This window comes from Phyllobacterium sp. LjRoot231, assembly GCF_964253365.1.
GTDB lineage: Bacteria > Pseudomonadota > Alphaproteobacteria > Rhizobiales > Rhizobiaceae > Phyllobacterium.
The window spans coordinates 4,409,260-4,636,802 of the sequence record NZ_CAXUQT020000001.1 but is presented as its reverse complement, the minus strand read 5'-3'; the positions used below and the strand labels follow the sequence as shown (position 1 = coordinate 4,636,802).

The 227,543-nt window shown below is 56.2% G+C and carries 211 protein-coding genes, 3 tRNA genes and 2 pseudogenes (2 of these 216 only partly in view); 137 read left to right on the top strand and 79 right to left on the bottom strand.

All coding sequences use genetic code 11. The features are described from left to right. Together mscL and ACSQ3H_RS23110 are read left to right on the top strand one after the other, a co-directional pair. On the top strand, positions 1–363 hold the 3' portion of the coding sequence (mscL, locus tag ACSQ3H_RS23115; protein WP_436119205.1) for a large conductance mechanosensitive channel protein MscL. 42 nt of this gene lie to the left of the window's left edge; the window shows 363 of its 405 coding nt (coding positions 43–405); its start codon lies off the left edge, out of view; it ends in the stop codon at positions 361–363. Between the two features lie 166 nt (positions 364–529). Next, positions 530–1,696, top strand: coding sequence for a pyridoxal phosphate-dependent aminotransferase (locus ACSQ3H_RS23110; protein WP_436119204.1), 1,167 nt, complete (start codon positions 530–532; stop codon positions 1,694–1,696). 6 nt (positions 1,697–1,702) lie between these two features. On the opposite strand, the gene hemA is transcribed toward ACSQ3H_RS23110, so the two are convergent. Further along, positions 1,703–2,980, bottom strand: coding sequence for a 5-aminolevulinate synthase (gene hemA / locus ACSQ3H_RS23105; protein ID WP_436119203.1), 1,278 nt, complete (start codon positions 2,978–2,980; stop codon positions 1,703–1,705). Between the two features lie 126 nt (positions 2,981–3,106). Continuing rightward, the gene (gene alc / locus ACSQ3H_RS23100; RefSeq protein ID WP_436119202.1) at positions 3,107–4,117 is read right to left on the bottom strand and encodes an allantoicase; all 1,011 of its coding nucleotides are present in this window, start codon (positions 4,115–4,117) and stop codon (positions 3,107–3,109) included. 123 nt (positions 4,118–4,240) lie between these two features. On the opposite strand from alc, the gene galE reads away from it, so the two are divergent. Then, positions 4,241–5,233: a UDP-glucose 4-epimerase GalE gene (gene galE, locus ACSQ3H_RS23095; protein ID WP_436119201.1), complete on the top strand. Its 993-nt coding sequence runs from the start codon at positions 4,241–4,243 to the stop codon at positions 5,231–5,233. 419 nt (positions 5,234–5,652) lie between these two features. On the opposite strand, the gene ACSQ3H_RS23090 is transcribed toward galE, so the two are convergent. Continuing rightward, positions 5,653–6,270, bottom strand: coding sequence for an FMN-dependent NADH-azoreductase (locus ACSQ3H_RS23090; RefSeq protein ID WP_436119200.1), 618 nt, complete (start codon positions 6,268–6,270; stop codon positions 5,653–5,655). Between the two features lie 130 nt (positions 6,271–6,400). Here ACSQ3H_RS23090 and ACSQ3H_RS23085 point away from each other — a divergent pair, with 130 nt between their 5' ends. The 4 genes from ACSQ3H_RS23085 to ACSQ3H_RS23070 are packed head-to-tail and all read left to right on the top strand — an operon-like array spanning position 6,401 to position 9,930. After that, the gene (locus ACSQ3H_RS23085) at positions 6,401–7,303 is read left to right on the top strand and encodes a LysR family transcriptional regulator (protein ID WP_436119199.1); all 903 of its coding nucleotides are present in this window, start codon (positions 6,401–6,403) and stop codon (positions 7,301–7,303) included. 58 nt (positions 7,304–7,361) lie between these two features. Next, positions 7,362–8,114 (top strand): GntR family transcriptional regulator, encoded by a 753-nt coding sequence (locus tag ACSQ3H_RS23080; RefSeq protein WP_436119198.1) that lies wholly within the window; start codon positions 7,362–7,364, stop codon positions 8,112–8,114. Positions 8,115–8,159: 45 nt separating this feature from the next. Next, positions 8,160–9,011: a BtpA/SgcQ family protein gene (locus ACSQ3H_RS23075; protein WP_436119197.1), complete on the top strand. Its 852-nt coding sequence runs from the start codon at positions 8,160–8,162 to the stop codon at positions 9,009–9,011. 7 nt (positions 9,012–9,018) lie between these two features. Next, the gene (locus tag ACSQ3H_RS23070; protein WP_436119196.1) at positions 9,019–9,930 is read left to right on the top strand and encodes a ribokinase; all 912 of its coding nucleotides are present in this window, start codon (positions 9,019–9,021) and stop codon (positions 9,928–9,930) included. A 12-nt stretch (positions 9,931–9,942) separates the two neighbouring features. Here the strand turns inward: ACSQ3H_RS23070 and ACSQ3H_RS23065 are convergent. After that, positions 9,943–10,017: transfer RNA gene (locus tag ACSQ3H_RS23065), tRNA-Thr, on the bottom strand. 560 nt (positions 10,018–10,577) lie between these two features. On the opposite strand from ACSQ3H_RS23065, the gene murA reads away from it, so the two are divergent. After that, complete coding sequence (gene murA / locus ACSQ3H_RS23060; protein WP_436119195.1) at positions 10,578–11,867, top strand: UDP-N-acetylglucosamine 1-carboxyvinyltransferase; 1,290 nt, start codon at positions 10,578–10,580, stop codon at positions 11,865–11,867. Positions 11,868–11,908: 41 nt separating this feature from the next. Here murA and ACSQ3H_RS23055 read toward each other — a convergent pair whose 3' ends face one another. Beyond that, positions 11,909–12,352: a hypothetical protein gene (locus ACSQ3H_RS23055; RefSeq protein WP_436119194.1), complete on the bottom strand. Its 444-nt coding sequence runs from the start codon at positions 12,350–12,352 to the stop codon at positions 11,909–11,911. Positions 12,353–12,574: 222 nt separating this feature from the next. On the opposite strand from ACSQ3H_RS23055, the gene ACSQ3H_RS23050 reads away from it, so the two are divergent. From ACSQ3H_RS23050 to ACSQ3H_RS23015, 8 genes are all read left to right on the top strand, one after another. After that, complete coding sequence (locus tag ACSQ3H_RS23050) at positions 12,575–13,012, top strand: DUF2948 family protein (protein ID WP_436119193.1); 438 nt, start codon at positions 12,575–12,577, stop codon at positions 13,010–13,012. A gap of 12 nt (positions 13,013–13,024) precedes the next feature. Then, on the top strand, positions 13,025–14,317 hold the full coding sequence (gene hisD, locus ACSQ3H_RS23045) for a histidinol dehydrogenase (RefSeq protein ID WP_436119192.1): 1,293 nt from the start codon (positions 13,025–13,027) through the stop codon (positions 14,315–14,317). A gap of 7 nt (positions 14,318–14,324) precedes the next feature. Next, positions 14,325–14,804: a UPF0262 family protein gene (locus ACSQ3H_RS23040; RefSeq protein WP_436119191.1), complete on the top strand. Its 480-nt coding sequence runs from the start codon at positions 14,325–14,327 to the stop codon at positions 14,802–14,804. Between the two features lie 62 nt (positions 14,805–14,866). Beyond that, positions 14,867–15,289, top strand: coding sequence for a low molecular weight phosphatase family protein (locus ACSQ3H_RS23035; RefSeq protein WP_436119542.1), 423 nt, complete (start codon positions 14,867–14,869; stop codon positions 15,287–15,289). A 128-nt stretch (positions 15,290–15,417) separates the two neighbouring features. Next, on the top strand, positions 15,418–15,636 hold the full coding sequence (gene infA / locus ACSQ3H_RS23030) for a translation initiation factor IF-1 (protein ID WP_008122731.1): 219 nt from the start codon (positions 15,418–15,420) through the stop codon (positions 15,634–15,636). Between the two features lie 31 nt (positions 15,637–15,667). Next, on the top strand, positions 15,668–16,294 hold the full coding sequence (locus ACSQ3H_RS23025) for a Maf-like protein (RefSeq protein ID WP_436119190.1): 627 nt from the start codon (positions 15,668–15,670) through the stop codon (positions 16,292–16,294). 15 nt (positions 16,295–16,309) lie between these two features. Then, positions 16,310–16,516 carry a DNA gyrase inhibitor YacG gene (gene yacG, locus ACSQ3H_RS23020; RefSeq protein ID WP_436119189.1) on the top strand — a complete coding sequence of 69 codons (207 nt, stop codon included), beginning with the start codon at positions 16,310–16,312 and terminating at the stop codon, positions 16,514–16,516. 68 nt (positions 16,517–16,584) lie between these two features. Beyond that, positions 16,585–17,724 carry a Gfo/Idh/MocA family protein gene (locus ACSQ3H_RS23015; RefSeq protein WP_436119188.1) on the top strand — a complete coding sequence of 380 codons (1,140 nt, stop codon included), beginning with the start codon at positions 16,585–16,587 and terminating at the stop codon, positions 17,722–17,724. Here the strand turns inward: ACSQ3H_RS23015 and ACSQ3H_RS23010 are convergent. After that, positions 17,721–18,806, bottom strand: coding sequence for a Gfo/Idh/MocA family protein (locus ACSQ3H_RS23010; protein WP_436119187.1), 1,086 nt, complete (start codon positions 18,804–18,806; stop codon positions 17,721–17,723). The genes ACSQ3H_RS23015 and ACSQ3H_RS23010 overlap by 4 nt on opposite strands. Before the next feature lie 190 nt (positions 18,807–18,996). On the opposite strand from ACSQ3H_RS23010, the gene ACSQ3H_RS23005 reads away from it, so the two are divergent. Both ACSQ3H_RS23005 and ACSQ3H_RS23000 read left to right on the top strand, forming a co-directional pair. After that, a tRNA-Phe gene (locus ACSQ3H_RS23005) sits at positions 18,997–19,072 on the top strand. A gap of 565 nt (positions 19,073–19,637) precedes the next feature. Then, positions 19,638–20,753, top strand: coding sequence for a porin (locus ACSQ3H_RS23000; RefSeq protein WP_436119186.1), 1,116 nt, complete (start codon positions 19,638–19,640; stop codon positions 20,751–20,753). A 195-nt stretch (positions 20,754–20,948) separates the two neighbouring features. On the opposite strand, the gene ACSQ3H_RS22995 is transcribed toward ACSQ3H_RS23000, so the two are convergent. Beyond that, positions 20,949–22,070: an NAD(P)/FAD-dependent oxidoreductase gene (locus ACSQ3H_RS22995; RefSeq protein ID WP_436119185.1), complete on the bottom strand. Its 1,122-nt coding sequence runs from the start codon at positions 22,068–22,070 to the stop codon at positions 20,949–20,951. Between the two features lie 3 nt (positions 22,071–22,073). Continuing rightward, a complete protein-coding gene (locus ACSQ3H_RS22990) occupies positions 22,074–22,370 on the bottom strand; it encodes a hypothetical protein (RefSeq protein WP_112526220.1) in 297 nt (98 codons plus the stop codon). Positions 22,371–22,804: 434 nt separating this feature from the next. On the opposite strand from ACSQ3H_RS22990, the gene ACSQ3H_RS22985 reads away from it, so the two are divergent. Beyond that, positions 22,805–24,250, top strand: a complete 1,446-nt coding sequence (locus ACSQ3H_RS22985) for an oligosaccharide flippase family protein (RefSeq protein ID WP_436119184.1) — start codon at positions 22,805–22,807, stop codon at positions 24,248–24,250. 37 nt (positions 24,251–24,287) lie between these two features. Beyond that, positions 24,288–25,298, top strand: coding sequence for a glycosyltransferase family A protein (locus ACSQ3H_RS22980; RefSeq protein WP_436119183.1), 1,011 nt, complete (start codon positions 24,288–24,290; stop codon positions 25,296–25,298). On the opposite strand, the gene ACSQ3H_RS22975 is transcribed toward ACSQ3H_RS22980, so the two are convergent. Beyond that, positions 25,267–26,511, bottom strand: a complete 1,245-nt coding sequence (locus tag ACSQ3H_RS22975; protein ID WP_436119182.1) for a polysaccharide pyruvyl transferase family protein — start codon at positions 26,509–26,511, stop codon at positions 25,267–25,269. The two genes, ACSQ3H_RS22980 and ACSQ3H_RS22975, sit on opposite strands and share 32 nt — an antisense overlap. A 317-nt stretch (positions 26,512–26,828) precedes the next feature. Here ACSQ3H_RS22975 and ACSQ3H_RS22970 point away from each other — a divergent pair, with 317 nt between their 5' ends. The 5 genes from ACSQ3H_RS22970 to ACSQ3H_RS22950 all read left to right on the top strand — a co-directional run bounded on the left by ACSQ3H_RS22970 (position 26,829) and on the right by ACSQ3H_RS22950 (position 33,495). Next, positions 26,829–28,052, top strand: a complete 1,224-nt coding sequence (locus ACSQ3H_RS22970; protein WP_436119181.1) for a glycosyltransferase family 4 protein — start codon at positions 26,829–26,831, stop codon at positions 28,050–28,052. Positions 28,053–28,151: 99 nt separating this feature from the next. Beyond that, entirely contained in the window at positions 28,152–29,522 is a 1,371-nt protein-coding gene (locus tag ACSQ3H_RS22965) for a glutamate-1-semialdehyde 2,1-aminomutase (protein WP_436119180.1), read from the top strand. Continuing rightward, positions 29,515–30,873 carry an apiosidase-like domain-containing protein gene (locus ACSQ3H_RS22960; protein ID WP_436119179.1) on the top strand — a complete coding sequence of 453 codons (1,359 nt, stop codon included), beginning with the start codon at positions 29,515–29,517 and terminating at the stop codon, positions 30,871–30,873. The genes ACSQ3H_RS22965 and ACSQ3H_RS22960 overlap by 8 nt, the downstream gene beginning before the upstream one ends. A 162-nt stretch (positions 30,874–31,035) precedes the next feature. Beyond that, positions 31,036–32,106 carry an NAD-dependent epimerase/dehydratase family protein gene (locus ACSQ3H_RS22955; protein WP_436119178.1) on the top strand — a complete coding sequence of 357 codons (1,071 nt, stop codon included), beginning with the start codon at positions 31,036–31,038 and terminating at the stop codon, positions 32,104–32,106. A 27-nt stretch (positions 32,107–32,133) separates the two neighbouring features. Beyond that, positions 32,134–33,495 carry a DUF4910 domain-containing protein gene (locus tag ACSQ3H_RS22950; protein WP_436119177.1) on the top strand — a complete coding sequence of 454 codons (1,362 nt, stop codon included), beginning with the start codon at positions 32,134–32,136 and terminating at the stop codon, positions 33,493–33,495. On the opposite strand, the gene rfbC is transcribed toward ACSQ3H_RS22950, so the two are convergent. Beyond that, entirely contained in the window at positions 33,459–33,998 is a 540-nt protein-coding gene (rfbC, locus tag ACSQ3H_RS22945) for a dTDP-4-dehydrorhamnose 3,5-epimerase (protein WP_436119176.1), read from the bottom strand. The genes ACSQ3H_RS22950 and rfbC overlap by 37 nt on opposite strands. 328 nt (positions 33,999–34,326) lie before the next feature. Between rfbC and ACSQ3H_RS22940 the strand changes: the two genes are divergently transcribed. From ACSQ3H_RS22940 to ACSQ3H_RS22915, 6 genes are all read left to right on the top strand, one after another. Further along, positions 34,327–35,622, top strand: a complete 1,296-nt coding sequence (locus tag ACSQ3H_RS22940) for a methyltransferase domain-containing protein (protein WP_436119175.1) — start codon at positions 34,327–34,329, stop codon at positions 35,620–35,622. Further along, a complete protein-coding gene (locus ACSQ3H_RS22935) occupies positions 35,619–36,431 on the top strand; it encodes a sugar phosphate nucleotidyltransferase (RefSeq protein WP_436119174.1) in 813 nt (270 codons plus the stop codon). The genes ACSQ3H_RS22940 and ACSQ3H_RS22935 overlap by 4 nt, the downstream gene beginning before the upstream one ends. After that, on the top strand, positions 36,428–37,087 hold the full coding sequence (locus ACSQ3H_RS22930) for a PIG-L deacetylase family protein (RefSeq protein ID WP_436119173.1): 660 nt from the start codon (positions 36,428–36,430) through the stop codon (positions 37,085–37,087). The genes ACSQ3H_RS22935 and ACSQ3H_RS22930 overlap by 4 nt, the downstream gene beginning before the upstream one ends. Positions 37,088–37,520: 433 nt before the next feature. After that, positions 37,521–38,312, top strand: coding sequence for a LuxR C-terminal-related transcriptional regulator (locus ACSQ3H_RS22925; protein WP_436119172.1), 792 nt, complete (start codon positions 37,521–37,523; stop codon positions 38,310–38,312). 47 nt (positions 38,313–38,359) lie between these two features. Further along, complete coding sequence (locus ACSQ3H_RS22920) at positions 38,360–40,528, top strand: GumC family protein (protein ID WP_436119171.1); 2,169 nt, start codon at positions 38,360–38,362, stop codon at positions 40,526–40,528. Between the two features lie 65 nt (positions 40,529–40,593). Further along, a complete protein-coding gene (locus ACSQ3H_RS22915) occupies positions 40,594–41,817 on the top strand; it encodes a polysaccharide biosynthesis/export family protein (RefSeq protein ID WP_436119170.1) in 1,224 nt (407 codons plus the stop codon). 80 nt (positions 41,818–41,897) lie between these two features. Here ACSQ3H_RS22915 and ACSQ3H_RS22910 read toward each other — a convergent pair whose 3' ends face one another. Further along, on the bottom strand, positions 41,898–42,899 hold the full coding sequence (locus ACSQ3H_RS22910; RefSeq protein ID WP_436119169.1) for a GDP-L-fucose synthase family protein: 1,002 nt from the start codon (positions 42,897–42,899) through the stop codon (positions 41,898–41,900). 391 nt (positions 42,900–43,290) lie between these two features. Between ACSQ3H_RS22910 and ACSQ3H_RS22905 the strand changes: the two genes are divergently transcribed. Genes ACSQ3H_RS22905 through ACSQ3H_RS22895 form a run of 3 tightly spaced genes read left to right on the top strand, consistent with a single transcriptional unit; the run spans position 43,291 to position 47,011 of the window. Continuing rightward, complete coding sequence (locus ACSQ3H_RS22905; protein ID WP_436119168.1) at positions 43,291–44,550, top strand: glycosyltransferase family 4 protein; 1,260 nt, start codon at positions 43,291–43,293, stop codon at positions 44,548–44,550. Beyond that, the gene (locus ACSQ3H_RS22900; RefSeq protein ID WP_436119167.1) at positions 44,547–45,800 is read left to right on the top strand and encodes a glycosyltransferase family 4 protein; all 1,254 of its coding nucleotides are present in this window, start codon (positions 44,547–44,549) and stop codon (positions 45,798–45,800) included. The genes ACSQ3H_RS22905 and ACSQ3H_RS22900 overlap by 4 nt, the downstream gene beginning before the upstream one ends. Then, a complete protein-coding gene (locus ACSQ3H_RS22895; RefSeq protein WP_436119166.1) occupies positions 45,797–47,011 on the top strand; it encodes a glycosyltransferase in 1,215 nt (404 codons plus the stop codon). The genes ACSQ3H_RS22900 and ACSQ3H_RS22895 overlap by 4 nt, the downstream gene beginning before the upstream one ends. Here the strand turns inward: ACSQ3H_RS22895 and ACSQ3H_RS22890 are convergent. The 5 genes from ACSQ3H_RS22890 to ACSQ3H_RS22870 form a co-directional block, all read right to left on the bottom strand. Continuing rightward, entirely contained in the window at positions 47,005–47,598 is a 594-nt protein-coding gene (locus ACSQ3H_RS22890; protein ID WP_436119165.1) for a putative colanic acid biosynthesis acetyltransferase, read from the bottom strand. The two genes, ACSQ3H_RS22895 and ACSQ3H_RS22890, sit on opposite strands and share 7 nt — an antisense overlap. Before the next feature lie 13 nt (positions 47,599–47,611). After that, a complete protein-coding gene (locus ACSQ3H_RS22885; protein ID WP_436119164.1) occupies positions 47,612–48,904 on the bottom strand; it encodes a hypothetical protein in 1,293 nt (430 codons plus the stop codon). Then, positions 48,901–49,392 carry a YdcF family protein gene (locus tag ACSQ3H_RS22880; protein WP_436119163.1) on the bottom strand — a complete coding sequence of 164 codons (492 nt, stop codon included), beginning with the start codon at positions 49,390–49,392 and terminating at the stop codon, positions 48,901–48,903. Before ACSQ3H_RS22880 ends, ACSQ3H_RS22885 begins: the two co-directional genes overlap by 4 nt. A gap of 179 nt (positions 49,393–49,571) precedes the next feature. Then, on the bottom strand, positions 49,572–50,405 hold the full coding sequence (locus tag ACSQ3H_RS22875) for a glycosyltransferase family 2 protein (protein ID WP_436119162.1): 834 nt from the start codon (positions 50,403–50,405) through the stop codon (positions 49,572–49,574). Between the two features lie 26 nt (positions 50,406–50,431). Further along, positions 50,432–51,607, bottom strand: a complete 1,176-nt coding sequence (locus ACSQ3H_RS22870) for an MraY family glycosyltransferase (protein WP_436119161.1) — start codon at positions 51,605–51,607, stop codon at positions 50,432–50,434. 401 nt (positions 51,608–52,008) lie between these two features. Here ACSQ3H_RS22870 and ACSQ3H_RS22865 point away from each other — a divergent pair, with 401 nt between their 5' ends. The 7 genes from ACSQ3H_RS22865 to ACSQ3H_RS22835 all read left to right on the top strand — a co-directional run bounded on the left by ACSQ3H_RS22865 (position 52,009) and on the right by ACSQ3H_RS22835 (position 58,530). Further along, entirely contained in the window at positions 52,009–52,794 is a 786-nt protein-coding gene (locus tag ACSQ3H_RS22865) for a helix-turn-helix domain-containing protein (RefSeq protein WP_436119160.1), read from the top strand. A 96-nt stretch (positions 52,795–52,890) separates the two neighbouring features. Further along, positions 52,891–53,133 carry a hypothetical protein gene (locus ACSQ3H_RS22860; protein WP_436119159.1) on the top strand — a complete coding sequence of 81 codons (243 nt, stop codon included), beginning with the start codon at positions 52,891–52,893 and terminating at the stop codon, positions 53,131–53,133. Between the two features lie 603 nt (positions 53,134–53,736). After that, positions 53,737–55,581, top strand: coding sequence for a BTAD domain-containing putative transcriptional regulator (locus ACSQ3H_RS22855; RefSeq protein ID WP_436119158.1), 1,845 nt, complete (start codon positions 53,737–53,739; stop codon positions 55,579–55,581). Positions 55,582–55,616: 35 nt separating this feature from the next. Beyond that, the gene (locus tag ACSQ3H_RS22850; protein ID WP_436119157.1) at positions 55,617–55,859 is read left to right on the top strand and encodes a hypothetical protein; all 243 of its coding nucleotides are present in this window, start codon (positions 55,617–55,619) and stop codon (positions 55,857–55,859) included. Positions 55,860–55,970: 111 nt separating this feature from the next. Further along, complete coding sequence (locus ACSQ3H_RS22845) at positions 55,971–56,453, top strand: hypothetical protein (protein ID WP_436119156.1); 483 nt, start codon at positions 55,971–55,973, stop codon at positions 56,451–56,453. 77 nt (positions 56,454–56,530) lie between these two features. Then, positions 56,531–57,787, top strand: a complete 1,257-nt coding sequence (locus ACSQ3H_RS22840; protein WP_436119155.1) for a YcaO-like family protein — start codon at positions 56,531–56,533, stop codon at positions 57,785–57,787. Between the two features lie 8 nt (positions 57,788–57,795). Next, positions 57,796–58,530 carry a TfuA-like protein gene (locus ACSQ3H_RS22835; protein WP_436119154.1) on the top strand — a complete coding sequence of 245 codons (735 nt, stop codon included), beginning with the start codon at positions 57,796–57,798 and terminating at the stop codon, positions 58,528–58,530. A 389-nt stretch (positions 58,531–58,919) separates the two neighbouring features. Here the strand turns inward: ACSQ3H_RS22835 and ACSQ3H_RS22830 are convergent, their stop codons facing one another. From ACSQ3H_RS22830 to ACSQ3H_RS22820, 3 genes are all read right to left on the bottom strand, one after another. Next, positions 58,920–59,183 (bottom strand): hypothetical protein, encoded by a 264-nt coding sequence (locus ACSQ3H_RS22830; RefSeq protein WP_436119153.1) that lies wholly within the window; start codon positions 59,181–59,183, stop codon positions 58,920–58,922. A 710-nt stretch (positions 59,184–59,893) separates the two neighbouring features. Then, the gene (locus tag ACSQ3H_RS22825; protein WP_436119152.1) at positions 59,894–60,376 is read right to left on the bottom strand and encodes a hypothetical protein; all 483 of its coding nucleotides are present in this window, start codon (positions 60,374–60,376) and stop codon (positions 59,894–59,896) included. A gap of 6 nt (positions 60,377–60,382) precedes the next feature. Continuing rightward, complete coding sequence (locus ACSQ3H_RS22820; protein WP_436119151.1) at positions 60,383–61,204, bottom strand: response regulator transcription factor; 822 nt, start codon at positions 61,202–61,204, stop codon at positions 60,383–60,385. Between the two features lie 668 nt (positions 61,205–61,872). On the opposite strand from ACSQ3H_RS22820, the gene ACSQ3H_RS22815 reads away from it, so the two are divergent. The 4 genes from ACSQ3H_RS22815 (at position 61,873) to ACSQ3H_RS22800 (ending at position 68,425) form a co-directional block, all read left to right on the top strand. Further along, positions 61,873–62,766 carry a hypothetical protein gene (locus ACSQ3H_RS22815; RefSeq protein ID WP_436119150.1) on the top strand — a complete coding sequence of 298 codons (894 nt, stop codon included), beginning with the start codon at positions 61,873–61,875 and terminating at the stop codon, positions 62,764–62,766. A 112-nt stretch (positions 62,767–62,878) separates the two neighbouring features. Next, the gene (locus tag ACSQ3H_RS22810; protein WP_436119149.1) at positions 62,879–64,885 is read left to right on the top strand and encodes a hypothetical protein; all 2,007 of its coding nucleotides are present in this window, start codon (positions 62,879–62,881) and stop codon (positions 64,883–64,885) included. A gap of 30 nt (positions 64,886–64,915) precedes the next feature. Then, a complete protein-coding gene (locus ACSQ3H_RS22805; protein WP_436119148.1) occupies positions 64,916–67,060 on the top strand; it encodes a type I secretion system permease/ATPase in 2,145 nt (714 codons plus the stop codon). Positions 67,061–67,084: 24 nt separating this feature from the next. Beyond that, entirely contained in the window at positions 67,085–68,425 is a 1,341-nt protein-coding gene (locus ACSQ3H_RS22800; protein WP_436119147.1) for an HlyD family type I secretion periplasmic adaptor subunit, read from the top strand. Positions 68,426–68,499: 74 nt separating this feature from the next. Here ACSQ3H_RS22800 and ACSQ3H_RS22795 read toward each other — a convergent pair whose 3' ends face one another. Further along, a complete protein-coding gene (locus ACSQ3H_RS22795; RefSeq protein ID WP_436119146.1) occupies positions 68,500–68,643 on the bottom strand; it encodes a DUF1127 domain-containing protein in 144 nt (47 codons plus the stop codon). 218 nt (positions 68,644–68,861) lie between these two features. Here ACSQ3H_RS22795 and ACSQ3H_RS22790 point away from each other — a divergent pair, with 218 nt between their 5' ends. From ACSQ3H_RS22790 to ACSQ3H_RS22760, 7 genes are all read left to right on the top strand, one after another. After that, on the top strand, positions 68,862–70,151 hold the full coding sequence (locus ACSQ3H_RS22790) for an amidase (protein ID WP_436119541.1): 1,290 nt from the start codon (positions 68,862–68,864) through the stop codon (positions 70,149–70,151). A 114-nt stretch (positions 70,152–70,265) separates the two neighbouring features. Then, complete coding sequence (locus ACSQ3H_RS22785) at positions 70,266–70,577, top strand: Dabb family protein (RefSeq protein WP_436119145.1); 312 nt, start codon at positions 70,266–70,268, stop codon at positions 70,575–70,577. Positions 70,578–70,582: 5 nt separating this feature from the next. Beyond that, entirely contained in the window at positions 70,583–71,854 is a 1,272-nt protein-coding gene (locus tag ACSQ3H_RS22780) for a glycerate kinase type-2 family protein (RefSeq protein WP_436119144.1), read from the top strand. A gap of 127 nt (positions 71,855–71,981) precedes the next feature. Beyond that, positions 71,982–72,200, top strand: a complete 219-nt coding sequence (locus ACSQ3H_RS22775; RefSeq protein ID WP_436119143.1) for a hypothetical protein — start codon at positions 71,982–71,984, stop codon at positions 72,198–72,200. Positions 72,201–72,656: 456 nt separating this feature from the next. Beyond that, complete coding sequence (locus ACSQ3H_RS22770) at positions 72,657–73,007, top strand: hypothetical protein (RefSeq protein ID WP_436119142.1); 351 nt, start codon at positions 72,657–72,659, stop codon at positions 73,005–73,007. Positions 73,008–73,346: 339 nt separating this feature from the next. Next, positions 73,347–73,550 (top strand): hypothetical protein, encoded by a 204-nt coding sequence (locus tag ACSQ3H_RS22765; RefSeq protein ID WP_436119141.1) that lies wholly within the window; start codon positions 73,347–73,349, stop codon positions 73,548–73,550. A 99-nt stretch (positions 73,551–73,649) separates the two neighbouring features. Further along, positions 73,650–74,669 (top strand): LLM class flavin-dependent oxidoreductase, encoded by a 1,020-nt coding sequence (locus ACSQ3H_RS22760; RefSeq protein ID WP_436119140.1) that lies wholly within the window; start codon positions 73,650–73,652, stop codon positions 74,667–74,669. Here the strand turns inward: ACSQ3H_RS22760 and ureG are convergent. Genes ureG through ureC form a run of 5 tightly spaced genes read right to left on the bottom strand, consistent with a single transcriptional unit; the run spans position 74,652 to position 78,671 of the window. Beyond that, positions 74,652–75,275: an urease accessory protein UreG gene (gene ureG, locus ACSQ3H_RS22755; protein ID WP_436119139.1), complete on the bottom strand. Its 624-nt coding sequence runs from the start codon at positions 75,273–75,275 to the stop codon at positions 74,652–74,654. The two genes, ACSQ3H_RS22760 and ureG, sit on opposite strands and share 18 nt — an antisense overlap. Then, positions 75,272–75,967, bottom strand: a complete 696-nt coding sequence (locus ACSQ3H_RS22750) for an urease accessory protein UreF (RefSeq protein ID WP_436119138.1) — start codon at positions 75,965–75,967, stop codon at positions 75,272–75,274. Before ACSQ3H_RS22750 ends, ureG begins: the two co-directional genes overlap by 4 nt. Beyond that, complete coding sequence (gene ureE / locus ACSQ3H_RS22745; protein WP_436119137.1) at positions 75,933–76,436, bottom strand: urease accessory protein UreE; 504 nt, start codon at positions 76,434–76,436, stop codon at positions 75,933–75,935. The genes ACSQ3H_RS22750 and ureE overlap by 35 nt, the downstream gene beginning before the upstream one ends. Beyond that, the gene (locus tag ACSQ3H_RS22740) at positions 76,433–76,948 is read right to left on the bottom strand and encodes a DinB family protein (RefSeq protein WP_436119136.1); all 516 of its coding nucleotides are present in this window, start codon (positions 76,946–76,948) and stop codon (positions 76,433–76,435) included. Before ACSQ3H_RS22740 ends, ureE begins: the two co-directional genes overlap by 4 nt. 10 nt (positions 76,949–76,958) lie before the next feature. Then, the gene (ureC, locus tag ACSQ3H_RS22735; RefSeq protein ID WP_436119135.1) at positions 76,959–78,671 is read right to left on the bottom strand and encodes an urease subunit alpha; all 1,713 of its coding nucleotides are present in this window, start codon (positions 78,669–78,671) and stop codon (positions 76,959–76,961) included. Positions 78,672–78,845: 174 nt separating this feature from the next. Here ureC and ACSQ3H_RS22730 point away from each other — a divergent pair, with 174 nt between their 5' ends. Continuing rightward, positions 78,846–79,229, top strand: coding sequence for a hypothetical protein (locus tag ACSQ3H_RS22730; protein ID WP_436119134.1), 384 nt, complete (start codon positions 78,846–78,848; stop codon positions 79,227–79,229). 95 nt (positions 79,230–79,324) lie between these two features. Here ACSQ3H_RS22730 and ACSQ3H_RS22725 read toward each other — a convergent pair whose 3' ends face one another. From ACSQ3H_RS22725 to ACSQ3H_RS22715, 3 genes are read right to left on the bottom strand one after another with little or no spacing between them, the layout of a single operon-like run. Beyond that, complete coding sequence (locus tag ACSQ3H_RS22725) at positions 79,325–79,630, bottom strand: urease subunit beta (protein WP_436119133.1); 306 nt, start codon at positions 79,628–79,630, stop codon at positions 79,325–79,327. Positions 79,631–79,640: 10 nt separating this feature from the next. Continuing rightward, positions 79,641–79,943: an urease subunit gamma gene (locus tag ACSQ3H_RS22720; protein ID WP_106715462.1), complete on the bottom strand. Its 303-nt coding sequence runs from the start codon at positions 79,941–79,943 to the stop codon at positions 79,641–79,643. 37 nt (positions 79,944–79,980) lie between these two features. Then, positions 79,981–80,787 carry an urease accessory protein UreD gene (locus tag ACSQ3H_RS22715; protein ID WP_436119132.1) on the bottom strand — a complete coding sequence of 269 codons (807 nt, stop codon included), beginning with the start codon at positions 80,785–80,787 and terminating at the stop codon, positions 79,981–79,983. Positions 80,788–80,880: 93 nt separating this feature from the next. Between ACSQ3H_RS22715 and ACSQ3H_RS22710 the strand changes: the two genes are divergently transcribed. Further along, positions 80,881–81,018 (top strand): hypothetical protein, encoded by a 138-nt coding sequence (locus tag ACSQ3H_RS22710; protein WP_436119131.1) that lies wholly within the window; start codon positions 80,881–80,883, stop codon positions 81,016–81,018. After that, positions 81,015–81,263: a pilus assembly protein HicB gene (locus ACSQ3H_RS22705; protein WP_436119130.1), complete on the top strand. Its 249-nt coding sequence runs from the start codon at positions 81,015–81,017 to the stop codon at positions 81,261–81,263. The genes ACSQ3H_RS22710 and ACSQ3H_RS22705 overlap by 4 nt, the downstream gene beginning before the upstream one ends. Before the next feature lie 16 nt (positions 81,264–81,279). On the opposite strand, the gene proC is transcribed toward ACSQ3H_RS22705, so the two are convergent. The 3 genes from proC to ACSQ3H_RS22690 are packed head-to-tail and all read right to left on the bottom strand — an operon-like array spanning position 81,280 to position 84,436. Next, positions 81,280–82,095, bottom strand: coding sequence for a pyrroline-5-carboxylate reductase (gene proC, locus ACSQ3H_RS22700; RefSeq protein WP_436119129.1), 816 nt, complete (start codon positions 82,093–82,095; stop codon positions 81,280–81,282). 51 nt (positions 82,096–82,146) lie between these two features. Further along, positions 82,147–83,472: an O-antigen ligase family protein gene (locus ACSQ3H_RS22695; RefSeq protein WP_436119128.1), complete on the bottom strand. Its 1,326-nt coding sequence runs from the start codon at positions 83,470–83,472 to the stop codon at positions 82,147–82,149. Beyond that, positions 83,441–84,436: a glycosyltransferase family 2 protein gene (locus ACSQ3H_RS22690; RefSeq protein ID WP_436119540.1), complete on the bottom strand. Its 996-nt coding sequence runs from the start codon at positions 84,434–84,436 to the stop codon at positions 83,441–83,443. Before ACSQ3H_RS22690 ends, ACSQ3H_RS22695 begins: the two co-directional genes overlap by 32 nt. A gap of 126 nt (positions 84,437–84,562) precedes the next feature. On the opposite strand from ACSQ3H_RS22690, the gene ACSQ3H_RS22685 reads away from it, so the two are divergent. From ACSQ3H_RS22685 to ACSQ3H_RS22675, 3 genes are read left to right on the top strand one after another with little or no spacing between them, the layout of a single operon-like run. Then, positions 84,563–85,753, top strand: coding sequence for a glycosyltransferase family 4 protein (locus ACSQ3H_RS22685; protein WP_436119127.1), 1,191 nt, complete (start codon positions 84,563–84,565; stop codon positions 85,751–85,753). Beyond that, complete coding sequence (locus ACSQ3H_RS22680) at positions 85,750–86,514, top strand: WecB/TagA/CpsF family glycosyltransferase (protein WP_436119126.1); 765 nt, start codon at positions 85,750–85,752, stop codon at positions 86,512–86,514. The genes ACSQ3H_RS22685 and ACSQ3H_RS22680 overlap by 4 nt, the downstream gene beginning before the upstream one ends. Beyond that, the gene (locus ACSQ3H_RS22675; protein ID WP_436119125.1) at positions 86,511–87,371 is read left to right on the top strand and encodes a DUF6492 family protein; all 861 of its coding nucleotides are present in this window, start codon (positions 86,511–86,513) and stop codon (positions 87,369–87,371) included. The genes ACSQ3H_RS22680 and ACSQ3H_RS22675 overlap by 4 nt, the downstream gene beginning before the upstream one ends. 1 nt (position 87,372) lies before the next feature. Here the strand turns inward: ACSQ3H_RS22675 and ACSQ3H_RS22670 are convergent, their stop codons facing one another. Continuing rightward, complete coding sequence (locus ACSQ3H_RS22670) at positions 87,373–88,632, bottom strand: lipopolysaccharide biosynthesis protein (RefSeq protein ID WP_436119124.1); 1,260 nt, start codon at positions 88,630–88,632, stop codon at positions 87,373–87,375. Between the two features lie 118 nt (positions 88,633–88,750). Here ACSQ3H_RS22670 and ACSQ3H_RS22665 point away from each other — a divergent pair, with 118 nt between their 5' ends. From ACSQ3H_RS22665 to ACSQ3H_RS22655, 3 genes are all read left to right on the top strand, one after another. Continuing rightward, a complete protein-coding gene (locus tag ACSQ3H_RS22665) occupies positions 88,751–89,161 on the top strand; it encodes a type II toxin-antitoxin system RelE/ParE family toxin (RefSeq protein ID WP_436119123.1) in 411 nt (136 codons plus the stop codon). Continuing rightward, positions 89,161–89,439 (top strand): helix-turn-helix domain-containing protein, encoded by a 279-nt coding sequence (locus ACSQ3H_RS22660; protein WP_436119122.1) that lies wholly within the window; start codon positions 89,161–89,163, stop codon positions 89,437–89,439. Before ACSQ3H_RS22665 ends, ACSQ3H_RS22660 begins: the two co-directional genes overlap by 1 nt. 118 nt (positions 89,440–89,557) lie before the next feature. Then, positions 89,558–91,798 (top strand): GumC family protein, encoded by a 2,241-nt coding sequence (locus ACSQ3H_RS22655; RefSeq protein WP_436119121.1) that lies wholly within the window; start codon positions 89,558–89,560, stop codon positions 91,796–91,798. Between the two features lie 5 nt (positions 91,799–91,803). Here ACSQ3H_RS22655 and ACSQ3H_RS22650 read toward each other — a convergent pair whose 3' ends face one another. After that, positions 91,804–93,057: a sarcosine oxidase subunit beta family protein gene (locus ACSQ3H_RS22650; RefSeq protein WP_436119120.1), complete on the bottom strand. Its 1,254-nt coding sequence runs from the start codon at positions 93,055–93,057 to the stop codon at positions 91,804–91,806. A gap of 212 nt (positions 93,058–93,269) precedes the next feature. On the opposite strand from ACSQ3H_RS22650, the gene folD reads away from it, so the two are divergent. Both folD and ACSQ3H_RS22640 read left to right on the top strand, forming a co-directional pair. Next, entirely contained in the window at positions 93,270–94,169 is a 900-nt protein-coding gene (folD, locus tag ACSQ3H_RS22645; protein WP_436119119.1) for a bifunctional methylenetetrahydrofolate dehydrogenase/methenyltetrahydrofolate cyclohydrolase FolD, read from the top strand. A 38-nt stretch (positions 94,170–94,207) separates the two neighbouring features. After that, entirely contained in the window at positions 94,208–95,170 is a 963-nt protein-coding gene (locus tag ACSQ3H_RS22640) for a GlxA family transcriptional regulator (RefSeq protein WP_436119118.1), read from the top strand. Here the strand turns inward: ACSQ3H_RS22640 and ACSQ3H_RS22635 are convergent. The 5 genes from ACSQ3H_RS22635 to zwf form a co-directional block, all read right to left on the bottom strand. After that, on the bottom strand, positions 95,164–95,598 hold the full coding sequence (locus ACSQ3H_RS22635) for a type II toxin-antitoxin system VapC family toxin (protein WP_436119117.1): 435 nt from the start codon (positions 95,596–95,598) through the stop codon (positions 95,164–95,166). The two genes, ACSQ3H_RS22640 and ACSQ3H_RS22635, sit on opposite strands and share 7 nt — an antisense overlap. Then, positions 95,598–95,837 carry a type II toxin-antitoxin system VapB family antitoxin gene (locus ACSQ3H_RS22630; RefSeq protein ID WP_436119116.1) on the bottom strand — a complete coding sequence of 80 codons (240 nt, stop codon included), beginning with the start codon at positions 95,835–95,837 and terminating at the stop codon, positions 95,598–95,600. The genes ACSQ3H_RS22635 and ACSQ3H_RS22630 overlap by 1 nt, the downstream gene beginning before the upstream one ends. A gap of 56 nt (positions 95,838–95,893) precedes the next feature. Then, complete coding sequence (gene edd, locus ACSQ3H_RS22625; RefSeq protein ID WP_436119115.1) at positions 95,894–97,720, bottom strand: phosphogluconate dehydratase; 1,827 nt, start codon at positions 97,718–97,720, stop codon at positions 95,894–95,896. Positions 97,721–97,787: 67 nt separating this feature from the next. Further along, positions 97,788–98,486, bottom strand: a complete 699-nt coding sequence (gene pgl, locus ACSQ3H_RS22620; RefSeq protein WP_436119114.1) for a 6-phosphogluconolactonase — start codon at positions 98,484–98,486, stop codon at positions 97,788–97,790. 12 nt (positions 98,487–98,498) lie between these two features. After that, positions 98,499–99,968, bottom strand: a complete 1,470-nt coding sequence (gene zwf / locus ACSQ3H_RS22615; RefSeq protein WP_436119113.1) for a glucose-6-phosphate dehydrogenase — start codon at positions 99,966–99,968, stop codon at positions 98,499–98,501. A gap of 155 nt (positions 99,969–100,123) precedes the next feature. Between zwf and ACSQ3H_RS22610 the strand changes: the two genes are divergently transcribed. From ACSQ3H_RS22610 to ACSQ3H_RS22590, 5 genes are all read left to right on the top strand, one after another. After that, positions 100,124–101,599 carry an aldehyde dehydrogenase family protein gene (locus ACSQ3H_RS22610; protein WP_436119112.1) on the top strand — a complete coding sequence of 492 codons (1,476 nt, stop codon included), beginning with the start codon at positions 100,124–100,126 and terminating at the stop codon, positions 101,597–101,599. Between the two features lie 41 nt (positions 101,600–101,640). Then, positions 101,641–102,390 carry an SDR family oxidoreductase gene (locus tag ACSQ3H_RS22605; RefSeq protein WP_436119111.1) on the top strand — a complete coding sequence of 250 codons (750 nt, stop codon included), beginning with the start codon at positions 101,641–101,643 and terminating at the stop codon, positions 102,388–102,390. 122 nt (positions 102,391–102,512) lie between these two features. After that, positions 102,513–103,355 (top strand): oxidoreductase, encoded by an 843-nt coding sequence (locus tag ACSQ3H_RS22600; protein WP_436119110.1) that lies wholly within the window; start codon positions 102,513–102,515, stop codon positions 103,353–103,355. Between the two features lie 80 nt (positions 103,356–103,435). Continuing rightward, on the top strand, positions 103,436–103,666 hold the full coding sequence (locus ACSQ3H_RS22595) for a type II toxin-antitoxin system Phd/YefM family antitoxin (protein WP_436119109.1): 231 nt from the start codon (positions 103,436–103,438) through the stop codon (positions 103,664–103,666). Then, positions 103,663–104,064 carry a type II toxin-antitoxin system VapC family toxin gene (locus ACSQ3H_RS22590; protein ID WP_436119108.1) on the top strand — a complete coding sequence of 134 codons (402 nt, stop codon included), beginning with the start codon at positions 103,663–103,665 and terminating at the stop codon, positions 104,062–104,064. Before ACSQ3H_RS22595 ends, ACSQ3H_RS22590 begins: the two co-directional genes overlap by 4 nt. 49 nt (positions 104,065–104,113) lie before the next feature. Here ACSQ3H_RS22590 and ACSQ3H_RS22585 read toward each other — a convergent pair whose 3' ends face one another. Further along, complete coding sequence (locus ACSQ3H_RS22585; RefSeq protein WP_436119107.1) at positions 104,114–105,718, bottom strand: inorganic phosphate transporter; 1,605 nt, start codon at positions 105,716–105,718, stop codon at positions 104,114–104,116. 132 nt (positions 105,719–105,850) lie between these two features. Here ACSQ3H_RS22585 and ACSQ3H_RS22580 point away from each other — a divergent pair, with 132 nt between their 5' ends. Beyond that, positions 105,851–106,975, top strand: a complete 1,125-nt coding sequence (locus ACSQ3H_RS22580; RefSeq protein WP_436119106.1) for a beta-ketoacyl-ACP synthase III — start codon at positions 105,851–105,853, stop codon at positions 106,973–106,975. A gap of 63 nt (positions 106,976–107,038) precedes the next feature. Here ACSQ3H_RS22580 and ACSQ3H_RS22575 read toward each other — a convergent pair whose 3' ends face one another. The 6 genes and pseudogenes from ACSQ3H_RS22575 to ACSQ3H_RS22550 form a co-directional block, all read right to left on the bottom strand. Beyond that, entirely contained in the window at positions 107,039–107,698 is a 660-nt protein-coding gene (locus ACSQ3H_RS22575; RefSeq protein WP_436119105.1) for a calcium-binding protein, read from the bottom strand. Between the two features lie 6 nt (positions 107,699–107,704). Further along, positions 107,705–107,782, bottom strand: a pseudogene (locus ACSQ3H_RS22570) (calcium-binding protein); the annotation flags it as partial. A gap of 125 nt (positions 107,783–107,907) precedes the next feature. Further along, positions 107,908–108,525: pseudogene (locus ACSQ3H_RS22565) on the bottom strand (calcium-binding protein); the annotation flags it as partial. A 284-nt stretch (positions 108,526–108,809) separates the two neighbouring features. Next, positions 108,810–110,096, bottom strand: a complete 1,287-nt coding sequence (locus ACSQ3H_RS22560; RefSeq protein WP_436119104.1) for an NAD(P)/FAD-dependent oxidoreductase — start codon at positions 110,094–110,096, stop codon at positions 108,810–108,812. A gap of 2 nt (positions 110,097–110,098) precedes the next feature. After that, positions 110,099–111,532 (bottom strand): glutamine synthetase family protein, encoded by a 1,434-nt coding sequence (locus ACSQ3H_RS22555; protein ID WP_436119103.1) that lies wholly within the window; start codon positions 111,530–111,532, stop codon positions 110,099–110,101. 134 nt (positions 111,533–111,666) lie between these two features. Beyond that, positions 111,667–112,386, bottom strand: coding sequence for a Crp/Fnr family transcriptional regulator (locus tag ACSQ3H_RS22550; RefSeq protein ID WP_436119102.1), 720 nt, complete (start codon positions 112,384–112,386; stop codon positions 111,667–111,669). A 159-nt stretch (positions 112,387–112,545) separates the two neighbouring features. On the opposite strand from ACSQ3H_RS22550, the gene ACSQ3H_RS22545 reads away from it, so the two are divergent. Further along, on the top strand, positions 112,546–112,803 hold the full coding sequence (locus ACSQ3H_RS22545) for a hypothetical protein (protein ID WP_436119101.1): 258 nt from the start codon (positions 112,546–112,548) through the stop codon (positions 112,801–112,803). Between the two features lie 451 nt (positions 112,804–113,254). After that, positions 113,255–113,500 carry a hypothetical protein gene (locus ACSQ3H_RS22540; protein WP_436119100.1) on the top strand — a complete coding sequence of 82 codons (246 nt, stop codon included), beginning with the start codon at positions 113,255–113,257 and terminating at the stop codon, positions 113,498–113,500. A 197-nt stretch (positions 113,501–113,697) separates the two neighbouring features. Here the strand turns inward: ACSQ3H_RS22540 and ACSQ3H_RS22535 are convergent, their stop codons facing one another. Together ACSQ3H_RS22535 and aceA are read right to left on the bottom strand one after the other, a co-directional pair. Further along, positions 113,698–113,931, bottom strand: a complete 234-nt coding sequence (locus ACSQ3H_RS22535) for an SMc00767 family acetate metabolism repressor (RefSeq protein WP_100000043.1) — start codon at positions 113,929–113,931, stop codon at positions 113,698–113,700. 26 nt (positions 113,932–113,957) lie between these two features. Then, positions 113,958–115,247, bottom strand: a complete 1,290-nt coding sequence (gene aceA / locus ACSQ3H_RS22530; RefSeq protein ID WP_436119099.1) for an isocitrate lyase — start codon at positions 115,245–115,247, stop codon at positions 113,958–113,960. 401 nt (positions 115,248–115,648) lie between these two features. Here aceA and ACSQ3H_RS22525 point away from each other — a divergent pair, with 401 nt between their 5' ends. The 6 genes from ACSQ3H_RS22525 to ACSQ3H_RS22500 all read left to right on the top strand — a co-directional run bounded on the left by ACSQ3H_RS22525 (position 115,649) and on the right by ACSQ3H_RS22500 (position 122,354). Further along, positions 115,649–117,091, top strand: coding sequence for a helix-turn-helix domain-containing protein (locus ACSQ3H_RS22525; protein WP_436119098.1), 1,443 nt, complete (start codon positions 115,649–115,651; stop codon positions 117,089–117,091). A gap of 94 nt (positions 117,092–117,185) precedes the next feature. Beyond that, positions 117,186–118,124, top strand: a complete 939-nt coding sequence (locus ACSQ3H_RS22520) for a DMT family transporter (protein WP_436119097.1) — start codon at positions 117,186–117,188, stop codon at positions 118,122–118,124. A gap of 177 nt (positions 118,125–118,301) precedes the next feature. After that, positions 118,302–119,393 (top strand): polyamine ABC transporter substrate-binding protein, encoded by a 1,092-nt coding sequence (locus ACSQ3H_RS22515; RefSeq protein ID WP_436119096.1) that lies wholly within the window; start codon positions 118,302–118,304, stop codon positions 119,391–119,393. A 69-nt stretch (positions 119,394–119,462) separates the two neighbouring features. Next, positions 119,463–120,608 (top strand): ABC transporter ATP-binding protein, encoded by a 1,146-nt coding sequence (locus ACSQ3H_RS22510; protein ID WP_436119095.1) that lies wholly within the window; start codon positions 119,463–119,465, stop codon positions 120,606–120,608. Between the two features lie 14 nt (positions 120,609–120,622). Continuing rightward, the gene (locus ACSQ3H_RS22505) at positions 120,623–121,534 is read left to right on the top strand and encodes an ABC transporter permease subunit (RefSeq protein WP_436119094.1); all 912 of its coding nucleotides are present in this window, start codon (positions 120,623–120,625) and stop codon (positions 121,532–121,534) included. A gap of 1 nt (position 121,535) precedes the next feature. Then, complete coding sequence (locus ACSQ3H_RS22500) at positions 121,536–122,354, top strand: ABC transporter permease (protein ID WP_436119093.1); 819 nt, start codon at positions 121,536–121,538, stop codon at positions 122,352–122,354. Between the two features lie 398 nt (positions 122,355–122,752). Here ACSQ3H_RS22500 and ACSQ3H_RS22495 read toward each other — a convergent pair whose 3' ends face one another. Continuing rightward, complete coding sequence (locus ACSQ3H_RS22495) at positions 122,753–124,633, bottom strand: AsmA family protein (RefSeq protein ID WP_436119092.1); 1,881 nt, start codon at positions 124,631–124,633, stop codon at positions 122,753–122,755. 161 nt (positions 124,634–124,794) lie between these two features. Next, on the bottom strand, positions 124,795–127,902 hold the full coding sequence (locus ACSQ3H_RS22490) for a PAS domain S-box protein (RefSeq protein ID WP_436119091.1): 3,108 nt from the start codon (positions 127,900–127,902) through the stop codon (positions 124,795–124,797). A gap of 302 nt (positions 127,903–128,204) precedes the next feature. On the opposite strand from ACSQ3H_RS22490, the gene ACSQ3H_RS22485 reads away from it, so the two are divergent. Then, the gene (locus ACSQ3H_RS22485; RefSeq protein ID WP_436119090.1) at positions 128,205–128,660 is read left to right on the top strand and encodes a phasin; all 456 of its coding nucleotides are present in this window, start codon (positions 128,205–128,207) and stop codon (positions 128,658–128,660) included. 326 nt (positions 128,661–128,986) lie between these two features. Beyond that, positions 128,987–129,063 (top strand) — tRNA-His (locus tag ACSQ3H_RS22480). A 12-nt stretch (positions 129,064–129,075) separates the two neighbouring features. On the opposite strand, the gene ACSQ3H_RS22475 is transcribed toward ACSQ3H_RS22480, so the two are convergent. Continuing rightward, entirely contained in the window at positions 129,076–130,167 is a 1,092-nt protein-coding gene (locus tag ACSQ3H_RS22475; RefSeq protein ID WP_436119089.1) for an AbrB family transcriptional regulator, read from the bottom strand. Between the two features lie 656 nt (positions 130,168–130,823). Between ACSQ3H_RS22475 and ACSQ3H_RS22470 the strand changes: the two genes are divergently transcribed. The 3 genes from ACSQ3H_RS22470 to ACSQ3H_RS22460 are packed head-to-tail and all read left to right on the top strand — an operon-like array spanning position 130,824 to position 133,985. Continuing rightward, positions 130,824–131,501, top strand: a complete 678-nt coding sequence (locus ACSQ3H_RS22470) for a response regulator transcription factor (protein WP_436119088.1) — start codon at positions 130,824–130,826, stop codon at positions 131,499–131,501. Continuing rightward, positions 131,491–132,891: a sensor histidine kinase gene (locus tag ACSQ3H_RS22465; RefSeq protein ID WP_436119087.1), complete on the top strand. Its 1,401-nt coding sequence runs from the start codon at positions 131,491–131,493 to the stop codon at positions 132,889–132,891. Before ACSQ3H_RS22470 ends, ACSQ3H_RS22465 begins: the two co-directional genes overlap by 11 nt. Then, positions 132,888–133,985, top strand: coding sequence for an ABC transporter substrate-binding protein (locus ACSQ3H_RS22460; protein ID WP_436119086.1), 1,098 nt, complete (start codon positions 132,888–132,890; stop codon positions 133,983–133,985). Before ACSQ3H_RS22465 ends, ACSQ3H_RS22460 begins: the two co-directional genes overlap by 4 nt. 163 nt (positions 133,986–134,148) lie before the next feature. Here ACSQ3H_RS22460 and xseA read toward each other — a convergent pair whose 3' ends face one another. After that, positions 134,149–135,732 (bottom strand): exodeoxyribonuclease VII large subunit, encoded by a 1,584-nt coding sequence (xseA, locus tag ACSQ3H_RS22455; RefSeq protein ID WP_436119085.1) that lies wholly within the window; start codon positions 135,730–135,732, stop codon positions 134,149–134,151. A gap of 114 nt (positions 135,733–135,846) precedes the next feature. On the opposite strand from xseA, the gene ACSQ3H_RS22450 reads away from it, so the two are divergent. Further along, positions 135,847–136,437, top strand: a complete 591-nt coding sequence (locus ACSQ3H_RS22450) for a DUF2585 domain-containing protein (RefSeq protein WP_436119084.1) — start codon at positions 135,847–135,849, stop codon at positions 136,435–136,437. On the opposite strand, the gene ACSQ3H_RS22445 is transcribed toward ACSQ3H_RS22450, so the two are convergent. After that, positions 136,438–137,394 (bottom strand): LysR substrate-binding domain-containing protein, encoded by a 957-nt coding sequence (locus ACSQ3H_RS22445; RefSeq protein WP_436119083.1) that lies wholly within the window; start codon positions 137,392–137,394, stop codon positions 136,438–136,440. It abuts the gene before it with no gap. Positions 137,395–137,606: 212 nt separating this feature from the next. On the opposite strand from ACSQ3H_RS22445, the gene ACSQ3H_RS22440 reads away from it, so the two are divergent. Further along, on the top strand, positions 137,607–137,894 hold the full coding sequence (locus ACSQ3H_RS22440) for a DUF1127 domain-containing protein (RefSeq protein WP_436119082.1): 288 nt from the start codon (positions 137,607–137,609) through the stop codon (positions 137,892–137,894). A 124-nt stretch (positions 137,895–138,018) separates the two neighbouring features. On the opposite strand, the gene ACSQ3H_RS22435 is transcribed toward ACSQ3H_RS22440, so the two are convergent. The 7 genes from ACSQ3H_RS22435 to ACSQ3H_RS22405 all read right to left on the bottom strand — a co-directional run bounded on the left by ACSQ3H_RS22435 (position 138,019) and on the right by ACSQ3H_RS22405 (position 145,378). Beyond that, positions 138,019–139,158, bottom strand: a complete 1,140-nt coding sequence (locus ACSQ3H_RS22435) for a DUF937 domain-containing protein (protein ID WP_436119081.1) — start codon at positions 139,156–139,158, stop codon at positions 138,019–138,021. Positions 139,159–139,236: 78 nt separating this feature from the next. Then, complete coding sequence (locus ACSQ3H_RS22430) at positions 139,237–140,175, bottom strand: phosphoribosylaminoimidazolesuccinocarboxamide synthase (RefSeq protein ID WP_436119080.1); 939 nt, start codon at positions 140,173–140,175, stop codon at positions 139,237–139,239. 87 nt (positions 140,176–140,262) lie between these two features. Next, positions 140,263–141,006, bottom strand: a complete 744-nt coding sequence (locus ACSQ3H_RS22425) for an SDR family oxidoreductase (RefSeq protein ID WP_436119079.1) — start codon at positions 141,004–141,006, stop codon at positions 140,263–140,265. Between the two features lie 20 nt (positions 141,007–141,026). After that, the gene (locus tag ACSQ3H_RS22420) at positions 141,027–142,421 is read right to left on the bottom strand and encodes a glutamate--cysteine ligase (RefSeq protein WP_436119078.1); all 1,395 of its coding nucleotides are present in this window, start codon (positions 142,419–142,421) and stop codon (positions 141,027–141,029) included. Between the two features lie 286 nt (positions 142,422–142,707). Next, entirely contained in the window at positions 142,708–144,081 is a 1,374-nt protein-coding gene (locus ACSQ3H_RS22415) for a glutamate--cysteine ligase (RefSeq protein WP_436119077.1), read from the bottom strand. Between the two features lie 104 nt (positions 144,082–144,185). Beyond that, a complete protein-coding gene (locus ACSQ3H_RS22410) occupies positions 144,186–144,920 on the bottom strand; it encodes a 16S rRNA (uracil(1498)-N(3))-methyltransferase (RefSeq protein ID WP_436119076.1) in 735 nt (244 codons plus the stop codon). Between the two features lie 20 nt (positions 144,921–144,940). Next, entirely contained in the window at positions 144,941–145,378 is a 438-nt protein-coding gene (locus ACSQ3H_RS22405; RefSeq protein ID WP_436119075.1) for an Lrp/AsnC family transcriptional regulator, read from the bottom strand. 133 nt (positions 145,379–145,511) lie between these two features. On the opposite strand from ACSQ3H_RS22405, the gene ACSQ3H_RS22400 reads away from it, so the two are divergent. Then, positions 145,512–146,411 carry a DMT family transporter gene (locus tag ACSQ3H_RS22400; protein WP_436119074.1) on the top strand — a complete coding sequence of 300 codons (900 nt, stop codon included), beginning with the start codon at positions 145,512–145,514 and terminating at the stop codon, positions 146,409–146,411. Here the strand turns inward: ACSQ3H_RS22400 and ACSQ3H_RS22395 are convergent. Then, positions 146,401–147,021 carry a hypothetical protein gene (locus tag ACSQ3H_RS22395; protein WP_436119073.1) on the bottom strand — a complete coding sequence of 207 codons (621 nt, stop codon included), beginning with the start codon at positions 147,019–147,021 and terminating at the stop codon, positions 146,401–146,403. The two genes, ACSQ3H_RS22400 and ACSQ3H_RS22395, sit on opposite strands and share 11 nt — an antisense overlap. Positions 147,022–147,093: 72 nt before the next feature. On the opposite strand from ACSQ3H_RS22395, the gene ACSQ3H_RS22390 reads away from it, so the two are divergent. Beyond that, entirely contained in the window at positions 147,094–147,792 is a 699-nt protein-coding gene (locus ACSQ3H_RS22390; protein ID WP_436119539.1) for a type 1 glutamine amidotransferase, read from the top strand. A gap of 179 nt (positions 147,793–147,971) precedes the next feature. Further along, positions 147,972–148,112: a hypothetical protein gene (locus ACSQ3H_RS22385; protein ID WP_436119072.1), complete on the top strand. Its 141-nt coding sequence runs from the start codon at positions 147,972–147,974 to the stop codon at positions 148,110–148,112. 9 nt (positions 148,113–148,121) lie between these two features. Here the strand turns inward: ACSQ3H_RS22385 and ACSQ3H_RS22380 are convergent, their stop codons facing one another. Further along, a complete protein-coding gene (locus ACSQ3H_RS22380) occupies positions 148,122–148,856 on the bottom strand; it encodes a metallophosphoesterase family protein (protein ID WP_436119071.1) in 735 nt (244 codons plus the stop codon). A gap of 123 nt (positions 148,857–148,979) precedes the next feature. Here ACSQ3H_RS22380 and ACSQ3H_RS22375 point away from each other — a divergent pair, with 123 nt between their 5' ends. From ACSQ3H_RS22375 to glcF, 3 genes are read left to right on the top strand one after another with little or no spacing between them, the layout of a single operon-like run. Then, on the top strand, positions 148,980–150,476 hold the full coding sequence (locus ACSQ3H_RS22375; RefSeq protein ID WP_436119070.1) for an FAD-linked oxidase C-terminal domain-containing protein: 1,497 nt from the start codon (positions 148,980–148,982) through the stop codon (positions 150,474–150,476). A gap of 2 nt (positions 150,477–150,478) precedes the next feature. Then, positions 150,479–151,690: a glycolate oxidase subunit GlcE gene (gene glcE / locus ACSQ3H_RS22370; RefSeq protein WP_436119069.1), complete on the top strand. Its 1,212-nt coding sequence runs from the start codon at positions 150,479–150,481 to the stop codon at positions 151,688–151,690. Positions 151,691–151,692: 2 nt separating this feature from the next. After that, positions 151,693–153,024 carry a glycolate oxidase subunit GlcF gene (gene glcF / locus ACSQ3H_RS22365; protein WP_436119068.1) on the top strand — a complete coding sequence of 444 codons (1,332 nt, stop codon included), beginning with the start codon at positions 151,693–151,695 and terminating at the stop codon, positions 153,022–153,024. Between the two features lie 68 nt (positions 153,025–153,092). On the opposite strand, the gene ACSQ3H_RS22360 is transcribed toward glcF, so the two are convergent. Continuing rightward, positions 153,093–153,881, bottom strand: coding sequence for a L,D-transpeptidase (locus tag ACSQ3H_RS22360; protein ID WP_436119067.1), 789 nt, complete (start codon positions 153,879–153,881; stop codon positions 153,093–153,095). A gap of 190 nt (positions 153,882–154,071) precedes the next feature. Here ACSQ3H_RS22360 and ACSQ3H_RS22355 point away from each other — a divergent pair, with 190 nt between their 5' ends. From ACSQ3H_RS22355 to msrA, 6 genes are all read left to right on the top strand, one after another. Further along, a complete protein-coding gene (locus ACSQ3H_RS22355; protein WP_436119066.1) occupies positions 154,072–154,719 on the top strand; it encodes a DNA-3-methyladenine glycosylase I in 648 nt (215 codons plus the stop codon). An 86-nt stretch (positions 154,720–154,805) separates the two neighbouring features. Continuing rightward, positions 154,806–156,320 carry a histidine--tRNA ligase gene (gene hisS, locus ACSQ3H_RS22350; protein ID WP_436119065.1) on the top strand — a complete coding sequence of 505 codons (1,515 nt, stop codon included), beginning with the start codon at positions 154,806–154,808 and terminating at the stop codon, positions 156,318–156,320. 6 nt (positions 156,321–156,326) lie between these two features. Beyond that, positions 156,327–157,457 (top strand): ATP phosphoribosyltransferase regulatory subunit, encoded by a 1,131-nt coding sequence (locus ACSQ3H_RS22345; RefSeq protein WP_436119064.1) that lies wholly within the window; start codon positions 156,327–156,329, stop codon positions 157,455–157,457. Then, positions 157,454–158,152, top strand: coding sequence for an ATP phosphoribosyltransferase (gene hisG, locus ACSQ3H_RS22340; protein WP_436119063.1), 699 nt, complete (start codon positions 157,454–157,456; stop codon positions 158,150–158,152). The genes ACSQ3H_RS22345 and hisG overlap by 4 nt, the downstream gene beginning before the upstream one ends. Before the next feature lie 115 nt (positions 158,153–158,267). After that, on the top strand, positions 158,268–158,762 hold the full coding sequence (gene msrB, locus ACSQ3H_RS22335; protein ID WP_436119062.1) for a peptide-methionine (R)-S-oxide reductase MsrB: 495 nt from the start codon (positions 158,268–158,270) through the stop codon (positions 158,760–158,762). A gap of 18 nt (positions 158,763–158,780) precedes the next feature. After that, entirely contained in the window at positions 158,781–159,470 is a 690-nt protein-coding gene (gene msrA, locus ACSQ3H_RS22330; protein WP_436119061.1) for a peptide-methionine (S)-S-oxide reductase MsrA, read from the top strand. Positions 159,471–159,534: 64 nt separating this feature from the next. Here the strand turns inward: msrA and ACSQ3H_RS22325 are convergent, their stop codons facing one another. Then, positions 159,535–159,921, bottom strand: coding sequence for a DoxX family protein (locus tag ACSQ3H_RS22325; RefSeq protein ID WP_436119060.1), 387 nt, complete (start codon positions 159,919–159,921; stop codon positions 159,535–159,537). A gap of 107 nt (positions 159,922–160,028) precedes the next feature. Next, on the bottom strand, positions 160,029–161,420 hold the full coding sequence (fumC, locus tag ACSQ3H_RS22320; protein ID WP_436119059.1) for a class II fumarate hydratase: 1,392 nt from the start codon (positions 161,418–161,420) through the stop codon (positions 160,029–160,031). A gap of 486 nt (positions 161,421–161,906) precedes the next feature. On the opposite strand from fumC, the gene ACSQ3H_RS22315 reads away from it, so the two are divergent. Together ACSQ3H_RS22315 and ACSQ3H_RS22310 are read left to right on the top strand one after the other, a co-directional pair. After that, on the top strand, positions 161,907–162,317 hold the full coding sequence (locus ACSQ3H_RS22315) for an SRPBCC family protein (protein ID WP_436119058.1): 411 nt from the start codon (positions 161,907–161,909) through the stop codon (positions 162,315–162,317). 8 nt (positions 162,318–162,325) lie between these two features. Next, positions 162,326–162,679 carry a VOC family protein gene (locus ACSQ3H_RS22310; protein ID WP_436119057.1) on the top strand — a complete coding sequence of 118 codons (354 nt, stop codon included), beginning with the start codon at positions 162,326–162,328 and terminating at the stop codon, positions 162,677–162,679. A 31-nt stretch (positions 162,680–162,710) separates the two neighbouring features. Here ACSQ3H_RS22310 and ACSQ3H_RS22305 read toward each other — a convergent pair whose 3' ends face one another. Beyond that, entirely contained in the window at positions 162,711–163,271 is a 561-nt protein-coding gene (locus tag ACSQ3H_RS22305) for an NADPH-dependent FMN reductase (protein WP_436119056.1), read from the bottom strand. 89 nt (positions 163,272–163,360) lie between these two features. Between ACSQ3H_RS22305 and ACSQ3H_RS22300 the strand changes: the two genes are divergently transcribed. After that, positions 163,361–163,768: a winged helix-turn-helix transcriptional regulator gene (locus tag ACSQ3H_RS22300; protein WP_436119055.1), complete on the top strand. Its 408-nt coding sequence runs from the start codon at positions 163,361–163,363 to the stop codon at positions 163,766–163,768. 102 nt (positions 163,769–163,870) lie between these two features. Here ACSQ3H_RS22300 and groL read toward each other — a convergent pair whose 3' ends face one another. From groL to ACSQ3H_RS22285, 3 genes are all read right to left on the bottom strand, one after another. Continuing rightward, positions 163,871–165,517 (bottom strand): chaperonin GroEL, encoded by a 1,647-nt coding sequence (gene groL, locus ACSQ3H_RS22295; RefSeq protein ID WP_436119054.1) that lies wholly within the window; start codon positions 165,515–165,517, stop codon positions 163,871–163,873. Between the two features lie 63 nt (positions 165,518–165,580). Next, positions 165,581–165,877, bottom strand: coding sequence for a co-chaperone GroES (groES, locus tag ACSQ3H_RS22290; RefSeq protein ID WP_106715529.1), 297 nt, complete (start codon positions 165,875–165,877; stop codon positions 165,581–165,583). 248 nt (positions 165,878–166,125) lie between these two features. After that, entirely contained in the window at positions 166,126–166,485 is a 360-nt protein-coding gene (locus tag ACSQ3H_RS22285) for a winged helix-turn-helix transcriptional regulator (RefSeq protein WP_436119053.1), read from the bottom strand. 102 nt (positions 166,486–166,587) lie between these two features. On the opposite strand from ACSQ3H_RS22285, the gene ACSQ3H_RS22280 reads away from it, so the two are divergent. Beyond that, positions 166,588–167,601, top strand: a complete 1,014-nt coding sequence (locus ACSQ3H_RS22280) for a zinc-binding alcohol dehydrogenase family protein (RefSeq protein WP_436119052.1) — start codon at positions 166,588–166,590, stop codon at positions 167,599–167,601. Between the two features lie 54 nt (positions 167,602–167,655). Here ACSQ3H_RS22280 and ACSQ3H_RS22275 read toward each other — a convergent pair whose 3' ends face one another. The 5 genes from ACSQ3H_RS22275 to ACSQ3H_RS22255 form a co-directional block, all read right to left on the bottom strand. Further along, positions 167,656–168,339 carry a hypothetical protein gene (locus ACSQ3H_RS22275; protein WP_436119051.1) on the bottom strand — a complete coding sequence of 228 codons (684 nt, stop codon included), beginning with the start codon at positions 168,337–168,339 and terminating at the stop codon, positions 167,656–167,658. Next, positions 168,336–168,965 (bottom strand): hypothetical protein, encoded by a 630-nt coding sequence (locus ACSQ3H_RS22270; RefSeq protein ID WP_436119050.1) that lies wholly within the window; start codon positions 168,963–168,965, stop codon positions 168,336–168,338. The genes ACSQ3H_RS22275 and ACSQ3H_RS22270 overlap by 4 nt, the downstream gene beginning before the upstream one ends. After that, entirely contained in the window at positions 168,962–170,017 is a 1,056-nt protein-coding gene (locus ACSQ3H_RS22265; RefSeq protein WP_436119049.1) for a hypothetical protein, read from the bottom strand. Before ACSQ3H_RS22265 ends, ACSQ3H_RS22270 begins: the two co-directional genes overlap by 4 nt. Before the next feature lie 97 nt (positions 170,018–170,114). Beyond that, positions 170,115–170,429, bottom strand: a complete 315-nt coding sequence (locus ACSQ3H_RS22260; RefSeq protein WP_436119048.1) for an ArsR/SmtB family transcription factor — start codon at positions 170,427–170,429, stop codon at positions 170,115–170,117. After that, entirely contained in the window at positions 170,426–171,424 is a 999-nt protein-coding gene (locus tag ACSQ3H_RS22255) for a cation diffusion facilitator family transporter (RefSeq protein WP_436119047.1), read from the bottom strand. The genes ACSQ3H_RS22260 and ACSQ3H_RS22255 overlap by 4 nt, the downstream gene beginning before the upstream one ends. 160 nt (positions 171,425–171,584) lie before the next feature. Here ACSQ3H_RS22255 and ACSQ3H_RS22250 point away from each other — a divergent pair, with 160 nt between their 5' ends. From ACSQ3H_RS22250 to ACSQ3H_RS22205, 10 genes are all read left to right on the top strand, one after another. Further along, positions 171,585–172,433 carry a TIGR01459 family HAD-type hydrolase gene (locus ACSQ3H_RS22250; protein WP_436119538.1) on the top strand — a complete coding sequence of 283 codons (849 nt, stop codon included), beginning with the start codon at positions 171,585–171,587 and terminating at the stop codon, positions 172,431–172,433. Between the two features lie 12 nt (positions 172,434–172,445). Continuing rightward, a complete protein-coding gene (locus ACSQ3H_RS22245) occupies positions 172,446–173,426 on the top strand; it encodes a bifunctional riboflavin kinase/FAD synthetase (protein WP_436119046.1) in 981 nt (326 codons plus the stop codon). A gap of 108 nt (positions 173,427–173,534) precedes the next feature. Beyond that, on the top strand, positions 173,535–174,377 hold the full coding sequence (locus ACSQ3H_RS22240) for a MipA/OmpV family protein (RefSeq protein ID WP_436119045.1): 843 nt from the start codon (positions 173,535–173,537) through the stop codon (positions 174,375–174,377). 80 nt (positions 174,378–174,457) lie between these two features. After that, positions 174,458–175,081: a TetR family transcriptional regulator C-terminal domain-containing protein gene (locus tag ACSQ3H_RS22235; RefSeq protein ID WP_436119044.1), complete on the top strand. Its 624-nt coding sequence runs from the start codon at positions 174,458–174,460 to the stop codon at positions 175,079–175,081. A 630-nt stretch (positions 175,082–175,711) separates the two neighbouring features. Next, positions 175,712–178,630, top strand: a complete 2,919-nt coding sequence (gene ileS / locus ACSQ3H_RS22230; protein ID WP_436119043.1) for an isoleucine--tRNA ligase — start codon at positions 175,712–175,714, stop codon at positions 178,628–178,630. A 190-nt stretch (positions 178,631–178,820) separates the two neighbouring features. Further along, entirely contained in the window at positions 178,821–179,492 is a 672-nt protein-coding gene (locus ACSQ3H_RS22225) for a hypothetical protein (protein WP_436119042.1), read from the top strand. A gap of 689 nt (positions 179,493–180,181) precedes the next feature. Further along, a complete protein-coding gene (locus ACSQ3H_RS22220; protein ID WP_436119041.1) occupies positions 180,182–183,061 on the top strand; it encodes an autotransporter domain-containing protein in 2,880 nt (959 codons plus the stop codon). Between the two features lie 316 nt (positions 183,062–183,377). After that, positions 183,378–184,205 carry a hypothetical protein gene (locus ACSQ3H_RS22215; protein WP_436119040.1) on the top strand — a complete coding sequence of 276 codons (828 nt, stop codon included), beginning with the start codon at positions 183,378–183,380 and terminating at the stop codon, positions 184,203–184,205. Beyond that, complete coding sequence (locus tag ACSQ3H_RS22210) at positions 184,202–186,256, top strand: autotransporter outer membrane beta-barrel domain-containing protein (RefSeq protein WP_436119039.1); 2,055 nt, start codon at positions 184,202–184,204, stop codon at positions 186,254–186,256. Before ACSQ3H_RS22215 ends, ACSQ3H_RS22210 begins: the two co-directional genes overlap by 4 nt. A gap of 100 nt (positions 186,257–186,356) precedes the next feature. Continuing rightward, on the top strand, positions 186,357–187,343 hold the full coding sequence (locus tag ACSQ3H_RS22205; protein ID WP_436119038.1) for an Lnb N-terminal periplasmic domain-containing protein: 987 nt from the start codon (positions 186,357–186,359) through the stop codon (positions 187,341–187,343). On the opposite strand, the gene ACSQ3H_RS22200 is transcribed toward ACSQ3H_RS22205, so the two are convergent. Then, positions 187,340–187,771, bottom strand: a complete 432-nt coding sequence (locus tag ACSQ3H_RS22200) for a nucleoside deaminase (RefSeq protein ID WP_436119537.1) — start codon at positions 187,769–187,771, stop codon at positions 187,340–187,342. The two genes, ACSQ3H_RS22205 and ACSQ3H_RS22200, sit on opposite strands and share 4 nt — an antisense overlap. A gap of 120 nt (positions 187,772–187,891) precedes the next feature. On the opposite strand from ACSQ3H_RS22200, the gene ACSQ3H_RS22195 reads away from it, so the two are divergent. Genes ACSQ3H_RS22195 through ACSQ3H_RS22175 form a run of 5 tightly spaced genes read left to right on the top strand, consistent with a single transcriptional unit; the run spans position 187,892 to position 194,070 of the window. Next, positions 187,892–189,748 carry a pseudouridine synthase gene (locus tag ACSQ3H_RS22195; protein ID WP_436119037.1) on the top strand — a complete coding sequence of 619 codons (1,857 nt, stop codon included), beginning with the start codon at positions 187,892–187,894 and terminating at the stop codon, positions 189,746–189,748. 11 nt (positions 189,749–189,759) lie between these two features. After that, on the top strand, positions 189,760–190,317 hold the full coding sequence (gene rsmD, locus ACSQ3H_RS22190) for a 16S rRNA (guanine(966)-N(2))-methyltransferase RsmD (protein ID WP_436119036.1): 558 nt from the start codon (positions 189,760–189,762) through the stop codon (positions 190,315–190,317). 48 nt (positions 190,318–190,365) lie between these two features. Further along, on the top strand, positions 190,366–191,844 hold the full coding sequence (locus ACSQ3H_RS22185; protein ID WP_436119035.1) for a M16 family metallopeptidase: 1,479 nt from the start codon (positions 190,366–190,368) through the stop codon (positions 191,842–191,844). Continuing rightward, positions 191,841–193,151: a M16 family metallopeptidase gene (locus ACSQ3H_RS22180; protein WP_436119034.1), complete on the top strand. Its 1,311-nt coding sequence runs from the start codon at positions 191,841–191,843 to the stop codon at positions 193,149–193,151. Before ACSQ3H_RS22185 ends, ACSQ3H_RS22180 begins: the two co-directional genes overlap by 4 nt. A gap of 16 nt (positions 193,152–193,167) precedes the next feature. Beyond that, entirely contained in the window at positions 193,168–194,070 is a 903-nt protein-coding gene (locus ACSQ3H_RS22175) for a patatin-like phospholipase family protein (protein WP_436119033.1), read from the top strand. A 6-nt stretch (positions 194,071–194,076) separates the two neighbouring features. Here ACSQ3H_RS22175 and ACSQ3H_RS22170 read toward each other — a convergent pair whose 3' ends face one another. After that, entirely contained in the window at positions 194,077–195,915 is a 1,839-nt protein-coding gene (locus tag ACSQ3H_RS22170; RefSeq protein ID WP_436119032.1) for a monovalent cation:proton antiporter-2 (CPA2) family protein, read from the bottom strand. Positions 195,916–196,055: 140 nt separating this feature from the next. Here ACSQ3H_RS22170 and ACSQ3H_RS22165 point away from each other — a divergent pair, with 140 nt between their 5' ends. Genes ACSQ3H_RS22165 through lpxK form a run of 6 tightly spaced genes read left to right on the top strand, consistent with a single transcriptional unit; the run spans position 196,056 to position 201,635 of the window. After that, positions 196,056–197,399 (top strand): TldD/PmbA family protein, encoded by a 1,344-nt coding sequence (locus tag ACSQ3H_RS22165; protein ID WP_436119031.1) that lies wholly within the window; start codon positions 196,056–196,058, stop codon positions 197,397–197,399. Further along, positions 197,386–198,195: a 3'(2'),5'-bisphosphate nucleotidase CysQ gene (locus ACSQ3H_RS22160; RefSeq protein ID WP_436119030.1), complete on the top strand. Its 810-nt coding sequence runs from the start codon at positions 197,386–197,388 to the stop codon at positions 198,193–198,195. The genes ACSQ3H_RS22165 and ACSQ3H_RS22160 overlap by 14 nt, the downstream gene beginning before the upstream one ends. A 40-nt stretch (positions 198,196–198,235) precedes the next feature. Beyond that, entirely contained in the window at positions 198,236–198,484 is a 249-nt protein-coding gene (locus tag ACSQ3H_RS22155) for a DUF4170 domain-containing protein (protein WP_436119029.1), read from the top strand. Between the two features lie 30 nt (positions 198,485–198,514). After that, positions 198,515–199,288 (top strand): lysophospholipid acyltransferase family protein, encoded by a 774-nt coding sequence (locus ACSQ3H_RS22150; protein WP_436119028.1) that lies wholly within the window; start codon positions 198,515–198,517, stop codon positions 199,286–199,288. Next, positions 199,285–200,607, top strand: a complete 1,323-nt coding sequence (gene waaA / locus ACSQ3H_RS22145) for a lipid IV(A) 3-deoxy-D-manno-octulosonic acid transferase (protein ID WP_436119027.1) — start codon at positions 199,285–199,287, stop codon at positions 200,605–200,607. The genes ACSQ3H_RS22150 and waaA overlap by 4 nt, the downstream gene beginning before the upstream one ends. After that, positions 200,604–201,635 (top strand): tetraacyldisaccharide 4'-kinase, encoded by a 1,032-nt coding sequence (lpxK, locus tag ACSQ3H_RS22140; protein WP_436119026.1) that lies wholly within the window; start codon positions 200,604–200,606, stop codon positions 201,633–201,635. The genes waaA and lpxK overlap by 4 nt, the downstream gene beginning before the upstream one ends. On the opposite strand, the gene ACSQ3H_RS22135 is transcribed toward lpxK, so the two are convergent. From ACSQ3H_RS22135 to mutL, 3 genes are all read right to left on the bottom strand, one after another. Next, positions 201,630–202,085, bottom strand: a complete 456-nt coding sequence (locus ACSQ3H_RS22135; protein ID WP_436119025.1) for a hypothetical protein — start codon at positions 202,083–202,085, stop codon at positions 201,630–201,632. The genes lpxK and ACSQ3H_RS22135 overlap by 6 nt on opposite strands. Before the next feature lies 1 nt (position 202,086). Then, positions 202,087–202,326 carry a DUF2093 domain-containing protein gene (locus ACSQ3H_RS22130; protein WP_436119024.1) on the bottom strand — a complete coding sequence of 80 codons (240 nt, stop codon included), beginning with the start codon at positions 202,324–202,326 and terminating at the stop codon, positions 202,087–202,089. Positions 202,327–202,533: 207 nt separating this feature from the next. Then, on the bottom strand, positions 202,534–204,393 hold the full coding sequence (gene mutL / locus ACSQ3H_RS22125) for a DNA mismatch repair endonuclease MutL (RefSeq protein ID WP_436119023.1): 1,860 nt from the start codon (positions 204,391–204,393) through the stop codon (positions 202,534–202,536). 136 nt (positions 204,394–204,529) lie between these two features. Here mutL and ACSQ3H_RS22120 point away from each other — a divergent pair, with 136 nt between their 5' ends. Beyond that, positions 204,530–205,720, top strand: coding sequence for an acyl-CoA dehydrogenase (locus ACSQ3H_RS22120; protein WP_436119022.1), 1,191 nt, complete (start codon positions 204,530–204,532; stop codon positions 205,718–205,720). Positions 205,721–205,723: 3 nt separating this feature from the next. Here ACSQ3H_RS22120 and ACSQ3H_RS22115 read toward each other — a convergent pair whose 3' ends face one another. Then, the gene (locus ACSQ3H_RS22115) at positions 205,724–206,062 is read right to left on the bottom strand and encodes a TIGR01244 family sulfur transferase (protein WP_436119021.1); all 339 of its coding nucleotides are present in this window, start codon (positions 206,060–206,062) and stop codon (positions 205,724–205,726) included. A gap of 357 nt (positions 206,063–206,419) precedes the next feature. Between ACSQ3H_RS22115 and urtA the strand changes: the two genes are divergently transcribed. From urtA to ACSQ3H_RS22040, 15 genes are all read left to right on the top strand, one after another. Then, positions 206,420–207,670 (top strand): urea ABC transporter substrate-binding protein, encoded by a 1,251-nt coding sequence (urtA, locus tag ACSQ3H_RS22110; protein ID WP_436119536.1) that lies wholly within the window; start codon positions 206,420–206,422, stop codon positions 207,668–207,670. 115 nt (positions 207,671–207,785) lie between these two features. Further along, positions 207,786–209,411, top strand: coding sequence for an urea ABC transporter permease subunit UrtB (gene urtB, locus ACSQ3H_RS22105; protein ID WP_436119020.1), 1,626 nt, complete (start codon positions 207,786–207,788; stop codon positions 209,409–209,411). Continuing rightward, a complete protein-coding gene (gene urtC / locus ACSQ3H_RS22100; RefSeq protein WP_436119019.1) occupies positions 209,408–210,586 on the top strand; it encodes an urea ABC transporter permease subunit UrtC in 1,179 nt (392 codons plus the stop codon). Before urtB ends, urtC begins: the two co-directional genes overlap by 4 nt. 3 nt (positions 210,587–210,589) lie before the next feature. Next, on the top strand, positions 210,590–211,336 hold the full coding sequence (urtD, locus tag ACSQ3H_RS22095; RefSeq protein WP_436119018.1) for an urea ABC transporter ATP-binding protein UrtD: 747 nt from the start codon (positions 210,590–210,592) through the stop codon (positions 211,334–211,336). A gap of 15 nt (positions 211,337–211,351) precedes the next feature. Further along, positions 211,352–212,047: an urea ABC transporter ATP-binding subunit UrtE gene (urtE, locus tag ACSQ3H_RS22090; RefSeq protein ID WP_436119017.1), complete on the top strand. Its 696-nt coding sequence runs from the start codon at positions 211,352–211,354 to the stop codon at positions 212,045–212,047. A gap of 62 nt (positions 212,048–212,109) precedes the next feature. After that, positions 212,110–213,006: a LysR family transcriptional regulator gene (locus ACSQ3H_RS22085; protein WP_436119016.1), complete on the top strand. Its 897-nt coding sequence runs from the start codon at positions 212,110–212,112 to the stop codon at positions 213,004–213,006. Positions 213,007–213,108: 102 nt separating this feature from the next. After that, on the top strand, positions 213,109–213,582 hold the full coding sequence (locus ACSQ3H_RS22080; protein WP_436119015.1) for a formate dehydrogenase subunit gamma: 474 nt from the start codon (positions 213,109–213,111) through the stop codon (positions 213,580–213,582). Further along, positions 213,579–215,135 (top strand): formate dehydrogenase beta subunit, encoded by a 1,557-nt coding sequence (locus ACSQ3H_RS22075; RefSeq protein ID WP_436119014.1) that lies wholly within the window; start codon positions 213,579–213,581, stop codon positions 215,133–215,135. The genes ACSQ3H_RS22080 and ACSQ3H_RS22075 overlap by 4 nt, the downstream gene beginning before the upstream one ends. A gap of 10 nt (positions 215,136–215,145) precedes the next feature. Then, positions 215,146–218,025 carry a formate dehydrogenase subunit alpha gene (gene fdhF, locus ACSQ3H_RS22070; protein WP_436119013.1) on the top strand — a complete coding sequence of 960 codons (2,880 nt, stop codon included), beginning with the start codon at positions 215,146–215,148 and terminating at the stop codon, positions 218,023–218,025. A gap of 2 nt (positions 218,026–218,027) precedes the next feature. Continuing rightward, positions 218,028–218,960, top strand: coding sequence for a formate dehydrogenase accessory sulfurtransferase FdhD (gene fdhD, locus ACSQ3H_RS22065; RefSeq protein ID WP_436119012.1), 933 nt, complete (start codon positions 218,028–218,030; stop codon positions 218,958–218,960). After that, positions 218,953–219,195, top strand: coding sequence for a formate dehydrogenase subunit delta (locus ACSQ3H_RS22060; protein WP_436119011.1), 243 nt, complete (start codon positions 218,953–218,955; stop codon positions 219,193–219,195). Before fdhD ends, ACSQ3H_RS22060 begins: the two co-directional genes overlap by 8 nt. 73 nt (positions 219,196–219,268) lie before the next feature. Then, a complete protein-coding gene (locus ACSQ3H_RS22055) occupies positions 219,269–220,924 on the top strand; it encodes an OFA family MFS transporter (RefSeq protein ID WP_436119010.1) in 1,656 nt (551 codons plus the stop codon). 452 nt (positions 220,925–221,376) lie between these two features. After that, positions 221,377–222,279 carry a DMT family transporter gene (locus tag ACSQ3H_RS22050; RefSeq protein WP_436119009.1) on the top strand — a complete coding sequence of 301 codons (903 nt, stop codon included), beginning with the start codon at positions 221,377–221,379 and terminating at the stop codon, positions 222,277–222,279. A 279-nt stretch (positions 222,280–222,558) separates the two neighbouring features. Then, a complete protein-coding gene (locus ACSQ3H_RS22045; protein ID WP_436119008.1) occupies positions 222,559–223,446 on the top strand; it encodes a LysR substrate-binding domain-containing protein in 888 nt (295 codons plus the stop codon). 83 nt (positions 223,447–223,529) lie between these two features. Continuing rightward, positions 223,530–227,543 carry the 5' portion of an MG2 domain-containing protein gene (locus ACSQ3H_RS22040; protein ID WP_436119535.1) on the top strand. It continues 1,434 nt past the right edge of the window, so 4,014 of the gene's 5,448 nt are visible here — the first part of the coding sequence; the start codon lies at positions 223,530–223,532; its stop codon lies off the right edge, out of view.

The window sequence follows — 227,543 nt, the reverse complement described above, 5'->3', positions numbered from 1 at the left end:
GTTGATTTGGCTATCGGTGTGATCATCGGTGGCGCGTTTGGCAGACTGGTTGAGTCGATTGTCGCTGATCTCATGATGCCGATCATTGGTCTCCTGACGGGTGGCATCGATTTTTCCAACCTGTATATCCAGCTTTCCGGTGCTCCAGCTCCGACTTTGACGGCTGCGCGCGAAGCCGGTGCAACCATCGCTTACGGCAATTTTATTACCCTCCTCATCAACTTCCTGATCATAGCCTGGGTTCTTTTCATGGTGGTCAAGGCAATGAACCGTTTCAAGAAGAAGGAAGCTGCGGCTGATCCTGCACCGAAGAAGGAAGAGATCCTTCTGACCGAAATCCGCGATCTGCTCGCCAAACGCTAGTCGAGATCGTAACTTCGGAAGGCCTCGGGCTATGACACGGCGGCTTTCCCTGTCGTCAGTTAGCCTCACCGGTTCATCATTTGCACTGATGGAAACATCACAAATATACGCGTGCCAAACGGAACCCGTTGCGCTAGGTCTGCCACGAAGCAGATGGAGAAGTTGAATGGGTCTTGTCGAGCAATTGCGTCATGAAGCAGCGGTAGCGCCGGAAAGTGGTATCGTCGCGGTAATGAATCATGGTCGCCTGCAGGAAGGCGTCATTCCACTCTGGGCCGGCGAAGGGGACCTGCCGACGCCAGACTTCATTCGCGACGCCGCCAGCAATGGCCTTGCCAATGGTGAGACTTTCTACACTTGGCAGGCAGGCATTTCCGAACTGCGTCAAGCCCTCTCGGACTATTATAAACGGCATTTCAACGCCGCTCTTCCTTCCGAGCATTTTTATGTCACCGGCTCCGGCATGCATGCGATTCAGCTCGCTATTCAAGCGACGGCAGGCGCCGGAGACGAGGTCATCTATCTTTCACCGGCATGGCCCAACTTCGCCGCGGCCGCTGGTATTGCCGGTGCGACGCCTGTGCCGGTCATCCAGGATTTTACCAGTAATGGCTGGACGCTGGACCCGCAGAAAATCCGCGATGCCATTACACCGCGGACCAAGGCGCTGTTCATCAATACGCCGTCAAACCCATCAGGCTGGACGGCGGACATCGAAACGCTAATGGAAATCCTCGCCATCGCCCGTCATCATGGTTTGTGGATAATAGCGGACGAAATCTACGCGCATTTCTACTATGGCGCGCGCCGCGCTCCATCCTTTCTTGATGTCATGGACCCGGATGACCACATCATTTTCGTCAATAGTTTTTCGAAAAACTGGGCAATGACCGGGTGGCGAGTCGGCTGGCTGACGATACATCCCTCGCTTGGCAAGACAATGGAAAATCTTATCCAGTATTCGACGTCAGGCGTCGCGCAGTTCATGCAGCGTGGTGCCGTTGTCGCGCTCGAACAGGGTGATGATTTCATCCGCATGCAGGTGGAGCGGGCACATCAGGCGCGGGACATTCTGTGTGCCAAACTTGCGGCAACGGGTAGGGTGCGCCTGTCGCCCCCTGCCGGAGCGTTCTATCTGCTGTTTGGCATTGACGGCATCACGGATTCCTACCGCGCAGCGTTTGATATTGTTGACGAGGCAAAAGTCGGCTTGGCACCGGGAACCGCATTCGGAGATGGCGGCGCTGCGTTCCTGCGCCTCTGCTTTGCCAGACGTATTGATCATGTCGAAGAGGCCGCAGATCGCCTCGCAGAGTGGATATGTAAGCGCTGAAATCGATTAGCCGCCGGCCTTTGATACAGCGAGCGTCACGACACGTTCGCTTGTCTCAACCGACGGTGCGCTGTCCTTCGAGAAGGGAATGCCCAGCGCCGTCCAAACTTCGACCAACGCATCCTTCAGTTCAACGACGAGTTCGTTCGAGTGGAACGGCGTCGGCGTGATGCGCAGGCGCTCGGTGCCGCGCGGCACTGTCGGATAGTTGATGGGCTGGATGTAGATGCCGTGCAGGTCCAGAAGCCGGTCGCTGGCCTTCTTGCACAGTTCCGGATCGCCAACATGGATTGGAATGATGTGCGTCTCGGATTTCATCACGGGAAGATTGGCCTGCGCCAGCACGTCTTTGGTAAGCTGCGCCTGACATTGATGCAAGCGCCGCTCCTCTTGTGAGACTTTCAGATGGCGAATTGACTGGGTTGCTGCTGCCGCGATTGCCGGTGGCAGTGCCGTCGTGAATATGAAGCCTGGCGCATAGGAGCGCACAGCATCGATCACGCTCTTCGGACCGGCGATATAACCACCAAGTGTGCCGAACGCCTTGGCCAATGTGCCTTCGATAATATCGATGCGATGCGAAAGACCTTCCCGGTCGGTAATGCCACCGCCACGATTGCCGTACATGCCGACAGCATGAACCTCGTCAATATAGGTCATGGCGTTATATTCTTCGGCAAGGTCGGCAATGGCTGCGATGGGAGCGATATCGCCATCCATCGAATAGACCGATTCGAACACGATGAATTTCGCTCGCTCTTTGCCTGCCACCTTCAGAAGCTCTTCGAGATGGGCGAGATCATTATGGCGGAAAATTTTCTTTTCCGCACCGGAACGGCGCACACCCTCGATCATCGAGGCATGATTCAATTCGTCGGAAAGAATGAGGCAATTCGGCAAAAGCCTGGCAATGGTCGAGATTGACGCTTCGTTCGAGACGAAACCCGAAGTGAAAACCAGGCCCGCTTCCTTCTGATGAAGATCGGCCAGTTCGATTTCGAGTTCGACCAGAGGATGGTTGTTGCCAGAAATATTGCGCGTGCCGCCTGCGCCGGAGCCCATATGGCTCGACGCATCGTGCATCGCCTTGATCACGTCGGGATGCTGGCCCATGCCCAGATAATCGTTTGAGCACCAGACAGTGATTTCACGGGTCTTGCCGGCGTCACGCCAAAGCGCGCGCGGAAATTTCCCCACGATCCGTTCTAGATTGGCAAAGACCCGGTAGCGCTTTTCAGCGTGCAACTGGTCAATCGCGTCTTCGAAAAACCGACGATAGTCCATGAATTGCTCCTGTATCATGAACTTACTAGCGTTTTTGCCCGGCAAAATCCATGATGAGAATCTGGGCAATTTGCCACGGTTAGAGCGAAACTCTAATCACTAAATGTATAAACCGAAGGCAAATCGTCAAATGGTCCCAAAAATTCGCAAGCGGCTGACACCACCATCGGGGAAAATATTGAGTCGCACGTGGCTCACCCGATTTGCCGAAACCAGATCAGCCGAGCTAAAATCATGAACGGCATCCATGGAAAGTTTCTTCTCAGGCAAAATTTCCGGCCAGAACATGGAGGATGTAACAATCGACTGGGAAAGCCCGCCGGACACCGTTCCGAGATCGGCCCCATGGATAGAGCAGCGATCCGGATAATTGCCTTTGTAGTGCGCGGTGTCGACAACGACGCGACTTATTTGTCCAGGATGACCGAGCTGGACGATGATCCAGTCGTTACCTGGCTCTCGACGGCGCCGCGTTTCCCATCCATCGCCCATGTTGATACCGCGTCCGGGAGACAAAAGCCGGTGTAATGCGCCATAGTGGGCATCGGAATAGGCGACGACCCGCCCACCATTCAAAGCCGAGGCGAGATCGATTTCCTCATCGGTAGGGATTTTCGACCAGTCGCGCCATGGCTCGCCATAAACCCGCAGGCGCGCAACGCCGCCATCCGGGTAGATGCGCAAACGTAGATGTGTCCAGACATCCTTGTTAGCGCACGCAAAAAAATGGTTGCTCGACGGTCCGAGTGGACTTTGCGGCAAAAGTTCAGTCCAGACGGTGGAATCAGTTGGATCGGTTTCGTTATGTGAGGCCTCAATAGAACAGGCGGGGGGATAATTTCCGGTAAAATGGCTCGTGTCGACATCGAAACCGTAAATGATGCCCGAAGCGGCGAGCTTTATAACGGCAAAATCGTGCCCTGGTCCGCGCTTGCGGCGCGATTCCCAGCCATCCATCCACTTGCCGTGATCATCATACTTGTCCGGAAAGAACACCGCAGGAGCGTCATAGAGCATGCGTTCCACGGGTGCGAAGAAATCGTCCGTGGCGAAAATGGCTTGGGCGCCCAATCCGGCTGAAGCAAGGTTGATACGAGTTATTGCGAACTCAGGGCGTATTTCGGGTGTAGAGACCATTCTCGCGATTCATCCTAAAATGTTACTGTATCGGAATTTACTCGGTAACAAGCTTTGCACACCTGCTTAAATGCGGCAAGATAAGCGCGAGGCAGCATAAATGGAGATTAAGGGGCTTTGGCTATGACAGTGTTAGTGACCGGAGGTGCCGGATATATCGGCAGCCATATGGTCTGGGAATTGCTAGATGCTGGCGAATCCGTGGTTGTCCTTGACCGGCTCTCCACCGGTTTTGACTGGGCAATACCGCCCGAGGCGAAGCTTGTCGTCGGTGATATCGGCGACCAGGCACTGGTCCGGCAAACCATCGAACGCAATTATGTTGACGCGGTCATTCATTTTGCTGGGTCTGTTGTCGTTCCGGATTCTGTCCGTGACCCTCTCACCTATTACGAAAACAATACATCCAAGACGCGGTCACTGATCGAATCGGTCGTGAAATCCGATGTGAAAAATTTCATCTTTTCATCGACCGCAGCGGTTTATGGCGATGGCGGCATGACCCCGGTCACCGAGGACGTTCCGACCCAGCCGCAATCCCCCTACGGTGTGTCGAAGCTTATGTCCGAATGGATGCTTCGCGACACGGCAGCCGCGCACGATTTTCACTACACCGCGCTGCGTTATTTCAACGTTGCGGGCGCCGATCCCAAAGGCCGTACCGGCCAGTCAACCAGAGGCGCAACGCATCTGATCAAGGTTGCCTGCGAGACAGCGCTCGGCAAGCGGCGTTACATGGAAATCTTCGGCCACGACTTTCCGACGCCGGACGGAACATGCGTGCGCGACTACATTCACGTTAGCGACCTCGTTGCCGCGCATCGCCTTGCTCTCGAGCGGCTGCGGGAAGGTGGCAGCAGCATGGTCGCCAATTGCGGATATGGCCGCGGCTATTCCGTGAAGGAGGTGATAGAAAGCGTGGAGCGGGTCCATGGTTCGCCCATTGATGCCCGCCTGACTGTACGTCGTCCCGGCGATGCGGCCTCCATCGTCGCCGACAGCAGCAAAGCGCGCGCCAATCTTGGCTGGGAGCCCAAGCTCGACGATCTCGATAAGATCGTCGAGTCAGCTCTCCGATGGGAAAAATCTCTGCAGCATCGCAATACGAAAAGCTGATTTAGGCCTGAAAACAGTTCAGGACTCCTGAAAACAGTTTAAGACTAAAGACTGCGTCGCAGCGACACATTGCTTTAGACAGCTCAAGGTCCGAAAAGGGGAACCTTCTTCGTAGGGAATGGGTTTACTCTACGAACCAAAGTTGGAGTTTGAGCAACGATGGACGGCATCAACCGGGCCAACGAAAAAGAACTTTCGCGGATCTTGAGGCGACAAATTTCCCAATCGTCTTACAGGTCGGCAATTCGTGCTGCAGGCATATACAAGGTCGACGAGGCGGTACCTGAAAGCCTTCTTGATCAACTCAAGCGGCTTGATGACGCCGAAAGGAATCGGCGCGGTTAAATCGCGCAGCCGATATCGTTGAAAATGAAAGAGGCGGGCCAAAAGCCCGCCTCTTTCACGTCCGGCGCAAACCCTTAGGCGGCAAGCGCCAGATCATTCGTATGATCGAGGGCTGAGGAAACGGCCTTCTCTTCTGCTTCCGGACCCATCGCAACACCTTCGATGCGAATAACTTCAACCTCGGTCATCCCAAGGAAACCGAGAGTCGTTTTCAGATATGGTGTTGCATGATCGAACGAAGCAGCCGGACCGCTCGAATAAACGCCGCCGGAAGCAATCACTAAATAGACCTTCTTGCCGGTTACCAGACCCTTCGGGCCATCGGCGCCATAGCTGAACGTCTTGCCGGCGCGGGCGATATGGTCGATCCAGGATTTCAGCGTAGAGGAGATATTGAAGTTGATGAGGCCGGTTGCAATGACGATTGCATCGGCCGCAAACAGCTCATCGACTATTGCATCGGATACACTGACAACGCTTTGCTGCTGTAGGGAGCGCGACTCGGCAGGTGTATAGATGCCAGACGTGTAGTCAGCATCGATATGAGGAAGCGGGTGACTTGCGAGATCGCGGGTCACAATCTTGGCGCCTGGGGTTTTCGCTTGAAGTTTTTGTGCAAGTTCGGTTGCGACGCGAGTCGAGTGGGATGCAGCGCCGCGGGGACTGGATGTAACGAGGAGTATGGAAGACATAGCCTAAGTTCCTTCAATTGGAATGTTCGTCTCGGAAAGAAACGATTGATGACCGTAATTTGGTTCTCGACATCCATTTAGAAAACTGGGAAAATATCGATCCAATCCATCGAGTACATAGATAGGGCAGATGTTACCCAACCCCACGCTCGACCAGCTTCAGGTCTTTGTTGCTGTCGCTGAGGCAGGAAGTTTCTCGGCAGCGGCACGGCGACTCAACCGGTCACAATCCGTCGTTAGCTATACGATCGCCAATCTGGAAGCACAGCTGGAGCTGCAGCTTTTTGACCGCAGTGGAACGCGCGAGCCGCGCCTGACCGAAGGTGGCAAAGCTATGCTTGAGGATGCACGACGCATGGTTTCGGTCTTGCAGAGCCTGCGCTCGCGGGCCGAGGGATTGAAGCAGGGGCTCGAGGCAGAAGTGGCGGTCGCCGTCGATGTCACTCTGCCTTCGCCTGTACTGACCGCAGTGCTCAAAGCGTTTCAAGTGCAGTACCCGACCGTGAGCTTGCGCCTCCATGTCGGCGCGCTCGGCATGGTTTGGGATATCGTGTTGAAAAAGCAGGCCGATTTCGGCATTGGCGGGCCGCCGTTGCTGGTTTATGACGAGCTTGTATCGGTAAAAGTCGGGGAAACCGCGATGACACCCGTTGCGGCACCGGATCACCCACTTGCCCTCTATGAAGGGCCCGTGCCTCTCTCTTTCATACGTGATCATGTTCAACTCGTGATCACCGATTTGAGCGAGCAAACGAAGGGCAGGGATTTCGGAGTCTTCGCCTACAAGACGTGGCGGTTGACGGATGTCGGCACCAAACACGAATTGATGCTGGCGGGCCTGGGTTGGGGCGGGCTGCCAAAATGGATGGTCAAGGACGATCTCGCTGAGGGCCGGTTGGTGCACCTGGACCTCGAACCTTATCCGGATGCTGCCTATCCTTTGCTTGCGCTTTATCCCGTAGACAGCCCTCTAGGGCCGGCAGCCACTTGGCTGGTTGAGCGTTTCAAGCAGGAGTTGGAGAGATTTGGCTAACTCCGTGATCAGTCTCCGGCCTTGACTTTAAATGTCATGACGTCATATTGTTTAGTCTATGATATGGTACGAAACAGACCTTGTAGACGGCCCGACACCCATGTGGTTGCAGATCGCGGAGCGACTACGTCGGGCCGTCGAAGATGGTACTTTCAAGCCGGGCGAAACCTTGCCGGGCGAAGCCGAACTCAATCGGCGTTTCGGTGTCAGCCGGACAACCTCTCGCGCTGCCCTTGATTCGCTTGAGGCGGAAGGCCTGATACAACGCAAATCGGGTCGCGGCTCGATCGTGATCGAACCGCGCATTGATCGACCGCTCAATCGTCTCTCGTCCTTTTCGGAGGATATGCGGGCGAGGGACCTGAAGCCGAGCTATCGTACCCGTTCCCTACAACTTACGCTGGCGAGCCAGTCCGTAGCAACGGAATTGAAAGTTGCCCCTAATTCTCCGGTGCTTGAGATCGATCGCATCCTGCTGGCGGACGAGAGCCCCATGGCGACATCGCTAACCTATCTTGCTCCTGTGGCGTTCGAGCGGTCTGGACTACCCACGGCAACCACTCTTGATGCCGGTTCACTGTACCATTGGCTTAATGAGGCTGCCGGCGTTGCGCTGACAGGCGGGCAGGAGCGGATCGAAGGGGCTATCGCTGATGCCGCTACCGCTCGAAGTCTTGGGTTGAAACACCCGGCAGCGATTTTGATTTGCCATCGTACGTCTTGGACCTCAGCAAACCAGCCTGTCGAATATGTCATCCTGCATTATCGGGCAGATCGCTACAGCTTCCAGGTAGGTCTCGTTCGTTCGTAGTCAGCCTCGTGCTGCCCAACATAACTGAACATAGAAAGCATAATCATGAGCTCGCAACCGAAGTCCATCTATCGCGCCAAGCCGAATGCCATTCAGGAAATCTTTGGCCGGCGCAAGGCTGTCATCGGTGTGATCCATTCGCTGCCCTTGCCGGGTTCGCCCAATTACGATGGGGAGCCGATGGAAGACATCGTCGCTTTTGCCGTGGCAGAGGCAGGACGCTACAAGAATGGCGGTGTGGATGGCCTGATCGTCGAGAACCATGGCGATATTCCTTTTGCCAAGCCGGATCGCCTCGGCCCGGAAACCGCTGCCGCCATGGCGGTCATGACGGACGCCGTCCGCCGTCACAGCGGCCTGCCGATCGGGGTCAATGTTCTCGCCAATGGCGCGGTTCAGGCGCTTGCAGTGGCGAAAGCGGCTGGCGCTGTGTTCGTTCGTGTCAACCAGTGGTCGAATGCATATGTCGCTAATGAAGGTCTGATGGATGGTCCGGCAGGTGAGGCGGCGCGCTATCGGGCATGGCTGCGCGCTAAATCCATACGCATCTTTGCAGATGTGCATGTCAAGCACGGCGCCCACGCGATCACTGGTGATCGCACCATCACCGAACTTGCGCGTGACAACGAGTTCTTCGATGCCGATGTGGCCATTGCCACGGGGCAGCGTACAGGCGATAGCGCCACCATGGACGAGTTGCAGACGATCGCTTCCGGTACGTCGTTGCCGGTTGCCGTTGGTTCTGGTGTCACCCCTGACAATGTCGGCAATATCTTCACCGTGGCGGATGCTGTCATCGTTGCCAGCTATCTGAAGCATGAGGGCGCGTGGTGGAATCCGGTCGATCCCGAGCGTCTACAGATATTCATGCAAGCGGTCAAAAAAGCCCGGAGCTGACAAGATTATGGGGCGGGTACTCATTCTCGGCAATGCGGGGGTTGATTTGACGCTCCAGCTGCCACGTCTGCCGGTGAAGGGCGAAACGCTGCTCGGCGACAGCACGGGCAGTGCCCCCGGCGGCAAGGGTCTCAATCAGGCGGTTGCGGCCGCGCGGACAGGTGCGCAGGTCATTTTCCATACCCCCATCGGTCATGATGCTCAGGGCGAAGAAATCGCCGCGGCATTGACGGTCGAAGGCTTTGCGGACCTCGAATTGTACCATATGCCGCATCCAAGCGATTTCTCGCTTTTGATGGTGTTGCCGGACGGTGAAAACAGCATAGCAAGCGCGGGAAGTTGCGCCGCTGCGTTGACTGTACAAATGGCTGAAGCCTTTGCGGCAAAGGCCAGCCCGGGCGATATTGTGCTTCTGCAAGGCAATCTCACGGCGGCGAGCACGCTGGCAGCCCTCATGACCGCATCCGCACGCGGCGGTACCACATTGCTTAATCCCGCACCGCTCTGGTGGAGTGCGGAACCGCTTTTGCGCTACTGCGACATCGTTGTGGTGAACCGTGGCGAGGCGGAGGCTATCACAGGTCTCCTCGATCCTTCGAAAGCAGCAGCAGCCTTGTGCAAGCTGGGCGCATCGTTGGCGGTTGTTACGCTCGGGGCGGACGGATGTCTTGCATTCGACAGCGAAGGAACAAGCCGGCATTATCCAGCGCCACACGTTAATGCAATTGATACCACCGGTTGCGGAGACACATTTTGCGGCGTGTTTGCAGCAATGCTTGCGACGGGCCGGGATCGCGATACCGCCATCGATCTTGCTCAGAGCGCCGCTGCTTTGACCGCACAACGCCGGGGTGCGTTTACGGCACTACCCAGCCACGCTGAACTGGATGGGCTGATAGCGCGCAATACTGGCCGCTAAAAAGTGGAGGAATGGTGCTGCTGGGGAGGATTGAACTCCCGACCTCGTCATTACCAATGACGCGCTCTACCACTGAGCTACAACAGCATTTTCCATGTCGCGTACAGACCCGCAGATATAAACCGCTGCCTCGTTCCCGGTATACCACCTCGTAACGAAGTGCTCTACCTGAGTTGCAGCCGATTTGCGAACGCGGCGGACTTCTGCCATATCATTGCTGAAATCGCAAGCAAGCAATCGTAATCTCTTTGCCAAATTATGTGTATGGGGCAAAAGCGATGGTTCGTTGCTGATAAAATGGCGTTACACTCATTCGGAATATATGTGACAGGACATGACTTCGTCGTCGAAAAACCCGAATTCCGAACAGATTAACCGCGAGAAGCGGCGTTCCGAACAATTGCGGGCGAATCTGGCACGGCGAAAACAGCAATCACGTTCGCGCCGTTCCGGCGCGCCTGATGAGCGCGATGAGGGAATTGTCGCCGCAACCGAAAAGCCTTCCGATTCCTCCCAAGAGGAATCATGAATGGCCCAAACAGGGTCATAAGCCTTTCTTGAACCATTTCGTGTGATGGTTTACAGCAACCGGCTCTGCAAAGAGTCTCAACGACAGGACGGGTACTTCCCCGCGAAAGTGACACAATATGGATCGCATCAAGATTGTTGGCGGTAACAAGCTCAATGGCGTCATTCCAATTTCGGGTGCCAAGAACGCGGCCTTGCCGTTGATGATCGCGTCGCTCCTCACGGATGATACGCTGACGCTGGAGAATGTGCCGCATCTGGCAGACGTCGAGCAGCTTATCCGTATTCTCGGTAACCATGGTGTCGATTATTCCGTCAATGGCCGTCGCGAACGCCAGGACGGCGCTTATTCGCGCACGATCCATTTCACCGCGCGCAATATCGTCGATACGACCGCACCCTATGAACTTGTCTCCAAGATGCGTGCGAGCTTCTGGGTTATCGGCCCGCTTCTTGCGCGTATGGGTGTTGCCACAGTCTCGCTGCCCGGCGGCTGCGCGATCGGTACCCGTCCGGTCGATTTGTTCATCGATGGCTTGCGCGTGCTCGGCGCCGACATCGAGATCGAGAATGGTTATGTTAAGGCCAGCGCCAAGGGCGGCCTTGTCGGCACTCGCTACGTTTTCCCGAAAGTCTCTGTTGGCGCAACGCACGTATTGATGATGGCGGCTACGCTCGCCAAGGGCGAGACGGTCCTCGAAAATGCCGCCCAGGAACCGGAAGTCGTCAATCTGGCCGACTGCCTCAATGCTATGGGTGCAAAGGTTCGCGGCGCAGGTACGCCGACAATCACGATCGAAGGCGTAACCAGCCTTTCCGGTGCTCGCGTTCGCGTTATTCCTGACAGGATCGAGACCGGCACCTACGCCATGGCTGTCGCCATGACCGGTGGTGATGTTATTCTTGAAGGCGCTGACGCCAGCCTGCTCAGCGCTGCATTGACGACTCTCGGCCAAGCCGGAGCCGAAATCTCCGAAACCAATTCCGGGCTGCGTGTTGTTCGCAACGGGCATGGCATCATGCCGGTCGATGTGACGACACAGCCATTCCCCGGCTTCCCGACTGATCTTCAAGCACAGTTTATGGGTCTGATGACCAAGGCGAAGGGCACGTCCCACATCACAGAGACCATCTTCGAAAACCGCTTCATGCACGTGCAGGAACTGGCGCGGCTTGGTGCCAAGATCTCCCTATCGGGCCAGACCGCAAAGATCGAAGGTGTCGAACGGTTGAAGGGTGCGCCTGTCATGGCGACCGATCTGCGTGCGTCAGTCTCGCTGGTCATCGCCGGTCTTGCCGCCGAGGGTGAGACAACCGTCAATCGCGTCTATCACCTCGACCGCGGTTTCGAGCGGCTTGAGGAAAAGCTCACGCGTTGCGGTGCGGTTGTCGAGCGTATCAGCGACTAATATTTCGCGCAGTCCGGTACGCTGCAATTTGTCATGATGGACTAATTCCGGCTCTTTGAGACGGGCGCTGATTTTAGCCTCTTGTAATATTCATCCAGTTGCGACTTTGGCAGCGAACAGCCCTTGGTCCGGGCGATATCGGTCACAACAAGATTGCGGTTACGCAGCGCGTCGATCTCGACGCGTTCAGGTGATTTCGGGTCCATCAGGAAAAGAGCTGGCCAAAACAGAATAACGCCGGTGACCCCGAAAGCTATGTTTTTGGCGTCCGCCCCGCTTTTCTCTTTGTTTATGGCAATGACAGACCGCTCATTGGCTGCAAATTCTCGGGAAAGGCCAGCGCAGTCGAACTGGGAGTCGGTCGCATTTGTCGCCGCGATCGGATGTGGTTCACGGCCGGCACAGGCCGAAACCGCAACAATCCCGCAAAGAACGACAATGGAGAGGCCGCGCGAAATGGTTTCGCGAGAAATAAAAAACTTCACGTAAAAAGCACCATTTAAAAAGCGTTGAAAAATCGATTTGAAAAAACGTGGATAATATCGGTTAAAAATCCGGCAGGCAGCTTCCTCCCTGCGAACATCCTTCCATCATGGCTTGATTTTGCCAAGCGGATAATTCCATTTGTACGCACTTTCCTCTAACAGGAAAGAGAACGTGGCGCCTATCCGGTGTTGCGGTGCCGTCAAATCACGCAAAGGGAAGACATGGATACTCTCAAACTCATCGCGCTTGATGAGGAAGATCTGCAAATTCTTTCTGCGCACCTGCAGGATTCTGTACTGAAAGTCGGCGATATTGAATATCTGGCCACTGAGAAAAAACTTGTCCTCGGCGTAAACCGGTTCGTCTGGGAACAGGCTGCCGATGGCAAGCGCCACCGTAGCTTCGAACGTCGCCGCGCGGCATTGCTTTTCGATCGGGTGGGCAGAGTCAAGGCGACTGGCATCGATCGCCGGCACAAGGACGATATCCTGTCGCTTCTGGCGATCCGTTTCATCGTGTCGGACGCACCTTCAGGTATTGTCGAGTTGACCTTCGCGGCTAATAAGGCACTGCGGCTGGAAGTGGAAGCCATTGAGGCCCAGTTGACCGATCTCGGACCTGCCTGGGAAACAACGTTCAAACCGGAACACGAAGCCTGAGGAGTGACTAGTGTGGCAATTGTGCTGAGACAGTCCGAACCTGATTTTGAAATCCGTTTTTCCGCATTCCTCGCCACCAAACGCGAGGTGTCGGAAGACGTTGACCGTGTAGTCTCTGACATCATTGCCCGCGTTCGCACGGAGGGCGACGCTGCGCTGATCGATTATTCGCAGCGGTTCGATCGTATCGATCTTGTTCAGCACGGCATTGCGATTACCTCGGCAGAGATCGACGCTGCCGTAGCGTCTGCGCCCATACAAACGGTCGAAGCGCTGAAATTGGCGCGCAATCGCATTCATTCGCACCACGCGCGGCAGATGCCGCAGGATGATCGCTACACGGACGCGCTGGGTGTAGAACTCGGCTCGCGCTGGACGGCGGTCGAGTCGGTCGGGCTTTATGTTCCAGGCGGCACGGCGAGCTATCCGAGTTCTGTGCTTATGAATGCTGTTCCGGCTCAGGTCGCCGGCGTCGAACGTATTGTCATGGTTGTGCCTTCGCCTGACGGCAAGCTCAATCCGCTCGTGCTGGTTGCCGCCCGGCTTGCCGGCGTCTCGGAAATCTACCGCGTTGGCGGAGCACAGGCCATTGCGGCGCTCGCCTATGGCACCGAAACGATTGCACCTGTCGCCAAGATCATCGGTCCCGGCAACGCCTATGTGGCGGCTGCCAAGCGCCGCGTCTTCGGCAAGGTCGGCATCGACATGATTGCGGGTCCGTCGGAAGTACTGATCGTGGCGGACAGCGACAATGATCCGGACTGGATCGCGGCAGACCTTCTGGCGCAAGCCGAGCACGATAGCGCTGCCCAGTCGATCCTGATCACGGACGACGAAACCTTCGGCGATGCAGTTATCGCTGCCGTGGAACGCCAGTTGCTGACATTGCCACGAGCGGAGGCCGCGAGCGCCAGCTGGCGCGATTATGGCGCGGTGATTCTCGTACCGGATCTGGAGTCCTCGCTGCCGCTCGTCAACCGGATCGCCGCCGAGCATCTCGAGATCGCGACGGCTGACCCCGAAATACTGCTGGCAGGCGTTCGTAATGCCGGAGCGATCTTCCTTGGACGTTACACGCCGGAGGTGATCGGCGATTACGTGGGTGGCTCAAATCATGTTTTGCCCACGGCACGCTCGGCGCGTTTTTCTTCCGGCCTTTCGGTGCTCGACTACGTGAAGCGAACCTCCATCCTGAAACTGGGTGTGGAGCAGCTGCGCGCCTTGGGTCCGGCAGCGATCGAACTTGCGCGCGCCGAGGGCCTGGATGCTCATGGCAATTCCGTCGCAATTCGGCTGAATCTGTAGGAAGATAATGACAGCGACGGACAAGGCGCGACTGATCGATGTGGAGCTGGACGAGACGATCGGCCGCTCCACGCCGGACGTCGAGCATGAGCGTGCCGTCGCCATCTTCGATCTTATTGAAGAAAACAGCTTTCGTCCGGTGGGTGATGACGGTGCCGGACCGTATCGTCTCAAAATCTCGCTGGTCGAATCCCGGTTGATTTTCGCCGTAGCACGCGAAAATGGCGACGAAGTCGTCACCCATATTCTATCGCTAACGCCGCTGCGCAAGGTCGTGAAGGATTATTTCATGATCTGCGAAAGCTATTATGAGGCTATCCGTGCTTCCAGCCCGAGCAAGATCGAGGCCATCGATATGGGGCGGCGAGGACTGCACAACGAGGGGTCGCAGGCACTAATGGACCGCCTGAACGGCAAGATCGAGGTGGATTTCGACACTGCCCGCCGTCTCTTCACATTGGTGTGTGTGCTACATTGGCGGGGGTAAGCGAACAAATGACTGTCGGACCGGAAAAATTGCCGGACGATCAGGAACTCGCGAAGGCGGTGATGCCGAGCGCGATTTTGTTTATCTGCGGTATGAATTCGATAAGGTCGCCCATCGCGGAGACACTGGCACGTAGTCTGTTGCCATCGAAGATCTATATTGCCTCTGCAGGGGTCGAAAAAGGCGAGCCTGATCCCTTCGTCGATGCGGTCCTTGAAGAGGTCGGATTAAAACGAATTTCCGCCCAACCGCGCACTTTTAAAGAGCTGGAAGACGATTATTTCGATTTAATCATTACATTGTCGCCCAAGGCACACCATATGGCACTTGAATTGACCCGCACGACATCCGTACATGTGGAGTATTGGCCGACACCCGATCCGACACTAGTGCGTGGCCGTCGGAATCAGATACTGGACGCCTATCGTGACGTTCGGGAAAATCTGAAACATCACATTCTGGAGCGTTTCGGTAGCACCGGCTGAACCGCCTGTGCACCCTTTACAATTGCATCGAACTCCCTTGTTCACAAATGGTGCGCAATACTATAGGTTCCGCGCAAAATTGCGGTCGAGCATGGCCACAAATTCCCCTATCGGAGATAGAACTACGCATGGCGAAAGAAGAAGTATTGGAATTTCCTGGTCTCGTGACGGAGCTGTTGCCCAACGCGATGTTCCGGGTAAAGCTCGAAAATGATCATGAAATTATTGCTCACACAGCAGGCCGCATGCGCAAGAACCGCATCCGCGTTCTCGCTGGTGACAAGGTCCTCGTCGAAATGACCCCCTATGATCTGACCAAGGGTCGCATCACCTACCGTTTCAAATAATCAGCTCCGCGTTTCGCAGGATTCGACCCTCATGAGCGATCGGCACAAATTCGTTCTTGCATCGGGCTCACCGCGCCGTCTGGCGCTGTTGGCCCAGATCGGCATTGAACCGGATCGCCTGCTTCCAGCGGATGTCGATGAAATTCCGCTACGGGCCGAACATCCGCGTTCGCTGGCACGCCGGCTGTCGCGTCTGAAGGCGGAAAAAATCGCGGAAGAACTGAAGAACGATACAGACTTCGGCGAGGCCTATATCATGGCCGCCGATACGGTGGTTGCAGTTGGCCGGCGCATTCTGCCAAAGGCGGAAATCCTCGACGACGCGACTGCGTGCCTGCGATTGCTTTCGGGCCGTTCGCATCGCGTCTATACCGGGCTGTGTCTCATCACGCCCAAGGGCAAGCAGCGTCAGGATCTGATCGAAACCCGCGTGCGCTTTAAACGTCTTTCGCGCGAGGAACTGGAGAGCTATCTTGCTTCCGGTGAATGGCGCGGCAAGGCCGGCGGCTATGCGATCCAGGGGCTTGCAGGCGGCTTTGTCGTCAAGTTGGTGGGCTCGTATAGCAATGTCGTCGGACTGCCGCTCTATGAGACCGCCAGCCTTCTGCATGGCGAGGGCTATCCGGTCTATGCCAACTGGCAATCTTCAGGACATTAAACGGAAACTGATCCATTGACTGACGATAAGAAAAGCACGGCGAACGTAACGCCTTTGCGGCCAACGCGGCCTTGTCCGGAATGCAAACGCCCGTCCCAACGTGAACATTATCCCTTCTGTTCGGCACGCTGCCGCAACATCGATCTCAATCGCTGGCTGACCGGAGCTTATGTGTTGCCCGCCGTCGAAAGTGCGGATGACAGCGATGATGAACAGGAATAGCTGAGCCGCTTCACGTTCTTTTCACTTCATGCCGCTAATTTCCGCCGTGGTCAGGACAGGAAAGCTTCATGAAGATTGCGATCATCGGCACCGGCTTCGTTGCCGATTACTATATGACGACGCTCGCCAACCATCCGCAACTGGTGTTGGGTGGCGTATACGACCGCGACCTCGCGCGTCTCAAGCAATTTGCCGATTATTACAAGGTCGCGACCTATCCCGACTTCGAAACAATCCTCGCCGACAACGAAGTTAATATCGTCGTCAATCTGACGACGCCCGAAAACCATTACTTGCTCTCGAAACAGGCGTTGGAGGCCGGCAAACACGTCTATTGCGAAAAGCCACTTGCCATGCGCTACGAAGAAGCGGCAGAACTGGTGGCGCTTGCCGAACGCCTTGATCTCATCCTGGCATCAGCACCGGCCAACGCACTAAGTGATGCGCACAAGCTCGTCGCCAAGTCACTGGACGATATCGGCAAGCCACGGCTGGTCTACGCCCAGATGGAAGATGGCCCGGTTTTTCGCGCTAACTGGCAGCAATGGCGCTCGGGTTCCGGTGCACGCTGGCCAGGCCTGCACGAATTTGAGGTAGGCTGTACGCTCGAACACGCCGGTTACGCGTTGTCCTGGTTGGTGTCGCTGTTCGGGCCGGTCGAAAGTCTCATCGCATTTTCTGCGCTGACCTTTCCAGAAAAAGGGCTCGGAACGGGAGCAATCACTATGGCGCCGGATTTTTCCGTCGGCTGCCTGCAGTTCCGTTCCGGTGTTGTCGCCCGTCTCACCTGCGGCCTTGCCGCACCGCGCGACCGCTCGTTGATAGTCCTCGGTGACAAGGGAACGTTGACGGTAGGGGATCTTTGGGATCATCGCTCAGCCGTCTATCTTGAAACGGCCGCAAAAGGCCGCTCGTTACGCACAAAGCTTGCCGACCTCATGGAGGTGCGTCTGAAGCGCTTCCTGCCCTGGAAGCCACCGCCGGGCCGCAAACTCGCCTATGACCGTTCGGCAAAACCGGCGAAACTCCCGGCTTATCCATCACAGATCGATTTTGCAGGGGGCATCGCCGCGCAGGCCGCCGCCATCGAGCAAGGTAAACCATTGTTTTCATCTGGCAAAGTCGCCCTGCACATCACAGAGCTCGCGCTCGCGTTGAACAATGCCGTTTCGCTGCCCCAACCTTACAAGATGCAGAGTACTTTCTAGAGCTTGATGACTCGCGTTGTCGCCGGTTGCGCTAAAACGATGTTGATGGCGCGCAGTGCGTTGATACTGTCTGAAAGCGGCATGACCGCAGAGTTTTTCTCGTCCTTGCGCATCGCGTCCATCATCGCCATTGCTTCAAACTGCAGACCATTGCCCTCGAAAGAATATTCCTCAACCTTGCGGCCGGGCAATGGAAGCCGGTCGAGTACTTTGCCGATAAACCCGGATGGTCCTGGCAGCGGGCCAAAGGGCGCGTTCTGCGCGAAGCCGTGATAGACCGTCAGCCGCTGCGCTTTCAGGAATGGCGCGTTCAAGCGAAGGGCACCTTCAGTACCTTCGATGACGAAATGATTCGCGCCGTCCCTGTCGAACCCACAAGCGAGCTGTGCTTCAGCCTCGTCATAATGCAGGGTGATTTCCGAACTCATGTCGACGCCATTTGGCGCAGCGTGCCAAAGGCCTGAAACCTTCTGTGGCTGGCCGAGAAAGTGCATGGCGAGCGACACGCAATAGACGCCGAGATCAAGACTGGCGCCGCCACCAAGCGAGCGGCTGAAATAGCGGCTTTCCGGCTCGTATTGACGTGCATAGGCGAGTTGCGCTGTGATCTTGCGGATAGCGCCGATCTCGCCCGCATCGACTTTCGCTTTAGCGGCGACGATGGCAGGCAGGAACCGCGTCCACATCGCTTCCATCGCAAAGACATTCACCCGCGCTGCTTCCCGCTGGATGACAGAGGCTTCGGTATGCGAGGGGGCAAGGGGCTTTTCAGTGAGGATTGCCTTGCCTGCTCGCATGGCCTTCAGGGCTTGCGCCAGATGCAGGGAATTCGGCGTGGCAATATAGACTGCGTCGATGGATGGGTCGCTCACAAACGAATCGAGATCGGAATAAGAGCGGCGACTGCCAAAAGCATCGCGGAACTCCTCTGAGCTTGCCGCACTTCGCGAGTGATTGGCCACAAGGGCAGCATCGGGGACAAGCATAAGGTCTGATGCGAATCGTCGGGCGATTTCGCCGCTGCCAATAATGCCCCAACCAAAGACCCGGTCCTTGGTTGCCATGTCCCCCGTTTCACCCATGCGATACGAATCCCGTCTTCGATGCCTCAACAAACGCACCAATGCATGCCCTTTGCAAGAAGCAGAAAAACGGCAAAAAATTCGCGAGTTGATGCTGGACAGCACGATTTTTAGTGTTATAACCCACGCGCTTCTGACGGAAAGCCAACCCGTCGACAAGGCTTGCCGGATAACGGAAACGCCACGAAGTGCCCAGATAGCTCAGTTGGTAGAGCAGCGGATTGAAAATCCGCGTGTCCGTGGTTCGAATCCGCGTCTGGGCACCACTCTTCTTTCAATGCACAATCATTAGCTTGGTGCCGAGGTAATATTTCACCTCGCGCTTTGATGCGTTTCGCTCTCGCCCGCTTACCCCGCTTCACACCAGCATCTTAGGTCCCAGAGATGCGGAGTATGACGTTTTGGGTTGTAAATTGATGATAGCGGACACCTGACCGTATCCGTCATGCCAAGTATTATTTGTTATACCTTGGTCCCATGTGGAAAGTACAAAACCATAAGTAAGCAATTAAACTTTCATCACCTCACCTGGAAAATGATTATGCTGTGAAAATTTCACCAAATTAAACAATTATTGACAGATACTAACGTCATGTATGGTGCAATAGTTAAACGATTTTTAAATGGTCATGCAGGCTCACGCAAATAATTGTTCGTTTTCAATGACTTATGCGCAAGGAATCACAATCGGCTCACATTTCCGTGATAAAACAGCAACACTGTAACCACAAGTTGCATAAGATTGGACGTTCTGCCCATAAGTTCTTTGACCCCGCTACCAAAGTTAAGTTAGATCGCCGTGTCAACAAGACACACATGGAGAGATCAACAATGAACATTAAGAGCCTTCTTATCGGCTCCGCTGCAGCTCTCGTTGCAGTTTCGGGGGCACGCGCTGCAGATGCAGTGGTTGTTGCTGAACCAGAGCCCGTCGAATACGTTCGCGTTTGCGACGCATACGGCGCTGGCTTCTTCTACATTCCGGGAACTGAAACCTGCCTGAAGATCAGCGGCTATGTCCGTTATGATGCGAAGGGCGGCGACGACGTTTACAGCGGTGGGAACGTTGGTGCCAAGGGCAATGAAACCTGGTACAAGCGTACACGTGGTGAAGTCCGTTTCGATGCCCGCTCGGAAACCGAACTCGGCACCCTGCGTTCGTACATCCAGGGCCGTTTCCAGTACACCAACGGCATTGATAATGGCGGCTCGCTGCCACAGGCCTGGATCGAACTCGGTGGTTTCCGCATCGGTACTGCTGACGAACTCTTCGGTTCGTGGACCGGTTATGCTGGCAACGTCATCAACGACGACGTGATCAACTACCAGTCCGGCCAGACCAACCAGGTCAGCTACACCTTCACTGGCGGCAACGGTTTCTCCGCTATTATCGGTGCTGAACAGGGTTCGGACGATGTTACCGGCCTCGGCGGCAACTATGTCATCGAAGACTACATGCCTCACGTTCTCGCTGGTGCGAAGTTCGAACAGGGCTGGGGCTCGGTTTCCGGCGTTGTCGGCTATGACTCCAACGTTGAAGAATTCGCTGGCAAGATTCGCTTGGACGTAAAGTTCAACGAGATGTTCTCCGCATTCTTGATGGGTGGCTATCAGTCCGGTTATGACAACAACTTCGATCCGGTCACGGGCGCAGTTGATCAGAACGACCGTAACTGGTTCGGCACCTGGGAAGGTGATTGGGCTGCTTGGGGCGGTGTCTCCGCCAAGGTTACCGACAAGGCAACCATCAACGCACAGGCTGCCTGGGAAGACGAAGGCACCTACGCTCTCGCTCTTAACGTAGCTTACGAGCTGGTTCCTGGCTTCACGATCACGCCGGAAATCAACTACACCAAGTTCGACGGTGCACGTGAAGCTGCCTCCATTGATAATGGCGGCAACGACGACGCATTCGGTGGCATGATCCGCTTCCAGCGTAACTTCTAAGCGCCAGTTTCAAAAATTCCGGGGGCTCAGGTCCCCGGTTCTTATACGGATCAGGATTTAATTTGGCGCTGTAGAAGGACTGCACCGCCAAAGTGTGATGAAGTGATCTCCAGGCGCCTCATTCTCACGAGACGGTGGGCCGCGCGGCTCACCGTTTTCGTTTATGGCGCCTTGCCGCTGCAATAAAGTAGCCTCTCATGCAGCGCTAACCTCTACCAAGCCCGATACATATTTTGCGATCGCAAGACAGGATGTGAGTCCCGGACTCTCAATTCCGAAAAGATTCACAAGACCTTTGATGCCGTGGGCTGCCGGGCCCTCGATAACAAAATCCATAACAGCTTCACCTCGGATGATGAGCTTTGGTCTGATGCCGCTATAAGCAGGCTGCAATGAACCGTCAGGCAGACTTGGCCAGTACTTGCGTATTTCGTCGTAAAAACGGTCTGCCCGGTTCGGGTCGACGCTGTATTCGATCGATTCCACCCATTCGACGTCGGGGCCAAACCGCATCCGCCCATCAAGGTCGAGCGTGAGATGGACACCTAGACCTCCTTCTTCCGGAACCGGATAAATCAGGTGCTTGAACGGTGTCTTGCCTGTTGCCGAAAAATAGTTGCCCTTGGCAAAGCGCGTATCAGGTACGAACCCACGCGGCAATCCGGCAATGGATGAAGCGACGGCTGGTGCCTGGAGACCGCACGCATTGATGAATGTGGTTGCCTGAAGCTCAAAGGGACGTCCAGTACCGGCTTCGATCGTCTCGATTCGCAAACCATCGGCATTGGCTTCCGCAGAGACTATCCGGGTTCGGAATGAAATCGCCGCACCATGATCCTGCGCATCACCCAGCAGTGCCAACATCAAGCCGTGGCTGTCGATGATACCCGTCGACGGCGAAAACAGTGCTGCCGTACACGCAAGTTCCGGCTCTCGTCTGTATGCTTCCAATTCCGACAATTGCTGGAGATCAGAAACACCGCACGCTTTCGCTCTTGCCCCTATGGTACTCAACATCGGGATTTGAATTTCGTCTGTGGCTACGATCAGCTTGCCACACCGGGAATGCGGAACGCCATGTCTTTCCGCAAAGACATAAAGGGCATTTCGACCTTCGATGCATAACCTGCTTTTCAGACTACCTTGCGGATAATATATGCCGGCATGGATAACCTCGGAGTTACGCGAACTCGTGCCAGTGCCGATTGTTTCGGCTCCCTCAACAATCAGGGTCTCGATACCGCGACGCGCAAACGCCCGCGCGATTGCCAGCCCGACGACGCCTCCTCCCGCAATGAGGCACTCCACCCGTTCCAATCGTCAGTGCCCTCCATGCACGGCAAAAGGCGCCAGCTTCCTTTCCAGGCTTTGCAGAGTTTCGATAATCTGAAGCCCGACCCGTTCATAGCAAGGATAGTGCAAGAGATGCTCTTTGTCCCAATCTGCAGGGGACAGGCTGCTGCCGTAATCCTGGGGCGCCGAATTCTTAAGCTCGGTCAGATATTCCTGGACGGAGATGGAAGTCGGGGGCGTCCCCGTCGCCATATGCATGAAGAGGGCGCGTAGCCAGAATTGCGTGGCCATGAGTTCAATCCGGATTTGTTCGTCTTCAATCATGGGGATTCTGATCCGATGCAGTCAATACAGCCGTCTAACTAAAGACGTTTACAGGGAAAATTGACAATTGGCTTCAGAGACATCGGGCACATCCAAAAGCGGATCATATGTGCTCGCGCAGTGACGAGTATATTGGCGTGCTGCACATTTGATCGAGGCGAGGATAGCGCAGGCTACCTCGGATTGATTCCGGCATGCTCGGTTGTCACCTGCCATTACCTCGAATGGCTAGGTCACCGTTCATCTCATTGGTCAGCTTAAATGAAATAACTGGAGCAGTTATCTTCGAGATAAAATCGACGTTGTGTGCGATTCTGTGCATTTGAATAACAATTCAAAATCTATATTTTTGCACTCGTCAGGCGTTGGTTGATGGACGTTTGGCCAAATAAACGCGGGGTATCTAGGTGGGGAATGTTCGCCGGGCATATTTTATGGCGGCCTTGGAGCAATATTCGCAGGTGATTGTCAGCATAGCGATGATTGCCGTTCTGTCCCGTCTATTGGGCAGCACGGAGATCGGTATTGCCGTCATCGGCCTCGGGATAGGGACAATCGCATTCAATTTCCGCGAATTCGTAACATCGGAATATCTCATTCAGCGCGACAATGTCTCAGAGGAAGACGTTCGCACCGGTTTCACCCTTATATTCGGCTTTTCCCTTGCGATTGGCTCCTTTCTGATCCTGCTGTCTCATTGGCTCGCCGGCTTTTATTCCGAGACAGGCCTGATCGAATTCGTCTGTATTCTGGCAATTTCCGGTGTAATCGATGCGCCTGTCAGCACCATAGCTGCGCTACTGCGCAGGGATATGGAGTTCGGCACCCTCACACGAATCAATGCCTTGGGGAGTATTGTGAACGCCTTGGTGACGATCACGTTTGCATGGTTCGGCTTTGGCTTTATGAGCTTTGCCTGGGGGACGTTTGCATCCGCATTGGTCAGGGTGGTTCTTGGATTTCACGCCCGACCGATCTTCTGGATGTTCAAACCACGTTTGAAAGGCTGGCACGCGTTCTTCGTGTTCGGGGGTTACAAGGGGGCTTCGACAGTCCTGGACAGGACATATGAGGCATTGCCACAGCTGGTTCTTGGTCGCATCATGCCGTTGACGGCCGTCGGCCTCTATAACCGGGCAAACGTTGTCAGCGGTCTTCCGGACAAGATATTATTGTCCGCCATCTTTTCAGTCGCGTTCCCCGCATTCGCCGCCGAAGCCAGAGCGAAGCGAAGTGTCAAAGATGCCTATTTGAGAATAATCAGCTACATCACAGCGCTGTATTGGCCCGCAGTTCTCGTCGTTGCAATCCTTGCGCATCCAATTGTGCACGTCGCCCTCGGAGGCGCTTGGGACGGAGCCGTTCCCCTTGTTCGAATCCTGTCGATTTCCGCCATCTTCTGGTTTCCCAACATCTTGACATTTCCTGTGCTCGTTGCTCTTGGGGCGAACCGTGAAGCGTTTCAGGCAAATTTTATCGGGCGGGGTATGTCGATGATTGTCATCTGTACTGCAAGCTTCTTTGGATTGTACACGCTCGTGTTCAGTCAATTCATCACCCTGCCGTTCCAGATGTTTATCTCGCTCACATATGTTCGCCGGCATGCGCCATTCGACTGGCAGGAATTGTTTGCCATCCTCGGCAAGAGCGCCTTGGTGGCTCTCGGAGGCATTCTCGGACCGCTCGCGGTTCTCGCCGCTCACGGCTTCCAATTCGACCTCTCCATCGTGCAGGCGCTGTTGGCGGGTGTACTCTCGGCGATCGGTTGGCTGGCGGCCCTGCTCATAACCAAGCATCCATTCCTCGAAGAGCTCTTCAAAATCGTCGGCGTGTTTATGCCGCGCTTTCTGCCGAGCAAACAGGGAGTGCCGGCCGAATGAACAGAAAGAGATCATCAAAAGTTCGAGGATACACACCGTGAAGTCCGTTGATGTCGTCATACCAAACTATAATTACGGCCGTTATCTGCGAGCATGCGTAGATAGTGTCCTGTCGCAGGATGTCGAGAAATTACGCGTTCTGATCGTCGACAACGCATCAACCGACGATAGTCAGGAAGTGGCGCGGGAGCTTGCAGCGATGGATCCGCGAGTCGAGTTGCGGCTGCGCGAAACAAATCTCGGTCCGCACTCGTCGTTCAACGAAGGGATCGACTGGGCAGAATCGGATTATTTTCTGATATTGTGCTCCGATGATTTCCTGGTACCCGGCGCGCTTAATCGCGCCGTCACCATCATGGAGGAAAATCCCGATATTGCTTACACCTACGGTCGGGATGTAGACATCCAGGGCGATGCCCCCATTCCGGTTATGGCGCCGCAAGCATTACCTGCCTATCGACTGCATAGTAGCCGTTCATTCATCGAGCGCTTCTGCCGGTTGGGCGTTTTCCAGATACCTGGGCCTTCGATTATTATCAGGACCAGCGTGCAAAAACGCACGGGTCACTATCGCACGGAACTTCCCCACAGCGACGACTACGATGTTTGGCTGCGTCTGGCACTGCACGGCAGTGTGGCGGAGCTCGATTGTATCCAGGCGGGCATTCGCACACACGGCGCGAATCGTTCCAGCGATTTGTGGGCGCGCCAGATCTTGCATATTTTGCACACCGCCGATGCCGCCGAATGCTTCTTCGCCCATGAGGGTAGCGAGATGCCTGATGCCAATTATCTGCACCGCCTTGCCCGTCGGGGCCTTGCGGAGCGTGCCTATTGGTCGGCGATATCGCATCTTCTTCGCGGAGATAAGGGTGTGGGCGAGTTGCTGAAGCTAGCCTTCCGCTGGCGTCCTGCGACTGCATTTCTTCCACCTGTCGGATATTTGCTTCAAAGACCAGACACACTGCGCCGGCTGCAACGCCTTGTTGATATGTGGGCGCGTGGGAGGAAGCGGTTCAGGATTGGGGAAGCTGGCTCACGTCCCTGATTTCTCCCCGCCGTTCTGCGATATCGTACAGGGTGGCATGAATAGACGCCTCTTGCTCGGCCAGTTGTGCCCGGAAAGCCGCAACACCGCTTTGTACTTCGAGTGCGAGACGTGGACGATCGGCTAGCATTGTCTCGACTTGGCGCTTCAGCACCTCGACATCGAATGTCTCGACGTAATGGCAATATTCCTCAAGTCCGGTTGCGCTCAGCAGCGCGTCGTTCTTTGTCGAGTAGGCCAGCGAGATCACCGGGCGGCCCATTCGCAGCGCACAGACGACATTGTGATAACGGGTCGCAACAACGATATCCGTGTGCGCGATCTGAGCCATCACGTCATGAAGGGAGGTCATCTCCTCTGCGATAATATGCTTGCTGCCACCATTAACTTCGTCCTCGGGAAACATATTCATGATGTCGATGACTGCCCGGCGATCGACGATATCCCCCGTCAACAATCTTACGTTCAGTCCGCGCTCGCGCAGCCAGGATATGAACTCGGCGATCTTATCCAAATACGTGCGATAGATGGCCTCGCCGTCTTCGTCTGCTTTCTTCCAACCGGAGTAAGCCATTACGCCCACCCCGACGCATATCGCCGTCGGGTCATCACGCCTGGATTCTACTGCGGCGGGAAGACCGAAGGCGAGATCGGCGCTGAGCGGATCACGACTAACGTCGAAACCGATACTTTTCATGAAATCTCGCGATAGTTTGTCGCGATAGGAACGGTAGTGTGCCATCCGCGCCCCGGTTTTCAAGAACAGGCGGCTCAGAGGCAGTCTGATTGGTCCGGCGCCGATACTTACGAAGGCAATGCGCATACGGTTCAGTCTGGCGGCCAAACACCATCTAAGGATCACAAAGGGCCAGCCAAAAGCGGTCTCCTGAAAGTCATCCAATATCCCTGTCCCTGGGATAATCAGCAGATCCAGACCATTGAGTTGAGCGAGGATGGTATAGAATCCGAGCGTCTGTCGGGGAATGTCGGCAAGTATCCGATTGAAGCGATTGAACCAGAGGCCTTTCGTGACAAATCCGCGAATGCTGATTGCCTCGATATTGTATTTCTTCGCTATAGCCTTCGGATTGGAACAGATGCAGAGAAGCTCTGCGTCGACCCTTGATGAGCGTAGAAAATCCAGCATGGCTTCAAGTGAACCATCATTGCCGGTATTCCCGCTGCCGAACTGACCCAGCAAGGCAATTTTCATCCAAGGCCTCTCAATCGACCTGTTCGTACTGCCACAGGACAACGCTTCATAACATTTCAACCACTCGACTCAGGTGCGAGAACGCCACACAAGCGCGACCGATTGCGCTTCTTTGTCGTTATGATCTTGCTGCTCCCTACTGACAAACAACACATGGCCATTGGAATATTGGCAGCAACCGAACGACGGGGGTTCTCCCCCAAAAGGCTGCACCTGCTACCCATCACGGCGCATTCTGCTCTGTGCGGTTCTGGCTCTATGATGATTCCAGTTGCGTTCCGGCGGCAGGCGTCGGGTCAGGTTTGAGGTCAACGCCCATGAAGTTCGCGTACTTTGTTCTTCCACACATTGGCGGCACTTACACCGTATTCAAGCAATTGCGCAAAGGTCTGGCAATGCACGGGATAGACGTGCATTGGCTAGGGTTCGGAAAAAGCAACCCCTTAGTGAATCCAGAATGGCAATCTGAAGCAGCCTTTGGAACCATGGTGGAAGCGCCGGAGGCAGCAGATGAACAGGCACAGGCGAGACTGGTGGCCGCTGCTGTGCGGAACGGCGGATTCGATGGCATTTTCGTCAATGTCTTGACTGATCGTGTCCAGATGAACATCGCGCGCTATCTACCCGCCAATATCATGCGGATTATGATCGTTCACAATATCACCCCGGGTACCTATGCGGCGGCTGTAGCTATCAAGGATCATGTCCACGCTACGATTGGCGTATCAGAGCGCTGTCGCGGGGATCTGGTGGAGAAGTACAAGTTTGACAAGGAACGCACTTTTGTAATTCCCAACGCCATCGATATTGAACCATTCATAGGGAAAAAACGCGGTTCTCGTGATGAAACTGGTCTTCGGATGCTGTCTCTCGGCCGCATTGAGGACGCGTCCAAAGGTGTGTTCTGGCTGCCTGGCATCATGGATAAATCGCCTGCGTCGGTGCGCCTGACAATCGCTGGTAATGGACCGGACCTTGAGCAACTGAAAAGAAAACTATCCCACCACAAGGAGAGAGTAACCTTTTTAGGAGCGGTTCAACCAGATCGCATTCCACAACTGCTGCTCGATCACGACGTTCTGGTCATGCCGTCCCGATTTGAAGGCTATCCTATGACCCTCATCGAGGCGATGGCGGCTGGGTGCGTGCCAATTGTTTCGCATATACAAGGTGTGACGGATACGATTGTCATTGATAAAAACAGCGGTTTTCTTTTTCCGGTCGGTGACCATACTGAAGCGGCACGGATCATTTCAAAGCTCAACGCAGACCCAGCCAAACTCGCAAGCGCTTCGTCCGCAGCGAGAGAGGCAGCTGAACAAGCATTCACTTTCGAAGGAATGGCCAGCCAGTACCATCACGTAATTGAGCGCGTTACTACTACCAGGCCGCACATATCCGCACCGCTTGATCTGGACGACTGGTCTTTCCCGCGGGGCCTTCGTTCCGGCTTGCGCACCTATGTGCCGCGGCCGGTCAAGAACTGGTTGCGTGTTATGAGAGAGCGGTACCGATATACGCCTTTTGGCTCTTTCTCGTAACTGAATTGCCGAAGTGAAAACGTGGGCTGAAGCGCTCATAGTTCGCTCAGTATTTTTATCGCCAGCTGTGCTGGTCAAGGCGTCGACAAGGTTTGGCAGATGACAGAGTTTATCAACAACTTCGAGGAATCAAATCGTCTCCGTGGACTCGCCCACCATGCAATTCCCGGTGGTGCGCACACTTATGCCAAGGGCGACGATCAGTATCCTGTGCTGTCGCCTGGCTTTATAGCCAAGGGTTTCGGCAGCCACGTCTGGGATGTTGATGGTAATGAATACATTGAATACGGAATGGGAAACCGCGCCGTGGGGCTGGGTCACGCATACGCTCGTGTCCTTGAGGCAGCCACTCGGCAGTTGCAGTTGGGTTGCAACTTCACTCGCCCCGCTGACATAGAAGTTGAATGCGCAGAAACCTTTCTCGAAACCATCCCTGGCGCTGAGATGGTGAAATTTTGCAAAGACGGATCGGATGCGACATCCGGCGCAGTCCGGCTGGCAAGAGCGGTGACTGGGCGAGATATCATCGCCCGCTGCGGTGATCATCCGTTTTTTTCCACAGATGACTGGTTCATTGGTGACACCGAGATGAATGCCGGCATCCCGGATGCTGTGCAGAAACTCACCGTCAATTTTCAGTATGATAACCTTGAAAGCGTACGCGTGCTGTTCAACAGGTTTCCGGGGAAAATTGCGGCGCTGATCCTTGAGCCGTCACGTGGTGACGACCCGAAGAACAATTTCCTTCACGAAGTCCGCGACCTTTGCCACCGAAACGGAGCCTTGTTTATTCTGGACGAAATGATCACGGGTTTTCGTTGGCACAATGGTGGCGCCCAACAGCTTTATGACATCAAACCCGATTTTTCCTGTTTCGGCAAAGCGCTGGGCAATGGGTTCTCAATCTCTGCGCTTGCTGGTAAACGCGAATACATGAAGCTTGGCGGGTTGGAACAAACGGGTAGTCCGCGAGTCTTCCTGCTTTCTACGACTCATGGTGCAGAAACGCACGCCTTGGCCGCATCCATTGCAACGATGCGTATTTATCAGGATGAGCCTGTCATCGAACATCTGTATCACCAGGGTGAAGCTCTGCGAGCCGGTATAGATCAAGTTGTTGCTCGTCACGGTCTTGATGAATATTTCCAGGTCACGGGCCGATCCTGCTGCCTCACCTACGCGACGCTGGATCAAAATAGGACGCAGTCTCAAGCGTTTCGGACGCTGTTCCTGCAGGAGACCATCAAACGAGGTGTGCTTATGCCATCGCTCGTGGTCAGCTATACGCACAGTGATGAGGACGTCGCGCGTACGGTCGAGGCCGTTGACGGGGCACTTGGTGTCTACAAACAGGCTCTCGAGAATGGCGTTGGCAAATATCTCGTAGGCCGACCTTCGCAAGTCGTATTCCGGCGCTTTAACAGGCAGTCGGCCGCCGAACGCACGCTGGAATTGGCAGACAATGCCTGACCGGGTCGGAAAATGCTTCAGCTGGTTACTTCTTGTGTTGGCGATGCTTTGTTCATTCGCCGCCAATGCGCAGCAAGCGGTCTTCCCCGTGCAGATATCAAAAAACCATCGATACCTCGAAGACGCTTCAGGGCGGCCCTTTCTCCTGACAGGCGACGCGGCATGGTCGTTGATCGGAGATTTGTCGCGCGAGGACGCGGACAAATATCTCGCCGACCGCCAGAGCCGCGGTTTTAACACGATACTGGTCTCTTTGATCGAGCATCGCTTCAGCCGAAATGCCCCGCTTAACTTTTACGAACATGCTCCGTTCAGCGTCGGCGGCAATTTCACAAAGCCCAATGAGGCCTATTTTGCGGATGCTGACTGGATTCTCGAACGCGCTCGGGAACGGGGCTTCCTGGTCCTGTTGACGCCAGCCTATTTGGGAGCAAATGGTGGCGAGGAGGGGTGGTATCAGGAAATGCAGGCTGCTGGTCCCGAGGCGCTCAAGTCCTATGGCCGCTATCTTGGCCAGCGTTACCGCCATTTCGATAACATCATCTGGGTTCAGGGAGGCGACTGGGATCCACCCAGTAAAACGCTGGTAAATGCGCTTGCTGAGGGTATCGGTGAAACAAATCCTGGGGCACTGCAGACTATGCATGCGGGCCGGGATACGGATGTCCTTCCGAATTGGCAGCAGGAGAAATGGCTGAGCCTCGATACCGTCTATACTTATAATAATGTCGCCGCCGCCACGCTCAAACGCTACCTTTCGGGACCAACAAGCGCGTTCTTTTTCATCGAAGGCATGTATGAAGGAGAGCATCATTCCACCGAGCAGACGGTCCGGGAAATTGCCTACGGAGCAGTTCTCTCAGGTGCGATAGGACAGGTATTCGGCAACAACCCCATGTGGCACTTTGCTGGCCCGACCCTATTCAAACAACCTCTAAAATGGCAGCAAGCGCTCTCCAGCCGCGGTGCGCAAAGCATGACACATCTCAAGGCGTTCTTCGACACCATTGCCTGGTGGACGCTTGAACCCGAGCAGGGGAAACTTCTGGTCGCCCCAGACCCGCCTCTTCCCGGGTATGCCATTGGCAGTCGCTCAGCCAATGGGAACCTTGCGGTGGTCTACCTGTCCGAAAGGAGCAGCGTCATTCTCGATAGGGCAGCGCTGTCGCCAACAACGCAACATGCGCGCTGGTTTGATCCTTCGTCCGGGCAGTTCAGTGAAGCGGTGGCGAAAAGTGACGCCAAGGCAAATACTGTCGCCAAGGCAAATACTGTCGCATTTGAGCTCCCATCGGCGCACAATTCGGCGGGTTTTTCCGACTGGTTGCTTCTGCTGACAGATAACGATTGAGCACGTCAGCGACCAGCAGTCACATCGGGCAAAAGGCGTAGCACACTTGCCGAAAGTGTAGTCCGTATAGCCCACGTTCCTCCGAACTCCTCTCTCGCCGTTCAGCCCGCCCGCAAGTACCGTTTCATCAGAAAATATCTATCCGCAGAAGGACGACACGCAATGAAAGTACTTGTGACAGGACATCGTGGTTATATTGGAACGGTCATGGCGCCTTTCCTGATGAAAGCTGGGCATGAGGTTCACGGCTACGACGCCGAGCTGTATCGCAGCTGCTCATACGCGCCTGGCGGTTCCATTGCCGATATTCCCGCGGTCTGCAAGGATGTACGCGACGTGACGGTGAGCGACCTCAAAGGCTTCGACGCGATTATTCATCTCGCGGCATTGTCGAATGATCCGCTAAGCAATCTCAATCCGGACATCACCTATGAAATCAACCATCGCGGCAGCGTGAAGTTTGCTGAAGCGGCGAAGAAGGCGGGCGTTTCCCGTTTTCTCTTCGCCTCATCTTGCAGCAATTACGGCAAGTCGGGCGAGGGCATGATCGATGAAACGGGCCAGCTCAATCCTGTCACGGCCTATGGCTCTTCGAAAGTCCTTGCCGAAAAGGATATTGCAAAGCTCGCAGACGACAGCTTTACGCCTACCTATTTGAGGCCTGCAACAGCATATGGTCTGTCTCCGATGCTGCGCTTTGATATCGTTCTGAATAATCTGGTTGCTTGGGCGGTCACTGAAGGTGTCATCCTGCTGAAATCCGATGGGTCACCCTGGCGTCCGATCGTCCACATCGAAGATATTTCGCGAGCATTCCTCGCAGCTATGGAAGCACCAAAGGACAAGGTGCACAACGAGGCATTCAATGTCGGTCAATCGGCGCATAATTACCGCATTCGTGAAATTGCCGAGATTGTGGCGCAGGTCGTGCCCGGTTGTCGGCTTGAATTTGCGGACGATGCTGGTCCCGACACGCGTTCATACCGTGTAAGTTTCGAAAAAATCGCTCGGGTACTACCAGCATTCAAGCCCGTCTGGGACGCAAAGGCTGGTGCAGAGCAGTTGCATGCAGCCTACATGAGTGCCGGATTGACCCTCCAGGAATTCGAGGGTCCCCGTTATCAACGCATCAGCCACATCCGGAAGTCCCTTGACGAGGGCACGCTCAACCAGAGTCTGCGCCGTGTTCCATCGTCGACGCGGCATCCGGCTCTGGCCGACGCTGTCATATGACCATCCGTGTCTGCCATGAACAGCTTTATGGTATCATTTGATACGATCAGGGCGACGGGCGACGTCGAGGTTGATGTGGGAATCCGCATCTATGCGCTCGCCGCCCGGCTCTTTCCGATCTGCCGGAGTATAACCGGGGACGGCGTGCGTGAAACACTGCAAGTCCTCGGTCAGCACATCGATCTGACGCAGTACGAAGTTCCGACCGGCACGCAAGTACTCGATTGGACAGTGCCGCAGGAATGGAATATCCGCGACGCCTATATCAAGGACCCGTCTGGCCGGAAAGTTCTAGATCTTTCTGACAATAATCTGCACGTGCTGGGCTACAGCACGGCCGTACAACAGAAGATGCCGCTTAGCGAATTGAAATCGCACATCTATAGCTTGCCAGAACAACCGGATCTCATTCCCTACAGAACGTCTTACTACAGCGAGCAATGGGGGCTGTGCATGGCGCACAACGAGCTCGTTCAACTGGAGGACGGTGAATACGAAGTTCTGATTGATTCCGAAAAACGTGACGGACATCTGACCTATGGCGAATATGTCCACAAAGGTCAGTCGGAAAGAGATGTGCTGCTTTCCGCCCATATCTGTCATCCATCACTCGCCAATGACAATTGTTCCGGTCTGGCACTGCTGGCCTGTCTGGCCAAAGCCTTGCGCACACGCAAAACCCGCTACAATTATCGCTTTCTTTTCGCACCCGGAACGATCGGTGCGCTCACATGGCTTGCAGGCAATGAGGACAAGATCTCGCGGATCGATCATGGACTGATCGTTTCTTGCGTTGGCGACGGCGGTGGACCCAATTACAAACGAAGCCGCCGTGGCAATTCCGTCATCGACCAAGCGATGCAGTACGTATTGAGCTCGGACGGCCGGCAAGGAACGATTAGCGATTTCAGCCCTTACGGCTACGACGAACGCCAATATTGTTCGCCCGGCTTCAACCTTCCGGTCGGGCTCTTCCAACGAAGCGCCTTTGGCACATTTCCAGAATATCACACCTCGGCTGACAATCTGGATTTCATCTCGCCGGAGCATCTGGCCTCGTCCTACAGGATGATCATGGACGCAATCGATATTTTGGAGATGAATTGGACGCCAATCAACCTTTTCCCGAAAGGTGAGCCTCAACTCGGCAGGCGTGGCCTCTACTCCGCACTAGGCGGCGACAAGTCCGCCGGAGAAACTGCCATGGGGTACCTTTGGGTTCTCAATTTGGCGGATGGCAATCACACGCTGCTGGATATCGCACAGCAATCCGGCATGTCCTTCCGCGATATCGCCCGTGCCGCGCAGTTGCTGCTTGCAAACGGCCTGCTTGCCGAGGCCGGAAAACAGAGTCAGGCGGGAGAGACATCCAGCAGCGGCCAGGCTTGATCCTTGTCCGACAGAACAGTCGGCTTCGCCGGCCAGTCGATCGCAAATGCCGGGTCGTCCCACCTTACGCCAGTCGAGGCTTGCGGATTATAAAACTCCGATATGAGATAGGAGACGGTCGCGTCATCGCGGAGCGTCTGGAATCCGTGGGCGAAGCCCTTCGGGATATAGAGCTGGCGGCAATTGCTGTCCGAAAGTTCATAGGCAGCCCAGCGCCGGTAATGAGGCGAGTGCGGACGCAGGTCAATGATGACGTCCAGTATGGCGCCCCTTATGCAGGAAACGACTTTTACCTCGGCATGCGGTGCCGCTTGAAAGTGCATTCCCCGAAGAGTGTGCTTCGTAACCGAATGCGACATGCTGTGCTGAACAAAAGTGGTTTCGAGCCCGTGTTCCCTAAACTCGTCTACGCAAAAGGTTCGGGCGAACGATCCACGCTCGTCGGAGATGGGAAGCGTCTCGACAAGCCACGCACCGTTCAGTTTTGTCTCGGTAAATCTCATTCTGTTCGCCCTGGTTTCAGCAATCTCTGAGGCTGTGATTTTGTCAAACTCTGCGCGAGCGCGAAACTCACAATAAGGGGTAGGCTGAACGCGGCAACACCATCAACAATGTTCCTGCCGCTCGGGCCAAACTCCTGCAGGGCAGCGCAGGCCGCACTCCGTTTGACGGACACCTCATGGTGACGTTCCACCGTTCGGATGAGCCCACTGATCGCATTGTCATATCGCCCGCGCGTGTTGGAGGCCGTACCTTCGGTGCCTGAGGATGCCGCTTGTCCCAAGAATCTAGGCTGGCAGGTAATTACACGTGATGATCAGGAGCGCAGGCATGAATATTCAAACCAGTACTCTCTTATTGGCGAACCGCCCAAGCGACAAAGTACATTCCTGTCGCCTGTGCGGCACCGGTTTGAAGCACACTTTCATCGATCTCGGAATGTCGCCACCCTGTGAGAGCTTCGTCCCGCGTGAACTGATCGATTCTATGGAGGCTTACTATCCTCTCCACGCTTATGTCTGCGAGGAGTGCCTTCTGGTGCAACTAAGCGAATATGTCAGCCCGCAGGCAATTTTCGAGGAGTACGCCTATTTCTCTTCCTATTCCACAAGCTGGGTCGCGCATGCGAAGAAATACTGCCATCAGATGGCCGAACAACTGGAACTTGGCCGCGACAGTCTCGTCGTCGAACTCGCCAGCAATGACGGCTACCTGCTCCAGCATTTCCTTCCGTTGAACATTCCCGTGCTCGGCGTCGAGCCAGCGGCCAATGTTGCCAAGGTCGCCGTCGAGAAGGGTATCCCGACCCGCGTTGAATTTTTCGGTGAAAAATACGCGCAGGAGCTTGTGGGTGAGGGACTGCGCGCGGACCTCATCGCCGGCAATAATGTGCTGGCGCAGGTTCCGGATCTCAATGATTTCGTCGCCGGCATGAAAATTTTGTTGAAGCCTGAAGGCGTGATCACCCTGGAGTTTCCGCATATCGAGAAACTGATCGCCGAAAACCAGTTCGATACGATCTATCACGAACACTTTTCCTATTTCTCACTTCTCACGATCGAGCTCATGGCCGAACGGCATGAGTTGAAAATTATCGATGTGGAGGAGCTGGTGACGCACGGCGGCTCCCTGCGCGTTCACCTCGCGCATACAACGAGTGAGCGTCCGACTCAGCCAAGTGTAGCTCGAGTACTGAACAATGAGATCAACGCAGGCCTTGACAGGATCGAGGTATACACCTCGTTCGTAGAGAACGCCCGCCAGGTCAAGCGCGAGCTTCTATCCTTCCTGATTGAAGCAAAAAAGGCCGGTAAGACCATCTGCGGATATGGCGCGCCCGGCAAGGGCAATACGCTGCTCAATTATTGCGGTATCGGGACCGATTTCCTCGATTTTACCGTAGACCGGAACCCTTATAAGCACGGCCGTTATACACCAGGCATGCATATTCCGATCGAACCGGTTGAAGCTATCGATCTGGTGAAACCCGACTACATCCTGATCCTGCCCTGGAATCTCAAGGACGAGATCGTTGCACAGATGCGGCATGTGCAGGAATGGGGCGCAAAATTCGTGGTTCCCATTCCAGGTGTCGCCGTCATCGACCCGAAGGAGCTCAAGCCATGAAAGTTGTTCTGTTCTGTGGTGGTATGGGCACCCGCATTCGAGAATATTCGGAAAACGTTCCAAAACCCATGATCCCGCTTGGCTCTCAGCCGATCCTGCGGCATGTCATGCAGTACTACGCCGACTACGGACATGATGATTTCATCCTTTGCCTCGGATACAAAGCCAACGTGGTCAAGGACTTCTTCCTCAATTGTCGCCCCCAGACATTCTCGGATTGTGTGGTCACTGGTGATGGCAACGTCGAGGTGTTGGGTGAGTCGCAAAAGGATTGGCGTATTTCTCTGATCGACACGGGCATCTGGCGCAATATTGGCGAGCGCCTCTGGGCGGTGCGTAATCAAGTCAGAAACGAAAAGATATTTCTCGCCAACTATAGTGACGGTCTGAGCAATGTCGATCTGGACGACATGATAGAAAAGTTTGAAGCCAGCGGAAAAATCGCGTGCTTTCTCGCCGTTCGCCCGCCGCTTACCTACCATCTGGCGGATATAGCCGAAGATGGGCGCGTTCGCGAGTTTAGATCCTCTGACCGTTCTGACATCTGGATCAATGGCGGCTACTTCCTGTTTCGTGGTGAGATATTCGACTATATGCGGGAATCCGAGGAACTCGTACTCGAACCCTTTAGCCGCCTGATCGCAGATGACATGCTCATGGCCTACAAGCACGAAGGTTTCTGGCGTTCGATGGATACGCTGCGCGATTGGCAGGCACTTCAGGAGATGGTCGAACGGGGCGAGATGCCCTGGACAGCCCATGGTGCTTTAAAAGATGGCTCGAACATCCGTTTGGTCAAGTCGCTATGAGGCAATTGCCTTTGGCGAGACGTGGCGAACGTCTGTCTGTTCTTTGTCTCGGAGCTCATTCGGATGATATTGAAATCGGCGCAGGGGGAACAATCCTGCGCCTCATCGCCGATGGGGTTCTGCTTGATGTCCATTGGTGCGTGCTGAGCGCACCTGGAATTCGAGCCATCGAAGCAAATGCTTCGGCTCTTGCGTTCCTTGAGGGTGCTGCGTCGCGCAGGATCGAACTTGCGGAGTTCGAAGACAGCTATTTTCCCAGTCAGTCCCGCGAGATCAAGCAATGGCTCAACGCTGTACGCGAGCGGATCTCGCCGGACGTGATTTTCACCCATGCGCGTGATGACGCGCATCAGGATCACCGGGAAGTCAATCGTTTGACGACCAATGTCTTCCGCAACCATCTTGTGCTCGAATACGAAATTCCAAAATGGGATGGCGATCTCATGCAGCACAATACGTATATGCCTCTCACAGCCAAAGTCATGGACCGGAAGACGGACCTTCTTCTCGAACACTTCGGCACGCAACGCTCCAAGGATTGGTTCGACGAATTGACATTCAAAGGCCTGGCACGTCTCAGGGGTATGGAATGCCGCGCTGAAGACCGTTTTGCTGAAGCCTTCACAAATCGCAAGTTGGCATTGACGATAGGGTGATCTTCAGTCGTCCCAGCAGGCTCATTTCTCCATTGAATGCTGAACCGCGCCCCCACGCTTCCTCTGCCGGCAGTATCTCAGAATCCAATGAATCACTCGTCTAGAACAATGCGAATCGCTGTGTTCACGCTGTTTAGTGCCCCAGCTGCGCACTATTTTCAAGTATAAGCCCTTCTTTATATGCTTAGCCCGACGGCGGAGACGCGGGAAACGAACTAATAAGCACCCTCCACGAATTAATCCAGCTTATGGGATCGGGCTATAGCTGGCTACACCGTTAAATTTTCTACCATCGAAGGAATTATAAGAGGATTAAAGACACTAACAAATAAAGAGCGTAAATTAATATTCGTGAAAAAGAAGTGCGGCTGGACGTGTTTGCGCGCGTTCAATAGATCAACTCGCAACAAAAGATAAAAATTGGGGTAATAAAATGGAGAATACTCATCCATCCCGTTTGGGCAAAAGTGAATCAGAGCCATATGATCGTGAGATCATTGTAAACGGTAACCAACAATCGCACGATAAGTACAACAACAATCGTCAATTTCAAAAATACAGCACGGAAGATTACTTGGCGATTGTAGACAAGCGCGCATTGGAACGCGAATGTCTGGCACAGGCTTTGATCAATCATCACATAGGCCTCAAAGTATTTACATTCGGTAGCCTGGAAGAATGGCAGGCCTCCAAAAAAGAACTCTCGAATCTGCGCGCAGTGTTGATAAACACCGGCAATCGAACACTGGACGACGCCAATCTCACCGCCGAAATTAGCGAACTTGTCGCGACATTCCAAACGGCAGCTGTCGTCGTGGTTGCCGACAATGACGATCTGACCTTTATTCTGAAAGCCCTGGAGCTCGGTGTCCGCGGATACATCCCGACAACAGTTGGTATCGAGATCTGCATGCAGGCAATCGAACTGGCGATCGCCGGTGGAAAGTTCGTCCCGGCAAGTAGCGTTCTGACTTTGCGTAAGCTCCTTGGCGGCCGTAGTGATGAGTTTCGTCACATCACGACGTCGTTTACCGCGCGGCAATCGGCAGTTGCTGAAGGCCTTCGCCGTGGCAAGGCCAACAAGATTATCGCGTACGAATTGAACCTTTGCGAAAGCACGGTGAAAGTGCACATTCGCAATATTATGAAAAAACTGGGTGCCACCAACCGGACGGAGGTTGCTTACAAGATCAGCGACATGATTCCGCATGAATCCAGATTCTAACCGGGCCAAGCCAGCTAACCGATATCTGATTTTCAGAGGTATTGATCATGATCGTTTCTGAAGTTTTGCCTCCCCAGGGCGGAATGCCGCTATCGCGAATCCTTTCACTTCTGTTGAACAGGTGGATTACGGTTCTATCGGCTATTGTTCTGTGCATGGGGTTGGCAATATCGGGCTATATGGCCGCGCCAGCTCAGTACAGTTCCGAGGCGATCCTCGCGCTGGATGTTCGCAAATTGCAGGCACTTCCAAATGAATCGGTTGTTTCGCCGCTTCCGCAGGAAAGTCCTGTTTTGCGAACGGAGCTCGACATTATCAGTTCGCGTTCCATGGCCGAGAAGGTACTCGCCGACCTTGACCGTCAAGGTTTTGACTCCAGCGGCAAGATTGTTCCGGCCGAACAAAGGCTTCCCGTCACGACCGATGAAGAAACTCCATCCGATCGGGCAAGAATTGATAGTCTTCTGTCTAATCTCAACGTTCTCAATGATGGCAGATCGTACACGATTTACATCAGCTATCATGCGAAGAATCCCGAATACTCAGCGGCTGTCGCCAATGCCTTTGGTGAAGCCTATCTCAATTACCAGATCGATTTGCAGACTTCGGCGACGCGCCGTGTGAGTGATTGGCTTGGAGGAAAGCTCACCAGCCTGCGTGCGACGCTCGAGCAATCTGAACGCGCCGCCGCCGATTTCCGCGAGAAATCGGGGCTTGTGAAGGCCAATGGCATGACTCTCCAGTCGCAGCAGATTGCTGCGTTGAACGCTGAACTTGCAACACTGCGGGGAAAACTTGCAGGTGCCGAAGCTCGGCTTGCAACAGCGATCGAAGCGTCAAAGAACAACTCTGGCGTAGCCTTGTCCGAGATTCTCAATTCGCCGGCTATCCTGGCATTGCGGACAGAACAATCTCGGATCGAAAGGAATATTCAGCAGATCAAGGAAAGCGGTGCCACTCAAAGCGTGCAGCTGCCCCAGCTGAACTCACAGCTTGAATCTCTGAAAGGCCAGATTGGTGTGGAAGTCCAGCAAATTCTCGACAGTCTCAGAAACGAGATAAGTGTTACGCATCTTCAACAGGCGTCGGTTGCCGCAAATCTTAAAGAACTGCAGGACAGTATGTCGACAGCCAATAAAGCCACTGTCCAGGCTGATCAGCTGGATCGCGAAGCTTCCGCCAACCGCGCGATCTATGAAAGTTACCTCACACGTTACAAGCAGACGATCGAACAGGACGGCATTGCGACCGCCGAGGCGCGCATGATTTCACGTGCTGTTCCGGCAATGTCGAAGGTCAGCCCACATCTGCAGTCATGGCTTGCCTTGGGTGGAATCGGCGGCATCTGTCTCGGCATGGCCGGCGCGTTCCTTATGGAACTGCGTGATAAATCCATCCGCTCGAGTGCTGCGCTTGAGGCCGCAACACGACTGCCGATTATTGGCCGGATACCGCAATTGTCCGTTCGGGAGCGAAAGGAAGCCGCACGGATGGTTACCGACGGCAATTCGGGCTTTGGCCGTGCGATCGCTGATCTTCAGGCACAGCTATTGTTGTCGGCATCGACGAAGGCTGCACGGGCAATTGCCATCACGTCGGCCGGCGACCAGGAAGGCAAAACGTTGATCGTAGCAGGTCTCGCGAGGTCATTGTCCGCCACGGGCATCCGGACCGTGGTTGTCGACGCCAATTTCAGAAATCCGATGGTGGCCCATGAGTTTGGCGATCAATTCGGTCCCTATCTCGAAGAAGTGATCCGTGGCCGGCACACGCTCGAAGCAGCGGTACAGCATGACGCGGAATCCTCCATCGACTTTGTGGCGACGCAGACCTGCCAGGTTCCGGCAGAGTTCCTGCTGGGACACGAGCAATTCGCCAAAATGATCGCAGAGCTCAAGCGCCAGTACGACATCGTTCTTATCGATACGCCCGCTATCTCCAACAGCGCGGATGCAATACGCGCGGCGTCGCTTGCCGACACGACGGTATTGGTCGTGCGCCGTGACATGGCCAAGATGGAAGACGTCGTCACTGCTATCACGAAACTGCGCGCAGACGGCCGGAAAGTCAGCGGTATCGTTCTCAACAGTGATCGCGAGAGTCGTGGCCCGATTGTTCTGAGCGCGCCGCTTTCCTCGTCTCCCCTCGTCTCGGGCCGGGTCGTCAAGGAGATTGCTGACTATGCAAAACCCCGCTCTTCCACCGCAAAGGCATGAGGTCGACAATGTTGATCAAACACAAAAATAATCGCCTGGGATTTGCTCACTGGATCAATAAGTTGATGACAGCGTGTGCGTTCTCCTCGTTACTCTTGTTGTCATCGACGGCTTTGCCAGCATGGGCGGCGGACGAAGGGCCCTATAAAGTCGCATCGGGCGACGTTCTCCTGATCACCGTTTACGGCGATACAGGATTATCCGGGACGTTTCCCGTAAGCGTCGAAGGAACGATCGGATATCCCATTCTTGGCAATATTCCCGTCGCAAATCACACTATATCGGAGATCAGCAGCACGATCAGTCAGGCGCTACTTCAACACATCCCAGGCCTGTCCGTTTCCGTTGCAATGAAGGAGTATGCGCCGGTGTTTGTCATTGGCGACGTCCAGAGGCCCGGTAAGTACGAATTTCGGCCTGGCATGATTGCGCTCGAACTATTTGCACTGAGCGGTGGTCTGAAAGAGGCGGCGGACAAGATGGACACCGCAGGAACCCAGCTGGTTACTGCGCGTCAGGACTATTCGGACACATCCCTGCAATTGTTTGCCCAGGACGTGAGACGTGCGCGTCTCCAGGCGGAATTGGACGAAAAGCCGTTTGAATATGTCCTGGACAAGGACATTATCACCGACGATCTGCAGGCTCGGCAACAAGTTGTCGACGCCGAGCGTAGGGTTTTCGATTTACGCTTGGCAGCTTTGCACAGCGAAGAGAAAGCCCTTCAGGACCAGAAACAAAATTACCGCGAAGAGATTGATACGCTCGAAAAGAGCACGAAGTTGCGTAACGAGGAAATTTCACTTCTGGAACAGAATGTCGGATCCTCCGAGAAGCTTGTCTCCCAGGGGCTCACTGCACAGTCGACATTACGGGATAGCCAAAGGCAACTTTCCGCGATGCGCCGTGACGCGCTTGAGTTCGGTTCATTCCTCGCTCGGGCCCGACAAAACGAAAACGCTATCGGGCAGCGCCTTCTTGCTTTGAACGAGCAGCGGGCAAATGATGCGGCCAATCAATTGCGTGACATCGAACTGGATCTTATTCGCCTGAAAAAGAGATTGGCCTTCATTGTCCAGACGATGGCAGAGATTGGTGCGACGGCGCAGAGGGCAACAACGCGCGACCAGTCCGTGAAACTGACTTTCTCGGTCGCCCGCATTGTAAATGGAGAGTATCAGGAATCCGAGTTGACTGAACACGACTCGATCAAGGCCGGCGATATTCTCCGTGCGCAACTGACCGTGCCGAAAGATGTGGCAGCAAACAGTATAAATCCGCCCGGCTAGGCCAAGCCAGGAGCGATCCTTGTGCATAAAAAAGCAGCCAGGTTTACCTGGCTGCTTTTTTATCGATGGTGCGTTAAAGTCTATCGTGCTGCCGAAGCATTCGCCGCGACATGGGTTGACGTGAGCATCGACTGTTGCCAGCGCATATATAGATCGCTCAGTCCGGTCTCGAGTTCGATGCTCGGCCGCCACCCCATACTTTGCAGGCGTGTAGGGTCGACCAGCTTTCGTGGAGTTCCATCAGGCTTCGATGTATCGAAGACGATAGACCCGTCATAGCCGACAATCTTTGCAATAAGGATTGCGGCATCATGGATCGAGATTTCTTGTCCTGAGCCGATATTGATAAATTCCGGGCCGGCATACTGCTTCATTACGAATACGCAGGCGTCGGCCAGATCATCGACATGCAGGAATTCGCGTTTTGGTGTCCCCGTACCCCAGACGACAACTGTGGGGCTTCCCGAGATCTTGGCCTCATACATTTTCCGGATGAGGGCGGGAAGAACATGGGAATTCTGCGGATCGAAATTGTCGTTGGGTCCATAGAGACTTGTCGGCATCGCCGTCAGGAAATTCTGTCCATATTGCCGCGCATAGGCTTCGGCAAGCTTGAGACCAGCGATCTTTGCAACCGCGTAGGCTTCGTTAGTTGGCTCCAGCGCGCCGGTCAGCAAGGAATTCTCCCGGATCGGCTGATCGGCATATTTTGGGAAAATACAGCTCGATCCCAGCCACAATAATTTTTGAACGCCAAGCCTGTGGGCGGAATGCATGATGTTCATGCCGATCATCGTGTTGTCGTAAAGAAAATCGGCTGGATAGGTCGAATTCGCGATGATTCCGCCAACTCTCGCCGCTGCGATGAAGATGGCATCAGGACGCGCGCTAGCCATCCATTCTTCCGTTTCCAGCTGTCGCGTCAGATCGAGATCATCGTGGGAAACCTCAAGCAATTCACAGCCCTCGGACTGGAGGCGCCGTGTCAGCGCCGAGCCCACAAGGCCGGTGTGCCCTGCTACCCATACTCGTTTACCCCGGAGATCGAAGTGGTGATTTTCTGACTCAACCATGGAGATCATTCCGCCCTTCTTCACGCGTGATGTCTTCGCTTTTCGGAGACCAGCTCATCGAATGTGGGCTATGGGCCCATGGCCCGTTTCACATTTTCGAACAGTAGCCGAAGGCAATGAATTATTTCGATTTCACTATAGATGGCGCTCGTCAGGATACACTTCGGCAATAGGGATAGGATCGGCTCCCAACCTGAGGGAATACAAGACATATCGGGCAAGCTGGAGCCGCTAAAAGGGGCGGAAATTGGCTATGACCTCTCCGGAAGGAGTAGGTGGGATGACCAGCCACGGGAGGTCGTAGTGCCTTTGTTGAACTTGTCCTTGCCAGCTGTGAACTGCGACAATCCAAACCAAGAATCTGTGTTTGACAGACAGCCCTGGCTTGAGGCACTCGCAAATGAAAATCGTTTTTGCAAACCGCTATTTTTCGCCTGATCAATCGGCAACCAGCCGCATGGTATCGGGGCTTGCATTTGCGCTGGCACGGCGCGGCTTTGAAGTTACCGCGATCGCGAGCCGTACACTACATGACCATTCCAATGCGACCCTACCCGCCGAAGAGATGGTGGCAGGGCTCAACGTGAAACGTCTCTGGGCTACCCGGTTTGGGCGCAAGAATATTCTGGGCAGGGCGATCGATTATCTGACTTTCCACATCTCTGCGTTCCTTTGGTGCTTGTGGAACCTTAACAGGGGCGACATCTGTGTCGTCTGCACCGATCCACCATTACTGTCGGTCACGACCGCCTTGCCAATTCGCTGGCGTCGCGCCCGGATGGTCAACTGGGTCATGGATCTTTTTCCCGAAGTGGCCATGGAACTCGGTATGCTTTCAAACAAAAGCATACCGGGAACGATCAGCAAATCGATGCGTAACTGGTCGATGCGCAAATCGGCAATGATCGTCTGTCCCACAGCGACGATGGCATCTTATCTCAGAGAACGCGGCTTCCGGGACGAACAGGTTTTCGTCATGCACCACTGGTCCGACGGTGAGGAGATCTATCCCGTGGCGCCTGCATCCAATACCTTGCGGACCCGCTGGGGCCTGCAGGACAAGTTCGTTGTCGGCTATTCCGGCAATTTCGGGCGCGCCCACGACTTTTCGACGCTGCTTGAAGCGGCAGTTCTCCTAAGTGGCCATGATGATATCCAGTTCCTTCTGATCGGTGGCGGCCAGCAGCTGACACATGTGGAAGAAGTGGTTCGGAACCGCGAGCTGAAGAATGTCATTTTCAAACCGCTCCAACCTCCCGAAAACATCGCCGAGAGTTTAAGCACAGCCGACGCACACGTAGTCTCGCTCATTCCCCGGCTCGAACACTGCATCGTACCTAGCAAATTCTACGGTGTTCTGGCAGCAGGCCGGCCGACGCTTTTCATCGGAGATCATAACGGCGAGGTCGCGCGGGTGGTCGCATCGGAAGATTGCGGAGCAGCAGTCGAAATCGGTGAGGGGAAGAAACTCGCGGATTTCATCATACAGATGAAGAATGCTCCCGAGCGCCGCTTGCAGATGGGACAGAATGCAAGACGAGTTCTGGATACGCTGTTCTCACGGGAGAACGCCGTAGGTGCATGGTCGGAAGTCATGCTCAAATTCAAGCAACAAGCGGCCTTGACATCAGAATCCTCAGTTTACGGGCCTGCAGAATGACAGGCACCGTTGTCGTTAGTCAGCTTGGCGCACGCATGCATTACGCTGTGCCCCGCATTTTCGCCTCCGAAAGGCAGCTGGCGCATTTTTACACCGACATCTGCGCGACCAAGAACTGGCCCCGCTTGGTAAATAGTATTCCAAAAAGCTTTCTTCCTTCGTCCGTAAAGCGTCTGGTCGGGCGTGTCCCAAAAGGCGTGGCACCGGAATTGATCTCGACTTTTCCGGGGTTTGGCATTCGCTCGGCAGTACGCAGGCTCCGTCTCGCAAATGTCATTGAGGAGACAGAACATGCGGTCTGGGCGGGCTCGGAATTTTCGCGCCTGGTTGCTTCTAGCGGCTTTCACGGCGCAGCAGGCCTTTACGCATTTGCCGGTGATGCTCTGGAGCAAATGGTCGCCGCGAAGCAGCAAGGCATGTGGACCGCGGTCGAACAGATGATTGCCCCGCGCGAGGTCGTCGAAGAATTGGTCAAGAGAGAGCAGCAAACCTTTCCGGTCTGGGCCGGACCTCATACTGACAACCCGTATGCCCGAGCCTTTGCAGAGCGTGAAAAAGCCGAATGGGAGCTTGCAGATATTATCGTATGCCCCTCGGAATTTGTCCGCCGCAACGTCATTGCACGCGGGGGGCGAGCGGAACGGTGCGTCGTGGTTCCATATGGCATCGATACTCAGTTTCCGGCTCAGGATATCATTCGAATAGGCGGTCCGCTGCGGGTGTTGACCGTAGGGCAAGTCGGTCTGCGAAAAGGGTCCCCTTACGTCGCTGAGGCGGCGCGTTTGCTCGGCAAATCCGCAACCTTTCGCATGGCAGGTCCGAGCAACCTTCCTGAGCGCATCACGGCACAACTTTCGAAGCATGTCGAACTGCGTGGAATCGTCCCGCGTGCCGAGATGGCAGCGGAATATGAATGGGCCGACGTCTTTCTTCTGCCCTCCATATGCGAAGGATCCGCCACCGCCGTTTACGAAGCGCTTGCCGCCGGACTCCCTGTTGTCTGCACGGAAAACGCTGGCAGCGTGGTGCGTGACGGAATAGACGGGTTCATAATTCCCATTCGTGACGGTGGGGCGATAGCCGACGCGATTGCCACATTGACAAACAATGTCGGGATGCGCGCCGCCATGTCGGAAAGTGCCGTGGAGCGCGCCGCGGATTTTACCGTCAAGCGTTACGGCGAACGTTTGCTTGCGGCGTTGTCTGCACTTCCAGCCGAACGCCGTGCATCCACCGAGTGTGTCGCATGAAAATAGTCCACGTCATCTCTTCCATTGATCCTGCTCAGGGAGGGCCACAGAGCGGTTGCGTGCGATTGGCGGCAGCACAATCGGCGCTGGGCCACGACGTGCACATTGTCAGCTATGGCGGTGTTGAGATTCAAAAGCGGGCATTTCAATCTGCTGGAGACGTCCCTTATTTCTCGCTCATCCACTGGCACTTGCTTGAAGATCCGGACCGGATCGAGCAGGTTTTGTGCATCAAAGGCTCACGGCAGTTGCACAGCTTGCTGCCGGGTGCGTCGTTCGTCCACATTCACGGGGTATGGGAACCTATCCTCAAGAGCGCCGCCAGCACAGCCAGAACGAACCGCGTCCCGTATTGTGTACAGCCTCATGGCATGCTCGATGCCTGGAGCATGAAGCAAAAGCAGCTGAAGAAGCGGATAGCGCTGCGTCTTGGCTACCGCAAGATGCTCGACCAGGCAAAGTTTCTACTGACACTCAACGCCGACGAATCCCGGCTCCTTGAACCACTCCGCCTCAAGGCGCCAAATCTCACGATACCGAACGGCATATTCCTTGAAGAATTCGCTGACCTCCCCGAGAGAGGGTTCTTTCGCGAGCAGCTTTCTCTCCTTGGGGAAAAGCGCGTCATTCTCTTCCTGTCCCGGCTCCACACCAAGAAGGGTTTGGACATCCTCGCGGACGCTTTCAAGCTTGTCGCCGCATCGCATCCTGACGTCGATCTGGTCGTGGCAGGCCCGGACGGCGGTGCCCGGGAAAGTTTCGTGTCCCAGATCAGTCAACTCGATATAGCGGATCGAGTTCATTTGATCGGGCCCATTTATGGAAAAGACAAATTGCGTGCATTGGTGGATGCCAGCTGTTTTTGCCTACCGAGCCGCCAGGAGGGTTTTAGTGTCGCCATTACCGAAGCTCTGGCCTGCGGCCTGCCGGCGGTTGTCAGCGATGCGTGTCACTTTCCAGAAATCAGAACGGCAAATGCCGGCATCGTGGTTTCCCTCGATCCGGCCGATGTTGCTTCCGCACTTGTACGCGTTCTCGACCATCCGGCAGTGGCATCGAATATGGGGCAAAACGGTCAGCGACTTGTTCGCGAGAACTACACCTGGCCGCGCATCGCCGAATTGACGATCCAGGGCTATACCCCCAATGACAACACAATGAGCAGGACCGTATTAGGTGCAAATGCGCTTGTGACAGCCACGGATCACTGAGCCGCAGCATCCCGGTTGCGATTTTTGACGGCCTTTGCCGGATTTCCAACGTAAATCGTCCAGGGGTCGAGCTTGCCGAAGGCAACTCCTCTGGCGCCGAGCACCGCTCCCTCGCCAACGACGACACCGGGTCCCACAAACGCCTCGGCTGCGATCCAGGCGTTGGATTCGATCGCGATGGGCCTGCTTTTGAGTGGAAATCCTGGGTCATTGACATCATGGGTCCCCGTGCACAGATGCGAGCGCTGCGACACGATGGCGAAATCCTCGATCGTGATCTCGGCGACATTGTAGCAAATCACACCTGGTCCCATGGAGGCGTGCCGCCCCATCGTGAGATTTCCAGGCCACCATATTTTCACACTGCTGCGAACGATTGCGGTCGAGTGAATGCGTGCGCCAAACCGCCGGAGCAGCCAGCCTCGCCACGGGCTGAAGAACGATGGTGTCCAGGCTGCGAGGAGTGTCCAGCAGATCGTCCAGAACAGTCTCATGAGCCGGAAGCGGAATGCAAACGTTGCTCCGCCCAAGCGCGGCAGCGGCTGCGCAGTGTTGTCGAATGTCGGATCGCTGTAGCGTGATCGCATGATATGACTTTCTTTACCGGGATGCCACTGCCTCTAAGTTAATCGAACGGGCCTTTCTGGGCGAATAATAGGGTTGGAGATGGGGCGAGCGGCTCCGGCACCATGCCAGCGTTGGGAGCAGGAATATCAGCATGTGAACCCAGACAGTCAGAACCCAGTCCGTCTGGTGTGATACAGCGTGAATGGCAGGTACGATTGAAAATATGTAAACGAGCTGTGCCGACATCTCTCCGCTCTTCGCAGAGGCCCATAACCGGCTCATCAGATAAGCGAGAAGGAGAAATTTCAGGGCGCCGAAATACCAGAAGGACTGGAACGCATCAGCCATTCCGGTCTCCGTCGTGCCCGTCAACGGATCATAGTCACGTGCAGCGACGGGCATTGTCATCATAAGTGAGGTCTTGAAGCGCGCGCCAAACAACTGGGCCGGTACATAATTGAAAACCAGCCTGTTCCAGTGGAATTTGCCGTAGTCGAAGTCCAACGTCTCTTCCGTATGATGAATGCGCCAAATGGCGTTGCGCATTTCTGGACCGCCATTCTTCAGCAAATCATTGAAATTAGCAGCAACATTGATTTGGGCAATGTCCTGCCACACGGGTGCCGAATTGGCTCTCGTAATTGTGCGATAGTCGCCCATGCTGTTCAGCATGATTGTTCCCAGAAGGACGCCCGTCAGCATGATCGTCCGCGGTATGACCCAACCCTTGTAAAACCAGAATGCTAGTGCAAACATTATCAGGAGCTCGACGGCTTCTGCGCGCTTTCCGGTAACCACGATGCGATCAAAATAGAAGATGAGATCGACGCCGATGATAAATGCGGCGGTCCACGAATAGCGGCGAGCGAAACAGAGAATGGCGATCGCCATTCCATAACTCATGAATCGCGCGAAAAAAAGCCACGCAACCGGCGCGCCGCTGATTTGCACACCAACCATCATCTCACCCGGCAACCGGCTGAGTTTGAAGTAAAAATAAGCGCCGGTGAGGGAAAGGAAAAAAGCCGCTATCAGTAGGCGCTTCTCATCGAAATCCCAACGAAAGAAGGCAAAGGGCCTGGCGTTTGGAGACCACCCCAACCAGCACATCGAAAGGCAAAGGATTGTGAAAGCGATCGTCTTGGCGTACCCGCCTTCGGGAAGGAAACGATCGTCCGCCAGCGCCGGAATCTGTGGCAGAATAAACGCGAAAGTGATGACACCCACCAGAAAGGGAAACTGATAGATCCGCTCGCGCCTCAGCATGCCCCAAAAGAGCAACATCAGCACCGTTCCCAGCATAAGCCATGTCAGAAGCCAGTTCATGCACGTGCCTCCCTGGAAGGGAATAGAGCGGGAATGTTGGTCGATTCCATACCGAGAGATTGCCGAATGGCGTACCAAACCGTCTTGGGATACTCTTTCATGATCTGAATTCCATCTGGGCCAAATGCGATCTTTTCGAGTGATCCCCGTGGCTCCGCCGGAACCGACATCCAGCGGATATCGTGGCAGGCCGCCTCAAAACTCGCCATGGCGCGGCGCGAGTGATACCAGCTCGTCACCAGAACGGCGCTGCGTACATTCATCTGTTTGAGGATCGGTGAGGAAAACAGCGCGTTCTCCCAAGTCGTCCCTGACTGGCACTCGACGGCAATGGCGCCTCTATCGACGCCCTGATCGATCATCGCTTCGCGAATCCAGTAACAATCGCCGTCGCCGCTGACCAAGACCTTTGGCGCGACACCCATCCGCCACAAGCCAGCAGCCCGGACGGCGCGCGAAGGTCCGTCGCCGCCAAGAACAACAATCACGTCAGCTTTGCTGATTGGATCCCGAATCGTCAGCAATGGGTTGGCAAGGACAAGAGCCAATGGAAAGGCAGATACCAAGAACACCGCGGCAAAACAGAGGCCGGCAAAAAACCATTTGCGCGATCGTTTACGCACAGGGCGTTGTCGAATGGTCAATCCAGGGTGGATTTGGGCGCGTGTCATACCGAAAGGCCGAGTTCTCGCCGCTGCAATTCTCTCATCTTGATGACGATCATATATTCGTAAGACGCAATGAGCCGGCAGTAGTGATAGCCTTGCCATCCGTCTAGAAAACCGCCGCGGAGAAAATACATATAGGCGAATCTTGCTGCGGGACGAAAAGGCAGACGGTACGAGAACTCCTTGAGCGCGCGCCGTCGCGCTTCGGGCGTCGCGCTAAAAAAAGCGGTCCACGGAATCTTCTTGCTGCGCAAGATCTGCAACGATTCGCGCGCTTCGAAACCCGAATAGCGGTTATGCTTGTCAAACCAGGCGGTCATTCCTTTGTTGAAGCTGTAGTGAACGAAATGCGATTGCAGACGCCCGGTCGGCCCGTCGCCAACCGGACGAGAATGGCATTCGCGCTCATATTGAATACGTTCCGGCCGGCAGAGGCGTGTGATCCATGTGGGATAAAGGCTGCTATGCTTGATCCAGCGGCCCATGAACATGTTCTTGTAGCGGGCGCTGAACATAGCTTCAGGCCTATCCGGATCGGCCGCGATCGTCAGCATCTCGTCGCGCAGATCCTCGGGAGTGATCTCGTCAGCATCGGGCATATAGACCCACTTGTGCTTGAACTCGATCTCCTTCAGCCCGTACATGCGCTGTCTGGTTTCAGTCTCATACTTATGTTGATAGATGCGCGCCCCAGCGGCCTGGGCAATTTCGAGCGTCCGGTCGGTGCTGTAGGAATCCAGCACCACGATATCGTCGCACCACGTCAGCGACGCCAGACAAGCCGGCAAGCTGTCTTCTTCATTCAAGGTCATGATCAAGACTGATATTGACAAGGGATCACTCCACACTTTGGACTATCTTAAACGGCGTCTGAGAACATGCCGGTGTTACTGTTGGCAGTCGGCGGCGGAGACGCATGGCCCATGCCAATTTCCGCACGCATGGGAGCCGGAGGCATCGGGTTTAGCTGAGCGACCGCGACCGAATGTGACTGCTGAACCCAATTTGTGCCTGTCTCGCTCGTGAGAAATACGAAGGCGGAATGCACGGCGAGCGGTATCAGCAAGGCCACGGTCATCAGATAGTTCGATGCCTCGATGATGATGCCGAAACAGCCGATCCCGCCGCAAAAGGCCGATGCTGCAAGAATGATGTTCGTTGTCGTTCTTGGCGAAATCGACCTGTCGAGCAAGAGGTGATGAAGGTGGCAACGATCGGCCGCCAATGGGCTGCGGCCTGCATGAAGCCGCCGGACAATCAGGCTGAGCGTATCAATTACAGGAATGGCGACGATCCACAGAAGTACGGAAAACGCGATGTGGGTATGGGTCGACAGGCGGATGATCAGATAGGCAATTGCAGCGCCAAGCGTCGTGCTGCCGGCATCTCCCAGAAATATCTTGGCACGCGCGAGCCAGGGGCTGCGCATATTGAACGCAAGGAAACCGCTGACTGCAGCCAGCAGCACGACGATTGGCAGAACCAATTCGCCGGCGCCTTTCCATGCTGCGATCACCGCAAGCCAGAAAAGAGCCACGGCCGCACTCCCGCCCGCCAAACCGTCTATGCCATCGATCATGTTCCAGGAGTTGATCAGGCCTACTACGAACAAAATGGCCACGACCGTAAGGAGCAGGAAAGATATGCTGAGAAGGACAGGCGGGAGTGCGATACCGGTCACAATGGTCGATCCCGACAAAGGATTGACCAGAATAATTGCCGCAACAAATTGTGCGGCGAGGCGCTTGATTGCAGAGAGTTCGTTGCGATCGTCGATGACGCCGACAATAATCGTGATGAGGAGTCCGGCCCAGAAGTTCAAGGCCAGCAACGGCGCGCTTTCCTGAACGAGCATGACCATAGCGAAGGCGGCGAAGATCGCGATGCCACCGCACAGCGGCACGACGCCATCGTGCAGTTTTCTCCTGTCAGGATAATCGACGAGAGAACACGCGTGCGATACCTTCTTCAGAACAACGACCAGCAAGGCGCTGACTGCCAAGGCTGCTAGACAATTGGTGATCCAAACAAACAAGACGCACCCCCAGTTGATTGTGCATCCCCCGTGCAAGATGTTTTCACCTGGTCACGGCCGTACGGAATGCTTTTCATGGAGAGTACCGCCGTCACTCATGCGACACCATTTAGGAGAAGTGAGAAGCAGTTCCTCCTGAAGGATGAGCCTCGTGATCGTGCCAGTGTCCCTTTGGACTAATGGAATCACGCGTAAAAAAGCCTATTCTGGATGAATTGAGCTCCAGTAAGTCGCCATCGCCGGACCGCGTCACGGTCGCGTCACGTTTGGTTAATTAGCCTTGCTGATCCGCAAGTATTTGCAGCATAAAACAGAATTGAAGTAGACCTTTCAAAAATTCCTTTCGAATAAGACAAGTACAAGGGGAATACTTCTTTCATCAGGTAGCGTAGGGTGTGAACATGAGTGTGACAGTTGCGCGTATGGGGAATGACCTTATTCAGCAAGGATCCCAGGTTGACGGCGGGTCCAAGTTCCGAGGCGGCATATTTATTCACGCCGAGGCTGGGGTTGTGTTCCAGGGGTTGATGCAATCTCTCGAAAGAACATTTCCGGATATCCAGGTCAGCCTTTCAAACAACGTTGGCGACGCAAGCACACCGGACAATGACATAGGTCTGGTACTGCTTCATGCCGACTTTGCTTCCGATGTCGTCGATTGCATCGCACGTTGCAAGATGCGTTTTCCGAATGCATCGGTCTCGCTGATGATCGATGAGAGCAGCCCTTCCATACAGGAACTCACCGGTCTTTTCGACAGCAAGACAATCCAGGGACTTCTGCCCTTCAGCTTGAAACTTGATGTGTGGCTGGCAGTCGTCTGGCTATTGCTTAACGGTGGCGACTATTATCCCTCCACCATCATCCGTTCGATGGAAAAATCACCCAGCATCGTGTCTGGCAAGGTGCCACAGCTCTATAGTCAGCCGGATAGCACTTCCAGCAGGACTTGGCCCATCAAGACACTGACACTGCGCGAACACGAAATCCTCCAGCTTTTGTCAGAAGGCCTGCAGAACAAGATCATCGCGGACCGGCTGACGCTTTCGATCCATACGGTCAAGGTTCATGTGCATAATCTCATCCGCAAGTTGCGGGCGCATAACCGGACGCAAGCGACAGCGATCTATCGCAACAGTATGAACCATCATGGAATGAAGCCGTTCGACACGACAGTCGTGCACTGACCGCACGGTCAGTCTAGCCTACCCCTTAAGCAGGCGATCTACCTCAAATTGCCGCCTTGTATGACTTCATACCAAATATAAAATCGCGAAATGACGATGGCACAATCACATAGATTCGAAGATCAATCGAACAGAACCAACGAATGTAAAGACGCCCTCCGGATAGCATTCGAGGAGTTGGCGGATGACGCGCTGAGCGCCGGCTGGGACAGATATGACGTCGCCCTCGCTTTGTCCGAACTTGGCGAGCAACTGGTCCAGGCGACAGCTGAAAGTGCCGGCTCAGAAGCCGATATCGCGATCGCCAAAGCAATATTCGAAATCAAGCGCGCTTTCTGATAGGCTATTGGAATTGGACCAGATGCGTCTGGTGAACATTTCATGACAGCGACAATATTCTATTGTGTTTCTCACCAAAAAAATATCTCTTGTGCACGGCACCTTGAATATTTTGAATTGTAGTATTTTGGTGACTCCATCCTATTAGTTATTTGTTAAGCAGCGCTCCTTCATGACGCCGCACTAAAACCGTGGTGGAGGGCAAATCGGACGGCAAAAGCCTCGAATTTTCAGCTTTTTATCGGGCGATTGCGCTTGCCTTCAGGAAAGCCTTAATTCATAGTCATTAGACTTTGTGCTGATAGTCCCTATAGTGAACTACTTAAAGCTATAGTAGAGTTAGATGGCAAGGCAGAACGGCATTAACTAATTGACAGGGCTACGTATTCAGAAAATCAAATAAAATCCGGGGTTTAGGTCGGAATGAAGCTGGCGGTTTTTGGAGAGGCAACTGTTAGTCTGGGCGGGCAACTCGTCCCGCGCGTACCTGCGAACTTTCTTCGCATGATAGTGTATTTGCTTCTCGAGAATCCAAACCATTCTGTTTCTCGCGGAAAGCTTTCTCAGGTTTTCTGGTCCGACACGGATCAGGCCCATGCTTCCATGAATTTGCGCCAGAGCCTGGCGCGCATCCGCAAGTTTCAAGAGCAATACGGCCTCAACCTCGTGCAGGGCGATGCGACATATGTCTATCTCAATCTGTCACAGGTAAAGGCCGAGCTGCTTCGCATCGATCTGCTCGAATATCTGGAGTTTGTGCAGATGGGGGACATCGAGTCCGTCCTCAGTCTGGCCAACCTCTACACCGGCGACCTGCTCGCGCAGAACGAGCCGCAGAATTCCGATTTCGATGAATGGCTGGACATACAGCGCGTCAAGCTGCGCGATGATCTGATTACGACGCTCTTGAACATGGTCAACCAGCCGGTCGGCGTCAGCATCGATGAAAAGCGCCAATGCGCCCGCAAGCTGATCGAGATCGATCCCTATCAGGAGGTCGGCTATCGCACCTTGATGCAGACGGCATCGCAGCTCGGCCTGATCGCCAAGGTCGAGCGCACATTCCGCGAATGCGCCAAGAAGCTGCGCGACGATCTGGATGTCGACCCGGAAGAAGAAACGATCGAGCTCTACCAGCAGCTGTTACCCAAACTTTCACCGGCAACGACGCGCAGCCTCATCATGCCGCAGCCGGTCAGTCCCGTGCTTGGCAATGGCTTGGAAATTCAACCGCCGCACTCAATATTGGCGGCAACCCAGATCGAGCAGAACAAAAAGGCTGGCCTGCCACGGGTGATGGTCCTTTATATGCCGCACAATGCGGCTGATCCGATGGAGCAGCTTGCGGCTTCGCTGGTTGACGACATCACCATCGGGCTATGCCGTCTGCGTACGCTGTCCGTTGTTGCGCCCTATACGTCGAAAAGAGTGGTCACCGAGTCGTCCATCGATAGTTTCGATGGACTGAATGAGCAATTCGGTGTCAATTATGCGGTCGATAGCCAGATCGTTCGCCGCGATGGCTTCTGTTTCCTGTCTGTGAAGCTGATTGACGTCGCCACCCAGGAAATCGTCTGGGCCGAGAAACAGAAGTTCGATTATGTCCTGCCCGAGCAGCAATACCGCCAGCTGTCGATCCGCATCATCCTGTCCGTCGTCTCGGTCATTGAGAAGTCGGAACTCGATCGCTACAACAGGCTTTACCAGGATCCGAATGCTTACTACTGGTATCTTATCGGCAAGCGGGAATTTGAAAAACTCGACGTTGCCAAGCTCCGTCAGGCGCGACAGTCCTTCAAGAACGCCTTAACGGCAGCGCCGGACTTTGTGCCGGCACTCAGTGGTATCGCGCGAACAATGCAGCGAGAATGGTTAGTATTGGCGCGAAAAGAGAAAGACATCCTGCTCGAGGGCGAACAAATCGCCAAGCGTGCTGCACCAGCCGATCCGGACGATGAGCGACCATTGCGCGAGCTTGGCACCATCAGCATGTATCTCGGCAAATTCGACGATAGCCTGGAATATTTCGACCAAGGCGAGTCGATTAATCCGCAGCATGCCGATCTCCTTGCAGACTACGCGGATGCGCTCAATCATTACGGATACCTTGATCTTTCGCTCGAAAAAATTGAACAGGCGATAGCTCTTAACCCTCTGGCTCCGGACTATTATTACTGGGTCGGGGCTGGGACGCTTCACGATCTTGAACGTTACAAAGAAGCGATTGCCTTCATCCAGCGTATGCAAAACCCGCGTGCTGCAGCCCGCCCCATGGCAGCCTGCTGGGCCATGCTCGGCGAGCGGGAAAAGGCGATGGAATGGAGAGAAAGATCTCTGGAAGACAATCCGGATTTCCGAGTCGGGGACTGGATCAAAAATATGTCTCTCAGAGTTCCCGAACAACGTCAAAAATATGAGGCGTCTCTGCGCGAAGCAGGATTCCAGTAGTTCTCAGTTCTAACCTCATCAAAGGACCCATCTGCATGGCGAAGTATTTCATTATCGGCGAAGCCGGAAAAGACGAACTGTGGTTGGTCGATGTACAAACTAAGAGCGTCGAACAACTGACGGATGCCGATCTCAAGAGTGCCGATTTTTTTAAGGATGCCAAAGAGGCGCGAAAAAATGGGATGTCGGTAGTTAAGGGAATAAGTATTGCTGTTGCCACGGACAGTCGGTCGGCGGCTGATACTAAAATGCACTCTGACGGACCTGACAAAAAATAAAATAGATTAAAATACGAGCGGAAAACAAGATGAGACAATTCTTTTCTTGATCTGAAAAAGAATCGTCATACGTTTGCCACGTGGGCTCTCCTTCATAGAAAGGTTATTCGCATGGCAACGTTTTACATCATGAATGAACCAGAGACGAACACGCTTTGGCTCGTAGACTCGGAAACTCAGACGATCGAACCTCTCGATCGTGATTTAATCGCCTCTTCCGGACTGGCTGGCAGTGAATTCATTGATTCGATCGCCAACCGGCCCGGAAATATTTTTGCTGCCGATGAAAGCCGGAGTGACGCTACTGGCCGCGCTCATTCCAGCGATATGGTGATGACCGCAGGGCGGAGGAGTGAGCCATCGGAACGGCTGCATTTCTTTAGCCCCTCGTCGAAAGAGGCCGATATCGTCGTAACAGTGAACGCACGGGATGAAACATCTGACCGTGCACACTCCAGCAGTCCGGTTGTGGACAGCGTGTATCGCAGCAATCCATCGGAACGTGCGCATTCCGCTGGTCCGGTTGTGGCCAGCGGGTATCGCAGCAATCCGGCGGACCGTGCGCATTCTGCTGGTCCCGCGGCGATGAACTAAATACTGTTGCAACTGCGTATCCGGCTTTCGGATAGTTTTGCAATAAATGTGTACTTTGGCGGCCTGATGGAGTGGCAATGAAACCATTGGCCGGGATTCCGGTTCTTGACCGGCTGGCGGCAGACGAAGCGAACCTTCGTTCTGCTTTCCGCACAGGAGAACCGTCGTCAACGAGACTGATTGATGCGGACGAAACCGTGAATCGGTTGCGGCCGCACTTTCCTCGTTTGGGCATCGTCCGGATGGCCGAGGTGACCGGCCTCGACCGGATCGGCATTCCTGTGTGGATGGCTGTGCGCCCCAATAGCCGGACATTGGCCGTCAGCCAGGGCAAAGGCATCAGCGCCGCCCATGCCCGCGCTTCCGCTGTGATGGAAGCCGCTGAAATCGCCATTGCCGAAGATATTCCGCTTGCTTCCTTTGCCGCCAGTCGCCGCGAGCTACGCGACGCCGGGCACACTGTATTTGATGGGCGCATGCTTTTGATGCGCGGTAGGGACGAAGCCGTGGCCGACGAGAGCGACTACTGGCTCGAAGGTTTCGATCTGTTGAAACAAAGCCCGGTCTTCGTGCCGCGCGAGCTCGTCTCGCTCGATTTTACCTCGGCGCGGCAATCCTGGCATTATTGCCAGTCGACCGACGGCCTTGCCTCGGGCAACTGCCTGCTCGAAGCGGTCATTCACGGGCTATGCGAGCGCGTGGAGCGCGATGCGACCGAGTTGTGGCGGTTTCAGCGCGACGCCGGCGTGCAGGCGCATTGCGTCGATCCGGCGGTTTTCGGCGATAGCGGTATTGACTGGCTGGCCGACAGGATCAGCGCTGCCAATTTCGTTCTGCGGCTGTTCAATGTGACATCGGATATTGGTCTCCCGGTCTTCATGGCGACGATCAGCCCGGCGACACAGCACGGCACCTATCTGCACTTCGACCTCGCCGCCGGTTACGGCTGTCATCTGTCGCCGCGCGTCGCGGCCATGCGGGCTATCACCGAGGCGGCGCAGACGCGCATCACCAATATTTCCGGTGCGCGCGATGATTTCGACCCATCCGAATATGCGCAGCGCCTTGCGCCCGATCTCGGCGTCTATATCCATGCCGAGCCAACTGATCACTGGCGGTTCGACGAGCCGGAGCCGCACCTGCGCGCCAGCCTCGATACCTATCTCGAACCATTACGCCAGCGCGGCATCGGCAGCGTCGTTGTCGTGCCGCTCGGCGGCGAGGACTACGGCATGTCCGTCTGTCGCGTTCTGGTCAACGAGCTGGAGAGCCCGGCCGGTATCCGCAAGCATCGCTTCGGCGGGCGGGCACTCAACGCCATGCTGCGGCAATAGGAGAGGCGATGAAGATCCTGTTTGCAGGCCCCAGCCTTTCTGGAACAGAGTTTGTGCCGGTACGCGCCGGGGAAGACCGTGTCGTGCCAGATTATGCGTTGACCTGCCGCGGCCCGGCCAAATGCGGTGACATCACCCATGCGGTCGACCAAGGCTTTCGCGTCATCGGTCTGGTCGACGGGCGGTTTGAGGACGTCGCCGCCGTCTGGCACAAGGAGATTCTCTACGCCCTGTCGCGCGGAGCCAATGTTTACGGCGCTGCCAGCATGGGCGCCCTGCGTGCCGCCGAGTGCCACCCATTCGGCATGATCGGTATTGGGGAGGTGTTCGAACGTTACGCCTTTGGCGGCCTGGAAGACGATGCCGCCGTCGCGCAGGTGCATGCGCCGGCCGAATTCGGCTATATCGCCTTCAGCGAGGCCATGGTCACCGTCGATGCAACGCTTGATGCGGCGCTTGCCGCCGGAACGATCACCGCCGACGAACGCGCTTTGATCCGCACGCGCGCGGATGCTGTGTTTTTCAAGGAGCGTACATGGCGGCGGATATTCGACGTTGTGTCGCGTGAGATCGATCGTGCAGCCGAACGATTGAAACCGCATATCCGCAATATCAAGCGTGAAGATGCGGAATCGCTCCTCGATGTCCTTCTGGAGCGTAAAAGCGCTACCCCGCGTGCAGGACTTGATTTCGCCGGCTGGCAATTCAACGAAACCACGCAGTGGAGCAAGCTCCGGGTCTGAATCGGCTGATTATTTCGTTCTGATTGCGCCTAATACCTATTAATTACGTGACTCTATGAAAAAACACTCAAAAACAGCCTCTGAGTCACGCTTGCGTAACGGGGTGAAACATAATCTCATCACGTGGTCGCAAGTTTAGCGCATGAAAACAAAACAAAAAAGCATTCAAGCGTGTGTGGGAGCAAGCGGGCAGTCAGTGGGGGACCTACGCCGGAATTCTAAAAATTCTATTAACGGTTAAGTCAGAATTTCGGCGTAGCACTGGCCTAAGTAGGGGGTCTAGTTACTAAATAAAGTTCAGAAAACGACAGGTGAAAGCCAAACATTGCGCGCCCTCCGGGGCGCGTTTTTCTTGTTGGTACTTCCTGCTCAAAAATTTCGGAAGAATGCTACTCGGCCTCGCCGGGCCGTTCGGCGCCACCATCGCCATCGTCGTTATCATCGCCGGCGGCGAGCCATTGATCCAGGATCGCGACGGACATCGGACCGAGATTGGGAATCAGCGTCAAGTCAAGCTGCCGCGCCCACGCGCGCTCGGGCTCCCAATCTGGCGGCATGTTCCATGGAGTTCCGCCAAACTCTATCCACAGCGCATTGACGATCCGTGAATGCACTGTCTTTGAGGGGCAGAATGTCTGCAGGCGATTTCGCATAGATACCCTTGGGCAAATGTTGCGTGAGATTGCATTTCCTGTTCGTTTGGCCTGGGGCAGGGCCGGCGTTATGCTCGGCAACCGCCTTCTACCTTGGAACTGGATGTGCAACGGAGAAACTCTTTGCCACGCGTGGCCAGGAAAGTTCTGGCCGATGCCGGGAACTGGACGGTTAGCCCGGCAATCGCAGGGATAACAGGCGCCAGCTCGTAGAGAAGGCGGCCTGTTCCCATTGTGTTTTTTCTCCGCTGTTTGTTCAGCGGTTTTTTTCTATACGGCATGACTCGGGCCCCCCAACGACCCCATTCATTTCTTAATTTGCCTTGATGATTCAGAAGAAACTCAAGACCTTACTTCCAAGATCGTGGTTATATGCCATATAACCTGCGATCCCCTTGTCCCACCAAGAAGTACTCATAGTTACAACGCAATACAAATACGGTTATGTTACAAAACTACTGGATTTATATTTATAGTTCTTCTTCGTTTTGTAGGTTTTTCGATTCGCTTTTTACAAATAAGTTATAGTATATTGACTTTTCGTCAATAATTAAAATTGATTAACAGTACTAGCGAAACCGTAGTAATAATTATTATAGCTCCAGAAACGAAGCCTTTGCGCTTCGAATGGGGCGATTAATTTCGAGATGTTGCTTGCTCATCCAGCCGGCGACCAAAGCCCCGGTTGCGGCATTTGTGCGCGTGGCGCGTCAGACCGGGATATTTTTGAGCTTTATGAATGACCAGATCGATTTGTTCACGTCGATGACAGCGTCGATTGTCGCTTGAATTCGCTTCATCTCATCGTCGTCCAGCGCTTCGACCTTTCCATATTTCAGGTTGTCGTCCATATCGACAATACGCATCAGCTGGGTTGATGCGATGCTGCCTGTCTCGTCAAAAGAATAAATACAATGATTGTATTTATTGCGCAGGCGCTGCTCGCGAGTCATCCTGCCGGTGATCTTAAGTACAGCACTTTTGGTTTCAGGGCTGGTCGAGTGAATTTTCGCCAGACGCTCCAGCAGATCGATGCGAGCCCTGGTCGTGTTCAAGGTCAGGAAGATGACGGTTGCAGCTTCCTTGTTGGTGCTCAGCAGGTGGGCAATCAGGTAGATGAACAAGCTTTCGGTGTTCGTCCAGGTGTAGTTAAGTTTGCCCACCAGCATCAGTACGTCATTAATGCGGGACATTTTGACTTATACGGCCCGGGCCATCTCTAGCGAGCCGTCCACGCGACCCATCCCCGTACCGTAAGCTTTAAAAGGGGGCTGGTACGCCTCCTGGTCCATGCTGTTCCGGTATACCGCTGCAGCCTGGGTGCGATTGTGAACCCGAAGCTTGCGGATAAGGTTATGCACGTGGACCTTGACGGTGTGTTCGGAGAGCGTCAGGCGATCGGCAATGATCTTGTTCTGCAGGCCTTCCGACAGAAGCTCCAGGATCTGAGTTTCGCGGAGCGTCAATGTCTTGATCTGCTTGACGACACCCGAACCGTTTTTTGCCTGGTTGCCGAATGCATGTGCCTGAGCGCCGGCCATATTATTGGAATTCTTCTCGATTGAGCGCATGATCGCCGAAGGATAATACTCGCCGCCGTTCAGCAGCAGCCAGATCACTGCCAGCCAGATATCGAGTTTGAGACTGAAAGGGAGAAGTCCCTGGACCTGCCGGTTGTCGAACAGGCTGTTCAACTCTTGTATGCCAGCGCTGTTCTCATCGATCATCATTGTTATCGATGCGCTGGGAAAGCGCTTCTTGAAGCGTGCAATGCATTCGCCTAGATCGGCAACGAACCCACTGTGAATAAGCACGAGACCGACATCTTCATCAAACTTGTCGGCTTCGACGAATTTGCTGGAAAGGTGAACATCGATATCTGGAAATGTTCTCTCAAGAGACTGAACCAGGCCCTGAAATACAGCTCCCGATTCGGCATAGATGAATATGCCACTTTTGAATTTTGATTCGCCGTCAATCTTCGATGCATAATGAATATGGTCAGGTGTTGTTCCACTCATAATAGTCCCCTACGCCCTTTGATGAGAAGAGTATTTCTCTTCAGGATTTATTTGCGTTTTCGTTTCTTGGTCCAATAAGTTCTTTTATTCATTTGCTCAACGCGACTGTAAGCCCCCGCTACCCGTGTTGATTAATAGAGGATTAATAAATGCCGCGTGACGCGGTCGTGACATGAGCAGAGGTGGATTTCGGTCCGATTCGAGCTTCCGCCTCTGGTTTCGCGTGCAAAAGACCTTGGCTGTCCGCACCAGTGCCTCCCCAATATTGCTTATAACAGCCCCCTCGTTTCCTTACCCTTTGCGCCTATGTTGGTTGCCGCAGTGAGAAAAAACGACCGTAAACGCTGAGAATCCTGGGTGCTGATTAGAGAGACGAATTGCACAGGAGGCTACAACCGGAGGTTTAAGCAATATTGGTAGCTTACGGTTGAGTTCGTTGCAGCCTAACGTCCGGCGGCTTGGATTTTGTGGTTTAGTGCGGGGGCATCCAAGTAACCACATTGTAAACATCAGTACCGTATTCGAATATGTAGTATTTTGCATTACGCAGAATGCTACGTTGACGATTGATGTTTGCTCACAACTGAACGCATAGGGAGCCTGCATCGTAACCTCGTTTGAAATGCATAGAGGTTTTGCGCGCTCCGATAAAAATCGGAGAAATAATCATGAGTGGTGGAAACAAGAACAATCAATACAACTGGCATCCAGGCAACAGCGATCCTTCTGCGACAGCTGAATCCGACGCTGCCGCATCTGCGTCCGCTGCGGCGCTTGCTCTCCAGTTGCAGGCCCAGGGACAGGGTCAGGCACAACTGGAAGCTCAAGGACAGGGTCAAGGTCAAAGCCAGGACCAGCATTCCAGTTCAGACAATTTCAATCTGAATGGTAATGGCAATCTCAATGGTAACCTTAATGGCAATCTCAATGCCAACGGCAATTTCAACGAGAGCGACAACCACAATACCAATACCAATACATCGACTACGGACGTCAACGTAACGGTTGACGTCGGCTTGGACGGCTATTTGCCAACCGATAATGATTTTGCCGATCTCGACCTTACCGGTAACACCTTCGACAACCTGTTCCTTACAGATTCAGGTAGCATCAATTTCGACCCGGGCAATGACGTTCACTTCGACAACGTCTTCAACAATGCATTCAACGGTGCGGGGACAAACACCGGCTTTGCTCTCAACCAGGTTGTTGATCTTGTCGACAATGATTCGCTCTCCGGTGTAACCCAGGCCAATGCAGGCAGTGTCACTGCAGGGGCGACTGGCGGCATCGCACATGCTGGCGACGGCATCGGTACTGACGACGGTGGGTGGGGCGGCCTTGAAAGCAGCTTCTTCGGTGGTCACGGCTCTTCCGGCGACTTCGGCGCAGGAGACGACATATCAGGTTCGAGTGCGGCAAGTGCAGCAGCGAATCTGACATCCTCGGCCTTCACGCAGGAAATCGTTCTTGGTGCCAATCTCCAGCAGAACGCCTTCGATGCTACCGTTATCAACGGCGACTACACACACAGCTCCGTCGGCGACAGCGACTCCGTATAAAAATAATAACAAGGCGAAACTGCCAGCTTTGACGATGGTCTGCGCAAAACTTGCGCAGACCATCGTGTCAAGGACGGGGCAGCCGGGATGATTGACGGGGGGAGCCATCAAGATGCTTGGGTTTGGTGATCAGATTTCGGAATCCATCGCACACTTCGCGGGTTATTTTCATGCGTCGATCGAAGCAGCGCGAGCGCGGATCGAATATCGCGAATTCAAGGCGGCGCCGGAGGGTGAGCCGCATCTCAACGGTATCCTTGCTGTTGAAACTTCACCGGACCAACAATTTGATCCCGGTTCATATCAACCTAGTCTGCACTATATGCCAACGCCCTGGTCGCCGGTCGGCGAGGTAATGATGCCATGGGTTAGTGCCGATCCAATTGAGTTGGATTCGCACGGGGTCAGAATACCTCACCACCACGCACATCTGCATTCTTCTGGATCCGGTTTCAGCATCTCAGGTCCGTCCGGCCCTTACTTTGGACAAGGTCCATCGGAAACATCCGTTGTCCTCAAGCAGACAAGCCATTTGCAGGACAATGATGTGGTAATCATGGGCACAACGGTGCCTGTGAATCTGGATTTTGCCGACGATGCGGCTTTCGCTCATCTTTCTGCGAATGCTTTTTCAATTTCTGATGCGTTCACCACAGATCACGTGCCGGGCGCCGGAGATATGGCGCAATTCTTCGCCAATGAAACGGCAAACATCCACGCGGCGGCAGATGGCCCCCTCGCCACGACCCCAGGTGTGACGGTGGTGGCAGCGTCCTCGATCGACGGTCTTTACGTCAATGGCGTTGAGACAACGACAGCGCCGGTGATCGACGATTACATACCGAACCTGTTGAGACCTGGCGAAGCGGGCAACTCGCCGGGAACGATTACGACCACGGAGCCCGCAGTCATCAACAGCGAGGATATTGTCGGGTCAGTGACCCTTCATGCAGGCGGTAATCTCATGGTGAATGAGGTCATCCTGAACAGCGTGAACTCGGTTGGTGCTCATTTCGCTGTTGCGGGCAATTACTATCACATCGATGCGATCGTCCAGACGAACGCCTACAGCGACACCGATACGTTCGAAAATGGCTTTACAGGACAGCAATCCCTGTGCCAGCCGTCGACAAACGCGATGAATATCGCCAATTTCGCCCATCATATGGATAGCGCTCAATCAGCAGATGCTTCCGGTGAAGCGCCGGTATTCCCGCAAAACTGGCAGATCACAGTCGTCAGTGGCGATCTGATCCAGATGAACTGGATCTCCCAGTATAATTTCATGTCGGACAATGACACGCATGTGCTCACGTCGAGCGGCGTCTACACGACGATTGTCACGGGCGGAAATATGCAGGTGAATTCGGCATCGTTTGCCGATCTTTGCAAATCCTTCGATCTGGTGATGATCGGCGGCCATCTCTACGATGGCAATTTCATCTTCCAGACCAACATTCTGTTCGACAATGATAAATTCACCACCGGCGGAGGCGCGGGCGAATATAGTGGCGCCTTGTCGTCGAGCGACAATCTTTTGTGGAACTCGGCCAGCATTCAAAGCGGAGATTCGACGAATTGGGTAACTGGGCTTCCGTCCCATTATCTCGAAGCCATGAACGGCTTTGCCAACGGCCACTACAATATGCCGGACGGTTTTCACAGTGATCAAACCCTTCAGGGGATCGAAGGCCTGCGGGTACTTTATATCTCCGGCAGCGTCTACGACCTCAACTATGTCCAGCAGGTGAACGTCCTCGGCGATGCTGACTACGTGGCACATTATGAGGATGCTTTGACCAGTTCGTCCGATACGGTCTGGGATATCAGCACAGGGTCGAACGCCTTGATAAATGTCGCCTCGATCGTTGATAGCGATAGCCACAGTGGCAGTTCTTATGTTGGCGGCGGTGTCTATTCGGATGCGATCCTGATCCAAGCCGAACTTGTCGATTCTCATCCAGCGCCGGCAGCGGGCCAGGGCCAGCCGCTGGCCAATGAAGTTGTGGCATTTCTCGATAATGACGCAGACACGCCGACCAACGATGGTCACGGTTCGTCCCTTCATGTTCCGGACACATCCCACTCGGTCGACGTCATGCAAACGGTTCTCGCATAAAAAGAAGAATGCTCAGGGAGCGAGAGAATTATGAAATATGATGAACAGGCTGATTTGCGGGTCATCTCGCAACACTCGCGTCAGGCTTTGGCCGGGCGCGAACATGAGCGGGTTCAATTCGACGAATTGCTCGCAGAGATGGAAAGTACGATCTCCGCGCTGTTCCGGCGGGACGTCGAGACGCCGGCATCTATAACCACCGAGCCAGTTGAAAACAATCCGCAAGGTCCCCGGGCGCAACCAAGTGCTGCGCCGACGGAACTGATCGAGCCAGTTGCGGAGTCCGTACCACTCACGCGTCAGGAACGGTCCGTGTCCCCGGTGCCGGCCAGTGCGGAAATCGGCAAAATCATCGAAGGCGATGTCGGCCCGATCAAGGCGCGGGAGCCGACCTCCGGCGGCAATGGCAAGGGTGTCGTTGACAATGGTGGTGGCAGCGGCTTCCATCAGCGCGTGACTGCTATCAGCTTCAGCGATAGCTTCAAAAACGGCGTCAATGCCGTTCGCCGGAACCTCATCATCGCAATGGGCTTTACGATCTTCCTTAACATCCTCGTCCTGGCGATTCCGATCTATCTCTTCCAGATATCTGACCGCGTGCTCACCAGCCGATCGACGGATACGCTCGTCATGCTCACACTGGTCATCGTGGGTGCGGTCATCGTGCAGGTGATCCTCGACGCAATCCGGCGCTTCATCCTGATGCGAACCGCTGTTGAGGTCGCCGTGCAGCTCGGCGCACCGATCCTCAGTGCTGCAGCGCGCGCCTCGCTGCATGGCAATGGCAAGGATTACCAGGTACTGGGTGACCTTCAGCAGCTGCGCTCATTTCTCACATCTGGCACGCTATTGTCCTTTTTCGATGCACCGATCGCCCCCATCTTCGTTCTGGCGGTCTTCCTCGTTCATCCGCATCTCGGCTATATCGTCGTCATCTCGTCGCTGCTTCTGATCGGAATTGCATTCATTAACCAGCGTGCGACGGCAGCCTCATTTGCTGAGGCGACCAGCTTTCAAAGCCGGGCCATGCTGCATCTCGACTCCATGTCGCGAAACTCGCAGATCATCAATGCTCTCGCGATGATTCCGGAAGCGGTACGTATCTGGGGACGGGACATGGCCGGATCCTTGCGCTCCCAGGTCAAAGCGCAGGATCGAAACATCGTGTTCGCTACCCTGTCGAAATGCTCGCGTTTGCTGACGCAGGTCACCATGCTTGGGTGGGGCGCGCATCTCGCCATCGACGGTCAGATGACCGGCGGTATGGTTGTGGCAGCATCGATCATCGCCGGCCGTGCGCTGGCGCCAATCGAAGGAGCGATCGAGGGCTGGAACAGCTTCATACAGTTCCGCTCGGCATTCGGACGTATTCGTAACCTTTTGCAGAACTCACCGTTGAATTTTGAACGGCTGCGCCTGCCGGATCCGCAAGGCCGCCTCGACGTCGAGCGCATCCTTTATGTTCCGCCTCCCAACAAGAAGGTCATTCTGAACGGCATTTCCTTTACGCTTATGCCAGGCGAATCCATGGCCGTTATCGGCAATTCCGGTGCCGGCAAGACCACACTCGGCAAGATGCTGGTCGGCTCCATCCTGCCAACGTCGGGAAGCGTCCGGCTCGACCTGATGGATCTGCGAAATTGGGACCAGCGGCAGTTCGGTGAAAACATCGGCTATCTTCCGCAGGATGTGCAGCTGTTTCCGGGGACGATCAAGGCCAATATCGCCCGTATGCGTGAGGATGTCAGCGACCAGTCGATCTTCGACGCCGCAGTTCTGGCCGACGTGCACGAACTGATTGCCAGCTTTCCGCAGGGATACGAAACCATGGTCGCGGCCGACGGTGCTCCGCTATCCGGTGGTCAGAAACAGCGCATTGCACTTGCACGGGCTTTCTTTGGCAATCCGACGCTCGTCGTTCTGGACGAGCCAAATTCGAACCTTGACTCCCAAGGCGACGCGGCTCTGACCAAGGCGCTATTCCACGCCAAGAAACACAACATTACGGTGGTCACGATCACCCAGCGTCCAGCACTTCTTAGCTGTGTCGATAAGATCATGGTCTTGAACAATGGCACTGTCACCATGTTCGGCACACGGGCGACGGTAATGGAAGCCCTGTCGCGAAAAAACAAACAACAGACGCCGGTTCAAAACATCAGGGCCGCCGAATAACAAAATGAACGGGAGTGTATGAGTATGGCCACTACCACCACCGTACTGAATAGTCTGGAATGGTATGACGGCGTTCCGAGGTCAATCAAGCCATACAGCAAATTCGGTGCCGTGCTGATCCTCGTCTGCTTCGGCGGATTTGGAACATGGGCCGCTACGGCACCTCTCGCCGCAGCTGTTATCGCGCCTGGCAGTTTCGTGGCCACCGGCAAGAACAAGGTCGTACAGCACCTCGAAGGCGGAATTATCAAGGAGCTACTGGTCCGTGAGGGCGATCACGTGAAGGAGGGAGACGATCTCGTTCACCTTGATGAAACGGCCGCCCGTGCAAATTCACAGCAATTGTTCCTGCGGCAGGCGCGTCTCGAAGCGATACTGGCTCGGCTTCATGCTGTCGTTCGGGGTGAGTCTCGTTATCAGCCACCAAAGATAATTCTCGATAACCTGGCCAATCCGGAAATCCGCGCTGTCAACGACAGTCAGGATGACAATTTCGATGCTGCCCATTCAAAATATGCCAACGAACTGGAAATGATGCAGAGGAACATCTCCGCGCTGGAGTTTCGCCGCATCGGACGCAATGCCCAGATCGATGCCACCAAAACTCAGGTTGAACTTTTGAAGAATGAGTACAAGGCAAAATACTCCCTGTTCAAGAAAGGTCTGATGGCACGTTCCGAGGTGAGCGTGCTCGAGCGCGCCGTCGCTGATGGCGTAGGAACCATCGCGCGACTCGATGCCGAGATCATGGAGGTCAATGCGCAGATCGAGAAATTTCAGAAGGAAATGATTCAGACCAAGGACACGGAAAAACAGGCGGCACTTGACGAGATTCAAAGTGCGGAGGCTGAGCTCGACACCATACGGGAGCAAACCCGGCAGGCCGCTAGCGTGCTTGATCGCACCGTGGTGAAGGCGCCCGTATCCGGCACCGTCATCAGATTGTATTATCATACGTCTGGCGGCGTTATCGAAACCGGTAAACCGATTGTCGAAATCCTGCCGACGGGCGTTCCTCTGATCATCGAAGCGCAAATTCCGCGTATGCAAATTGATGAGGTGAAGGAGGGCCAGGAAGCCCATGTCCGGTTGAGCGGCCTCAACCAGCGCACCACTCCGATCATCAACGGCCGTGTCGACTACGTGTCGGCTGATTCCATGGCCGATACGACAAGCGCGCAGAAACAGGACATCTATCTCGCTCGAATCAGCATCCCCGCCAATGAGCTCGCCCGCATTCGTGGATTTACCCCGACGCCGGGCATGCCTGCGGATATTCTCATTCAAACGCACGAGCGCACGTTCTTCGAGTACCTGGCGAAGCCGGTTATCGACAGTATGTCACGTGCTTTCAGCGAATACTGAGGACCCGGAAAAACAAACAACGCCGGCAGCTTGCGGCTGCGGCGCTGTCAACTAGAGACGATACGGATAACTGCTTAGATGCAGGCCATCCAGGCAATACGGCGAATGTCAGTACGTGCGATTCCAAGATCAGCAAGGTTGCGATCGGTGCACGAACGCAGTTCGTGAAGATTCTGCCGGTACTGGCGATATTTCTGAATACGGTTGCGAAGGCTCATTGGTCTTACCCCTTTTATTGCCCTCCCTGAAAACGACTATGCTTCGATTTGCATCGATTTAAAATTGCCAATGTTGCAAGGCAGCATTGTTTTTGTTGCATAGCAGCATGCGCTCCGGGAAGCGGGGCGTCGCTAGGGCTTTTCATTGGCAGGGGCTTGCGGCTATACAGTGCCTATAAGATCTTCTGTCTATTCGGGATGAACCATTGTCACAGCCGATACCGTCCGTACGAGACAGGCTTGAGGAAAGCCTTACGCGATTGGCCGAGCGCGACACCAACGAGCGTGGCTTCGTTAAACTTTATTCTGAAATGGCCCGCAGGGAAGCCGACGCTGCCGATCGGCGTCGGCGCGAAGGCGCGAGTCTCGGACCACTCGACGGGCGGATCGTATCAATCAAGGATCTTTTTGACGTTGCCGGCGAGCCAACCTTGGCCGGTTCCATCATCCGGCGCACGGCCGATCCGGCAACGGCCGACGCTCTCATTGTTGAAAGATTGCGTGCTGCCGGCGTGGTGATCATCGGCAAGACGATCATGACTGAATTTGCCTTCACTGCGGTCGGCCTCAATCCGCACTATCCAATAGCAGCCAATGCGGTCGATCCGGAGCGCGTCGCAGGTGGATCATCCACAGGTGCGGGTATATCAGTGGCGGAAGGCACGAGCGAAATCTCTATCGGCTCGGATACCGGTGGGTCGGTCCGTATTCCGGCAGCGCTGAATGGCGTCGTCGGCTTTAAACCGACCGCCAAGCGCGTGCCGCTGCAGGGCGCGTTTCCGCTATCGCCAAGTCTTGATTCCATCGGGCCATTGGCGCTCTCTGTTGCTGATTGCGCGATCGCCGATGCCATCATGACCGGGGAGGCGGTTCCCGTCCCTGAGGCGATTTTCCTGAATGGACTGCGGATAGGTGTGCCGCGAGGGCAGCTGCTTGCGGAGATGGAAAAGCCGATTGCCGATGCCTTCGAACAATGCCTGCAGGCTTGTGCAAAAGCAGGAGCGAACATTATCGATTGTTCGATCGATGATCTGATCGATGCATTAGCCGATGCCACATCGATCGGTTCTATCGCCGGCATTGAAGCCAGCCGAGTTCACGCTGAATGGCTGCATGATGAGACGCTTGACGTCGACCAGCGCGTTCAGCGGCCGCTTTTGCGCCGTCTCGGCGTTTCGGAGTCCGACTATGTCAAACTGATGCAGAAACGGCAGGTGCTGGTGCGGGAAATGGATCGGCGCATCGCCGATTTCGGCATATTCGCCTTGCCGACAACGCCGATTGCCGCGCCAACGATCGCCTCGGTGAATGGGGACGAGGCCGTTTACAAGCAGGTGGAAACGCTGCTCTTACGCAACACGCAGATCGCCAACCAGTTCGATTTGACAGCCATCAGCTTGCCGATGCCAGGTTTGACTTTACCGGGGGGACTGATGCTCGTCGCCCAACATGGTGCGGATCGGAGGCTGCTGGCCATGGCTCGATCCGTGGAACAGCTTCTATCCTGAACTATGTAGTCTCCGGCATGTTTGAAATGATAATTATGGAACAACCGAAATAGCACTCGCAATTTTCGGTAATCTCGTCAGGATGCGCCACCAATATCTTAGAGAGGTTCTTCCGTGATCCGTCATTGTGTGTTTCTCCGTTTCCGTGACGATGTGCCATCCTCGGACCGTCAATCCATCTCTCGCGATCTTGAAACCCTATGTGCCAAGCTGCCGGGTGCGTTGACGATCAAGTCTGGTCCAAACGTCAGCCCGGAGGAGGGCATGGACAAGGGGTTTTCCGAGGGATTCATTCTCGATTTTTCCGACGCATCAACGCGTGATGCCTATCTCGTACATCCTGAACATCAGGCAATTGCCGGGCGGATCGTCTCTTCGACCGTGGGCGCGACAGACGGTGTTTTCGTTTTTGACATGGAAGTTTGAGACCGATGCAAGACAAGGAGTTTTTTATCACGCTTTTCCAGGCTGCCGTCGAGGCCGCGGATCCGGAACGTACCATTGCAGGGCATATTCCACCGAAACCGAAAGGCCGGACGATCGTTATCGGTGCCGGAAAAGGCTCTGCGCAAATGGCCAGCGCTTTCGAGAAAGCCTGGACCAGGAAATATGGGGATTCTCCGCTCGAAGGACTTGTTGTCACGCGGTATGGCTTCGGCGCACCTTGTAAACACATTGAAATCATCGAAGCATCGCACCCGGTTCCAGACGCTGCGGGTCTGGTTGCCTCGAAACGCCTGCTTGAAATAGTGTCGGGTTTGACGAAAGACGATCTTGTCGTCGCGTTGATCTCAGGCGGCGGTTCTGCGCTGCTGCCGTCGCCGCCCGAAGGCATGACACTCGATGATGAAATCACCGTCAACAAGGTGCTGCTTGCGTCTGGCGCGCCGATCGCGGCAATGAACGCAGTACGCAAGCATCTATCGACCATAAAAGGTGGACGTCTGGCCGCTGCAGCTCATCCCGCGCGAGTTTATTCGCTGATCGTCTCGGACATCCCCGGCGACACCCCGGCCTTCGTTGCCTCCGGCCCCACCGTGACCGACGAAACGACGCGGGAAGATGCGTTGAAGATCGTCGAACGCTACAATCTTGACCTGCCAGCAGCAGCGCTCGCGCATTTGCAATCCGAAAATGCCAATGCGCCGAAGCCCTCCGATGCGGTTTTTGCCGGCCATGAGCATCGCGTGATTGCCTCGGCCGGTGTATCGCTCGCAGCCGCCGCAAAGGCTGCGCGCAACTCAGGCGTCGAAGCAGTCATACTCTCCGATGCAATCGAAGGTGAAGCGCGTGAGGTTGCCCACGTCCATGCTGCCTTGGCGAAACATGTCCTTGCCAAGGATCAGCCATTCAAAAAGCCGGTTGTCATCCTCTCCGGCGGAGAAACCACGGTGACAGTTCGTGGCAAGGGTAAAGGTGGCCGCAACAGCGAGTTCCTCCTGTCACTCGCCATCGATATCGATGGCGCGGACGGCATCAGCGCCTTTGCGGCCGATACGGATGGCATTGACGGCTCGGAAGACAATGCTGGTGCCTTTGCTGATAGCACTAGCATTGCCCGGCTGTTCGCCAAGGGCCATGACGCGTCGACCTACCTCAACCGCAACGATGCCTGGACTGCGTTCAACGCGATCGGTGATTTGTTCGTCCCCGGTCCTACCGGCACCAATGTTAATGATCTGCGCGCCATTCTCATTCGCTAGATATGACTGACGCTTAATCGCCATCTTTGGGTGGTCAACAGGGGTCGATTCATGCCAGCGTCCATGCTTGGCGCTACTTCAAGAGTCTCGCGCCATTGTTTGGCGTTTACTGCAAGAGGAAAGTCGAATGCGTATAGTACTCCCCCTGGTCGCCCTGTCTCTCATGATTATCGCGGGTTGCACGACCGAACCAAAGGCCTCGTCGCCCGCAGGGCCGTTGCCAGCAAAGGATACGCATTTTGTCCCACCACCGAAATCCCTGACACAGCGTGCCACGCCCTCCAAGGAGCCTAGCCTGAGCGAGTCTGTGGCCGCGGATGCCGCGAAGCCCACTGCAGCGCAATAATCACGTTTCTGCTGTTCGAACGCCGTCTCCGACGCCACGCGTGTCGGGGCGGCGTTTTGCATTTATATCGCAGTTTAAATTCTAGAAGGGGGTTCGCAGGGGCATAAAACAACAAAACCCACCGCGGGAGGAGGTGCGGTGGGTTTCGTTGGTTATGGAAGGCCTTCTGGGAGGAGAAGAGGCCATCCGTTTCGACAGAGCCGGGAGGAGGTGACGCTGTCGAAAATTCCTGATCACAGAATAACTCAACTCGCCTGATTTAATACAGATAATATTGCATAGCAGCATTGCACTTAGTGCAATGCAGCATTTTCGCATAAGGTGCGTCACGCTCCAATCACGGGTACTTGACTATGCCTTGGGAACGGAAGCAGTCCCCATCCGTTAATAATCCATGAACGAGGCTTAAATGGCGATAATCGCTGGCCTCAAGATGTGATTGGAAGGGGCAGGAAGATGCGCTTCTACAAATCATCGATACCCATTCTGGCTGCTGTGCTCCTTGCGTCGGCGGCTGTGCTTCCGCCGGCCAATGCTTTCAATATCAAAGAGGCTTCGGAAGAAGGCAATGAAGTCAACAATAAGAAGTTCGAACAGGCTGCCTTCCTGGAAGCCCGGGCCTATATCTGCGGAACCGACGAAGCCAGCGAGGCAGTAATGAAAGCTGGAATGCGCGAAACGGGACTGCCGGAAGATATAGCGGTAGAAATTGTTTCTGATCTTGCTTCCGGCCTCATCGACAAGGCGGAAGAGTCCGGATCGAAAGAAATATGCGGAAAAGCCAAAGTGCAGCTTTCTGGCTTTTAGGGATATTATTCGATAGCCGAATAAAATAGTCCAATGCATTCATTCACTTGTGAAGCTTTCGTTCAAATTTTAAATTCATTTTATAATACATTTTGAGTAATCACGAATATTTGTAGTAATTTAGGGGCTTTTCAAGTCTCATATTTTGAGATTAATGTCCATCGTGAAGTCTTGGTGGAATCAACAAACATAATTAACCATCACTAGAAATTTCCGCGGAAGTATCGGGGAATTTGTTGATAAGCACATTGGTCGCATGGCTTTTGTCCTTGCACTAATGCGAGAAGATTTTAGTGGGATACAACTCACTATTGCGGTTCAGGATATGGAGAGAACAGCATGAACAAGAGAGCACAAACACTCGAAATATTAAAAACAGAACTCTCAAAATTGTGCACACTTGCGGACAATGAAGGTTTCGAGATGATCGCCTATTTCATCGAAACCGCGATACGTGAATCCGATGAGCAGCTGGCCCAGGAAACGCGTGCCGTGGTCGGCATGGAACTACGCCTGGAATCGTCCCGCTCCCGTCACCTCTGACAAACCTGCGTTCTCCCATTCAATCAAGCTTCAATTTTTGTGAATCATGAAATCGCACGCAGTTATTGTGCGCTTTCACTCATCGCCTATATGAGGACAATGACTCCACTATCTGTCCTTGACCTCTCACCGATTGTTGCTGGCAGCGATGCCGCACAGTCTCTCCGCAATTCGCTGGATCTTGCGCAAAACGCCGAGCGCCTTGGCTACAATCGCCTCTGGCTTGCCGAGCATCACAGCATGCGCGGTATCGCCAGTGCGGCGACGGCTGTCGTGATCGCGCATGTCGCGGCTGGCACCTCAAAAATCCGGCTTGGCTCCGGCGGTATCATGCTGCCGAACCATTCACCGTTGATGGTGGCGGAAGCCTTTGGCACGCTGGCTTCCTTGCATCCGGGCCGTATCGATCTCGGTGTCGGCCGCGCACCGGGGACGGATCAGATCACCGCCCAGGCGCTGCGTCGCAATCTCGATCAGGACATCAATGGCTTTCCACAGGATGTAGTTGAGCTAATGGGTTACTTTCGCGACCCCGAGCCCGGCCAGCGCGTCATAGCTGTTCCAGGCGCAGGCACAAAAGTGCCTGTGTGGATATTGGGCTCCAGTCTCTTCGGCGCGCAGCTCGCAGCGGCACTCGGCCTGCCTTACGCCTTCGCATCGCATTTCGCCCCTGCTGAAATGGAGCGGGCGATCGAAATCTATCGCACCCGGTTCGAGCCGTCCGAATATCTCGACAAGTCCTATGTGATGCTCGGCCTGAATGTCTTTGCTGCGGAAACCGATGACGACGCAAAGCTTCTACAAACCTCGCAGCAGCAGGCCTTCGTCAATCTGCGCACCGGTAATCCCGGACCATTACCCGCGCCGGTGAGGGGCTACGAAGATACGCTGGATATTCACGCGAAGGCGATTTTGCGTCAGGCACTATCCTGCTCGGTCGTTGGATCGCCGGAAACCGTCAAAGCCGGCGTCCGGGATTTCATTGTGCGCACGGGAGCAGACGAGATTATGGTGACCGGCCAGATTTTCGATCATCCGGCCAGAATCCGATCTTATGAGATTCTTGCCGGAGCCATGATCAAGCGGCCTGAAGCTGCACCGCTAAGCCGCCTGGCGTAAACCGCCTGCAGCCTCGATAAAGGCGATCACGTCGTCAAGGCCGTTCCTGCGCAGCATGTCGGTGAACACGTAGGGTTTGGTCCCGCGCTGAACCTTGGTATCCGCATCCATCACATCGAGATCAGCGCCGACATAGGGCGCGAGGTCCTTCTTGTTGATGATCAGCAAATCCGAGCGCGTGATACCCGGCCCGCCCTTGCGCGGTATTTTTTCGCCTTGGCAAACCGAAATCACATAGATGGTCAGGTCGGCGAGATCGGGTGAGAAAGTCGCGGCCAGATTGTCACCGCCGGACTCGATGAAGACGATATCGAGATCTGGGTGGCGCTTGTTCATCTCGGCAATGGCCTGCAGGTTGATCGTCGCGTCTTCACGGATGGCCGTATGGGGGCAACCGCCGGTCTCGACACCCATGATCCGGTCTTCCGGCAGGGCTTGCAGCCGGTTGAGGATCAGAGCGTCTTCCTTCGTGTAGATATCATTGGTAACGACAGCGATGGAATAGCGGTTGCGCAGCGCCTTGCACAGCATCTCGGTGACTGTGGTCTTGCCGGAGCCGACTGGTCCGCCAATCCCGATGCGAAGCGGTCCATTTTGCGAAATCATGAGCGAAATACCCTCGAATATTGTGTTTCATGTTGCATGGCCATGATGTCGGACATGATGGCAGCCGAGCCGAGCTCATCAAGGCTGGAATTTCCGGCACGTTCGGCCACCGCGAATATTTTCTTTTCCATTGCCGCCATCAACGATACGCCGTGGCTTTGCCCGAGCGGCACCAACCGGACGGCGCCCTGAATAAAATTGGAAACGACGGCGTGAAGATAGGCGGCAAGCGCTGGTTCACACGCAACCTGGTTCTGGGCTGCAACCATGGCGACGGCGACAGGATAGGGCATCTCGTTTGCGAGGCCGGAATCCCTGCCGCTCCAATGTCCAATAGCCTGCAAGAACGCGTTGCCTTGCAGCATGGTCTCCATGTGCCGCTCTTTTGAACCAGCCATCGCCTCGCCGAGCGCTGATATTTCGAGGCAGTTGCCACCCGTATCTGCATCCCGCCAGCTTGCCGCGAACAAGACCGCATCGTTCCAAACTGACCCGTGGGTCAGCAGATCAACAAGCCAGTCCTGCAATGATGCCTTGTCGTGGATCAAACCATCATGCACTGCCCGCTCGATGCCATGACTGTAGGAAAATGCCCCGACAGGAAAGGCCGGAGAAAGCCACGTCATCAGGCGCAGAAGCGCGGTGTTTGGGGCAAGGTCAGCCATGGGCGTGATGGTGGTGTTGATGCTCATGGTCGTGACCGTGAGCCTCCCCATGCGAATGCCCATGCCCGCTATGATATGCGCCGTGCAATGGATGGAACGGCGCGGTGATCTCGGTAACTTTCGCCCCAAGGCCCTCAAGCATTGCCTTGATTACATGATCGCGCAGGATGACGATGCGGCTTTCTTCGAGTTGCGCCGGCAGGTGCCTGTTGCCAAGGTGCCAAGCGAGTTCCGACAGATGTCGGCGATCCCGTGGCGTGACCTCGTAGAGCGCTTCATCCGCCGCAATGATCTCGGCCATCCGGCCGTCTTCGAGAATAAGCACGTCGCCATGCTCGAAGGCGATAGCCTCAGGCAGATCGACGAGGATTTGTTCGCCTTGTGACAAGGTCAGAACCTTGCGCCGCAAATGCCGCTCGTCGTGGGCCAGCACAACGCGATCGAACGGCGTGCCGTGATAATGCCCGGCGTGGTTATGGTTGGTGACACGCTTCATTGTTTCTGGCCTTCTGCGTTGAAATCATCGTTCATGCACAGGAAGAAATCAATCGGCGGTGCGTCGCCCGTCAGTTGCGAAAGCAGCGTATGCACCTGACCGCGATGATGCGTCTGGTGGTTGAAGATCTGCGTCATGCACCGGTCAAGCGTTGAAGTATATGGCTCGCCCTCCATGGTCACCCAGCGGAACAGACCAGTGATCGTGTTATCATCAAACGCGTCGACCACTTCAATGATGTGGTCGTCATAGGCGACCCGCGCTTGCCGCAATGCACCGAAATTGTCGTGCAGAATGACATCTAGAGAGGGCGGAACGTAGAGATCGCCGGTAAAGCGTCCGAACCACAATTTGTCGATGGCGAGAATGTGATTGAACGTGCCATGCACGGATTTGAAATAGGCGCGCCGGTCCGCGAAATAGTCGTCGGCGTCAAGCGCCGCAGCTGCCTGGTAAATCCGTCCGTTGGCCCATCTATTATAGTAGGCAAGCCGTCTGAAATGATCTTTCATTTACCCACGCTCAAAAGAGGAAGTAGCGCTGTGCCATCGGCAATATAGTCGCCGGTTCGCAGGTCAACAACTCGCCATCCGCCCGCACTTCATAAGTCTCCGGATCCACCTCCATATGCGGCGTTGCATCATTGTGGATCATCGAGGCCTTGGAAATGCCGCCGCGCGTGTTCTCAACGCCGATCAACTGTTTGTCGACGCCGAGCGACTGGCGCAAGCCTGCCTCAATCGAAGCTTTGCTGACGAAGACGACTGACGAATTGCTGACATTCTTGCCAAAGCCGCCAAACATATAGCGATAATGGACCGGCTGCGGCGTGGGAATTGACGCATTGGGATCGCCCATGGGCGCAGCTGCGATCGATCCACCAAGCAGAACCATGTCCGGTTTGATACCGAAGAAGGCGGGATTCCACAGAACGAGATCAGCGCGCTTCCCCACTTCGATCGAGCCGATATGCCGGGACACGCCCTGAGCAATGGCCGGATTGATCGTGTATTTGGCGATGTAGCGTTTAACGCGGAAATTGTCGTTATCGCCGGTCTCCTGCGGCAGGCTCCCGCGCTGGCGCTTCATCTTATCGGCGGTCTGCCACGTGCGTATCAGCACTTCGCCGACGCGGCCCATGGCCTGACTGTCCGAGGAAATAATCGAAAACGCACCGATATCATGCAGGATATCTTCTGCAGCGATGGTCTCCTTGCGAATTCGGCTTTCAGCAAAAGCCACATCTTCCGGTATTGATGATGACAGGTGATGGCAAACCATCAGCATGTCGAGATGTTCGGCGATGGTGTTTTTCGTATAGGGCCGCGTCGGGTTGGTCGAAGATGGAATAACGTTGGGCAAGCCGCAAATCTTGATGATGTCCGGCGCATGCCCGCCGCCAGCGCCTTCCGTATGGAAGGCATGGATGGTGCGTCCCTTGAAGGCCGCGACCGTGTCCTCGACAAACCCGCTCTCGTTCAGCGTGTCGGTGTGGATCATCACCTGCACGTCGTACTGGTCGGCGACCGAGAGGCAATTGTCGATCGCTGCCGGCGTCGTGCCCCAGTCCTCATGCAGTTTCAGCGAGCAAGCGCCGCCGAGGATCATTTCCTCCAGCGCTTTCGGCAGCGAGGCATTGCCCTTGCCGGAAAGGCCGATATTCATGGGTATAGCATCGAAAGACTGGATCATCCGGGCCATGTGCCAGGGGCCTGGTGTACAGGTGGTGGCCAGCGTTCCATGGGCGGGTCCGGTGCCTCCGCCGAACATGGTCGTAATGCCGGACATCAGCGCTTCCTCGATCTGCTGCGGGCAGATGAAATGGATATGCGCGTCCATGCCGCCGGCTGTGAGGATCTTGCCTTCACCAGCGATGATTTCCGTTCCCGGACCGATGATGATCGTCACTCCGGGTTGGGTGTCGGGGTTTCCAGACTTGCCTATCCCAATGATCAGTCCATCTTTCAGACCGACATCGGCTTTATAAATACCACTGTGATCGACGACCAGCGCATTGGTGATCACCGTATCGACCGCACCGTCTGCACGTGCAATCTGGCTCTGGCCCATGCCGTCGCGAATGACCTTGCCCCCGCCGAATTTCACCTCTTCACCATACACGGTGAAGTCCTTTTCCACCTCGATGAACAGTTCCGTATCGGCCAAGCGAACCTTGTCGCCTGTCGTCGGGCCGAACATGCGGGCATAGGCGGAACGGGTGATTTTAGCGGGCATGAGACTTACCTCTTGTATGAATTATAGTATGGGCGACATGGGTGCTTGCCACATTTTCGCCGAGATATTGCCTTGGAAAAACCCGATCATCGACCGCTTGAGATCGAATTCCGCATGTGAAGTGCGCGCGTCATCAGTAGATGATCGTTCGCCAATCTCGTGAAAGGAAAAACGATGCGAAAGATGATAGTGCTCGCGCTCTGCGCAGCTTTCCCGCTTGCGACTTCGGTCGCCTATGCGCAGTCCGCGGCGCCGCAGGCCCCAAGCGCCGAGCAAGCCGCTCCGAAGAGTGAAACCCCGGCTAAAACGGGTGCCACGCCCATAACCACCATCAATATTGTGGATATCAACGAACTGCCGGACGCGACCAAGACCCAGGTCAATGACGCTCTTGCCAAGCGTAGCGAGGCCGACATGCAGAAACTGCGCAGCTCGATCGACAAGTCGCCGCAAGTTTCCGCGGCTCTGAAGGAAAAGGGGCTGACTTCCGCAGCGGTGGTTATTGCCAGTCTCGACTCCAAAGGCCTGCTGACCCTGGTGACCAAGAAGCCAAGCTGACTGACGAGCCCTACCTGACCCATATCTGGCATATGCGTTGCGATCGGTGTTTCCCCGGTCGCTTATCGTTGTGGAAATGAGGTCAAGCGGATTGGTCAAAGCTTTCCCATGATCTTCTGCTGAAATCCATAGACGGTCCGGTTCCCGCTGAGAGGCACGAGCGTAACATCACGCTCCTGTCCCGGCTCGAATCGGACCGCCGTTCCGGCTGCAATATCGAGACGCATGCCGCGCGATTGATCGCGGTCGAACGCCAGCGCCGTATTGGTCTCGAAGAAATGGTAGTGCGACCCGACCTGTACGGGGCGGTCGCCCGTATTTGCCACCTTCAATGTGACGTTGCTGCCGCCACTGTTAAGTTCGATTTCACCTTTGGCCGTTATGATTTCGCCGGGGATCATGCTTCGCTTCCTACCTTATCGGTTCGTGCACGGTGACCAGTTTTGTACCGTCCGGAAATGTCGCCTCGACCTGAATGTCGTGGATCATCTCTGGAATGCCCTCCATCACCTGTTCTCGGGTAATCACATGCGCTCCCGCCTGCATCAGATCGGCAACGGAGCGGCCATCACGGGCCCCTTCGACGACGAAATCACTAATTAATGCAATGGCTTCCGGATGATTAAGCTTGACGCCGCGCTCAAGTCGGCGGCGGGCGACCATCGCCGCCATGGAGATCAGAAGTTTGTCTTTCTCACGTGGTGTCAGGTTCATTCTTTTCCCTTGGCCATCCCTCAGTGTTGGTTTGCGTCTAGATTGACCAGACTTTAGGCACGCCTGCCTTTTCATTCAGCAGTTCGATGAGTGGCACCAGCCGCTTCCTCAACGAATAGGCGTCACCATCGATGAGCCTCGCAAGAAGCTTGCCAGACCAGAAGGAAACACCGCCTTTTGTTCCAATTATTTTCCGGCTTGGCTCAAGATGACGTTCGGCGTTAGCGTCGAGCAGCAGGACGGTGGCCATAATGCGCATCCCGCCGAACAGGGCAGGGCGGCCCAGCATCGTTGCCGTGTCCGGTCCAATTGCGAAATCTTCCGCATGGATCAGTTTGCCTTCGCGGCGAATACGCCAGCGATCCCGGAATGAACAATGTTGTATGTCCTCGCCCATTGCCTTGCGACCGAACACGACCGGCTCCACAATCAAGGCACGGCTGGTTTCGGCAAGATCGACGGTGAGGGTCCGCCCCAGTGCCGAACCCTCGAATAAAATGGTCTCTTGCGGCAGCCACGCGAGCGACGCCCGATCGCCCACTTTCAAAGCGCTTGCCACGTCAGCGATACCGGCAGATGCCTTGTAGATGCGCTCGCAGGCTTGCGTGGTGACTTGCGCCCGACAGTCATCCGCGACGTCGAACCTCCAGCGCATCTCATCGCCGCCGGTCAGCCCCCCCGATGTATTGATCATCACCGCTTCCAGCGATTGATCGTCAGTATCGGGCAGGCGGATCTTGGCGCAGCCTTCCTGGTAAAGCGTGGCGATACGTGTGCGCCCGCTGACAGGTTTGACGGCGAGATGCGCCGAGCCAAAGGCACGCTGTGGCTTTGCTTCGGTCATTGGATCAAGAGGCGAATGTACATTCATCCCGGCACGCTATCGCAATATCCGCCGCGATGAAAACACGAATATGAAACTGATGCGAATGATGAGATGGTACTTGAGACCGCTGTCAATGGTCGGGCGGATGCTCTGGTGACGCACAACGTAAAAGACTTCAACCTGGCTGCCAAAAAATTCAGGCTACGTGTCCTGCGCCCCGGAGAACTACTTGCGGAGATTAGAAAATGACGAAAACTTCCTATCCTCTTAAACTCCCCACATCCGTCAAGACAGCCGCACAGCGTCTGGCGCGGGAGGACGGTGTTTCGCTCAATCAGTGGATTTCGGTCGCTGTTGCCGAGAAGATCGGGGCGGTAGAAACGGCAAGCGAATTCTTGCGTCGTCGCGCAGGCAAGGCGAAACCATCTGATTTATTGCCATTCCTCGAAAATGCCGGCAGCGAAGAGCCTGCAGCGGAAGACAAACTTATCTAACAGTGCTCAACTGAACTCAATAGGTGCCAAGCTCTATGGCGCGCTGGTGTGCCTTGAATACGGCTCTGATCATCAGGCGCTTGAGTTTGTCATGGCCCATCAGCACGTCCAGAGCCGCGGCGGTGGTCCCCTTCGGGCTTGTCACCTGTTCGCGCAGCGTCGTTGGCGTGTCCTCGCTTGAAGCTGCGAGTACTCCAGCGCCATAGACGGTCTGCATGGCCAGCAGCTCGGCGGTTTTCCGTTCGAGGCCGGCCACAACAGCCGCTTCGGTCAGGCATTCGATGAAATGAAACACGTAAGCGGGGCCGGAACCGGAAACTGCGGTCGCCACGTCGATCAGTTTTTCATCGTCCACAGCGGCAACTTTCCCGCTGGTTTTCAGTAATGTATCGACAAACTCGGCATCTTCGTTCCTTACATGCGGATTGCGGAACGTGACGATCATGCCCTTGCCGATTGCGGCAGGTGTATTTGGGATAGTGCGGATAATCGCGGTCTTGTCGCCTAGAAACTCCTCGAACAACGCAACCTTGACCCCGGCGGCGACGCTGACGAATGTTGTCTCGCTAGCAAAGCGCTCATAGGCTGGCAGCACGTCGCGCATCACCTGCGGCTTGACCGCGATGACGATAATCCGTGGCGACAGATCGTCCTCGAGCCGGCTGGCGTTCGCAAGCGCGTGAACACCGAGCGTTGCCGCCCGTTCGCGCAGCGCATCGGTTGGCTCAACCACTGTGACCTGATCAGGCTTCAATATACCTGCGTCCAGCCAGCCCTTGAGCATGGCAAAGCCCATATTGCCGCAACCGACCAGAACCACATTATCGACCATTTCACTCTCCCGCTGATGTCGCGGCACTTTGATCCGGCCGGATGCGCCGGGTCAACTGGTCTTGTGGGAATTTATGCGCGTCGCGATTGGAACGCGCGCGGTCATGCGCAGACCGAAACACGCCATGACCACCAGCAACCATACTGGATCGGCCCGGCGAAAGAAGAAGCTCTCGAGAAAGGCGTTCATCAGCGAAAATGTCAGGCACATCATGAAAAAATCGGCCATGAACACATTTTCCCGTTTCTTAAGGCAGCGCGCATAGTCAAAAAGCGGCAGCACAATCAAAACGATGAGCGCGCAGATCATGGCCGGATAACCCATGGCGATGGCGATATCGAGATAGCCGTTATGGGCATGAACGATACCGCGCACGTCCCAATCGAGGTAGTAGCTTGGATTTTCCGCTTGGCGCACGACCGGCGCTTCCCAGAAACTTTCAAAACCGTAACCGCGCCATGGTGTTGCCGCCAGCTTTTCCAGACCGAACTGCCAGATGGATGTGCGCCCGGTAAAGGTCGTATCTGCACCAAGTTGCGCGAGGAGATCGTGTGTGGCCGGGAAAAATAGAGTCCCGATGGTGAAGAAGAAAAATCCGATCAAAGCCGCCCCTATCAGCAGCGCAGCCACTATGCGAAAGCCAAACATGCCCGGAAACATGACGAGGAGGACCACCAGTGGCACAAGTGCCGTTGCGGTTTTCGATCCTGTATGGGCAACGAACCAGAGTGCAAGCGCAAGAAGCACGGTGCCGATCCTGCGCCAGCCACGACGAATGAGGTAGATGCCACCGAATGAGAATGCCGCCATCACCGGCCCGGCAATATTCTTATGCGCGAAGATACCGCGCCAAAGCCCCGCATGTTCGGCTTCGATTTCATTGGCGGTATGCTTCGCGAGATCCGGAACGATAACCAGGCCCGCATAGGAAAGTGTCAGCACGGCAAAGGCTGCGATCACCAGCGCCAGCGAAAACCCGTCGGCATCGCGTGGCAGCGCCAGCACCGCGATCATGCAGAGCACGGCGATTGCAGTGAAGAGCACAGCGCGTTGAGCGGCTTCTGGATCGATGGCGACAAAAGTCGACAGGAAAAGAAAGCCGAACATGACGATCCACATGGGACTGATGAGGGCAACAAGCGTACGCGGGTTGGCAAGCACCATCATGGCAAGTACGGAGACGCCGCCCAGTGCACCGAAACCGAGCTGATTGACGAGATCGCCGCCGCTCCCGGCGATCGCCGTGCTCGCCGGCTGGAACGGGCGAAACGAGATCAACAGGACGCAGAGGATCAGCGCTGCGACAAGACTGGCGACCAGCCGCATCGGGATTGCTTGCGCGGCGTCAGTTCTTTTCAGGTTGTCGATACTGCTCATTGGAATATCCGAACTCCGCGAGAACGCGGCCGACGCCAACATAGACCTGATAAATACCGATGGACAACGACCCGGTCCGCGCCACCACTACAGCCGCCCGAAGCGGCGAGACGGCGAGAAGTGCCACGCTTTTCAACACCGTCTTCACCGCGCCAAGGGGTTCGCCGGCGCGTTTGCGCTTTTCGATCAGGGTGGAGATCACGCCATTGCGCAATGCCCGCGCCCGGATCCAGTCAGCCTCGACACGCCTTGCCGGGATGGTTTCGTATACCGGTGCTTCCGCGCACCATGCGATGGTGAAGTCCTTGACCACGCAGCGGCTGATAAAATCGGAATCGCCACCGCCCATGAAGTTGAAGGCAAGGTCGAGAAACGGAAACGGCATGGCCACAAGCACATTGCGCCCGACAAGCAGATTGCCCGACGAATAGATGATTGGCACGCGTCCGGTCCGCGTGTGATGCGGGCTGAAGACGGGATGTGTCGACCACACCGCATGTTCCGGCTTGGCAAAGACTGGAAGCTGCGGCCCGCCGACCAAATCGACACCATAGGTCTCGCGCGTCATGCACATATTTTCCAGCCAGTTAGGATCGGCAACCTCGTCGTCGTCGATAACCAGCAGCGACGAGAAATTCGGAAAGGCCTTCAGCGCGGTCAACCAGCCGCCGTTATAGGCGTTACAATTTCCGCGGTCATGCGCGATGATCAGCAGGCCCTGATATTCACCGCTTTCGAACAGCGGTTTCGCTGCTACCGCTCCCTCACGCTGTTCCGCTTCATTCTCCATGACGATGATGGCGAAACGCCGTTTGGTTACCTGGGCTTTGAGCGAAACCAGGGTCTTCAACAGATGCTCCGGACGTTTGAACGTCGGCAAAGTCACCACGACGTCAATCGCTTCAGGCTCCAGGCCGGGTGACTGTGCCACGATGCTGATATTGCCTTGAAGGTCGAGTTCCATCACCGGAATAGGTATCCGTTATCCATGGTTGCAACTTATAGGAGTTGCTTATTCAACATTTCATTACATTCTGCGATCAAATCCAATAATGAGAGATAAATCATCGTAGATAGGTTCAGACCTTAGATGCACTTGCTGTTCGTAACATCACTTGTTCCAGACGGTAAGCCGACCACCGGTTACGAGATCGCCAACAATGCGATCATCGATGGCCTCGTGCGTGCCGGCGCTCGCGTCACCGTGCTCGGATTCGTCTGGCCCGGGAGCAAGCCGCTTGATCCCGACAACACGATCGTTCTTGGCGAAGTCGATGTGCGCAACGATACAGCGAACTTCACGCAAAAGTTGCGTTGGCTTGGCAAGGCTGTGTTGGCAGGCCTCACGGTTTCGTCGGTCAAGCTGCGCGTCGTCACGAAGGAAACGTTCCGTGCCGCAATCGCCTCAGTGGAGCCTTTTGACGCTTACGTGCTGAACGGCGTGCCACTGCCCGGGGCATTCGAGGACTGTTTCCACGACAAGCCGCAAATCTTCATCGCGCACAATGTCGAACATCGCTCGGCGCGCGAGAATGCCGACGCGGCAACCAGCCCCGTACAAAAATATCTGTTCGGCCGGGAGTCCCGGCTTCTGATGGGCCTTGAGAAGCGGTTGTGCAGCAAGGCGTCGTTCATCTTCACGCTAGCCGATGACGATATCGATGCGCTGGGCTTATCCGGAACCGGACGTGCCGCGGCACTTCCTCTCGTGACCGGCGCCGATACGGCGAAGAGAAAAGGACGCAAAATAGTACGGGACCTTGGCTTGATCGGAACCTGGACGTGGCAACCGAACCGCATTGGTCTTGAGTGGTTCCTGCGTGAGGTCGTACCGCATCTGGACAAGGATATCGGCGTCAGCGTCGCCGGTAGCACGCCGGCCGATCTCAAAGCCGCATGGCCTAACGTCACCTTTGCTGGCCGTGTGCCAAACGCCACCGATTTCGTTTGCGGCTGCGCCGTCATCCCGCTGATCAGCCGCGCCGGAAGCGGCGTGCAGCTCAAGACGATCGAGACATTCGAACTGGGCCTGCCGAGCGTCGCGACTGCGCTTTCCGTGCGAGGCATTGCAGATATTCCGGATAATTGTGTTGTCGCTGATGATCCCGCCGGCTTTGCCAAGGCGGTTAACGCCATGGTTGCTCGTGTGCGCGCAGGCGAGTACCTGATCCGCTCAGGAGACACTTTCCGCGCTGCGCAATTGGCGCGTTTCGACCAGCAGATAAGGCTTGGTCTGGATCGGCTTGAAACCCGGATTGCAAATGGGCGTGCGGCCGCATGAGTTTGGTCGAAACGGATATTCCGCGACGGGCGATTCTCGGCGTACCGGTTGTCGCCTTGCCTTGGACCGAAGCCATTGAAACCATGCGCGAACGTATCGCGGGACGGCGCTTCGCCCTGGTCACGTGGCTCAACGCCCACAACGCCAATCTGGCGCAGGAGAATGGTGATTTCCATCGTGCGCTCAATCAGTTCCTCGTTCTTCCCGACGGTGTAGGCGTCGACATCGCCTCGAAAATCCTGCACGGCGCGCCATTCCCGGCCAACCTCAACGGCACGGATTTCACGCCCGCGCTGTTGACAGCAGAAACCAGCCCTCTGCGTGTGGGTCTTATCGGAGCGCGGCCTGAAGTGGTCGAAAAGGCAGCGGCGAGTTTCAGGCAGCTTGCGCCGCAGCATGAAATCCGCGTTATCAGCGACGGCTTTTTCAAAGCCAGCGATGAACCGCGCATCCTTGAGATCCTGAAGAATTATCACCCGCATATTCTGCTGGTGGCGATGGGTGTGCCGCGTCAGGAAATGTTCATGGCGAAGCACCTTACGGGCGAACATTGCGCCTTGGCCTTTGGTGTCGGCGCGTTGTTTGATTTCACGGCAGGTGCCGTGCCCCGGGCCCCGCTGATTGTGCAAAAGTTGCGCTTCGAGTGGCTTTATCGCCTTGCTCAGGAACCTGGACGTATGTGGTACCGGTACATTGTCGGCAATCCGCTTTTTCTGCTACGCGTCATGCGGGCAAAGTTAAGGGGCAGTAAGGGCGGATGAGAACGGCACTTGTTACCGCGAGTTATGCACCCGATTTTGAGCGCTGCAGATTGCTCTGCGAAACGATCGATCGCTTCGTCACAGGTTTCACGAAGCACTATATACTGGTCGAGCATCGTGACGTGGCTCTGTTCAGGCAGCTCGAAGGCCCTCGCCGGGTTGTGATCGACGAGAACGATCTCTTGCCCCGCTGGATCAGGCCGTTTCCCGACCCGAGCAATTTGGGCCGCCGCCGCATCTGGCTCTCCCCTTGGACCATGCCGTTGCGTGGCTGGCATGTGCAGCAATTCCGGCGCATCGCCATTGCGGCTCATACGGATGAAGACGCGTTCTTTTACATCGATTCCGATGTCGCTTTCCTGAAACCTTTCGACTGCGCCTCGGTCTGGCGCGGCAATGATTTACGGCTGTTTCGCCGCGATGGTGACCTGTTGCGCCCCGTGCCCGGAGATCAGCGCGTCTGGTCCGAACATGCGGGGCAGGTGCTTGGTATCGCCCCTGTCAGCCCGGCGGGACATGATTACATCGGAACTCTGATCGCCTGGCGGCGCGATGCCTTACTGACCATGTGCGACCATATCGAGAAGATCACCGGTCGCCACTGGATCGCGGCGATCGGGCGTTCGCGCCGGTTTTCGGAATGCATGATCTATGGCCGATATGCTGATGAAGTGCTGATGGCGGAAGGACACTATCACGACGCGGCCGAGTTCTGCCGGGTCTACTGGTTTGCTCCTGCTCCGACGGACAAGGAGTTCCTTGCCTTCGTCGAGGCGATGACGCCGGAACAGGTGGCGATCGGAATGCAATCATTTATCGGTGACGATACGGCGCGCATCCGGAAATTGCTAGCGTAGCCTAGACCCTTCGCGCGGGTCTCCTGATGGCTCGATAGGTCAAAAACGCTGATAGAACATAAAGCACTGCGAACATCGCGTTCAACCAGATCATCCAGTCGTGGGTGTCAAGAAATGTAACGAGAATCCACCAAAGCAGTGCGGCCTTGGCGGCGCCCAACAGTGCGAGATTGAGCGCACGAAGTCCTGATTGGCCTCGCGCATAAAGAATCTCCGCCTGATATTCGATGAGATTGCGCAAGCCCGGCACCAACAATACCAGCGGCAAGAGCGAAACAACCGAGGCAACATTCGCTCCGAGCGCTCGCGGAAAAATGGTGAGGAAGATGGCAAGTGCCGCCAGACCGAACGTCGAGACGAGAAACACGCCAAGCTCCAGCCCACCGCGAACTTTGAGCGATTTCAGCATGTCCGGCGTCCGCATCAGTTTCTGCACCAGCATCATGTTGAATGAACGCACGGGCAGGGCGGTCAGATCGACAAGACGCATGATGATGGCATAGACACCCGCCGTCTGTGGCCCGCCGACCGCAAGCACCAGCAGCTTGTCCATTTCGGACTGGACGTAGAAAAGCACTTCCGCGCCGGTGACGGCAAAGGAATCCGCCAGCCTCCGGCGGTATAGCTTGGGAATGAGGCGCAGCCGCACGCGCGGGTAAAAGAAGATGACCGCGATAACAAGCGCAACACCATTCGCCCCCGCATACCACCAGCTCCATATTGCGAGATTAGTCACGGTCGAGAAGGCAAAAAGCACTGCTGCTACCGCTCGCAAGGCCGTGCCGATAATGACCAGCAATGCTGCCCGGCCAAAGCGGTTCAGGCCGTTATTGACGATAACCACCACTTCCAGCGACCGCCAAAGCAATGCTTCCGCTGCAACGATTACGGCAAAGGTACCAAGCGCAAGGTCCGCACCGAAGAAAATAAGGTGGGTCAGATAGGCGGCAAGCATGAAGATGGGCAAAGACACCACGACCGCTGCCAGAAAGCCGCCCGTATAGGCGCCAATCAGTTGCGGCTTGACGGTGGAAATCCGGTAGAGCGGTGAAACGAAGCCGAAGGAAACGAGACGCGAAAGCACAACGCCCGTTGCCGATGCGGTGGCAAACAGGCCGAATTCTGCAATCGACAAGGTGTTTGCCAGCGCAACAAAATAGGCAAGCGAAATCACGAGCCGTCCCGCCGATCCGCTGATCACCGAGAAATAGTCGCGGATAAGCCCTGCGTTGGCTTTCAGGTGGCGTGTAACCAATTTCATGTCCTGCGGGATATGCCTGAATCAAAGGCACGGGAGAAGCATTTGTTTCAGACGTGAATTCCGCGGTTTTCTACATCAAAAGGCTTAACGGCTTGTGTTGTCAGATTGAGGACGTGCTATGAAGGGCTTCATTTGCACGACTTCTAAGCATCATTGCTTTTCATCAAATCATATTTTCAAATTATATCATTTAGGCTATATTTATATGAATTGGACAGTGGAAACGCTTGATACAACTGTCGATGCCGAGATTGAGGAATTACCTCCAGCACTACGATCAAGGCTCGTTCGTCTTATGGAAACAATCGAAAGCGTTGGTCTTGAAAAGTTACGGGAGCCGCACGTCAAGCATTTGAGTGGGAAATTGTGGGAGTTGCGGGTGAAAGCGTCGGAGGGCATTGTTCGGGGTCTATATGTGACGGTAACGGGCCGGAAAGCCGTTATCCTCCATGTTTTCGTTAAAAAGTCACAAAGAACACCAACCAAAGCGCTTGCGTTGGCACATGAACGAATGAAAAGAGTGATCTGATGACCAAGCTTGCAGAACTGAAAAAGAAATACATGAAAGATCCGGAGTTCCGGAAAGAATATGAAAAAGCGGATCTGGAATATTCGATAATTGAACTCTTGATACGAGCCCGTACCCAAGCAAATTTATCGCAGGCAGAGGTTGCAAAACGTATGGATACTACGCAGTCGGCTATCGCTAGATTAGAAGGCGGTGGAGTTTCACCGTCGATCGCGACATTGCGGCGCTATGCGGAAGCGACTGGCTCAAAGCTGCGTGTTGAGATTACACGGATGTGAGGCAGTGGCCTCGATAATTAACGATTTATTTTCCATAGAACTTTAGGTTGAATTAACTGTGGAACGTTGGGTCCGCTATTGAATCGCGTTGATTGGCGATTGTGGAGTTAAGGTGGGAATGAGTAATCGTGAAAACGAGACGGCAAAGCGGCCGCGGCGCTCGCTTCTCTCGTTTGCAAGTCAGCCCGAGCCCGAGGGAGAGGCGCCTGCCGATCCCGTCACGACGCACATTCACGGCGAAGACAATCTTGATCACTATCACCGAATGCGCGCCTTGCGTTTGGCCGCCGGTAGCGAAATCTCACTGCCGTCGTTGAGTGATATTCCCGAAGACCTCAGTTCCGAAGAGGCTGAGCAGGACGCGATCAATCGCATGCGCGCCGACATGGCCGCGATCAAGGCCGAGCTAAACAGGCGTTTCGATGCTGCCGAGGACGTAGTGCCGCAGCACGGAGAACCCGCGTCATTGATCGAAGAGCCTGCCCAGGTCGAGACAGAAAATCCAATCGTCACTGCGCGGTCTGAACCTGAGCCTTTCGAGCCAGAACCCGAACCTGTTGTCGCACCCGTCCCGGTGCGCCAGCCTGCGCCGCGCAAGGTGGAACTACGGCCAACGGAATATCAAAGCGATGAATGGCGGCCGCTCGTCGATCCGCGCATCGTCATCAATCGCGTCGGCCGTTCCAAGGCACTGATCGTCGCGACAACAATCATCGGCACGCTTCTCGGCGTCGGCTATGCGATGACGCTGCCCAAGCTCTACGCGTCCACGGTCGAAGTGCTGGTTGATCCGCGCGACTTGAAGATCGTCGACAAGGAAATTTCGTCGAGCCAGCTGCCTGTCGATGCCTCGCTGGCCATTGCCGAAAGCCAGTTGCGCGTCATTCAGTCGAGCAGCGTGTTGACCAAAGTGATCGATCGCGCCGGGCTTGCCAAGGATCCGGAATTCAACGGTGACCTCAAGGAACGAGGCATCGTGGCGTCAATACAGGACCTGTTCTCGACCGACAGCACACCGGATGCAACGACTCGTGAAACTGTTCTCTTGCGCAATCTCTACGATCATCTCGAAGTCGAGCGCAGCACCAAGAATTTCATCTTCAACATCACCGTGAAGTCACGCGATCCGGAAAAGGCGGCTTTCATCGCCAATACCGTATCGGACGTTTTCCGCGAGGAGCAGGGCAATATCCAATCCGATACCGCCCGGCAGGCCACAGCATCGCTGACCGCGCGTCTCAATGATCTGCGCGCCGGTGTTCAGGATGCAGAAAATGCGGTGCAGAAATTCAAGGCCGAGAATGATCTTGTCGACGTACAGGGCCGTTTGATCAGCGATGATGAAATCACCCGCACGAATGATGAACTGACCGCCGCACGCAACCAGACAATCCGGCTGAAGGCGCAGGCTGATTCCATCCGGAACACGTCCGTTGAAGGTGTGCTCGGTAACACGCTGCCGGAAGAATTCCGCTCCGGTGTCATCGTTGCGCTTCGCTCGCAATATGGCGCACTGAAGCAACAGGCGGATGGTCTCGCTACCAAGCTCGGACCGCGTCATCCGCAGCTCATCCAGGCGCAGTCGCAGGTTATTGGGGTCCGCAACGAAATCCGCAACGAGCTTGGCCGTATCGCCTCCTCGGTGCAGGTGGAACTTCAGCGTTCCACCCAGCAGGAACAGGACCTGTCGTCACGACTGGCGCAGCTCAAAGCGCGTACCGCCAGCAACAACGAGGACATGGTCAAGCTGCGCGAACTCGAACGTGAAGTCACCGCCAAGCGCGAAGTCTACGAAGCCTTCCTGTTGCGCGCCAAGGAGACCGGCGAGCTCGAAGGCATGAACACCACCAATATCCGCGTCATCTCCCCGGCGCGCCCAGCGCTTGAAAGCACCGGTGGTTCACGCAAGCTCGTTGCAATTGGCGGCCTGCTCGGCGGGCTTTTGACCGGTCTGGGTATCGCTGTGTTGCTCGGCATGATCGAAAGCTTTCGTGCCGGCAATCGCGCTCCTGTTTATATCGAGGATGAAACGCCCGTCGATCCGGTACCGCCATCCGGCAGCAAGCGTACCGTTTCGCCCGAAATCGCTAGCCTTTCGCCCGTAGTGCCTTCTGAATCTCGGCTTGGCGCAGCAATCAGACGTGCGCAAACACGGGCTATGGTGTCGGATAAAGCGGAGCTCGAGGACTCACCGCATTCCGCCGATGACGAGGCCGCGATTGCTGAGTTTCTGTACGAGCATTCCGACGCGCTGATGGAACCGCGCCATCACGACAATTCCAACATCGAGGAGATGCTGGCCGAGATTGCCGAACTGCGCGAAGTCTTGCGGCAGCGCGCCGAGCGGAAAGCTGGCTGACCCGTTTAGTGCAACCTTGGCGTGGGTCCTTGCCCCTTGTCGTCAATGACATAGCCGCGGTAAAACCGGTCCAATGTAAAAGGAGCCGAGAGCGGATGCGGCTCGTCCTTGGCGATCGTCCAGGCGAAGCATTTACCCGAGATCGGCGTCGCCTTGAAGCCGCCATAGCACCAGCCCGTGTTGAGATACATGCCCGGCAGCGGACCGGTCGTGATGATGGGGGAACCATCCATGGTCATATCCATGATACCGCCCCACGAGCGTAACAGCTTGACGCGCGCCAGCGCCGGGATGAGCGCAATGAATTCGCTCATCACGTCCTCGACCACCGGCAGATTGCCGCGCTGTGCATAGGAATTATAGCCGTCGATATCGCCGCCGAATACGAGCCCGCCCTTGTCGGATTGGCTGAAATAAAGATGTCCGCCACCGAACGTCGCCACCGTGTCGACCACCGGCTTCAGTGCCTCCGAGACGAAAGCCTGCAGCACATGCGATTCGAGCGGCAGGCGATCGATACCCGCCCTGCGCATGAGCTCGCTGGTGTGCCCCGCAACGGCACAGCCAACCTTCTTCGCATTGATCGGCCCGCGTGTGGTCATAACCCCGGTGACCGTATCGCCATCCTTCAAAAAACTCGTGACTTCGCAATTCTCGATGATATCGACGCCGAGTTGGTCGGCGGCGCGGGCGTAACCCCATACGACGGCATCATGCCGTGCAGTTCCGGCACTGCGCTGCATCAATCCACCAAGAATGGGAAAGCGCGCGTTGCTGCTGATATCGAGCCCGGGGATCAGCTTCTTGATCTCGAGTGGATTCATCAGTTCGCAATCGATGCCGTTGAGGCGCATCTGGTTGCCGCGCCGCGCATAGATATCGAGCTGCGGCAGCGAGTGGGCGAGATTGACCACACCGCGCTGCGAAAACATCACATTGTAGTTGAGATCGTGGGACATGGTTTCCCACAGTTTCATCGACGCTTCGTAGAAGTGCTGGTTTTCGGTGAGGAGATAATTCGAGCGGATGGCCGTGGTGTTGCGGCCGATATTGCCCGAACCGAGCCAGCCCTTTTCCACCACCGCAATGTTGCGGATGCCGTGTTCCTTGGCGAGGTAGTAGGCGGTAGCAAGACCATGACCGCCGCCGATGATCACCACATCATAGGCTGGTTTCGGATCGGGTTTGCGCCAGGCTGGCTTCCAGTCCTTGTTGCCGTTGAGGGCATTTTTCAAAAGGCTGAAAGCTGAATAGCGCATGGTGGATTCCGGATTCGAATGAGATTTCGCGATCATGCTTGGATTTATCGTCGACGCCAAGCCCCTGACGATCTGAGTTGGGGCACATCATCGCATTGCCCTTCAAAGGCGCTTTCGCTATTGCGTCAGTGAACGCCGTTTTGACGGTATTATTCGGCGGTAAAATCAACAGAATGACGCTCAATCCGAAACTTGATGTCCAGGAGCAGCACATGGCAGTGACGATCAATGGCAAGGAAATTGCCGAGGACGTGGTTTCGAAGGTCAAGGCATCAGCCGCCGATCTGATCGAAACCAGCGGGATCACCCCCGGCATCGCCGTCGTGATCGTTGGCGAGGATCCAGCGAGTCAGGTCTATGTCGCTTCCAAGGGCAGGAAGGCGCGCGAATGCGGTTTTTACTCTGTGCAGCATACTTTGCAGGAAGAAACATCCGAAGAAGAACTGGTCATGCTGGTTGAAAAGCTCAATGCCGATCCGCTGATCCATGGCATTCTCGTCCAGCTTCCTCTGCCGAAACATATCGATTCCGGCCGCATCATCCAGACCATCTCGCCCGACAAGGATGTCGACGGCTTCCATTTCATCAATGTTGGCAAGCTTGGCACCGGCGAAATCGAGACGGCTTTCGTACCCTGTACACCAGCCGGATCGATGCTGCTGATCGATCGCATCCTGGGACGTGATCTTTCCGGTCTCAATGCAGTCGTCATCGGCCGCTCCAACATCGTCGGCAAGCCGATGTTCAACCTGCTGCTCGCGCACAATGCAACAGTCACCATTGCGCATAGCAAGACCAAGGATCTGGCAGCTCTTTGCCGCACTGCCGATATTCTGGTTGGCGCCGTCGGCAGGCCGCAGATGGTCAAGGCGGATTGGGTCAAGCCGGGGGCTACGGTTATCGATGTCGGTATCAACCGCATTCCCGCTCCGGAAAAGGGCGAGGGCAAGACACGGCTCGTTGGTGATGTGGACTTTGCCGACGTGTCTACGGTTGCCGCCGCTGTTACCCCGGTACCGGGCGGTGTCGGGCCGATGACGATTGCCATGCTGATGGCCAATACCCTTGTCGCCGCCTATCGCTCGGCTGGCAAAGCGCCGCCACGCTTCTGATCCATTTGCTCAAATAGGGAATCCGGTTAGAAGAACATATGCCCGAAGCCCTCAAGGTCACCAGAACCTTTGCCTTTCTGCTCGTTGACAAATTCCCGATGTTCAGCCTCGCCGCTGCCATCGACACCATACGCACGGCCAATCGCATGTCGGAGGAGGCGTTCTATTCCTGGATCATCGTATCCGCCAATGGTGCAGCGGTGACCGCTTCGAACGGGCTGCAGATCAATGTGCAATATGCGCTTGCAGACCTGCCTCCCGCCGATATCACCTTCATATGCGCCGGGCTCACGACCGAGTTTGACGACAAGGCAAAGGTCATCGCCACCTTGCGCACACTGGGACGTCGCGGCGCTGTTCTCGGCGGACTTAATGTCGGCAGCTACATTCTGGCTGAAGCAGGTCAACTCGAGGGTCATCGCTGCACCATCCACTGGGAAAATCGCGCCGGATTTCAGGAACGGTTTCCGCAGATCGATTGCACCGGCAATGTCTTCGAGATCGACCGCAAACGCTATACCTGCGCTGGCGGAACGACATCGATCGACCTGATGCTAGAGATCATCAAGCAGGACTTTAGCCCAGCTCTTGCCAATGAAGTGGCCAACCAGTTCCACCACGAACGTATCCGCTCGCAAACCGATCGTCAGCGTATCGGTCCCGAACGCGATCTCACCGGCAAATCGGAAAAGCTGCGCAAGATCGTGGAACTCATGGCCGATAATCTCGAACAGCCGAAATCAGCTGTGCGATTGGCGAAAGCCGTTGGCCTGTCCGTCCGGCAGGTGGAGCGGTTGTTCCTGCGTCACCTCAACATGACGCCGGGTCGCTATTACATGAGCCTGCGGCTGGAGCGCGCCCGTGAACTCTTGCGCCAGACCCATTCGCCTATTCTCGATGTGGCGTTGGCGACGGGCTTCACCTCGCATTCCTATTTTGCCCAGAGCTATCGGGCACAGTTCGGGCGCTCACCCTCGGATGAGCGCCGTACGACCTACTGATCTTTCGTCGTGCTCACCGTTTTCAGGTCGGTAAGCGCAAAACCAGCATCCTTGGTCAAGATCGGCGCGCGATGAGACTTTGCGGTGGCGTAGTGGAAGCAATCGGCAAGGTTTAGCGCGCTGTTGCGATTGTTGGCTGAATAATGGTGCCGCCCATAACGCTCAAATGCTTGTAGCGCGGTTGGCAGATCTTCATTTGAAACCGGAAGAACCTTAATATTGGCGGCATCAAGAAATGCCTTTATCTCCAATTCGGATTCTGCCATCGAAAGACGTTTCTCCTTGAATATAACCGCCGTTGCTTCCCACACTGCGATGACAGATGTGATCAATATTCTCGATTGAGCATCAACAAGCTGTTGGCTAAACGCTTGAGCTGCAGACTCTTTCAACAAGATTGCTACAATCACCGACGCATCGACGAACATCAATAATCGCCACTGAGTTCATCATAAAACGCCTTGTCGGCTTTAAATCCGGTATCAGGATAGGCAGCTAATCTGTCCTGTATTATTTTTATACGTTCAAGAAGCGGAACTTCCTTGTCGGTAAGCTGTAATTCCCTCTCCAGCGCGAGCCTTACAGCTTCGGTCTTGGTTATATGTTTACGGGCTGCAAGCTTCGTTGCCAGCTCGTTTACCTCTTCGTTGCGAATGTTCAGCGGCATGTCAATTCCTCTGTGTAGACACAATATAGAAGTGTCTACACAATGATGCAATGCTACTAAAGGCCAAACACCGAGGCGCCGTGATCAGCACGGCCGACGACATTACGGAATGCAGCGAAAAGCTCGCGTCCCATACCATAGCTGTTGTGGCTGATATCGACATCCGGCGTTGGGCGCGCGGCCAGAACCTCTGGATCTTCCAGTACGTCGAGCGTACCGATCTCGGCATCCAGCCGCACAACATCTCCATCCCGGATCTTGCCGATGATACCGCCATCGAGCGCTTCCGGCGTCACATGGATTGCGGCCGGAACCTTGCCGGAGGCGCCGGACATGCGCCCATCGGTGACGAGCGCCACCATGTGACCGCGGTCCTGCAGCACGCCAAGGGCAGGGGTCAGCTTGTGCAGTTCCGGCATGCCATTGGCGCGCGGACCCTGGAACCGCACGATGGCGACAAAGTCGCGATCGAGCTTTCCGGCCTTGAATGCATCCTGCAGCGCGGCTTGGCTGTCGAAGACGATGGCCGGCGCCTCGATGATATGCCGGTCAGCCTTCACAGCTGATGTCTTGATCACGGCCGTGCCGAGGTTGCCCTTGAGCATCTTCAGTCCGCCAGTGACCTGGAATGGCTGCTTGCAGGTAGAAAGCACTTTCTTGTCGGCGCTTTCCGCAGCGACCGGCTCGCGCACGACCGTGCCGTTCTCACCCAGCTTCGGCTCGATCGTATAGGCGCGCAGGCCTTCCGAGCCGCCCCAGACGGTCTTGACGTCCTCGTGCAGGAGCCCGCCATCGAGCAGTTCGCGGATGATGTAACCCATCCCGCCTGCCGCATGGAAATGGTTCACGTCGGCAAGCCCGTTTGGATAGACGCGGGCGAGCAGCGGAACCACATCGGAGAGGTCGGAAATGTCCTGCCATGTCAGCTTGATGCCGGCGGCCGCTGCCATAGCGACGAGATGCATCGTGTGATTGGTCGAGCCGCCCGTGGCGTGCAGACCAACGACACCATTGACGATACTGCGTTCGTCGATCATTTCGCCGACCGGCGTATATTCATTGCCAAGCGCAGTTATTGCGAGCGCCCGCTTTGCCGCTTCACGCGTCAGCGCTTCACGCAAGGGCGTTCCCGGATTGATAAAGGACGAACCTGGCATGTGCAGGCCCATGATTTCCATCAGCATCTGGTTGGAATTGGCGGTCCCGTAAAAAGTGCAGGTGCCAGGGCCATGATAGGACTTGGACTCGGATTCAAGCAGCTCTTCGCGGCCGACCTTGCCTTCCGCATAGAGCTGGCGCGTCTTCGCCTTTTCATCATTGGGAAGGCCGGTGGTCATTGGACCCGCGGGAATGAACACGGCAGGCAGATGACCGAAGGTCAGCGCACCGATCACCAGCCCCGGCACGATCTTGTCGCAGACGCCAAGATAGACGGCCGCGTCGAACATATCGTGCGACAGCCCGATAGCGGTCGCCATGGCGATAACGTCGCGGGAAAACAGGGAAAGCTCCATGCCCGGCTGGCCTTGCGTTACCCCATCGCACATGGCTGGTACCCCGCCGGCAACCTGAGCCACGCCGCCGGCTTCCTTGGCCGCAGCCTTGATCAGTTGCGGATAGGTTTCGAACGGCTGGTGCGCAGAGAGCATGTCATTATAGGAGGTGATGATGCCAAGATTGGCTATGACGTCGCCAGCCAGCGCTGCCTTGTCGGATGGGCTGCAAGCGGCAAATCCATGCGCGAGATTGGCACAGGCAAGCGCGGTGCGCTTGGGTTTGCGTGACGCTGCTTCGCGCAAATGGTCGAGATAGACATCGCGCGTCGGTCTCGACTGTTCGCAAATGCGATTGGTAATACTCTTCACCCGCTGAAGAACGGTCATGTCATGTCTCCTTCTGGCGTTTGCCCGGAAGTTTGGGAGCCTTCCTGGCAATCACACGCTCTGAACCTCACGGGGCCCAGAAAATCTCAAGCTCGATCGGCTCGTATCGCAATATCGCGCGGATCGGCATATCGGCTGTCGCGCCTTGGCCGAGCGCCGCTTCGAGCGTCGTCCTCTTGCCTGCGCCTTCAATATGCAGCGCCACGAAGCGCGCCCCGACAATCACTGGCAGTGTGAGCGTCAGCCTTGGTTCGCCGGCGCCTTCCGCCTGCATCGGCAGCACCAGCGCCTCCTGATCGGGCGAAATCGCATCGCTTAGCCGATTGCCGCCGGGGAAAAACGATGCCGTATGTCCATCGCCGCCCATGCCGAGAATGACGACATCGAACGGCTGTCCAAGCTTGGCGATCGCCTTCGCCGCTATTTTAGCACCTTCTTCGACGTCCGGCGCATCATTGTAGAGGCCGACGAAATTAGCCTTGGCTGCTTTATTCTGCAGAAGCATCTCGCTGACGAGCTTCTGGTTGGAACGGTCGCTGGTAGGCGGCACAAAACGCTCATCCACCAGTGTTATCGTGATTTTCCCCCATGGCAGGTCTTTCAGCGACAGCGCCTTGAAAAAGCGGGCGGGCGTCGTGCCGCCGGAGACGGCAAGCACAGCCTTGCCGCGCGCTTCACAGGCCACGGCAAGACGCTCCGCCACCGTCGAAGCAAAAGCTTCGGCCAGAGCATTGCCGTCGGGGAAACTATGCAATGTGTGTGCCATCAGCATGCCCGATCAGGTTTCATGCCAGGTGCGACCGTCACGCTCGATAAGCGCGATGGCTGCGGATGGTCCCCATGTCCCGGCGGTGTAGCCGTAGGGTGGCTGATCATTCTCGGTCCACGCTTTCAGAATAGGATCGACCCATTGCCACGCCGCAACCACTTCATCGCGCCGCATGAACAATGTCTGGTTGCCGCGCACCACATCCATGATCAACCGTTCATAGGCGTCGGGGCTGCGCGCCGTGAAAGACTCGGCAAAGGTCATATCAAGTGGCACGTGGCGCAGGCGCATACCCCCCGGACCCGGATCCTTGATCATCATCCACTGCTTGACGCCCTCATCCGGCTGCAAGCGGATGACCAGCTGGTTGGCGACGACCCGGCCTGCACCTTCGCCGAAGATCGAATGCGGGATAGGTTTGAACGATACGACGATTTCGGACGCACGTGTTGCAAGCCGTTTGCCGGTGCGCAGATAGAACGGCACGCCGGCCCAGCGCCAATTGGCGATCTCGGCCTTGATCGCGACGAAGGTCTCCGTATTGCTCGGATGTTCCAGCTCCTCCGTGTAGCCCTTCACTGCGCCGCCTGCGGAGGCGCCGGCACGGTATTGTCCGCGGACAGTAAGCTCCTCGGCGTTCTTCGACGTTATCGGGCTCAGCGAGCGCAGCACCTTCAACTTTTCGTCACGGACCGCATCCGCATCCATCGATGCCGGCGGTTCCATCGCCACGAGGCAGAGCAACTGCATGATGTGGTTCTGTACCATGTCGCGCAGCGCGCCCGCCGTATCGTAATACCCGGCACGGTTTTCGAGCCCGACAGCTTCCGCCACGGTGATCTGCACGTGATCGATATGCGCCGAATTCCACAATGGTTCGTACAGTGCATTGGCGAAACGCAGCGCCATCAGGTTCTGCACCGTCTCCTTGCCTAGATAGTGATCGATGCGGAAAATCTGCTGTTCGTGAAAGACATGGCCAATCGTGTCGTTGAGCGCAATGGCAGATTGAAGATCCCGGCCGATCGGCTTTTCGACGATGATGCGCGTGTGATCGTGAACGAGTTTGTAGCTCTTCAGGCGGCCAGTGATATCGCCGAAAAGAGACGGGCTGACGGCAAGATAGAAAGCCCGGATTTTCTTGGTATCGTTGCCGATTTCCGCCTTCAGCTCTTCCCAGCCATTATCGGATGTAGCATCGACCGCGACATAGGACAGGCGCGCCAAGAACTGGTCGACCTGCTTCTGGTCGAATTCTGCGGGCTTCACGAACTCCTTGATCGCAGCTTCAGCGAACTTGCGGTAGTCCTCATTGGACATGGGCGTACGGGATGCGCCGATGACGCGGGTCGGTTCCGAAAGCTGGCCATCGCGCTGGCGCTGGTAAAGCGCCGGGATCAGCTTGCGCTCGGCAAGATCGCCGGTACCGCCAAACACGATGCAATCAAAAGGGTCAACCGGGATAATCTGACTTGTCATGGGAGAGTCTCGCTATGCCTGACTTGCACATCCGTAGATGCGGGGTTTTATAATCTAATCGATTTAAAATGACCAGTCCCGATGCGCGAACTGCGTCAAAATGCATTTCCAATTCGTGTCCTTTCCAATAGGCTTGCAACGAACGGGATGTGGTCATGGTACATAATCTATCCAGAGTTGTCGCACAGGATAAGAATTTCCTGAACATCATAAATGGCAGACGTGTTGCCGCATTAAGCCAGGAAACGATCACTGTTTTGTGTCCGTCCGATGGTCTGGCCTTTGCGAGCATCCCGGCGGGTAATGCCGATGATGTGGATCGCGCTGTACGTGCCGCGCGCGAAGCTTTCGATCGTGGTCCCTGGTCAAGGATGCCTGCCTTCGAGCGCGGACGGCTGTTGACGCGGCTCGGACAGTTGATCGAACAGCACGGTGATGAACTTGCGGCGCTCGAATCGCGCGATACCGGCAAGCCAATTCGCCAGGGCAGGGCGGACGTTGCCGCCGCCATGCGTTACTACGAATTCTATGGTGGTGCGGCCGACAAGATCCATGGCGACACGATCCCGTTTCTCGATGGTTATACGGCACTGACCCTGCGCGAACCGCACGGCGTCGTCGCCGGAATCATTCCATGGAATTACCCGTTGCAGATCATGGCGCGGGTGGTGGGCGCCGCGCTCGCCATGGGCAACACGCTCATCATAAAGCCCGCTGAAGACGCATCGCTCTCGACGATCCGCATCGGCGAACTTGCCATCGAGGCGGGCCTTCCGGATGGCGTGCTCAATGTCATCACCGGCTATGGTCGCGAAGCGGGTGCAGCCCTGTCAGCACATCCCGGCGTCGACTATGTGACCTTTACCGGTTCTCCCGCAACCGGCACGGCCATCCAGCAGGCTGCGGCCGGCAACAATCGCGGGGTTACGATGGAACTCGGCGGCAAGTCGCCGCAGATCGTCTTTGCCGACGCCGATATCGAAAAAGCGCTGCCGGTTCTCGTCAATGCCATCATCCAGAATGGCGGCCAGACCTGCTCGGCGGGCAGCCGCATTCTCATCGAGCGTCCCATCTATGATGAGGTCGCCGCAGCGCTAGGCGAGCGCTTCGAGAGGCTCGTTGCTGGTCCGCACGATGCCGATCTCGATCTTGGGGCGATGATCAACCCGGCGCAGAAGAGCAGGGTTGAAAACTATGTCACGTCGGCCGCCGAGGCCGGTATCGATGTCATTGCGCGGGGGTCCATCGATGTCGAAGCCCCGGTCACCGGCTACTATGTAGCGCCAGTGCTGTTCGGCGCCGTCGATCCGACGGCCATTATCGCCCAGGAGGAGGTTTTCGGCCCGGTGCTCACTCTGTTCGCGTTTGACGACGAGCAGGAGGCCATAAGGCTCGCCAATCACACGGAATATGGCCTCGTCGCCGGTATCTGGACCAGGGATGGCGCGCGCCAGCATCGCGTTGCCAAGGGCGTGCGTGCGGGGCAGGTCTTCGTCAATGCCTACGGCGCCGGCGGCGGCATCGAACTGCCGTTTGGCGGCTTCAAGAAATCCGGCCATGGCCGCGAAAAGGGTTTCGAGGCCCTTTACGACATGTCGGCGACCAAGACGATCATCTTCCGCCACGATTGATCCAACTCACCAATGAACCACAGCATGTATGAGGAGAAGACATGAAGCGTTTGGCAGGCAAGACAGCAATCATCACCGGGGGCGCATCGGGCTTTGGCGAGGCAATGGCCAGGCGTTTCGCCGAGGAAGGCGCCAATGTCGTTGTTGCCGATTTGAACCTTGTGGGCGCCGAGAAGGTCGCCGCGGATATTGGCAAGACCTCCATTGCCGTTCATGCCGACGTTACGCGCAAGGAAGAGGTAGACGCCATGGTAAAGACCGCCATGGACGCGTTTGGCCGGATCGACATCATGGTCAACAATGCTGGCTTCACCCATCGCAATGGCTCAATGCTTGGCGTAGATGAATCCACATTCGACCTCATCGCCGCCGTCAACATGAAGGCGATCTATTATTCGGCGCTCGCTGTGGTGCCTATCATGGAAAGGCAGGGCGGCGGCTCGGTCATCACGACGGCCTCGACCGCGGGATTACGCCCGCGTCCCGGCCTTACCTGGTACAATGCATCGAAAGGCTGGGCGATCAGCGCCACCAAATCCATGGCGGTCGAACTTGCGCCGAAGAATATCCGGGTCAATTGCCTGTGCCCGGTCGCGGGCGAAACGCCGATGCTCGGCCTGTTCATGGGCGAGGACACACCGGAAAAGCGTGCGCAATTCAAGGCGACGGTTCCGCTTGGCCGCCTGTCGACACCGCTCGACGTCGCCAATGCCGCATTGTGGCTTGCCTCGAGCGAGGCGGATTTCATCACCGGCGTCGCACTGGAAGTTGATGGCGGGCGTTGCATCTGATTGTACGATAACCCTTGAAACATGGGCGGGGCGGGCTACATTGTTTGTGTAGCCCAAATTCCCCCTGGCGTCGCCCTGGCCATTCGGACCCCGTGGCGCTCCCATCTTTCAAGGACATCAACATGACATCGAAACCTGTCTGGTTCATCACTGGCTGTTCAACCGGTTTTGGCCGCGAACTTGCGCGCCATACGCTTGAGCTTGGTTATCCGACCGTCGTCACCGCCCGCAACGTCGCGCAGATCAAGGACCTCGCCAAAGGCCACGAAGACAACGCGCTTTTGCTGAAGCTCGATGTGACCAAACCTGAAGACATTGAAAGCGCCGTCAAGGCGACGTTGGCGCGTTTCGGGCGTATCGACGTGCTCGTCAACAATGCCGGTATCGGCTATTTCGCCTCCTTCGAGGAAAGCGAGATGAAGGAGGTGCGGCAGATGTTCGAGATCAACGTCTGGGGGCTCGCCAACATGACCCGCGCCGTCCTGCCAACCTTGCGCAAGCAGCGCTCGGGCACCGTCGTCAATATCTCCTCGCAAGGTGGATTGGTGGCGAACCCTGCCGTCAGCTTCTACACTGCGACAAAATTTGCCGTCGAAGCGCTGTCGGAAGCCCTGTCAAAGGAAGTCGCACCTCTCGGCATCAAGGTGCTGATCGTCGAACCGGGTCCGTTCCGCACCGACTGGGCTGGTCGTTCGGCCAGCGAGGCGCAACACACGATTGACGACTATCGCTCCACTTCCGGTCAGCGCGCTCAGATGATACGCGAGATCAGCGGCAATCAGCCCGGCGATCCTGTCCGTGCGGTCAAGGCAATCGTCCAGGCAGTCGAAGCGAAGGATCCGCCGCTGCGCCTGCTGCTCGGCAAACAGGCATTCCAGAACGCCCACAACAAAATCGCCGAACTGCAGCGCGATTTCAACGCTTGGGAAAAGGTCACACTCGGCGCGGATTTTCCTGAGGCGTAAGCAGATACGGGCTGCGTGAACTTTTGATTGAAGAAATCGAAAATCGATGGTATTAGCTAAGTTAGCTAATGGAGCAGATTATGCAGGTTACAGTTCACGCAGCCAAAACCAATCTATCGAAACTGATCGACGCGGCTTTGGCTGGCGAAGAGGTTATCATCGCCAAAGGCAAAAACCCGGTCGTGAAGATCGTTCCCATTCCCAAAAGCCGCTTTAAGGCAGGCGCGTTAATGGAACTGGCCGGCACAGCGCCGGATTTCCTCGAACCCATGTCTGAAGAGGAGTTGGCGCTGTGGGAAGGTGGTGAGTGAAATCCATCCTTCTCGACACCCACGTGTGGGCATGGTTCTTACTTCGCGATAAGCTTTTACCCGTTGCACATTTATCGATGATCGAAGCAGCAGAGGCTGTTTTCGTTTCGCCCGTCAGCTTTTTTGAAATCGCTCAGAAAGTTCGCATTGGCAAATGGCCGGAAATGAAGCCGTTCGTGAATCGCCTGCCGCATATTCTCGATGAACAGTATGGACGCGTTGCGGCGCTCACTCCTGAGATCAGTCTGTCTGCTGGCATGATGGACTGGACCCATCGCGATCCATTCGACCGGATGCTTGCTGCAACAGCAATACATCATGAGCTGCCATTGATCTCCGCAGACACGACATTCGATGAGCTTGCCAACCACAAAGGTTGGGTTGGCCGAGTATGGTAAAACAAAAAAATGGCCGGCGAAGCCGGCCAGTTTGTTTTATCGCCTGCTTCTAAATCAAGTGCCGCAAGATCAGGAACAGCGTGAATGACAGCGCGATCGAGACCGGCAAGGTCAAGATCCACGCCATAGCCAGGTTCCGCACGGTCGACATCTGCAAGCCTGAACCATTGGCGACCATCGTTCCGGCAACGCCCGACGACAGGATATGCGTGGTGCTCACGGGCAGGCCAAGACTGTCGGCGGTGAAGATAGTTCCCATCGCCACCAATTCCGCCGATGCACCCTGCCCATAGGTCAGGTGTGTCTTGCCGATCTTTTCGCCCACCGTGACGACGATGCGTTTCCAGCCGACCATGGTGCCAAGACCGAGAGCCAGAGCCACGGCGACCTTCACCCATGTCGGGATGAACTTCGTCGCGTTGTCGATGGCCTTGTGATAGGACTTGATCGTCGCAAGTTCCGCTTCCTGCAGGGGCAGCGGCTTCTGCTTCTCGACCAGTTTCAGTGCTTCACCGATCAGGTACATGTCATTGCGCGTGTTGCTGACCATGCCGTTAGGGACATTGGCGACCGAACCGTAGGGAGAGATCGACGCACTGGTGTCGTCGATAAAGCGCGGCAATGCGGCCGTCATGTCGTCGCTCCAGGTTTTGGTGCGCACCGCATTGTTGACCACTGCCCGGGCATCGGTCACGGCGACCTCCGGTTTGGCATAACTGTGCAGCGTCGTGCTCGCCGCAGTGGAAGCGGCCTTATAGGCCTCGAGGTAATTGATGTCCGGCGTGCGGTTCAGGGCAAAAGCGGTCGGGACGACGCCGATCAGGATCAGCATGATCAATCCCATGCCCTTTTGGCCGTCGTTCGAGCCGTGGGCAAAGGAGACACCGGTGCAGGTGAAGATGAGCAGGGCGCGTATCCATAAGGGCGGCGGCGTATTGCCCTTCGGCGCTTCATAAAGCGCCTTGCTCCTGACGAGAACCTTCATCACCAGCAAAAGCAGCGCCGCGACGCCAAAGCCGACCAGCGGCGATATCAAAAGGGACATGCCGACTTCGCTCGCCTTGGACCAGTCGACACCGCTCGTCACTGTGCCCGCTGGAGCGAGGAACTGGTTGGCGAGGCCCACACCGACGATCGACCCGACAAGCGTGTGCGAACTTGAGGACGGAATGCCCAGATACCAGGTGCCAAGGTTCCACAGGATTGCGGCAATCAGCAGAGAAAAGACCATGGCAAGGCCGGCGCTCGACCCAACCTGCATGATCAGTTCCACCGGCAGCAGCGATATGATGCCGAAGGCAACCGCGCCGCTCGCCGTCATCACACCGAGGAAATTGAAGAAACCGGACCAGATGACGGCAAGTTCGGCTGGCAGCGAATTGGTATAGATCACCGTCGCCACAGCATTTGCCGTATCGTGAAAGCCGTTGACGAATTCGAAGCCGAGCGCGATCAGCAGCGCCAGGCCGAGAAGTATCCATGGCACGGCGACTGAACTGGTCAATTCCTGGGTGAGGGAATAACCGACATAGAAAAGCCCGGCGAGGAGGATGGCCACCACCGCATAATTGGGCCACCGGCCGAGACTACTTGGTTTGTCGAGCGGATGCTCAGCACTGCGCAGACTGGCATCAGTTGCGTTACTTACCGTCATGACCAGATCCCCAAATGGTTAACGAGGAAAGGCTATGACCCTCGCGTGAACCCTTGATGACAGCATGGACAACTTGCGCGAAACGCAGGGAATCTCTATCGCTTTTCGAAGACACAAAATTCTGGAAGCGCCATGCATAAAGTTGTCATCAGCGGTACGGGCGTTTTCACGCCGGAACAGTCCATCAGCAATGCCGAGCTGGTCGAGGCGTTCAACACCTATGCCACAAGGCAGAACGAGCTCTACGCCGACGAGATCGCCGCTGGCACCCGCGCGCCGGTGACCATGTCCAATGAGGAATTCATCGTCCGCGCTTCCGGCATCGAAAGCCGCTACGTCCTCAACAAATCCGGCATTCTCGATCCGGACATCATGCATCCTGTCCTCCCCGAGCGCAGCGATGAGGATCTGTCTGTCATGGCGCAGATGGCCGTGCATGCCGCCAGTCTTGCGCTCACCAAAGCCGGCCGGGATACTTCGGAGGTCGATGCGGTCATCTGCGCTGCCTCCAATCATGAGCGTCCCTATCCGGCCATCGCCATCGAAGTGCAGCAGGCGCTTGGCATCGAAGGCTTTGGCTTCGACATGAATGTCGCCTGTTCCTCGGCGACCTTCGGCATTCAGGCGGCGGCCGACATGATCCGCTCGGGCTCGGCCCGCGCCATCCTCATGGTCAACCCGGAGATCTGCTCGGCGCATCTCGAATGGCGCGACCGCGACTGCCATTTCATCTTCGGCGATGTCTGCACCGCCGTGCTGCTCGAGCGCGACGATCTGGCAACGGCGAAAGACCGTTTCGAGATCGTCTCGACCCGCTGTCTCACCCGGTTTTCCAACAATATCCGCAACAATAATGGCTTCCTGCGCCGAACGCGCGAAGGCCACATGACCGACCGCCGCGACATGCTGTTCCGGCAGGAAGGCCGCAAGGTGTTCAAGCAGGTGGTGCCGATCGTCTCCGACCTGATCCTAACCCACCTTGCCGACGAGAATATCGCGCCCGCCCACCTGTCGCGGCTCTGGTTGCACCAGGCCAACAAGGGCATGAACGATCTGATCGGCGTCAAGGTGCTCGGCCGCGAGCCGGAGCCTGGCGAACAGCCGAATATCCTGCAGGACTATGCCAATACCTCCTCGGCAGGCTCGATCATCGCCTTCTCGAAATATTCCGACGACCTCGCCCCCGGCAGCCTCGGCGTCATCTGCTCGTTCGGAGCAGGGTATTCGGTGGGCAGCGTGATTGTGAGGAAGGTTTAGGCGTCACCGTCGAAGAAGAAGCATGAGGCAGACCTCATGCTTCTTTGCGTTGCGCCCGTGCGATCAGAGTATGAAATCGCTCAATGTCAGCTGAGCTGTTGCGTCGTTCAGATGCACGTCCAAGAAATAGGTTCCACTGAAATCATCACTCAGGAAAAAAACGTGGTAATCCTTTCCCCCCTGCGCCGAAATACTCACATTCGCGCCAGTGACGTTCGTGATGGCGCTAACATCGATCTTGTCCACTCCATGCTTAAAAAAGTTGATCGTGTCGCCATTATATTCAGCCCTGAAGTTAGCGGAGTCGTTGTAGACAAATTGGGTTGATCCAGTACTACTGTCCATGGTGTCGGCGCCCAGACCTCCAATAACGGTATCATTACCCGAAGCGCCTACAATATTATCATTGCCTGCTCCTCCATTGATCGTGTCATTGCCAATCCCTCTGTCCAGAGTGTCGTTACCGTTGCCAGCGAGGATGATGTCATCGCCACTTCGCCCGTCGATGGTGTCGTCACCATTGCCAGCCTCCATGCGGTTAGGGCCGTCGGTGCCAAAGAGGAAGTCATTGGAAGCGCTTCCGAGAATATTCTCAAAGTTCTGGATCGTATCGCCCAACGCATAGCCGCCGGGTGCTTGTCCAGGTCCGGGATTCATCCAGATGTTCACTTGGAAAGGCGCTGCAGAATAATCCAGCGTATCAACGCCGTCACCGCCATCCATTGTGTCATTGCCGTCATTCCCGGCAATGGTGTCATCCCCAATTCCGCCATTGAGGATGTCATCCCCTCCCCCGCCATTGAGGATATCATTGCCGCCATTGCCGTATACGATATCGTTGTGCGCAGGGTCGCCGTGGTGATATAGGTGCCATTGGGGTTCAGATTGATGGTGACGCCCCCGGCCGAGACTTCATAGGCGAGCGTATCGGTGCCGGCGCCGCCATTCAGCGTATCGGCGCCCATGCCGCCCTCGATCCAGTCATTGCCGGCCGCACCGTTGAGAACGTCGGCGCCGGCAAGGCCCATCAGCTTGTTGGCGAGCCCATTGCCGTTGACCGTGTCGTTGGAATTGCTGCCGACGACGTTTTCGATGTTCTGCACCGTATCGGCGGCAACGCCATTGACCGTCGCCGTGGTCAGCGCGCCATTATTGCCGAGCGTCAAGGCGACACCGATCGCGGTGGGCGCATTGCGCTCGTAGCTGACCGTATCCTCGTCCGCGCCGCCATTCAGAATGTCGAGCCCGCCGCCGCCTTCAAGAAAGTCATTGCCGTTGCCGCCATTGAGCGTATCGGCGCCGGAACCGCCATAGAGCTGGTCGCTGCCATCGCCGCCATTGATGATACTGGCGAGCGTGGTGGCGGTGCCGTTGACGAAATCATTGCCGTTGCCAGCGTTGGCGAGAGTGGTGGTCGAGGCGAGGTTGACCAGAGTATTGCGATTGGCAACATCGTTGAATGCAACATCCAATAGACCAAGATTTACAGTTATATCATAAGGAAAGTTGTGTATCCCCAGACGTGCGAATAGTGCCGGATGTAATGTCATGGTCATGCACTCCCTTAATAGGTTGCGCGAGCCGGATTCCCTCCCCGGGGCCTGTTACCCGGCAACTACAAAATTCAAATCTGTGTTTTGCTGTGATTGTATGTATCTTCAAAAATATATTGAAAAATCTATACACATGTTACTATACGCTTGTTTTTGAATAAATCAAATGCATTATAGAGTTAATTAATTTACTCTACTATGAATATTCTTGACGAAGCTATGCGGGATAACGCTTTGGTTTGTCAGTATTTTCCTTGATAAACTTGCTGAACAACAGTAAATCAGATTCTGTCTACCAGTGCGTACCAGCTCAGTGCAAGAAACAGCAATGGCGCGCGAAACGTCCGCCCGCCCGGGAACGCCGGGATTTTCAAATCTTCCAGCAGCTTCAGCCGGTCGCGATTGCCGGCAATCGTCTCGGCATAGAGCTTGCCGACGAAGTTCGACAGCATCACACCATGACCGGAATAACCACCCGCTGAAATCACGTTCGGCATGACCTCGCGCACGAAGGGCTGACGGGGCAGGGTGATGCCGACCGAACCGCCCCACGCCTGCGTGATCTCGATATCGGCGAGGGCCGGGTAAATCTCGGCGATCTGGCGGCGGATATGCGTGCTGATATGCAGCGGATTGTCGGCCGTATAGGCCTCCCGTCCGCCGAACAGCAGCCGCCCGTCCTTCGAGCGGCGGAAATAGCGCACGACGAAGCGGGAATCATCGACGCTCTCGCCGCCGGGCAGCACCGGGCTGTCAGCACCGAGCGGCACGGTCGCGCCGATGAATGAGCGGATCGGCATGACATGAGAGGCGCTGACGGGTTCGAGATTGCCGCCATAGGCGTTGACCGCGATCAACCCTTTCGCCGCCGTCACTGTGCCGGTGGCTGTCGTCACCGTCACGCGGCCGTTTTCTGATTTGATGCCGGTGACCTTGGTGTTTTCGTAGAGATGCGCGCCCGCCTGCGCTGCGGCTTTGGCCGTGCCGACGACCAGTTTCATCGGCTGGATATGGCCGGTGCCCTCGTCATAGGTACCGCCGAGATAGCGAGTGGAACCGAGCCGCTCCGCAGTCTCCTTCGCATCCATGTAGTGGATATGCGGATAGCCAAAGCGCGTCGCCATCAGTTCCGCGTGGCGCTGGTAATCCTTGAGATAGCGTTGCTTGTGCACGACGGACATTTGCCCGGGCACGTATTCGAGGTCGATCTTGTGGGTCTCGGCAAATTGCAAGAGATGGCTCTTGGCTTCCTCGGCCAGGTCGAACAGTGCCTTGGCGCGGGTGAAGCCATATTGCGCTTCGAGCTCTTCCGCCCAGGAGCGCTGTCCAGTCCCGAGCTGGCCGCCATTGCGGCCGGACGCGCCGTCGCCAAAGCGGTAGGCCTCGAGCAGCACCACATCGACGCCCGCCGATGCCAGATGCACGGCTGCCGAGAGGCCGGTAAAGCCGCCGCCGACAATGACGACATCGGCAGTGCGGGATCCATCCAGCGCCGGGTATTCGGCGCGGTCGGTAATGGCAGTTTCGTACCAGGAAACGCCGGGCGAAATCGGGGATTGATAGGGCATGCTCAAACGTTCAGCAGCAAAAATTCACGTTCCCACGGGCTGATAACCTCCATGAAGGTCTCGAACTCGGCGCGTTTGATCGCGGCATAGGTGATCGCAAATGACTCACCCAGCATCGCCACCAGTTCCTTGTCCTGTTCGAACAGGATTGTCGCCTCGATCAGCCCGCGCGGCAATTCGATCAGATTGTCGTTGACCGTCGTTGAAGCAGGCTCGTCCGGGTCGATCTTGTTGTTCATGCCGATCAAGCCGCAGGCGAGCGACGCCGCCAGTGCCAGATAGGGGTTGGCATCGGAGGAGGGGATGCGGTTTTCCACACGCCGCGCCGCCGGGTCCGAACGCGGCACGCGGAAGGCCGTGGTGCGGTTGTCATAGCCCCATTTGACATTGACAGGGGCGGAGGCGGCCGGCGTCAGGCGGCGGTAGGAGTTCACGTAAGGCGCGAACATCACCAGCGACGCTGGTACATGCTTCTGCATGCCGCCGATGAAATGCCTGAAGGCCGGGCTTTCGGTGCCATCCGGGTTGGAGAAGACGTTGCGTCCGGTCTTCTTGTCGATGATCGACTGATGGATATGCATCGCCGAACCCGGCTGGCCCTGGATCGGCTTGGCCATGAAGGTCGCGTACATGTCGTGCTTCAGCGCCGCTTCGCGAATAGTGCGCTTGAACAGGAATACCTGGTCGGCAAGCTCGATCGGATCGCCGTGCCGCAGATTGATTTCGAGCTGCGCCGCACCTTCCTCGTGGATCAGCGTGTCGATCTCCAGGCCCTGGCTCTCGGAGAAATGATAGATATCGTCTATCAACTCGTCGAACTCGTTGACGCCGGCAATGGAATAGCCTTGGCCGCCGCCTATCGCACGGCCCGAGCGGCCGACCGGGGGGGTGAGGGGATAATCCGGGTCCGGATTTTTCTTGACCAGATAGAATTCGATTTCCGGGGCAACGACCGCCTTCAGTCCCTTCTTGGCATAAGCGGCCATGACGCGCTTCAACACATTGCGCGGGGTAAACTCCACCGCTTCCCCGTCCTTGTTGACGAGATCGCAGATGACCTGCGCTGTGGGGTCGCTTTCCCACGGCACTTCCGAGAGCGTCGAGAGATCCGGCATCAGCTTCAGATCGCCGTCATCCTCGGGGTAGGAGAAACCGTGGCCGTCTTCCGGATAGGAGCCGGAGATCGTCGCCATGAATACGGCCGAGGGCAGGGCCAGCGATGTGTTGGAGGTAAACTTTTTCGACGGCATCATCTTGCCGCGTGCCACACCGGCCTGGTCCGGCGTAATGCATTCGATGTCCTCGATATCCCGCCAGGCCAGCCATTCGGAAGCTTCGCGCCAGTTTTTCACACCGCGTGTCGCCTTGACATAAGCGGGCGTACGCCGCCTTGTTGTGGTCCGTGCGGGTTTCTTTTCAGGAGTTTCGGAAGGCATCAATCACCAGATTTAATTGCGGTGACAGGATGATAGAGGAAAAATTGGCGGTATGGGAGGCGGGGACGAGAAAATTATGGAATAGCGCAGCAGCATATGTCCGCATGCTCATTTGTGAGCCAGCGTATGATTGATTAGCGCGCCAGATTTACCCCGAGAAGCCGTTTGTACTCTTTCTCGGCTACCCCATAGAAACCGTCGGCCTCGATCATGAGCCCCATTCGATCGACAATGGTTATCTGTCCACGCTTTGCCCGGATCAACCGCTTGTCTTCCAGTACATGCAAGGTTTCCGTCACCCAGGGCCGCCGCACGCCAAGCATGATCGACAGGAACTCGTGGGTCAGCACAACGTCCGGACCGTGGGTGCGGTCATGCACCATGAGAAGCCAGCGGGCCAATCGCGCCGTGACATTGGCCTGGCCATTCGCCAATGCTGTCGATGCCGTCTGAACGACCATCGTATGGACATAAAGGAGCAGATAGTTGCGCAGCGTGTTGCTCGCTTCCATGGCACGTTGAAGATGCGCGGTAGCGATGCTGTAACCATGGCCCGCCACCTGGATGTAGCTGTCATGCGGCGATTGCATGCCGCCAAGAATAACCGCGGAACTCGTCATTCCGTCATTGCCGGATATTCCGACCTCGATGTCGCGGCCACTGGGCATTTTTGCGACAATCGAGGCAAGGCCCGTTTCAAGAAAGTATACTTCGGTGACGGGCGTTTGCGATTTCTCGATCACATGCCTCAACGGCAACTTCTGTGCCTCGAGATGCGGAACCAGCAAAGCAAAATCGTTCGCGCGCATATGCCTGAGAAGCTTGTTCTCAAACGCAGATTGTGAAGCTGACATCCTGTTCCCTTCCCGCGGGAACAGAGAATCCTGCGTGATGAAATAGTATAAATATAGAAATAAAAAAATGACACAATGCATTGTCCACCAATGGACAGCCGTGCAATTGTCTGTCATTATTTGCCCGAATAAACGGCTATATTTTCTCTGGCCTACATTATGACACATATTGCAAAATATAAAAGGTTTACTTTACGCCGGAAGACACTCGTCGATGCTGTAAAAGTATTTCTGTTTGGAGAAGATAAGAAAATTATTGCAAACATTTTCGAAAGCGCGAACAGCAAGACTGACGCAGGCCAATATTCATCAGCGACGCTCGTGCCGCTCGCAGCACTCGAATGCGGGAAAGACGCGCAGCAGAATGACGAATTTGCTCGAGCGCCGGTTGTCACGGGTAATGCCAGTCTCGAGTAATTGGCTAATAAAAAACTGACGCGTGCAACGTTTTGTCAATGCGAGTATCCTCTTAAGTAAAGTTTTATTTAAAAAAATTTGTCCATTGACAGACAAAAATTACGATATATATTGCCGTAATCCAAAATAATTATTGTATTGCTAAATTTGTTTAACTCTTTCTGGAGAGGAAGAATTGAATGAATAACGTCTACTATTTTGCGGGCGACAACATCCTGCCCTATTGCCAAAAGCGATATGTCGAGCAAACGAGTCCGCGTGTCGAGGAGCATTGTCCGAATTTCTTGGTTTCCGTGCTGACCGAGAAGACGCTTGTTGGAAAATATGCTGTGCGTAAGGCTAAAAGGCGCGAGCGGATGCATTTGAGGTTTCTGAAGTCTCACTAAACACGTCACAAGTTGTTTGGTCGCCATCTTCCCAAAGGCTCGTTGCACCCAGGAATGGAGGGAACATGAGCATTCAAAAACCGAGGCGGCCAACCGATTATCCCAACCGAGGTTTCGATTGTCAGATGGCGTTGGACGCTGAATTTCGGCGCGCCATCGACTGTCTTGCGATAGAGGCTGGAGAAGCAGGATGGTCGACGGATGAGACCACCAAAGCGATCATCGGGCTCGCCCTTGCCTATGCAGCAGACCAGCGGATGGACCGCTCGCTGGCATCGGTCGTGAATATAAGACGCCTCTTTCTAAACTGAGCCGGTGATTGGATTTGTTTGAGGCGAAGAATCTCCCTGGTTTCGCTGTGGGGCCAAACAGCTCCGATCATCAGTGCGTGGTTCGAGGGCAAATCGAACCACGCACTCTTTCCATCAGGCCAAAGAAACCGCTCGCAATTTATTGCGAGCGGTTCTGCTCTAGCTCCCGACCCGAAGCCAGAGAAGGCCACGGAGAGCTATTGCCGGGTGACGACGACGGGGATCAGCAGATCGCCCCAGTTGCCGTCCCCGCCATGGTGGCGGGCGGAGCGGACAAGCTCCACGGATACACCGGCGTCGACCGCCTTCATGACCGACTGGTTGAGGCGGTGCAGGTCATTGGCGACCATGCGAATGACAGCCTGCTGGTCTGTATTCATAGCCGATGATTGCTCCTCGGCCCGTTCCTTGACGCGTGTCTGCGGTGCCATGATTTTCTCCTTGGCGTTTTGTTATTTTATTCTGCAGCCGGGCGGAACTGTGCCGTCTCGGTCGATTCCTTCATCGCCGTTGTCGATGATTGGCCGCCGGTGATTGCCAGCGAAACCGCATCGAAATAGCCGGTACCGACTTCGCGCTGGTGCTTGGTCGCCGTGTAGCCATTGGCCTCGGCGGCGAATTCCGCTTCCTGCAGTTCCGAGTAGGCCGACATCTGCCGGTCCCTGTAGCCGCGGGCGAGTTCGAACATGCCGAAGTTGAGCTGATGGAACCCGGCCAGCGTAATGAACTGGAACTTGTAGCCCATGGCGCCCAATTCACGCTGGAACTTGGCGATCGTCGCCTCATCCAGATGCTTCTTCCAGTTGAAGGAAGGCGAGCAATTATAGGCGAGCAGCTTGTCCGGATGTTCCTTGCGCACACCTTCGGCAAACCGCCTTGCCTGTTCCAGATCGGGCTTGGAGGTCTCGCACCAGATCAGGTCCGCATGCGGTGCATAGGCAATCGCCCGGGCAATGCAGGATTCCAGTCCGTTCTTGACCTGATAAAAGCCTTCCGTTGTCCGTCCGGCATCGTAATCGACAAAGGGCTGATCGCGCTCGTCGATATCCGATGTCAGAAGCTTGGCAGCCTCCGCATCAGTGCGGGCGATGACCAGTGTCGGCGTACCCATGACGTCGGCGGCAAGCCGCGCGGCATTGAGGTTGCGGATATGCGCTGCCGTCGGGATCAACACCTTGCCGCCGAGATGGCCACACTTCTTTTCCGAAGCGAGTTGGTCTTCATAGTGAACGCCGGCAGCGCCAGCCTCGATGAAAGCCTTCATGATCTCGAAGGCATTCAGCGGTCCGCCGAAACCCGCCTCCGCATCGGCGATGATCGGCGCAAACCAGGTGTCGACCGAAAGACCTTTGCCCTCCGCCGTTTCGATCTGGTCGGCGCGCTGCAACGTCTTGTTTATGCGCTTGGCCAGTTCCGGCGCCGCATTTGCCGGGTAGAGCGACTGGTCAGGATACATGGCTGAAGCTGTGTTTGCATCGGCAGCAACCTGCCATCCGGAAAGATAAATTGCCTTGAGGCCTGCGCGAACCATCTGCATAGCCTGGTTGCCCGAGAGAGCGCCCAGTGCATTGACGAAACCCTCTTCGTGGATGAGCTTCCAGAGCCGGTTGGCACCGTTCTCAGCGAGAGTATATTTGATCTGAACCGAGCCTCGCAGTCGCTTGACATCGTCAGGTGTATAGGGGCGTTCGATACCGTCATAGCGGCCCTCCGGTGCGTTTGGTACGAGGTTGTAAAAATCAGTCATTATCATCTCCACAAAGAGTTTATCTTGCCGCAGCCTGCCTGATAGGGGAGTTTGGCGACCGCGTTGATATGACTAAATTTACATTGCGGCGCGATATGATCCAGAAATATCGTATTTTATTGCCATTATATCGAGTTATGGTGTCAGGTGTTTGACAAACCAGGATTGTAAATTTGTAAATTTTGTAATATTGAGATTAGACGATATTTTGTGTAAATCTTGTCACAACCGGCTTACGATACTGCTGTGCGTGGTTCGACAAGCTCACCATGAGGGATCGAAGTGGAATTGCAATACCGACGAAATCCAACGGTGGCGATTAGCCTTGCAGCGCACCAGTAACCCTCATGGTGAGCTTGTCGAACCACGCACAGCAGCGACGCAGGCAATAGTGGGGGCCTATGGCTGAAGGCAAAATATTCGCTGGCCCGCGCATAAGGCGCATCCGCAACGAGCGTGGCCTGACACAGACCTCGATGGCCGAGGCGCTAGGCATTTCGCCGTCCTACCTCAACCTGATCGAGCGCAACCAGCGTCCGCTCACAGTGCAGCTGTTGCTGAAGCTTTCCTCAACCTACAAGATCGAGCTCGACACGCTGCAGATGGAGACGGGCTCCTCCATGGTTGCGCTCAAGGAGGTGTTTTCCGATCCGCTGCTTAATGGCGAATTGCCGGGCGATCAGGAGCTTATCGAAATCAGCGATGCCGCGCCCAATGCCGCCACCGGCATCATCAAGCTTTATCGCGCCTACCGGGAATCCCTCGAGCGCCTTTCCGATCTGTCGGAACTTCTGGCCAAGGATGGCCGGGCGCCATCTCTTGTCGCCACACGCATGCCGCTCAACGAAGTGCGCGAAGTGCTGGAGCGCCGCGCCAATCATTTTCCCCGCATCGAAGGGGAGGTCGAAAGTTTCACCAGCCTGATCAAGCCCGGCGATGATCTTCTCGGTGCGCTGAAAGCCTGGCTGAAAAGCGAACACGGCATCTCCGTCCGCATCCTGCCTGTCGCAACCATGCCGAACTGGCGCCGCCGCTATGACCGCCATTCGCAGCGCCTGTTCATCTCCGAGCGCCTGTCGCCCTTCGACCAACTGCGCGAAGTGGCGATGGAAGCCGCGCTGATGCGCATGCAGGTGGTCATCGCCGCGGAAATCCAGGACCTGAAGCTCTCCTCCGATGAGGCGCGGCGCATTGCCCGTTTCGAGTTCGGGCGTTACGCCGCCCATGCATTGATGATGCCGTATCAGTCCTTCCAGACCGCCGCTATCCGCGCGCGCTACGATGTCGATGTGCTGCGCTCGCGCTTCCATGTTTCATTCGAACAGGCCGCCAACCGCCTGACAACCCTTACGGGCAAAAATGACATTCCGTTCTTCATGCTGGAGGTGGACCACGCGGGCAATCGTTTCCGCCGGGCAGGGTCGCAAGGTTTCCCGCAATCTCGCTTCGGCGGCGAATGCCCGAAGCTGCCGGTTCACTCTGCCTTCGCTCAACCCGGCCAGATACTCGTCGAGGCGGTGGAAATGCCGGATGGCGCCGAATTCCTCACCATCGCGCGTACGCTGGAAGGTCCGCAAGGCGCTTTCAACGAACGCCCGCGCCGCACGGCCATCCTGCTCGGCTGCGACATCGAATATGCGGACCAAACGGTTTATGGCAGTGCGCTCGGCAACAGGAGCATCAGCACGCCGCCACTCGGCAAATTCGTTGGTTCGACGCCTGTCGGCCCCGCCTGCCGCCTGTGCGAGCGCAGCGCCTGCCTCTCCCGCGCCGAACCGCCGGTGACACGTCCGCTCGGCCTGGACGAAATGGTGACAGGGCTGAGTGCATTCGATTTTCAGTGAGGGCCTCCGCCAGCATTCGTCGGTGCCGCTAAACCGACAATGAACGGTCGCTTTCCAGACTCAACCTCCGCCGCAAGCTTGGCATTGTGTGCGCATGAGTATTTCCGCCGTGCCGCTACCGCCCGTCGCCGGGCCTGACCCTGCCAAGACCTCTTCGGAGGCGGCAATCGGCTGCCTGCTGGTGGCGGGCGCCGCCATCGCCTGGAGCACCGGCGGCGCGCTGACGCGCTTTGTCGAAGCCAATGACAACTGGACAATCGTCTTCTGGCGCTCGGTCTTCGCAGCGCTGTTTCTGTTGTGCTTCATGCTGGTGCGTGACGGTCCGCGCGGCACATGGCGGCTGTTCCAGCATATGGGGCTTGCAGGGCTCGGTGTCGCTATCTGCTTCGCCATCGCCTCATCCTGCTTCATCATCGCACTGTCCTATACGACGGTCGCCAATGTGCTCCTGCTTCAGGCTGGCGTCCCGCTATTCGCCGCCTTGATCTCGTGGATATTGTTCCGCGAACGCATCAGTTCTGCGACATGGATCGCCATCGCCGTGGTTATCGCGGGCGTCGCCATCATGGTTTCGGATTCACTTGACGGCGAAGTCTCGCCCATCGGCGATATGCTGGCGCTGTTGATCGCGATCTCTTTTGCCATCGCCACCGTCATCACCCGCCGCAAGGCGCATCTGCGCATGACACCAGCGGTTTTCCTCGGCGTGGTCATCGCCGCCTGCGTCGCTTCGCTGATGACGGGCCAGTTCGCCGCCAGCACGCGCGATTTCGGCCTGCTCTTTGCGCTTGGCGCGGTCAATCTCGGGCTTGGCCTCGCACTGTTCGTCAGCGGCGCCCGGCTCATCCCTTCGGCGCTCGCCGCGCTGATCGGCACGCTAGAGCCGGTGCTCGGACCGGTCTGGGTATGGCTCCTGCACGATGAGGTGCCGGCTCCGCGCACGATCATCGGCGGCGCCATCATCCTCTTCGCCCTGCTCATGCATCTCGGCTGGGAATCCAGACGCCAGCGGCGCGTGGCGGTCGCCCGTTAGTTGCCATCCTCCAGCACAGCAACCGCGCTGCATCAGAAAATTTCGCACTTGCGCAATTTTCAACGAGGGTGTTGCTTGAAGCCAGTTGACGAAGCCCTCGCAATCTAAAAAGGTAGGGCCAATCACGGGAACCTCGGCACAATCGAAAGTGTTCGTGCCGGCATCATGGAGATATAAATGGGTATAAAGACTGCTCTGTTGACAGCCACGCTCGCGCTCGGAATTGTCAGTTCCGCAGGCGCGGCGGATCGCGTCGTCAATATCTATAACTGGTCGGATTATATCGATCCGGCGATCCTGGAGGATTTCACCAAGGAGACCGGCATCAAGGTCGTCTACGATACCTTCGACTCCAACGAGATTCTTGAAACCAAGCTTCTCGCCGGCGGTACCGGCTATGATGTTGTGGTACCGACCGCATCTTTCCTGCAGCGTCAGATCGCAGCGGGCGTGTTCCAGAAGCTCGACAAGTCCAAGCTGCCGAACCTTTCCAATACCTGGGATGTGATCAACCAGCGGATCGACACCTACGACCCCGGCAATCAATATGCCGTGGACTATATGTGGGGAACCACTGGCCTTGGCTACAATGTCGACAAGATGAAGGAAATCACCGGTTCGGATGAAAAGCCGACCTGGGATGTGCTGTTCAAGCCGGAAATGGCGGCGAAGTTCAAGGATTGCGGGATCCATATCCTCGATTCCGCTTCCGATGTCATGCCTTCCGCACTGGCGTATCTCGGTCTCAATCCCGACAGCAAGGATCCGGACGAACTGGCCAAGGCCGGCGCGTTGCTGGAATCGATCCGCCCCTACGTGCGCAAGTTCCACTCCTCGGAATATATCAATGCGCTCGCCAACGGTGATATTTGCCTGGCGCTCGGCTATTCGGGTGATATCCTCCAGGCCAAAGGGCGTGCCGAAGAGGCGAAGGCTGGCGTAAATATCGACTACGCCATTCCGGCGCAGGGCGCGCAGATGTGGTTCGATGTCATGGCTATCCCGGCCGATGCGCCGCACGTAGCGGAAGCACATGAATTCATCAACTACATGTTGAAGCCGGAAGTTGCCGCCAAAGCGACGAACTTCGTTTCCTATGCCAATGGTAACAAGGCTTCGCAGGCTTCGATCGACAAGGCAATCCTTGAAAATCCGGCCGTCTATCCGACACCGGAGGTGCTGGCCAAGCTCTTCACAGTCACACCGTACGACACGAAAACGCAGCGTGTGGTGACGCGGCTGTGGACAAAAGTGGTCACAGGCCAGTAAATCCTAAAAAAACCCCGGCAGCCAATGCCGGGGTTTTTCACGTAATAAATAGAAATACCGGGGAAAATCATGAAATCATTGGGGAGTTTTCGCCGCAAGTTCGCACCTTGGAACGATCCTTCAGCGAAGCCTTTTATAGCGATCGAGAGCGTCACCAAGAAGTTCGGCAATTTCGCTGCAGTCAACGATTTGTCCCTGAATATCTACAACCGCGAATTCTTCGCGCTGCTCGGTGCTTCGGGATGCGGCAAGTCGACCCTCCTGCGCATGCTCGCGGGCTTCGAAGAGCCAACCGCCGGACGCATTCTCATCGATGGCCAGGATATGCGCGGTATTCCGCCCTACAAGCGCCCGGTCAACATGATGTTCCAGTCCTACGCGCTGTTTCCGCATATGACCGTTGAAGACAATATCGCTTTCGGCCTGAAGCAGGAGCGCATGGCCAAGGGGGATATCGAAGCGCGCGTTGCCGAAATGCTCAAGCTGGTCAAGCTCGAGCAATTCGCCAAGCGTAAGCCGCATCAGCTCTCCGGCGGCCAGCGCCAGCGCGTGGCGCTTGCACGTTGCGTTGCGAAACGGCCGAAAGTTTTGCTGCTGGATGAGCCGCTCGGCGCGCTCGACAAGAAACTGCGTGAAGAAACGCAGTTCGAACTCATGGACCTGCAGATGAAGCTCGGCCTGACATTCGTGGTGGTCACCCACGATCAGGAAGAGGCGATGACCATGGCCGACCGCATCGCCGTCATGGACAAGGGCAAGGTCATGCAGGTGGCAACGCCTGCGGAAGTGTATGAGGCGCCAAATTCCAAATTTGTCGCCGACTTCATCGGCAATGTGAACATGTTCGAAGGCACGGCCGCTGCGGTGGCCAATGGCAAGATCGACATTGCTGTCGCACCTGAAAACCTGACGATCCGTACCGACGCGTTGAAAAGCTGCACCGTAGGTCAGCCGGTCGGCTTTGCCATCAGGCCGGAGAAAATCCGGCTCAGCCGCAATGCGCCCGCCGATCCATCGATCAATGCCGCCTATGGCGAAATGTGGGATATCGCTTATTTCGGCGACATGACGGTTTTCCATGTGAAGCTCGCGAGCGGCAGGATCATCAAGGCGGCGAGCCTTAACGCGGTGCGTACGGTCGAGGATCCGCTCGGTTATGACGATAATGTCTGGATCGATTTCGATACCGACGCCGGTATCGTGTTAACCGCGTGAAGAAGGGCGATGTCATGCAGAAATTGATATCGTCCGTTGCAAGCCGCCTGGTAATCACCGTTCCCTATCTATGGCTGCTGATCTTCTTCCTCATTCCCTTCGTCATCGTCTTCAAGATTTCTTTGTCGGAAGTCGCCATGGCGATCCCGCCCTATACACCCGCCTTTAATCTGTCGGCGGGCTGGCAAGCCGTCAGGGAAAGCTTCGCCCAGTTCTCGTGGGACAACTATATTTGGCTCCTCGAGGACCCGCTTTATTATAAGGCCTATCTTTCCAGCCTGTTCATCGCCGCTGTTTCGACCGTTCTGACACTCATTGTCGGTTATCCCATCGCCTATGGCATGGCGCGCGCTCCAGCGACGGTGCGGCCGACGCTGCTGATGCTGGTGATCCTGCCGTTCTGGACCAGCTTTCTGATCCGCGTCTATGCCTGGATCGGCATTCTGAAGCCTGAAGGCCTGCTCAACCAGTTCCTGCTGTGGGCCCATGTGATCGACACGCCGCTCAACATCCTCAACACCAATACGGCGGTCTTTATCGGTATCGTCTATTCCTACTTGCCGTTCCTGGTGCTGCCGATTTACTCGGCTCTGGAAAAGATGGACTATTCGCTGGTCGAAGCGGCCGAGGACCTGGGCTGCCCGCCCATACTCGCCTTCTGGAAAATCACCTTTCGTCTGTCAATGCCGGGCGTCATCGCCGGGTGTTTCCTGGTGTTCATTCCGGCAGTTGGTGAATTCGTCATTCCGGATCTGCTTGGCGGGTCGCAAACCCTGATGATCGGCAAGACGCTGTGGAACGAGTTCTTCTCCAACCGCGACTGGCCGGTTTCATCGGCCGTCGCTGTCGTGCTGCTGTTGCTGCTGGTCGTGCCGATCGTGCTGTTCCAGCGGGCTGAAGCGCGGGCACAGGAAAGCGAGAAATAAGATGAACACAACCTGGTCTCGCTTCAACATCGCCTCGCTTGTTCTCGGCTTCGCCTTCCTCTATTTGCCGATCGTCCTTTTGGTCGTTTACTCGTTCAATGAGTCCCGCCTTGTCACCGTCTGGGCCGGCTTTTCGACCAAATGGTATGTATCGCTGTTCAACAACCAAAGCTTCATCGATGCCGCTTGGGTGACGATCCGCGTCGGCCTCGTCTCGGCCACCGTTGCGACAATCCTCGGAACGCTCGGCGCCTTGGCGATGACCCGCTATACGCGCTTTCGCGGACGCCTGCTGTTCTCGGCAATGATCTATGCGCCGCTGGTCATGCCGGAAGTCATCACCGGGCTATCGATGCTGCTCCTGTTCGTGGCCATTGGCTTCGACCGCGGTCTGTGGACGATGATCCTCGCGCACATCACCTTCTCCATGTGCTTCGTCGCCGTTGTCGTTCAATCGCGATTGGTGACGTTCGACCGCTCTCTGGAGGAGGCGGCTATGGATCTGGGTGCAACGCCGGTTACCACGTTCTTCAAGGTGACACTGCCGGTCATCCTGCCGGCCGTCGTTTCCGGCTGGATGCTGGCCCTTACCCTTTCGATCGACGATCTGGTGATTTCGAGCTTCACCTCTGGTCCCGGGGCAACGACCTTGCCGATGCGTATTTATTCGCAAGTTCGGCTTGGGGTGACACCTGAAATCAATGCCGCCTGCACCATCCTCATCGCAGTGGTTGCGGTCGGAGTGATCATTGCGTCTATCGCCAACAAGCGCCGCGAAGTTCAAAAGGCGCGCGACGAACAGGCAGCCGCCCGGAACTGACAACTCGGGACAACTCCACAGACTCTAATCATCGTCCAGATGCAACTCTGCGTTCGTTGTTGCCCGCTTCAAACCAAGCAATAGATGAGAAATGGCGCTGCTAGGCGCGCTTTGGTTTGATGGCGAAGCAGCAACACCGGGCCAGCGGTGTATCGGGGAAGACAGGCTCCCTCGACTGCGGCAAGAGCCTTGCCATCAACCTTGGAGGTGACGTGATGTGGTTTAGACCGCTGAACATCACCCTTATCGTGAAAAGAACCCGGAACAGCTGGCAAGTTGTCCTCCGGGTTCAATTCACAAGATAAGGAACGGAGGGTGGGCGAAAGCTCATCCTCTGCTCCAAGATAACATAGCATGTTCCCGCGAGTTTCCAAGAGTTGTGCCCGCCGACTTTCTTCCTATTGGGAAATGATCGGCGAGATAAACGGGTTGTCCCAGGAACCGCCTATGAAAAAGCGTGTGTGATTGACCGTCGGCTCCGGCTTGGGTGCGTCCGGTGCAGCGCCTGCCGCCGGTGCCGGAGAGGGAACTCGGGCCGCAAAATCACCAGTGAGCGCAAGACTTTTGCCGATCAGCGTCACGATACCGGCAAAACTGAGCGTGCCTGACTTGTTCTGGATTTGCGCCGTCTCCAGCGCCGCGACGCCATCCATGATGTTTGCCTTGAGCTCGAATTTATCGAAGGCCAACCAGGCATCGGTCTTCTCGTTGAGACTGAAGAAACGATCCGTCTTGGCTTTGCTCAGGAGGCTGTTGAAATCCAGACTGCGGATCTGGCCGCTGCCGAAGCGCATTGACAGCGTTCCCTTGGCGTTGCCGAGCGCAGTTGACCAGCGCGATATCGGACCCTTCAAGACAAGTGACACTGTTCCTTTGCCGAGTTGGAAGCGAGTACCAAAACCCAGCAGGGAGGCAATCGAAGCGCTGTTCACATCGGTGCCGTTGAGGCGCAATTCACCGGTTGTTGCACCATCCCCTTCATCCGCAAGCTGGAAGCTGGCGGCAACCGAACCATCGAACGCCGAGGCCTCGCCGATATCGAACATGGCACGTCCATTACGGATTTGTGCCGTCGCCGCGACCTTCGAGAGATTGATCGTCCCGATGGTCGCTTTCTGTGTGGAAACGCGCAGGTCAAGATTGAGCTGCTTCAGAAAACCACTGTCGATAACCGCATCGGAATCCGTTGAACTATCCGGCAAGGGCATGAAACCCGAGAACACCGAATGAATGTCGAGCGTTTCGAAGGCCAGCGTACCGGTGACGCTCGGCGTCCCCTGATCCAGCACGACCTCGATAACGCCCTTTGCCGGGTTGTCGTTCAATGTTGCCGTCAGCCCATCCAGCTTCATCCGCGTGGCAGAACCGGATACGGAAGCATCCAGTGCGAAGCTGCCGATCGGCGCGCCCGGAATGGTCGCCATTCTCGACCATTCGAGCGTGCGGCGCAGGGAAGGCGAAGTCAGCGAAAGCGTGCCTTCGAAGAACTGGTCCTTGGAGATATTGGCCGATCCGTTGAACGAGAGTGTCAGGGGCGTCGAGCTGAGATTGACCTGGAGAGGGCTGGTGCCGCCAGCCAGAAGCAACAAAGCCCGTGTGGCCGAACTGTCGATCTCCGTCTCTTCGCCGTGCCAGATGGCCTTGCCCTGGAAACTGGCAACGCCCGAAGTCTGCGGCCAGTCGAAAACGCCGCTGATACTCGAGACCTGTTCCTCGGCGCCATTGATTGGCCGCTTGAAGGTGACCATCGCGTCTTCGAGCCTTACACGTCCGAATGGTTGCGATGACACGGTGCTCATATCCGGCTTGGCTGGATTGGCTTCAACGGCGGCCCGCGCCTCCCGCACGACATCGCCGATCCGGCCGTCGCTCTTGGCAAGCGCCTCGCCGATTTCCGACAGGCTTTTGATCGGCTCGTCGATGACAAATCTTGGGCGCACGATCTTGGTTTCGGTGAATTCGATATTTCCCATCAGCGCAGAGAGAAGGGACAGATCAACTTCGATGCGCTCCGCCTGCATGAACGGCGCACCCTCACTCTGCCAGGGATTGCGGATGGTGACATCGCCCAGCGAGGCGGCGAATAGGGGAAAGAAGGAAATCTGCGGCGATTGACGCGACTCTACGCTATATCCTGTCCAGTTGCTGATTTCTTGAATGAGCCTGGCCCGGATCAGATCCGTACTGACGAGATAGGGCAGGGTGACAAGGATTCCCCCGGCAACGAGAGCCAACATCAAGATCGTTGCGAGAAGGTTCCTTGGCCTGTACCAGGACATGAGCGTTTCCGATATTCAGTCCTTCCAGTTGCACGGCCGGAAGGTTTTCTGCATTGCCATCCACGGTTTAGCGATCATGCGTGGCAATTCAAGCCGGTATAGACTTTTTGCGATCAATTTGTTGGAAATGGCGCATTGCATCCCGTTTGCGAATTGGCCGCCTATTCGGCCAGAACGCGTGTCGAAGGGAAGGTTATCTCGACCATGGTTCCGCGACCGGGATTGGAGTCGATCGTGAAGTTGGCGCGATTGGCTTCGGCCATCGCCTTGGTTAGCGGTAGGCCAAGGCCAGTGCCGTCGCTGCGTGCATGCTTCGGCGTGGTGATCTGCTTGTATGGCCGCAGGGCCTGTTCGACCTCCTGCCGTGTCATGCCGATTCCCGTGTCGCGCACGCGCAGCAGCACATCGCCGCTCGGCTCATAACTCGTGGAAACAATAACCTGTCCGCCGGGTCCCGTGAACCTGATGGCATTGGACAGAAGGTTCAGCGCGATCTGGGTAATCGAGCGATGATCGGCGACGATGTCAGGCAGGCGTGAAGTCAGGCTCGAGCGGATAATGACGCGCTCACGATTGGCCTGCGGCTGCATGATGGCGACGGCTTCCGTCAGTGCATCATTGAGCGATACAGCTTCGAAATCCATCTCGACCGCTCCGGCCTCGATCTTCGAAATATCGAGAAGATCGTTGACGAGCGACAGCACGTGATTGCCGGAACGGCTGATATCGTTGAGATAGTCGCGGTAGCGTTCGCTGCCGATAGGACCGAATTTCTCGTCTGCCATTAGTTCGGAAAAGCCGATAATGGCATTGAGCGGTGTGCGGATCTCATGGCTGATGCGCGCCAGGAATTCGCTTTTCTGGCTCGATGTGCGCTCGGCCTCGCGCTTGGCGCTGAGCAGCTCTTCTTCGGCACGTTTCCAATGGGTGATGTCGCGCAGGACGACGCAATAGCCCTTGGAGGCGTCGAGCTTGCCGATCGTCATGAACAGGGGAATGAAGCGTCCCTGGCTTTCGCGGCCGATTACCTCGCGCCCGTCATTGAGCAGGCTGGCGACCCCATTATCGGAAAGACTGTTCAGATAATCCATTGCCGCGCGTTGGCTTTCGATGGCGAAAAGCATGGAGAAGGCTTTGCCAGTCAATTCCTCTGGCTCGTAGCCGAACAGGGCAGCGGCCGAGTGATTGACAGAGCGGATCGCGCCGGCGGAATCCAGCAGGATGACGCCGTCCGTAGCCGTATCGAGAATAGCATTGAGCTCGTCAACGCGCGTCTGCAGAAGCTGTCTTTCGCTCTCGTCGAAATGGTTGGCAGTCTGGGCCTGCGGCGACAAAGCAAGCAGCAGTGCGCGCTCGCCATTCTCGCTACCTTCGTCCCAGCGGACCGCCTGCAGATGCGCCTGCACCCGCGTCATCGAGCCATCGCTGCGGCGCAGGTTCATGCCGGCTTCGTCGTCATCGCCGCTATCGTCAGCTTCATCGGCGAAGAGGATACTCAAGCCGCCCGCATCGTTGATGGCGTTGGCCGAGTCATACAATATCGCGTCGAGCAACGCCGGATTCGCATAAAGTATCTGGCCGTGGCGATGGACCAGCACCGGCAAGGGCAGGGCGGCAAGAATGGATGTATCCACACCCTGCCGTGCCTGTTCGCGAATGTTTGTCGCGAAATCCTCGGGCTGCGTGGGCTCATCCTTGCTATCCGCAACAGCGAAGCCCGGACCGACCACTTCAGCGTCCGGAACCTTGGCTTTCACTTCTGAAGGCAGCATTGCAGCAGGTGCAGGTTCTGCGTCACTATTGCTTTTCGGACTATCCCCCAGCACTTCGCGGCGCAGCCTTTCGGCAATCTCGCGAAATGCATTGCGTTCAGCATCGTTCAGCCGTCCGTCATCGCGTAAGGGGCGTTGTGTCTTGAGCGGAATGATGTTGTCTGTTGTATCGGGCGTGATTTCCAGCACGGGCTTTTCCCCGTTGAAGACGTCTGCAACGGCATCCGCCGTCGGCACGTCGACAGCCGGATTGTCGTTCAATGTTTTGCCGGCGGCTTTTGGATCGACGGTGACATCGCCCATGCGGGCAACGCCAAAGCCCCGGAAACCGAGGAATGCCCGGTCACGCGAATAGATCGGCAGCGCAGCGAGCTCGATCGGTACGCGCAGGTCGGTGCCTTCGATGGGCCAGAGCACCGTTCGTCCCGACCATGTGTCGCGCCGCTCGAGAAGCTCGGCAATTTCCTCATTGTCGTCGAGGCCACGGCTCGCCGCCACCTCACGGAAAGGTCTGCCGATGATCGACGCGGATTGCGGTCCGACAGCTGCGGCGAACTCCGGTGAAATCTCGCTGAAATTTGCCAGCGCGTCGACCTTCCAGACAAAGCGCACCGGCGCCTCGGACGGTACATATTGAAATGTGCCCGATTTTTCCGTGGTCGAACCCGTGGCTTCGAGCGACGGAGCGAATGCGAGCGAAGCCTGAGGTTCGTCCTCAGTCCTGGCCGCAGCATCGTCCACCTGCTCATCGGCAATTGGCGCTTCAGGCACAACTGCAAGTTCGGGCGGCACGTCGTCAACCGCTACAATCTCCTTTGCCTGCTCGTCTGCAACTTCCGGCTCGATCGCAAACAGCAGATGGAGGGCGGGGCTGTCCGTCAGTCTCGCAATGCCGGTGGGTACGGCGCCCTTCGCTGTCCGCACCGGTCGCTTGACGAGACGGTTGCGCTCAAGCCGCACTTCGCGCACGAGATCGCCGAGGATCTTGTCGTTGAATTCAAGCCTGCCGAACTGCTGCGATGCGGCAATCACTGCGCCACTGGCGTCGATCATCGCCGCGTGGGTCGCCTGGTCGCCAAAGCCCTTGATTGCCAATGCTGCAATCTGTTTCTCGGAGCTTGCGCCCAAGTCGCTGTTGGCAATGGAGAGTAGAATGGCCTCCTCGCCGCGTGGCAATGCGAGATCGCTCGCCTGGAATGTCAGGATGCGGCTGGAAAGCCCAAAGGCGACGCGCAGCGAAACGGTGCGTCCATGCCCGATAGCGGGAAAGCCGTCCAGCGCCATCAGCTGACGCTGTGCCTGTATGCCGAGCACTGCGCCGCCACCGAGAATTTCGTCGATCGAACCATAGCCAAGCATCGACGCACCCTGACCATTGGCCCAGATGACATTCTGCAGATCCGGCGAAATGACGACAAGCGCATCGCCATTGGCAAAACGCTCGCGAATCTCGTCGAGGACGGCAATGTCGATGAATGGATAGGTTCCAGACGCCATATGTTGACCAGCATGCTCCGATCCGAACAGTCGCATCCTCGCGATGTTCTTAAGACTTTGTTAATAATGATCCAGCCGTCACTCGTCCACTCGCAGCCCCTTATCTTACATGTCTTTCTCTTGGTTTAGTTAACTTCCCTTGCCGCAATACAACCGTCCACATAATAATTTCGATTTAGCGATAGGCATCTGATTGTGCACTGCAAAATAAATGTTGCAACGCACAAAAAATGAATATATATACGCTTCATCAAATCAGCTGCAGAGGCAAAAGACCATCTGCACAAAGGAAGGAGCCTATTATGAGCAAGACCACCAAACAGACTGCCGATGCGTTCTCGATCCCCGCTTTCGATGCAACCGCTGTAACCGACCAGGTTCGCGAATTCACCGAAAAGGGTGTGGCTCAGTCCAAGGAAGCCTATGCCAAGATCAAGGATCAGGCCGAAGCTGCCCAGAAGACCCTCGAGACAACTTTCGAAACTGCTCAGTCGAATGGCGCCGCTCTTTCGCTGAAGGCTTTGGCTGCGCTCCGCGCCAACACCGAAGCCAGCTTCGCTCATATCGAAGCGCTGATCGGCGTGAAGTCCTTTGGCGAAGTGATCGAACTGCAGAGTGCATTCGTTCGCAAGCAGGCTGAAGCCATCTCCGGTCAGGCCAAGGAATTCCAGGCTGTTGCTTCCAAGGCTGTCGAAGAAATCTCCGCACCGGTCAAGTCGGCTGTCGAGAAGGCAATCAAGGACGTCAAGGTCGCCTGATAGCGCATAACCCCCGAAAATCGCCTTTGATTTTTGGAAAGGATTATGCGCCATTCAAAATGTTACTGCGTCCTTTGCGCGTCTAGTGGACGCGCGGCGCAGTAAGGCTCCGGACGAAAGAATACTCTGACGGCACTCCTCCCCCTCTTGGCCGTCGGAGACGCAAGGCTTAAAGGCTTCTCCGCCTGGTCTTGCATTAATGGAAAAAGGCCGGATCCTCCCCCGGCCTTTTTCTTTTTTCCATTTGCATCTGTCTTTGTTGCATCGAACACTTGCAAAAAGCATCAATCCTTCGTATGTGACGCCTGTCAAAAATATGACGGTATGCGGTCGTAGCTCAGTTGGTTAGAGCGCAGGATTGTGGCTCCTGAGGTCGGTGGTTCGAGCCCACCCGTCCGTACCATCAATAAGCCCTTCAAATTCCAGTCGGTCCTGAAAGACCTGTTCGTTTCGCAATGAAGCGGGCAATGGCAGGACCCGTCAAAAGCACTATGATGAAACGCGACGTTTGCATCGCCATCACAAATGGCAGGTTCACGTCGCTCGACGCTGCGATGATTGCCACGGAGTCTGCACCGCCAGGGCTGGTCGCCAGATAGGCCGTCAGCGGATCGATATCGGCCGCCACCACGAGGATAGCGGCAATTCCCCCGCAAATCGCGATCAAGGTCAGGATCGAGGCAACGACGCGGGGCAATGCGCGCGCCGCGTGAACAAGAATTGGCCGGGTGAAGCGCGAGCCGATATTCCAGCCGACAACCGCGTAACTTGCTGCCAGAAACCATGGCGGCAATACAATTTCCATCATACCCGTATTCTGCAGGATGACACCTACGACAAGCGGCGCCAGAAGCGGCCCGGCGGGAATGCGCAGCCGGACTGCGAGCAAACTGCCAAGCCCGATGAGTATCAACGTCTGCGCGAAACCGATCCACGGGATCGGCGGGAACCAGACGATTTCGGGAACCGAAGCAGTTGGGCCGGTGGCCCATATTCTGGAGACAGCAGAGGCCACGACTGCTACGAAGACCACGCGCAGATATTGCATGAAAGCAACCAGTCGAATGTCGGCGCCAAAAGCCTCGGCCATCAGCGTCATCGCCGAAGCTGCGCCCGGAGACGAGCCCCAAAGAGCGGTTGTGCCCGGCAGTACCTGCCAGCGTGTCAGCAGCCAGCCGAGTGTGTTGCTTGCCACAAGAACGGAGCCAATGACCACCAGGAAAAGCGGCCAGTCGCGCAGCATCTCACTGAGCGCTGCGGGCTGGATACTATGTGCGATCAGGCAGCCAATTACCCCTTGAGCGAGAACGAAAGGGCGCACTGGCATGCGAACCGTACCGCCCGCTGCAGCCACGGCGATCGCCGCAGCCATCGGCCCGAGCAGGAGCGCCGCCGGCAGATGCGTGGCCTGCAGAAGCAAGAAGAACAGGACCGACAACACGAGCAGAATTGCCCATTGCAGACCCATGGCGCGACCGCTCAGTCCCCCACCCAGGTATCGGCTCATCCACTTCGGAACAATCATCGGGAACCGTTGGAGAGTCGGCAGAGGCACCGCGTATAATATTCGAGAGGATGTTGTCGAAGCGGTATACATGAGCGGAGCTTTTCGGCTTCGTGGAAGCCATTTGGAAAAGCATCACTTACTATCATCGCCCGTATGTCCCGCCAGCCTCAAACAAAGTTGGCCGCAGGATAATCTTCTATTGCGCGCCGTCCACCCCTGTCAGAGCATTTGATTCTTGGAAAAATTCCCAGAACTGCTATGTTGAACTTGGAGCGGGGACGAACTTTCGTCCGCCCCCATTCCTCATTTCATAAAATGAACCCGGAGCACAACTTGCCAGCTGGTCCGGGTTCTTTTTATGACGAGGGTAACGCTACATGGTTTGAACCACATCGCTTTACCTCCAAGTTGGAAGCAAGGCCGTTGCCGCGGTCGAAGTGGCCAATCCACTTCGATGCACCGGCTGGCTCGGTGCAGACTGCTTCTGCCTCCAAACTGAATTCACGTCGATTCATCGCTTGCTTCATGAGCCAAGGCAACGAACGCCGGGTTGAAACGCTTTGCAAACAATCGGTTGCGTGGTTGTGTGCGTGACTGGCGCTGGTCGGACTTTCTTACTATTTGCGGGCTTTGATGTTTCATGCCAATGAAGCGCCATGCGTATATTGCTCGTAGAAGACACGCACGATGTGGGGGAAGCCATTGCCAAACGTTTTGAGGCGACTGGCCATGCCGTCGATTGGGAAACCAACGGCCGTGACGCAGCCGAAATCATCGATTTCACCGAATACGCGCTGATCATTCTCGATGTCATGCTGCCGGGCATGGATGGTTTTGAAATCCTCAAACGCATCCGCAAGGCCGGTAACGCGGTTCCGGTCCTTATCTTGACTGCACGTTCGGAAATCGATGACCGGGTTGGAGCGCTTGATCTCGGGGCCGACGACTATCTTGTAAAACCGTTTGACTTCCGTGAATTGGAGGCGCGGGCGCGCGTCCTGATGCGTCGCCACACCGGCGGCGAGGCAACCAACCTGATCAAATGCGGAGACATTGCCGTCGATCGCGCGGCGCGATCCGTACATGTCGGCAAGCGCGAAGTGCAGTTGAAGCGGCGCGAACTGACCTTGCTCGAAGTTCTTGTCGCACGCCCCGGCCGCGTCTTCAGCAAGGATGAATTGCTCGACCAGATTTTCGGTTTCGACGAAGCGGCCAACGCCAATGCTATCGAGCTCTATATAGGGCGTTTGCGCAAGAAGCTTGAGGGGGCAAAGGCACACATCGTCACCGTGCGCGGCCTCGGCTATCAACTGGTATCCGGCGATGCGCCCTGAGACCATAAGGAACCAACCCTCGCTCTTCGCGCGTCTTGCCCGGCGCATTTCGGTTGTGCTCTTCATCGGGGCTGCGTTACTCGTCACTGCCGCGTGGTACTATGCCGAGACGGCCGCCAACAAGGCCTATGATCGCTTGCTTGTTGGCGCAGCGTTGCAGATGGCGGAAAGTCTTTCGGTCGAGGATGGGACGCTGACAGCACGCCTGCCCACCTCGGCCTTCGAATTGCTCGGCCTAGCCGAACGCGACCGGATTTTCTATCGCGTCATCGATACGCACGGCAAGACTCTGACAGGCTATGACGATCTGCAAACGCCGACGCCCTTGGATAGTGCTCGCAACGTGTTGAGCGCGGAGGAGGGCGTCTACAAGGGGGAACCCGTGCGTATCGCCCGCGCGACACGCGTTCTCGCTGATCCCGCGGTTTCAGGCCACGCCTATGTCATCGTAGCGCAGACGAACGAGGCGCGATTGGCGCTGACCCGTGAGCTGACTTTGCGCGCGACGGTTCTCGTTTTCATCATGAGCCTGCTTGCCTTCGTCGGTGCCATGCTGGCGATCCGCTATGCGCTGCAGCCGGTTGAACGGCTGGGGACGGCCGTTCGCCGTCGCGATCCGCATGATCTGACCCCCGTTACCGTCGACGTACCGCGTGAGCTCGATCCCTTCGTGGGCTCGATCAATCATTTCATGGGAAGGCTCAACGAACGGGTTGAGTTGCTGCAGCGCTTCATCGCCGATGCTGCACATCAGATACGCACACCACTCACGGCGCTGACGGCGCAGATCGACCTGCTCGGCACCGACAAGCTCGACAAGGCCGGCCGCCAGCATTTTAATCGCGTGAAGGAAAGGACCAGCGAACTTGCGCGGCTGACCAATCAGTTGCTCAGCCATGCGATGGTGATCCATCGCGCTGATTCTGTTCAACTCGAGCCAATCAGTCTGGTCGATGTGGCGCGGCGAGCATATCGGGCCGCTATTCCCATTACCGTCGATCCCGATATTGTCATTTCGTTCGAGGCGCCGGACGACCGGCCTTTCGTTCTCGGCGATGCAGTCAGCCTGCGTGAGGCCATCGTCAATGTGATCGACAATGCCTTGCGGCATGGGACAGACCAGCGGCTGGAGGTAAGGGTTCGCGCCACCGATACGCAAGGCTTTGTCGAGGTCGAGGATGATGGCCCTGGTATTCCGCCGGAAAGCTGGGAGAAGGCAACGCAGCGCTTCGCCACGTCGAAATCGCACGAAGGCAGTTCAGGACTCGGCTTCGCCATCGCGCAAGAAGTAGCGAGCGCTCATGGTGGCACGTTGAGCTTCCGCGCCCGCGATGAAAGGGGTTTCACGGTTGTTTTGACCTTGCCGCTGTTTCAGGGAGAGGTGAAATGATCCGGATCTGTTTCGCACTCTTGATGGCTGGTTTGACCGCCACACAAGCTTTTGCTGCCGGGGACAACAGAACGCAGTTTCCTGCACTTCAGACCGCATCCGGCAAGCTGACGATTTATTCGACAACGGATCTGGCGGCGATGAAACCACTGATCGAGGATTTTCAGAAATCGTCGCCCGATGTGTCGATCGACTATATCGAATATCTGACCAACGAACTGAATGCCATGGCCAGTGAGGCTTGCCGCAAGCAGGAGCCGCTTGGCGATCTTCTCCTGTCGTCATCGGTCGACCAACTGCTCAAGCTCGCCAATGATGGCTGCGCCGCAGCGCATACATCGCCGGAAACTCTTCGCGTTGCCGAATGGGCGAATTGGCGCGACGAGGTCTTCGGCTTCACCTATGAGCCGGCGGTTTTCGTCTATAACGCGAGCAAGGTCCCGCCGGCGGAGGTGCCGCGCACCCATGTCGAACTCGCCGACCTTCTGCGCGAACGGCTCGACTATTATCGCGGACGGGTCGGCACCTACGATATCCGCCTGTCCGGCATCGGTTATCTTCTCGCCTTCAATGACGCGCGGCAAACCACAACCGTCTTCGGTCGCCTGCTTGAAAGCATGGCGCGTGCCTCCGCCGTCGCCCGCTGCTGCACCGGCGAAATCCTGGAAGAGATCGCCAAAGGAAATCTCTACATTGGCTACAACATGCTCGGCTCCTATGCCTATGATGCAGCGCTGCGTTACCCGGAATTGCGCGTCGTGGTACCACGTGATTATACGCTGGTCCTGAGCCGTGGTGCGCTTATCCCGAAAGGTGCAGAGCGAGCAGATCTCGGTGCACGGTTTCTCGATTATCTCCTGTCAGAGCGAGGCCAATCCGTGGCGCGAACCAATGGTTTCTATTTCACTGAAAGTGGTGAACTGCCGCCCGGTGTCGATGGTCCGCAAAATTTGAAAGAGTCCGGAGTCGCCCAGCCGATCCGCATCGGCCCGGCTTTGCTTGCTGTTCAAGACAGGGCGCAACGCCAGCGTTTCATCGAGGATTGGTCACAATCCCTGATTGAACTGAACAGTCCGGCTTGGACGCGGGAATAGCAGATCCACCTTTGAATGGCCCTGATGCGTTTCCGGCGAAGTTTTTACGCAAGAATGTTCGAAACCTGCACAAGTTTCACTGAATCTTACTCAAGAATCATCGATTCTGACGCAGATTTTTCAACCAACGCGCGTAAAATGGTTGTGACGACGCGAAACAGGGCTAGAACAGCGAACCTTGCGACCCACTCGGGACTGGCGGCTTCTTCGCAGATGCGGGGCGCTCGACCTTGGCCCGTGAGGTGCGATCGTCACCGTCTTTCGCGACGGCCTGCACCTCGCCGTCCTGAAAGCGCAGGGTTAGATCATCGCCGCCGGAAACAGCCGCGGCCCGCTTGATGGGCGTGCCGGATGGATCGAGAACGAGAGCGAAACCGCGTTCCAGAACACCTTGATATGACAGGGTTTTCATCAGGCGTTCGAGTTCTCCGCACCGCCGTTTCGTCCGGTCGAGCAGGAGATCCGCGGCTTGGACCTGACGCCGGTCCAGCTGTTGCAGATGCTGCCTCCCACGCTGCGCCAGCCGGGCCATTGGTTCGATCGAAAGCCGACCGGCACGCCTGTCGAAAAGTCCTCTTCGGTCTCGTACAAACACCTCGAGCCCGCGGGGTAGGCGGTTTGCCAACACGCTGATTTCACGACGCTTTTCGCGAAATCTCTGTTCAAGCAGCCGCGGCGATAATTGCCTTGCGCAACCGTCGAATTCGCCGCGTTTCTTCTGTGTATTCGCCTGCAAAGCGCGGCCTAGTCGGGCAGCGGTCTCATCGAAATGACGTCGCGGCAGCGCAAGCAATTGGTCCGCCGAGGGCAGGGCGCGGGCGAGTGCCCGTTGCGCCTGGCGGCGGCGATCGAGATAGCGCGACATGCCTGCGGCGAGCCTTGCTCCGAGCGTTGCGATGTGCGCCTGCAGGTCCGCCTTGACCGGTACGGCCATTTCCGCCGCGCCCGTCGGCGTCGGTGCGCGAACGTCTGCAACAAGGTCGATCAGCGTCCAGTCAGTCTCGTGACCGACGGCAGAAATGATGGGAATTTGCGAGGCGGCGACTGCGCGCACCACGGCTTCATCGTTGAAACCCCATAGGTCTTCAAGGCTGCCGCCGCCGCGCGCCACGATCAGCACATCGGGCCGGGGCAGGGCGCCACCTATTTCTAACCTGTTGAAACCATTGACTGCATTGGCAACTTCGGTGCCCGATGTTTCGCCCTGCACCCGTACCGGCCAGACCAGAACATGCAGCGGAAAGCGATCCGTGATGCGATGGATGATATCGCGGATGACAGCGCCGGTCGGCGATGTGACAACGCCGATAATGCGCGGCATGAAAGGGAGGCGCTGCTTGGCGGCGGCGTCGAAAAGCCCCTCGGCACCGAGCTTGCGCTTGCGCTCTTCGAGCAGCGCCATCAACGCACCGGCACCGGCCGGCTCCATCTGCTCGATGACGATCTGATACTTTGAGGAGCCCGGATAGGTGGTCAGTTTGCCGGTGGCGATGACCTCCATGCCTTCTTCAGGCTGGAAGCGCAGACGGCTCATAGAGCCGCGCCAGATTACCGCTTCGATGCGTGCCTTGTCGTCCTTCAGCGAGAAATAGGCATGGCCGGACGAATGCGGCCCACGATACCCCGAAATTTCGCCGCGAACCCTCACGTGCCCGAAAGTGTCCTCGACTGTGCGCTTCAACGCTCCGGAAATTTCGGAGACCGTATATTCGGCAACATTGGATGCAGATTCGGGCTTTTCGCTCATGGGCTATTCGTAGTCGCGTCGTGATGAAGGTCAAGCCTCGGCAATCCTCGATTGTATCATTGCCAGCTCGTGAAATTTCGCCTATCCGCAATTGTGGGAAAAAGGGGAGCGGGCATGCCAACAGATATTGCCGTTAATTCCAAGGGTTTGAAACTACGTCACTATTTGCTGATAGGAGCACTGATGATTGGTGCCGCCGCAGCAATCCTGCTCCTGATGGGCCGTAACCCGATATGCACCTGCGGCACAATAAAGCTGTGGGTCGGCGAGACGAATTCATCTGACAATTCACAGCATTTGGCCGATTGGTACACGCTTTCGCATATTATCCATGGCTTTCTGTTCTATGGCATTCTCTGGCTTGTCGCCCGAAAACTGCCGGTCGGCTCACGTCTTTTGATCGCCATATTCGTCGAAGCGGCTTGGGAAATCTTCGAAAACACCGACATGGTCATCAACCGCTATCGCGAGGCGACGATCGCGCTTGGTTATGTCGGCGACAGCGTTCTGAACTCCGTCAGCGATATATTGTTCATGGTACTCGGCTTCTTTTTCGCCGCCAGAGCCCCGCTCTGGCCGACGATCGTCTTGGCGATCTTCTTCGAATTGCTGGCTGGCTGGGTTATCCGCGACAACCTCACCCTCAACATCGTGATGCTGCTATACCCGCTCGACGCGATCAAAGCCTGGCAAGGCGGAATGTAATCACCAGCCCGGAACGAGTTCAGTCGCTCGCACCTGCCGTAGACGCTGGTTCGCCAGAATAGGCGCGGAAGCCTGCGTCATGCTGACCGGCGTCGGCATTGACAGATTGTCGAGACTTTCGACGATGTGCTGCGCCAGCGCGTCGACAATAGCTGATGGTTTGGTGTGACCGCGCATGATGCCGATGCCGAATTCCGGGAGCCGGCCAAAACCGTCCGCTTCGGTCAAGACGCGCATTCCGGGACGCAGGGCGCATTCAGGCAGGATCGAGACGGCAAGGCCCGCCAGAACTGCGGCTGCGAGAACTGTCGCCGACCAGCTGGTGAAGAGGATGCGGTAGTCATGATGCATGGAGTCCAGCACATCGACCGCCGCCGCGCGCCAGATACAGGTAGGACGGCCGACTGCCAGCGGAAGTACTTGTTCTTCATGAACATTATGATGCGCCGAGGTAACCCAAAGCAGCTGTTCGCTACGCACAACTTCCGAGCGCCGCAGCTCGTCGCACTGCGTTACGAGTGCAATATCGAGCTGGCCCTTGCGGATCATTTCATCAAGGTTGACAGTGGGTTCGCAGACAACGGAGAGTTCGACGCGAGGATTGGAACGGGAAAACCGCGCCATGATTTCGGGCAGAAACCGGTCGGCATAGTCGTCTGGTGTGCCGATACGGATATGTCCCTGCAATTGCGTATCATCAAAAGCTGCAATCGTTTCGTTGTTGAGCTGTAGCATTCGCCGCGCATAGGCCAGCAGACGCTCGCCATCTTCCGTCAGCCGGTTGGTGCGGCCATCCCGTTCGAAAAGCGCTTTCGAAACGCGTTCTTCGAGCCGGCGCATCTGCATAGAAACGGCGGATTGGGTCTTGTTTACCTTGTCGGCAGCTCTCGTAAAACTACCAAGATCAGCGATGGCAGTGAATGTCTGCAATTGGTCGAGATCAAGCGGTGCGTTCATGGCAATGTTCCCGGAATGGTTGATCCATCATTATTATTGAACGTTTACATTAAAAACATTCGTTTGAATAATCAATTATTGTGGATCATTTTAGAGATGTTCAGGAAGCGCCGGTGTCAAATGACTCAGTCATCAGGCACGGGCGTGGTGCGCGGAAAATGGTTTTCGCGCGGTTTAACTTTCTTGATCGCCCTTCAAAAGGAGTAACGGCGATGACGACGACAACGACAACGACTGAAGTAACTGGTTTCACCCGCACGATCGCAGCTTTTGCGTCGCAGGCTGCAAACTTTGTCACCCGAATGATCGTCGCTCGTCGCAATCGTAAAACGATTTTGAGCCTCGGCGAATGGAATGATGAAATGCTGCATGACATCGGCATCACCCGCGCCGATCTGCATTCGGCGATTGGGACATCGCTGCTCGACGATCCAAGTGAAAGACTGGGCGCATTGGCCGATGTACGGTCGCGTGTTCGTGCTGCCCGCTCGATTATCTAAGGCTGACGATTTGACTGTTTAGCAGGCGCCCATTCACGCCGGAATCCCCTCCCGGCGCCTCGCCTGCCTCCTGCCCGGCCCACATTGCACATGCAAAGTGGCCGGGCTTTTTCTTGTCCACTTTTCAGCGGTGGCGATCCATACCGCGCTTATATTGGTCGAAAATGGATTCCAGGCCCTTCTGATATTGGTCATTGGCCTGTTTACCAGTATCGAACATTTGGCCGAGTATGTCTTTCAGCGGATTATCCGAAGGAGCGGAAGGCGCCGTTCTTTGCTGAGCCTGTGGCTGTGGTGATTGTGGTGCTGGACGCTGCTGCGCGCCGCCACCGAATATTTCTCCGAAAATCTGGCCGAGAGGATTATCGCCAAACGGATTTTGCCCCTGAGCGGTCTCTTGGGGTGCATCGTCCTGAGGTATGCCGCGTGGTGTCGGAGCCTGTGATCCCGCGCCGCCTGCACCTTTCATCATTTCTTCGAATATCTTCCCAAGCGGGTTGTCGCCGAAGGGGTTTTGCCCCGGAGCGGTGTCTCGACGTGCATCATCCTCGGGGACACTGCCACGTGGGGTCGGAGCCTGCTGCGTCGCGCCGCCAGCACCCTTCATCATCTCCTCGAAAATCTTGCCTAGCGGGTTGTTGCCCAAGGGGTTGCTCTGGCCTTGCGGCTGTTGCTGGCCGGCAGCACCTCCACCGAGCATGCTTTCCAATATTTGCCCCCAAGGATTAGCGCCTGCTCCAGGTGCGCTTTGCTGAGTAGCGGGTGTTTGACCGCCGCCCTGGCGCATCATCTGCTCGATCAGATCACCGATGACATTACCACCACCAAGCCCAGCGGCAGCAAATTGCCCGGTCGACTTGTTGTACAGACCGCCCATCATCATCGAGGCGATAACTGGCAGCATCTGTTTCAATGTGTCCGCACCGACGCCCGAGACAGCCGAAGCATGATCGGCCACGGCCCGCGACAGGTCTTTCGATCCGAAGAGCTGGTCGAGAACGTTCTTGCCGTTGGCTATGCCCGAGGGATTGAAAGCTGCTTGCGGATTGTCAAAGTAATTGACCCGCTGCCCGGCCGACAGCGCTTGAACGAAGCCACCAAAGCCCATGGGATCGGCGGCATTTCTTTGCAGGCCCTGGGAAAATGCGGGCATCAATGCCTCCAGGGCGGCAACCGTCTGCTGCTGGGAGAGATTGAACTGGTTGGAAAGGGCATCGACCGCTTGTCCGCCCTGTGCCTTCACAAACATGTCTACGAGATTCATGTCGCCGATCCTCCTCCGGGCTGATGCGCGAAGGAAGATTAGCGCCGTAGTCGCACGGACTTCAATGCTTTTGTATGGCTAAAAGTAATTCGCCAGATTCTTGCGAATGCGCTGTAACGGATCAACCGCCGGGTCACCTGCCTCGAATTTCCGGTTAGTGATCTTCTCATAGGCCTGAATGTAGACCTTGGTCGTCGCGTCGATCACGTCTTCCGGTATCTCCGGAATGTCATCCTTGTAGGGATCGCAACGTTCTACGACCCAGTTACGCACGAAATCCTTGTCGAAACTGACCGGCCGCTTGCCGGGGGCATAGCTGTCAGCGAACCAGTAGCGGCTCGAATCCGGTGTATGGATTTCATCGGCCAGCACGATGTTGCCCTCGTCGTCGGTACCGAATTCGTACTTCGTATCCGCGAGAATGAGACCGCGGCTTGCTGCGATTTCCTGACCCCTTGCGAAAAGCTTCAGCGCGTAGCCCGTAATGGTTTCCCATTGCTCCTTGGTGAGAAGTTTCTGGCTCAGAATATCCTCAGCGGTCAGCGGTTCGTCGTGGCCGCCATCGAAAGCCTTTGAGGTCGGCGTGATAATCGGTGCCGGCAGCTTTTCATTATCCTGCATGCCATCGGGCAGGGTGAAGCCGTACATCTCGCGCTTGCCTGTCTTGTAAAGCGTCAGGATCGATGTTCCGGTCGTTCCGGCGAGATAGCCTCGCACGACAATTTCAACCGGCAGGATGGTCAGCTTCCGGCAAACCAGCACATTTGGATCTGGATACTCGATGACGTGATTGGGGCAGATATCCTGTGTCTGTTCGAACTGGAAACGCGCTGTCTGTGTCAGCACCTGGCCTTTCAGTGGTATGGACGCAAGAATGCGGTCAAACGCGCTGATGCGGTCGGTGGCGATGATAATACGCCTTCCATCCGGCAGATCGTAATTTTCGCGGACCTTGCCTTTGTAATAATTCGGCAATTCGGGAATATAGGCTTCGGACAGCGCTTTGTATTTCGGCATGGTTCGGAAATCCGCATGAAATGATGTGACTCCCGCATAACACATATGGCGCGCAACGGGAGTCCTAATTGTCGGGCTTGCAGGCGTTTAGCGTCCGCCGGTGACGTCGAGGATGGCCCCCGTCACATAGGAGGCTGCATCGCTCAAAAGCCACACGATGGATTCGCCGACTTCATCGGCTGTTCCGGCTCGACCAAGCGGTGCTGTAACGCCAAGACGTTGCGCCCGGTCAGGTTGGCCACCACTAGCATGGATGTCCGTTTCGATCAGTCCCGGCCGGACGGCGTTGACGCGAATACCCTCGGGTCCGACTTCCTTGGACAAGCCGATCGCCAGCGTATCCATGGCACCTTTCGAGCCGGCATAGTCGACATATTCGTTCGGGCCGCCGAGCCGTGCCGCCGCAGAGGACAGTAGAACGATCGAGCCGCCATTGCCGCCACGCGAGCGGGCGAGATGGCGTACGCCCTCGCGTGCACAGAGATAGGCGCCAAGCACGTTCACATCGAAGATGCGGCGCATACGTTCGATGTCCATATCCATCAGGCGCGAGCCTGGAGCAACAATACCGGCGTTGACCACGACGCCGTCGAGTTGGCCCAGTTCCGCAGCTTGTTCGAATACGGATATGACGTCCGCTTCGACAGCAACATCGCCTTGAATGGCTTTTGCCTTACCGCCCGCCGAGATAATGGCCTTCACGACCTCATCGGCTGCTGATTTGTTGCCGACATAATTGACGCCGACCGACCAGCCACGTTGTCCAGCCAGGATCGCTGCAGAGCGGCCGATACCACGGCTCGCTCCGGTAATCAGGATTGTTTTGCTCAAGAAGTGATTCTCCGCTTAACTCAATAAGCGTATTCTACGAAAGCCGGTTCGACCGAACCACCCCAAATCGTATTGAATTGCGAGAGCATTTCCTCGGCGGACGTCGTTCCACGCGCAATCACTTCCTCGATGGGCGCAAGATAGACGGTCTCATCATACCCTTCGCTATTGAGCATGGCTCGGTTCTTGAGTCCCATGCGCGCGATCTCCACTACCTCGCGCGCAATTTCGAGCGCCGAACGGTTGCGTAGCGTCGCGCGCAGGCCTTTTACCGGAACCTCGTCACGCAGATATCGAACCTCCGGATAGGTCCAGTGGCGCGTAAGCGCTTCAGCAGCATTCAGGGCTTCGGAGTCGTAGAGCAGGCCTACCCAAAACGCGGAGAGGGCGCAGATGCGCCGCATCGGACCAACATCCGCGCCGCGCATCTCGATGAAGCGCTTGAGGCGCACTTCCGGGAACGTCGTTGTCAAGTGATTGGCCCAGTCACCCATGGTCGGCGTTCCTCCTGGAATGGTATCCTTGAGCGCGCCGTTCATGAACTGCCTGAAGGTCACGTGCGTGCAATCGATATAGTGCCGGTCGCGTATGACGAAATACATTGGGACGTCGAGCGCCCATTCGACATAGTCGGCGAAGCCGTAATCATCGCTGAAAATGAACGGTAAAATGCCTGTCCGGCAGTTGTCGGTATCGCGCCAGATATCCGAGCGCCACGACAGGAAGCCGTTAGGCTTGCCTTCGGTGAACGGGGACATGGCAAAGAGCGCCGTCGCGATGGGTTGCAGCTTCATCCCGACCTGCATCTTGCGGCGCATGTCGGTTTCGGACGAAAAGTCCAGATTCACCTGTACCGTGCAGGTGCGATACATCATGTTCAGGCCATCTTTACCGACCTTCGGCATATAATTCGTCATGATTTTCGCGCGTGATTTCGGCATGCGCGGCGTTTCATCATAGCTCCATTTAGGGCTGCCGCCGACGCCAAGGAAACGAATTCCCAGCGGTTCGGCGATTTCCTGCACTTGCGCCACATGGGAACCGGTCTCGCCGCAAGTTTCATGGAGTGACTTGACCGGCGCGCCGGAGAGCTCGAATTGGCCACCCGGTTCAAGAGATATGGCAATCGGACCCGCCGGTTTATGCACGCCGTTCATCGGTTCGACAAGGCCGATGATATACCCCTCGTCCATTATCGGATCCCAGCCAAGCTTTGATTTCATGCCCTCAAGAATAGCGCGAATACCGCGCGGACCATCATAGGGTACGGGGCTGTTGTCGTTGGTGTAAAACGGGATCTTCTCGTGCTCGGTACCAATACGCCAATCGGACGGCGGTTTGCTACCTTGCGCAATGTAGTCTGCCAGTTCTTCTATATTGAAAATGGGACTTTCGTCTACTGTATCGCGCGACATGGACAAGCTCCCCAATATTATGAGATCGCTGCGCGCGAACCGCTTTTAAAAATGAGCGCAAGCAAAATTTTACCCGCGCTCATTTAATGCGCAAATTTCCTTGATTACGCGGCAAAACGACTTCAATTATAAAACATATCTACGTGTAAAGTATTACACATTATTTAGATTTCGTCCAGTAGCGTACAAATTATTACACGACGGCATCAATATGCCATTGGCAGATTCATGTATACACAACAATTTACGTGAAATATCAACACTATGTAATCGCGTCTAGTATCGATCAATATGCGTACTCGAGGAATGCAGGCTCGACTGAGCTACCCCACGCTGTATTGTATTGCGACAGCATCTGTTCAGCCGAAGTCGTGCCACGTGCAACAACTTCCTCCAGCGACGAGAGATAATGCGTCTCGTCGAATCCTTCACTATTGAGCTTTGCACGGTTCTTCAAGCCGAGGCGTGAAATCGCCAGCACGTCGCGCGATATTTCATGGACGGAGCGGTTGCGCAGCGTAGCCTGCAGCCCTTTTGCCGGAACCTCGTCGCGCAGAGTTTGGACTTCCGGATAGGTCCAGTCGCGGGTCATGGCTTCAGCGGCATCCAATGCCTCTGAGTCATAGAGCAGGCCCACCCAGAATGCTGGAAGCGCGCAAATGCGCCGCCAGGGTCCCCCGTCAGCCCCACGCATTTCGAGGAAGCGCTTCAGCCGCACTTCCGGAAACAGCGTCGATAAATGATTTGTCCAGTCGCCCATATTCGGCGTGCCTTCCGGGATGGAATCCTTCAGCGCGCCATGCATGAATTGCCGGAACGTCACATGGGTACAATCGTGATAGCGGCCATGGCGCATGACGAAATACATCGGCACGTCGAGCGCCCATTCGACATAGTCGGCAAAGCCGAAATTCTCATTGAAGATGAACGGCAAGACGCCCGAACGGTTGTTATCCGTATCGCGCCATATGTTTGAACGCCATGACAACAGACCGTTCGGCTTACCTTCGGTAAAGGGTGACATGGCGAAGAGCGCCGTCGCGATGGATTGCAACTTCACTGAAACCTGCATCTTGCGCCGCATATCGGTTTCGGACAAGAAGTCGAGATTCACCTGGATCGTGCAGGTGCGATACATCATGTTCAGTCCGTCCTTGCCGACTTTCGGCATGTAGTTGGACATGATGTTGTAGCGTGACTTCGGCATGCGCGGCGTTTCAGCGAGCGTCCATTTTGGGCTGCCGCCGAGACCAAGAAAACGGATACCAAGCGGTTCAGCGATTTCGCGCACCTGTGCCAGATGCGCATTGGATTCGCGGCAGGTCTGGTGAATAGTGAGAAGCGGTGCGCCCGAAAGTTCGAACTGTCCGCCCGGTTCAAGCGAGATCGCACCCTGACCGGTCGGCTCGACAAGGCCGATAATATTGCCTTCGTCGATGATCGGTTCCCAGCCGAGCTTCGACTTCATGCCTTCAAGAATAGCGCGGATTCCACGCGGGCCATCATAGGGAACCGGGCTATTGTCTTCGGTGTAAAACGGGAACTTCTCATGCTCGGTGCCGATACGCCAGTCGGACTCCGGCCTCGATCCTTGCGCAAGATAGGTGGCCAGTTCTTCGGTACCGGAGATCGGTGTTTCGTCTGTCGTGTCGCGCGCCATGGATGGTGCTTTCCGAGATGATGAGATTGTCGCGCGTGATTGACCGTTTTCGCGGATGAGCGCAAGCAAATTTCGCTTATGGTCTCATCAAGAGTATTTGTAACTCACCAATCGCCGATCGTCGCCTGAATCAATGCGAGGGCCGCAACGGCGGCCGTATCCGCCCGCAGGATACGCGGGCCAAGTGGAATCGCGGTGACAAAGGGCTGCTTACGCAAGGTTTCGCGTTCCTGGTCGGAAAAGCCGCCTTCCGGCCCGATGATCACGCCAAGCGGGCCACGCGGGAGCGATTGCAGCTGCGGCAGGGGATTGTGCGTCTCATGCCCCTCATCGCAGAAAATGAGCCGGCGCTGATCGTCCCAGCCCTCAATCAGCTTTTCGAGCTTTACAGGCTCACGCGTCTGCGGGATTGCCAGCACGCCGCATTGCTCGGCGGCCTCGATCGCATTGGCCTCAATTCGCTCCGTCCCGACACGAGAGACCTGAGTATGCTGGGTTATGACCGGCTGTAGGACGCCTGCGCCCATCTCCACCGCCTTCTGGACCAGATAGTCGAGCCGGCCCTGTTTCAACGGTGCGAAGCAATAGAGGAGATCGGGCGCGGCGGGCTGTTGGCGAGTCTGTTCCAGCGGCTCAAGGAACAGCTTTTTCTTGCTTTCAAACCGCAATGCCGCACGCCATTCGCCATCACGCCCGTTGAACACGAGGATTTCATCGCCCTCCTTCATCCGCAGCACATTGGCGAGATAATTGATGGCTTCGGGGCCCGTCTCGGCGCGCGTTCCTGCGGCTAGGCCGGCGGTGATGTAGAGCCGCTGCATTTTGTAATTCGCACGCATTGGATACCCGGAAGTTGGATTTAACTGAGTGGCGGCAGGCGGCGTTTGACCGGCGAGGACTTGACAATAGAAGTGTTTGTCTCGGCCCTTTCCGCCAGACGGTCGAGTATCATGTCGAGTTGTTCCATCGTCCGGAATTGTAATTTACCAATGAAGCAATCGTCACCTGTGACCTTGTCGCATTCGGTGATTTCCGGCGTTTCCTGTATCAGCTTTTCGACGATGTGCAGCATGCCGGGTAATGGCCTGACGCGCACGATCGCCGTGAGGCTGTAGCCGAGAGCGACAGGATCGATGTCGATCGTAAAAGAGCGAATCACTTTTTTCTCTTCGAGGCGGCGCAACCGCTCGGAAACGCTGGGCGAAGACAGGCCCACCTGATTGCTAAGTTCCTTTAGCGATATACGCGCATCATCAACGAGAATTTCGATGATCGTTCGGTCAAGTTCATCAAGCATGGCGTCCTCCGAAGGCTGCTATTTTGATTTGCCTGCAATAATAAGGTAAAATTCAGATTTGGCCTTTGGTGACGTATATCAAATTCCCTGCTCCCCGCATACCCTTAGCCGGATCAACAAAAGGTGTATCGACATGGAAAAAGATGTGTTGAGGGGCAGTGTCGAAATGACCGCCGCCATGATCATTTCGGGAACAATCGGCTGGTTCGTGTTGATGTCAGGCCAACCGGTTCTGTCGGTTGTGTTCTGGCGCTGCGCCATTGGTGCAATGACGTTGCTCGCTGTCTGCGGGGCGCTCGGTCTGCTGCGACGTGATGCCATTTCGCTGAAACTCTTCGGGCTTGCCGTCATTGGCGGTATCGCAATCGTGTTGAACTGGGTTCTGCTCTTCGCCGCTTATTCACGTGCCTCCATCGCCATCGCCACCACGGTCTATAACGTCCAGCCATTCATGCTGGTTGGTCTGGGCGCGTTGATTTTCAAGGAAAAACTCACCGCGACAAAGCTCTTCTGGCTGGGTTTCGCCTTCGCCGGAATGCTGCTGATCGTGCAAGCCAAGCCCGGCGGCGCCTATAATGGCTCGGACTATATGACAGGTATTGCCCTGTCCCTCGGTGCAGCCTTTCTTTATGCGATCGCATCAATCGTTGCAAAGCGCCTGAAAGGTACGCCGCCGCATCTCATCGCGCTCATTCAAGTCTGTGTCGGTATTGTCATGCTTGCGCCGCTTGCCGATTTTTCCGCGTTGCCGCAAAGCACGGGAGAATGGAGCAGTCTCGTAACGATCGGCGTGGTCCATACCGGTCTGATGTATATCCTGCTCTATAGCGCCATTCAGAAGTTGCCGACACACATTACGGGCTCGCTCTCCTTCATCTATCCGATTGCTGCGATCCTGGTGGACTACATCGCCTTCGGACACGCGCTGCAGCCGAGCCAACTGATCGGATCCGCTGCTATTCTGATCGCCGCGGCGGGCACGAGCCTCGGCTGGACAATCCGCAGGTCAGTTCCTGCGAGCGTCAAGGCTTGATGCACAAGCGAACGAGCGGGTCATAGCCCGCTCTCAGTGCCTGGAGCGTAGAAGGTGGTGTGAGGAGCATGATGTCCTGTGCAGGCGTATCTGATAGAGCATAGCCCTCCCACGACCAAAGATATGTCACGCCCTCTTTGACAACATAGGTGCCTTCACCACTGGCAATCATCGCCCCATTCGGTAAATCTTTTACTTGACCTTCGATGGGATGCAGTCTTTTACCGCCCTTTGCATCTAGCCGCTCCCTGTGCAGGACCGCGTCCATGGCAGGAGCAGGCTGGATAAAAGTTTCATTGCCGTCAGCCCAAGCCGCTTGAAAGGCCTTCGCCCGTTGCCGCTGGCAATAGAAACACGGACGGTGGCCTGCTGCGAGCGCTGTCGCTTCATCAAAAAAGAACAGTTCGGTCCAGCTTCGGCGGGCCATAACATCGCGCCGCACGCCTTTATATTCGCAGACGCAAATTATCCAGGCTCTGGTCGTCCAGCGCCTTTTCAGCAAAGTGCGGGTCGCCGGATCGTGGATGATCCCACGATTCCCCATCAACGCACCACGATATGGCACAGCGACAACGTCACCGAAAGGTGTGACACGGTTTTGCAGGGTCATTTGATGGCTTCCGACTCTCGGGGGCGCATGCTATCCGAGAATCCCCATTATTGCGATCATCAGGCAGGCTGCATGCGCGTTCTCGTCGTTCAGAACTATCAGGATACAGGTCTCGGGCAGGTCGGCCGCGCATTGGAAGAAGCAGACGCTACAATCGATCTGCGTCAGCCCTATCTTGGTGAAATCCTGCCGGACGATGATTCGGATCATGATGCGCTCGTCGTGCTCGGCGGCGACCAGAATGCCCTTGCCGACGACACCTATCCCTATCTTCCTGGACTGGCGCGGCTGATCAAACGCTTCGGCGATGCCGACAAGGCCGTCCTAGGCATTTGCCTCGGCAGTCAACTCGTCGCGCGCGGCTATGGTGCGGAGAATATTCTCGGCCGTCCGACTGAATTCGGATGGCATGAGGTGACCGGAACACCCGAGGCGATATCCGACCCGATCCTGTCTGCCGTTTCGCATCAGTTCCCGATCTTTCACTGGCACAGCGATACTTTCTCGCTGCCTGAGGGGGGTGTGCATCTCGCGTCCAGCGCCATGACCAGAAACCAGGCATTTCGTATCGGCCGTGCGGTCTACGGAATCCAGTTTCACTTCGAAGCCGATACCCGCCTTGTGGATGAGTGGACGCGCGTCTTCCACGATCAGATTGTGAATAATCATGCGGCATGGCTGGCCAATTACCGGACACATGTCGAGCGCAATGGAGCCGCCGCAGATGCGGCTGGACTGGCCCTCGCTCGCGCTTGGGTCGCGCTGATTTAGGCGACCATTCACGATTTCGTTGCAACTCTGCAACAGCCTAATTCTGAATCAAATTGGATGTCGGGATTCGTGGGGAGCGTGTCTTCGATTCACTAGTTGGTAATTGTTGTGTCCTTTATTGGCCACGCTGGTCAACTGGCATGAAGCCAGACCAATAGAAACCGATGGAAACGCCCGAAATGACCACCAAGAGTGCTGCCCTTTTGACTGCCGTGATGCTCTCAGCCATCCTCTTCATGGGCGCAGGTCTGTTCTCGGTCGATGCCGGTGGCCATACGGTTTCCAGCGACGGCTACGGCGTTAGTACTTCTTTCCGCTGATAGCCGGTTTCACACCGCTTCCAGGAAAAACTTTTTCTCGGCGTCGATCGCGATCGCACTGAGACGACCGCTGAAAACGGCGCCAGTATCCAGATTGATCCGGTTTGGCCTGATCTCCACGTCGGTGACCGGTGTATGGCCGTGGATGATGACTTTTGGATAGAGCCGTGGCTCGTCAAGGAATTGTTGCCTGATCCAGATGAGATCGTCCGGGTCCTGGTTATCGAGGTCGATGCCCGGCCGGATACCGGCGTGGCAGAAGAAAAAATCGCCAAAAACCATTGACCGCTTCAGGCCGCGAAGAAATTCCACATGCTCCGGTGGAACTGCGCGGAGCAGAGCATATCGCCCTGCGATGGTAGATCGCAGATCATTGAAATCGATCGAAACGCCATAGGAAAGTGCGGTCTGACGGCCGCCATTGTATGCGAAGACTCCATTGGGCGCGCCCGTAGCGAGAAATTCGAGGAAGCCGATATCGTGATTTCCTGCGATAGCCAGCATTCGGTGCGTCTTCTTCTGTGCGCTGACCAAAAGATCAAGCACACCTTTTGAATCAGGACCACGATCGACGTAGTCGCCGAGATGAATAATCACCCAGTCAAAAGGCGGTGATTTCTCGTTCTCCGCCTGAATGAGCCGATGCATTTCCTGCAAAAGATCGAGCCGGCCGTGCACATCGCCAATGGCATAGACACGCAGCCTGTCGGGTCCCCGGGCATGTTTGAAATCAACTGTTTTCATTGTGCAATTATCTTTCAATAAGCGTGCCAGTTATGCGATACCTCTTTGAAACACTGTTGCAAACCGCTTGAACGGATAATGTCATACCGCTAGAAGTTGGAATAGCAGAGTTAGGGAGTTTCCATGTCCGGACTGCTGATGCCGAAAGCCGACGACGCGACCATGTCCCGCCGTTTGGACATCGTTGCGGCGCTGCAGGCAATCGTTCCGGGCGAGGGTGTCGTGGATGCCACCAATGCGATGCGGGTATTTGAATCGGATGCTCTGACCGCCTATCGCCAACTGCCGCTGGTGGTCGTCCTGCCGCAAACAGTGGCGCAGGTTTCGCGCGTCCTCAAATATTGCCACGAGAACAATGTGAAGGTCGTGCCGCGTGGTTCCGGAACGTCCCTGTCGGGAGGCGCTTTGCCGCTCGAAGACGCGGTACTGCTGGTCATGTCGCGCTTCAATCAGATTTTGGAAATCGACTATCCGAATCGCGTTGCCGTCGTGCAACCGGGTGTGACTAATCTCGGCATCACCAATGCGGTGCAACATGAGGGCTTCTACTATGCGCCCGACCCGTCTTCGCAGATTGCCTGCTCGATCGGCGGCAATGTCGCGGAAAATTCCGGCGGCGTGCACTGTCTGAAATACGGGCTCACCGCAAACAACGTCCTTGGTCTTGAAATGGTGCTGATCACCGGCGAAGTGATCCGGCTCGGCGGCAAGCACCTCGATTCGGAAGGTTATGATCTTCTTGGCCTGATGACCGGCTCGGAGGGATTGCTTGGCGTCGTCACTGAAGTCACTGTGCGCATCTTGCAAAAACCGACGACAGCACGCGCGCTGATGGTAGGCTTTCCAACAAGCGAGGAAGCCGGCCAATGCGTCGCCGACATCATCGCAGCCGGCATCATTCCGGGCGGGATGGAGATGATGGACCGCCCGGCGATACATGCGGCCGAGGATTTCGTCCATGCGGGCTATCCGCTTGATGTGGAGGCGTTGCTGATTATCGAGCTGGACGGCCCGGTGGTCGAGGTTGATCACCTCATCAGCATGGTGGAAACCATCGCTCGCCAAAACGGCGCGACGACTTGCGTGATCTCGCAAAGCGAAGAGGAACGCATGACGTTCTGGGCCGGCCGCAAGGCGGCCTTCCCCGCGGTCGGACGCATCTCACCGGACTATCTCTGCATGGATGGCACGATTCCGCGCAAAGAACTGCCGAAAGTGCTGGCGGGCATGCGCGAACTATCGGAAAAATATGGCCTTCGCGTCGCCAATGTCTTTCATGCTGGCGATGGTAATTTGCATCCGCTCATTCTCTACGATGCGAATATCCCGGAAGAACTGCACAAGGCCGAAGATTTCGGCGCTGATATCCTGCGGCTCTGTGTCAAGGTTGGCGGCGTGTTGACGGGCGAGCATGGCGTTGGTGTGGAAAAGCGTGAACTGATGCCGGAAATGTTCAACGAAATCGATCTCAACCAGCAGATCAGGGTCAAATGCGCCTTTGATGACAAGCACCTGCTCAATCCGGGAAAAGTGTTTCCGCAGTTGCATCGATGCGCCGAGCTTGGCCGCATGCATGTGCATCGCGGACAGGTGCCATTCCCCGATATTCCGAGATTCTGAGTGTGACAACATTTACTCCGAAGACCGAAAACGAAATCGTTGAGGCGGTTCAGTGGGCACTTGCCGAAAAGGCGCCGGTCGAGGTCGTCGGCTATGGCTCCAAGCGTAGTCTCGGTCGTCCACCGCAGACGGAACACACAATCGCACTGTCGGATTATGCTGGTGTGACGCTCTACGAGCCGGATGAACTGGTCCTCAGCGCCAAGGCTGGAACATCCGTTGCCGAACTCGAAACCTTGCTCGCCGAGAACGGCCAGGCGTTTCAGTTCGAGCCGATGGATTACGGGCCGCTTCTAGGACAAGTCTCGGGGCAGGGTAGCCTCGGCGGCCTGCTTGCCACCAATCTGTGCGGGCCGCGCCGCCTGAAATCGGGCTCTGCGCGCGATCATGTGCTCGGCGTCCGCGTCGTGTCGGGCCGAGGCGAACTGTTCAAATCCGGTGGCCGTGTTGTAAAAAATGTGACCGGGTATGATCTGTCGAAAGGCATGGCCAATTCGTGGGGTACGCTCGGGATTGCCACGGAAATCACCTTCAAGGTTCTGCCGGCGCCGGAAACCGAAACCACGCTCGTTGTGCGTGGGCTCGCCGATGATGAAGCGGCGCGGGCCATGGCGATTGCCATGGGTTCGAGCGGCGAAGTGGCTTCCGCTGCCCATCTACCGGCCAATGTATCCGGACGCGTCATCGACGGCGCGCTTAAGGGCGAAGCATCGACGTTGCTGCGCCTTGAAGGTTTTGCGCCCTCGGTTAACGACCGCGCTACCATGCTCAAAGGCCTGTTGGCGTCGGCTGGGACGATCGCCGACATCTCCAATGAAACATCGCGTAAACTGTGGCAGGAGGTCCGCGATGTCATCCCCTTTGCCGACGGTACCGACCGACCCGTTTGGCGCGTATCGATGGTGCCAATGGAAGCTTACAAACTCGTCGCTTCCCTGCGCATGGGCGCTGCTGTCGATGCCTATTACGACTGGCAAGGTGGGCTCGTGTGGTTGCGCATGGAAGGCGAGCCGGAAGCTGAGGCTGTACGTGCTCTCATCAAGAAATATGGTGGAGGTCATGCCACTCTCGTTCGCGCATCGACGAGTGTGCGCGCCGCAGTGCCGGTGTTCGAGCCGCAGGCTGCGCCATTGGCCGCGCTGTCGAAGCGGCTCAAGCAGCAATTCGATCCGAGCGGAATATTGAACCCGGGCCGCATGGTCGCAGGAGTATAGACGTGCAGACAAATTTCACTCCCGAGCAGTTGCTGGACCCCGGTGTCGCTGAATCGGAAAAGATCCTGCGCAAATGCGTGCATTGCGGTTTCTGCACCGCGACTTGCCCGACCTATGTCACGCTCGGCAACGAACTCGATAGCCCGCGCGGGCGTATCTACCTGATCAAGGACATGTTGGAAAACGGCCGTGCGGCAGACGAGCAAGTTGTCAAGCATATCGATCGCTGCCTGTCCTGTCTTGCCTGCATGACGACGTGTCCATCCGGCGTCAATTACATGCATCTGGTCGACAATGCCCGCGCCCACATCGAGAAGACCTACAAACGCCCGGTAATGAACCGGCTGACGCGGGCTTTACTGGCTTTCGTCCTGCCCTATCCCGGACGTTTCCGCTTTGCGCTCAAGGCTGCAAAGCTAGGCCGTCCTCTCGCGCCATTGTTCAGATCAATATCCGCGCTCAAGCCAATAGCCGCGATGCTTGAACTCGCACCCAAAACTGTCCCGGCGAAATCGCGCTTTGCCGAGCCTGGTTCGCATATGCCTCAGGCGGTGAAAAAGGGCAGGGTTGCGATTCTTACTGGCTGCGCCCAGCCGGTGCTGAGGCCTGGCATAAACGAAGCGACGATCCGGCTGTTGACCCGGCTAGGCATTGAAGTCGTGGTGCCGAAAGGCGAAGGTTGCTGCGGTTCGCTCGTGCACCACATGGGCCGTGAAGAAGCGGCGCTCGACGATGCCCGCCGCGATATCGATGTCTGGACCCGCGAGCTTGATGCCGGTGGCCTTGATGCCATCGTGATAACGGCGTCCGGTTGCGGCACGACGATCAAGGACTACGGCTACATGCTACGGATGGACCCAAACTACAAGGACAGGGCTGCACGTGTCTCTGACTTGGCCAAGGACATCACCGAATATCTGACGACACTGGACCTCCCTGCGCCGAAAGAGCCCGCGGGCCTTGTCGTTGCCTATCACTCCGCCTGCTCGATGCAGCACGGGCAGAGGATCACGCGCCAGCCCAAGGATTTGCTGAAGATCGCAGGCTTCGTCGTCAGGGATCCTGCCGAGGGGCACCTCTGCTGCGGATCGGCCGGGACCTACAACATCATGCAGGCGGAGATTGCCCGCACGTTGCGTGATCGCAAGGTGAAGAATATCGAGGCGACGGGCGCCAGCCTGATCGCCACGGGCAATATTGGGTGCATCACCCAGATCGCCAGCGGCTCCAAGCTCCCGATCGTTCACACGGTCGAATTGCTGGACTGGGCGTATGGCGGACCTCGGCCGGAAGGTGTGCCGGCGCCAAAATCATTTCTGCAAGCAGCAGAATAAAGAGGGCAGGGATTCAAGCGAACCCCTGCCCAGTTCCCGGCACCGCCCCCGGTGCCGGCCCCCAAGAACTACCTTACAATGACCTTGGTACCGACATTCACCCGCTCATAAAGCTCAGTGACATCTTCGTTGCGCATGCGGATGCAACCGCTTGAAACGGAATGACCAATGGTCCATGGCGCATTGGTGCCGTGGATGCGGTAAAGCGTCGAGCCGAGATAGAGTGCGCGTGCGCCAAGCGGATTGGCGACGCCGCCCTCCATGTGCGCTGGTATAATACGACCCTTCAGCCGCTCGCGCTCGATCATCTGTGCAGGCGGATTCCAGTCGGGCCATTCAGCCTTGCGGCTGATCGCGTTGGTACCCGACCAGCCAAAGCCCTCTTTGCCGACGCCGACGCCGTAGCGCTGTGCTGTGCCACCGGCCTCGACCAGATACAGAAACCGCTGCGATGTATCGATAACGATCGTGCCCGGCTGTTCTGTCCCATCGTATGAAACTGTTTGCGGCAGAAATTTCGGATCCATGGCCCGCTTTTTTGGCCGGGCGTCGGCGGCTGGCTCTTCAGGACGTTGGAACGAAACTTCTCGAACGGCCGGATTTGCGTCGATATTTCTGCCAACTGCGCTACGATCGCGTTGCTTTACTGCGCGTGCTGGTGGATCACTAAAGACCACATAGCCGCGAGGATTGACCGGCGAGCCGATTGGCCTTTGGCGCAATTGCATTACCCAAGGCGCCGAAAGATCCGGGCTCATAACCACGGGTGGTCTTGTCGCGTAACGCTCGCTGGCCATCGCGCTGGGGACAAAGGCCACGACCAGGCAGGATGTCAGAAGCAGTAAGGCAGTTCTCATCTGTATTGTTCTCAACAAACACTGCTGACAGGATTTGTCAGTTTTCGGATTGAGTTTGCCTGTGCTCCGGTAGAAAAAAGTGAATCGCGATCAATAAAATGCGATTCTCGTAGGAAACTATTTGTTTTGGTTACCAGCTGGTTTTCAAAACTGGTTAACCTCCAGTGAAACATTTCGAAGGGTAGGCACGATGCATGATGATGTCCCAGTCAAGACTGGTCTGATGACAGGCGAGGATGGCGTCACCCGTTGCTTCTGGCCGGGTACTCTTCCAGAATATGTCCACTATCATGACCATGAGTGGGGTAGACCAGTCACCGATGAGACTCGTCTTTTCGAGAAGATCTGCCTCGAAGGATTCCAGTCGGGACTCTCGTGGCTGACCATATTGCGCAAGCGCGAGAATTTCCGCGAGGCGTTTGACGGTTTCGACTATCATCGCATTGCCCGCTATGGCGAAAAGGATGTGGAGCGGCTGCTTGCCAATGCCGGTATCATCCGCCATCGCGGCAAGATCAATTCTGCGATCAACAACGCCAAGCATGCGATCGAGCTTGTCAAAGAGACGGGGTCACTTGCAGCCTATTTCTGGACCTTCGAACCACCGGCAGACGAGCGCCCTGAGGTGGTCGACTATCCGACGCTTATTGCCAATCCCACCTCGCCTACATCGATCCGCTTATCCAAGGATCTGAAGAAGCGTGGCTGGAGCTTCGTCGGTCCGACGACGATGTATGCGCATATGCAGGCCATGGGCCTCGTCAACGATCATATCGAAGGCTGTAAATGCCGTCAGGAAATCGAAAAGCTGCGCAAGAGTTTCAAACGGCCCAAATAACGTTCGATCCTTGCCCTTGGGGGCTCGATAGTCTAGAGCAAACCCGCTTCGGCAATCGGCTTCATTTCAGGTATCGGATCAGCATCATGACTACGAAGGCAGATAGAGTTAAGGCGCGGCTGCCGCGCGGTTTCGTGGACCGTGTGCCGGATGATCTGCGCGCTGCCGAAAAGATGATGACGGAAATCCGCAAGGTATACGAGCTCTATGGTTTCGAGCCTGTAGAAACGCCGCTGATCGAATATACCGATGCGCTCGGTAAATTCCTACCGGATCAGGATCGCCCCAACGAAGGCGTGTTCTCGTTCCAGGACGATGACGAGCAGTGGCTGTCGCTGCGCTACGATCTGACTGCACCGCTGGCGCGTTACGTTGCCGAGAATTTCGAGAGCATTCCAAAACCCTATCGCAGCTATCGCGCCGGTTGGGTGTTTCGCAACGAAAAGCCGGGCCCGGGCCGCTTCCGCCAGTTCATGCAGTTCGACGCCGATACAGTCGCTGCCCCCTCCGTCTCGGCGGACGCCGAAATGTGCATGATGATGGCTGACGTCATGGAAGCCTTGGGCATCAAGCGCGGCGACTATGTCATCCGCGTTAACAATCGCAAGGTTCTCGACGGCGTACTTGATGCAATTGGCCTTAGCGGTGACGAGAACGCCGGCAAACGTTTGGTCGTGTTGCGCGCCATCGACAAGCTTGACAAATTCGGTCTCGATGGCGTGCGTGAATTGCTCGGCAAGGGCCGTCTCGATGAGAGCGGTGATTATACGAAGGGGGCAGGCCTTGATGAGGCTTCCATAACCAAGGTACTGGCTTTTACGTCAGCCGGCGGTGCAACTGGTGGCGAAACGATCGCCAGTCTTGAACGTGTTGTTACCGGCAATGACAAGGGTACCGAGGGTGTTATAGAACTCTCAACAATCGAGGCTCTTTGCTCGGCCGCGGGGTATCAAGGCCGCGTCAAGATCGATCCCTCCGTTGTACGTGGCCTGGAGTACTATACAGGGCCTGTATTCGAAGCAGAGCTGACCTTCGATGTCACGAACGAGAAGGGCGAAAAGGTTGTATTCGGCTCTGTCGGTGGCGGCGGTCGTTATGACGGCCTTGTCTCACGTTTCCGCGGCGAGCCCGTCCCCGCGACCGGCATCTCTATTGGTGTCTCGCGCCTGATGACGGCGTTGAAGAATCTCGGCAAGCTAGACGTGTCCGATAATATCGGGCCGGTCGTCGTGCTGGTCATGGACAGGGATACGGCCAGCCTTGGCCGCTACCAGAAAATGGTTTCGGACCTGCGCCAGGCAGGCATCCGTGCTGAAATGTATCTCGGCGGGTCCGGCATGAAGCCGCAAATGAAATATGCCGATCGTCGCGGTGCACCTTGCGTGATCATCCAGGGCTCGCAGGAACGCGACAATGGCGAAGTACAGATCAAGGATCTGATCGAAGGCGCGCGTCTTTCGGCGGAAATCGAGGACAATGTCACCTGGCGTGAAGGCCGTCCGGCGCAAATCACAGCCAAGGAAAGCGATCTCGTCGCCGAGGTGCGCAAGATACTCGAAGCGCAGGCCGAAGATCGCGCCAACGCGGCGAAGGTCGCGTAGTTTCCGATGGCCGCCTCTCGCGCCCCTGCCTTTTCCGGTGAGCTTGCCGCGCTGATCGCGGGGCGGGATGCAGAACTTGTCGATATTCCGGTCATTCAGCCGGCCGACCAGTTTCTGGACATGGCTGGTGAAGATCTGCGCCGCCGCATCTTCCTGACTGAGAATGAAAACGGCCAGAGCCTGTGCCTGAGACCAGAGTTCACCATCCCAGTCTGCCGCAATCATATCGAACGCAACGCTGCGACGCCAAAACGCTATGCCTATCTGGGCGAGGTGTTCCGCCAGCGCCGCGAAGGCGGCAACGAGTTCTTCCAGGCCGGTATCGAAGACCTGGGCGATGCCAATCGTGCTCGCGCCGATGCGCGTTCGCTCGCTGATGCGCTCGCCGCTATCCGCCTCGTCGCACCTAATGCGAAGCTTGAAACGCTGCTCGGCGACCAGGCGATATTCGAGGCGGTGTTGGCAGCACTCGGCCTGCCGCGCGGCTGGCAAAAGAAACTCGCGCGCGCCTTTGGCAATCCGGGCCAATTGAAGGGTTTGCTTGAAGACCTCTCCTCGGATCGGCAAAATGATACGCTGCCGGATCGCTTCGCAGTACTGGTGACGAAAGGTGACGAAGCCGGACTGGCTGCAGAGCTCGAACAGGATATGCAGATCGCCGGCATTTCCCCGGGTGCCGGACGCGCTCCAATCGAGATTGCGCGCCGGCTGATCGAAAAGACCACACTGGCTTCAGTGAGGCTACCTACCGGGGCCTTCTCCGCTCTGGAAAGCTTCCTTGCGATCCGCGTACCGCTTCAGTCCGCAGCTGGTCATTTGCTCAAATTCGCCCGCGCCAACGAGTTCGACCTTGGACCTGCGCTGGAGCAGTTCGAGGCGCGCGCCGCTTCGGTCGTCGAGGCAGGCATTGGACACGAAACCATAATTTACGATGCCGCTTTCGGCCGTCCGCTCGATTATTATACGGGCCTCGTCTATGAGACCCGCGCACTGAACAATGTTGATCTCGGCGCGATTGTTGGTGGCGGGCGCTATGACCGGCTGCTGACCATGCTGGGAGCCGTTGGCTCGATTCCAGGCGTCGGATTCTCGATCTGGCTCGACAGGCTGGAGCAGATCGCGGGAGAAACGCAATGACAATTACATTGGCGCTTCCATCCAAAGGTCGTCTCAAGGATCAAGCGCTTGAAGTGCTTGAAAGCGCCGGTCTGAGCGTGATCCTGCCCAATGACCAGCGCAACTACCGGGCGCAGGTCAAAGGCGAAAGCCAGATTGAAATCCTGTTTCTCTCCGCATCGGAGATCGCGCGTGAGCTTGGCTATGGCAGTGTTGATCTAGGGATAACGGGCGAGGATTTGATCCGCGAGACACTGTCGTCTGCCGACGAGCGCGTACAGATCGAGGCGCGGCTGGGCTTTGGCCACGCGGATGTTGTCGTTGCTGTGCCCGAGGTCTGGTACGACGTGTCGACCATGGCTGATCTTGACGACGTTGCCGCCGACTTCCGCCAGCGACACGGCCGCCGCTTGCGCATTGCCACCAAATATTGGCGTCTGACGCAGCAGTTCTTCTCGCAAATGCACGGCATTCAGGTCTATCGCATCGTAGAAAGTCTTGGCGCGACCGAGGGTGCCCCAGCCTCGGGCTCCGCAGATATCATCGTCGATATCACCACTACGGGATCAACCTTGCGCGCCAACCATCTCAAGGTTCTGGAAGACGGCGTGATACTGAAATCGGAAGCTTGCCTGGTTTCATCGCGCGGCACAGCCGAGACCAACGCAGTCGAAGAATTGTCGCGGCGTATCGAGGCTGCTTTGCTCAAAGGCTGATTTCTATCAACTCTCCGTGATTCCAGGCTGGTTTTGTAACCTTTCGCGCGGACCTTACGTATTTCCCTGCAGAAGACCGGTTATGAATCGGTATATTGGCACAGGGAGTTCAGCCATGATGACACGTCGAACGCTTTTTGGCGGTGCGATAGCAGGGCTTGGCGCATTCGTAGCAACCCGCTTTGCGAGCGCGCCCACCGCCCATGCAGCAGGCACTTTCGAAGTCGAGCATACGGATGCCGAATGGAGGAAGCTTCTAACGCCCGAGCAATACGATGTCTTGCGTCAGGAAGGCACAGAGCGTCCCTTCTCCAGCCCGCTCGATCACGAAAAACGCAAGGGCATTTTTTCCTGCGCTGGCTGCGACTTGCCACTCTTCGATTCAGACACGAAGTTCGACAGCGGTACCGGCTGGCCAAGTTTCTGGATGCCCTTGAAGGGTGCAGTCAACGAGACAACCGACAGCTCTTTCGGAATGTCACGCACGGCAGTCGCATGTCATCGTTGCGGTGGTCATCTTGGTCATGTCTTTGACGACGGGCCAAAGCCCACCGGTCTGCGTTATTGCATGAACGGCGTCGCACTGAAATTCAAACCCGTAGCCGCTTGAGCTTAAAGGATAGATTCCATGAAACTTCGTCAAATTCTGCTCGCCACGGCGATCCTGTTGGCCCCCGGTTATGCTCTTGCGGCCGAAGGCGTCACTATGGTCCCGCCGCCTGCTCTTGATCAAACAGCCGTGACCGGACCAGAAACCATCGTTCTCGCCGGAGGCTGCTTCTGGGGCGTTCAGGGCGTTTACCAGCACATGAAGGGCGTCACCAGCGCCGTCTCGGGTTATTCCGGAGGCAAGAAGGAGACGGCAAGCTATGAGATCGTCAGTGGCGGGGATACTGGCCATGCCGAATCGGTCGAAGTGACCTTTGATCCGAAGGCTGTCAGCCTCGGAAAAATCCTGCAGGTCTATTTCTCCGTTGTCCACAACCCGACAGAATTAAACCGTCAGGGCCCGGATTCAGGTACGCAATACCGCTCGGCGATCTTTACGACCAATGCCGATCAAGCGAAGATTGCCAACGCCTACATCGCCCAACTCGACAAGGTGAAAGCTTACTCAGATCCGATCGTTACCAAAGTCTCGTCGCTGGAGAAGTTTTATCCGGCCGAGGATTACCATCAGGATTATGCGACGATCCATCCGTCGCAGCCCTACATCGCCTATTATGATATTCCGAAGATCGAGAACCTGAGCAAGCTGTTTCCACAGGACTATCGCGACAAGCCGGTGCTGGTTAGCGAAGCCAAAGCTTCGAACTGAATCTCACTCGCAAAACAAATAAGGCCGCATCAAGCGGCCTTATTCTTGTTCATTTCAGGGTCGATCAGCCACGCTTGGCGTCGACCGAAAGTGCACCCGCACCGTGCTGGGCGAGAACGAAGAAACCACCGGCGATGGCGAGGTTCTTGAAGAAATTAATCTGGTTAGCCTGATCAAAAGGCACCAGATGCGCGACCAATGCGGTAGCAATCGTGAAAACGCCAAGCAAAATAGCTGCATACCGCGTCTGGAAACCGATAAGTATAGCCAGACCGCCCAGCAGTTCGATCAGGCCCACAATAACTGCTGTAACAGTTGGAACTGGGAGGCCTAATCCTGCGAAGTATCCTGCCGTGCCCCCGATAGCGGTCAGCTTGCTGAAGCCAGCGGGAATGAACAGGATCGAAAGCAGGATGCGGCTGATCAGCGTAACTAGTGCATTGTTTGACATAAGGAATCTCTCCGGGATTGGCGTTGAACCCCAATAGTTAAATCTGATTGTCAAGCAAAGCCACTATTTTCTGGACAGATTGTTCACCGTAGAATGGTTTTCCAATCTTACTCCGGCGCAATCATCCGTTCTGCACGAACAAGACGATCATAGTCCTCGGCAGACACGTGACCGCTTGCTAGAGCTTCTTCACGGAGCGTCGTGCCATTCTTGTGGGCAGTCTTGGCAATCTTCGCCGCATTGTCGTAACCGATAGCCGGAGCCAATGCAGTGACAAGCATCAATGAACGCTCAAGGAGATCCTTGATCCGGACTTCATCGGCTTCGATGCCCTCGACGCAGTTATCGGCGAACGACACCATTGAGTCCGCGAGAAGGCGGATCGACTGAAGCACATTCAGCGCGATGACCGGCTTGAACACGTTGAGTTCAAAGTGGCCTTGGCTCGCGGCAACCGTCACCGTGGTATGGTTGCCGAACACCTGCGCCGCGACCATGGTCAATGCTTCGGCTTGTGTCGGGTTGACCTTACCTGGCATGATCGACGAGCCAGGCTCATTTTCCGGCAGCTTCAGTTCGCCAAGGCCTGAGCGCGGGCCGGATCCGAGAAAGCGGATGTCATTGGCGATCTTGAACAGATCGGCGGCGAGTGCGTTGAGACTGCCGTGGAAATTGGCCAGTGCGCCGTGGCTTGCCAGCGCCTCGAATTTATTGGGCGCTGTCTTGAAGGGCAGACCGGTGATGTCGGAGACAGCTTCGGCAAACCCCGTATCGAAGCCAATGGGCGCATTGAGGCCGGTACCAACGGCTGTGCCGCCCTGCGCCAGCAGGAATACATCGGCGAGGCTCTGTTCGATGCGCTTTCGCGCGTATTCCAGCGCGGCCCGGTAGCCGGAGAATTCCTGGCCGAGCGTAACGGGCGTTGCATCCTGCGTGTGTGTACGGCCAATCTTGATGATATCGGCAAACGCCTTTTCCTTCTTGGCCAAGGCGGCAGTCAGGTGGTTCAGCGCAGGGTAGAGCCGCTCGGTAGCTTCCACGGCCGTGGCGATATGGATTGCTGTCGGGAACGTGTCGTTCGACGATTGGCTCATATTGACGTGATCATTGGGATGAACCGGCTTCTTCGAGCCTTTCGTTCCACCCAGCATCTCGATGGCACGATTGGAGATGACTTCGTTGGCATTCATGTTCGACTGGGTGCCCGAACCTGTCTGCCAGACAACGAGCGGAAAATGATCGTCGAGCTTCCCTTCGATGACCTCTTCGGCAGCGACGGTGATGGCGCGGCCGATCACCTCGTCGAGCTTGCCCAGCGCCATGTTCGTTTCAGCGGCAGCGCGCTTGGCTATACCCAATGCACGAACCAGTGGAATCGGCATTCTTTCGCCGCCGATCTTGAAATTATGCAGCGAGCGTTCGGTTTGTGCGCCCCAATATTTGTCCGAGGCAACTTCGATCGGGCCAAAAGTATCTGTTTCGGTACGCGTGGAGCTCATCGTGTATTTTCCTATGGGAGTTGGCCGCAAGCACTACTGCGAAGCTCGACGAGAGGCAAGGTTCGAGCGGCATACGTTGGTCTGGAATTCATCTGAGTTTGGGATAAAATCGATTAAGCCATTCCAGCGAAACCAATTTTTTCAGATGGCACTATGTTGCAGCTTTCTGACAAACCGGTCCTTGCGAACTGTACCGGTAACTATCGCGAATTCTTGCCGCCGGTAAATCTCCGGTCTCATTTTCTGTGCACGTGGAGCCGCGAAGATTCGTCGGAAACAACAACCCCGGTGGCCGTTGTACCAGACGAGTGTGTGGATCTATTGTGGTCGAGAGGCAAGCTGACGGTGGCAGGTCCCGATAATGCGCCGTAGGCGTGTCGCCAAGCGTGCTCATGCAACAAATCGCAGCGTGGTTGGCCGTTTTGTTCAAGACAGAAAGTCTTTAGACGCTTAAGGTTGTGCGTAGTAGCGTGAGGAGGACAGGGCATGGCGACACATGAAGCGCGAACCCTTCAAATTGCCATTCAGCGTACTTGGAACGATGTTTACGACTACGCCAGCATTCCCGAAAACCTGCCGGAATGGGCGTCAGGGCTAACCTCTGCCCTGCAGAAGTCAGGGGACGAATGGCTGGCGGATGGTCCCGCAGGCAAACTCAGGCTTCGCTTTGCACCGCCAAACAAGTTCGGCGTTCTCGATCACTGGGTGACCACCGAAACCGGCGAGAAGGTCTATATCCCGCTACGAGTGGTCGCCAATGGCGGGAGTTCCGAGGTGATTTTTACTTTGTTCCGGTTGCCTGGAATGGACGACGAGAAGTTTGCTGCTGACGCAGCTTGGGTAAAGCGCGATCTGCAAAGGCTCAAGGATGTGCTCGAAGCACAACTGATAGAGTGATATGAAAAATGGCCAATTCAAGCAGGGACAAACGGATCGACTACATTGAATTCAACGTGAAGGATATTGCGCGGGCTCGCAACTTCTACGGCAATGTATTCGGCTGGACCTTTACTGACTATGGTGCTGAATATTGCGAATTTTCCGATGGCAATCTCAAAGGCGGATTTGCTAACGCCGGAGAGGTCAAATCGGGTGGCCCCCTGGTCATCCTCTTCGCCGACGATCTCGCGGATACGTTGAAGCGAGTTGAAAAGGCTGGCGGCAAGATCGTCAAGCCGGTCTTCAATTTCCCCGGCGGGCGCCGGTTTCATTTCACCGATCCTGAAGGATATGAGTTGGCGGTTTGGTCGGATAAATGAGCGGCCGCTTGCGCAGCCGCTCATCGGTTGATCAGGCAGCACGCGCTGTTTTGAGCCCATTTGCCCACCACACGAGCTGATCGAGCTGGTTGGTAGCGGCCTCATTGAGGTGGGCGTAATCGCCAAGCTTCTTCTCGCCCTTGATCACACTCAAATATTCCTGGAAAGCGATATGGACGCCGGTCTTCACAGAAGCGGCACTCATTTCCACGAAGACCAGACGAAGATGTTCGATTGCACGGGCACCGCCAACGCCGCCATAACCAACAAAACCGATCGGCTTGTGAATGAACTCGCCAAGGTCGATTGCGTTCTTCAGAACTGCAGTCGGGCCGTGGTTATATTCTGCAACAGTGACCACGTAGCCATCAAATTCACGCAGTTTGTTTTTCCAGCGCTCTGCTGTTTCGGTTTGAGCAGTCGTCGTGCGCTCTTCACCGAAGAAGTGCATCGGATAGTCCAGCAGATCGAGAATCTCGACCTCGATATCGTCACGTTTTCCGGCTACTTCGGCGATCCATTTGGCCGGAAATTCGGCAAAACGGCCGATACGCGTGCTGCCAACAATGATGCCGATTTTTGCTTTAGCCATGTTGAGAAATCCTTTGTCTTGGGGTGGTAACTATTTGTGACCGGAGCTATATAAGTGACTGTCTAAAACCACCGCAAGGAGGCACTTTTTTGAAACCGAGCCACTTTGAAGTAACCTCCGCCTGCACGGCGGTTCATCACATTCTGGCGCGAGTAGGCGACAAATGGACGGTGCTGGTCGTCAATTATCTTGGCAATCGCTCGATGCGATTTAACGAGTTGAAACGGGCGATCAATGGTATTTCTCAAAAGATGCTGACGAGCACATTGCGTAGCCTCGAGCGCGACGGTTTTGTCACCCGGACGGTTTTTCCGACTATTCCGCCGCGTGTGGATTACGAACTGACCGATCTCGGGCGTGATCTGCTGGTGCCCGTGCGGGGGCTTGGCGATTGGGCCATCAAGAACGAGCAACGTGTCAGCGAGGCTCGTGCCCGTTTCGATGCAGCTCACGGTAATGCCGAGATACGGCCAGGATTCGCTGACGCGGCAGAATAAGGATCATACAAAGCCTGTTATATGATGTGCGTTCAATGGTAGTGATAATAAAAAAGGCGGGTCGAAACCCGCCTTTCCGTATACGATATGGGACAGGACTTCTTAGAAGTCCATACCGCCCATGCCACCCATTCCGCCGCCTGGCATCTGGGGAGCACCGCCATTGTCCTTCTTCGGAGCTTCGGCGATCATGGCTTCGGTGGTGACCAGCAGGCCAGCAACCGATGCAGCGTCCTGCAGAGCAGTACGAACAACCTTGACCGGATCGACGATGCCGAGAGCAATGAGATCGCCGTACTCGCCATTGGCCGCATTGTAGCCGTAGGTGTCCTTCTTGTTCTCAAGAATCTTGCCGACAACGATCGAAGCTTCATCGCCTGCGTTCGTTGCGATCTGGCGAGCCGGAGCCTGCAGAGCGCGACGAACGATGTTGATGCCAGCGTCCTGATCGGCATTTGCACCCTTAAGAGTGAGGGCAGCAGAAGCGCGCAGGAGAGCAACACCACCGCCAGCAACGATGCCTTCTTCAACAGCCGCACGGGTTGCGTTGAGGGCGTCGTCGACGCGGTCCTTCTTTTCCTTCACTTCAACTTCCGTTGCACCGCCAACGCGGATAACGGCAACACCGCCAGCGAGCTTGGCAAGGCGTTCCTGCAGCTTCTCGCGGTCGTAGTCGGAAGTGGTTTCGTCGATCTGCTGCTTGATCTGGCCGACGCGGGCGTTGATTTCCGCCTTCTTGCCATGTCCGTCAACGATTGTGGTGTTTTCCTTGGTGATCGACACCTTCTTGGCGCGGCCGAGCATGTCAAGCGTAACGCTTTCGAGCTTGATGCCGAGATCTTCGGAAATAACCTGACCACCGGTAAGGATAGCGATGTCTTCGAGCATTGCCTTGCGGCGATCGCCAAAGCCAGGAGCCTTGACTGCAGCAATCTTCAGGCCGCCACGCAGCTTGTTGACGACGAGCGTAGCAAGAGCTTCGCCTTCGACGTCTTCAGAAATGATGACGAGTGGCTTGGAGGTCTGAACGACAGCTTCGAGAACCGGCAGAAGAGCCTGGAGGTTCGAAAGCTTCTTCTCGTGCAGAAGGATGTACGCGTCTTCGAGGTCAGCAACCATCTTTTCGGGGTTGGTGACGAAGTAAGGCGACAGGTAGCCGCGGTCGAACTGCATGCCTTCGACGACTTCGAGTTCGGTGTCAGCGGTCTTGGCTTCCTCAACGGTGATAACACCTTCGTTGCCGACCTTCTGCATCGCCTTGGCGATCATTTCACCGATTTCGGTCTCGCCATTGGCAGAGATCGTGCCAACCTGCGCAACCTCTTCCGAAGTCTTGATCTTCTTGGCGCTCTTGCCGAGCTGCTTGACAACTTCAGCAACAGCAAGATCGATGCCGCGCTTCAGATCCATCGGGTTCATGCCGGCAGCAACAGCTTTGCCACCTTCCTGAACGATAGCCTGGGCAAGAACAGTAGCAGTCGTAGTGCCGTCACCGGCAATGTCGTTCGTCTTCGAAGCGACTTCACGCACCATCTGTGCGCCCATGTTTTCGAACTTGTCTTCAAGTTCGATTTCCTTGGCAACAGTCACGCCGTCCTTGGTGATGCGCGGAGCGCCGAAGGACTTGTCGATGACAACGTTACGGCCTTTCGGGCCGAGCGTTACCTTGACAGCATCTGCAAGGATATTGACACCGCGCAGCATGCGCTCACGCGCATCGCGGCCGAATTTTACTTCTTTGGAAGCCATTTTATCTCTCCTGGGATTGAACCCGGTTTGATCGATATTCGTTGATTGAGGGACAGCCGATGATTAGCCGAGGATGCCCAGAATGTCGGATTCCTTCATGATCAGCAGGTCTTCGCCGCCGATCTTGACTTCCGTGCCGGACCACTTGCCGAACAGGATAAGATCGCCTGCCTTGACATCGAGCGGTACGAGCTTGCCAGCTTCGTCACGAGCGCCAGTGCCTACAGAAACGATTTCGCCTTCCTGTGGCTTTTCCTTGGCAGTATCCGGAATGATGATGCCGCCTGCAGTCTTTGCTTCGGATTCGACGCGGCGTACTACGACGCGGTCGTGAAGCGGGCGGAACTTGGTCTTGGCCATGGTTAGAACCCTTGATGTTGGTGTCAAAACGATGTCGCGAACAGCTGCGCCATCCGCGTTATTAGCACTCGACATAGGTGAGTGCTAACTGCGGCCGGAAATAGTGGGATGACGTTGAAGAGTCAAGGGAAACCTGTGATGAATCTTTCTGCGGTCAACCTGAAATCGGCAACCGCAAGGCGCTCGTACACGCCTGCAGCAAGACACTTATTCCATATAAATGTGATGTATTGATGAAAACGAGGAGCTTAGGCCGCTTCCACCTCGATTTTGTCGACAGTCAGATTGGCGTCACCCCAGGCTTTGAGCGCGCTAATGACCGGCTCGAGACTGCGGCCACGCGCCGAAAGCGAGTACTCGACCTTGGGCGGCACCTCGGCATAAACCTTGCGTATAATCAGCCCGTCGGCTTCCAATTCCCGCAACTGGTTGGTCAGCATGCGCTGCGTGACATTTATCAGCTTGCGGCGGATTTCGCTGAAGCGCAGCGTCCCTGACATGAGGTGGTAGAGGATCACGCCTTTCCACTTGCCGTCGATCAGGTTGAGAACGCCTTCCACGGGGCAACCGGCGGAACAATCAAACGTCTTATGGCGCACGCGTGGCATGATGGTATCCTTTTTGACACTATATGCAATATATGTGCATTCTTGCACTTATACAGCATAGGGCGCATTTGAGCCGGGTCAACTTATCCTGGAGTAACGATCATGCACGCTGTCGCCTATTTCGAACCACAACCCATCACCGCTGAAACGTCGCTGGTCGATATCGACCTGCCCAAGCCCGAAGCAAGGAGCAGGGACATTCTGGTTGAAGTGAAGGCTATATCCGTCAATCCCGTCGATACCAAGATCCGGTCCGGGGTAAAGCCGGAACCGGGAACTCCAAAAGTGCTTGGTTGGGATGCTGCCGGTGTCGTGGCTGCAGTTGGACCGGAAGTAAAATTCTTCAAGCCCGGTGATGAAGTGTTTTATGCCGGTGCAGTCGATCGTCCCGGCACCAACTCGGAATTCCATCTTGTCGATGAACGCATCGTCGGAAGGAAGCCTTCATCACTAGATTTCAGCGCCGCCGCTGCCTTGCCCCTGACGTCGATCACGGCTTGGGAGGCACTGTTCGACCGGCTTCACGTTGAAACACCGGTAGTCGGCGCGGCCAATGCCATCGTCATCGTCGGCGGTGCGGGCGGTGTCGGCTCGATCGCTATCCAGCTCGCGCGAAAATTGACAAACCTCACCGTCATCGCCACGGCGTCGCGTCCGGAGACGCAGGCATGGGTCCGCGATCTCGGTGCTCATTACGTCATAGATCATTCAAAGCCTATCGCAGCGCAGGTGGAAGCGCTCGGCATAGGCGCTCCGGCTTTCGTCTTCTCAACCACTAACACCGACGCGCATCTGGCTGAGATCGCTTCACTGCTGGCGCCACAGGGCCGCTTTGCGCTCATCGACGATCCAAAGGCGCTCGATGTCATGTTGCTGAAACGCAAGAGTATATCCCTGCATTGGGAACTGATGTTCACGCGGGCGTTGTTCAAGACCCCCGACATGGAAGCTCAGCATCGAATTTTGAACCAAGTGTCGGAACTCGTTGACGAAGGGAAAATCAAAACGACGCTCGCCGATGATTTCGGCCCGATCAACGCGGCCAACCTCAAGAAGGCACATGCGCTCATCGAAAGCGGCCGCGCCAAGGGCAAGATTGTTCTTTCCGGATTCTGAGGTGGATAGGACTTGCCGGCAGGCGTCTCGTTTGCCGGCGGAATTCTAAGTGGACTACGAGACTACGAAGCAATCCCATTTATTTCCGGAGAGCTCCAGTGGAAAAGGTTCCCGTTGCCAATAGTCTGTCAGGCCAAGGGTTTCGATCGAGCCCGCCTGCTGTTTGCGCAGAAAATCGACAAGGGCGGCCCGGTCCCGTTTCTTCAAGGGTTCGTAATATTTCGGCAAATGATCCACCCACCCTTTAGCGATGGCCGCATCCACAAGGCCAATGGCCTCGTCGAAATTCCCCTTGGCGATGGCGATATAAGCCATAAGTTTAAAATCGAAGGAAAAGGTGTTGTGCGGCGGTGGCTCGTTCGACCGATAGGCCACAAAGTCGTCGATCGTGTTGACACGGCGCAGTCCAGGTAATGTCTCTTCAATTGTATGGCGTAAGCGCTCAACTTCTTCGGGATCAAAAATGTTCCAAGGCCCCCACCCATTATTGTACAGCGAACGTCCGCCATTGATCGCCCAACTACAATAACGCAGGAATGTCAGATCGATGACTGCAGTGACGTTAAAGAGATCGTCAAATATCGAGTGGCCGAGGCGGATGAAGCGCAGCACGTGCCGTACCGGCTTGACGACCAGATGGCGACCAATGAGCGTCAGGTCCTTATGACGATCGAGGATTGGCTCAACCAATCGTTCGACATCATCCTGAGTAGTAACAGGAAGCAGACTTGCTCTCATCCCTTCTCCATTCCAAAAGGTTCGGGTTCGAAATGTTTCGCCAGTTTGAGCGCCCCGATCGTGCGCCTCTGCTGTTCGTGCAGAAGATCGAGAAGAGCAGTACGATCCCATTGCTTCAAGGCTTTGTAATATTTGGGTGTCCAGTCGATCTCGCGGCTGGCTATGGCTGGCTCGACGATCGAAAGGGCTTTCTCAAGATCGCCATTAGCAATTGCGATGAGGGCAAGATCGTCTGGACGAAGAGAGGAACGATATAGCGATTTTATGCTATTGGTTTGGTAGGTCACGAATTCGTCGATAGTGGTGACACGGCGCATTTCCGGCAGCGCTTCTTCAATCATTTGGCGCAGCACCTCGAGCGACTCAGGGTAACGGATATCCCAACTTCCTCGATCAGCAGCAAGCCGCCATCCACCGCTAAGCGGCCAGCCACCCATATTGAAGAAGGTGAGGTTCATGCAGGTGCGAACCTGAAAGGCGTATACGTCCGATTCGCGATCAATGCAGATAAAGCGCAGGACGTTGCGCACTGGCATCAGAACAAGCATGCGCCCGACGAGCGCCAGATCATCATGGCGCTCAAGCAAGGGCATCATTGCCCGTTTTACGTCGGCGATGGTTGTCAATAGCTTAACCACGGTTGGATCGGAATGATGAGAATACGATTCACCATACCGAAATTCTTATGAACAGACTGGCCGATTTCCCTCATTCTGGCTGGGGAAAGCCCGCTTTTTCCAGTTTTCAGATCGTAAACGCAGATAACTCCGTTTCCTACCTTTTCAAGAACGTCCAAGCGGAGTGAATCCTTCAAGCCATATCTTACTCCATCCTTGTGATAACGCTTGTCACCCTCCAATTCTTCAGCGTACTTCAAGTAAGATTGTTCGGGTATTAGACTTTCCGCGTAGTTGCGGATGATATTTTTTTTCATGTTCGTGTGGACCTGCGTCCCATATTCGGTTGCAGACCGGTAGTCAGATTTCTTGCCGGCATCTTGAGCTGCCAAATTCGCCTGGGTCTGGACGGCGCCAGACAAGGGGCATGCACTTTCCACTTGTTCGCGCAGCAAGGGAACAACTGTCGTTTCCAGCTTCGGCCCTTGTCCCGCTACAAACTCGTGGGGGGTAAAATGCAGCGCTGGTACAACGTTTTCCGGCGCATTTTGAAGCAACCAGTTGTAGCGATCTGTTGCCTCGTCAGCAGTGCCTTTGAACGACGAATTCAGAGGGTCACTTTCAAGCAATTGGTGAAGCGCTCCCGTCCCGGCCAATGGACCTGCACCTCTACCAAACGGCACGCCGGGCTTGGGAGCTGGAATGGGTTTGATGGACGGCCCTTGCGCGGCCGAGCCTGGCGGCTTTACTGTGGTGAAGTCGACAGGTCTTGCCTGAAGCCCGCCGCTCGCCCCAGACCCTGCGCCGCCATCGGTCCATTGCCCGCCATCCGAATTGCCAGCGGGCACACGCGGCTGATTGGGATCGAATTTTCGGAGGATGTGCTCCAGCAACCGCAGCCGGTTTCTCCAGAAATCGTAATCGAGCTCCGCTCCCCGGATTTGCTTAGGGAGATAAGTGTTCGGCGGCGCATCGCGCATCGCCTTCAATTTCAGATTGCTTTCTTCAAATCGGAATCTGTGGTGACGAATTTGGGAGAGGTGGTAATCTAAGTCGGCCATGAAATAAATCCTCGTTAAAAGAATATATTCCTATTTTTGGCCGCGATTGTAAATGCGACTTTAGAATTACGCCGATCATTCGCGTGTTTTAAATCCGTCAGTCGTCGCCGTGCTCTTCACGAACGTGGTTAGCCATATCGACAAGCATGTCGCTCACATGCCTGTCGGCGAGCTCATAGAATATCTGTTTGGCCTGCCGATTGCCGCGCACCAGTCGTGCACCGCGTAGCAGCCGCAGATGATGACTCACCAGCGATTGCGATAGCTCAAGGCTCGCTGCGATATCCCCGACTGACCTTGGCTCGTCCAGGCAAAAGAACAGGATGCGCAGCCGCGTCGGATCGCCAAGCAGTCGAAACGTCTCGGCAAGGATCGTCGTATCGAGCTGCGATGGGATTGCTGCCTTGCTCAATGTTTGTGATCCTCGTGACTATGGTCGTGAGCCGGGTGATCATGATCACCGTGACCAGTATGATCGTGGTCGTCTTCCAAATTCGTTCCAAGGCAGCAGTCGTCGGCCACGGTGTCTGGCCAATCGATTGCAATGGTGGAGTGTTCAATGCCGAACTTCTTCCTGAGCTCGACTTCGACCTGCTTGACCAGCAAGCGCGGGTTGGCATCCGGTCGAGGCAGTACATGCAATGTGGCAAGCGCCTTGCCCGACGTGATCATCCAGACATGCACATGCCGTACATTGGCGCAGCCGGGAACTGTTTTTTTCAAATATTGCTCGATCTCTTCAGGGAATGCATTCGCCGGTGCACCTTCAAGAAGAATGTGCATTGAATTTCTCAACAGGGCCCAGGCGCTACGCAAGATCAGCAGACAGACGAAGACCGACAGGATGGGATCGATCGGCGTCCAGTCCGTATAATAGATGACGATAGCGGCGATGATGGTACCTACGGAACCGAGCAGATCGCCCAGCACATGCAGGATTGCACCCTTGATATTGACATGCTCGCTGTCGCCGCGCGTCAGGATCCAGAACACTGCTATGTTGATGGCCAGCCCGATTGTCGCCACGATCAGCATGGGTCCTGCCAGAACCTCACCGGGATTACGGAAGCGATCGACAGCTTCGATGGTAATCCAGATGAGGATGGCGAAAAGTGCAATGGCATTCATCAGCCCGGCGATGACTTCAAAGCGCAAGTAGCCGAATGTGCGTCGCTCATCGGCAGCACGCTTGCCGAAATGGAACGCGGCATAGGAGAGCGCGAGGGCGGACGCGTCAGTGACCATATGGCCCGCGTCGGCAATCAGTGCCAGTGAACCCGACAGAAGCCCGCCTATGACTTCGACGATCATGAAGGCGAACGTAATGAAAAAGGCGATCAGCACTTTGCGCTGATTGTCCGCCGTGATTGTCGGCGCGTGGTCGTGACCTTCGTGTGAATGCGACATGGCTTGCCCTATTGCTGACAAACATATCAATACTTGTTCATATGTAGGTTGTCAATGTTGCCACGCGAAACAATCACCAATGATCATGGGTGACACATTTCATGCAATCGGGTAAGCGATGTCGGGCTTTGCGTTCTCGGAAAGGATCGGCATGACCGACATGATACATTTGCAGCGTCTCGACGAACTTATGGATCGCTATGATGTGCTTCTGTGCGATGTCTGGGGCGTTTTGCACAATGGCGTGGATTCTTTTGCTTCGGCATCCAGCGCCTTGGAGCGTGCGCGGCAAGCTGGCCTGACCGTCGTGCTCATCACCAATGCGCCGCGTCGCTTCGATAGCGTCGCGCAGCAGATCCACTCACTCGGCGTGCCTGAATCGTCCTATGATCGCATCGTCACGTCCGGTGATGTGACCCGCGAATTGATCCGCATTGCGCCGCGCCGCGTCTTTCACCTTGGGCCCGAGCGCGACGAAACGCTGTACGAGAGATTGGACATCGAACTTGTCGAGGAACGCGAAGCAGATGTTGTCGTCTGCACTGGATTCTTCGACGACGAAACCGAGACCCCGGAAGATTATGTCGAAATGCTGACGCGTTTCCGTTCGCGCAATTTGCCCTTCATCTGCGCCAATCCGGATATTGTCGTCGAGCGCGGCGACCGGCTTATCTGGTGTGCGGGCGCGCTTGCCCGTGACTATAGCCAGCTCGGCGGCCGGACATTGATTGCCGGCAAGCCACATCGCCCAATCTACGAGGCCGCTGTGGCTGCTGCTGAGGAAGTGCGCGGCGAGCCTGTCGACCACAAGCGCATCCTCGCCATCGGCGATGGTATGCTGACCGATATCAAGGGCGCCGACCTTTTCGGGATTGACGCTCTCTATATTTCCGGTGGTATCCATGCGGGTGACTATGTCATGGGCGGCGTTCACGACCTTGAAAAGCTGCTGGCATTTCTGGCGAAGCACGGCAGCAATCCGGTGGCTACAATGGCCATGTTGGCCTGAAGGTTAAAGTTGATGTCGATCCTGCGTCTGACTGATCCGACCCATTTGCCCGAGCATCTCAAAGGTGCCGTCGTGGCAATCGGCAATTTCGATGGTGTGCATCGTGGTCATCAGGCAGTGCTCGAGCGCGCGTTGGAAGCGGCGCATGAGGAAGGAAATCCTTCGCTCGTCCTGACATTTGAGCCGCATCCACGCAGCGTGTTTGTGCCGGACCAGCCAGTAGACCGACTGACACCGGCCGCCGAGAAAGCGTCTATTCTTGAGGCGTTGGGCTTTGACGCAGTGGTTGAATGCCATTTCACTCGCGAATTTTCGCAGATGACAGCGGACGACTTCGTCGATCGGATTCTTGTCGATGCATTCGGTGCAAGCCGGATCGTCACTGGCTTCGATTTTCACTTCGGCAAGAACCGTCAGGGCGGTCCCGCCTTTCTTATGGATGCTGGCGAGAAACGCGGCTTTCACGTTACCCTGGTTGATGCTTTCCGCGATGAGGGCGGCCAGGCGATATCATCGAGCCGTATTCGCGAGCTTTTCGGTGAAGGGGAGGTGGTGGAGGCTGCCGGTCTTCTCGGCTATCGACACCGGATTCGGGCCGAAGTCATTGTCGGCAAGCAGCTTGGTCGCACGATCGGCTTCCCGACGGCCAACATGGTTCTGCCGCCCGAAACCCATCTAAAGCATGGCATTTACGCCGTGCGCTTCCGCAGGGCTGACGGCACACTTTACGATGGGGTTGCGAGCTTCGGCCGCAGGCCAACCGTCGACACGGACGGCGAGCCGTTGCTCGAAACCTACGTCTTCGATTTTGCTGGAAGTCTCTACGGCGAGGTTTGCGCCGTATCTTTTTTTGGTTATTTGCGCGGCGAGGAAAAGTTCGATGGACTGGAGCCGATGATGCAACAGATCAGGCGCGACGAAGAGGAAGCGCGTGCATTGCTGCAGGGCGTCAAACCACTTTCTCCCCTCGATCAAAGGATCAATTTCGACTGATTTGGTAAATCATTTACCATAGAAATAAATCCAATTTTATCTATCGTTTCGTAACTTGGCTCCCAAGCTTGCCGCCTCCCACGGCAGGATCTTTCGGAGTTTTTTTTCATGTCCATTCGTTTTATTGTCGTGCTTTCGGGCGCGCTCGCGTTCGCGAGTTCCACAACAGTTTTTGCCGATGAGTATTATCCGGAAAATCAGACGGCCAGCGCACCGCGGAGCGAACATTGGTGGTCGGGTGATTGGTATCTGACGCTTGGTGCCAAGGGCTTTGTTGCTCCACGCTATGAAGGCGCCAAGGACTATATGCTCAGCGCTGCGCCGGTTATTTCTCTTGGTCGCGCCGGCAGGTCTGTTCGCTTTTCTTCACTGAATGACAATGCCTCTTTCGGCTTTATCGATACGGGTGTCTTCCGTGCCGGTCTTACCGGCAAACTGATCACGGGTCGTGATCGTGGCGATTCCGATGATCTCAAGGGGCTCCACGATGTCGATTGGGGTGTCGAGGTCGGCGGCTTTGCTGAATTCTATCCGACAGACAATATTCGCGGTCGGGTCGAGGTGCGGCGCGGTATCGGCGCTCATGACGGCGTCGTTGCCGATTTTGCTATCGATGCTTTCAAGGACATCACGCCGACCGTGCGCGTTTCCGCGGGCCCGCGTGCGACGGTTGCCTCCAAAGACTATTTCGAGGAATATTATGGTGTGACTGCCAGTGAGTCTGTGGCGTCCGGCCTCGCGCGGTATTCGCCGGGCGGCGGTCTAAAATCGCTTGGCGTCGGCGGTCAGATCACTTGGCAGACCACCGACAAGATCACCACGAGCGCCTATGCCGAATATAGCCGGTTAATGGGTCCCGCAGCGGATTCGAGTCTCGTGAGGGAGCGCGGCTCGGCCAATCAGGCGACATTGGGCGTGCAGGCAACCTACCGCTTTGACTTCGCGCTTTAAGTTTGACCGAAAATGAGAGTAAATGCCTATTCGTAAACAGGAAATCAATTTTTTAAGGTACGATTGGAGAGAAACCTATTATGCCAAGAAACCCGTTGTCAAAGAAAGCGGAAATCCGTGGTGACGAAATAATCTTGGTAACAATGCGGCTTATAATAGAGGGCGGACTTGATAACGTAACAATTGCCAATATTGCAGATGAAATTAGAATATCGAGAAGTGCAATTTATCAATACTATAGAGATAGAAATGATATATTGAAGGATGTTCTGGCAAGAGTTCATAGTATTTATTATAAATCTATAGAGAAATATATTTCGTCTGCAGTTAGTTATGAGGAAAAAATAATCGCATATATTGAAGGGAGCTTTTGTGCTGAAATATTCACAAGAGAGAATGTACTGATTTGGCTTGCATTTTATGGCAGGGTTCCCTTTGACAATAATCTTGAAAAGTTCGCTCATAATCTGGACAACGAGTATTTCGAGAGGTTGAAATGTACATTGAGCAACTTGGGCGTTGAGGGGCGACGGGAGGCAAGAGAACTATGCATCCTGATCGATGGTTTGTGGCTTCGGGCCGCATTTGAAAAAGGACAGCTTACACGAGGCGAGGCTCTCGATATGACCTACAGATATTGCGAGATGCTAGTTAAGAGGCCCTTGCGTCCGATCAGTCCCTCCAATGGAAATTTGCCACTATAGTGACAGGTTGTATTGACTTTACTGCAACTCTGATGGGCTGGGTTTGCAACGAGGAGTTTTGCTCGCTTCGTAGAAACCGACACTGTCGTCTGGTAACCTCGTAGCCTCTTTGGGTGCCTTATATCAAGGCAAGATGAGGTTTCGCCAATGATAGACGGGCAGGATGAATACATTGCAGCGAGTGGAAAAGAAAATTTTCGGAAAATTTACCTGGACATCCTGCTGGAGCTCGCTGTCGAACACGGATATGATTATGCACTCAACGCTGCGGCAACAATGACTGCTGAAGCCTTGTGGAGACCGAGGGTGAATCACCGAGTTGTCAATTGACCCCGGTGACGATTTTCAACATCTGATCATGGCGACGACATGCGCACGCGAAGTTTATTGCACCTCCCTCTTTATTCTACGCGCGGTGATTGCTAAAAGCGCGGCATGAAAACCGTTTGCTGGGCTGGCGCGCAGTCCATACCTATTCAGACGATACGAATTACTGGCCCGGCCTTGCCGCATTCCTGAAGCTTCGGCTTTACGGTGTGGAAGGTCCGGGGCGGCGCCTTTGCGCTCTAATATGATTTCTTCGAATCTTGCACGCAGCGATAACGCGCGGGCCCATCACAAGCTGGAAAAATGACCGATACGTCCACGACACTCGACTATTCGAAAACGCTCTATCTGCCGCAGACGGATTTCCCGATGCGCGCCGGCCTGCCTGCCAAAGAGCCGGAATTCGTCAAGCGCTGGCAGGAGATGAATCTCTACAAAAAGCTACGCGAGGATGCGAAAGAGCGTCCGCTGTATGTCCTGCATGACGGCCCGCCCTATGCCAATGGCAACATCCACATCGGCCACGCGCTGAACAAGATCCTTAAGGATGTCATCACCCGCTCGTTCCAGATGCGCGGCTACAATTCCAACTACGTGCCCGGTTGGGACTGCCACGGCTTGCCGATCGAATGGAAGATCGAGGAGCAATACCGCGCCAAGGGTAAGGACAAGGACGAAGTGCCGGTCAACGAATTCCGCAAGGAATGTCGCGAATTCGCCACCAACTGGATCAAGATCCAGTCGGGCGAGTTCAAGCGGCTCGGTATCGAGGGGGATTTCGAGAACCCCTACACGACCATGGCCTTCCACGCCGAAAGCCGCATTGCCGGAGAACTGCTGAAGTTCGCCATGTCTGGCCAGCTCTATCGCGGCTCCAAGCCGGTGATGTGGTCGGTAGTCGAACGCACCGCACTGGCCGAAGCGGAAGTCGAATATCAGGATATCGAGAGCGATATGATCTGGGTGAAGTTCCCGGTGGCGAAAGGGCCATCGGATCTATCGTCGGCTCATGTCGTCATCTGGACGACTACTCCTTGGACCATCCCTGGCAACCGTGCCGTCAGCTATTCGACGCGCGTTGCCTATGGTCTCTATGAGGTCGAGTCTGCGGAGAATGATTTTGGTCCGCGCTCTGGAGAAAAGCTGATCTTCGCTGACGCACTTGCCGAAGAATCCGCCGCGAAAGCCAAGCTGACCTTCAAGCGTATCCGAACTGTCTCGGCTGATGAGCTTGCGGCGATCACGCTTGCCCATCCGTTCGAAGGTTTTGGTGGCGGTTATGAATTCGCCGTGCCCATGATCGACGGCGATCACGTCACCGACGACGCAGGTACGGGTTTCGTGCATACAGCCCCCGGCCATGGCCGCGAGGACTTTGAGGCCTGGATGAACGCAGCGCGCGACCTCGAAGCACGCGGCATTTCGCCTGCGATCCCCTTTGCCGTTGACGACGCAGGCTATTACACCAAGGACGCGCCGGGTTTTGGACCGGATCGCGAAGGCGGGGCCGCGCGTGTCATCGACGACAATGGCAAGAAGGGTGACGCCAACAAATCCGTCACTGACGAGCTCATCGCCCGCAACGCCCTGTTTGCGCGTGGCCGTCTGAAGCATTCCTACCCGCATTCATGGCGCTCGAAGAAGCCAGTGATCTTCCGCAACACACCGCAATGGTTCGTCTATATGGACAAGGACCTCGGCGATCAGACCACGCTGCGTTCCCGCGCGCTCGCCGCCATCGACGAAACCCGCTTCGTACCGGCTGGCGGTCAGAACCGTCTGCGCGCCATGATCGAGGATCGTCCTGATTGGGTCCTGTCGCGCCAGCGCGCCTGGGGCGTGCCGATCTGCGTCTTCGCTGATGACCATGGCAACGTCCTGAAGGATGACGCCGTCAACGCCCGCATCCTCGAAGCCTTCGAACAGGAAGGCGCCGATGCCTGGTTCGCTGACGGCGCACGTGAGCGATTCCTTGGCGAAAAAGCGAACGAACCGTGGACGCAGGTTCGCGACATTCTCGATGTCTGGTTCGATTCCGGCTCTACCCACGTCTTCACGCTGGAAGACCGGCCCGACCTGAAATGGCCTGCCGACGTTTATCTCGAAGGTTCGGACCAGCATCGTGGCTGGTTCCATTCTTCGCTGCTGGAAAGCTGCGGTACGCGCGGCCGTGCGCCTTACGACACCCTTGTCACCCATGGTTTCACCATGGACGAGGAAGGGCGCAAGATGTCGAAGTCGCTTGGCAATACCGTCACGCCGCAGGATGTGATCAAGGATTCCGGCGCGGATATCCTGCGTCTCTGGGTCATGACGACGGATTACTGGGAAGACCAGCGCCTCGGCAAGAATATCATCCAGACCAACATCGACGCCTACCGCAAGCTTCGCAATACGATCCGCTGGATGCTCGGCACGCTTGCCCATGATGAGGGCGACGAGATTGCCTATGCCGACATGCCGGAGCTCGAGAAGCTGATGCTGCATCGCCTTGCCGAACTCGATGAGGTTGTGCGCTCGGGCTACGACGCGTTCGAGTTCAAGCGCATCACACGGGCACTGATCGATTTCATGAACGTCGAACTCTCGGCCTTCTATTTTGATATCCGCAAGGACTCGCTTTATTGCGATGCGCCGTCGAGCATCAAGCGCAAAGCATCATTGCAGGTTGTGCGCCATCTCTTCGACCGCATCGTTACGTGGCTGGCGCCAATGCTGCCGTTCACCATGGAGGAAGCGTGGCTCGACCTCCATAAGGGTGCCGTATCGGTGCATCTGGAACAGTTCCGGGAAACGCCGAAGGAATGGAAGAACGATGATCTCGCCGCCAAATGGCGCAAGGTGCGCGATGTCCGCCGTGTCGTAACTGGTGCGCTCGAACTGGAGCGTGCAAAGAAAACCATCGGCTCGTCGTTGGAGGCAGCGCCAGTGGTCTACATCACCGATCCGGAATTGCTTGCCGCTGTGACGGGTCTCGACATGGCAGAGATATGCATCACCAGCGGCATCACGATCAAAAGCGAAAAAGCACCTTCGGATGCGTTTGTCGCCGATGATGTGAAAGGCGTCGCGGTTATATCTCAGCGTGCTACGGGAATGAAGTGCGCCCGTTCGTGGCGGTATACGCACGATGTCGGCTCTGACCCAGCTTACCCGGATGTTTCTGCCCGCGATGCCGCTGCTCTGCACGAGTTGGAAAAACTTGGAAAGCTTGCGGTTTAGAGAAGAAATGCGGATTGCTTGATATGCTATCCGCATATTTCTTTGTAAAAACCTGCACAGACTTGCTTAATGCAATTGGCCTCATGTAAAAGGCTTGCCATTGAGTTGCCTGATTTTAGAGGCAGGGCATAGATCAAGCATATTTGATCGGCAGTCAGAACTGCCCAGACATGGGTTGGAAGTAGCGGGTATGGATTTAAACGGACGCATTACGGTTTTCGGCGCACTGGTCGCGTCACTGGCGCTTGGCGGCTGCGTGTCGTCACCCACCTATGGTACAGACAAGACTGCCGGCAGCCAGCTCCTCGACGACGTATCGAACATGGCTTCCTTCGGGTCGTCCAAGAAGAAGAACCAGATCGCATATAATCCACGTCCGGAACTTGTCCGCCCTGCAGAGGGCAAGGTAGCGCAATTGCCGGCACCACAGAACGATGTCGTGACCGCCGACAGTGCAAACTGGCCGGAATCACCGGAGGCGCGGCGCAAGCGCATACGCGATACAGCTACCGCCAACCAGAACAATCCTAATTTCGTGCCCGAAGTCGAGAATGACATGCCTCTGGCCCAGCAATCCTCGGGCAAGCCGGAATATGGGTTCTACAATGACAAGTCTCCGGCAAATCAGGGATCAAAGAGCAGTGCGGGGGCGGATTTTCGCGCTCGCAAGCTTGCTTCAACGGCCGGATCGCCGACAACGCGGCGCTACCTGAGCGAGCCGCCACTTGAATATCGTGCGCCTGCACCAACGGCCGCCGCCAACGAACTGGGCGAGGACGAGGCCAAGAAAGAACGGGAACGCAAAGCCGCTGCCAAAAAGGATAAAGGCTTCAGCTGGCGAAACCTTATTCCTTGGGAATAAGCCTCCGGCGTTTCGGTCGAACATTGATATCGCCACCACTGCACATCCGGCCGCTAAAAGTTTACGCGCGTAAACTGTTGTTCCGGAAGTAGAACAGCCGAATCACGTTGCCATAAAATATGAATTGGTACTTGGAACCTAAAGCACAGAAGACAAAAAAGGTTATTTGTCCGTTACAGGACATTCATTGTGCTTTTTTTCGCTCTTGTTCGTTCAAAGTTCGAGCGATTTTTCGGTCCCCCGAACGTGCGGGACAATACAACCGCAGGTGCCCTAGACTTCTCCATTAAATGATTAATTTCTAACGCATTTAATTAACCTTCGTTAATTCGACGTCGTGGTCAGGCTACAGGGTAAATACAACCTAGGCGTGTTTATTTAGGGCTTTGCAACGCTACCAATGTCTAATTGACGTGCCATTTTCGACAAGCCATTGCAGCAGGGTCCCTTAATTGGGGTGCATATTTTTTATCCCAATTAGTTGGGTGATTTCCCAAGATAACAGTTTGGGCATTTTTCGGGCGGCTTTTTTACCACGATGACATGAGGTTGTTGCAGCAACCCAGCGTTGCCGGGGCTGGGGATTCGCATGTTCAAAAATGCCAATTTGCAAAAAGGCGATTTTGAAAATGGCAAGTAATGATCCGACTTTTCGACAAGCGAATACTGTTCCCTGGCGCAAAAGCCTATTGACCACCGTTTCTGTCTTATCCTTCTTCGCGATTGCTGATGCGTCATTGGCTCAAACGCCCAACCCCGCCATTTCCCGGAACTTTACCCCGGACGCGACCGCGGATATTGCGCCTGATACTGTTGCTGCTATCCTCGATTCAACGATCATTGATGACGGAAAAACAGTGGTCATTTCTAGCAGGGTGGAAAGTGACAACCCTAGTCCATGGGACACCGAAAAGACGTTGGTTGTCGGCGATAAAAATACGGGTACGCTCCACATTCTGGATGGTGCTGTGGTCACCACAGGAGCGGTCGCAAACATCGGCTCGCAAAATGGAAGTGTTGGGACTGTTTTGGTAACTGGCGAGAAGTCGGTTTGGGACTCCGGACCTTTATTGAACGTTGGTGAGCAAGGACAAGGCATATTGACAATTGCCGATGGTGCCAAGGTTAGCACATCCATCCAGACGACCATCGGCTACTTCAATTCGGAAAACGAAAGTCAGGTCAAAGTGGAGGGAAAGAACTCCACTTGGGAAACCGGAACGGATTTGTCCGTCGGTCTGTATGGCAAAGCCAGACTGACCGTTTCGAATGGGGCGCTGGTCAGCAACGCTGGCTCGTCCGTGATCGGAGAAGAAAGGACAGGTCTTGGTACGGCCATGGTGACGGGAGCAGGCTCAAGGTGGATAACAACAGACCACCTCAATGTCGGAGTCGCCGGAACGGGTGCTCTTACCATCAAAAATGGAGGCTCTGTCAGCAATGGTGCCTTCTCGCAAATTGGTAACTTTATCGGTAGTAGCGGTACGGTTTTGGTGTCGGGAACTGACTCCAAGTGGGAGGTCGGTTCTAATATTTGCGTCGGCGGGAGTGGCACAGGCACACTGACGATCGAGAATGGCGGCTCGGTTACCAATAGCGGCTCCCAAATCGGTGCCCATCCCGGGGGCGAAGGCACTGTCCTTGTAACTGGATCAGGTTCCTCATGGCGCAGTGGATCGAACATCGCGGTCGGTTCAACCGGAAACGGCATGCTGACCCTTGGGAACGACGGTGCGATCTACGCCCCATCGATCACTATCGCTGAACAGGAACATTCAACCGGCACCTTGAACATTGGCACGGGCGGCGTATTACAAACCAATAGCATTACGTTTGGCAAGGGAACGGGAACGCTCAATTTCGACACCGTAGGAGATAATGTATTTTCTCCGATCATCAGCGGTAACGGAACTCTCAACGTCTTGTCCGGCAAGACAATCCTGACCGGAGACAGCAGCTCCTTTACCGGAACAGCGGCTGTTTCGGCGAATAGCGATCTTGCTGTCGACGGAGTCCTTGGCGGGTCGATCGATGTTCTGCGTGGCGGCTTTCTTGGCGGCGTTGGCGTCGTTGGCTCAACTACTATCGAGGCAGACGGAACCCTTGCGCCCGGCAATTCAATCGGGACCATCCATGTCAACGGCGATCTGACTTTCAAGCCGGGGGCGATATACAGCGTTGAGGTTGATCCATTTGGCAATAATGACAAGACGGCAATCGCTGGCGCTGCTACCCTCACTGGAGCCAGTGTCAATGTCATTGCTTCGGCAGGAGATTGGAAGCCGGAAACTCGATACACCATCCTTTCCGCCACTGGCGGATTGAATGGCACGGCGTTTCAGAGCGTATCCTCGAACTTTCAGTTCCTCGATCCGACGCTCGGCTACGACGCCAATAATGTGACGTTGACGTTAACCCGGAATGATCTCGGCTTCTCCAGTCTGGGCAAAACGCCAAATCAGAAGAGGGCGTTGAAGGCAATCGAAGGACTTGCCAAGAGCGATACCGGAAACCCACTTGTCCAAAGAATGCTTGGCCTCGACAAGGCAACAGCGCCGATCACCATTGCGCAACTACCGGGCGAGATACACGCATCGCTGATTGGAGCCCTTCTCGACGACAGCCGTTTCATCGATGAGACCGTCACAAATCGCTTGCGCTCGGCCTTTGACGTGGTTGCCGCCGCGCCATTCCCCGTGCTTGCCTACGGTCCGGATGGAGCGGAAGAACAGCCCGCGACAACCGATCGTTTTGCAGTTTGGGGACAGGGATTTGGCTCTTGGGCGACCAAGAAAGACAATGACAGCGTGCCAGGTATCGATCGTTCCACCGGAGGTTTCCTGATTGGCGGCGATGCTGCGATCGTGGATAATACTCGCCTTGGTGTTGTGGCGGGCTATAGCCATACCTCGCTCGACGAGACCGGATTGGACGCGACAGCCTCAGTCGACAGTGTTCATCTTGGTCTTTATGGCGGCGCCGAATTTGGTGCGGTCAATCTTCGCTCTGGGGCTGCCTATACATGGCACGATATCAGTACCGAACGGCTCGTGCAGTTCACCGGCACACAGGAGAATCTCGGCGCGGACTATAATGCGGGGACGGCCCAAGTCTTTGCGGAACTCGGCTACAAAACGAAACTCGCCAGCGTCGAGCTGGAGCCTTTCACCAACCTTGCTTATGCCAATCTCCACACGGATGCGTTTACCGAAAACGGCGGAACGGCAGCGTTGTCCGGTGCGGCGATGTCAAACGATATGACGTCCAGCACGCTGGGTCTTCACGCTTTGACGGCGTGGTCATTGGGTTCTGCCGATGCAACTCTGCGTGGCACAATCGGGTGGCGGCATGCCTACGGCGATACGACCCCAGCTACGCTCCTTGCATTTGCTGGTAGCGACGCTTTCGATGTCTCCGGCTTGCCGATCGCTCGCAATACAGCACTGCTGGAGGTCGGGTTTGGGGTCGAGCTGACGCCGGGCATGACTTTCGATCTTTCCTATCGGGGCGAGGTTGCAAGCAAAGTCCAGGACCATGGTTTGAAAGCTGATTTTGGTATCAAGTTTTAGCAAACCCGGGAAACGCTTATCTTGGGCTTGTACTCGCGCGGTAGGCCGGCCCAAGGTACTGCTGCTGCAGGCACTTATATTGCAATAAATACTAGACTATAGTATTAGTAAATTCAGACTTCGTAGCCTTAATATAACGCTCACGGCAACAAGCCGGATTTAATTGTCTGTGCCAATATCTTTGCCTTGGTACTCCTTCTGCTGCACTTGAAACGTTTGCCCGGTAATTTGTGCCTTCGAGCGATCGAAGATAGAAAACGTATGTGCAAACGGATCGTTGCTGCCGCATTGGAAAGTTGCGACGATGAATCGATTCATGTTGCATGCCGCAACCAACGGCGTTTGGATTGAGTGCCTTCTGAGGACACTGGTCGCCTCGGTACTCATGGTATTGGCCGGCAAAGTGAATGCTCAATCTATCGTTGCAGATGGTCAGGTATTCGCCAACGGATCGATGATAGCGGGCAGCCAGCCAAGCCCCTTCGATGCCGGCTCATCCCTGATTGTGGGAGGTTCCGCTCAAGGCTCGCTGGCCATAAGCGATGGCGGCTCTGTTTTTCTCACCCTCAACACTCCCTTTGACACCACAAAAACCTCGCGGATTGGTTTTAGCAATGGCGTCATCGGCAATATGATTGTTACCGGGCAGAACTCCACTTTCAATTTCGGAAACAATATTATCATCGGTTACTTCGGCACCGGAACCCTGACTGTCGAAGACGGCGCTCATGTCATCAATGACGGCCCAGCGCTAACGGGCGACAGTGCCTTTTCGGTGATAGGTGCCAATGCCGGAAGTATCGGCACCGTCAACGTGCGCGGAGCAGGTTCCTCGTGGATGACGGGATCGCAATTGATGGTCGGTGACGCCGGTACGGGCACATTGAATATTTCTGATGGCGGCTCGGTCACAACGGAAAGCGGCTCATCGATCGGTTCGCAAGGTGGGAGCGGGACAGTTTTGGTGAGCGGGCTGGGTTCTATTTGGTATGCCGGCAATGTTTTGATTGTCGGTGGTGCGGGCGACGGCACACTGAATATTACGGACGGGGCGCGCGTCAACACCGTCTCCCAGACGGTTATTGGGCAATCGGCATCCGCATTCGAAAGCGAGGCTACCATCATGCAGGGTCCAGTTGGATGACCGGCCAGTTTCTGAGCATTGGCCTGTCGGGGCGGGGCAGGTTGACAATCTCCGATGGCGGCTCGGTCAGCAACAGTGGCGTCGCAGTGCTTGGTAACTTCGCTGGAAGTAATGGAATTGCACTTGTGACAGGAGCTGGCTCGACGTGGGCTGCTGGAGCGAATCTGTTGATTGGTTTGGGCGGGACAGGCGCCCTGACGATCGGCCAAGGAGCAATTGTCAGTGGTCAGTCCCTTACGATCGCATCGCAACAAGGCTCAGTTGGCGTGCTTAATCTGGAAGGTGGCACCCTGCAGGCGGATACGATCGTATTTGGGCAAGGCGTCGGTACGATCAATTTCAACGCAGGCGGAACTTTCTCGTTCTCACCGCAAATTAGCGGCGCTGGAACGTTGAATGTGGTGTCGGGCAAGACGTTTCTGACAGCAGACAGCAGTGCGTTCACGGGGGACACTAACATCGCCGGTGGCGATCTCATCGTCAACGGCGTACTCGGCGGTGTCATAAGTGTCGGCAATGCGAGCGTACTCGGTGGTACCGGCACCGTAGGTTCAACAATTGTCGGCAACGGTGGGGTGTTTTCTCCGGGCAATTCGATTGGCACGATCAGCGTCAACGGCAATCTTACGTTTGGCCAAGGGTCAATCTATCGGGTCGAAGTTGATCCTGCCGGCAACAATGACAAGACACTCGTCTCCGGCATTGCCGATCTGACAGGTGGGCATGTCAACGTGGTTGCTGCAGCCGGCAACTGGAAGGCTGCTACAGGCTATACAATTCTTTCTGCTGCTAGCGGGCTTAATGGAACACACTTTCTGGATGTCTCCTCCAACCTCCAGTTCCTCGATCCGACACTCACCTATGATGCAAGCAACGTCATGTTGACCATGCGCCGCAACAGCATCGCTATTTCAGATCTGGCGAAAACGCCAAACCAGCGAAGTGCTGCCCGATCCATCGACAATTTCACCGCACAAAATCCAGCCAGCGATAATCCGCTCATTGGTAAACTGCTGGGTCTGGACAGAGCAACCGCACCCCTGACCATTGCCCAGCTTCCCGGTGAAATTCATGTGTCGCTCGCAGGAGTATTGCTCGACGACAGCCGCTTCATCAGGGATGCGGTCAATAACAGGCTCCGCTCGGCATTCGGCGACGTAACTGCGCCCTCTCTGCCCGTCCTTGCTTATGGCCCTGATGGAGCCGAACCTCAACCAGCAACAGGCGATCGCTTTGCCGTATGGGGACAAGGCTTCGGTTCATGGGCAGACTGGAAGAGCAATGATCAAGTGCCAGGTCTCGATCGCTCTCTTGGCGGCTTCCTCATAGGCGGCGATGTATCGTTCGGTGATCATACTCGCATTGGCATTCTTTCAGGTTATAGCCACACCAGCATCGACGAATCCAGCCTCGGCGCCTCAGCAGATGTGGACAATTTTCATCTCGGCATCTATGGCGGGGCAGAGTTCGGGGCGCTCAGTCTGCGGTCAGGCGCAAGCTACACCTGGCACGATATCAGCACCGATCGCTCGGTTCAGTTCACGGGATCTCAGGAGCACCTGAGTGCTGATTACAACGGCGGAACGGCTCAAATATTCGGTGAACTTGGCTACGGTATTCAGTATAACAGTGTTACTCTCGAACCCTTCGCTAATTTCTCCTATGCCAATTTGCATCTCGACAGCTTTACCGAAGAGGGCGGCGCGTCGACGCTCACCGCTGCCTCGTCCAACACAGACATAACGATCAGCACGCTTGGCCTCAGCGCCGCCACGCAGTTGTCATTGGGTTCGGTAGGGGCGGCATTACGCGGTACGCTCGGTTGGCGTCATGCCTACGGCGATGTGACGCCGCAATCGCGCCTTGCATTTGCAGGCATGGAGAGCTTTGAAATTTCGGGTCTTCCAATTGCCCGTGATGCCGCGCTGTTGGAGGCTGGTTTGAATGTGGACCTAACGCCCGCCACGACTTTCGGTCTGTCCTACCAGGGCCAGATCGCCAGCGAGGTTCAGGATCACGGCTTCAAAGCCAATCTGACTGTGCGGTTCTAGCCCTGTCTGAAATTTTATAACGGATAGATGCCACGATCCGTTGTTTCCCTTATAAAGAAACAGCGCCCCACCTATTCCCGCCAATCGAGGACCGCACCAATTGTTCATTCTGCGATTTCTTGGCCTGATCGTCCTTGTAATTTTGACGCTTATTGGCTTTCTCTGGGGCGGGTTCGCGCTTTGGTACCAGCTGCCATTCGAAACTATCGGCAAGCTTGGTTGTCTGTTCCTCTGGGCGGCGATAGCTTTCGCCACGCTCTGGCTCGAATTCAAGGGTCGCGCTTGGCGTGCTCTTATTGTCCTAGTGCCGGTAATGATCGGTCTCGGCTATTGGTGGAGCACGATTACGCCCTCCTTGAATCGCATCTGGGCCGACGAGGTTGCGCAGACGGTAACGGGTACGCTCAATGGCAATTATGTAACGCTATCCAATGTTCGTAACTTTGAATGGCGAACGCCGGCCGACTACACACCGCGCTGGGAAGTCCGTACCTATGATCTACAGGATCTGGATTCCGTCGATCTGTTCCTATCCTATTGGTCCAACCCGGCCATCGCTCACACACTGGTCAGTTTCGGCTTCAACAACGGCGATCACGTCGTTTTCTCGGCAGAAATCCGCAAGGAGCGTCACGAAGAGTTCTCCGAAATCGGAGGATTCTTCAAGGAATTCGAACTGGCAATGATCGCTGCGGACGAACGCGATATCATTCGACTGCGCACCAATGTCCGCAAGGAAGATGTTTATCGCTACCGCATCAATCTCAAGCCGGAGATGCGGCAGGCACTCTTCCTGTCCTATATGGACAACGCCAACCATCTGGCCACGACAGCAAAATTCTATAATACGATAACGGCCAATTGCACGACGGTGATTTTCGACATGGTGCGCGCCATAACTCCTGAACTGCCGCTAGATTACCGCGTTGTCTTGTCAGGTTATTTGCCCGGCTATCTTTATAATCTCGGCGCCATCGATCATCAGAAACCACTGGACGAGGTGATCAAATCAGCTTCGATCGATCAGCGTGCGATGGATGCTGATGCAGATCCGGATTTTTCCGCAAAGATCAGAACGAATAATTAGAACCGCTTGGAGCGGAAGAATTCTTTCAGCATGATTTCCACGTCCTGTTCCTGAAATCCGGAATAGACTTCCGGTACATGGTGGCAGGTCGGCTGAGCAAAAAACCGCGCACCGTTTTCCACTCCGCCGCCTTTGATATCCTGTGCACCGTAATAGAGCCGCCTGATACGCGCGAACGAGATCGCCGCCGCGCACATGGTGCAGGGCTCTAGCGTCACGTAGAGATCGCAGCCGGTAAGTCGCTCGTCATCGAGGATGCGGCAGGCCTCTCGAATGACAAGGATTTCCGCATGTGCTGTCGGATCATTGAGCTCGCGCGTGCGATTGCCCGCCTGCGCCAGTATTGTTTCACCTCTGACCAGAACGGCACCGATCGGCACCTCGCCGCGCGTTGCCGCGTCATGTGCTTCGGCCAGAGCTATACTCATCGGATCGGTTTTTTGGTTCACGCCGCGCTCATCGTTTGGAGTAATCAAAGAGTCTCTTAGAATTTACTCGCAAGAAAACCTCATAGCTGTTAGTTAGCCCCGCTGAAAGGCAAACATTCCATGACAAGTTCAAATGATGACGGGAAGGACGGCAAACGTCCCTTTGAAAAGCGCAGCTTCGACAAGCGGGGTAATGGCGGCGATCGCGCTAGAGGTCCGCGCAAGTTCGATGACGCTGCTCCCGCCAAGCGCGGTGTCGAGCAACGCAAATCGCCACGTGACGAAGCGCCGGCAGAAGAGGGCGAGCGTATAGCCAAGCGCTTGGCACGTGCCGGCATAGCCTCGCGCCGTGAAGCCGAAACGATGATCGCCGCGGGCCGCGTTTCCGTCAATGGCAAGCGGCTGGAAAGTCCGGCCATCAATGTGATGCGCACCGATCGCATTGAGGTTGATGGCAAGCCATTGCCTGAGAAGGAACGCACACGCCTTTGGCTCTATCATAAGCCCGCAGGCCTGGTGACGACCAACCGCGATCCGGAAGGGCGCCAGACGGTCTTTGAATCCTTGCCTAAGGATATGCCGCGCGTTCTTTCCGTCGGCCGTCTCGATATCAACACTGAAGGGCTGCTGCTCCTTACCAATGATGGCGGGCTTTCCCGCGCTCTTGAACTGCCGTCGACCGGCTGGCTCCGCCGCTATCGCGTTCGGGCTCATGGCAGCATCACCCAGGAAAAGCTCGACACGCTCAAGGATGGCATTGCAGTCGATGGCGTCTTCTACGGCGCGATCGAAGCGACCCTGGAACGCGAGCAGGGCTCGAACGTCTGGATCATGGTGGGCTTGCGCGAAGGCAAAAACCGCGAAGTCAAGAATGTACTCGGCGCGCTCGGACTTTCGGTCAACCGGCTGATCCGCATTTCCTATGGACCCTTCCAGCTGAGCGATCTGCCGGAAGGCTCGGTACGCGAAATGAATGGCCGCACTTTGCGTGACCAGCTTGGCGAACGCCTGATCGAAGAATCCGGTGCCGATTTCGATGCACCAATCATCAATGTGTTTTCCAACGAAGCCGTCAAGGGCGAGGCAGTCCAGCAACCGAGCGAGCGTCCCGAACGCCGCTCATCTGAGTGGATTTCCAGTGCTCCGGTTGCCAAGGCACGTGGGCCGCGCAAATCCAAAGACGAGAAGCGCGAGGAATCGCTTTCGCGCTGGACGACCGACCGGAGCGAGCGGCCAGCCGTGCCTCGCAGTGGCCGCGACGAGCGGCCAGCCCGTACGCCGCGCGACGGCGATCAAAAACCGCGCGGATCGCATGGTGTGGCGTCGAAAGCTGACCGCGAACGCAAGGAAGACGAGGCTATTGCTCCGCGTAAGTCCCGAGGCGCCAATGTCTGGATGGCGCCCGGGGCTCGTCCGATGGGCAAGGCGAGGGCGAAGGCCGTGGGCGCACGAGAGGAGCGTAACCGTTCCGAAGGTCAGCGCGCCGACAAGCCAAAGCGTTTCAGTGAAGGCTCCGCCCGACCTGCGGGTGATCGTCCAACGGGAGACCGTCCCGCAGGGGGGCGTTCGTCAGGCGGTTATGCCGGCGACAAGCCACGCAGCTATTCTCCGCGCGCACCAAGAAGCGAAGGGGACAGCGCCGAGCGCCCGAAGCGAGCTTTCGGCGCAGGCCGCCCTGAAGGTTCGCGTGACGGGCCTCGCCCTGATCGTCCGCCACGCGTCGGCAAGCGCGAGCGTGCCGAACTGAAGGAACGCGAAGCCAGAGGTGACAGGCCTGCGCAAAGCGATCGCCCGGCCCGTTCCGAACGTCCTTACGGCGCCAGCGGCAAGCCGACGCGCGCGCCTGGCGGGCAACCCAACAGAAGCGGTGACCGTCCGTTTGGTGGTCCGAAAGGCGCTCCTCGCGGTGACGCTCCAAGAGGTGGCTCCGGTGGCGGCACAGGTCGTCCGCCGCGTGGCGGCAAACCTAAATCATAGAGCTTGAAACCATGCGGATTGTCGGCGGAAGATTTCGCGGGCGGGCTTTGGCCACGCCGGGTTCCAATGCGATCCGGCCGACGACAGACCGGACACGCGAAAGCCTCTTCAACATTCTGGTACACAATTACCCGGAAAAGTTTGAATCCACGCGGGTACTCGACCTTTTTGCTGGGACCGGCGCACTGGGTCTCGAGGCGCTATCCCGCGGTGCGCGTTATGGCGTGTTCATTGAAGAATCGACGGAAGGGCGTGGACTGATCCGCACAAATGTCGAAACATTCGGATTGCTCGGCAACACCAAGATATTCCGCCGCGACGCTACGAAACTCGGCGATGCCGGAACCATCGAACCATTCGATCTCGTCTTCGCTGATCCGCCCTATGGCAGGGGTCTCGGCGAGATGGCATTCAAGTCCGCACTAGACGGCGGTTGGCTCAATCCCGACACACTTCTGGTGCTTGAAGAGGAAGCCGAAGCCGCGGTCGAACTCGATCCACGATTTGTCGTTGTGGAAGAACGTCCTTACGGCGGAACGGTCATAAGGCTTGTCACATTGAAGTCGTAAATACCGCGATTGTATCGCCATCAGTGAAACAGAACTGGATCGATTTGTATGTCCTTCGTTTTCAGCCGCGCCGTTGCGGCATTTGTCCTGATAGGCGCAGTCATCGCCTCGGCTCTCTCAGCTCCAGCGCGCGCAGATACCGCCTCCCAGACCGCGAAGACGATCGAGACAACCAACAAGGATGACGTTTCATCGTTCTATCTGGAAAATGGTCTTGAAGTCGTTGTGATCCCGGATCATCGCGCACCGGTTGTCACGCACATGCTGTGGTATCACGTCGGGTCTGCGGACGAGGAGCCCGGTAAATCCGGCATCGCACATTTCTTTGAACACCTCATGTTCAAAGCTACCAAGACCTATCCAGCAGGGGAATTCTCCCGCAAGGTCGCCGAAATCGGCGGACAGGAGAATGCCTTCACCTCCTACGACTACACCGCTTTCTACCAGCAGGTCGCGCCTTCGGCACTTGAAATGGTCATGACCTACGAAGCCGACCGCATGGAGAACCTCATCCTGAATGACGATGTAGTCAAAACAGAGCGCGATGTCGTACTTGAGGAGCGCCGTTCAAGGACGGACAGCAATCCTTCGGCATTGCTCTCGGAAGAGGTCAATGCAACACTTTACCAGAACCATCCCTACCGGATGCCGGTGATCGGCTGGTTGCACGAAATGCAACAGCTCAACCTCAAGGATGCGTTGGCATTTTATGTGAAATATTACACGCCGAACAACGCGACACTCGTCGTCTCCGGAGATGTCGATCTCGAGACGGTCAAGGCGCTGGCGGAGAAGACTTACGGCAAGGTTCCTCGCAGGGCTGAGCCGGGAAAGCGCGAGCGCCCGCAGGAACCGGAACAGAATACCAAAAGAACGGTCTCATTGGCGGATCCGCGCGTATCGCAGCCAAGTTTCCAGAAGATGTGGCTGGCTCCGTCTTACGCGAGCGCGAAGCCGGGTGAGGCGGAGGCGCTCGACCTCTTGAGCGAAATTCTGGGTGGTTCTAACCGCAGCCGCATCTATCAGGCCTTGGTCGTGCGCGATGGATCTGCGGCAAGTGCGGGCGCATATTATCAGGGCGGTTCGCTCGATGCCGGCAGTTTCGGCGTTTACGGTGCGCCGCGCGGCTCGGCGACGCTGACCGAAGTCGAGGCGGGCATCGACGCGCAGATCGCCAAAATCATCAAGGATGGCGTAACCGAAGATGAGTTGGAGAACGCGCGCAATCGCTTCCTGAAAAGCGTCATCTTTGCCCGCGACAGTCAGGCCGGTATGGCGCGCATCTACGGCTCGACACTTTCCACTGGCCAGACCATCAAGGATATTCAGGAGTGGCCGGATCGCATTCGCAGCGTGAAGGTTCAGGACATTCAGGATGTGGCAACGCGCTATCTCGTCGATAGCCGTTCGGTAACCAGCTATCTGATGCCGGAAGACGGAAAACCGGATGCAAAGGTGCAAGTGGAAGCACCCGCTTCTGGAGAAACACAGCAGCCAGAACCGCAAGGCCAGGGAGTCATTCAATGATATCGCCAATCATGAAGCGATTTGCCGCCGCTCTCGTCTTGACATTCTTCGCCGTTGCTCCCGGTTACGCGGTCGAGATCAAGGAAGTCGTCTCGCCGAAGGGCATCAAGGCCTGGCTCGTACAGGACGATTTCGTGCCGCTGATTTCCTTACGCTTTTCATTCAAAGGCGGGTCCAATCAGGATCCGGACGGCAAGGAGGGGCTTGCCAATCTGATGACAGGCCTCTTCGATGAGGGCGCGGGTGATCTCGATTCCGAAACATTCCAGGAAAAGCTCGACGACGTCGGCGCGGAGATGGGGTTCAATGCCGACGATGACAGCATCAGCGGCTCCATCCGGATGCTGGCGGACAAGCGGGATGCTGCTGTCGGTTTGCTAACCCTTGCCGTCAATGCGCCGCGTTTTGACCAAGCGCCGATAGATCGCATCCGCCAGCAGGTCGTAGCCGATATCAGGGCATCCGAACGTGATCCGAACACAATAGCCGGACGTAAATTCGCAGAGGCCCTCTATGGTGACCATCCCTATGGTCGCCGCTCAGAGGGCACCGAAGCGAGCTTGACCTCGATAACCCACGACGATCTTGCTGCTTTCCATAAGAACAATTTCGCCAGGGATAATCTGATTGTCGCGGTCGTCGGTTCCATCAGTCCGCAGGATCTGGCCCCGCTTCTTGACAAGGTGTTCGGTGACCTCCCGGAAAAAGCCCAGCTTGAGCCGATCAGCGAAGCCAAGCTCGCCTTTGGCCAGATCACGCGCGTCGATTACGCCCTGCCGCAGACATCGATTTCCATGGTTTATCCCGGTGTCCGCCGTCAAGATCCGGATTTCTTCCCCGCCTATATCATGAATCACATTCTTGGTGGTGGCTCGTTCTCCTCGCGAATCTACAACGAGGTGCGTGAAAAGCGCGGCCTTGCCTACTCTGCAGGCTCGAACCTTGTTAACCGCGATCATATGGCGGCGCTGATGGTGAACACCGCGACGCGGGCGGATCGTGCGAGCGAAACCTTGCAGATACTGAAAACCGAGATCGCCAAAATGGCCAAGGATGGTCCCACGGACGAGGAGCTTGTCGGGGCCAAGAAATATCTCGTCGGGTCCTATGCCGTGAACAATCTCGACTCCTCTTCGGCTGTCGCCAGTACGCTTATCGGCTTGCAGGACGAAAATCTTGGTCGGGATTATATCGACAGGCGTGCCGATCTGATCAATGCTGTGACGCTCGATCAGGTGAAGGCAGCGGCAAAGAAATTGCTTGAGACCGATCCGGCCATTCTGATCGTCGGGCCACCACAATCCTGAGGAGGATGGGAGCGTCATGATCGCTCGCGATCTGGCAGAGATGAATGGATCGACCGGAGCGGGTAGTACCGCTGGCACTCCAACTTTCGCGATCGCTTTCGGCGGTGGTGGGGCGAGGGGGCTCGCCCATATCAATGTCATCGAGGCGCTGGATGAGCTTGGCATCCGGCCGGCGGCAATTTCCGGTTCCTCTATCGGCGCAATCATGGGCGTAGGCATGGCGGCGGGCATGTCCGGCCGCGAGATCCGAGAATATGCGGTCGCTACCCTGTCGCGGCGCGCCGAAATTGCTGCCCGTCTGTGGCGTCTGCGTCCCGCCAGTTTCGGTGAGATGTTTGGCGGTGGCATCCGCCTCAGCCAGTTCAACATCGAAAAGGTGCTGAAGGGCTTCCTCCCCGACCGCATACCGGACACGTTCGAAGAATTGACTATTCCCCTGAGCGTTACCGCCACCGACTTTTACGGCCAGCAGGAAGTACCGATTGCCTCGGGCGATCTTTATAGCGCAATCGCCGCGTCAGCCGCCATACCGGCATTGTTCCGGCCCGTACGTCGAGACGATCGGATCCTCATCGACGGCGGCATATATAATCCGGTTCCGTTCGATCACCTGAAGGACAAGGCGCAGTTTGTAATCGCTATCGATGTGGTTGGAGGACCCGAAGGCGACGTCGGCAAGTTCCCTTCATCAATCGATGCAATGTTCGGCGCCAGTCAGTTGATGATGCAGTCGATCATCGCGACGCGCCTGCGCACCGACCCGCCGGCAATCTTCCTGCGCCCGAGCGTTGCCCGGTTTGGCGTTCTCGATTTCCTCCGCGTCGAACAGGTGCTGCGCGAGTCAGCAGGAATTAAGGACGAATTGAAGCGCGCTGTTGATGCCGCCATCATCTATGTCGAGCACCGGGAACTGGAGTGAAAACGCCTACTCCGCCGGAGTGGGATCGGGCTCAACAGCGACATCCCTCTCTTCGTCGGGGACCGTATCGATACGTTTGGCTTCCCGTGTTGGCTTGATCAGTGGTTCTGGTGTTACCGGTCGCGTCAACAAAAGATCATTGCCCGCGGTCAGCCCTTCCGAAGCCTGGATATGCAGGCGGTCCTCATCGCGCCGCCTGATATCCTCCATGATTTCATAGGCGAGTTCTTCGCTGACTCCGAGTTCTTCGAGTGTGCGCCGGCCAAACACCAGACCGGATTCAAAGGTCTCGCGCAGCTCGTAATGCACACCGCGCGCCCGCAGTTTCAGTGTATGGACTCGGTCATACGAGCGAACGAAAAGTTTGATATCCGGATATTCCGCCTGGATCATTTCAACGATCTGGTCCGTGATTTCTTTTTTATGTGTGCAGACCGCAACGATCTTGGCCTGCCGAATTCCGGCCGCTTCAAGCACTTCCTTGCGCGTGCCATCACCGAAATAAATGCGGAATCCGAACCGGCCGGCGGCACGGATACGATCCGCGGATGCATCGATCACAGTCACATCGCTGCCGCCCGCAAGCAGAATTTGCGCAGCGATCTGGCCGTAGCGCGAGAAGCCGATCATCATCACATCGGCACCAGCTCCATCGAAATCCTCGTCGATCTCTTCTTGTGCATTCGGATCGACCAGAAACTTGTTTCCAAGCGCGACGGATAGCGGCATGACGGCCATCGAAAGCGTTACGACTGCCACCAGTTCTGAAGCCGTGGACGTGCTCATCAGGCCGGCCGCAGCGGCCGCAGAAAACAACACGAAGCCGAACTCACCGCCTTGCGGCAAGAAGAAAGCGATGCGGATAGCGTCATTGTGGTTGGAGCGGAATAGTCGCGCCAGAAGATAAACAACCAGCGCCTTGATCGCCATGAATACTGGCACCGCAAGCAGGATTGCCAGCCAGTCGTTCACAATGACATCGAGATCCAGCGAAAGCCCCACTGCCATGAAGAACAGGCCGAGGAAAACGCCGCGAAATGGCTCGATATCGGCTTCGAGTTCATGCCGGTAGGAAGATTCCGCCAGAAGGACGCCCGCGATAAAGGCGCCCATGGCCATCGACAACCCGGCGAACTGCATCAGAACTGCCGCACCAAGCACGACGAACAATGCTGCAGCGATCATGACTTCGCGTGCGCCGGTGTTGGCAATGAAGCGGAACAAGGGGTTGAGGAGATAGCGGCCGACAGCGACGATCGCACCTATGCAGATCACCGCAATGAAGAATTGGCCGAGCGGAGCCGCCTGATGCTGGGCGGAGCCGGGCGCGAGTACCGGGATCATCGCCAGCAAGGGAACGATGGCAAGGTCCTGGAACAGCAGGATGGCGAACGAAGTCTGGCCGTGCTGCGTGGCTGTCTCGCCACGCTCCTCCAATATCTGCATGGCGAATGCAGTCGAAGAAAGCGCCAAGCCAAACCCTGTCACAACTGCCGCTTGCCACATCATCAAGTTAAATGCGAGGATCAGCGCGGTAAGCACCGCACCCGTTACGATGACCTGTGCGGCACCCAAGCCGAAAATCGCATGACGCAAGGTCCAGAGCCGGGATGGCTTCAACTCCAGGCCGATCACGAACAATAGGAATACGACGCCGAGTTCGGAAAAATGCAGGACCTGTTCACCATCGGTAATGAGATTGGCCAGAGGTCCGATCAGTAGGCCCGCAGCGAGATATCCGAGAACCGTGCCGAGCCCAAGTCGTTTGAATAGCGGGGCGGCGATAATTGCCCCGGCTAGAAGGGCGAGTGCCTGAAAATAGAGGTTGCCGCTTTGCGAGAGCATATATTTGTGACCTGGACAATGAGATTGTTGCGTTCGGTTGCCTTGATAGACCCCAATTTGCACCATATAGGAAGGAATGCATCTGATGTTTGTCAGATAAGTCCTTGCATCCTGTCATGCAATCAACGTTAGAGATGAAAATGACCGAGCCGGTAAATTCGCGCGAATTCGTTGACAATGCGACGGCGCTTGTCGAAGCTGCAAAACGTGCGGGAGCGGATGCGGCCGATGCAGTCGTTGTGCGTTCGCGTTCCACCGGCGTCAGCGTGCGCCTTGGAAAAGTCGAATCGACCGAATCGTCGGAGAGCGACGAGTTTTCACTGCGCGTCTTCGTCGGTCGCAAGGTCGCGAGCATTTCGGCCAATGCCGGCGCCGATCCAAAGGTTTTGGCCGAGCGCGCCGTCGCCATGGCGAAAGTCTCGCCGGATGATGCCTTTGAAGGACTTGCTGCTTCGGAAAATCTCGTGCGCAACATTCGTGACCTCGACCTGTATGATTCAACAGCGGTCGATGCTGCACAATTGACCGAGGCAGCGCTTGCCGCTGAGGAAGCTGCTCTCGCTGTCGAAGGCGTCACCAATTCCGGAGGTGGGTCTGCATCGGCGGGAATGGGAGGCCTTGTGCTCGTCACCTCTGGTGGCTTTGCCGGGCAATATATGGGCTCACGCTTTTCGCGCTCGGTCAGTGCCATTGCGGGAAGCGGCACCGCGATGGAACGCGACTATGATTTTTCATCGCGCATCTATTTCGATACCTTGGAAGATGCTGCAGCCATTGGCCGTTCCGCCGGTGAGCGTGCCGTCAAGCGCCTCGGTGCTCGCCAGGCCACGACGGGCCGCGTCAATGTCGTTTTCGATCCGCGCGTTGCCCGTGGCATTGCCAGCCATATCGCCAGCGCGATCAATGGTGCATCGGTTGCGCGCAAAACCAGCTTTCTCAAGGATCGCATGGGAACGAAAATCCTGAGCGACGCAATCAATGTCACCGACGATCCATTGCGGGTTCGCGGCTCTTCCTCCCGTCCGTTCGATGGTGAAGGCCTGGAAGGCGTACCGCTGAACATGATCGAGAATGGTGTGCTCAAGCACTGGTTCCTGTCGACCTCGACAGCCAAGGAACTGGGCTTGACCACAAACGGCCGCGGTGTGCGTTCCGGTTCGACAGTAGTGCCGTCATCGACCAACTTCGCCATTGAACCTGGTGATAAGACACCCGAAGAATTGATCCGCTCTGTCGGCACGGGCTTTTATGTGACCGAGCTTTTCGGTCATGGCGTTGACATGATCACCGGCGAGTACAGTCGCGGTGCCTCGGGATTCTGGATCGAAAATGGCGAACTCGCCTATCCGGTTAGCGAAGTCACCATCGCGTCCAACCTGAAAGAGATGTTTCTCAATCTCATCGCGGCCAATGACATTGACCGTAATTTCGGTGTAGCCAGCCCGACACTCCTGATCGAAGGCATGACTCTTGCCGGCAAATAAACAGAACCGCGAAGATCTCGAACTGATACGTGAAGCTGCGGAGGGCGCTGGGCGGATAGCGCTGTCCTACTTCAAACAGACGCCACAAATATGGATGAAGACTGGCAATTCACCGGTCACAGAAGCCGACCTCGCCGCCGATAAGTATTTGAAAGATATGCTTCTTACGGCTAGGCCGGACTATGGCTGGATCTCGGAAGAGACGCTGGACGAGCGCATCGCTTCTCCGCGGCAAAGGTTTTTTGTCGTCGATCCAATTGATGGAACTCGCGCATTCATCGAGGGGGTTGATGTCTGGTGTGTCAGCGTTGCAGTTATCGAGAATGGTCGGCCCGTGGCAGGCGTTCTCGAATGTCCGGCGCGCAACGAGATCATTACAGCCTTGCCAGGTTTCGGCGCGGAGCAGAATGGCAGTGCCATTCGTGTTCAGGCTGAGAACCGGCCATTCAAGGTGGCGGGACCAGCTGCATTTGTGAAGGGACTGCCAGAGCATTTTCTTGCATCCATAGAACATGCTCCCTATGTGGCCTCGCTGGCTTATCGGATCGCCATGGTGGCGCGTGGCGATATCGCCGGGACTTTCGTGCGCCCCAACTCGCATGACTGGGATTTGGCGGCGGCCGACCTCATCCTTTCGGAGGCGGGCGGCAATGTCCTGACAGCCGATGGCAAGCCACTCACCTACGGCTTACGCAATACCAGCACCGGCGACTACCGGCATGGGGCACTCATCGCAGCCAGCGGTCTACTAATGGATAACATGTTGGCCGTTGTCGCCGAAACCGCCTTCGGATAAACAAGCAATAACTTCAATTCGATCATTTGGATGGGCAACCATGAGCGAAAACACATCGGATCAAAAACAGCTGCTTCATCTCGTCTTTGGCGGCGAGTTGAAAAAATTGGGCGGCGTTGAATTTCGCGATCTCGACAAGCTCGACATTGTCGGCATCTACCCCAATTTCGAGACCGCACAGCGCGCGTGGAAATCCAAGGCTCAAGCGACGGTCGATAATGCTCACATGCGCTACTTCATTGTCCATATGCATAAATTGCTCGATCCCGTGACGGGCAAGACAGGTTGATCGCTCGTGCGGTCACGAATTGATAGCGGCATGATTGAAAACGGTTCAGCAACGACGAAAGCTCCCCGGCGAAAAAGCGGGATGCTGAAACGTTTTTGGCGTTCGATACGCGGCCCGTTGGCAAACTCGCCGTTGGTCCGCTCCATGATCGTGTGGCTGATCACTCAATTTTTTCGGCTTGTCCATGCCACCAATCCCCGGCTTCCCGGCTCCTCGGACCTCGAGGACATGAAACGAGGGGGTGAGCCTTTCATCACGGTCGCCTGGCATGGTCAGCATCTGATGGCGCCATTCCTCATGCCGCGTGGTGTCCGCTTCGTCGCCATGTTTTCCAAAAGCAAGGATGCCGAACTTAATGCACGTGTCGCCGAAAGGTTTGGCGTCGAGATCGTGCGCGGCTCCGGCGGCAGAGAGCGGGCCAGGGGAACAGAAAAAGGCGGTGCACGAGCATTGCTAGCCCTAAAAAAAGCCCTCAAGGAAGGTAAGACAGCGGCAATGATTGCTGATATCCCCCACGGGACGCCGCGCGAATCCGGTATTGGTGTCGTCCTGCTTGCCAAACTGTCTGGCCGTCCAATTCTTCCGATTTGCTATTTGACGTCGAAGCGAAAAATCCTGGAGAAGAGCTGGGACAAGACAACCATTCCCTTGCCCTTCGGCAAGTCGGGGCTGATTGTCGGCGACCCTATTTTCGTGCCCGAGGATGCTGATGATGCGATGCTTGAAGCCAAACGTGTCGAATTGACCGAGAGTTTGAATGCAAACACCATTCGAGTTCATGAATTGGTGGATGGCGCGGCATGAGTGAACGTTGGGCCCGATTTGTTCTGAGCACCTATCGATGGGTGGGTGCAGCAGCCTTCCCGATCGTTGGCGCCTATGTGGCTTTCCGTGCGAGCAAAGGCAAGGAAGAGCGCGGTCGTCATGGCGAGCGCTACGGCAATGCCAGCGTTGCCCGCCCTTCGGGACCATTGGTCTGGGTTCATGCGGCCAGCGTCGGCGAGACTTCGGCTGTGACGCCGCTTGTGGAAGCAATCATCGATACGGGCATCCATGTGGTCCTGACGACAGGCACCGTCACATCCGCGAAGATGGTGCAGGAACGCCTCGGCGACCGTGTCATTCATCAGTATGTTCCGCTCGACCTGAAGCCTGCAGTCGACCGTTTTCTGACCCATTGGCAGCCGGACTTAGCAGTCATCTGCGAATCCGAAATCTGGCCGATGACGATCCTCGAACTTGGAACACGCCGGGTCCCGCAAGTTCTCGTCAATGGCCGTTTGTCGGACCGCTCCTTCGCGTCGTGGCACAGGCGCCCGTCAATCGCCGAAGCCTTGTTCGAAAACCTTGCGCATGTCGTTGCCCAATCCGAAGTCGACGGTGAACGGTTCCGAGCGCTGGGTGCAAGACCTGTAACGGTCTCGGGCAATCTGAAAGTCGACACAGCCGTGCCGCCGGTGAACAATGCGGAGCTCGCTGCGCTTCAGCGCATGATCGGATCGCGCAAGATATGGGCAGCCATTTCAACCCACCAGGGGGAAGAGGCGGTCGTTGCGCAAGTCCATCACATGCTGAAGGCTCGGCATCGCGATCTGCTGACGATCATTGTGCCGCGCCATCCGGATCGCGCAGCGCAAATTGCTGGCGAGATCGAGAAAATGGGCATGAAAGTCGCCTTGCGCAGCCGCGGTGATCAGATCGCACCGGACACAGATATCTATCTTGGCGATACGATCGGCGACATGGGGCTTTATCTCCGATTGACGGAAATCGCCTTCGTCGGCCGCTCGCTGACGGCGCAGGGCGGGCAAAACCCGCTGGAGCCGGCCATGCTGAAGTCGGCTATTCTTTCGGGACGTAATGTCCAGAATTTCCGAGATTCCTATCAGCGTCTTATCAAGAATGGCGGTGCCAAGCTGGTGCGCGACAAGGATATGCTGGCCGGTGCGGTGAACTATCTTTTCAACAACCCTGCCGAACGCCAAATCATGATCGATGCCGGATTGAAGACTGTCGAAGACATGCGCGGTTCGCTGACCCGCACTATGACGGCGCTCGAACCTTTTATTCAGCCACTTGTCTTGCAGGCACGTCTGAGCAATCGCGAAGGCGGCTGGAAATGACGAGCGAAGCGCCTCCGTTCTGGTGGGAAAAACCGGATTGGCGCGCTCGGGCCTTGAGCCCCCTGTCGAAAATCTACGGAATTGTTGCCGGCCGGCGCATTCGCCGCGCCAAACCGCCAGCCGTGCCATTGCCAGTGCTCTGCATAGGTAATTTTACCCTCGGCGGCGCGGGCAAGACCCCTACGTCTATCGCTTTTGCACAGGCGGCAACCGCGGCGGGTCTCAGGCCAGGCATTGTGTCACGCGGCTACGGCGGCGCGTTCACCGGTCTGCACCGCGTCGACCCAGACCATGACAGCGCCCGCCATGTCGGTGACGAGCCGATGCTGCTGGCCCGGCATGCACCGGTCGTCGTCTGTTCAGACCGTCTGGCTGGCGCAAAGGCCCTGCAAGAAGAAGGATGCGACTTCATCATAATGGATGACGGCTTCCAGAGTGCCCGTCTTCACTTCGATTATGCTTTGTTGGTCGTCGACGCGGGACGCGGCATTGGCAATGGCCATGTTTTTCCCGGCGGACCCTTGCGCGCACCTCTGACAGACCAGTTGGTCCGGACCGACGCGTTGTTGAAAATCGGTACAGCGAATGGTGCCGACAAACTTGTCCGAAACGCCGCGCGTGCCGCGAAGCCCGTTTATGAGGCTATCCTGAAACCCAAAGCGCTGGAGGGGATAGCCGATAGACCGCTACTCGCTTTTGCCGGAATTGGCGATCCACCCAAATTCTTCAGGACACTGGAGGCGGCGGGTGCCAGGGTCGCACAAACAAGATCGTTCCCGGACCATCATCCCTATAAGGACGACGACGTTTCCGACCTTCTGAAGGACGCCGAGAAAGACGGTCTTACCTTGATTACAACGGCAAAAGACCAGGTGCGGTTGCTGGATGGCAGCCCGGCCGTAAAGGAGTTTGCGTCGCGAATCCTGGTTCTGGAAGTGGAACTTGTTTTCAATCATCCGCAAACGGCATTGCGCATCATTCGGGAGACGCGTGATCGCGCCCGGATACGCTCTCTCAAACGCTCATAATCTGCCGCGGAAATTCCGTATTCTCGGCGGTGCTTCGCGCATGGGTATATCGAGATTGCGTCCAGTCGTCTGACTGAAGTTGCGGTCATTCGAGAAAAGGATATTGCCTCCGCGCCGAATCTCGACAGCGAGCGCAACGCGTGGCACCGACCCGCTTGCCGGAATCTCGATCTCATATGCCACCGGGAAATAGCCGTTGCGGTTGAGCGTGAAACTCGTCGCACCAATCTTGGGCATGTGAGAAGAGTTTCCACCCGTAGCGTCATAGGCGGTTATGTATACGACCGAACTGGCGGTAAGCCACGCATAAGATGAGCCCCGCAGATAGCCGCGTATGGTTTTCGTCGGTCCGCTATAGGCAGGCTGGCGGCTTGCGCTATCTGTGGTGCAGCCGCTTGCTAGCATTCCGGCTGCGACAAGCGAAAATAGTGCTGCGCGCCGGGTGAGCATGTCAGGCCTTGCTGCGTTGACGCAGGGCGGGGTTCATTTCAATCTCGCGCTCCAATGAAATCCGTGCGTCGGCATAGGCTTCCTGCCGTGCAACGCTCCAGTACTTCAGTTCGTCAAGCGGGATCTTTTCCGAGGTAACAGAGCACAGGACATAGGACCCCGGCGACAGGACCTGAAAATCGCCGTCGAGATAGCGGATCTTGGCTTCGCGCGAGCCGGGGCCTTCAAATCTGTTCATCAAGCGTGTTCCGATTTTATCAATTCAATGCATTTAGGCGTCCATAGTCATGCCGGTCAAGAGCTCGGAAGCTTTTGAGAAGCCATCCTCATGCGGCAGCTGGTGTGGTTTTTTGAGAACCGGAGCGCAGTGGACATTCTCGTCCATGAGCACCGGAAGCGCAGAAAAGCGCATCAGATGTCCAACAGGAGGGAGTTATCGAAAGATTTCCTAACGGCGGCCAAACAAGCGCTCTATGTCTGTCAATTTCAGTTCGATATAAGTGGGGCGGCCGTGATTACAGGTACCGGAGCCCGGAGTTTCCTCCATCTGGCGCAACAGCGCATTCATTTCGTCAGGCTTCAGACGTCGTCCGGCGCGAACAGAACCATGGCACGCCATGGTCGCGGCGACATGGTCGAGAATGGCTCTCAGACCGTCAGATGTATCATGTTCGGCAATTTCGTCCGCAAGATCGCGGATCAGTTTCTGTGTGTCGACCTCTCCCAGCATGGAAGGCGTTTCGCGCACGGCGATCGCACCGGGGCCGAAGGATTCGATGCCGAGGCCGAAACGTGCCAATGTCTCCGCGTGAGCGACAAGCCGGCCCACATCTTCTTCCGGTAGATCGACGATCTCCGGGATGAGCAGCATCTGTGCGGGAAGGGGTCTCGAATGCAGGGCATTCTTCAACGCTTCATAGACCAGACGCTCATGTGCGGCATGCTGGTCGACAATGACCAGACTGTCCTCGGTCTGAGAGACAATGTAATTGGCGTGGATCTGCGCCCTGGCCGCACCCAAGGGCATCGATAACAGCTCCTGCGGAGCCTCTACCATCCCCGCCCGCGTATCTGCGGCCAGGGCACCAGCGCCATCATAAAGGAACGCCTGAACTGTTTCCGCAAAGCCGCTGCCGCCATTCGAGGCGACGGGCGCCGTCTCGAATGGACGATAGGGCGATTGCCGGACATTGTAGTTCTGGTTGACGGCGGTCGCACCTTGCCAGCGCTGTCCGGCTGCCGGTCGGATTGGTTCCACACCGCCAAGTCGAAATGAATTCAGCATCGCCTCGGCACCGCTGGTTGCCGCGCGGATGCCGGATTGGCCGAGCGCTTCGCGAATGGCTCCAACGATCAATCCGCGCACGAGCCCGGGATCGCGGAAGCGCACGTCGGCTTTCGCCGGATGCACATTGACGTCTACGAGAGCCGGATCAAGATTGAGGAAAAGCACGACCACTGGATGCCGGTCGCGCGGAATCACATCGGCATAGGCACCGCGTATCGCGCCCCAGATTTGCTTGTCGCGGACAGGGCGCCCGTTCACATAGGCGAATTGCTGCAGGCTATTGGCGCGGTTGAATGCCGGAATGCCGGCGAATCCCGTCAGACGCACACCATCGCGCATCGCGTCGATGGCAATGGCATTTTCTGGAAATTCCTTACCAAGCACCTGCGAAATGCGCTCCAGCATGCCAGTCGATCCCACGCCGGTTGCGGCAAGGTCCAAAGGCGCGCGGTCGCTCCCGGCGATCGAAAAGCGGATATGTGGAAAAGCAATAGCGACGCGCTTGACTACATCGCTGATGGCTGAAGCCTCGGCGCGGTCAGTCTTCATGAACTTCAACCGGGCCGGTGTCGCAAAAAACAGATCACGAACTTCGGCAATCGTTCCACCGTTCACTGGCGTCGGACGAGGTCCGTCCATTCGTCCGCCGTGAACGTTGATCTCAAAACCGGAATCGGCCTCTGCTGTGCGCGATTTGACGGAAAGCCGCGATACCGAACCGATCGATGGCAGTGCTTCGCCGCGAAAGCCAAGCGCGCGTATGTCATGGACATTGTCGGTAAGTTTTGAAGTACAATGACGTGAAACGGCCAGAGACAGCTCCCTCGAGGGAATCCCCGATCCATTGTCGGTGATGCGGATCAGGTTTTTGCCGCCACCCGCCGTGATAATGTCGATGCGCGTTGCGCCTGCGTCGATGGCATTCTCGACAAGCTCCTTCACCACGCTCGCCGGGCGTTCGATGACTTCGCCCGCGGCGATCTGGTTTATGATTGTTTCGGTCAGCTGTTTGATAGCCATTGAAAAGCTATACTGGATTCGTCCTTCCACGGAAATCGGATGGCTTGGCTGTCCTCAGGAAACATTTGGAGGTCCGTCTGGCCTTGGACACGAATTTGATGATAGGTCTTTTCCATAAAATCAAGGAGGAAACCCCATGGCCAATTCGAAGCCGTCCTTTGTCTGGACTGACCCGTTTCTCTTGGAAGATCAATTGACCGAAGACGAGCGGATGATCCGCGACAGCGCCCGCGCATTTGCGCAAAGCGAGCTCATGCCGCGCATCGAAGAGGCTTATCTGGAAGAAAAGACCGATCCTGACTTGTTCAAGTTGATGGGTGATGCGGGTCTTCTCGGTGTCACGCTGCCGGAAGAGTACGGCACGGCCGGCGCATCCTATGTGGCCTATGGCTTGGTAGCGCGAGAAGTCGAACGAGTCGACAGCGGTTATCGCTCCATGATGAGCGTCCAGTCCTCACTGGTCATGTATCCGATCTATGCTTACGGCTCCGAAGAACAGCGCAAGAAATATCTGCCGAAGCTTGCTTCCGGCGAATGGATCGGCTGTTTCGGCTTGACCGAGCCCGATGCAGGGTCCGATCCTGCAGGCATGAAGACCCGCGCCGAAAAGGTCGCGGATGGCTATCGGCTGTCGGGCTCGAAAATGTGGATTTCCAATTCGCCCATCGCCGATGTTTTCGTCGTCTGGGCCAAGTCCGATGCGCATGACGGGCAAATCAGGGGGTTCGTGCTGGAAAAGGGCATGAAGGGACTTTCTGCGCCGAAGATTGGCGGCAAGCTTTCGCTGCGAGCCTCGATCACGGGCGAAATCGTCATGGACGGTGTCGTCGTCGGTGAAGAGTATCTGCTGCCGAATGTTTCCGGCTTGAAGGGGCCTTTCGGTTGTCTTAATCGCGCCCGCTACGGCATTTCCTGGGGTGTGATGGGTGCGGCCGAAGACTGCTGGCAGCGCACTGTGCAGTACGGCCTCGACCGCAAGCAATTTGGCAGGCCGCTGGCGGCGACCCAGCTATTCCAGAAGAAATTCGCCGACATGCAGACGGAGATCGCTCTCGGATTACAGGCCTCATTACGCGTTGGCCGCCTCTTTGATGAGGGCAAGGCCGCGCCCGAGATGATCAGCCTGATCAAGCGCAACAATTGCGGCAAGGCGCTGGACATCGCCCGCGTCGCCCGTGATATGCATGGCGGCAATGGTATCCAGATCGGCTACCACGTCATGCGGCACGCGCAAAACCTTGAGACGGTCAATACCTATGAGGGTACGCACGACGTGCACGCCCTCATTCTTGGCCGTGCGCAGACGGGCATCCAGGCGTTCTTCTGAGCCTCAGCCCTTCTGCTGTTGGACGATGCCGTAGAGATTGGTTGAGCGCGCGCCCGAGCGGCAATAGGCGAGAACCGGACCGTTGGCTTCATCCAGAGCGGCAGCCATGGCATCGACATCGTCCTGCGTCAGCTGACCGGAGACAACGGGAACGTAATAAATCGGAATGCCTGCTTTTTCGGCAACCTGAGAGATATCGGCAAAATCCGGTTGGTCCGGCGATTCGCCGTCCGGGCGGTTGCAGATCAGCGCCTGATAGCCCGCTGCAACAATATCGCGCACATCATCAGGTGAAATCTGGCCGGTCACGGCAAAGCCTTCGTCAATTTGACGGATATCCATTTTATGTCCTTGAAAGTGTGGATGTTGCGAGCAGCATACATCAAAAGATGGTCAAAGCCACATGCAAACCGCATTTGTCTTGTTATGTGCCTAGAATTTAAGCACTTAAATTGATGTGACGAAAGTATAAGCGATATTGGGCGACCCGCGATTAGGCGGCGAAGTACTGTAGGAATCAAATTCAGCCGCACCACCCATAATATACTGATAAATTTGAACAAATCATAAGACCGGTGCACGCCTTCGAAGTTGGCACGGTCATTGCTTTGACTCCCTCGGTACACACAACCAAAAGAGGGGTTTACCTGAATGTTCAATCTATCAGCCAGATTTATCGGGACTTTGACAGCTGCGGCGATGGGCGCGTCGCTGGCGCTGTCGCCTGCCAAAGCGGCAGACGACACGATCAAGGTCGGCATTCTGCATTCGCTATCCGGGACGATGGCGATTTCTGAAACGACCCTCAAGGACACAATGTTGTTCTTGATCGACGAGCAGAACAAGAAGGGCGGTGTTCTCGGCAAGAAGCTCGAGGCCGTGGTGGTTGATCCGGCATCCGACTGGCCGCTCTTCGCCGAAAAGGCACGCCAGTTGATTGAGCAGGATAAAGTTGCGGCTGTATTCGGTTGCTGGACATCTTCCTCGCGTAAATCGGTTTTGCCGGTTTTCGAAGAGCTGAATTCGATGCTGTTCTATCCTGTTCAGTACGAGGGTGAAGAAAGCTCGCGCAATGTCTTCTATACGGGCGCTGCTCCGAACCAGCAGGCTATTCCAGCCGTCGATTACCTCGCCAAGGAAGAGGGCGTGGAGCGCTGGGTTCTCGCTGGCACCGATTACGTCTACCCGCAGACCACCAACAAGATCCTGAAGGCTTATCTCAACGCCAAAGGAGTCAAGGATGAGGATATCATGATCAATTACACGCCATTCGGCCAGTCCGATTGGCAGACGATCGTCTCCGATATCAAGAAATTCGGCTCTACCGGCAAGAAGACCGCCGTGGTTTCAACCATCAATGGTGATGCCAACGTGCCTTTCTACAAGGAGCTCGCCAACCAGGGCATCAAGGCGGAAGACATTCCGGTCGTCGCCTTCTCGGTCGGTGAAGAAGAATTGGCTGGTCTCGACACAAAGCCGCTCGTCGGCCACCTCGCAGCCTGGAACTACTTTCAGTCGGTCAATGCTGACGCCAATTCTGAATTCATCAAGAAGTGGCACGCCTACATCAAGAACGACAAGCGCGTGACCAACGACCCGATGGAAGCAACCTATATCGGCTTCAACATGTGGGTGAAGGCTGTTGAGGCTGCAGGTACAACGGACTCCAACGCCGTCATCGACTCAATCGTGGGCACTTCCGTTCCAAATCTTTCCGGTGGCTATGCGACCATGATGCCGAACCACCACATCACCAAGCCGGTGCTGATCGGTGAAATCCAGGATGATGGCCAGTTCGACATCGTCTACCAGACGCCCGGCCTTGTCGTCGGCGATGAATGGTCCGACTACCTTCCGGGCTCCAAGGACCTGATCTCCGATTGGCGCAAACCGATGTCGTGCGGCAACTTCAATGTTGTCAGCGGCAAGTGCGGCGGCGTTACCAACTAGGGTTTGAACTCCCACTCCCAGGCTTCGGGTCCGGGGCACATCCGAAGCTGACTCCATCCCCACGTTTTATGTGGGGGTGGAGTTTCCGCAGAGAATTTCAACGCAGGATTGATTGATGCAATTGAACCGTCTGCTGTCCGTATTCATTCTGATGCTTGGCGTCTGTTTTCACGTTGCCCAGGCCAGTGCGCAGACTGTCGATGACGCGAAGCTCCGGCCGCTTGTTCAGGCGCTTGCAGGCGACAATTTCGACGATACGACCAAGGCCATTTCAGATTTGGTCAAGACTGGCGATCCGCGCGTTTCGACGATCCTCAATGCGCTCAGCGCTGGCGATCTCTATGTGGCAAAAGCCAACAAGACCGTCTTTCTTGGCAAGCGCGACGGCTCGGACTACGCCGCAACTGATCCGCTGACCGGCACAAAACTTGAACCCGTGTCGCGGTCGGCTGCCGATAAGATAAAGGTCAACAATCGTTTGCGCCGCGATATCGCTGCTGCCATCGGTGGCCTGACACTGATGAGTGATAATATCACCGAGCGCCGTTCAGCCGCCGAAGCTATCCTGAAGACCCGCGACCCCGAGTCGATCCCGCTGCTGGATCAGGCGATCGCAGCGGAAAAGGATGCTGGCGTCAAGGCGCTGATGCAAAAGGCCAAAGCTGCTGCCGTACTAAGTTCCGATGCGGCGGATGATGTGAAGATCGCCTCCATCACCGAAGTCAGTGCCGGCAATAGTCGCGATGCCCTGGGTTTGCTCACGCCGCTGGAAGGCGTGCAAGGTCCGGTGGGCGAGGCGGCGAAGGCCGCTATCGGCAGCATCAATACCAAGCTCGCTTTGTGGAACGGCATCCAGAACATCGTTTACGGCCTGTCGCTGGGTTCGGTGCTGCTGCTCGCCGCTATCGGCCTCGCCATTACCTTTGGCGTCATGGGCGTCATCAACATGGCACACGGCGAAATGGTGATGATCGGCGCCTATACGACGTTCGTCGTGCAGCAGATCATCCGCGCCTCCGCGCCCGGCCTGTTCGATTATTCCCTGCTTATTGCACTGCCCGCCGCCTTCCTGGTTTCCGGCGCGATTGGCGTGGTCATCGAGCGCGGTATCATCCGGTTTCTTTACGGCCGCCCGCTTGAGACACTGCTCGCCACCTGGGGCATTTCGCTTGTGCTGCAACAGGCGATCCGCTCCTGGTTCGGCGCGTCCAACGTGCAGGTCGGCAATCCATCCTGGATGGCCGGGTCCTTCGACCTCGGCCTGCTGACGCTGACGTGGTCGCGCCTCTGGATCATCGTCTTCGCGCTATCCGTATTTGCCATCCTGCAATTGGTTCTGAAAAAAACCATGCTCGGCCTTCGTATGCGCGCCGTCACTCAAAATCGCCGCATGGCTTCGTCCATGGGCATCAGGACACCGTGGGTCGATGCGCTCACCTTTGGCCTTGGTTCCGGCATCGCCGGTATTGCTGGGGTGGCGCTCAGCCAGATCGACAATGTCAGTCCCAATCTCGGCCAGGGTTATATCATCGACAGCTTCATGGTCGTGGTCTTTGGCGGCGTCGGCAATCTCTGGGGCACATTGGTTGGCGCCATGTCGCTCGGCATTGCCAACAAGTTCCTCGAGCCTTTCGCCGGGGCGGTTCTCGGCAAAATCGTTGTGCTCGTGCTTATCATTCTGTTCATTCAGAAGCGCCCGCGCGGTCTCTTCGCACTCAAGGGAAGGGCCATAGAGGCATGATCACCCAATGGTTTTTCACCCATATTGACCGGCGCGGCGGGATTGTGATCGCGCTGCTCGTCGCGATTGCCTTGCTCGTGCCGCTGTCAAACCTGCTGCTGCCGGAAAGTTCATCTTTTCACATCCCGACCTATCTCGTTTCGCTGATAGGCAAATACCTCACCTATGCTTTGTTGGCGGTTGCGCTTGATCTGGTCTGGGGTTTCTGCGGCATCCTTTCGCTCGGTCATGGTGCGTTCTTTGCGCTTGGTGGCTATGCCATGGGCATGTATCTGATGCGTCAGATCGGTTCGCGCGGCGTCTATGCCGACCCGGTGCTGCCGGATTTCATGGTCTTCCTCAATTGGAAGGAATTGCCCTGGTTCTGGTATGGCTTTGACAATTTCTGGTTCGCGGCGCTGATGGTCGTCCTGGTTCCAGGTGTGCTTGCCTTCGGTTTTGGCTGGCTGGCCTTTCGCTCCCGCGTCACCGGCGTTTACCTGTCGATCATCACCCAGGCGCTCACCTACGCACTGCTGCTCGCCTTCTTTCGCAACGACATGGGATTTGGCGGCAATAACGGCCTGACCGATTTCAAGGATATTCTCGGCTTCAACATCCAGGCGGGGTCGACCCGCTCGATCCTGTTTGCTGCTACAGCCCTGTTTCTGGCGCTGGCCGTCTTCGTATCGAGCTTTATCATTCGGTCCAAACTCGGCAAGGTGCTGGTTGGCGTACGTGACGCGGAAAGTCGCATGCGCTTTCTTGGCTACCGCGTCGATCGCTACAAGCTGTTTGTCTGGACCATCTCGGCCATGATGGCAGGGATCGCCGGTGCCCTCTACGTGCCGCAGGTCGGCATTATCAATCCATCGGAATTCGAGCCCGCCAACTCCATCGAGGCGGTGATCTGGGTCGCCGTGGGCGGCCGTGGCACGATCATCGGACCCATCATCGGTGCTGTTCTTGTCAATTTCGGCAAGACATATTTCACCGCGGCATTTCCGGAAATCTGGCTGTTCGCTCTGGGTGCACTCTTCATCATCGTCACGCTGTTCCTGCCAAAAGGTATCCTCGGCCTCTATGGCTCGTGGAAAACCAGAATGGCTGACCGTGCTGCGCGAAAGAAGGATCGCTCGCCACCACCGGTTGCCGACGAAAACGTGCAGCTTCCCGAACCTCAGGCAGCGGAATAGGCCATGAAAGCTCAGGATACTCTTCTCTATCTCGATGGCGTTTCGGTCTCGTTCGACGGGTTTCGTGCCATCAATAATCTGTCGCTGGTGCTGCAGGCGGGGGAAATGCGCGCGATCATCGGTCCAAATGGTGCCGGCAAGACGACGATGATGGACATCATCACGGGCAAGACAAGGCCGGATGCTGGTGAAGTTTATTTTAACGGCGAAGTGGACCTCACCAAACACGACGAGGCGGAAATCGCTTTGCTCGGTATCGGCCGCAAATTCCAGAAGCCGACGGTCTTCGAAAGCCATACTGTCGAAGATAATCTGGTGCTGGCTCTTTCTGGTCCGCGTTCGGCATTTTCAGCACTTTTCCACCGCCAGAGCGCGAACGAAGCCGAACGGATCGAGGATATTCTTTATACGATCCGCTTAAACGGGAAACGCGACTGGCTCGCGGCGAACCTTTCGCACGGCCAGAAGCAATGGCTCGAGATCGGCATGCTCCTGGCACAGGATCCGAAACTGTTGCTGGTCGATGAGCCGGTAGCGGGGATGACCGATGCCGAGACCGCCGAAACGGCCAAGCTTCTGCGCGAGATCGCCAAGACGCGCTCCGTGCTCGTCGTCGAGCACGACATGCATTTCGTCCGCGAACTCGATGTAAAGGTGACGTGCCTGCATGAAGGTTCGGTGCTGGCTGAAGGTTCACTCGATTTTGTCAGCAATGATCAGCGTGTGATTGAGGTCTATCTTGGCCGATGAAAAAGGAAAACTCCCATGCTGACGGTTGAAAATGCATCCCTGCACTATGGTGCCGCGCAGGCGCTGCGTGGTGTGTCGCTGGAAGTGAAACCGAAATCGATCACCTGTGTTCTCGGGCGTAATGGCGTTGGCAAGACCAGCATGCTCAGGGCCATCGTCGGTCAGCACCCGCTTTCCTCCGGTTCGATCAGTTTCGAAGGATCGGCGCTGGGGAAAAAGCCGCCCTATGACCGTGCCCGCGCCGGGATCGCCTTCGTACCGCAGGGGCGCGAGATTTTCCCGCTGCTCACCGTCCGTGAAAACCTCGCAACCGGTTTTGCTGCCGCCAAGCGCGGCAATCGCAATGTCCCCCCGGAAGTCTTCGAACTGTTTCCCGTGTTGAAAACCATGCTCGGCCGGCGCGGTGGTGATCTTTCCGGTGGTCAGCAACAGCAGCTCGCCATTGGCCGTGCGCTGGTGACACGGCCGAAACTGCTGGTTCTCGATGAGCCCACTGAAGGTATTCAGCCTTCAATCATCAAGGATATCGGCCGGGCGATCCAGTTCCTGCGCGATCAGGCGGGCCTCGCAATTCTTCTGGTCGAGCAGTATCTCGATTTCTGCCGTGAGCTTGCCGATCATGTCTACATCATGGATCGCGGCGAGATCGTTCATTCCGGCGACGCCGCCAGCCTCGACAAGCCGGAGGTGCGCAAGTTCCTGACCGTTTGAAAAACTTGGCTTGCTGATTGTGCAAGATCATCGCTAGGGTCGCTTAAGAGGAGCAACCCCGCATGATCGACAAGCTGGAATTTTTCATTGCGTTAGCGCACCACAAGCATTTCGGCCGGGCCGCGGAGGAATGCGGTGTTACCCAGCCTACGCTTTCCGCCGCGATCCGCCAGCTTGAAGATACGCTGGGTGTTGTACTCGTACAGCGCGCCTCGCGCTTTAATGGCCTGACATCGGAAGGTCAGCGCGTACTTGAATGGGCCCGGCGCATTGTCGGTGATACCCGCACGATGCGCGAGGAAATACGTGCTGCCCGCTTCGGCCTTGCAGGGCACGTGAGGATCGCCGCCATTCCAACGGCACTTGCCATGGTCTCGCGGCTGACGACACCGTTTCGCGAGAAGCACCCGGATGTTACCTTCTCCGTGACCTCGCGTACCTCGCTTGAAGTGTTGACGCTGCTTAGCAATTTCGAGATCGATGTCGGTATCAGCTATCTCGATAATGAGCCCCTTGGGCGCGTGACCTCCGTCCCGCTTTATACCGAGCGCTATCAGCTCATCACTTCGGCGGGCAATACCTATTCCGATCGGAAGTCGGTCACATGGGCGGAGGTAGGGCAACTGCCGCTTTGCCTGCTCACGATGGACATGCAGAATCGCCGCCTCATCAACAAGCATTTGCAGGAAGCCGGTGTCGAGGTTCATCCGACACTCGAATCGAATTCCATGATCGTGCTGTTCTCGCATATCAGGACCGGCAAATGGGCGAGTATCATGCCGCTCAATCTTGCCGAGACGCTGGGATTTGCCGAACCGATCCGCGCGATTCCGATTGTCGAGCCCGACGCCCGCCATCTTGTTGGCCTTGTCGCGGCCGATCGCGAGCCCCACACGCCGCTGGTTTCCGCCCTGCTGCACGAGGCTCGCGCACTGGCGCTCAACATGAATGCCCTTTGATAGAATTCTTCTATCGTCCAACGAGTCTGCGGTATTGATTATGCCAAGTTTCTTTGATCTATTTCAGGGAGTGGGGAGAAACAAGGGAGGGCGTTGCACGATATGCAAACCGCAAGTACCGATATCGCCAGCAGAGCGATAGGCATTATCGATCAACTAAAGGGCAAAGAAGGCCCGCTTCTTCCGATCTTGCATGAATTGCAGGACGAGTTCGGCTATGTGCCGCCGGAAACACTGCCATTGATCGCGCATGCCCTCAACATCTCCCGCGCCGAAGTACATGGCGTTTTCACCTTCTATCATGATTACCGCGATCATCCTGCTGGCCGGCATGTGCTGAAGCTTTGCCGCGCCGAAGCGTGTCAATCCATGGGCGGTGATGCGCTTGCCGACCGGGCGCGCCAGCTTCTCGGGATCGATTGGCATGGCACGACTGCCGACGGTGCGGTGACACTTGAGCCGGTCTATTGCCTCGGCCTTTGTGCCTGCGCACCCGCAGCGATGCTCGACGGCGATGTGATTGGACGTCTCGATGCCGAACAGCTCGAGGAAATCGCGGCGGAGGTGCGGCTATGACGATCGCCTTTTATGTTCCGCGCGATTCCGGCGCATTGGCGCTCGGCGCCGAGAAAGTCGCCAAATCCCTGCAAACTGAAATCGACAAACGCAACCTCGATGCACGCATCGTCCGCAATGGTTCGCGCGGCATGTATTGGCTGGAGCCAATGGTCGAGGTCGAAACACCAAACGGCCGCATCGCCTATGGCCCGGTCAAGGCCTCCGACGTGGCGTCACTGCTTGACAGCGGCATGGCCGAGGGCGCGGTACATCCCCTCTGGCTCGGTCTCACCGATCATCAGCCCTATCTAGCAAAACAGACGCGTCTGACCTTTGCCCGCTGCGGCATCACCGATCCGGTCTCGCTCGAAGATTATCGTGCCCATGATGGTCTGAAGGGTCTGGAAAACGCGCTCAAGTTGACGCCTGCCGAGATCGTGGCTCAGGTGACGGAGTCCGGCCTGCGTGGTCGCGGCGGTGCGGGCTTCCCGACCGGTATCAAATGGAAAACCGTTCTCGAAACCGGTGGTCCGCAGAAATACATTGTCTGCAATGCCGATGAAGGCGATAGCGGCACTTTTGCTGATCGCATGATCATGGAAGGCGATCCCTTCGTGCTGATCGAGGGCATGGCCATCGCGGGTATCGCTGTCGGCGCGACCAAAGGCTATATATACACGCGTTCCGAATATCCGCACGCCATCGCCGTCATGAACGAAGCCCTCGATGTAGCCCGCAAGGGCGGTGTTCTTGGGCCGTCCGTGCTTGGCTCGTCCTATGCCTTTGACATAGAAGTCCGTGTCGGCGCAGGCGCCTATGTCTGCGGCGAGGAAACAGCGCTGCTGGAAAGTCTCGAGGGCCGCCGCGGCATTGTCCGCGCCAAGCCGCCGCTTCCTGCGCACAAGGGGCTCTTCGGTAAGCCGACAGTCATCAACAACGTGATCTCGCTGGCTTCCGTTCCTGTCATCCTCGACAAAGGCGCTCCTTTTTATAAGGATTTCGGCATGGGCCGTTCGCGCGGCACCATCCCGCTGCAGATCGCTGGCAACGTCAAATATGGCGGTCTGTTCGAGGCTGCCTTCGGTCTCACGCTTGGCGAAATCGTTGATGATATTGGCGGCGGCACGGCCAGCGGACGTCCGGTCAAGGCTGTGCAGGTCGGTGGCCCGCTCGGCGCCTATTTCCCGCGCGAACTCTTCGATACGCCCTTTGACTACGAAGCTTTCGCCGCAAAGGATGGCCTCATCGGTCATGCTGGTTTGGTGGTTTTCGATGACAGCGTGGACATGCTGAAGCAGGCGCGTTTCGCCATGGAATTCTGTGCGGTCGAATCCTGTGGCAAATGCACCCCCTGCCGCATCGGTTCAACCCGCGGTGTCGAGGTCGTCGATCGTATCTCGGCCAACATCGAGCCGGAAAAGCAGATCGAGGTTCTGACCGATTTGTGCAATACGATGAAGTTTGGCTCGCTCTGTGCCTTGGGCGGTTTCACGCCTTATCCGGTTATGAGCGCGCTCACCCATTTTCCTGAAGATTTCCGCCCGACGCCAATCGCCGTAGCGGCGGAATAGGAGCTGATTCATGTCTCTCATCGAAGAAATCGATTTCGGTACGCCAGCATCCAGATCAGAAAAGATGATCACTCTGACCATCGATGGCAACGAGGTCACTGTGCCCGAAGGCACCTCGATCATGCGCGCCTCCATGGAAGCCGGCATCAAGGTTCCAAAGCTCTGTGCGACCGACATGGTCGATGCGTTCGGCTCTTGCCGCCTTTGCCTGATCGAGATCGAAGGGCGTAACGGCACGCCCGCCTCTTGCACGACACCTGCAATGGAAGGGCTGGTCGTCCACACGCAAACCCAGCGTCTGAAGAATATCCGAAAAGGGGTGATGGAGCTTTATATCTCCGATCATCCGCTCGATTGTCTGACTTGCGCTGCCAATGGCGATTGCGAACTGCAGGACATGGCAGGCGCAGTTGGCCTTCGCGATGTGCGTTATGGCTATGAGGGCGACAACCACGTTTTTGCCAAGGCGAATGATGTCGCCAATGATCGCTGGATGCCGAAGGATGAGTCCAATCCCTATTTCACCTACGATCCGGCCAAATGCATCGTCTGCTCGCGCTGCGTGCGTGCGTGCGAGGAAGTACAAGGCACGTTCGCGCTGACCATCGAAGGCCGTGGCTTCTCAAGCCGTGTTTCGCCTGGCATGCATGAGCATTTCATCGATAGCGAGTGCGTTTCCTGCGGCGCCTGTGTCCAGGCTTGCCCGACCGCAACGCTGACGGAAAAATCGGTCATCCAGATCGGCCAGCCGGAACATTCCAAGGTCACCACCTGCGCCTATTGTGGCGTCGGCTGTTCGTTCAAGGCCGAGATGCGCGGTGAAGAGTTGGTGCGTATGGTGCCGTGGAAGGACGGCAAGGCCAATCGTGGTCATTCCTGCGTCAAGGGCCGCTTCGCCTATGGCTATTCGACCCACAAGGATCGCATTCTCAATCCGATGATCCGCGAAAAGATCTCGGATCCGTGGCGCGAAGTCACGTGGGAAGAAGCCTACAAACACGTCGCCAACGAATTCCGCCGCATCCAGTATCAGTATGGGCGCAACTCCATCGGCGGAATCACATCCTCCCGCTGCACCAATGAAGAGACATATCTGGTCCAGAAACTGGTGCGTGCCGGTTTCGGCAACAACAATGTCGACACCTGTGCCCGCGTCTGCCATTCGCCCACCGGCTATGGCCTCAAGCAGACCTTCGGCACCTCGGCCGGCACGCAGGATTTCGACAGCGTCGAGCATACCGACGTTGTGATGATCATCGGCGCCAACCCAACAGACGGCCATCCCGTCTTCGCGTCCCGCCTGAAGAAGCGGTTGCGCAAGGGTGCAAAACTGATCGTCGTCGATCCGCGCCGCATCGATCTGGTGCGTTCACCCCATATTGAAGCTGCGCAACATCTTCCCTTGCGTCCCGGTACCAACGTTGCCGTCGTCACCTCGATGGCGCACGTGATCGTCACCGAAGGGCTCTTCGACGAGAAGTTCATCCGCGAGCGCTGCGATTGGGACGAGTTCCAGGATTGGGCAACCTTCGTTTCTTCTCCGGAGCATAGCCCGGAAGCCATCGAGCAGCTTTCGGGCGTTAATCCCCAGGCTTTACGCGAGGCTGCACGGCTTTTTGCAACCGGCGGCAATGGCGCGATCTATTACGGTCTCGGCGTCACCGAGCACAGCCAGGGCTCGACGACAGTCATGGCCATTGCCAACCTCGCCATGGCAACTGGCAATATCGGCCGCAAGGGCGTTGGCGTGAACCCGCTGCGCGGGCAGAACAATGTGCAGGGCTCCTGCGACATGGGTTCGTTCCCGCATGAGCTGCCGGGCTATCGGCATGTTTCCGATGAATCCACACGTGACATCTTCGACAAGCTCTGGGGCGTCAAGCTGCAGGACGAGCCCGGTCTTCGTATCCCCAACATGCTCGATGCGGCTGTGGATGGCACGTTCAAGGGCATCTACATCCAGGGTGAGGACATTCTTCAGTCCGATCCCGACACCAAGCATGTCGCTGCCGGTCTCGCCGCCATGGAATGCGTCGTTGTGCACGATCTCTTCCTCAACGAGACCGCCAACTACGCGCATGTCTTCCTGCCGGGTTCGACCTTCCTCGAAAAGGAGGGTACATTCACCAATGCCGAACGCCGCATCAATCGCGTGCGCAAGGTGATGAGCCCGCTCAATGGTTATGCCGACTGGGAGGTGACGCAAAATCTCGCAAAGGCGATGGGTCTCAACTGGAACTACGGCCATCCTTCCGAGATCATGGACGAAGTTGCATTGACGACGCCCAGCTTCGCAGGCGTGTCCTTCGACCTTCTGGACAAGGAAGGCTCGGTCCAATGGCCTTGCAACGAGAAGGCGCCTTTAGGCACTCCGATCATGCATATCGACAGCTTTGCACGCGGCAAGGGCAAGTTCATCCGCACGGAATATGTCGCGACGGACGAACGCACAGGGCCGCGCTTCCCGCTGCTGCTCACTACCGGCCGTATTCTCTCGCAGTACAATGTCGGTGCGCAAACGCGTCGAACACACAATGTTGTCTGGCACGAAGAGGATCGGTTGGAGATCCACGCACACGACGCCGAACAGCGTGGCATCCGTGAGGGCGACTGGGTGAAGATCACCAGCCGCTCGGGCGAAACCACCCTGCGGGCGCTCATCACCGATCGCGTATCGCCGGGTGTCGTCTATACGACCTTCCACCATCCGACGACGCAGGCCAATGTCATCACCACCGACTTCTCGGATTGGGCGACGAACTGTCCGGAATACAAGGTCACGGCGGTGCAGGTCGGCGCCTCGAACGGTCCTAGCGAGTGGCAGATCGAATATGACGAGCAGGCACGCCAGAGCAGGCGGATCGCTCCAGTGCTCGACGCGGCAGAATAGCGATGTCCGAGCAGCGCCCCACACGGCTGTCCGTGCCGCGCATCACCCGCCGCTGCAAGGGCGGCGGTGAGGTTTATGCGACAGACAGCCGGATGGTGCCCGAAGAAACCCCGGTTGCCTTCAGTTACAACGGCACGACACATGCCGTCATGATGGCGACGCCCGCCGACGCGGAGGATTTCGCTGTCGGCTTCAGCCTGTCCGAGGGCATCATCTCGCAGATCGACGAAATCAGCGAAATCGCTGTCGAGGAACATGACGAAGGCATCGATATCCAAATACTTCTGGCGGGCGAGGCCGGTCAGGAGTTGACCGATCGCCGCCGCCGTATGGCCGGTCCTGTCGGCTGCGGCCTCTGCGGCATCGAGTCGATCGAGCAGGCGCTGAAACCCGTCGCTTCGGTCGATAGAGCCAAACTCAAGCTGATACCGGATGAAATCGCGGACGCGGTCAAGCTGCTCTCGCAGGTTCAGCCGCTGCATAGTGAAACCGGCGCAGTCCACGCCGCCGGGTTCTATGTTCCGGGCAAGGGCATCGTTGCAGCGCGCGAAGATGTTGGCCGACATAATGCGCTGGACAAGCTGGCCGGGGCTCTCTGCCGTTCTGGTGTCAAGGGTAAGACTGGCGCGGTCGTCATCACCAGCCGCGTATCCATTGAAATGGTGCAGAAAGCGGCGATCATCGGCGCTCCGATCCTGATTGCCGTCTCGGCGCCAACAGCTCTGGCGATCCGCACCGCGCATGCCGCGGGTATGACCCTTGTGGCGCTTGTGCGTGGTGATGAATTCGATGTATTTACCCGCCCTGAGCGCATCCCTGCCGCCGTGGCGCAGACGGATACAAAAGCGACGGATGTGCTTCCCAAGCCGAATCCCGACCCCGCCGCATCGACCCTAGTTCAAAGTCCAACCGTACGATTGGTGCAATATGGATAGTGAAAGCCACAAATCGACAGCGACCAAGCTCGTCTACATGGCCAACCAGATAGCCGCGTTCTTCCATACACAGCCGAAGGATGAGGCGGTGGCAGGCGTCGCCGACCACATCAACCATTTCTGGGAGCCACGCATGCGCGAGCAGTTTTTCGCGATCCTTGAACAGGAAGACAATGGCTTTGATCCGCTGGTGGTCGAAGCTGCAAAACACATCCGCAAGCCGGTTCCGGCCTGATCCACCAAATCCCTGATACCAACAAATCCCTGATAAATGACTGACTGCCCACGATGGCGGAGGAGAACTTGACATGTCGGTGACAGATCGAGCAGAGGCGGATGTCTTTGAAAATCCGGGAATTCTTGATAGGGAGCGCATCGTCGCGAAAGCGGGTTTCAACCGCTGGTTGGTACCGCCTGCGGCCCTTGCCATACATCTTTGTATCGGCATGGCCTATGGATTCAGCGTCTTCTGGCTGCCCTTGTCGCGTGCCATTGGCATCGAGCAATCGGTCGCCTGCACGGATCTCAATCTCGTCGCAGCTCTTTTCACGAGGAGCTGCGACTGGCGCGTCAGTGATCTTGGCTGGATTTACACGCTGTTCTTTGTCCTGCTGGGTTGTTCTGCCGCCATCTGGGGTGGCTGGCTGGAACGCGTCGGCCCCCGCAGAGCGGGTCTCGTATCGGCGCTATGCTGGTGCGGCGGCATGGTGCTTGCCGCCATCGGTGTCATCACCCACCAGCTCTGGTTGATGTGGCTCGGCGCCGGCGTCATTGGCGGAATCGGCCTTGGCCTCGGCTATATCTCGCCGGTCTCGACCCTGATCAAATGGTTTCCAGATCGTCGCGGCATGGCAACCGGAATGGCCATCATGGGCTTCGGCGGCGGTGCTATGATCGGTGCGCCCCTCGCCAATTTCCTGATGAACCATTTCAAGACAGCCGATTCCGTCGGCGTCTGGCAGACCTTCCTGGTTATGGCCGCAGGTTATTTCGTCTTCATGATCTGTGGCGCCTTCGGTTATCGCATTCCGCCAGCAAATTGGCGTCCTGAAGGCTGGTCGCCGCCGCCGAGCACCAAGGCGATGATCACCAACCGGCATGTGCATCTTCGTGATGCGCACAAGACGAAACAATTCTGGCTTATCTGGGCTGTACTTTGCCTCAACGTATCTGCCGGTATCGGCGTTCTCGGTATGGCATCGCCAATGCTGCAGGAAATCTTCGCCGGCAAGTTGATCGGTCTGCCGGATGTAAGTTTCACGCAACTCGACGCCACGCAAAAGACCGCTGTTGCCTCTATTGCCGCAGGTTTTCTCGGGCTGCTGTCACTCTTCAACATCGGCGGGCGCTTCTTTTGGGCCTCGCTGTCTGACCGGCTTGGCCGCAAGGTGACTTACTTCACCTTCTTTGCGCTTGGCATCGTGCTCTATGCCCTGGCACCAACCGCCGCACATATGGGCAGTCAGGGATTGTTCGTCGCCATACTCTGCGTGATTCTATCCATGTATGGCGGAGGCTTCGCCACTGTTCCTGCCTATCTCGCAGATATCTTCGGCACACAGTTTGTCGGCGCGATCCATGGCCGCCTGCTGACAGCCTGGGCTACGGCCGGCATCGTTGGGCCGGTGGTTGTCAACTATATCCGCGAATTCCAGATCAGCGCGGGCGTGCCCCGCGATCAGGTCTATGACCGCACCATGTACATCCTGGCCGGTATGCTGGCGCTAGGCTTTATCGCCAACCTTTTTGTTCGACCGCTGGCTGAGAAATGGTTTATGTCGGACGCCGAGGTAGCGGCGCTCCAGGCCAAGACCAAGACAGCTGACGCTGGGCGGAGCGGCTCATTCGGCATCGGTCATGGAGGGCTCGATGCAACGGCAGCTCTTGCCTGGGCGGCTGTGGGAATTCCGATCCTTTGGGGTGTCTGGATGACGTTGAAGCAAGCGATCGTCCTGTTCAGGTAACGCCAGTATTGAAAATCGAGAGGCCCGTTCGCGGGCTTCATTCGTTGGTTGTTACTGATTGCCGAACAGCCTGCCTAATACAAGAACAAGAGGAAGCCACAGAAGGAGAAACACGACATAAGGTGCGGGGCGCGTAATATAAGGCTCGTAATCTGCCTTCGTATTCTTGTCGTCCCTCAGCATGTGCCCCCCTAAAAACTTTCGAGCCTTCGAGCCAGAATGTGAGCCTGGCTGCGCGACTATGCAGCAAGAGATGTTCCGCAACAATAGCTCCCGTGTTCGTCAAAATTCATTACGGAGCAAGGTGTTACGCCCGGTACCTCATACCATCTTACTGCCCCAATTCATTAGAGTTTTAGACGTTAATTTAATGCTTCGGAATGCAGTTGTAATCAGCTTGTCTTCTTGATACGCGAAGCAGCGAGCACTCGCTATCCTCCGCAAGGCACTCCATGCTTCGTCGATTAATCGGGCAAGAGCCCAGTCCGCTCACCGGTATTGCGCTGGCGGCACTCGGCTATTCACTTTTCGCAATTCAAGACGCGCTGGTGAAGTGGCTGGTGGCAGACTATTCGGTGCCGCAGATCCTGTTCATGCGCAGTGTGATCATCGTCATCTTTGCGGCCGTCATGGTGCGGCATGAACGGCATCCGTCTATCCTGAAGAGCCCGCATAAGCGATCGCTCGCCATTCGTGCTGCGCTGATGCTCGGCGCATGGCTTTCCTACTATTCCGCGGCGCGGCACCTCGGCCTTGCCGAAATCACCACCATGTATTTCTCGGCGCCGGTGATGGTTGTCGTCCTGTCGATTTTTATCCTGAAGGAAAAGGTCGGGTTGGTGCGCTGGATCGCTTCCATCGCGGGATTTGTCGGGGTGATCCTCGCCGCAAATCCCGCGGAGGCACCAGATCTCGTGCCTGCCGGAATGGTTCTGTTCGCCGGATTCTGCTGGGCGTGGAGTGTCATCCTCGTGCGCCTCGTCAGTCGTAGCGAGAGCACTTTCAATCAGATGATGGCCACGAGTTTTCTTTTCGCCGTCGTCTGCGGAGCGATGCTTCCCTGGCTCTGGAAAACACCGGATCTCATCGGCTGGGTCCTGATGATCAGTCTGGGTCTGGTCGGCTCAGCCGGACAGTATTTTCTTTACGAAGGTTTCCGCTATGCCCCGGCGTCGGCCCTCGCGCCCATAGAATACAGCGGCCTCATCTGGGCGTTTCTTTACGGCTACCTCATCTGGCACGAGGTGCCGCAAATAAACGTATTCATTGGTGCAATCCTCATCGTCGCCTCAAGCCTCTGTCTGGTCTGGTGGGAAAGGCGCATGGCCATGGCAGCGCGACGGCTGACTGTCTAGCTATTGTCGGCACACTGCGTGTGGGTCAAACGGCAGATCGGCCAGCTGATCCAGGTCCATGGCCTGTAGTGTCGGGTGCGCAAGAGGATCTCTGTGCCAGTTGGCCACAGCATCATCTCCACGCTTATCTTGCCCGCCCCGAAGCCAGGTCGTCCAGGCTCGAAGCAAAAAGAAAATCTTCATATCTTGTTTCCCTTGCGCTTCAAATATGCGCTATTCTGTTCGTATCTATTGAGTAACTCAATCCAGATTGCCGAAACCTTCGTAAAGAAAATCTTCATGAAGAATTTGAACAAAGTCCATCTCAACGGGTTGAAGGCAGTAGAGGCGATCGGACGTTTGGGCTCACTGCCCAAGGCAGCGGAGGAACTCGGCGTATCGGTAAGTGCGGTCAGCCAGCAATTGATACGCACCGAAGCGCAAATCGGTCATGCGATCTTCGACCGGACCCGTGGCGGTCTCGTTTCGACGTCGTTCGGCATGACGTTTCTTGCTCGGCTGGCGGAGGGCTTCCAGCATCTTTCCAAAGCCGTTGCGCTCGCAGAGGGCGTCGATCAGACCCTGTTACTGTCCGTCGCACCAACCTTTGCCTCCAAATGGCTGGTGCCGCGCCTTGGGCGCTTGCGTGCCGCATATCCCGATCTGAAAATCCGCATCGATCCGTCTCCCGGTATACTCGACCTGAAAAGTTCGGATATCGATCTGGCCATCAGACTCGGCAGCGGCGACTGGCAGGACGGTGAACCGGAATGCCTGCTGCCGCAGAAAATGTTTCCAGTCTGCACGCGTAGCTTTGCCGAGCGGTTGAGCGGACCCGCGGACATCTTCAACCAACCGATCATCTGTTACGAGAACCCGATGTTCAGCTGGGACGACTGGCAGGCGGCGACTGGCCTTGCTGGCCCTTTGCCGTTCGACGGACCCACCTTCTCCGATCCATGGCTCGGCCTTGATGCAGCAATTAGCGGGCAGGGCATCATGCTCGCATGGGATCTTTTTGTCGAAGATGCACTCGCGGATGGCCGGCTCGTCGCGCCATTTCCGATGCGCGTGCCGTCTTCTATCGGCTATTGGCTGGTCTCGCCGAAAAACCGTAAGGCCACGCCGCAAATGCAGCACTTCCAGCGCTGGATTCGAAGCGAAATCGCGCAGGAGAATGCAACCTGATCCGCATGATCTGTTGACAAGTTATACCGAAGTTTGAACAGTGCCGACTTCAATACGAGTAGCGTTGGGAGGACTTTATGTCTATGCGCGCGGTTGTCGGTTTTTCGGCCTTCCTTCTCACTCTCTTCACCCTTTCCGTCCCCGCTGGCGCGGCAGAAGTGAATCGTGATGTCGTCACGACACGGGACGGCGATTATTTCGGTTTTGACCTGCGTACGGAACAGGATGTCACCCAGGACCAGTGCGAATTGGTCTGTCTCGCCGACCAGTCCTGCAAGGCATTCACCTACAATCCAAAGGTGAAATGGTGCTTTCTCAAGTCTGATTTCAATCAGTTGAAAACCTCGCCTGGCTCCATCGCTGGCAAGGTCGTCGAAACCGCCGACGAGCCGGATATTGGCGCTGCGCCGAAGCTGCAATTTGTGTCTGACCAACTGGTACAGGACGCACGGCAGGTCAAGGCGAGCCTGACCCTCACCGATGAGCAGAAGGCGCAGGGCGTCGACGGTCTCGTCGCCAGTGCGCGCAGGGAACTCGGCACGGGCAACATCGAGAACGCGCTCAAAGCTTTTAGAGGTGCATTGGCGGTCACGCCCGACAATGGCGCACTCTGGCTTGAGACGGCGCGTGCGGCCAACCGCGCCGAGAAGAACACCTATATCGCCGGGCAGGCCGCGCTAGCCGCGCTCAACGGCTACCAGTTGACGCGCACGACGCAGAGTCGCGCCGACGCGCTTGCAGTACTCGGCGATGCGCTACAAAACTCCGAGAACTACCGCGCCTCGCTTGACGCCTATAAAGCCAGTCTTGCGCTCGTCAACGCCAAGCCAGTTGAGGCTGCTTATCTGGATTTGAAATCGCGGCAGGGATTCCGCGTCACCAATCATACCATCGATGCGGATAGCGCTAATCCGCGCGCATGCGTCCAGTTCTCTGACCCGTTGGTGAAAATGGGTACGGATTATGCGCCGTTCGTGACGCTGAACGGAGCTGCGCCGAAAGCTGTTGAGGCCAAGGGTAGCGAGATTTGCGTCGAGGGCCTCGACCACGGCCAGCGTTACAAGCTCGCCCTGCGTCCCGGCCTGCCATCCGCGGTGGGCGAAGCTCTTGAAGCGCAGGTCGATCTCGATATCTACATTAAGGACCGGTCGGCCATGGTGCGCTTTACCGGCGACAGTTTTGTTTTGCCGAGCACAGCGCGTCGCGGCATTCCGATCGTTTCAGTCAATACGACAAGCGCCAATCTCAAGCTTTACCGCATCGGCGCTCGCGGCATCGCGCCGCTTCTGACCAGTTCGCAGTTCCTGACCCAGATGGATGGTTACAGTGCCCAGCGGCTGCAGGACGAGTCGGGCGAACTCGTCTGGCAAGGCACGATTGATCTCCAATCCGATCTCAACAAAGACGTCGTCACCAGTTTTCCGGTCGATGAAGCCCTGCCGCAGCGCAAGCCCGGCGTTTATGTCCTGACGGCTGTCTCGCCAGACGCAAAGAACGACGAATGGGACGCGCAAGCGACCCAATGGTTCGTCGTCTCCGATATCGGCCTGACGACCTATGCCGGCACCGATGGCCTCAACGTTTTTGCGCGTTCGCTTGCTTCGGCTCAGCCGCTCATCGGCGTCGAGCTTCAACTGCTTGCCAAAAACAACGAGATACTCGGCACTGCCGTCACCGATACGGAGGGTCGCGCTACGTTTACCGCTGGGCTGATGCGCGGCACGGCTGCCACAGGTCCTGCGGTCATCACCGCCAAGAATGGCGATGCAGATTATGTATTTCTCGATATGACGCGAGCAGGCTTCGACCTTTCTGATCGCGGCGTTACCGGCCGTGCTGCGCCGGGCGCGATCGATATTCTGGCATGGACCGAACGCGGCATCTATCGCGCCGGCGAAACCGTGCATGCCTCGGCATTGGCGCGCGATAATGCCGCCAACGCCGTCGAAAAATTGCCTCTGACCTTCGTGTTCAAACGGCCTGACGGCGTGGAAGATCGCCGCATGGTTAGTGATGGCGTCAATCTTGGCGGGCATACGCTCGATCTGGAGTTGCAAGCCAACTCCATGCGCGGCACCTGGACGATGCAGATTTTCACCGATCCGAAGGGTTCGCCCATTGCCGAAAAGCAATTCCTGGTTGAGGACTTCGTGCCGGACCGGGTCGAATTCGATCTGACCAGCGACGCGAAATTCATCGAAATCGGCAAACCAACGCCGGTGAAGGTGGACGGCCGCTTTCTCTATGGCGCGCCTGCGGCCGGGCTTGAACTTGAAGGCGAAGTCGCGCTGAAGCCCACGCACGAAAGCGCGGATTTCAAGGGCTATTTCTTCGGTCTTGCCGATGAGGAAGCAAGTGAAAACACGAGCGTTCCGCTCGAAGATTTGCAACCACTGGACGAGAACGGCAAGGCGACCTTCGATGTATCGCTGGCTGACGCTCCGTCGACGACACAGCTGCTCAACGCAGATGTGGTCGTGCGCATGCAGGAAACAGGCGGCCGGGCGGTGGAGCGCACATTGACGCTGCCGGTCAGGCAGCAAGGCTCGATGATTGGCATCAAGCCTGAATTTTCCGGTGCTCTCGCCGAAAACTCCGTTGGCAAATTTCACGTGATCGCCGTTGACGAGAATGGCCAGAAGCAGGCCATGCAGGGGCTCCTGTGGAAACTCGTCAGCGTCGAGCGCAACTATCAATGGTATCGCGACGGCAATTCATGGAAATACGAGCCGATCCTGTCGACCAAGCTGGTAGCGAACGGCGAAGTGAACGCAACCGCCGATGGAGCCGACATTTCGGTGCCAGTCACTTGGGGTCAGTTCCGTCTGGAAGTCGAAACTGCGGCTGCGGATGGCCCGACATCCAGCGTCGAGTTCGATGCCGGCTACTATGTCGCGACAACCTCCACGGAAACGCCTGACGGTCTCGAGATCGCCCTCGACAAGGACAATTACGCTCCTGGCGACACGGCAAAGTTGAAAGTGTCGCCGCGTTTTGCTGGCGAGCTGCTGGTTACTGTCGGTGCTGAGAGCCTGTTGACGACAAAGCGGGCAAGCATTCCCGCTGAAGGCGGTGAAGTCGATATTCCCGTCACCGCCGATTGGGGCGCAGGTGCCTACGTCACGGCCACACTATTTCGTCCGGGCGATGCGCAGGAAACCCATATGCCGATGCGCGCCATCGGCATCAAATGGCTTAACGTCAATCCGGGCGATCGCAATCTGGCTGTAAAGCTGGATACGCCGCCGAAGACCGAGCCGCGTAAGCCGCTGAACATCGCGCTGCAGGTAACAGGTGCCGGCGCCAATGAAAATGCCTTCGTAACGGTTGCCGTAGTAGATGTCGGCATTCTCAATCTCACCCGCTATGAAGCGCCCAATCCCGACGGCTGGTATTTCGGTCAGCGCCAGCTCGGTCTTGAAATCCGCGATCTTTACGGCCGTCTGATCGATGGTTCGCAGGGCGCAACGGGCAAGCTGCGAACCGGTGGTGACGGCGCCCAGATGCCGATGCAGGGCAGCCCGCCCACTGAAAAGCTGATTGCGTTCTTCTCCGGACCCGTGAAACTGGACCCACAAGGCAAAGCCAATGTCAGCTTCGATATTCCGCAGTTCAATGGAACTGCGCGTGTCATGGCTGTCGCCTGGTCGAAGTCCGGCGTCGGCCATGCCACCTCCGACGTGGTCATTCGCGATCCGGTGGTCGTCACCGCCAGCCTGCCGAAATTCCTCGCTCCCGGCGATAAGGCTGCGTTGCGGCTCGATATTGCCAATACCGATGCGCCGGCTGGCGATTATCAGGTACAGATAACCAGCAATCCCGTTGTGAAGGTAGACCAGCCGGGCGCATCGCAGACCATCACTCTGGCGGCTGGCGGTAAGTCTAACCTTACCCTGCCGCTCACCGGCAATCTGCCGGGCGATGGCGTGGTATCGGTCAAGCTATCGAATGTTGCCGGTCTCTCGCTTGAACAGACCCTCAATGTCCCGGTTCGACCAGCGACCTTGCCGATGACTGTACGCAAGCCGATCAAGCTTGCACCAAACAGTAGCCTCAAGGTGGATAGCGAATTGCTGGCTGGCAGCGTCCTGCAGGGC

Bases quoted from the DNA above. Each gene is read 5' to 3' on its own strand.
- ACSQ3H_RS23110 (WP_436119204.1), top strand. From the start codon at position 530: ATGGGTCTTGTCGAGCAATTGCGTCATGAAGCAGCGGTAGCGCCGGAA.
- hemA (WP_436119203.1), bottom strand. From the start codon at position 2,980: ATGGACTATCGTCGGTTTTTCGAAGACGCGATTGACCAGTTGCACGCT.
- alc (WP_436119202.1), bottom strand. From the start codon at position 4,117: ATGGTCTCTACACCCGAAATACGCCCTGAGTTCGCAATAACTCGTATC.
- galE (WP_436119201.1), top strand. From the start codon at position 4,241: ATGACAGTGTTAGTGACCGGAGGTGCCGGATATATCGGCAGCCATATG.
- ACSQ3H_RS23090 (WP_436119200.1), bottom strand. From the start codon at position 6,270: ATGTCTTCCATACTCCTCGTTACATCCAGTCCCCGCGGCGCTGCATCC.
- ACSQ3H_RS23085 (WP_436119199.1), top strand. From the start codon at position 6,401: ATGTTACCCAACCCCACGCTCGACCAGCTTCAGGTCTTTGTTGCTGTC.
- ACSQ3H_RS23080 (WP_436119198.1), top strand. From the start codon at position 7,362: ATGATATGGTACGAAACAGACCTTGTAGACGGCCCGACACCCATGTGG.
- ACSQ3H_RS23075 (WP_436119197.1), top strand. From the start codon at position 8,160: ATGAGCTCGCAACCGAAGTCCATCTATCGCGCCAAGCCGAATGCCATT.
- ACSQ3H_RS23070 (WP_436119196.1), top strand. From the start codon at position 9,019: ATGGGGCGGGTACTCATTCTCGGCAATGCGGGGGTTGATTTGACGCTC.
- murA (WP_436119195.1), top strand. From the start codon at position 10,578: ATGGATCGCATCAAGATTGTTGGCGGTAACAAGCTCAATGGCGTCATT.
- ACSQ3H_RS23050 (WP_436119193.1), top strand. From the start codon at position 12,575: ATGGATACTCTCAAACTCATCGCGCTTGATGAGGAAGATCTGCAAATT.
- ACSQ3H_RS23040 (WP_436119191.1), top strand. From the start codon at position 14,325: ATGACAGCGACGGACAAGGCGCGACTGATCGATGTGGAGCTGGACGAG.
- ACSQ3H_RS23035 (WP_436119542.1), top strand. From the start codon at position 14,867: ATGCCGAGCGCGATTTTGTTTATCTGCGGTATGAATTCGATAAGGTCG.
- infA (WP_008122731.1), top strand. From the start codon at position 15,418: ATGGCGAAAGAAGAAGTATTGGAATTTCCTGGTCTCGTGACGGAGCTG.
- ACSQ3H_RS23025 (WP_436119190.1), top strand. From the start codon at position 15,668: ATGAGCGATCGGCACAAATTCGTTCTTGCATCGGGCTCACCGCGCCGT.
- ACSQ3H_RS23015 (WP_436119188.1), top strand. From the start codon at position 16,585: ATGAAGATTGCGATCATCGGCACCGGCTTCGTTGCCGATTACTATATG.
- ACSQ3H_RS23010 (WP_436119187.1), bottom strand. From the start codon at position 18,806: ATGGGTGAAACGGGGGACATGGCAACCAAGGACCGGGTCTTTGGTTGG.
- ACSQ3H_RS23000 (WP_436119186.1), top strand. From the start codon at position 19,638: ATGAACATTAAGAGCCTTCTTATCGGCTCCGCTGCAGCTCTCGTTGCA.
- ACSQ3H_RS22990 (WP_112526220.1), bottom strand. From the start codon at position 22,370: ATGATTGAAGACGAACAAATCCGGATTGAACTCATGGCCACGCAATTC.
- ACSQ3H_RS22985 (WP_436119184.1), top strand. From the start codon at position 22,805: ATGGCGGCCTTGGAGCAATATTCGCAGGTGATTGTCAGCATAGCGATG.
- ACSQ3H_RS22975 (WP_436119182.1), bottom strand. From the start codon at position 26,511: ATGAAAATTGCCTTGCTGGGTCAGTTCGGCAGCGGGAATACCGGCAAT.
- ACSQ3H_RS22970 (WP_436119181.1), top strand. From the start codon at position 26,829: ATGAAGTTCGCGTACTTTGTTCTTCCACACATTGGCGGCACTTACACC.
- ACSQ3H_RS22965 (WP_436119180.1), top strand. From the start codon at position 28,152: ATGACAGAGTTTATCAACAACTTCGAGGAATCAAATCGTCTCCGTGGA.
- ACSQ3H_RS22960 (WP_436119179.1), top strand. From the start codon at position 29,515: ATGCCTGACCGGGTCGGAAAATGCTTCAGCTGGTTACTTCTTGTGTTG.
- ACSQ3H_RS22955 (WP_436119178.1), top strand. From the start codon at position 31,036: ATGAAAGTACTTGTGACAGGACATCGTGGTTATATTGGAACGGTCATG.
- ACSQ3H_RS22950 (WP_436119177.1), top strand. From the start codon at position 32,134: ATGGTATCATTTGATACGATCAGGGCGACGGGCGACGTCGAGGTTGAT.
- rfbC (WP_436119176.1), bottom strand. From the start codon at position 33,998: ATGAGATTTACCGAGACAAAACTGAACGGTGCGTGGCTTGTCGAGACG.
- ACSQ3H_RS22940 (WP_436119175.1), top strand. From the start codon at position 34,327: ATGAATATTCAAACCAGTACTCTCTTATTGGCGAACCGCCCAAGCGAC.
- ACSQ3H_RS22935 (WP_436119174.1), top strand. From the start codon at position 35,619: ATGAAAGTTGTTCTGTTCTGTGGTGGTATGGGCACCCGCATTCGAGAA.
- ACSQ3H_RS22930 (WP_436119173.1), top strand. From the start codon at position 36,428: ATGAGGCAATTGCCTTTGGCGAGACGTGGCGAACGTCTGTCTGTTCTT.
- ACSQ3H_RS22925 (WP_436119172.1), top strand. From the start codon at position 37,521: ATGGAGAATACTCATCCATCCCGTTTGGGCAAAAGTGAATCAGAGCCA.
- ACSQ3H_RS22920 (WP_436119171.1), top strand. From the start codon at position 38,360: ATGATCGTTTCTGAAGTTTTGCCTCCCCAGGGCGGAATGCCGCTATCG.
- ACSQ3H_RS22915 (WP_436119170.1), top strand. From the start codon at position 40,594: ATGACAGCGTGTGCGTTCTCCTCGTTACTCTTGTTGTCATCGACGGCT.
- ACSQ3H_RS22910 (WP_436119169.1), bottom strand. From the start codon at position 42,899: ATGATCTCCATGGTTGAGTCAGAAAATCACCACTTCGATCTCCGGGGT.
- ACSQ3H_RS22905 (WP_436119168.1), top strand. From the start codon at position 43,291: ATGAAAATCGTTTTTGCAAACCGCTATTTTTCGCCTGATCAATCGGCA.
- ACSQ3H_RS22900 (WP_436119167.1), top strand. From the start codon at position 44,547: ATGACAGGCACCGTTGTCGTTAGTCAGCTTGGCGCACGCATGCATTAC.
- ACSQ3H_RS22895 (WP_436119166.1), top strand. From the start codon at position 45,797: ATGAAAATAGTCCACGTCATCTCTTCCATTGATCCTGCTCAGGGAGGG.
- ACSQ3H_RS22890 (WP_436119165.1), bottom strand. From the start codon at position 47,598: ATGCGATCACGCTACAGCGATCCGACATTCGACAACACTGCGCAGCCG.
- ACSQ3H_RS22885 (WP_436119164.1), bottom strand. From the start codon at position 48,904: ATGAACTGGCTTCTGACATGGCTTATGCTGGGAACGGTGCTGATGTTG.
- ACSQ3H_RS22865 (WP_436119160.1), top strand. From the start codon at position 52,009: ATGAGTGTGACAGTTGCGCGTATGGGGAATGACCTTATTCAGCAAGGA.
- ACSQ3H_RS22860 (WP_436119159.1), top strand. From the start codon at position 52,891: ATGGCACAATCACATAGATTCGAAGATCAATCGAACAGAACCAACGAA.
- ACSQ3H_RS22855 (WP_436119158.1), top strand. From the start codon at position 53,737: ATGAATTTGCGCCAGAGCCTGGCGCGCATCCGCAAGTTTCAAGAGCAA.
- ACSQ3H_RS22850 (WP_436119157.1), top strand. From the start codon at position 55,617: ATGGCGAAGTATTTCATTATCGGCGAAGCCGGAAAAGACGAACTGTGG.
- ACSQ3H_RS22845 (WP_436119156.1), top strand. From the start codon at position 55,971: ATGGCAACGTTTTACATCATGAATGAACCAGAGACGAACACGCTTTGG.
- ACSQ3H_RS22840 (WP_436119155.1), top strand. From the start codon at position 56,531: ATGAAACCATTGGCCGGGATTCCGGTTCTTGACCGGCTGGCGGCAGAC.
- ACSQ3H_RS22835 (WP_436119154.1), top strand. From the start codon at position 57,796: ATGAAGATCCTGTTTGCAGGCCCCAGCCTTTCTGGAACAGAGTTTGTG.
- ACSQ3H_RS22830 (WP_436119153.1), bottom strand. From the start codon at position 59,183: ATGCGAAATCGCCTGCAGACATTCTGCCCCTCAAAGACAGTGCATTCA.
- ACSQ3H_RS22825 (WP_436119152.1), bottom strand. From the start codon at position 60,376: ATGTCCCGCATTAATGACGTACTGATGCTGGTGGGCAAACTTAACTAC.
- ACSQ3H_RS22820 (WP_436119151.1), bottom strand. From the start codon at position 61,204: ATGAGTGGAACAACACCTGACCATATTCATTATGCATCGAAGATTGAC.
- ACSQ3H_RS22815 (WP_436119150.1), top strand. From the start codon at position 61,873: ATGAGTGGTGGAAACAAGAACAATCAATACAACTGGCATCCAGGCAAC.
- ACSQ3H_RS22810 (WP_436119149.1), top strand. From the start codon at position 62,879: ATGCTTGGGTTTGGTGATCAGATTTCGGAATCCATCGCACACTTCGCG.
- ACSQ3H_RS22805 (WP_436119148.1), top strand. From the start codon at position 64,916: ATGAAATATGATGAACAGGCTGATTTGCGGGTCATCTCGCAACACTCG.
- ACSQ3H_RS22800 (WP_436119147.1), top strand. From the start codon at position 67,085: ATGGCCACTACCACCACCGTACTGAATAGTCTGGAATGGTATGACGGC.
- ACSQ3H_RS22795 (WP_436119146.1), bottom strand. From the start codon at position 68,643: ATGAGCCTTCGCAACCGTATTCAGAAATATCGCCAGTACCGGCAGAAT.
- ACSQ3H_RS22780 (WP_436119144.1), top strand. From the start codon at position 70,583: ATGCAAGACAAGGAGTTTTTTATCACGCTTTTCCAGGCTGCCGTCGAG.
- ACSQ3H_RS22775 (WP_436119143.1), top strand. From the start codon at position 71,982: ATGCGTATAGTACTCCCCCTGGTCGCCCTGTCTCTCATGATTATCGCG.
- ACSQ3H_RS22770 (WP_436119142.1), top strand. From the start codon at position 72,657: ATGCGCTTCTACAAATCATCGATACCCATTCTGGCTGCTGTGCTCCTT.
- ACSQ3H_RS22765 (WP_436119141.1), top strand. From the start codon at position 73,347: ATGAACAAGAGAGCACAAACACTCGAAATATTAAAAACAGAACTCTCA.
- ACSQ3H_RS22760 (WP_436119140.1), top strand. From the start codon at position 73,650: ATGACTCCACTATCTGTCCTTGACCTCTCACCGATTGTTGCTGGCAGC.
- ureG (WP_436119139.1), bottom strand. From the start codon at position 75,275: ATGATTTCGCAAAATGGACCGCTTCGCATCGGGATTGGCGGACCAGTC.
- ACSQ3H_RS22750 (WP_436119138.1), bottom strand. From the start codon at position 75,967: ATGAGCATCAACACCACCATCACGCCCATGGCTGACCTTGCCCCAAAC.
- ureE (WP_436119137.1), bottom strand. From the start codon at position 76,436: ATGAAGCGTGTCACCAACCATAACCACGCCGGGCATTATCACGGCACG.
- ACSQ3H_RS22740 (WP_436119136.1), bottom strand. From the start codon at position 76,948: ATGAAAGATCATTTCAGACGGCTTGCCTACTATAATAGATGGGCCAAC.
- ureC (WP_436119135.1), bottom strand. From the start codon at position 78,671: ATGCCCGCTAAAATCACCCGTTCCGCCTATGCCCGCATGTTCGGCCCG.
- ACSQ3H_RS22730 (WP_436119134.1), top strand. From the start codon at position 78,846: ATGCGAAAGATGATAGTGCTCGCGCTCTGCGCAGCTTTCCCGCTTGCG.
- ACSQ3H_RS22725 (WP_436119133.1), bottom strand. From the start codon at position 79,630: ATGATCCCCGGCGAAATCATAACGGCCAAAGGTGAAATCGAACTTAAC.
- ACSQ3H_RS22720 (WP_106715462.1), bottom strand. From the start codon at position 79,943: ATGAACCTGACACCACGTGAGAAAGACAAACTTCTGATCTCCATGGCG.
- ACSQ3H_RS22715 (WP_436119132.1), bottom strand. From the start codon at position 80,787: ATGACCGAAGCAAAGCCACAGCGTGCCTTTGGCTCGGCGCATCTCGCC.
- ACSQ3H_RS22710 (WP_436119131.1), top strand. From the start codon at position 80,881: ATGGTACTTGAGACCGCTGTCAATGGTCGGGCGGATGCTCTGGTGACG.
- ACSQ3H_RS22705 (WP_436119130.1), top strand. From the start codon at position 81,015: ATGACGAAAACTTCCTATCCTCTTAAACTCCCCACATCCGTCAAGACA.
- proC (WP_436119129.1), bottom strand. From the start codon at position 82,095: ATGGTCGATAATGTGGTTCTGGTCGGTTGCGGCAATATGGGCTTTGCC.
- ACSQ3H_RS22695 (WP_436119128.1), bottom strand. From the start codon at position 83,472: ATGAGCAGTATCGACAACCTGAAAAGAACTGACGCCGCGCAAGCAATC.
- ACSQ3H_RS22690 (WP_436119540.1), bottom strand. From the start codon at position 84,436: ATGGAACTCGACCTTCAAGGCAATATCAGCATCGTGGCACAGTCACCC.
- ACSQ3H_RS22685 (WP_436119127.1), top strand. From the start codon at position 84,563: ATGCACTTGCTGTTCGTAACATCACTTGTTCCAGACGGTAAGCCGACC.
- ACSQ3H_RS22680 (WP_436119126.1), top strand. From the start codon at position 85,750: ATGAGTTTGGTCGAAACGGATATTCCGCGACGGGCGATTCTCGGCGTA.
- ACSQ3H_RS22675 (WP_436119125.1), top strand. From the start codon at position 86,511: ATGAGAACGGCACTTGTTACCGCGAGTTATGCACCCGATTTTGAGCGC.
- ACSQ3H_RS22670 (WP_436119124.1), bottom strand. From the start codon at position 88,632: ATGAAATTGGTTACACGCCACCTGAAAGCCAACGCAGGGCTTATCCGC.
- ACSQ3H_RS22665 (WP_436119123.1), top strand. From the start codon at position 88,751: ATGAAGGGCTTCATTTGCACGACTTCTAAGCATCATTGCTTTTCATCA.
- ACSQ3H_RS22660 (WP_436119122.1), top strand. From the start codon at position 89,161: ATGACCAAGCTTGCAGAACTGAAAAAGAAATACATGAAAGATCCGGAG.
- ACSQ3H_RS22655 (WP_436119121.1), top strand. From the start codon at position 89,558: ATGAGTAATCGTGAAAACGAGACGGCAAAGCGGCCGCGGCGCTCGCTT.
- ACSQ3H_RS22650 (WP_436119120.1), bottom strand. From the start codon at position 93,057: ATGCGCTATTCAGCTTTCAGCCTTTTGAAAAATGCCCTCAACGGCAAC.
- folD (WP_436119119.1), top strand. From the start codon at position 93,270: ATGGCAGTGACGATCAATGGCAAGGAAATTGCCGAGGACGTGGTTTCG.
- ACSQ3H_RS22640 (WP_436119118.1), top strand. From the start codon at position 94,208: ATGCCCGAAGCCCTCAAGGTCACCAGAACCTTTGCCTTTCTGCTCGTT.
- ACSQ3H_RS22635 (WP_436119117.1), bottom strand. From the start codon at position 95,598: ATGTTCGTCGATGCGTCGGTGATTGTAGCAATCTTGTTGAAAGAGTCT.
- ACSQ3H_RS22630 (WP_436119116.1), bottom strand. From the start codon at position 95,837: ATGCCGCTGAACATTCGCAACGAAGAGGTAAACGAGCTGGCAACGAAG.
- edd (WP_436119115.1), bottom strand. From the start codon at position 97,720: ATGACCGTTCTTCAGCGGGTGAAGAGTATTACCAATCGCATTTGCGAA.
- pgl (WP_436119114.1), bottom strand. From the start codon at position 98,486: ATGGCACACACATTGCATAGTTTCCCCGACGGCAATGCTCTGGCCGAA.
- zwf (WP_436119113.1), bottom strand. From the start codon at position 99,968: ATGACAAGTCAGATTATCCCGGTTGACCCTTTTGATTGCATCGTGTTT.
- ACSQ3H_RS22610 (WP_436119112.1), top strand. From the start codon at position 100,124: ATGGTACATAATCTATCCAGAGTTGTCGCACAGGATAAGAATTTCCTG.
- ACSQ3H_RS22605 (WP_436119111.1), top strand. From the start codon at position 101,641: ATGAAGCGTTTGGCAGGCAAGACAGCAATCATCACCGGGGGCGCATCG.
- ACSQ3H_RS22600 (WP_436119110.1), top strand. From the start codon at position 102,513: ATGACATCGAAACCTGTCTGGTTCATCACTGGCTGTTCAACCGGTTTT.
- ACSQ3H_RS22595 (WP_436119109.1), top strand. From the start codon at position 103,436: ATGCAGGTTACAGTTCACGCAGCCAAAACCAATCTATCGAAACTGATC.
- ACSQ3H_RS22585 (WP_436119107.1), bottom strand. From the start codon at position 105,718: ATGACGGTAAGTAACGCAACTGATGCCAGTCTGCGCAGTGCTGAGCAT.
- ACSQ3H_RS22580 (WP_436119106.1), top strand. From the start codon at position 105,851: ATGCATAAAGTTGTCATCAGCGGTACGGGCGTTTTCACGCCGGAACAG.
- ACSQ3H_RS22575 (WP_436119105.1), bottom strand. From the start codon at position 107,698: ATGGATGGCGGTGACGGCGTTGATACGCTGGATTATTCTGCAGCGCCT.
- ACSQ3H_RS22560 (WP_436119104.1), bottom strand. From the start codon at position 110,096: ATGCCCTATCAATCCCCGATTTCGCCCGGCGTTTCCTGGTACGAAACT.
- ACSQ3H_RS22555 (WP_436119103.1), bottom strand. From the start codon at position 111,532: ATGCCTTCCGAAACTCCTGAAAAGAAACCCGCACGGACCACAACAAGG.
- ACSQ3H_RS22550 (WP_436119102.1), bottom strand. From the start codon at position 112,386: ATGTCAGCTTCACAATCTGCGTTTGAGAACAAGCTTCTCAGGCATATG.
- ACSQ3H_RS22545 (WP_436119101.1), top strand. From the start codon at position 112,546: ATGACACATATTGCAAAATATAAAAGGTTTACTTTACGCCGGAAGACA.
- ACSQ3H_RS22540 (WP_436119100.1), top strand. From the start codon at position 113,255: ATGAGCATTCAAAAACCGAGGCGGCCAACCGATTATCCCAACCGAGGT.
- ACSQ3H_RS22535 (WP_100000043.1), bottom strand. From the start codon at position 113,931: ATGGCACCGCAGACACGCGTCAAGGAACGGGCCGAGGAGCAATCATCG.
- aceA (WP_436119099.1), bottom strand. From the start codon at position 115,247: ATGACTGATTTTTACAACCTCGTACCAAACGCACCGGAGGGCCGCTAT.
- ACSQ3H_RS22525 (WP_436119098.1), top strand. From the start codon at position 115,649: ATGGCTGAAGGCAAAATATTCGCTGGCCCGCGCATAAGGCGCATCCGC.
- ACSQ3H_RS22520 (WP_436119097.1), top strand. From the start codon at position 117,186: ATGAGTATTTCCGCCGTGCCGCTACCGCCCGTCGCCGGGCCTGACCCT.
- ACSQ3H_RS22515 (WP_436119096.1), top strand. From the start codon at position 118,302: ATGGGTATAAAGACTGCTCTGTTGACAGCCACGCTCGCGCTCGGAATT.
- ACSQ3H_RS22510 (WP_436119095.1), top strand. From the start codon at position 119,463: ATGAAATCATTGGGGAGTTTTCGCCGCAAGTTCGCACCTTGGAACGAT.
- ACSQ3H_RS22505 (WP_436119094.1), top strand. From the start codon at position 120,623: ATGCAGAAATTGATATCGTCCGTTGCAAGCCGCCTGGTAATCACCGTT.
- ACSQ3H_RS22500 (WP_436119093.1), top strand. From the start codon at position 121,536: ATGAACACAACCTGGTCTCGCTTCAACATCGCCTCGCTTGTTCTCGGC.
- ACSQ3H_RS22495 (WP_436119092.1), bottom strand. From the start codon at position 124,633: ATGTCCTGGTACAGGCCAAGGAACCTTCTCGCAACGATCTTGATGTTG.
- ACSQ3H_RS22490 (WP_436119091.1), bottom strand. From the start codon at position 127,902: ATGGCGTCTGGAACCTATCCATTCATCGACATTGCCGTCCTCGACGAG.
- ACSQ3H_RS22485 (WP_436119090.1), top strand. From the start codon at position 128,205: ATGAGCAAGACCACCAAACAGACTGCCGATGCGTTCTCGATCCCCGCT.
- ACSQ3H_RS22475 (WP_436119089.1), bottom strand. From the start codon at position 130,167: ATGAGCCGATACCTGGGTGGGGGACTGAGCGGTCGCGCCATGGGTCTG.
- ACSQ3H_RS22470 (WP_436119088.1), top strand. From the start codon at position 130,824: ATGCGTATATTGCTCGTAGAAGACACGCACGATGTGGGGGAAGCCATT.
- ACSQ3H_RS22465 (WP_436119087.1), top strand. From the start codon at position 131,491: ATGCGCCCTGAGACCATAAGGAACCAACCCTCGCTCTTCGCGCGTCTT.
- ACSQ3H_RS22460 (WP_436119086.1), top strand. From the start codon at position 132,888: ATGATCCGGATCTGTTTCGCACTCTTGATGGCTGGTTTGACCGCCACA.
- xseA (WP_436119085.1), bottom strand. From the start codon at position 135,732: ATGAGCGAAAAGCCCGAATCTGCATCCAATGTTGCCGAATATACGGTC.
- ACSQ3H_RS22450 (WP_436119084.1), top strand. From the start codon at position 135,847: ATGCCAACAGATATTGCCGTTAATTCCAAGGGTTTGAAACTACGTCAC.
- ACSQ3H_RS22445 (WP_436119083.1), bottom strand. From the start codon at position 137,394: ATGAACGCACCGCTTGATCTCGACCAATTGCAGACATTCACTGCCATC.
- ACSQ3H_RS22440 (WP_436119082.1), top strand. From the start codon at position 137,607: ATGACGACGACAACGACAACGACTGAAGTAACTGGTTTCACCCGCACG.
- ACSQ3H_RS22435 (WP_436119081.1), bottom strand. From the start codon at position 139,158: ATGAATCTCGTAGACATGTTTGTGAAGGCACAGGGCGGACAAGCGGTC.
- ACSQ3H_RS22430 (WP_436119080.1), bottom strand. From the start codon at position 140,175: ATGCCGAAATACAAAGCGCTGTCCGAAGCCTATATTCCCGAATTGCCG.
- ACSQ3H_RS22420 (WP_436119078.1), bottom strand. From the start codon at position 142,421: ATGTCGCGCGATACAGTAGACGAAAGTCCCATTTTCAATATAGAAGAA.
- ACSQ3H_RS22415 (WP_436119077.1), bottom strand. From the start codon at position 144,081: ATGGCGCGCGACACGACAGACGAAACACCGATCTCCGGTACCGAAGAA.
- ACSQ3H_RS22410 (WP_436119076.1), bottom strand. From the start codon at position 144,920: ATGCGTGCGAATTACAAAATGCAGCGGCTCTACATCACCGCCGGCCTA.
- ACSQ3H_RS22405 (WP_436119075.1), bottom strand. From the start codon at position 145,378: ATGCTTGATGAACTTGACCGAACGATCATCGAAATTCTCGTTGATGAT.
- ACSQ3H_RS22400 (WP_436119074.1), top strand. From the start codon at position 145,512: ATGGAAAAAGATGTGTTGAGGGGCAGTGTCGAAATGACCGCCGCCATG.
- ACSQ3H_RS22395 (WP_436119073.1), bottom strand. From the start codon at position 147,021: ATGACCCTGCAAAACCGTGTCACACCTTTCGGTGACGTTGTCGCTGTG.
- ACSQ3H_RS22390 (WP_436119539.1), top strand. From the start codon at position 147,094: ATGCGCGTTCTCGTCGTTCAGAACTATCAGGATACAGGTCTCGGGCAG.
- ACSQ3H_RS22385 (WP_436119072.1), top strand. From the start codon at position 147,972: ATGACCACCAAGAGTGCTGCCCTTTTGACTGCCGTGATGCTCTCAGCC.
- ACSQ3H_RS22380 (WP_436119071.1), bottom strand. From the start codon at position 148,856: ATGAAAACAGTTGATTTCAAACATGCCCGGGGACCCGACAGGCTGCGT.
- ACSQ3H_RS22375 (WP_436119070.1), top strand. From the start codon at position 148,980: ATGTCCGGACTGCTGATGCCGAAAGCCGACGACGCGACCATGTCCCGC.
- ACSQ3H_RS22360 (WP_436119067.1), bottom strand. From the start codon at position 153,881: ATGAGAACTGCCTTACTGCTTCTGACATCCTGCCTGGTCGTGGCCTTT.
- ACSQ3H_RS22355 (WP_436119066.1), top strand. From the start codon at position 154,072: ATGCATGATGATGTCCCAGTCAAGACTGGTCTGATGACAGGCGAGGAT.
- hisS (WP_436119065.1), top strand. From the start codon at position 154,806: ATGACTACGAAGGCAGATAGAGTTAAGGCGCGGCTGCCGCGCGGTTTC.
- ACSQ3H_RS22345 (WP_436119064.1), top strand. From the start codon at position 156,327: ATGGCCGCCTCTCGCGCCCCTGCCTTTTCCGGTGAGCTTGCCGCGCTG.
- hisG (WP_436119063.1), top strand. From the start codon at position 157,454: ATGACAATTACATTGGCGCTTCCATCCAAAGGTCGTCTCAAGGATCAA.
- msrB (WP_436119062.1), top strand. From the start codon at position 158,268: ATGATGACACGTCGAACGCTTTTTGGCGGTGCGATAGCAGGGCTTGGC.
- msrA (WP_436119061.1), top strand. From the start codon at position 158,781: ATGAAACTTCGTCAAATTCTGCTCGCCACGGCGATCCTGTTGGCCCCC.
- ACSQ3H_RS22325 (WP_436119060.1), bottom strand. From the start codon at position 159,921: ATGTCAAACAATGCACTAGTTACGCTGATCAGCCGCATCCTGCTTTCG.
- fumC (WP_436119059.1), bottom strand. From the start codon at position 161,420: ATGAGCTCCACGCGTACCGAAACAGATACTTTTGGCCCGATCGAAGTT.
- ACSQ3H_RS22315 (WP_436119058.1), top strand. From the start codon at position 161,907: ATGGCGACACATGAAGCGCGAACCCTTCAAATTGCCATTCAGCGTACT.
- ACSQ3H_RS22310 (WP_436119057.1), top strand. From the start codon at position 162,326: ATGGCCAATTCAAGCAGGGACAAACGGATCGACTACATTGAATTCAAC.
- ACSQ3H_RS22305 (WP_436119056.1), bottom strand. From the start codon at position 163,271: ATGGCTAAAGCAAAAATCGGCATCATTGTTGGCAGCACGCGTATCGGC.
- groL (WP_436119054.1), bottom strand. From the start codon at position 165,517: ATGGCTTCCAAAGAAGTAAAATTCGGCCGCGATGCGCGTGAGCGCATG.
- groES (WP_106715529.1), bottom strand. From the start codon at position 165,877: ATGGCCAAGACCAAGTTCCGCCCGCTTCACGACCGCGTCGTAGTACGC.
- ACSQ3H_RS22285 (WP_436119053.1), bottom strand. From the start codon at position 166,485: ATGCCACGCGTGCGCCATAAGACGTTTGATTGTTCCGCCGGTTGCCCC.
- ACSQ3H_RS22280 (WP_436119052.1), top strand. From the start codon at position 166,588: ATGCACGCTGTCGCCTATTTCGAACCACAACCCATCACCGCTGAAACG.
- ACSQ3H_RS22275 (WP_436119051.1), bottom strand. From the start codon at position 168,339: ATGAGAGCAAGTCTGCTTCCTGTTACTACTCAGGATGATGTCGAACGA.
- ACSQ3H_RS22265 (WP_436119049.1), bottom strand. From the start codon at position 170,017: ATGGCCGACTTAGATTACCACCTCTCCCAAATTCGTCACCACAGATTC.
- ACSQ3H_RS22255 (WP_436119047.1), bottom strand. From the start codon at position 171,424: ATGTCGCATTCACACGAAGGTCACGACCACGCGCCGACAATCACGGCG.
- ACSQ3H_RS22250 (WP_436119538.1), top strand. From the start codon at position 171,585: ATGATACATTTGCAGCGTCTCGACGAACTTATGGATCGCTATGATGTG.
- ACSQ3H_RS22245 (WP_436119046.1), top strand. From the start codon at position 172,446: ATGTCGATCCTGCGTCTGACTGATCCGACCCATTTGCCCGAGCATCTC.
- ACSQ3H_RS22240 (WP_436119045.1), top strand. From the start codon at position 173,535: ATGTCCATTCGTTTTATTGTCGTGCTTTCGGGCGCGCTCGCGTTCGCG.
- ACSQ3H_RS22235 (WP_436119044.1), top strand. From the start codon at position 174,458: ATGCCAAGAAACCCGTTGTCAAAGAAAGCGGAAATCCGTGGTGACGAA.
- ileS (WP_436119043.1), top strand. From the start codon at position 175,712: ATGACCGATACGTCCACGACACTCGACTATTCGAAAACGCTCTATCTG.
- ACSQ3H_RS22225 (WP_436119042.1), top strand. From the start codon at position 178,821: ATGGATTTAAACGGACGCATTACGGTTTTCGGCGCACTGGTCGCGTCA.
- ACSQ3H_RS22215 (WP_436119040.1), top strand. From the start codon at position 183,378: ATGTTGCATGCCGCAACCAACGGCGTTTGGATTGAGTGCCTTCTGAGG.
- ACSQ3H_RS22210 (WP_436119039.1), top strand. From the start codon at position 184,202: ATGACCGGCCAGTTTCTGAGCATTGGCCTGTCGGGGCGGGGCAGGTTG.
- ACSQ3H_RS22200 (WP_436119537.1), bottom strand. From the start codon at position 187,771: ATGAGTATAGCTCTGGCCGAAGCACATGACGCGGCAACGCGCGGCGAG.
- ACSQ3H_RS22195 (WP_436119037.1), top strand. From the start codon at position 187,892: ATGACAAGTTCAAATGATGACGGGAAGGACGGCAAACGTCCCTTTGAA.
- rsmD (WP_436119036.1), top strand. From the start codon at position 189,760: ATGCGGATTGTCGGCGGAAGATTTCGCGGGCGGGCTTTGGCCACGCCG.
- ACSQ3H_RS22185 (WP_436119035.1), top strand. From the start codon at position 190,366: ATGTCCTTCGTTTTCAGCCGCGCCGTTGCGGCATTTGTCCTGATAGGC.
- ACSQ3H_RS22180 (WP_436119034.1), top strand. From the start codon at position 191,841: ATGATATCGCCAATCATGAAGCGATTTGCCGCCGCTCTCGTCTTGACA.
- ACSQ3H_RS22175 (WP_436119033.1), top strand. From the start codon at position 193,168: ATGATCGCTCGCGATCTGGCAGAGATGAATGGATCGACCGGAGCGGGT.
- ACSQ3H_RS22170 (WP_436119032.1), bottom strand. From the start codon at position 195,915: ATGCTCTCGCAAAGCGGCAACCTCTATTTTCAGGCACTCGCCCTTCTA.
- ACSQ3H_RS22165 (WP_436119031.1), top strand. From the start codon at position 196,056: ATGACCGAGCCGGTAAATTCGCGCGAATTCGTTGACAATGCGACGGCG.
- ACSQ3H_RS22155 (WP_436119029.1), top strand. From the start codon at position 198,236: ATGAGCGAAAACACATCGGATCAAAAACAGCTGCTTCATCTCGTCTTT.
- ACSQ3H_RS22150 (WP_436119028.1), top strand. From the start codon at position 198,515: ATGATTGAAAACGGTTCAGCAACGACGAAAGCTCCCCGGCGAAAAAGC.
- waaA (WP_436119027.1), top strand. From the start codon at position 199,285: ATGAGTGAACGTTGGGCCCGATTTGTTCTGAGCACCTATCGATGGGTG.
- lpxK (WP_436119026.1), top strand. From the start codon at position 200,604: ATGACGAGCGAAGCGCCTCCGTTCTGGTGGGAAAAACCGGATTGGCGC.
- ACSQ3H_RS22135 (WP_436119025.1), bottom strand. From the start codon at position 202,085: ATGCTCACCCGGCGCGCAGCACTATTTTCGCTTGTCGCAGCCGGAATG.
- mutL (WP_436119023.1), bottom strand. From the start codon at position 204,393: ATGGCTATCAAACAGCTGACCGAAACAATCATAAACCAGATCGCCGCG.
- ACSQ3H_RS22120 (WP_436119022.1), top strand. From the start codon at position 204,530: ATGGCCAATTCGAAGCCGTCCTTTGTCTGGACTGACCCGTTTCTCTTG.
- ACSQ3H_RS22115 (WP_436119021.1), bottom strand. From the start codon at position 206,062: ATGGATATCCGTCAAATTGACGAAGGCTTTGCCGTGACCGGCCAGATT.
- urtA (WP_436119536.1), top strand. From the start codon at position 206,420: ATGGGCGCGTCGCTGGCGCTGTCGCCTGCCAAAGCGGCAGACGACACG.
- urtB (WP_436119020.1), top strand. From the start codon at position 207,786: ATGCAATTGAACCGTCTGCTGTCCGTATTCATTCTGATGCTTGGCGTC.
- urtC (WP_436119019.1), top strand. From the start codon at position 209,408: ATGATCACCCAATGGTTTTTCACCCATATTGACCGGCGCGGCGGGATT.
- urtD (WP_436119018.1), top strand. From the start codon at position 210,590: ATGAAAGCTCAGGATACTCTTCTCTATCTCGATGGCGTTTCGGTCTCG.
- urtE (WP_436119017.1), top strand. From the start codon at position 211,352: ATGCTGACGGTTGAAAATGCATCCCTGCACTATGGTGCCGCGCAGGCG.
- ACSQ3H_RS22085 (WP_436119016.1), top strand. From the start codon at position 212,110: ATGATCGACAAGCTGGAATTTTTCATTGCGTTAGCGCACCACAAGCAT.
- ACSQ3H_RS22080 (WP_436119015.1), top strand. From the start codon at position 213,109: ATGCAAACCGCAAGTACCGATATCGCCAGCAGAGCGATAGGCATTATC.
- ACSQ3H_RS22075 (WP_436119014.1), top strand. From the start codon at position 213,579: ATGACGATCGCCTTTTATGTTCCGCGCGATTCCGGCGCATTGGCGCTC.
- fdhF (WP_436119013.1), top strand. From the start codon at position 215,146: ATGTCTCTCATCGAAGAAATCGATTTCGGTACGCCAGCATCCAGATCA.
- fdhD (WP_436119012.1), top strand. From the start codon at position 218,028: ATGTCCGAGCAGCGCCCCACACGGCTGTCCGTGCCGCGCATCACCCGC.
- ACSQ3H_RS22060 (WP_436119011.1), top strand. From the start codon at position 218,953: ATGGATAGTGAAAGCCACAAATCGACAGCGACCAAGCTCGTCTACATG.
- ACSQ3H_RS22055 (WP_436119010.1), top strand. From the start codon at position 219,269: ATGTCGGTGACAGATCGAGCAGAGGCGGATGTCTTTGAAAATCCGGGA.
- ACSQ3H_RS22050 (WP_436119009.1), top strand. From the start codon at position 221,377: ATGCTTCGTCGATTAATCGGGCAAGAGCCCAGTCCGCTCACCGGTATT.
- ACSQ3H_RS22045 (WP_436119008.1), top strand. From the start codon at position 222,559: ATGAAGAATTTGAACAAAGTCCATCTCAACGGGTTGAAGGCAGTAGAG.